The sequence below is a fragment of the Alishewanella sp. SMS8 genome (genome assembly GCF_030737935.1).
In the GTDB taxonomy this organism is placed as follows: Bacteria; Pseudomonadota; Gammaproteobacteria; order Enterobacterales; family Alteromonadaceae; genus Alishewanella; species Alishewanella maricola.
Genome location: NZ_JAPJEA010000002.1, coordinates 1 through 230,686, shown reverse-complemented (window position 1 = coordinate 230,686; position 230,686 = coordinate 1). Strand labels below are relative to the sequence as shown.

Below are 230,686 nucleotides of genomic sequence, written 5' to 3'. Positions count from 1 at the left end.
ACTGTTCATGCGCTGCCCAAGGCGAAAACGTAACTCGCGCGGCGCTAGCGTCGCCGCACTCAAACACCCGTTTTCTTAAAACCTTGGTCAACGATGAACAGTCGGCTCGCTGCAAAGGGGGGGAGGTTCATTGAGGTATTTGAGCAGTTGAACGGCTTATTTAGACCTTTGCACTCGTAACCCAATCACAAGCTGATTTTTTAAGTTCGTTAACGTTTTCGCCGTTGGCTCGCTGCAAAGGGGGAATGAATATCCAAAGTGAAGATCTAGGGTCGGAGTAGAGCGAGTTAACAGCGAAGTAAACTTTGGCTGGAGACGTCTTTTTCAGGGATGAAAAAGAGGAGCGTACAGGGAGGTATTTACCGCGTGCTCCAGCCGAAGCTTTACGCAGCGTTTAACGTTTTCTCCGTTGGCGAGGTACTTTATTTTGTTTCGCCAAAAGAAAGTACCCAAAGGACAAACTTCGAGGTTAGATACCGAGAGCCAAGTAGCTGCTGTGCAAAGCTTCGCGGTATTGCAGAGAAAGGCCTTTTGCGTCATGGTATTGCTTCTGAGAACCATTGGTGGCTTAACATGAAAACGATAGGTTTAATTGGCGGAATGAGTTGGGAGTCAACCATACCGTATTATCGGTTGCTTAATCAGGGGGTTAAGCAACAGCTGGGTGGGCTGCATTCGGCTAAATGTATTTTATATAGTGTCGATTTTCAGCAGATTGAACGTTTACAACATGCGGGTGATTGGCAAGGCGCCGGTGAGGTGTTAGCTGAAGCGGCTGTAGCACTGGCTGCAGCAGGTGCCGATGTAATTGTGCTCTGTACCAATACCATGCATAAGGTTGCTGCCCAGATTGAGGCTGCTGTGCCAATCCCGCTATTACATATTGCGGACGCCACCGCGACAGCGTTGAAGCAGGCTGGTTCTAGTCGTGTTGGTTTGCTGGGAACTAAATTCACCATGGAGCAGCCTTTTTATCGAGAGCGTTTAAGTGAAAAGTACGGTATCAATGTGCTGTTACCGACTGAGGCTGAGCGGGATAGTTTGCATCAAATTATTTACCAAGAGCTCTGTCAGGGAATACTTAAACCGGAATCAAAGCAGTTAGTGCGGCGGATGATGGCCGGTTTAGCCTTGCAAGGTGCTGAGGGAATTATCTTGGGTTGCACTGAAATAGGTTTATTAGTCAGTCAAGCCGATGCCGCTGTGCCGTTGTTTGATACCACGGTACTGCATGCACAAGCGGCTGTGGCATTCGCGTTAGCCGATATGCCCAGTTAAGCTGGCGCTAACAGTACGCCGTGTTTGAGCATCGTTTTTGAGAAAAGAAGCAATGATGAAATATTATTTTGCGATAATGCTGCTGGGTTTTAGTGCTGCAATACAGGCAAAAGAGTGCGTGATTTTATTGCATGGCCTAGCGCGCAGTGCCGATGCCATGCAACTGCTGGCAACGCGGCTTGAGCAGGCTGGTTATGCGGTTAGTAATGTTGATTATCCATCAACGCATTACCCTATTGAGCAACTGGCGCCACTGGCTATTGAGCAAGGGTTGAATACCTGCCAACAGCAATCTGCGCACCCCATTCATTTTGTTACACATTCGCTGGGTGGTATCTTGGTTAGGTACTATTTAACTACACAAAGCATCGCGCATCTTGGTCGTGTAGTGATGCTTGGCCCACCGAATCAAGGCAGTGAAGTGGTTGATACGTTAAAAGATGCCCCCGGCTTTGAGCTACTGAATGGTCCTGCTGGCCAGCAACTTGGCACCGATGAGGCGAGTGTGCCCAAGCAATTAGGTCCGGTCGATTTTGAGTTAGGCGTGATTGCCGGCACACAAAGTATTAATTTAATTTTATCGACCATGTTACCCAATCCGGATGATGGTAAGGTTTCATTGGAATCGACGAAAGTGATGGGCATGACAGATTTTATTGCCTTACCGACTACGCATCCGTTTATGATGAAAAACGATGCGGTGATCGCGCAAACGTTGTATTTTTTGCAACACGGCGAGTTTGAACCGCTTGAATCAAAATGACGGTTTTTTTACTGATTAAATACGTGCTTAACGTTTTCGCCGCTGGCGAGGTGCCGCTTCGGGGGCAGATACAGACCCTTGGTGTTTTCGCCGTTGGCGAGGTACTTTCTTTTGCGTCGCCAAAAGAAAGTACCCAAAGAAAATGCGACCCCACTTTCGCTCGAAAGCCTGACTGTTCATGCGCTACCCAAGGCGAAAACGTAACTCGCGCGGCGCTAGCGTCGCCGCACTCAAACACCCGTTTTCTTAAAACCTTGGTCAACGCTGATCTGTCGGCTCGCTACAAAGGGGGGAAGGTTCACCGCGGTATTTGAGTAGTTGAAAGCTTATTAGGACCTTTGCACTCGTATCCCAATCACGTGCTGATTTTTTAAGTCCGTTAACGTTTTCGCCGTGGGCGAGGTACTTTCTTTTGTTTCGCCAAAAGAAAGTACCCAAAGAAAATGCGACCCCACTTTCGCTCGAAATCCCGACTGTTCATGCGTTGCCCAAGGCGAAAACGTAACTCGCGCGGCGCTAGCGTCGCCGCACTCAAACACCCGTTTTCTTAAAACCTTGGTCAACGATGATCCGTCGGCTCGCTACAAAGGGGGAATGAATATTTAAAGCGAAGATTTAGGATTGGAGTAGAGCGAGTTAACAGCGCAGTAAACGTTGGCTGGAGACGTCTTTTTCAGGGATGAAAAAGAGGAGCGTACACGGAGGTATTTACCGCGTGCTCCAGCCGAAGCTTTACGGAGCGTTTAACCTTTTAGCTGCGCTCGAGAGGCTTTCTTTTTTCGATAAAAAATATCTCACCACAAGGTCAGATCTTTACTCGCCGCTGAGACTGCTAGGAAATACCCTAGCAGTCAGCTTGTTCGGTTAGCGTTGAAATACCGGCTCGAGTAAGCGTAGGGTGCCGGCATTGGCATCCATTTCTACTTTTGCGCCTACCGGTAGAATAAATTGCTTGGGAATATGGCCAATCATCGCGCCGCGATAAGCTGGAATACCTAGCGGTTTAATAAAGTCGGCAAAAATCTCATCCAGCGTTAAACTGCCCCAGCCATTGCCTGGGGTGCAGCGGTTACAATCGCCAAACACAAAGCCTTTTATTTTATCCAGCGCACCCATCAATTTTAGCGTACTCATCATGCGGTCAATGCGGTAGGGCTGCTCTTCAATGTCTTCTAAAAAAAGAATTTTATCTTGAAAATCTGGTAGGTAAGGCGTGCCAGCCAAGGAGGTCAAAACCGTTAAGTTACCGCCCATTAGCTCGCCTTGTGCCTTACCTAGGGTAATCACGCGAGTGCGGTTTTCGCGGTTAACCAGTTCACCTTTGCTTTCTTGTTCGTTTTGGTAAGTGAGCAATTCTTGCTGGAAAAACATGCGTTCGAATTGATCCACATTAAAGGCATTCCAACTACCAATACCATTGGGGCCATGAAAACTCACTAAACCGGCTTTAGCCAGCAAGGCATTATGCAGCGCAGTGATATCGGAATAACCCAGTAACGGCTTAGGGTTGCGCCGGATCATCTCATAATCAAGCAGCGGCAGAATACGCGCGGCACCTGAACCACCACGGGCACAGATAATGGCTTTTACCTCGGGATCGGCAAACATGGCGTTCAGATCGCTGGCGCGATCCGCATCACGGCCAGCTAAATGACCATGACGCTCGGTATAAAAACGGCCGGCTTTAACGTTAAAGCCCAGCGCCTGCAGTACTTCAGTGGCGATAACTAAATCTTCTTGGTCGGCAACGGCGGCGGATGAGGCAATTAAGCCAACGGTATCGCCTTTTTGTAACCGTTTCGGCAAGGTACGACCTTTAGTGGCTAAGGTTGTGCTGGCCGCTTGTGCTGTGAGGCTACAACCGACTAATGGCAGTACGCTAAGTGCGGCTGCACTGTTTTTTAGAAATTGACGTTTATCCACCGACCGCTCCGCTAATAATAATTTATTCCTATTGATAGCATGCTTTTGGAATAATTACAGCGGATTTGGCTAAAAATTGCGTTGATGCGTTGGGCTAAAAAGATAAAAGGGAGTGGGGCAACGAACCTAGTGTTGAAAAGCATTGAACGATGGGAAGACGGCCAATAAGTGCGATTACCTACTGGCCAGAAACAACATGGTTATTATTTTTTAGGCGCTTTTTTTGCCAGCTTTTTGGCCGCTAATTTACCTGGCTTTTTCTTTTTACTTGCGACTTTCGCTTCTTTATTCTTAGCGCGAAGCCCTTCAATGTTACGGCGTTTAAGTTTTTGCTCAGTATAACGTTCTACTTTGGCAACAATACTCATATCGTGTGCTTCGACTAACGAGATCGCCGTCCCTTTTTTACCGGCGCGACCTGTGCGGCCAATACGGTGCACATACACATCGGCGCTACGTGGCATATCAAAGTTAATCACATGGCTGATGTCGTCAATATCCAAACCGCGCGCCGCTACGTCAGTCGCCACTAAGATGCGTACTTGGTTATTGGTAAAACGCGCTAAAGCTTGCAGCCGTTTATCTTGCGGCATTTCACCTTGTAACCAGCAACAGCGTAAACCGGCCGTTTCTAATTGCCCCGACAACGTGGCTAAACGCTCACGGGTTTTCACAAAAACGATCGCCTTGGTCACGTCTTCTTGCTGCAAAATATGAATTAACATAGCGAGCTTGTGGTTAATGTCATCGGCTAAATGACACCATTGCAGTATTTTGGCTTTTTCTTTGCGCGATGGGTGCGCTTCAATCCGCTCTGGCTCTTTTAACGAATGACTGGCGAAACGCTCTAACGTGGCGCCTTCTAAAGTGGCAGAAAACAGCATCGTTTGCCGGCGGCGGCGCGCTTCTAACACGATACGGTTCATCTCGCCAACAAAGCCCATATCGAGCATCCGATCCGCTTCATCGAGGATCAGCACTTCCACTTCATCCGCTTGAAAGCTTTCTTCATCGAGATATTCAATCAGTCGACCAGGGGTGGCGACTAAGATGTCATTGTTTTTTTCAAGCGTATCTTTATGGCTACCATAGTTCACACCGCCGGTAATTAAACCGATGTTCAGAGTCGTATGTTGGCTGAACTGACGGAATTCATCATACACTTGGTAAGCGAGTTCGCGGGTTGGTGTCATCACTAAAACCCGCGCAAAACCCGGATCGCGGCGCGAGAAATCTAATAAATATTGAATAGCGGGTAACACAAACGCCAACGTTTTACCCGTGCCGGTTGGGGCAGACGCCATAATATCGCGGCCCTCTAACGCCAGTGGCAGCGCCAGTTGTTGGATCTGAGTGGGCTCGCTAAAACCGGCCGTTTCGAGTGCGCGATTAAGGGCGTCGTCGAGTTGAAACTCGGCAAATGACATGGGTAGTACCTCAAAGTTATGCTGTTTCCTTATGACATCGGCTGGCACTCAGGCTAAACTGGCGCGCGGAGGACGTATGTCAGCAGGTTTTCAATGTAAACAATTTACTATTGCGCATCAGCATTGTGCGATGAAAGTCGGCACTGACGCGCTGCTATTAGGGGCCTGGGCCCGGCTGCCAGCCAAGGGTGCTATGTTAGACATTGGCGCAGGCAGCGGTATTCTTAGTTTAATGTTAGCGCAGCGCAGCCAGGGTAAACAGGCAATTACTGCCATCGAGCTGGATGCTGCCGCGGCGGCACAGGCTGCAGATAATGTGCAACATAGTCCGTGGCCATTGGCCATCACGGTGATAAAGGGCGATATTCTAACCTATCAACGCGCGCAACGTTACGCTTTAATCGTGTCTAACCCACCTTTTTTTCAAGCGGCTTTGCCCAGTATAGATCCATTACGACAACAAGCCCGGCATACCGATAGCTTGCCCTTTAGTGCCTTGTTACAACAAGCGGCAACGTTATTAAGCCCCGAAGGGGAATTTTGTTTAGTGTTACCTGCGGTAAGTCAGCCGGCTTTTGATGCAGCAGCAACCGAGGGAGGCTGGCATTGCTTGCGCCGCTGTGCCGTGCAAAGTAAAGCGAACAAGCCGGTCAGTCGTTACTTACAGAGCTGGCGCTTTGCTGGCGAGAGGCAAGCAGTTGAGCTAAGCAGCTTACTGATCCACAATGAAAACGGCACTTATTCAGCTGAATATCGCGCCTTGTTACGGGATTTTTATTTGAAGTTTTAACCCGATGCTTAGCCAATGGTGGCGATTTCGGTTAACACCTGTTCGACCCAGCTTTGCAGCCGGGCATCAGTTAACTCATACTGATTTTCATCATCCAGCGCTAAGCCATAAAACCATTCGCCATCTGGCGTAAGCGCTTTTGAGGCGATAAATTCATAACCACTGTTTGGCCAGAAACCTACTCGGGTGATAGCCTGTGGTGCCAGCGCCTCATGTAACATGCCCAGCGCATCTTGAAACCATTCGGCATAACCAATTTGGTCGCCCATACCGTAAAGGGCGATTATTTTTCCGCTTAAATCAACTTGGCTGATCTCAGGCCAGCGTGCTTCCCAGTCTTCTTGAATTTCGCCGAAGTCCCAAGTCGATAAGCCTAAAATCAAGATGTCGTAATCTTGCATGGCGGCCAAACCGGTATCTTTTAAGTTGTGGAGCGTTACTAACTCGGGGCCGAGTAGTGCTTGAATTTTCTCTGCCACCATTTCGGTGTAGCAGGTGGTGGAACCATAAAAAAGACCAATGTTCATCTGATAGCACGTGTAGTGAAACATGGCGGTATATTATCAGACTTGCCTTCGCTCGCCCATACACTATGCCTTGATGGCTAAATCCGCTACTATTGGCACACCTGAGATCGTTAAGCTTGCTATGAGCCAAACAATACATGCTGCCTTGACAGCTGATACGCAGCAGCGTATTCAACAATTTTTGGATCAGCTTTATTTAGAGCAAGATGCCAGCCCGCACACGTTAAGTGCTTACGGCTCGGATCTGCGGCATTTTGCGCTGTTTTGTCAGCAGCAAAATATCAAACTGCTCAGTGTTAGCGGTGAGGATGTGAATGCGTATTTAGCCAGGCGCTACGATCACGGGATCAGCCCTCGTTCTGCCTCTCGGGTGTTAAGTAGTTTACGGCGTTTTTATCGTTACTGGCAGCAGTTGGCGTTGATAAGTACGAATCCGCTGGAGCATTTATTAAATCCAAAAATTGGCAGTAGCTTACCGAAAACCCTATCAGAAGCCGATGTTGATGCTTTGCTTGGCGCACCGGATTTAAGCGAGCTGATCCAATTTCGTGATAAAGCCATGTTAGAGTTATTATATGCCACCGGCTTACGCGTGACCGAGTTGGTTAGCTTAACCATGCAGCAACTGTCTGTGCAACAAGGTGTGGTGCGGGTGCTAGGCAAAGGTCGCAAGGAACGCTTGGTGCCTATGGGTGAAGAAGCACAGCATTGGCTAAGTCGTTATTTACGCGAAGCGCGGCCACAGCTGTTAGGGAGTGCGCAAGATGTGCTGTTTCCGAGTAATCGACAACAAATGATGACCCGACAGACCTTCTGGCACCGTATCAAATTTTATGCAACAGTGGCGGGCATTAAGGCAACCTTGTCACCTCATACTTTACGACATGCGTTTGCCACGCATTTACTGAACCATGGGGCCGACTTAAGGGTCGTACAGATGTTATTGGGCCACAGTGATCTGTCGACAACACAAATTTACACGCATGTTGCCCAAGTGCGCTTGCAGCAACTGCATCAACAACATCATCCGCGGGGTTAGTGCGGAACAAGGAACACTATGACATTCGGTTTAAAAACTTTAGCGGCATTATTTATCGCCAGTAGCCTACCGCTGACCGCTTTAGCAAATGAGGCTAAAATTACTGAATCGTTGGCCCAAGTTGGGCTAACGGTGCAACAAGTCAGCCCTTCGCCAATGACTGGCGTATCGCAAGTGCTGACCGATCGTGGTTTGTTCTTTATGTCAGACGATGGCCGGTTTTTGGTTGCCGGTAATGTGCTGGATATGCAAAATTGGCAGCAAGTTCGTGGTCAACAAGTGCCGACTAACTTAAAAGAACAGTTAATGGCCCCGATTATTGTTAAGAAGCTGGCCGAGCAAAAAGACAACGTTATTGAATATAAAGCCCCGAAAGAAAAATATGTGGTACATGTGTTCACCGATCCCAGTTGTGGTTATTGCCGCAAATTACACTCAGAAATGAAAGAGTATTTAAAAGCCGGTATTACGGTGCGTTACTTGGCTTATCCCCGTGCTGGTGTTGCTTCAGAAGTGGGTTTACAAATGCAGCACATCTGGTGCGCCAAAGATCAACGCGGTGCCATGGACAATGCCAAGGTGGATAAAACGGTGGCTAAAGCCATGTGTCAAAACCCTGTAGCCACGCATTACGAGCTGGGACAGTTTATCGGTGTTACCGGCACTCCTGCGGTGATCCTGCCTGATGGTCAGTTGATCCCAGGTTATATGCCCGCAGAAGCCATGATTAAAGAACTTAGCGCAGGTTAGAGCAAAATTAGCCATTACTTAGCAGATATTGTGCGCTATGGGTTGCCCAACACGGCAACCCGAGTAGCAAAGGTCAACACGCTCTAGGAGTTACGCTTGCAGCAAAAACAGATCCTGCGCCGCGCCTTACCCACGGTAGCAGCCGAATTAGATAGCAGTTTGCATCCGGTGTTACGTCGGTTGTATTTAGGCCGAGGGGTACAGCATGCCGATGAATTGCAACGGCATGCCGCTGCCCTGTTGCCGTTTAATTTATTAAAGGGTATCGATACTGCTGCTGTACTGTTAATTGAAGCACTTGTCCAGCAACAACGTATTGTTATTGTCGGTGACTTTGACGCCGATGGTGCTACCAGTACGGCAGTGCTGATGAGCGGTTTAAAAGCGTTTGGCTTTAAATACCTCGAGTATATGGTGCCGAATCGCTTTGAATACGGTTATGGTTTAACGCCAGAGCTGGCTGAGATCGTGGTGGCGCAGGGCGCAGAACTGATCATTACCGTCGACAACGGTATTTCAGCAATAGAGGGCGTTGCCTTAGCTAAAAAAGCCGGTGTGAGAGTGCTCGTCACCGATCATCATTTACCCGGCGCCGAATTGCCCCAAGCCGATGCGATTGTTAATCCAAATCAACCTGGCTGTACTTTCCCCAGTAAAGCGTTGGCCGGTGTTGGCGTGGCCTTTTACTTATTGTTGGCCCTGCGCGCGACCTTACGGCAACAAGGTTATTTTCAACAACAGGGCTTATCTGAACCGAATGTTGCGGAACTGCTGGATTTAGTTGCCTTAGGTACGGTGGCCGATGTCGTGCCGCTAGATACCAATAATCGTATTTTGGTGCATCAGGGCTTAATGCGCATCCGTGCCGGTAAATGTCGGCCGGGTATCCAAGCGTTAATTGATGTGGCCAATCGCACGGCCGTAAAACTTACAGCAGCAGATTTTGGTTTTGCGCTAGGGCCGCGCTTAAATGCCGCCGGGCGCTTAGATGATATGGCGCTGGGTATCAGCTGTTTACTGGCGCCGTCGATTGGTTTAGCACGGCAATATGCGGCAGAGCTTGACGCGTTAAATGCTGAGCGACGCAACATCGAACAAAGCATGCAGCAAGAAGCGCAGGCATTTTTAAGCCAGCTGTCTTTTGATGGTAGCGAGTTACCAGAGTGTTTATGTTTATACCGCGCCGATTGGCATCAGGGTGTGATCGGTATTTTAGCCGGCCGCATTAAAGAGCAATTTAACCGGCCAACCATCGCTTTTGCTCAAGGTGATAACGGTGAACTAAAAGGCTCGGCGCGTTCGATACCCGGCTTACACATGCGCGATTTATTAGAAGAAATTGCCAGCCAGTACCCTGGGTTAATTAAAAAATTTGGTGGCCATGCCATGGCCGCTGGTTTAACCATTGCTGAAGAGCGCTTAGATACCTTTATGGTTGCGCTGAGTTTTACCGCGAAAAAATATTTAACACCCGAGCAATTAACCGCCGTGATCATGAGTGATGGCGAGTTAGAGCGAGATTGCTTTGAGTTAGATTTTGCCCAGCTACTGCAAAATGCCGGGCCTTGGGGCCAGGCCTTTCCTGAGCCGGTATTTGATGGTGAATTTAAGCTATTAAGTCAAAAGATGTTAGCCGACCGCCATTTAAAAATGTTACTGCAAGGCCCCGGCGGCAAGTTAGTTGATGCCATTTGGTTTAATGCCGATAACAAGGCGTGGCCCAATGTGAATATTCAGCAGGTACGCTTGGCTTATCAGTTAGATATTAACGAATATCGCGAGCAACAAAACTTGCAATTAATTGTGCGGCATATGGATGCCGTAAGCTAAGTTGCGGCTTGTTAAGCGCTTGTGCTAATTTTCCAGATAATAACTGCCCTAAGTGGCAGTTTTTTTGTTATAATCCGCGCCAATTTTTTGGTCGAATTACAGGTTTAACCACAACATGTTTGAAGTAAATCCGGTTTATAACAGTATTAAAGATCTGACTGAACGCACTAATGTGCTTCGGGGGTATCTTTGACTACGATGGCAAAAAAGAACGCTTAGAGGAAGTCTCGCGCGAACTGGAAGATTCTGCCATTTGGAATACACCGGATAAAGCTCAAGCATTAGGTAAAGAACGCTCGGCACTAGAGCAAGTGGTTGGCACTATCGACAGGCTAGACCAAGGCTTAGAAGATGTCGCGGGTTTAGTGGAATTAGCGGTAGAAGCTGAAGATCAAGCTACCTTTGATGAAGCAAAAGGCGAATTAGCCGACTTAGAAAAACAATTGGCCTTACTAGAATTTCGCCGGATGTTCTCAGGTAAAAACGACGAGAACCATTGTTACCTCGACATTCAGTCAGGCTCTGGTGGTACGGAAGCGCAAGATTGGGCCAGCATTCTCATGCGTATGTATTTACGTTGGGGTGAAGATAAAGGCTTTAAACCTGAACTTTATGAAGTGACCGATGGCGATGTGGCCGGTATCAAAGGGTGTACCATTAAATTTACCGGTGATTATGCTTATGGATGGTTACGTACCGAAACGGGTGTACACCGTTTAGTGCGTAAAAGCCCGTTCGACTCGGGTAATCGCCGCCATACGTCGTTCGCTTCGGTGTTTGTGTCGCCGGAAATTGATGATGATATTGAAATCGATATCAACCCAGCCGATTTACGCATTGATACCTATCGCGCCTCGGGTGCGGGTGGTCAGCACGTTAACCGTACCGATTCTGCCGTACGGATCACGCACTTACCGACCAATATTGTGGTGCAGTGTCAAAACGATCGCTCACAACATAAAAACCGTGACAACGCCTATAAGCAATTACGTGCTAAGTTGTACGAGTTTGAATTACAAAAACAAAATGCCGAGAAACAAGCACTCGAAGACACTAAATCGGATATCGGCTGGGGCAGCCAGATCCGCTCTTATGTGTTAGATGACTCGCGCATTAAAGATTTACGCACCGGCATTGAAACGCGTAATACACAAGCCGTGCTAGACGGTGATCTGGATAAATTTATCGAAGCCAGCCTAAAAGCTGGTTTATAAACTATAACTGACTTATTTATAAACTCACTCAGGAATCAAAAAATGTCTGAACAGCATACTCAACATGAAGAAATTCAGGATGTTAACAAACTGATTGCTGAGCGAAAACAGAAGTTGGCTGCGATCCGCGAGCAAGGTAATGCCTTTCCTAACGATTTTCGTCGCGCCAATATTTCTGATGAAATTCATGCTAAATATGATGCGTTAAGCAAAGAAGAGTTAGAAGCGGCCAAGGTTGAAGTGAGCCTTGCCGGTCGTATTATGACGCGCCGTATTATGGGTAAAGCCAGTTTTTGTACGCTGCAAGATATGGGCGGCAAGTTTCAGGTGTATGTGGCGCGTGATAGCCTGCCAGAGGGGCTGTACAACGAGCAATTTAAAAAGTGGGATTTGGGCGATATCGTTGGCGTTAAAGGCCATTTATTTAAAACGCAAACGGGCGAGTTAACCGTGTGGTTAAGCGAAATTCGCTTGTTGACGAAAGCGTTACGTCCGCTACCAGATAAATTCCACGGTTTAACCGACAACGAAGCGCGTTATCGCCAGCGTTATTTAGATCTGATCTCGAACGATCAATCTCGTAAAACCTTTTTAGTGCGTAGCAAAACGGTGTCTTATATCCGCCGTTTCTTCAATGAAGAAGGCTTCTTAGAAGTTGAAACACCGATGCTACAGGCCATCCCCGGTGGTGCCTCGGCACGGCCATTCGAAACACACCACAATGCTTTAGATATGCAGATGTTTTTGCGTATCGCCCCAGAGTTGTATTTAAAGCGCTTAGTGGTCGGTGGTTTTGAAAAAGTATTCGAGTTAAACCGTAACTTCCGTAACGAAGGCGTTTCAACGCGGCATAACCCAGAATTCACCATGTTAGAATTTTACTGGGCTTATGCTGATTACAACGATTTAATGGATTTAACGGAGAAGTTATTCCGTGGTTTAGCATTGGATGTGCTAGGTAGCACCGAAGTGCCGTATCAAGGTGAAGTATTCGATTTTGGTAAGCCGTTTGCGCGTATGTCGGTTACCGAGTCTATTTTACATTACAATCCAGAGCTAACGCTTGAGCAGTTAACCACGCGTGAAGCGGTAGCTGAGTTAGCGAAGTCACTGAAAATTGACGTTAAACCTAACTATGGTCACGGTCGTATTTTGATGGAAGTGTTTGACGAATTAGTTGAAACCAAACTGCGTCATCCTACTTTTATCACCGAATACCCCGCAGAAATATCGCCACTGGCGCGCCGTAACGACGACAATCCAGAAATTACCGATCGTTTTGAGTTCTTTATTGGTGGTCGCGAATTAGGTAACGGTTTTAGCGAGTTAAATGACGCTGAAGATCAAGCCGAACGTTTCCGTGAGCAAGTCGCACAAAAAGACGCCGGTGATGATGAAGCAATGTTCTACGACGAAGACTTTGTGACTGCGTTAGAGCACGGTTTACCGCCTACAGCAGGCCAAGGCATAGGTATTGACCGCTTGGTGATGTTACTGGCCGATGCTGCGTCTATCCGTGATGTGATCCTGTTCCCACATATGCGGTTACATCACGAAAAGTAAGCGCAAGATACACAATAACGATAAGCCAGGTTAAGCCTGGCTTTTTTATGCGTTGAACAAGGACTTCCTTGCGTTAAATCCCCCCTGAGCTAAGCAAACTAACTGCTAAGCTAAAGCGTAACTTATCATTGAAAGCTTCGGCTGATGTTGCACTGTGCTCAAAGGTACATTGCAGTAGCCTGTCGCGAGCTGTTGCCCTGCGGTAACACTGCAAATAAGAATAACCTTTATCCACAGGAGAGCCTTATGCCTCGTTTAACCGCGGCCGATTTCAGCCCCGAATTGCTAGAACTGTATGATTTTTATGTGCATGGCCAATTAACCCGGCGTGATTTTCTAGAAAAAGCCACCAAATATGCCATTGGCGGTATGACAGCCTTAAGCATTTTATCGGCACTCACGCCTAATTATGCGCTAGCCGAGCAAATCTCCTTTAACGATCCAGAAATTAAAGGCAGCTACATTACTTACCCATCACCTAACGGCCACGGCTCAGTGCGCGGTTATATGGTGGTGCCTGCAAATCATAGCAAACCAGTAGGCGGCGTTTTGGTGGTGCATGAAAACCGCGGTTTAAACCCTTACATTGAGGATGTGGCAAGGCGCTTAGCCAAGGCGGGTTTTGTTGCGCTGGCGCCAGATGGTTTAAGTTCGGTGGGCGGTTATCCGGGTAACGATGAAGTGGGACGCGAGCTACAGCGCCAAGTTGATCCAGAAAAGCTGATGAATGACTTCTTTGCCGGTATTGAGTTTTTGCGTGACAGCGCACTCACCACCCAAAAAATTGGTATTACCGGCTTTTGTTACGGTGGAGGTGTCTCAAATGCTGCCGCAGTGGCTTACCCAGAATTAGCGGCGGCGGTGCCATTTTATGGGCGGCAAGCACGCCCAGAAGATGTGCCTGCTATTCAAGCGCCGCTGCAATTACACTTTGCGGAAACCGATCCACGGATTAATGAAACCTGGCCGGCTTATGAAGCCGCATTAAAAGCCGCGGGCAAAACCTATGAAGGGCATTTTTATCCTGGCACAAACCATGGTTTTCATAACGACTCCACGCCACGTTATGACGAAGCCGCAGCTAATTTAGCGTGGCAACGCACCATAGGCTGGTTTAACCGCTATTTAGCCGATTAGTTCGGGCAAAATAGTGGCCATAAAAAACGCGATTGGCATCCTGGCTAATCGCGTTTTTATATTGTTTTATGTTAGCGCTGTGAGTTTAGTAAGCGCCGGCACTGTAGATTAATTCATAGCTATGGCTATAAATTTCTAAAATATTCCCAAACGGGTCTTCCATATAGATCATGCGATACGGCTTTTCGCCCGGATAGTAATAACGTGGCTTCGGCATGCGCTTTTTCCCCCCAGCTGCAACAATACGCTCTGCCAATTCTTCAACGTTTGGATCTTGCACACAAAAATGGAAAATACCGGTTTTCCAGTATTCAAAATTGTTTTCTGGGTTTTCTTGGTTAGTAAATTGGAATAATTCAACACCAATACGATCACCCGTAGATAAATGGGCGATGCGAAAACTGCCCCAGCCGGCACCAAACACGTCAGTACACATTTCACCAATGGCACTCGTGTCTTCTGTGATCTCAGTGGGCGTCATAATCAGATACCAGCCGAGTACCTCAGTGTAAAACTTTACTGCCGCTGCCAGATCAGGCACTGAAATACCGATATGTGAAAAATTTCTTGGATAAGTATTGCTCATCATTTAGCTCCTTTTTAACAGTGATCACAGTATATAAAGGCGCTATAATTATGTGAAATTATCATTTTTAATTAAAATAAGTATAAAACGTAATGATTAATCCGCAATGGTTACGCAGTTTTTGCACCTTAGTTGAAGTAGGGCACTTTACCCAAACCGCACAACGCTTGCATATGACGCAATCGGGTGTGAGCCAGCATATGCATAAATTAGAACAACAGCTTGGCGTGACGCTGTTAGATCGCCATGGTAAACAATTTACCTTAACGGATGCGGGGGAACGGCTGTATGCTGAGGCGCGTGAGTTGGTCGCGGCTTTGTCGAGTTTGCCGCAGCGCTTGGGGCATGATCCCGCTTTTCAGGGAGAAGTGAGACTGATGTCGCCGGGCAGCGTGGGCTTAAAGCTGTATCCGCATTTACTGAGCTTACAACAGCAGCATCGACAACTGATAATTGATTACCGTTTTGCGCCTAATCGCAGTATTGAACAGGCAGTCGCCAATGGCGAAACCGATATCGGCATTATGAGTTGTGCCGCCACACTCAGCAACGTTAGTTATGAAACCTTAACCACGGAGCCATTATTGTTGGTCACTCCGGCAGGTTGTGCTGATCTTAGCTGGTCCCATTTGCAACAACTTGGTTTTATTGATCATCCCGATGGCGCTCATCATGCTGCGCTGTTACTTTCGGCTAATTACCCAGAGTTTCAAGGCGTATCATTTATTGCAAAACACGGCTTTTCCAATCAAATTGCTCTGATTTTAGAGCCGGTCAGTCGGGGGTTAGGCTTTACAGTATTACCTGCTTATGCTGTAGAAATGTTTGCGCAGCAAAGCCTCATTCAAGTTCACCGCTTGCCGCAGCCAGTCAGTGAAACCTTGTATTTAGCCACCCGAGCTCAGCAACCGTTGGCGAATAGAGTGCATACGGTAATTAAAGCGACTCAGGCAGGTTTAACCTGCTAAATAGCGCCAATGCAAAGTCAGGATGGGAGCGCCAGCGTGTATCATGCGCTCAGATCTTTAATTTTGCCTTTTTCGGGCACTGCAGGGTAACTGTTACTCCTAAAACACAAACGCTGCTTAGCACTGCTGTAGCGATGTGATCGTTAGATGGCGTCTCCGGTACGGCAAGCGTAGCGGAGACGAGAGCGTTGGAGAGAGAGTTGTGTATCAAGGGCGCTGGTCTTGTTTTGGCTGCTCAAAGCATTTATATCGCATACCTAACAACTAAGGCTATCCTCTTAAGATTCATTGTCATCACGGGTTATTTATGAAGAGTGTGGCTGACGCTTATCACGCACTAACCACCACACCAGATAAGCTAAAATCAGCAGGGGTAATACGGTGACGGCTAAGCTAACACCAATACCGATAATGGCACCGATAACACCCATGATAACAGCAAATACTGTGGCTAAGATGGCGAGTAATGTAGGTAAGCAGTAAATACCGATAGCGATAATTAGTATGGTCGCGAGTGTTCTGTTCATAAGTCATTCCTTTTGATTAAGAGGTTTACCGCTGGATTCAGCAAGTTCCTTGTATACCAATCAAAAGCTATGCCAAAAAATAAATTGTATTTTTTCAATGCCTTATGATTTTAGGTTGGAGGTTGTGACAGATTGATCACACAAACGTAGTGATTTTGACTAAGAATTAGTCAAAAATTTAAACGCTAAAATATTAGCTCAAACAAAAACGCCGATAATCATATCGGCGAGTGAACTTGTGCTGGCAACATGCACTTTTAGTTTTGGTGGCGGTGCTAGAGTTTATTGATTTTTTCTTTTAACTGGTAGCTAGGCTCGGTGACAATACTTTCGAGGGTGGCCACGCGATTTTTTAGTTTAGCAATCTCATTTTGTAACGCGCTAACATCTTCGTTGTTATGTTTTGCTTTGCCTTCCATATAGGTTTTATAGCCGGAAACGGCACAGCCACATACGATAGCGATGGCGGCAATTTCAAAAGGTCCCATTAGTCACTCCTTTAACGATTTAAACGATTAATTTCTTCATTTAACTGATATTTCTTATCAGTGACGATACTTTCCAAAGCGGCAAGCCTCGTTTTGACTTTTTGTAATTCTTCTTGAATTTCTTTATCACCTTTGCCTGATGCTAAATGTTGATACTTGTAGCGCATTTTCATTGCATCATAAAAGCAGCCACCGACAATCGCGACGACGACAATAACCACCACTCCGATATCCATTTTTTTGTTCTCCTTTGCGTTTGCCCAAGCTTTATGTCAATGAGGCTGATCTGTTGACTGATTCATTAGCTGTGTAAAAACCTAAAAACACTGCAAACTGAATGCCAAAATTTAAATTGTTTAATATCAACGTGTTATGTTTTATTGTTTTGCAAGGGTAGTGTATTACCCAAAATAATAGTCAGCCTGACTTCAGTCTAGTGGTAAAATTCGCCAAGGATAGCAAAACTTTGTAAAACTTTATGACTGATGAAGATTGGATGCGCCACGCCTTAATGCTAGCCGCTCGAGCAGAAGCTACAGGCGAAGTGCCAGTGGGGGCGGTGTTGGTTAAGGATCAGCAAGTGGTTGCTGAAGGCTGGAATCAGATGATCTGTTCGCACGATCCGTCGGCACATGCTGAAATGTTAGCCGTGCGCCAAGCGGGCCAATTACTGCAAAACTATCGGTTACCAGAGTGTACCTTGTATGTCACGCTAGAGCCGTGCAGCATGTGCGCCGGTATGTTGGTGCATAGTCGTATTAAACGGCTGGTGTTTGGTGCCAGCGATTATAAGACCGGAGCGGCCGGCTCGATCATGGATTTGGTGTGTCATCCCAAGTTAAACCATCAATTAGAGGTGACCGCTGGGGTGTTGGCTGAAGAGTGTTCGATGATGTTATCGACGTTTTTCCAGCGGCGTCGCGCTGAGCAAAAGAAGCTTAAACAGCAGAAGGGGCCGTTGGAAATTGTTGAAAAGACGTTTGGTAATGACGGCGACGTCGATTTAACTTAACTGTCTTCACACTGCGTTTTAGGCGTCGCCGACTTGACGAGACAGTCAGTAAACGCCGCCGCCGTTTTAGCGACGGTCTTTTTTTATTTAGCATTGGGTTACCTAAATTGTTTACGATTTTGTTAATAGTATGACTGCGTAAGCTCAGTTACAAGCAGCCGGTATGAATTTATTATGAAGATGGAGGTGCTAAGGCAGACGACTCTTCAGATTCATTTGTTTCTTCGACCAGTTTTTGACGTTGTTGTTCCATTCTATCTTCCAGTTGCTGCCGTTCGTCCACACCCACAAGGGTGTCGTAATAGCGACGAATATTTTCGACATACATTACCGCTTCATCACCGCGGGCAAAGCCAAAACGGGTATGTTGATACACCGACTTTTTGCGTAATAAAGGTAAGCGCTGTTTCACTTCAAGCCATTTATCGGGATCGGCGCCATCTCTCTGGGTTAAACGTCGCGCATCTTCAACATGACCCCAGCCAATGTTATATGAGGCTAAGGCAAACCATAATCGGTCTGGCATCGGGATCCGCTCTGGAATACGCGTTAATAACAGTTGCAGATAACGACTACCCCCATCAATGCTATCTTGTGGGTCGAGCCGACTGTCTACGCCCATTTGCCGAGCCGTGGGCATGGTTAGCATCATTAAACCGCGCACACCCGTGGGGCTGCGGGCTTTCGGGTTCCAGTGCGATTCTTGATAGCTTAACGCTGCCAATAAACGCCAATCCAATTCACCTGCATGTTGAAGAAACAGTGGTTTGAACTTCGGTAAGGTGTGGTCGATAGCCTGAATAAATTTAATGGTATCAACGTAGTCAAACAGCTCAACATGGCCAAAATAACGATCCTCTAATGTCACTAAGTCGCCATTTTGATAAACGTGACCAAAATATTCGATCAAGACACTGTACAGGCTGTCATCTTGGCTTTTTTGAAGTAGCCAACCCACCGGCAAATTTTCATTGAGAGTAAAGGCAATACTGAGTTGCGGAAACAAACGGCGGTTTACCGCCAGTTGGTTTGAATCGGTCAGGGTATAGTTGATACTGCCGTCGATGACTTTTTGCAGTAATTCATCGGCATCTAATTCGGGATCTTCTACATACTGAAAGTCAGCGTTTTCTTGTTGTAAAATGGCCAGGCTTTCGGCATGACTGCTGGCTTTCATCACCACAACCGGCCCGGCTAGATCGGCAAATTCACGCGGCCAAGTTGCTCCTTGTCGGTACACCACGACTTCATTGATCCAGCGATAAGGCGGTGCGGCACGAAAGCGTTCAGTACGTGAGGGCGTTAAGGTTAGTCCTCCGGCGATAAAGTCAACTTGGCCGGTTTCCAGTTTATCGAGTAACTCATCAAGGTGAAAACTAGGGGCTAAACTCAGTTCGACACCGAGGCGGTCGGCCAGTGCTTTGGCCAGTTCGTATTCAAACCCAGTAGGGCCATCTACCCCAATATAATAACTTGTCGGGCCATGTAAAATACCCACTCGCAAGCTGTTGCGCTGATAAATGTCGGCCAATTGCCCGCTTGTCTCGACCGCCGGTGGCGTGCAAGCAAACAGTAAGCAACAGCAGAGTAATAACAGCGTTTTGTGCATAATGGCGGTCCAACCTCTTTGATGAATGGCTGTTATAGCAAACTTCTTGCCGTCAGTCAGGTTTTTCGCATATCCCTCGCCGTGAATTTTCTTTATAATATGCCGCCTTTTAGGGTGTAAACGCCCTAGGTTCCACTGTCGTTCAACCAACGGAAATAAGCCTATGTTGATCCTGCGTGGTGCGCCTGCACTGTCCGAATTCAGAATTCAAAAGTTACTCGATCTTTGTGCCCAGCAAAATTTACCGGTAAGCGGAATTTATGCTGAATATATGCATTTTGCTGATCTTGCTGCACCGTTAAGTGCAGAGCAACAGGACACATTAGATAAATTATTGAGTTACGGCCCCACGGTCACCAGTCATCAACCGACCGGTCTGTTGTTACTCGTGACGCCGCGGCCGGGTACCATTTCGCCATGGTCATCAAAAGCAACTGATATTGCCCATAACTGTAACTTACCGCAGGTTAAACGCCTCGAGCGCGGCGTGGCGTATTATCTCCTAGCTGAGGACTTAACTGCAACGCAGTTAACGCAGGTGCAAGCCTTATTGCATGATCGGATGATGGAAACGGTGTTTACTGAGCTGCAGCAGGCAGAAGGATTATTTGCTAAAGCTGCGCCAGCAGAGCTAAGTTCAGTTGATATTTTAGCCGGTGGTCGCGAAGCGTTAGTGCTAGCCAATCAGCAAATGGGTTTAGCGCTAGCGGAAGATGAAATTGACTATCTGGTCACTAACTTTAAACAATTAGGCCGAAACCCGAACGACATTGAGCTGTATATGTTTGCTCAGGCCAACTCAGAGCATTGCCGGCACAAAATTTTTAACGCTGATTGGACTATCGACGGCGTAGCACAGCCTAAATCGCTGTTTAAAATGATTAAGAACACTTTCGAGCATTCGCCAGATTTCGTGTTATCGGCTTACAAAGATAACGCGGCAGTGATGGTCGGTTCAGAGGCGGGGCGCTTCTTCCCGCAAGCGGGTAGTAATGAATACCAGTATCACCATGAACCGATCCATATTTTGATGAAGGTTGAAACGCATAACCACCCAACGGCAATCTCTCCTTACCCAGGCGCGGCAACGGGTTCGGGTGGCGAAATTCGTGATGAAGGTGCTACCGGTGTCGGCTCAAAACCCAAAGCGGGTTTAGTGGGTTTCTCAGTATCTAACTTGCGTATCCCTGGCTTTGAACAGCCCTGGGAAACCGATTTTGGTAAGCCAAACCGTATTGTTAGTGCACTTGACATTATGCTGGAAGGGCCACTGGGTGGCGCAGCCTTTAATAACGAATTTGGTCGCCCAGCGATCAACGGTTATTTCCGTACTTATGAAGAGCAAGTACACAGCCATAACGGTTTAGAAGTGCGTGGTTATCACAAGCCAATAATGATTGCCGGTGGTTTAGGTAATATCCGCGAAGACCATGTACAAAAAGGCGATTTAGCACCAGGTTCTAAACTGGTAGTGCTAGGTGGCCCGGCTATGAACATTGGTTTAGGCGGCAGTGCGGCTTCATCAATGGCCTCAGGGCAATCGAACGAAGATTTAGATTTTGCTTCCGTACAGCGCGAAAACCCAGAAATTGAACGACGCTGCCAAGAAGTGATCGACCGCTGCTGGCAGTTAGGCAACGATAACCCCATTTGCTTTATCCACGATGTCGGCGCCGGGGGTTTATCTAATGCTTTCCCTGAATTAGTGAGCGATGGTGGTGTGGGCGGTAAGTTTGAACTGCGTAACGTACCGAACGACGAACTGAGTATGTCGCCATTACAAATTTGGTGTAATGAGTCGCAAGAGCGCTACGTGATGGCCATTCCGGCTGACAAACTCGCGGTGTTTGAAGAGATTTGTAAGCGCGAGCGCGCACCTTATGCAGTCGTCGGTGAAGCCACTGCAGATAAACATTTAACCTTAAGCGATCAGTATTTTGGTAATACGCCAATCGACTTGCCGTTAAATGTGTTACTGGGTAAAGCACCGAAAATGCACCGTGAAGTGCAAAGCTTGCAAGCCGTTGGCAAACCGCTCGATCGCAGTGCCATTACTATTGCCGATGCCGCCGAGCGTTTACTGCGTTTACCTACCATTGCCGAGAAAACCTTCTTAGTGACCATTGGCGATCGCACGGTAACCGGCTTGGTGGCACGTGATCAGATGGTTGGCCCATGGCAAGTGCCGGTGGCTAACTGCGCAGTTACCGCAGCAAGCTATGATACTTATCACGGTGAAGCGATGGCAATGGGTGAGCGTACGCCAGTGGCATTGCTTGATTTTGCTGCCTCTGCCCGTTTAGCGGTAGCAGAAGCCATTACCAATATCGCAGCCACGGATATTGGCGATTTAAACCGGATTAAATTATCAGCAAACTGGATGGCCGCGGCCGGTCACCCAGGTGAAGATGCCGGTTTATACGCCGCGGTTAAAGCGGTAGGCGAAGAGTTATGCCCAGCATTAAACGTGACCATTCCGGTCGGTAAAGACTCAATGTCGATGAAAACGCGCTGGCAGCAAGACGGTGAAGAAAAAGCCGTCACTGCACCATTGTCGTTGGTGATTACCGCTTTTGCTCGTGTTGAAGATATTCGTAAAACCGTCACGCCACAGCTTCGCACTGACTTGGGTGACAGTAGCTTGTTGTTAGTCGATTTGGGCCAAGGAGCCAACCGTTTAGGTGGTTCTTGTTTAGCGCAAGTGTATAAGCAATTAGGCGATAAAGCGGCGGATTTAGATAGTCCAGAGTTATTGCTGAATTTCTTCCATGCGATGCAGCAATTAACCCGTGAGCAAAAATTGCTGGCCTATCATGACCGTTCAGACGGTGGTTTATTGGTTACGCTGGCCGAGATGGCCTTTGCCGGTAAAGCCGGTCTGCAAGCGGATATTAGTGAATTAGGCGCTGATGCGCTTGCTGCGCTATACAGCGAAGAGCTCGGTGCGGTGATTCAGGTGAAAACCGCGGATTTAGCTTATGTACAGCAAGTGTTAGCAAAGCATAACTTAGCGCCGTTAAGCCACTTATTAGGTGCAGTCAGTGCCAGTGATGAGTTTGTGATCACGCAGCAAGGTAAAACCGTCTTTAGCGATAGCCGCAGCCGCTTACGCCGCATTTGGGCGGAAACCACCTATCAGATGCAAGCGTTGCGCGATAACCCAGCTGGCGCTGAGCAAGAAATGGCGGCGAAAGCCGATCAGCAGGATCCGGGCTTAAATGTAAAATTAAGCTTTGATGCTAACGTTGATGTTGCCGCGCCTTTTATTTTAAAAGGTGCTGCACCGAAGATCGCTATTTTGCGTGAGCAGGGCGTGAACTCGCAACAAGAAATGGCCGCGGCGTTTAACCGTGCCGGCTTTAATGCGGTTGACGTGCACATGAGTGATATTTTAGCTGGTCGCGTTAAGTTGGCCGACTTTAACGGTTTAGCTGCCTGTGGCGGTTTCTCGTACGGTGACGTATTAGGCGCCGGTGAAGGTTGGGCCAAGTCGATTCTGTTTAACGCGCAAGCACGGGAACAGTTCCAAGCCTTCTTCGAACGGCAATCAACGTTTGCTTTGGGTGTCTGTAATGGTTGTCAGATGATGTCGAATCTGAAGAGCCTGATCCCCGGTGCTGAGCACTGGCCGCACTTTGTCCGTAATAAGTCTGAGCGGTTTGAAGCACGTTTTAGCTTAGTGGAAGTGCAGCAAAGCCCGTCATTGTTCTTTAGCGGTATGGCCGGTTCACGGATGCCAATCGCGGTATCGCACGGTGAAGGCCATGCGGAATTTGCCAGCGCAGCGGCCTTTGCTGCGGCCAATCAAAGTGGCAATGTGGCGATGCGTTTTGTCGATAACTACGGTCAGGTAACAGAGCAATATCCGGCGAACCCGAACGGTTCACCTGCCGGTATTACCGCCCTGACCACCACTGATGGCCGCGTGAGTATTATGATGCCGCACCCAGAGCGGGTATTTCGTACCGTGGCGAACTCGTGGCACCCGGATGATTGGCAAGAAGATAGCCCATGGATGCGCATGTTCCGTAATGCGCGAGTGTGGTTAGGTTAACCTTTCGCTAAATGGAAAAACGCCAGCAAAACGTGCTGGCGTTTTTGTTTCAAGTGATGACATTTTACGATGTGTGCACTCGGCGTTGCGTACTCCGTGCGACGTTGTAAGCCTTAGACCTACTCAATGTAGGCTTATCTTTAGCTTCCCTGCAAGAGACGCCTCCAGCCAAAGTGTGCTAAATACTGGCCTAAATGTTAGGTGTCGCTGCTGTTTTGCTAGTTACATCATCCCTTTTAAAAAAGCCACCACACTGCGGCCGAGTGCGCTAAGTGCATAGCCGCCTTCTAGCATGGCGACAATGCGGCCTTCGCAATGCTTATCCGCCAGTTGTTTTAACTCGTTGCCAATCCACTGGTAATCGTCTTCGCGCAACATAAAGTGCGCCATTTCATCTTCGGCATGACCATCGAAACCCGCAGACACTAAAATGAGCTGTGGCGCGAACGCATCAATAGCCGGTATCCAATGCTCAGAGACTTGATCGCGCCATTGCTGGCTGCGACAGCCTCCGGCAAAAGGTAAATTGATGATGTGATCATTCTCGGTATCCGCCCCGGTATAAGGATAAAGCGGATGTTCAAAAGAGGAGCAAAACAGTACCCGAGGTTCGTGCTGGAAAATATCTTCGGTACCATTACCATGGTGGACATCAAAATCGACAATGGCTATACGGGATAAACCATAGTGATTGAGTGCATGTTCAGCGGCTACCGCAATATTGTTAATTAAACAAAAGCCCATGGCTTGCTCACGGGTGGCATGATGGCCAGGTGGGCGGATGGCACAAAATGCTTGTTCATTGTTGCCCGCCATAACACGGTCGACCGCATTGATACCACTTCCTGCGGCATGCATGGCGGCTTCAAGGCTTTTCGGGCTCATCACGGTGTCAGGATCTAACCAAATATGCCCCTCGGTCGGCGCTTTGGCAAAAAGCTCATCCACATAATGTTTACCATGGGCTAAATACAAACTTTCACGACTGGCTGGGGTGGCATCGAACTGCATAACCACATATTCCATTCCCGAGCGGATGATTTGATCATTAATGGCCGACAGCCGTTCACCGCACTCGGGGTGTTCGACGCCGTTGTCATGGTAATAACAGCTGGGATGACTAAAAATGGTAATAGCCATCAGTTTTCTCCTTTACCTGGGATGGTTAATTTTAAATAGACTTCTGTGGGGTCGTCACTTTTTAAACGCACAAAACCGGCATTTTCAAACACTTTTAGCATGGGTTTATTTTCAGAACGAACAAAAGCCTGCATGGAGTTAAGGCCTCGGCTGGTTGCAATATTGATCATCTCGGCCAATAAGCGTTTAGCCATACCACGGCCTTGTAATACTTCGCGAGTCACGAAGGCCACTTCGCAGCTATCTTCATTTGGGATCAGGTAATAACGTCCCACCGCTTGGATCTCCACCACCGAGCCTTTTTGTTTCACAATACACAAAGCCAAGTCTTTTGATTGATCAACGCTCACTAAGGTACAGGATTTTTCTCTGCTCATTTGTGTTGGCACAGAGTTGTAGCGCATTTGCAGCGTTTCTTTGGTGTGCGAATAAAAGAATTCTTGCAGGCGACGCTCATCAGAGGGGTTTAGTGGCCGAATATCAAATTTTTCGCCATTAAAGGTTAACTCTTTAAAGCCTACTGGGCCAAGCTCAGGGACATCGACCGGTGTTTGTAATTGATAATGCGGTACCCAATAATTTTTGCGAACTTCTGCTAATAACTGATTACGAAACTTTGGGTGTGCCACTCGAATTAACTCAAGCGCGCGCTCACGAATACTTTTACCGCGCAGTGAAGCAACCCCAAACTCGGTGACCACATAATGCACATGCGCACGGGTGGTGACTACGCCGGCGCCTTCTTTGATATGTGGCACTATGCGCGAAATGGTGCCGTTTTTCGCGGTAGAGGGCAGGGCGATAATCGGTTTACCGCCTTGGCTCATGGAAGCACCGCGGCTAAAATCGACCTGCCCCCCGACGCCACTGTAAAACATATGGCCAATCGAATCAGAAACAATCTGACCGGTCAGATCCACTTCAATCGCGCTGTTAATCGACACCATGCGATCGTTGCGGGCAATATTAATCGGTGAGTTAACATATTCGCTGGGATAAAAACCGATATGAGGGTTTTTATCGACAAAGTCGTATAGCTTTTTTGTGCCCATACAAAAGCTGGTGACGCTTTTGCCCGGGTGAAAGGTTTTACGCCGATTATTAATCACGCCTTTTTTAATCAAATCTAAAGCGCCATCGGTTAATAACTCGGTATGTAAGCCTAAATCTTTGTGATTGCTTAAATAACGTGTGACCGCCGCGCAAATTTTGCCGACACCAATTTGGATGGTGGCGCCATCTTCGACCAGTAGTGATACATATTGGCCGATCCGCTCGGTGCGCGCATCTAATTCGGGTGGTTCGATTTCCGGTAAGGCTTGTTCGGCATAGAAGAACGCATCAATGTCATCTTTATGTATAAAGGATTGGCCATAGGTTGTTGGCATCGCTGGGTTAACTTGCGCGATAACTATTTTGGCGGCTTTCGCTGCAGCCGAAATGACATCGACTGCAACCCCTAACGAGTGATAACCGTGCTCATCAGCAGGGCTGACCATAATTAATGCCGCATCTAAAGGTAAAATACCGTCCGTGAACAACGCCGGGATGTCGGTCATAAAGCAGGGGGTATAATCGGCACGCCCTTCTGCGACCGCTTGGCGAATAGTATGACCGCCGATAAATAGGGTATTTACTTTGAACAGATGCTGAAATTCGGGAGAGGCCCAACGGTTGTCAGAGAAGGTCACCAATTGCACAATTTCAATATCGTGCAGACTTTTGGCATTAGCAATTAAGTCGTCAATTAATAACGTGGGGACCGCAGCATGCGAGCCAATAAAAATACGGCTACCGGATTTTAATAACTGTTGCCAATTCAATGAAATGGTTTTTTGCGCCATGTGAACTCCGCAGCGAAAATGCTAGACCTTACTGTAGTCTAGATTGTGCAGCGGGAACAGACCCAACTTTGGTCGGATGCAGCTGGCTGCAGCCTTTGGTGAACCTGCTGGCAAGCGCCAGCAGGAGAGGTTTATCGTTTGAAGATATTATAAGGTCCAGCGTAAGCCAATCATCGCAACAAGCGGATCAATATTGACATCCACTTGTTGAATGGTATTACCTTGTACTCGAACTTGCGCATCGGTATCGATGTCCATTTTACTGATCATCAGATGCAGCCCTAAGTTTTCGGAGAACTTCACATTAACGCCGGCTTGCGCCGCTAAACCCCAAGAGTTTTTTAGTTTGATGGTTACCGCATCACCATTGTTCGCCGCACCTAAAGCCACCAAGGTTGTCACTAATTGTTGATCGGCTTCGGTATTAAAAAAGTTAGTGTAATTCACCCCTAAACCAACAAAGGGTTGAATGAGATCGCTTCCTATATCAAAGTGGTATTGCGCTAATAGCGTCGGGGGTAAATGTTTGGTTTTGCCAATGTTTAAACCGTCCAAGGCGCCATCTCCACTCATTTTATGCGTAAATGGGGTGGCCGCAATCAGTTGTACTGCCCAATTGTTTTCAAATTTATAATCGAACGTTAAGCCAAGTTGGGTATTGTTGTTAACTTTAACGCCGGTAGAGCCTGCAGGTAAACCGGCAACGCTTTCCACAACATCAAGATGGCTACTGCTATCGTTTGGCTGCACACTAATTGCACCCACATTGACAGAAAAATCAGCTAAGGCGGTGCCACTGAATAGGGTTAAACTTAAGGCTACTGCGGTGAAGATTGCTTTCATGGTGTTCTCCAGATAATTAACTGGCGCTATTGTGCGCTGTTCGTCTGCAGATACTTTGGGCTGGATCAAAAAAGCCTGTCGGTAGACAGGCTTTTTGGTTGGCAGTTTGTTTTAAATCAATAAAAAGGCCGCCTCTAATTAATTTGTTATTGACGAGATGAATTGGCCTCGACTCGGGCAGACTGATTAGCTTCTGGGCGCTGCCGGATCCGCTGTTCTTGCACGGGCCGTGCGCGTTGTTCTTGCACTGGACGTGTTACAGGTTGCACACGCTGCTCTGGCGCACTGCGATTAAGCGATGGCATGCGTTGTTCTTGCACTTGTCGTGTTACCGGTTGTACGCGTTGCTCTGGCGCATTGCGATTAACCGATTGCATACGTTGTTCTTGCACAGGCCGGGTTACGGGCTGTATGCGTTGCTCTGGCGCATTGCGGCTTAAGACACTTTTAATGCGTTGTTCCTGTTCAGCGCGGTTAATCGGTTGGATGCGTTGCTCAGGTGCATTTCGTCTCATCGACTGCGGCTGTTGTACGTTAGGTGTGGCACGCTCAATCGGTTGGATCCGCTGTTCATTGTGGCGATTAAAGGGTTGTATGCGTTCAGAGCCTACTCTGTCTTGCTGGCCTTTTACCTGAGAGGTCACAGGCGCAGTGATCGGTTGGGTCCGTTGCTCATTCTCTGCCCACTTTTCAGCAATCCGGCCTGTGTTGCGTTCTCGCTCATTCGGTCGGGTTGTCGACGCATTGCTGCGCTGCGCTTGACGAGCCGCTTCTTGTTCACGTCTTACATTACTTTGACGTAAACGACTGTCGGCAGGGATAAAGCTTCCGACGTTTTGTTCAGGCTGTACATTCGGACGATTAGAATGCTTTCGCTCGTCACGCCAGTGGTTATTGCGGTGTACGATCTGGGGTTGACGATAATACACACCCCGGCGATGGTATTGATCATGTTGCCAGCGGGGAGCCTGGTGGAAATGCTGACGCTTAGGGTAATAGCGTGGGGGTTCATAATAGTAGTTGTGTTGCACGACGACATGGCGATGCTGCCAATCGAAGATGCTGAAATAAAATGATGGCCGGATCTGAAAACCCGAGCCCCAGTAAAAGCTCACTTGATTGCGGTATGCAGCTGGGCCATGCCAATAAACCGGTGGATGGGTAGGCCACCACCAGTTACCATAGACAACGCGGGTGTCGTAGTAGGGCACATAAATCACTTCGCGCCGCGCCGGTTCAATCACAATCACCTCACGCTGACGTTCTACGATGACATGTTCACTATTACGCAGTGAACCTTGCGCATAGGCGCGTTCACGTAAACGTTGGATACTGGCTAATAAGGCTGCTTCGTCGGTTAAAAAGGCTTCACCAAGTTGCTGTGTCCACTGCAGATCTTCATTTAAGCGGTTTAGCAATTGAGGAAAGGCCGTTAACGCTTGAACGCTAGGATCCCAATCTTGTAAGCTCGCTGCTTCAACCGCCATTTCTGCCGTAAGGTTGGGGTTTTGTTCTAACCAACGTGCCGCTTGCACCACTTCTAATGGATAGGTGGCGGCGATCAGCACATGCGTCAGTACACTGTCGGGATACAGGGCCACTGGGGCCAGCATTTGATCAAATTCTGCATCACTGATTTGCACAGTGGCATTGCTACTTTTCGTTTGCGAAGCACAGCCTGTGCTCACTAATAGCAGGGTGAGCAATAACACCGATTGCAAAGCTCGATAGACTTGCATAATTCCTCCTCAGTGCTGCGTTTGGCAACTGGCCCACAACACTCTTTGGTGTAGCATACACTCAAGTTATAAAGGAAGATGGCTGAATCTTGGCTGAACTTTAAACAATCTTAGCACTAGTCTAGATATCGAGCGCGTTTAGTTGCTGTTACTAAGGATAAATCGACTAACACTAAGCCATCAACACAATTGGCAAACTCAGGATCAATGCCAAAAGCTAAAAACGTTGTGCCACCCGGGGTGCAAAGCTCACTGTATTGCTTATATAGCGTAGGTACACTGACTTTCATATTCGCTAGTAAATGTTTTAATTGGCTAAAGTCTGCAGCATAGTCGTTACCTGTAAAATGTTGGGCTAATTGCTGCACCGTTGGCGCCGCTAATGGGTAAGGACGTTTCGCTTCAGCGCTTGGTAGAGCAGACCCAAAATACAAACCATAGAAATACACTAATAAATCTCTGGCCGGTACGGGATAGCTATTTGACAAACTCACGCCGCCAAATAAATAACGCACCTGCGGATTTTGTTTTAAATAGGCACCAATGCCATACCATAAATATTCTAGGCTGCGCTTACCCCAATAGCGTGGTTGCACAAAACTTCGACCTAACTCTAAACCCTGAGCTAAGTAAGGCTGCATGGACGGAGAAAACTGAAATAAGGTTTGGGTATATAAGCCTGTTGGCCCTTGTTCTGCTAATACCTTGTTAGTATCAGCCAAGCGGTAAGCGCCTACAATTTCTAAATCTTCGTTATCCCATAACAGTAAATGAGCATAGTGGCTGTCAAAGCGATCAATATCTCGGCGTTGGCCGGTGCCTTCCCCGACAGCTCGAAAAGCTAATTCTCTTAAGCGTCCTATTTCCCGCATGATGGGCGAGCTTTGTTGATGTTGATATAAGTAAATTAATTTCCCATCACGGGTTTCACCCAACCGTTGGCACTGACTTATTGCCTTTTTTAATACTGCTCTTGGTTCAGGCCGTGCTATCGCGGTTTGCGTGATGAAAAGTGAGGGGCGATCGGTAGCAAGCCGGTATAGCTGCTTTTTGAACAGTTTTACTTTTACTGGAACCGGCAATGATAACTGGCTAAAGCTATTACAGGGGATTTGTTCGCCAATACGAACCGCCATGGTTTTTCCTTTTTGTTTAAACATCTCTCTTACCAGTAACATGCTGGCTAGGGGTTTGTATAAAGCTGAGGCAGCATAAAAAACCCATGAATTTCGTGCGGTCAGATGCAGTGGGACTATTGGTGCATTAGCCTGGCTGGCTAAGCGTAAAAAGCCACTGTGCCATTTACCATCGCGAACACCTTGCGGGCGTAAGCGTGATACTTCGCCAGCGGGGAATATTATTAAGGCCCCAGCTGCGGCTAGATGCTGTTGAATCGCCTCAAGCTTGTGCCGTTCTGTACCTCCGTTAAGGTTATTAACAGGCAACAATAAGTTTTGCATTGGCGCTAAGCTCATCAGCAGTTGGTTGGCCATGATTTTCAGATCTGGGCGCAGCCCACTGACCAGTTTTAACAGGGCTAAACCGTCTAACGATCCTATTGGGTGATTAGCAATCAGCAACACTGGGCCGGTCGAAGGGATATGATCTAGCTCATCATCACGCACGCTATAGCTAAACTGAAAGTATTCTAATACTTGTTCAACAAACTCCATGCCTTGTAAATGTGGATAGCGAGCGGCAAAAGCTTGGAATTCCCGCTCGTGCAATAAATAGCTGAGGAGCATTTTGCCGGGGCGATACCACCAGGGCTTTGGTTGATCGGACATGAAGTGCTGTTCTAATAGTTGCTCTACGTTAAGCATGATTTATTCCCAAGGCAAGATAGACTGGCGATCTAGACGAATCCTTGTAGACTACTCATCGCAGATGACAAATAAGTGGCAGTTTTGTGGCAGTTTTGACACAGCAAACACATGAAATGCTGTAGCTGTTTTCGCAGTGAATGGGGATATTTAAGTGCTATCTTAGCGACCCATTTAACAGTGCTATGCTAAGATAAAGCATTAATAGCAAGTAGCATTATAGGGGTTGTTTTGAGTATTGCGCTGATTATTCCCGATAGAAAACTAGATGATTTACAGCAACGTTTGCAGCAAGCCTTACCCACAACGCCAATTGAAATTTGGCCCGATATCGCAAAGCCAGAACACGTGACGTTTGCCGTGGTATGGAAGCAACCCACAGGCTCGGTGGCCAGCTTGCCGAATCTTAAAGCTTTGCAAAGTTTTGGTGCCGGTGTTGATGGGATCCTCAGTGATGCCAGCTTACCGCGTTTACCTTTGGCTCGGATTGTCGACCCGGCGTTAACCGAGGCAATGCTTAGTTATCTGGCGGGCATTGAAGCGTATTACCGTTTGAGGCTCGATCTGTTTCAGCAACAACAGCAACAAGCCTTGTGGCGACCGAAAAGTCCGCGTCGTTTAAGCTCATTGTGTGTACTTGGCTTAGGTGAACTGGGTACGGCCACGGCATTACACTTTAAAGCTCAAGGTTATCAAGTGAACGGTTGGTCGCGCCGCCCACAACAATTAGCCGGTGTTCATTGTTTTGCGGGTACCGAGCAATTGGCTGCTGCCGTCGGTTCAGCGGATTTGCTGATCTGTTTATTGCCTTTAACTGCACAAACTGAAAACCTGTTAAATGCTGACTTTTTTGCCATGCTCAAGCCTGGTGCCATTCTTATTAATGTGGCGCGTGGTGCCATCGTCGATGAGCAGGCGTTGCTCGCCGCGTTAGACAGTGGCCAACTAGCGGCCGCCTGTTTAGATGTGTTCCGTCAAGAACCCCTTGTGGCGGAGCATGCGTTTTGGCGGCATCCTGCCATTATGATTACACCGCATATTTCTGCGGTGACTAAAGTGGAGACCGTGGTGGCGCAAATTGCGGAAAACTACCAACGCAGTTGTCAGGGGCAATCGTTAGTTAATGAAGTCGATTTACAACAAGGCTATTAACCCTATTGAAAATAATGACTTGAATAGTAGTATTATCTTTATTAGACTAATTCTGCTAATGAGATTTTGCAGTACTTAGTAGAAATAGAGAATAAGAAGAAGTCATTTGAGGTTTATTATGAGTAAAGCGTCCAATCGTGGTTTTGGCTTTACCACACTCGCTATTGCCGTGGTCCTTATGGCGTTAACAGCGTTTTTTACCAAAGCTGAAGCATTCAGTTGGCTGATCTAAAAAAACAGGGCTGGTTATCCAGCCCTGTTTTTTTATACCTGATGATCTTGTTAATTCGACGCGTCGATATTCAGGGCTTGTTAACGTTTGCTGTTTAGATTTTGTTCGTTTGGCGATGTTTTGATCGCGAAACGAGGAGTGTAATTTAGTTATTCTAAATAAACGACGAGAGACAAAGAGCAAAGCATCGCCAGACGAACCCTTCGGGCAGCGAGTGGCTGGCATTTCTACTGCGTTATCGCTTGTTTATGTAGAATAACTACACGGCACAAGCTCTGCCTTGTATAAAGACCAGCCACTCAGCTGCAAAAACAACCAGCAAACGTCAACAAGCCCTAGTATGCCGTTCACGGTTCTCGCGTTTTTGCTCTGCATTTTTCTGCAATAACACATAGGTAGCACTGTAACCCCCATGCTGGCGCTGCGCGGTATGAGCGGCTAATACGGGGGTAAAACTGGGTAACCACTTAAAAACATAGCTGCGCAAAATAGCAGGGTGTGGCTTACTGTTTCGGCCCATACCATGCTGGATCAATAAAGTTCTGACGCCACGTTTATGGCAGTCGGTAATAAATTGCAGTAACTGACTACGAGCTTCTTGCAAGCTTTTACCAAGCAGGTTAAGCGTGGCATCTAATTGATATTTACCTAAGCGCAGATTGCGATACACACCTTGTTGTACGCCATCTTTACAATAGGCAAATACGTCGTCGGGTTTAACTAAATCAACGTATTCCATGCTCAAATATTGAGGATCGTATTCCATCTCTTGTTCAGCGGCTTTGCGTCTGGCCTGCTGCGCTAAGGTAGGACTGAATTCGCCATTTTGTTGAAGTACCGCATCTTGCGGTAGGGGTTTAACATCGGCCATTTCGCTCAGAAACAGCCCAAATTCGTCTTGTGACATGTCTGACTCCGATGCTTACTGCTAAGAGCCGAGTATAGCCTGTCAGGCTGTTGGAAAAAAGCCGCTTATTTTGTTTGCGCTTGTAACTCAATATTCGCCAGATCATTGGCGGTTGCTGCGGCGGCTTGGGCTTTTTTACGTGCAGCAGCAAAACGCAGCAGGTAATAAGCATTGATCAATAAAACTAATAAGTTGGAAATCACCCCTTGCGGAATGGCGATGTGGCTGTAATACACAAACAATAAGCTGCAACCGATTAATGTAGCTAATCGTAGCCAGAACACATCTTTAATAAAAAAAGCGCCGATACAAATTGTTAGGCCAATCCAGCTGATAATATCGTAAAACAGATTTTCCATGTTAATGCTCCGGCATAGTGTGCGCAATGGCGCGCATTATGAGCAGAGTCGAGTAATTACTCAACTAAGATAAATTACATTTTTCAGATTAGTTTATTTAATGGATTTTTTGCTGGATTTGCCAAAGGCGATAACGCGAATACAAAAGGATTAGCGCCGCAGCGAGCGGCGCTAATGTCACGAATTACTGACGTAAATTAACCTGACTATTGGCAATTTCACGCGTCATAATTAACCATGCTTCGAGGTTTTGCCGCAATGCAGTGGGATCAATTTTATCCAGCGTATCATTTGGGGTATGGTGATAATCAAAGTAATCCGTACCATCCTGCATCAGACTCGCGACGGGTACGCCTTGTGCTTTTAACATCGACACATCTGGCCCCCCAGACGCGGTGTTCGGGCCCATAGCGATACCCAGCGGTGCTAATTTTTTCTGCAGTTCCTGGGCAAAGGCTAATGCTTGTTCACCCATACCGGTGTCAAAACGCCAAATACGACCTGCGCCAAAGTCTGATTCTGAAGCAAACACATGGGTGTGTAATTGCTTATGGTGTTTAGCGGCATATGCGCGGGCGCCAATTAAACCGCCTTCCTCATTACCAAATAGCACCACGCGAATGGTACGCTCAGGCTTCTCTTGCTTTAATAAAGCGGCTGTCGCCATCACGATGCCCACACCGGCGCCATCATCTAATGCGCCAGTACCTTCATCCCAAGAATCTAAGTGTGCACTGATTAGCACGATTTCATCGGGGCGTTTGCTACCTTTGATCTCGGCAATCACATTGTGACTGGTAACAGTACCTGGGAGATTATTACTCATTTGCATGTTTAGCGTCAGTTCTGGGTTAATCGCCAGCATCTTGCTCAATTGCTGCGCATCGGGTACGGAAATGGCTGCCGCAGGAATACGTTCAATGCCTTCTTCGTAACGCATTTGACCGGTGTGGGCAAAACGGTTATTGCTGCTACCGACTGAGCGGATCACTAAGGCTTTTGCACCAAGTTTTGCTGCTTCAACTGCACCCGTAGCGCGTGCCCCGACGACTTGGCCATAAAAACCACCGCGAATATCTTTCTCTAAGGCATGATTAATAAAAACAATACGATCTTTCACTTTAGAAGCGTCCGCTTTTTTGAGCTCTTCTAAGGTATTAAACATGACAACTTGGCTGTTGATGCCATCAAACGGGGTACCGATTGAACCACCCAAAGCGGTGACCACTAAAGATTGATGAAAAGGTGCTGCCACTTTTAAGCTCGCTTGACCACGCTCCCAGTACAGCATATCAAAGGGTTCGCGCCAGACTTTATCAAAACCCAATTCGGTAAATTTTTGCTCTGCCCACAGTACCGAGCGCATATCGGCCTCACTGCCGGCTAAGCGCGGACCTACTTCTACCGTTAACGATTCAACTAATTTGTAAGCTAAATCTTTATCAATAGTTACATTTTGGGCATGCACATTTAGGCTAAAAGCTGCTAGTATTGTTGTTATCCACATTTTCATGGTTTGTTCCCGCTATTTGGTTTGACTGTTGTGGAGACGTTATCATGTTTTACGGATGAAACCTAAGTAACTCGCTGGACGTCAGTTTTTGGTCGACCAGCCGAAAAATGGAGACGCTGCAAGGATGCAAGCATTTATTCAAACCTGCTATAACCCCACTCCTGTAACCCAACAGTTAACGGCGCTTGTTGTTGATGATACGGTGGCTGTGCGTGCTTACCTTAAAAGTATCTTGCATCAACTTGGTGTAACTCAGGTGCTAGAGGCAGCCGACGGCGCCAAAGGCGAAGCCTTGTTTATGCAGCATCAACCACAATTAGTTTTTTTGGATATTCAGCTACCAGACATAAACGGTAAGGTATTGTTGCAACGTTTCAGGTGTGTTGACCAGCAATCACATATATTTATGATCTCGGCTTATTCCAGTGTCGATAACTTGAAAGCAGCTGTAGCAGGCGGAGCAAAAGCTTTTGTAGTGAAACCTTTTACTGCAGAAAGAATCTCAAGTCTGGTTCAACCCTTATTGTCGTGTAGTGTCTGATGCATACCCGGATTATTCTGTCATAATGAGATCAGGCTAGTATTAGTTTAATGAGCGGTGCAAAACATGAATTTAGAAGATATGCTGAAAAATTCAGCGGAAGCAGTGAAGTTACTGAAAGCGGTGTCGAATGAGCGCCGTTTAATTATTTTATGCCATTTGTTGCAAGGCGAGCTGTCGGTAGGTGAATTAAACAGCAAGTTGGATTTAAGCCAATCTGCACTTTCACAGCATCTCGCTTTATTGCGCAAAAATAAATTGGTGAAAACGCGTAAAGAATCGCAAACGGTGTTTTATCGGATCTCTAGCGATGAAGTAACCGAGGTCATTGCACTATTACACAAACTGTATTGCGCTGAGTAATTTGTCGCGCTGTGCACTGATTGTCGGCTGCTTTGTGTGGCCGAAATGAACTTACAAAAAAACCAGCCGAAGCTGGTTTTTTTGTTTTACATCGCCAATTAGGCTGCTTTTAACGCTTTTACATGGGCGTTTAAGCGAGACTTATGACGAGCTGCTTTGTTCTTATGGATCAGACCTTTGGCTGCCATACGATCAATAACAGGGACCATCTTGTTGAACGCTTCCTGAGAAGCTACTGCGTCAGCAGTTAATACTGCTGCGTAGGTTTTCTTGATGAAAGTACGCATCATAGAACGTTGACTGGCGTTTTGCTGACGACGTTTTTCTGATTGTATTGCGCGCTTCTTAGCAGACTTGATGTTAGCCAAGGTAACACTCCTAAAAACTTAAAACCGGACTCTTTAAAGGCCGCATAATATGCCTATTTACTGGCCCATTGTCAAATGCTTTAAACGAAAAGGCCCGTAATTAAATTGCAGTGAGCACTGGTAATTGATCTCAGTAACAGGTGAAAATAGCGCCGCAGCAAATAAAGGAGTCTCTCGTGTCAGGAAAATTACTAAAGTCAGGGCTGATTGTCAGCTTTATGACGTTGATTTCAAGAGTGTTAGGCCTGGTGCGAGATGTGGTGGTTGCCAATTTTGTTGGTGCGGGTGCTGCTGCTGACGTGTTTTTCTTTGCTAACCGTATTCCAAATTTTTTACGTCGACTCTTTGCCGAGGGCGCTTTTTCTCAAGCCTTTGTGCCGGTGTTAAGTGAAGTTAAAGCTAAACATGGTGATGATGCGGTTCGAGAATTAGTGGCCAAGGTGGCGGGAACGCTGGGTGTTATTGTCACTCTAGTGACGCTGGTGGGGGTGGTCGGCTCGCCGTTGATTGCTTTGCTGTTTGGTATGGGCTGGTTTATCGAATGGCTGAATGATGGGCCTGACGCGCACAAGTTTGAAATGGCCAGTGTGATGTTAAAAATTACCTTTCCTTATCTTTGGTTTATTTCTTTAGTCGCGTTATCGGGCGCGGTGCTAAATACCTATAACCGTTTTGCGGTAGCGGCCTTTACGCCCGTTTTCTTAAATATTGCGATTATTGGCTCGGCGCTGTATCTGGCTCCTGGGTTGGATGAACCCGCTATGGCATTGGCTTGGGGCGTGTTTATTGGCGGTATTGTACAGTTATTATTTCAATTACCGTTTTTAGCTAAAGCCGGTTTGTTGGTGCTGCCAAGATGGCATTGGCAAGATGAAAACGTGACAAAGATCCGTACTTTGATGCTACCAGCACTGTTTGGTGTTTCTGTAAGCCAAATCAATCTGCTGCTCGATACCGTGATTGCCTCGTTTTTACTAACCGGGGCCGTAAGCTGGTTATATTACTCGGATCGGTTAATTGAATTTCCATTGGGCTTATTCGGGATCGCGATTGCCACGGTGATCCTGCCGAACTTATCGCGGCATCATGCCACGGCAGATACTGCGCGCTTTGCTCACACGCTGGATTGGTCAGTGCGCTTTGTGGCGATGTTTGGTTTACCGGCGATGCTGGCGTTAATGGTGCTGGCACAACCGATTATCACGGTGCTGTTTATGCGCGGTGAATTTACCCAGCAAGATGTGTTAATGGTGTCGTACAGCTTATTGGCCTATTGCTGTGGCTTGTTAAGTTATATGCTAATCAAGGTGTTAGCACCTGGCTATTATGCGCGGCAAGACATTAAAACGCCGGTGCGAATTGGCATTATCGCTATGGTGGCCAATATGGTGTTTAACCTGATGTTGGCACCCTTTTTAAGTTATGTAGGCTTGGCTTTAGCTACGGCGATGTCGGCAAGTTTAAATGCGTTTTTATTGTATCGTGGTTTAAAGCTCGCTGGGGTGTATCAATTAAGCCGTTTTAGTATGGTGATGCTGGCTAAATTTGCTTTGGCCAGTGTATTGATGGCTTCAGCGCTCTATGTCGTTAGCCCAAGCTTAAGTGTCTGGGTGGAGCTGCCTTTAACGTCGCAAATAGTGCAATTATCCAGTTTGTGTCTGTTGGCTGTAATAGCGTACTTTGCCTTGCTGTTCCTGTTTGGGGTGCGTTTGGCTGATTTTAAAGCAAAAACTGTTGCTGAAAGCCAACGGTGATCGGGTTATAATCGTCAGTTGACAAGCAACCGCAGGAATAATTTAAGGCAGGCATGGAGTTAATTCGCGGCATCCACAACATATTACCGCAGCATAAAGGCTGTGTGTTAACCATCGGCAATTTTGACGGTGTGCACTTGGGGCACCAAGCCGTGTTAGCTCAGGTTAAACAACTGGCACAGTCGAAGCAGTTGCCGTCTTGCGTAATGGTGTTTGAACCCCAACCTCTGGAATTATTCGCGGGCAGTGATGCGCCGGCTCGGATCTCTCGCTTTCGTGAAAAGTATTTAGCGTTAGCAGAATTAGGCATCGACCGATTACTCTGCGTTGGCTTTAATCGTGCTTTTGCGGCACAAGATCCAGAACAGTTTATTGAAGATTTACTGCTTGATAAGTTAGGCGTACAGCATTTGATTGTGGGTGATGACTTTCATTTTGGCCAAGCCCGTAGCGGTAATTACGCGTTATTAGAACGTGCCGCCTTAAAGTATGGTTTTGGTTTAAACAGCACCTCAAGTTTAAAACTGGAGCAGCAACGGGTTAGTAGTACGTTGATCCGCAGTGCCTTACAAGCCGACCAACTGCATTTAGCTGAAACTATGCTAGGGCGGCCTTTTGCATTAACTGGGCGAGTAAGACATGGTCGTAAGTTAGGCCGAAACCTTGGCTTTCCCACTGCGAATGTCTGGTTGTACCGTAAAAAATTACCGGTATCAGGCGTTTATGCCATCACTGCTCGCACCTGTTTTGGGGTGTTTCAAGGGGTGGCTAATATTGGTAATCGGCCAACCGTACAGGGTGTGCGTGAACAACTAGAAGCGCATCTATTTGATTTTAATCAAGATTTATATGGTAGTCAGATTGAAGTGGTGCTGCGGCACAAACTTCGAGCCGAACAGCGGTTCGACAATCTGGATGCATTAAAACAGCAAATCGCCGTCGATGAAGCGGCAGCGAAACAGTATTTTAGTCAGCAGCCTGCGCTACTGAACTCACTAACTTAACGGAATTTAAACGGATGAGCGATTACAAGCATACCCTGAATTTACCAGAAACGGCTTTTGCTATGCGCGGCAATCTGGCACAGCGTGAGCCACAAATGTTGGCAAAATGGACCGAAGCCGATTTATATGGTCAGATCCGTGAAGCTAAAAAGGGTAAAAAAACCTTCATTCTGCACGATGGCCCCCCTTATGCAAACGGTAATATTCACATCGGCCATGCTGTTAATAAGATCCTTAAAGACATTATTGTTAAAGCAAAAACGTTATCTGACTTCGATGCACCCTATGTGCCGGGTTGGGATTGTCATGGTTTACCGATTGAATTGGTGGTGGAGAAAAAGTACGGCAAGCCCGGACAAAAATTAACGCCTGCCGAATTTCGAGAGAAGTGTCGTGAATATGCGTTAACGCAAATTGATGCGCAGCGCACTGACTTTATCCGCTTGGGCGTATTGGGCGATTGGTATAAGCCATATCGGACAATGGATTTTCAAACCGAAGCTAATATTATCCGCAGCTTAGGTAAAATTATTGAAAACGGCCATTTGTTACAAGGGTTCAAACCCGTGCATTGGTGTACCGACTGTGGTTCGGCCTTAGCCGAAGCGGAAGTGGAATACCAAGACAAGATTTCACCGGCTATTGATGTGCGCTTTCAAGTCGTGGATGAATCGGTCGTCGATCGCTTTGATCATCCAGAAGCGCATCGGGGGCATGGCCCGTTGGCTGTGGTGATCTGGACCACCACACCTTGGACAATTCCAGCCAACCGCGCCGTGGCGCTTAATGCCGAGCTGAGCTATTCACTGGTGCAGGTTGAGCAAGGACCACAAGGTGCTGAGCGTTTGATTATCGCTACTGATCTGGTGAAAGAGGTGATGGCGCGCGCTAATATTGAACATTATCACGCCTTGGGATTCTGCCAAGGCAAGCAGCTAGACTTAGTTAAGCTGCAGCATCCGTTATACGATTTCCAAGTGCCGGTGGTACTGGGTGAACATGTTACGACTGAATCGGGTACAGGATGTGTGCACACGGCACCAGGGCACGGTCAAGAAGACTTTGTTGTTGGTCAAAAATACCATTTAGAAGTGGCGAACCCCGTCGGTGCCAATGGCGTTTATCTGCCGGATACACCGATGTTTGCTGGTCAGCACGTTTTTAAAGCCAATGATACTATCGTTGAAGCATTAAAGGCGGCTGGCGCTTTGTTATTGCACAAAGCGTATAAGCACAGTTATCCCCATTGCTGGCGGCATAAAACACCCATTATCTTTCGCGCTACGCCGCAATGGTTTATCAGCATGGAGCAGCAAGGCTTACGACAAATGTCGTTAGAACAAATTGCCAAAACTCGCTGGATCCCTGATTGGGGTCAACAACGGATTGAAAACATGGTAGCAGGCCGGCCCGATTGGTGTATTTCACGGCAGCGTACCTGGGGTGTACCTATTGCGTTGTTTGTAGATAAAGATACCGGCGCCTTACATCCAAAAACCGCAAGTTTAATTGAACTGGTGGCGAAACAAGTTGAGTTGGGTGGCATTCAAGCTTGGTTTGATCTTGATGCAGCACAGTTGCTTGGCGAAGACAGTGAGCGTTATACCAAAGTCACTGACACACTCGATGTTTGGTTTGATTCGGGCATTACCCATGCTGCGGTGGTGGATGCGCGCCCAGAGTTTCATCAGCCTGAGCAGATTGATTTGTATTTAGAAGGCTCAGATCAGCATCGCGGTTGGTTTATGTCATCCTTAATGACGGGCGTAAGCATGAAACAGCGCGCACCGTATAAACAGGTATTAACCCATGGTTTTACCGTTGATGGTGAAGGCCGCAAGATGTCAAAGTCGTTAGGTAATGTGGTATCACCTCAAGATGTGATGAACAAACTGGGTGCAGACATTTTACGCTTATGGGTAGCAACAACGGATTACACCTCAGAGATGACGGTTTCTGATGAGATCCTTAATCGTGCTGCCGATAAATATCGCCGCATTCGAAATACTGCGCGTTTCTTGTTAGCAAACCTTAACGGTTTTAACCCAGAAACTGATGCTCTGCCATTTAACCAATTGGTCGAGTTAGATTTGTGGGTGGTTAATCGTGCTGCGCAGTTACAGCAAGAGATTATCGATGCCTACGACAACTATCAGTTCCATCAGGTCAGCCAAAAGCTGATGAACTTCTGTACTGTTGAACTGGGTAGTTTCTATCTGGACGTGATTAAAGATCGTCAGTATACCGCTCACAAAGACAGCCAAGCGCGTCGTAGCTGCCAAACTGCGCTTTATCATATTGTGCAAGCCATGGTGCGCTGGATGGCACCTATCATGAGCTTTACGGCACAAGAAATCTGGGAAGCCTTACCGGGTCAACAACACGCGTTCGTGTTTACGGATGTGTGGTACAGCGGTTTTACCGAGTTACCAGCAGGGCGTTTCAGTAATGCTTATTGGCAGCAACTGCTGCAGGTACGTGACGAGGTGAACAAAGTGTTAGAAGCGGCACGTCGGGAAGAGCGGATTGGTGCCTCTTTGCAAGCCGAAGTGACCTTGTTTGCCGAGCCCAGTTTAGCAGCAGCCTTACAGCAGTTAGGTGACGAATTACGCTTTGTACTGATCACTTCTACGGCAACCGTTAGTGCACAAGCGCCGAGCGCTGACGCGATTGCTACGGCAATTCCGGGGCTAAGTGTATTGGTCACAGCGTCTAGCGCGGCGAAGTGTGAGCGTTGTTGGCATCACCGGCATGATGTGGGTATTGATCCGGCGCAGCCGGGGATCTGTGGTCGCTGTGTTGATAACGTCAGTGGCCAAGGTGAAACACGGGAATTTGCGTAATGCGTTTATTTCAAGAAACAGCATGGCGTTGGTGGTGGTTAATTGCGTTGCTGATCCTATTGGATCAGCTGACTAAGCAGTTAGTGCACCAACAAATGGCCCTATTTGATTCAATTGAGTTGTTGCCTTTTTTTAACCTAACCTATGTACGAAATTATGGTGCAGCATTCTCATTTTTAAGTGATGCGGGTGGATGGCAGCGCTGGTTCTTCACCGGTATTGCGATCGGGATCAGTGTGGTCATTGCCGTTTGGATGAGCCGATTAAAACGCCACGAAATCAAACTTAGTTTGGCATTAAGTTTGGTGTTGGCTGGCGCCATGGGTAATTTAATTGATCGTAGCATTTATGGTTATGTGATTGATTTCTTTCATTTGTATTATCAGGATTGGCATTACCCCGCATTTAATATTGCCGACTCAGTGATCTGTATTGGCGCTGCACTGTTAATTTGGGATAGTTTTAGCAGTGATTCTGGAGCAAAAAAATGAGTATGATTACCCCAAGCAGCACCGTGGTGTTTCATTTTGATATCAAATTAACCGACGGCTCTGCCGCTGAAAGCACCCGAGTGCACAATAAACCGGCTAAAACCCAACTGGGTGATGGCAGTTTATCTCCGGCGTTTGAAGCACAATTATTAGGCTTGCAGGCCGGTGATAAAAAAACCTTTACCCTAGCGCCAGAAGACGCTTATGGTACGCCAAACCCTGATAATATTTACTATGTTGACCGTAGTAAGTTTTCGGCAGACGCCCCAGCCAAGGTTGGCTCTATTATTGGTTTCGCCATGCCAGATGGCTCTGAGTTACCAGGGCTCGTACGTGAAGTGGTGGGCGACTCGGTGACGATTGATTTTAATCATCCACTGGCTGGCCAAACCCTAACTTTTAATATCGAAATTGTACAAGTGAGCTGAAATGGACATTTTGTTAGCTAATCCTCGTGGTTTTTGTGCCGGTGTTGATCGGGCGATCAGTATTGTAGAGCGTGCGTTAGAGTTGTACGAGCATCCGATCTATGTACGACACGAAGTGGTGCATAACAAATTTGTAGTTGATGGCTTACGCCGCAGCGGCGCCGTGTTTGTCGATGAATTAGATGAAGTACCCGATGGCCATATCGTTATTTTTAGTGCGCACGGTGTTTCACAAGCGGTGCGCGAGCGGGCTAAACAGCGTGGTTTAAAAGTATTCGACGCGACTTGCCCATTAGTCACTAAAGTGCATATGGAAGTCACCCGTGCCAGCCGTAAAGGCATCGAGTGTATTCTTATTGGGCATGCTGGCCATCCTGAAGTTGAAGGTACCATGGGCCAGTATGACAATGCCGATGGCGGCATTTACTTGGTAGAATCGGTAGAAGATGTCCATACGCTGCAAGTTAAAAATCCCGCCTTGCTTTGCTACAGCAGCCAAACCACCTTGTCGGTAGACGATACTGCGGATGTGATTGATGCCCTAAGAACACGCTTCCCAGACATTGAAGGGCCACGCAAAGATGACATTTGCTATGCCACGCAAAATCGTCAAGATGCCGTGCGCGAGTTGGCATCAAAAGCGCAGTTGATGTTAGTGGTGGGAGCAAAGAACAGCAGTAATTCAAACCGCTTACGCGAGTTAGCTGAAAAACTGGGTTGTACTGCCTATTTAATTGATACCGCCAACGATATTCAACAAAGCTGGTTAGACGGTGTCACTAAAGTGGCGGTAACGGCCGGCGCGTCTGCACCAGAAGTACTGGTGCGAGATGTAATAGCCCAATTAAAAATGTGGGGCGGCAACACCGTTACGGAAACGCAAGGTCGCGAAGAAGGGGTGGTGTTTGCTATTCCGGCTGAGCTGCGTTAAATAGGAAATACCTCATGAAAAAGCTGCAGGATGTGCCTCGTCTCGAACTGCAGCTGCCAGATCTCACTCAGGGAAGTCATTTGCTTCGTGTGGTGGTGTTCTCGCAAGCTCTGGCGTTAATACTCGCATTAGCGCCTTATTCCTCTGAGCCGTTTTGGAGCAGCCTCGGTACTATCAGTCTTTTTATTCACTGGATCAGCTTAGGTAGCTGCTTAGTGTTTAGTCGTTTACAACCTCGTTTGCGCTTTATGTCACTGATGCCATTTGCCTTGGCGGTACAGCTAATATTACTCAGTGTGACCTTTGTATGCTCTTATCTCAGTTTTTGGTTCTTACAGGAAGGCAACAATGTATCTTTCTGGACTGAAGCTGCTAACAACTTGATTATTGCCTTTATTGTAGGTTTAGTGCTTATTCAGTTTTTGATTATGTATGATGAATTAGCCCGCAGTATCACGTCACAACAAAAAGCTAAGCTGAGTGCTTTACAAGCACGTATTCGACCGCACTTTCTATTTAACTCACTTAACACGGTGGCAGAATTAATCCATACAGACCAAGACGCTGCGGAACAAGCCTTGTTGAATTTAGCAGACTTATTTCGGGCGGCCATGGCTAGTGCTGAAAATATAAGCTTGCAAGATGAACTGGCACTATGCAAACAGTATCTAGCCTTAGAACAGTGGCGATTAGGCTCTCGTTTGGTGGTAAATTGGCAACTGCCCGAAACGATCCCCACGCTAAACTTACCGGCGTTAACTATTCAACCACTACTAGAAAATGCGGTGCAATATGGTTTTGAAACACGAACGGTAGCGGGGGTACTAGATATCAAAGTGTATCTAGGTAAAAAACAGTTAAGTATCGTTATTGAAAACCCTGTCGCAACGAGTCATAAAAAGCAAAATAAAAACGGTATAGCCATTGCTAATATTCAGCAACGGCTAAAAATATTATTTGGCCAATCCGCTCAGCTGACAACTTATGAGTTGGCCGATATGTATCGAGTGAAACTTGTGTTACCGCTGGAGGGGGAATGAAAGTATTAATTGTTGACGATGAACCCCTGGCAAGAAGCCGCTTACAACGTTTATTAAAGCCGATAAATCAAGTTAGCTGTGTTGGCGCGGCTGAGCATGCAGCTCAAGCTTGGGAAATGATTGGTACATTACAGCCAGATGTCGTGTTATTAGATATTGATATGCCAGGTGAAGATGGATTAAGCCTAGCTGCAAGGATCGCTGAATTAGCGTTGCCCCCCGCTTTAGTATTTGTAACTGCTCATCCTGAACATGCATTAAAGGCCTATCAAGTGTCTGCTGCCGATTATCTTTTAAAGCCAGTAGTTCCTGAGCGATTGCAGCAAACCTTAACTAAAGTGGGTGCCTTAACTCGAGCTCATATTGAGCGGCAACACGGTACTGAAACCAAACTGGCTTATCAATGTGGAAATGTGACAAAAACAGTGCCTTTGGCACAAGTTTATTACTTTGTCGCCGATAGTAAATACGTTAAGGCCATCTTTGAGCATGGCGAAGCTTATTTAGACTTGTCTTTGGCTGAATTAGAGCAACGTTATACACAATTGTTAAGGATCCACCGAAGTTATCTTATTAATCCAAAGTATTTTTCTGCTCTAAAACAACATGCCGGACAATATGTTATTCAATTATCATCCTGCGCCGAATCCCTCCCCGTTAGTCGTCGCGCGTTAACGCAAGTTAAACACGCACTGCAACTAGACTAACACTGACCGTTTATCGGCTAATCCTACCGTTAGTCCTTACACCACTTGGTTTATCAAGTTAATCCTTTATAGTAATAAAATGATAGAACTATTGGAGCAAGTCATTAATGCGACGTAACGCAGGCTTTACCTTGATTGAACTGATGATTACTGTGGTCGTGCTCGGCATTGTTGCGACTATCGCGGTGCCTTCTTTTATTTCTCTTGTGCAGTCTAATCAGTTAACGGGTCAAATCAATCAGTTAGTAGGTGCTTTAAGTGCTGCTCGTACTGAAGCGATTAAAATGAATCAAAATGTGGTGTTCTGCCACAGTAGTGATGGCGCAACGTGTTCTGATATTGATGATGGCGCATGGCAAGGTTGGTTGATAGGCCTAGCGCCAACTGATCAAAGCGCCGGGATTGTTGCTGGCAGTATGATGGCTACGGGTTTCTTACAAACGGGGCAATTGATATTACGCGCGAACAACAATATTGCTGATGCTGACTCGCAAGTACGTTTTTCACCCCAAGGTCTGGTGCGAACGACCAATGGTAGACCACTTAATGGTGTGCTTCGCGTTTGTATCAATAACAGCAACGATAACAATACTCGAGATTTGATCATTCGGTCGGGTGGTCATATTGCGGTTGATACTTTGACCCTTACCAGTTGTACAGCGCCATAAGGAGTTACTAATGCCTGCTTTAAAGATGATGAAAAAACAAAAAGGTATTACTTTGCTAGAAGTATTAATTTCAGTCGTAGTGCTGTCGATTGGCTTGCTTGGAATTGCTGGTTTACAAACCGTCAGTCTGAAAAGTACCAACATGGCACACGAGCGCGCAATGGCTGTTATCTTAACTGAAACCTTATTTGAAGTTATGCGTGCCAATGCTGCCGCTGCCAGAGCCGGTGACTTTGCTATGGATTGCAGTTCTCCAGTGGCGGGTACTGAACAATGGTTTGATGATGTTCGGGCGGCGACCTCTCCAGAAACCTGTGCCGTAGTTGCATGGAATAACGGTGTTTATACCGTGACAATTGATTGGAGTAATCAGCGACTTGATGTTGACTCTAGAATTGTAATGGAAACACGCCCATGAAATGGCAAAAAGGTGTGACCCTAACTGAACTGCTTATCGCTCTGGTATTGGGTATTCTTTTATTAGGTGGCGTGCTCGGCGTTTTTTTGTCGAATCAAACTACGGCCAGAACAACCGAAGATTTATCTAACCTGCAAGATCGTATTCGGTTAGCTTTTCAGGTGATGTCGTATGATCTGCGTAGTGCCGGCTTTTTAGGCTGTAATAATTCTGAACGGGTGATTTCAGTGGTGCAAGTTGCTGGAGCAACGCCGGTATGGGCAACATGGCAGGGTGGTTTAGTGGGTACTGGTGTAGTTAGTGGAAATAGTGAGTCCATGCGCATTATGTACGCGGCTGGGCAAAGTGCCAGCATAAACACGCATGTTCCACCGCGGATGAACCTTAACCAAGACACTAATTTGTCTGTTGGTGATTTAGGTGTCATTTGTGATGATACTTTAACATCGATCTTTCAGGTTTCAGCTGTTGGTAATAACTGGGCTGAGCATGCCGCGGCAGGTTTGAATTGTTCTGCTGATCTGGGTTTTGCCAATCCGTTTATTTGTGCCACTGCTCGTCCAAGAGTTTATCCTGCCGATGCCATGCTAATGCGTTTTGAAACGGTGCGTTGGTTTGTCGCGGCCAGTGAAGTCGATAATACGTTAAATTCATTATTTCGTGAAATAGTGGTGAATGGCGCTGTGGTGCAAGAAGAAGTGTTATTTGGCGTTGAAAGACTTAGTTTTGCCTATCAAATGCGTAATGCGGCTTTTGGTCCAGTGCCATTTTCCGCTGCTTTAGATATGACGCAGGTCACAGGTGTCAATGTCACCATTTTGCTAGATGCAGCAGCTTATTCAAATATTACGATGGCCGATGATACGCGAACTATCGAGTTTTTTACGACGGTTAGAAATCGTTAGAGGTGTTTATGTTACCAAGAATAAAGCAACAGCAAGGTATTGCCTTAGTCGTCACGCTATTACTGCTGGTGGCCATTACCGTACTCACGCTGTCTAGTATGCAGCGTTCTACCTTGCAAGAGCGAATGACAGCAAACTTGTATGAGCATCAATTATTTGTTCAACAAACCGAATCAGCGCTGCGCGTGGCAGAAAATGTGTTGGCTGGCCTGTTACCTAATCCTGCTACTGCAGTGGGTACACCTGGATTTTACGGTATTCCAACAGCAGGCCAAGCTGATCGTTGGGAGGACCCTGCTACGGTATGGCAAGCTGCTCCTGCGGTGAATGAAATGCTCGATTTACAAGCGCGTTACATTATTGAATATGTTGGTGACTGGCCAACACCTGCGGCACCCGATTGCGACAGTGCGACAACCATTGAAGCAGATTGTTTATCGCCCACCTTTAGAATTACCGCCCGTACCCAGCCTGCAGACAATCGTCCAGGTGTGATTATGCAAACCATCTGGCGTTTATAAGGCTAGTGAGGAAAAAATTATGCAAGCTTTAATGAAAAAATCCGTTTGGTTTATGTGTGGGTTGAACTTCGGTGTTGCCATGTCGGTTTCCGCTGCGACATTATCTATTCCAAACGTCCCTCTGCAAACGGGCAGTGATGTTCCGGCAAATATCATGTTTTTGTTGGATGATTCGGGGTCTATGGCTTGGGAATATATGCCGAATGCCATTGCCAATAATTACAGTGCACCAACTTCAAAAGTCTGTACAGAATATAGAGGCAATGGAAACTGCAAAACGGAGAAAACAATCAGAACGGGAGCTAATGTGCAAAACTATTGGTATTACTCTTCTGAAGTCAACAAAACCTACTATGACCCAAATGTTGTTTATCAAATACCTCCGAATGAAGGCGGCACCTTACCTAATGTTCCAACTTATACTAAAGCTTGGATGGATGGTTTTGACAAAAGTAACTCCAGAGATCTGAGTGATGAATTTGACATGATTACCAATGGCGGGACCTTAAGGTTTACGGAAGGTGGTTTCTATTACAACTATGCGCCTAGTGCCACTGATCTTGTCAGTTGTAATAGTAATCTGAAACAAAATAAATGTTATAGCTATGTTTCAATGAACAGCGCAACTACTGCACAAAAGTCAAACTTTGCTATTTGGTATTCTTATTATCGCAGCCGTAAGTTATTGGCGCGATCTGGGGTTGGTACTGCTTTTTATAACTTACCAGATGATGTGCGAGTAGGTTATGGTGCTTTAAATGATGGTTTAGAGGAAGGCGTTCGTGAGTTTAACCAAGATGGCAGAAAGAACTTTTATGATTGGCTATACGATAGCAAAGCCTCTGGTGGCACACCGCTGCGTAGGACATTAGAATATGCAGGGAATTACTTTTCTACAGATGAGCCATATCGTGCGGACCCAACAAAATCTAGTAGCGCTTTAGTGAGCTGTCGTCAAAACTTCAGTATTTTGACGACGGATGGTTCATGGAATGGTAGCAATCCAGCCAGTAAAATTGGGAACGCTGATGGTGATTCTTATCAAATTACCTTAGCCGACGTTGCAAGTTATTATTACAAAAATGATTTAAGATCCGGCTTAACCAACAATGTACCAAAACGTAAAACAACTTCGCCTAATTGGCAACATATGGTGACTTTTGGTGTAGGTTTAGGGGTTGAAGGTACGTTAGATCCTGAAGTGGCTAAAAATTATGCGCCAAATGATAGCCGTTGGCCAAATCCAAATAATGACGATCGAAAAATTGATGATTTATTACACGCTGCGGTGAATGGCGATGGTGAATTTTTCAGTGCAAAAGATCCGGTAACCTTTAGTAAGCAAATTACTACTGCATTAAAAGCGATTTTAGACCGTATTGCTTCAGCGTCTAATTTAGCAGCCACCACAACGTCATTGTTAGAAGATAACAGTGTGTTCCAAGCTTCATTTAATACTGCAAGTTGGAGTGGTACGTTAATTAGCCGTGATGTGGATGATTTATCCTTACAGTGGTCAGCTAATTTTCCTGCGTGGCAGAGTCGTAACATTCAAACTAGTCGCACTACTTTAGGTATTACAACGTCATTTCCGTTTACATGGGATAATTTATTACCACTTGTGGAGCGTCCTGCATTAGAGTCAGAAATTGTGGTTAATTATTTGCGTGGTGATCGCAGTAATGAAAAACCGTCAGGAACTTTAAGACAGCGCGTGTCTATTTTGGGTGATATTGCACATTCTTCGCCGGTGTATGTTGGCGCGCCACAAAACCGCAATTATCAACGTTATAGCTGGGCGGGCTCGTCATCTTATGCGGCTTTTGTTGCAGATAAAAAAGATCGCGCTCCGATGGTATATGTGGGGGCTAATGATGGCATGTTGCATGGTTTTAATGCTGATACCACCAGCTCAACCAAAGGTATTGAAACTTACGCTTATGTTCCGCAAAAAATGCTGACTGCCGCAGCACAATTAGCGTCTTATTCTAAAGAAACCTACGCACACCGTTTTTATGTTGATGGTTCACCAACTGTCGGTGACGTTTACATTAACGGTCAATGGCGTTCTGTCTTGGTCAGCTCTCTAGGCCGAGGTGGTAACAGTGTTTTCGCTTTAGACGTTACAGATCCGACCAATATTACCTTGTTGTGGGATCTGACTATTCCAGAATTAGGTGTGATGACAGCCAAACCCGTTATCACCCGTTTGAATAATGGTCGCTGGGCAGCAGTAATGCCCTATGGTTACAATAACAGTACCAATAAAAGCGGTTTGTTAGTCATTGATATTCAAAATGGTGGCACGCCGATTAAGCTTGAGTTACCGAATACTGCAGGCGAGCTAGGTCAACCAGAAGGCTGGGATATGAACCGCAATGGTAATGCTGATTGGTTCTTTGCGGGTGACTTAAACGGTAATGTTTGGAAATTTGACTTATCTTCAATCTCTGCAACAAACTGGGGGGTGGCTTACAATAATACACCGCTGTTCACAGCAAAAGATGCGGGTAATAAAGCGCAGCCAATTACCGGCGGTATAACGTTATCGAGCCATCCAACAACAGGCGAATTATGGATTTTCTTTGGTACAGGAAAATACTTAGAAACAGGTGATAGCTTAAATACAGATACACAAAGCTGGTATGGTATTGTTGATGGCACAATTATTAGCAATCGTGGTCAATTAGTACCACGCTATATGACGAATACGACCTACACCAACGGTGCTATTACTGAGCAAACAAGGACAGTGACTGCTGGAAGTTCGAATGATTTGGTCAATAAACGTGGCTGGTATATGGATTTAATCGATGCTAGAGAGCGTGTCACCTCAAAAGCTCGTGTTGTCGGCACTAACTTGATTTTAAATACGATTATTCCCGATTCTGATCTATGTAATCCGCAGGGTGATGGTTGGGTTATGGCGATAGACCCTTTTAGTGGCAGCCGCTTAAAATATCACTTGTTTGATTTATCCAATGATGGCGAATTTAATGATTCAGATGGTATCACGACAACGAATGGGCAACAGAACGTTATCAATGTAGCGAGTGGTCTCAAATTTGAAGGAATGCCAGGTGAACCTGTTTTTGTTGGTGAGCAGATGTTAGTGGGCGATTCAAGAGTCTCTATTGATTCTCGCTTAGTCAACTTACAATTAAGAAGAGGCCGGATATCCTGGCGTGAGGTAGTAAACTAATGCAAAAAATACGTGGCGTTACCTTGATTGAGCTAATGATTGCCGTTGCTATTATTGGTATCTTGTCGGCTATAGCCTATCCCTCATATACCAACTATGTGCTGCGCTCTAATCGAGCCGCAGCAACGGCTTGTTTAGTAGAGCAAGCGCAGTTGATGGAAAGAACCTACACACAAAATATGAGCTATAATCCAGCGGGCTTTGTCTTACCCAACACGCAATGCCAGCAAGAGCTGGCAACACGCTATGCTTTTGCGCTCTCTACTATAACCGCAAGAACTTTTACGCTTACCGCTACACCAACGAGCATCCAGTCAGGTGATGGCTGTGGCGCATTGACGTTGAATCAGGCTGGGCAAAAAGGTGCGAATGGTGAAGTTAGTGCCGCAGCTGTACAATCGTGTTGGTAGCAATATTTTCACAATATTGACTTGATCTATTAACCGCTGCTGCTATGTTTATTTTCCGAGGATAAAAAACCGAGGTCAATATGAAGCAGCAGCGTGGTGCAACATTGATCGAAGTATTGATCACCTTACTGATTATCAAAATTGGTTTACTTGGCGTGCTAGCTGGGCAACTGCTGGCACTGAAGTGGGTTACTGATGCCACTCAGCGCACTACGGCTATTGCGCTCTCCCAAGAAATTGTACAACAACTGCATAGTTTTAATTCTCCTCACAAAGCCAGCGATTTTCAGCTTGCTGAACAGCCTGCCTCTGAATGCAGTGCCCATCTTCCTTGTCAATATACCGAGGCGCGCCAATATCTTTTGTCACGTTGGCAAGCGAAATGGCAGGGCTCTGCGCATAGTTATGGTTTATTACTCGATCCACAGTTTTGTTTGCAGCAGCACAATGGCCAGCTGCAATTAGCGGTAAGTTGGCAGCAAAATGCAGCATTTGCACAGGGCATAGCGCCTACCTGTAAGGTAGGAAATGGCCGCTCTGGTTTATCTTTAGCCCAAGAGTAACGTCTGATGATTCGGCGGGAAGCTGGTTTCTCTTTAGTGGAATTACTGATTGCAGCCGCGTTAGCCCTGATGTTGTTATTGTTGATGTTAACCACTTTTACTGCGCTAAATCAAAGTTCGACGCAAACACGGCAATTAGCCCAATTGCAGCAAAATGGTCAGTTGGTATTAAATTTACTGCACAATGAATTAAAAAATACGGGGTTTTGGGGTGGGTTACCGCAACAGCAATTAGCCGAAGCCGCAACCTTATCTTTACCGGCCGGCGACTGTGTTGCTGAAGGGTTAGATAGCGGCAGTTTTCCGATGAGTGGTCAGTCTTTTCTCACTTTATATGCTGCCAGGGCAACCGGTGGTCGGCAATTAGGTTGTTTAAATAACCTGATCAGAGATACAGAGTTTTTACAGTTAAAACGTAGTATTGGCTTAATTGTGGCACCTGATGAAATGCGCGCGAATCGGTTTTATTGGCAAGCTGATTGGCAGCAAGGTCGATTTGTTGCGGTTGATGCCGCACAGCTGAATGCTGGGATGTTGTTTCCTTATCAGCATCTAGTATTTTATTTGCAGCAGCAAAACCAAAATGGTCAAACTATCCCGGTGTTAATGCGTAAAAGATTAGTTCGCAATGCAGCGGGGGCAGCCAGTATCAGTACGGATTCTATTATTGATGGTGTTGAACGGCTGCATTTTGAATTTATGATTGATAGTGATTTGGATGGGCGGCCTAACTTTAGCTTAGCGAGCCACCAAATGACAGTAGAGCATTGGTTGCAACAACAAAGCCGGATTGTGGGTTTGCAATATCATGTGTTGTTAAGGTCTCTGGAACCTGACCATCATTATAACAATACACAGCAATATCAACTTGGTAGCATTCAGTTTGAGGCGCCAGGTGATGCCTATCGTCGCTTGCAGTTAAGTGGCGCTGTCTATTTTGAAAACGCTGTTCTGGCAGAGCAGTAAAACGGTTAGTTACATTATTGTTATTGATACTTCGGAGGCGCTATGAGAAATCGCGGCATGGTTTTACTCACTGCACTGTTGTTCTTAACGGTTATGTTATTAGTTGTAGGCAGTAATTTATTTATCAGCAAGTTAAGTGCTCAGTCTGCACAGGCAGCTCAGCAGCAGTTGCAGTTAGAATTTCGTGCTTTAGAACAACATTTGATGATGTTAAATAATGTTGATCCTGAAGAATTACCTCGAAATAGCTGGGATATGCCGGCTTGTCCTGCCATTTACGCAGCGTGGAGTGATCCTGAATTGCAGTGTGAGTTGCTATTTGTCGAAACGGCTTTACGCAGTGATGAGCGGCCAGTGTTCGCTCGTTATAATAGTATTTTGCTGAGAAAACGCTTTCGGTTTGCGGAGGATCAGCCATGATGCGCTTTCTTCTGTTGTTAGCCATTATAGCGCTACCAGTACATGCGCTTTGCCCACCTTTAACCCCCGAGGCAACGCAAGTGAAGCTGCAGCATGATTTGAACGGGCAACTGTGGTTGCAAAGTAGCGAATCAGCTCAGCAGTTGCTATTAACTGAAGATAAATTGGGCAAGGTGGTCGCTCAACTTGAGCTTACCACAACGGGCATTCATTCAAGTATTCAAGCTCAACCCTTAGTTGAAGATCGTAACCTTGATGGTGTCGTCGATCATATTTGGTTACTCAGTCGTGAAGGTTTACTTTGGCGTTTACCCTATGCCGATGGTCAGTTTGGTGTTGCCCGAGAAATGGCAGATTTAACCGCAAGTGGCCTTCGCTTTATTGCAACCGCTGGTCTACTTCGAACAAAGTTACCAACGACCATAGCGCCACCCAGTTGGGGTATTGCCGATCAGTATTTAGTATTGGTTATTGGCCGTCACCCGCAAACCGGGCACGATAGCATTATGCTATTACGATTTGGTTTAAATCGGTTGCAGCAAAGCGTTATTCATTATCAACACCTCGCCGACCGAACCTTATTAGATCCAGCAGAACAAGCCCAAACACTCAGTGCACAAGATTGGCGTGCATTACTGTCTAATGCTGGTTGGAAGATACATTTACCAGGCAAAATTAGCAGCAAACCGTTGGTCGCTGCCGGTGTTTTGTATGCCCCTGTTGCCAAAACAGACACTGCTGCAGAGTGTGAAACAGAGCAAACTGATCAGTTATTATATGCGCTGCAAGTGCATACTGGCGGTCGAGTTTATGCAGAGCGAATGATGACGGTGCCTTTTCTCGCGGATGCGCAGCTGCGTTTGCGTCAAAATGCGGATAAAAGCATTAAATTAGAGTTAGGTTCAGACTTTCAAAACCGCTTGCTATTAACGAATTTACGTAAAATTAGTGCAGAATGTTATCACTGCAGTGAGCCGTTAAGTTTGGATAAGTTTCCTATTTGGCAGCGTTTAGCCACCTATCGAAGTGAACAAGGGGCTCACTAATGCAAGCGCGTGGTGTCACGCTTATTGAAATGCTGATTGTAGTGCTACTGATCGGCATATTAGGTGCTATCGCTTATCCCGCTTATCAGCAGTATGTGCTGCGCAGTTATCGCGCTGAAGCGGTGAAAACCTTGCTCATACTCGCGAATAGGCAAGAGCAAAGGTTAGCAGATTATGGTGCTTATACCGCTGACTTGGCTCAGTTAGGCTTTGTGCAAAGCTTATCTGAGTCAGGGCGTTATCGTATTACTGTTGAGCTCACGGCAGGGCAATTTGCCTATCAGTTGCGCGTAACGGCAGAGGGGCCGCAAACCCAAGATCGTGACTGTTTACGTTTTAGTCTTAATCATCTGGGGCAGCGCAATCATACTTTAACTGAGCCGCTGTCGTGTTGGAACTAACGGCCGTTTAGCGACCTGTTAAATCGGACAAGCCTGTTCATAGCGCGATAAACGATTGCGGCCAGCTTGGTTTAACACTAAGCGATAATGCCATTGATAGCGATTAGGAGGGCAATAGTAAAAGGTGCCATTTTCCAGAGCATCTAAGCTTCCATCGCGTCGAAATTGTAATTGTTGTCGATGGTAGCTTAGTCGATGGTCGTTTTTAAGCGCGGGCAGTTCGCGTAACAGCACGGTTTCATTATTAATTGGATCAAGTAACAGCAATTGAATGGGATCGTGCTGCCATTGTCCTTGACAGCGTTGACCTTGGATCGGACAGATTTTGACCGGTTGTTGGCTACTGCTCGCTTGGATCCTCGCAAAGTGTAAATGTCGACTGAACTGTTGCATATAGCTGCTGGCGTGTTGTCGATGCATCAGTTCAGACATGGCCGGAGCGGCAATGGATAACAGGATAACCAGTACAAGTAGGGCAACTAGTAATTCGATTAGGCTTAAACCGCGTGAGATCATGGCGACACTCCTGCTGTATAAAACAATCAAGAGTGTAGCCAAGAATCCATTAAAGTTAAATTTAAATTAAAAAAATGTTTATTTATGGCAAATCGTAAATGGTTGGGATCGGTTGACGCTTATGTTGCGTTTTTTGGAAAATCTGTACTAAACGCTCTGAAACCGCCGCATCGACTGTTTTACCTTCCAGAAAATCATCAATTTGCTGATAGGTCAGGCCAAGCGCGGCTTCATCGGCTTTTTGTGGTGCTAGACACTCTAAATCAGCCGTAGGCGTTTTTTCAACCAGTGTGGCGGGTGCACCAAGATGTTTTGCCAAGGCACGAACTTGACGTTTGCTTAAACCAAATAACGGTGCCATATCGCAAGCGCCATCGCCCCATTTAGTATAAAAGCCGGTAATGTTTTCAGCAGAGTGATCGGTACCTATTACTAAGCCACCTTGCAGGGCCGCGATATGATACTGTGCCACCATACGACAGCGCGCTTTAACGTTGCCTTTGGCAAAGTCGGCTTGAGCTGCATTGGCTTGAGGTAAGCCTTCAATACCTGCTAGGGTGCTTTGATGTAAGGCATCGGCGGCGGTTTTGATATTTACAGTGACAACATGGCTAGGCTGAATAAAGCCCAATGCCAGTTGTGCTTCGTCTTCGTCTTTTTGTGTACCATAAGGTAAACGGACAGCGATAAAGCGATAAGTATTTGCTGCGCCGGCATTCAGCTCATCAACAGCGAGTTGTGCTAAGCGGCCACAGGTCGTCGAATCGACACCGCCACTAATACCTAACACCAATGTGTTTAAGCCTGATGCGGTAAGTCGCGATTTAATAAAATCAATGCGGCGACGGATCTCGTGTTCAACGTCAATTTGCGGCAAAACCCGCATTTCCCGGATAATATGTTGTTCCATAGTCATAATAGCCTCATCGATTAGTACCTGTTTATCTTAACGTATCTCAGCAGAAGAAGATCAACTAATTATTAGACAAAAGCTGAAGCCTTATGCGGCTTGTATTATACTGCCGCTATCAATGAGGGAATGGACGAAAAAACATGAAAAAAATTGAAGCGATTATTAAACCTTTCAAGCTTGATGATGTGCGAGAAGCGTTAGCTGAAATTAACATCACAGGTATGACTGTCACCGAAGTAAAAGGTTTTGGTCGGCAAAAAGGCCATACCGAGTTATATCGTGGCGCGGAGTATATGGTCGATTTTTTACCCAAAGTGAAATTAGACATCGTCGTACCCGATGACCAAGTTGAGCGTTGTATTGAAGCGATCGTGACAACCGCACAAACCGGGCGTATTGGTGACGGTAAGATTTTTGTATTCGATGTAGAACGCGTGGTGCGCATCAGAACGGGCGAAGAAGACGAAGAAGCGCTTTAATCGTTAAATAACGCTAATTGCTTGCGAGATATGGGCTTGCTTCGTGTCGTCGGTCGCTTACGACTAGCATGTTTGCGTACAATTCGTTCTTTTTGTTCTTTCCAATCCGGTTGATGCTGTTGCAGCCAGTGTTTTAAACGCTGGCGAGCCAGTTTAATCGCTTGCTCGTGCGGCACAACGGGCGCGGGATAATCGATATCTAATCGACATACATACTGCTGTTGTTGTTGGCGGTTCAGCAACCAGGGTTGATGCAACCAGCCATCTGGCACCTGCTGTAATTCAGGCAACCACTGCCGTATAAACTTTCCTTCAGGGTCTTTCTGGATACTTTGTTTCACAGGATTGTACATGCGATTGGGATTAATGCCCGTGGTGCCAGCTTGCATTTGAATTTGTGGATAATGGATCCCAGGCTCGTAATCGACAAAGCAGCGGGCTAAGTGCAAAGCAACCGGGCGCCAGTGCAACCAAAGGTGATAACAGGCAAAAGCCACTAACATGGCTCTGGCACGAAAATGCAGCCAGCCGGTAGCTAACAAACTGCGCATGGCCGCATCTATCATCGGGTAGCCTGTTTGCCCCGTAGCCCAGGCCTGAAATAATACCGCAGAAAAATCATTTTCTCTCATGCCATCAAAGCCACGATGCAGATTACGCATTTCTAGTTCAGGTTCATCTTCGAGCTTTTGCATAAAATGACAGTGCCAACGCAGGCGACTATAAAAAGCATCAAGACCGCGTTGTTGATTCTCGTGCTCAGTGGTCTTGCGCTGCTGCCAGGCCTGTTGTTGCAATTGGCGCATACTGAGCAAGCCATAACTTAAATAGGGGCTTAAACGTGAACAGGCCTGCGGTGCTTTATTCGCATAAGAAATGCCACCCCGATAGCTTTTGACTCTATTGGTAAGAAAGCTTTGTAAGGTACCGCTTAGTGCTGTGGCTTGCTGTGGAGACTGACAAAGCGGCAAATCTTTACTGCGTATTGGCCACTGCAGAGGGGATTGCCAGTTAGCGGCAGTAATAAAGGGAAGCTGTTTGGGAATAGGAAATAATGGCTGTGTTAGCCACTCATCCGCTTGTTTAAACCAAAGATCACGATCCGCCAGTCGCCGAAACACCGCAAACTGCCGATACTGATGCCAAGGTATTGCTAGCTCATGCCATAGCTTTTCTACCGCCAGGTCGCGCTGATAACTCCATAAATTACCGGTTTCTTCATGGCTATACACCGCCGTAATGGGAAACTGCTTAGTTAGTTGTCGAAAGACTCGGCTTGCGGCGCCATAAAAAACCAATAAAGGCTGGCCCAAGGCAGAGAACTGTTGCTGTAGCTGTTCTAAAGCTGAACAAATAAAAGCCCAATGGCGCAAAGAGGTATCAGGTTGCTGCCAGTAATCGGGTTCGATGATATACACCGGTAAAACCGCTGCACCTTGTTGTGCAGCGTAGTGCAAGGCGGCATGATCGGCTAAGCGTAAATCGCGTTTTAGCCATAACAGATGCATGGGCTAGTCCAACTCTTTTAACCAATTATGCCATTGAGCAGGGATCGGTGTGTTGGCCTGTGGGCGATGGGCTGTTTTATCTTTAGCGGTGAGTTCGGGTAACATGTGTCGAACAAAATCGGCTTTTGGATCATAGGCCAATGCTTGCTTTATCATATTAAAAGGTCGCGCTTCACTATTACCATAACCGGCAATATAGGCCCAATTTCCCCAGTTGCTGGCGCATTCGTAATCGAGCAGGCGTTGTTCAAAATAAGCCGCACCCAAACGCCAATCTATGGCTAAATCATGGATTAAATAACTGGCCACATTTTGTCGGCCGCGATTACTCATTAAACCGCTTTGATTAAGTAAGCGCATATTGGCATCAACAAAAGGAATACCCGTTTGACCAGCACACCATGCAGCAAACTTACGCCGTTGTGTTGCGGTAAGCTGCGGTGGTTGAAAATTAGGCTGACCTTTTATACCCGTTTGGCTAAACCAACGAGATTGGTATTTACGCATTTGCCAGCGAAAAAACTCTCGCCATAACAACTCGAACTTAAGCCAATAGGTTGAATCATTCGCTTGTACTTGTTGCTCAAATTCAACAATTTGTTGCCACAGAACGCGCGCGGATAAACTGCCCAGCGCTAAAGCGCTAGAAAAGAAACTGGCGTAATGTTCACCTTGCAGCGCATTACGCGTTTCTTTGTAATGTAAAATATGCTGATCTTGCCAGATGTACTGCTGCAAGCGTTGCCAAGCGGCTGTTTCAGTAATAATGGGTGGTTTAGCCGCACTGCTCGCATGTCGATAATCATCTAATGCTGACCATTTGGCGTGGTAATGCTCAGCCTGTTGCGGTGTTGACCAATGTTGTTCAGCGCGGGGAATAAAAGGTGTAACGGGTAACGATACTTGCAACAGCGGTTCGTGGTTTTTGCGAAACGCAGTAAAACGGTCTGGCATTCGATTGATATCAGGCCGAAGTGCTGCACCGAATAAGCTGTTGCAATCGATCAGTGTTAGCGTTATAGGGCCTGCTAATTGCTGCAACGCAGCGTACTCGTGTGGCGAGGTAGGCTCGGCCGCAATCAGCGTTGTGGCATTCAGCTCATTTGCGAGTGCCTGCAAGGTACTGGCGGTATTACCAAAGCGTAATATTAAACCGATCTGCTTGGTGGCTAAGGCCTGTTGCAGATGCAAGATAGCCTGTATCTGTTGATTTAAACGCCATAAATTTGCACGATAAAGCCCGTATTGTTGGCCGAAAAATTGGTCTTTATCTAATACTACTACCGCGTGTAAAGTACCGCTGCCAGCATTGAGCAGTGGGTTATCACGTAAGCGTAATGCCTGATTCAGTAGAACTAAGGTGCTCATAATTGCTCCAGCTTATTCAGCAACACAGACGCGTGCTGTTTAATTGCAGCTTGCTGTTCAGGCGTTTTGCGTTGCCAGTTTTTGAAAGCCAGTTGCAGCCGAGCGTTTTGACCTAATTGCTCATGGTTTCGGTCTAAAAAGTCCCAATACAGTGCATTAAACGGGCAGGCTTTCTCACCGGTAACATCTTTTACTTTGTAATGGCAATTTTTGCAGTAATTACTCATTCGATTTACGTAAGCGCCGCTAGCTGCATAGGGTTTTGACGCTAACTCTCCGCCATCGGCAAACAACGCCATACCCATGGTATTCGGCAGCTCTACCCATTCATAGGCGTCGACATAGACCGCCAAATACCAATCGCATATCGCTTGCACATCTAAGCCCGCCAAAAGGGCAAAATTACCGGTAATCATTAAGCGCTGAATATGATGAGCATAGCCGTATTCCATCGTTTGTGAGATGGCTTGCTGCATACAGCGCATCTTGGTTTTGCCACTCCAAAAATAACTGGGCAGCGGCGTCGTAGCAGAGAAATAATTTTGCGCGGCATAATCTGGCATTTTTAGCCAATACAGGCCGCGTACAAATTCACGCCAGCCTATGAGCTGGCGAATAAAGCCTTCGGCGGCATTTAAACTGACTTTCTCGCTACGCCAAGCGGCTTCGACTTTTTGGCACATCCAGCGCACATCAAGTAAACCCGCATTTAAATACATGGAGCAGAGGCTGTGAAATAAAAATGGCTGATCAACCAACATCGCATCTTGATAATCGCCAAAGTTGGCCAGTTGTTGTTCGATAAAATGCATAAAAGCTTGGCGCGCGTCTTTACCGGTTACCGCATATTGAAAATTATCGACAGAGCCAGGGTTATCAGCAAATTCAGTCGCAACCAACTGACACACTTGCTGAGTAATGTCATCGTGGCTAAATTTAAGTGGGGGGATGGCCACTAAATCGGGTGGACAGGCTTTACGGTTTTCTTTATCAAAGTTCCACTGCCCACCAACCGGTTGTTGTTTAGCATCCAGCAGTAAGCCGGTGTAGCGGCGCATTTGCCGATAAAAGTACTCCATGCGCAGTTGCTGCCGGCCGCTAGCCCATTGGTTAAACATCTCTTTCGAGCAGAGAAAACGGTCGTCTTCGAGGATGGTGACAGGCCGCTGAAAATGCGCTGACCAACCGAGAATTTCTTGATGCAGACGGTATTCACCGCATTCCGTTATGGCAATTTCTGACATATCGGTTTGCGCAAGCGCATAGGCTACGGCGTCTGTCATGCTATGGATGCCGGCTTGCTGGCCATATTTAACGTAGCAAACTTTGCGGCCCTGTTGCTCTAGAACAGCAGCGAAATGGCGCATGGCACTGAAAATAAGCACAATTTTATGCTTGTGATGTTTCACATAGCTGGCTTCACTGCCAACTTCAGCCATTAAAATGACGTCATCCGCACTGGCTTCGCGCAGGCTGGCGATCGCGGGGCTAAGTTGATCACCTAAAATAACAATAAGTTTGGGCATTACGTCAGACCACTACAATCAATATCGCCTGATACGGGATTAACCGCCCATTTAGATCAGCTAGATCAGCATTGCGGCCAGACTAAATCTGAGTATGATGGTGGCAGTAAATTTAAGAGGTATGTGCTGTGAAAAGAAAATTAGTTGCTCTGCTAATGGTTACAGGCAGTGTATTGGCTTATCAAGTTCAAGCTACCGATCAGGCGTTAGCCGCCTCAACCGCTAAAACTGAACGTCAGGTTGCCGCAGAGGTACCCGAGTTGCATCAGCATAATGCTGGCGATGAGCATACGCATGCTGCTGCAGAGCACTCACATGAGGCCGATGATTTTACACAGCTTGGTACTCATGTGCATGGGGTTGCCAGTCTGACATTGATTTTAGAAGGAAATGAGTTGCAGTTAGCATTGCAAGCTGCGGCGGCTACCATTGTGGGCTTTGAACATGCCCCGCGTACTGCCGAGCAAAAGCAAGAATTAACGCTGGCATTAGACATCCTATCCCAAGGTCAGTGGTTAAATTTAAGTAAGGATGCAAACTGTGAAATTCAAGGCAGTGATGCGAGCACGGATCTGACCGAGCGTACCTACAGTGGTCACGGCGATTTTTATGCCAATATCAGTTTTTTATGTCAACGCCCGGCATTGTTACAACAGCTTGATGTGAGTTTATTTAATCTGCTCCCGTCGCTACAAACGATGGATGTGCAGTGGGTGTTAAATGGTCAACAAGGTGCCGCTAAAGCGACGTTGGGTAATAGCCAAGTGCGCTTTTAAATAAAGCCTAATAGATCCGCACAACAGTGTTGTAATGCATATTAGCCTATTACTACTGTAGATTGCAGATCAGTACGTTTGTGAGCACATTTATTGGTTAAACAGGCGGTAGCCGATAAAAAAAACCGGTCATTTAACGTGGCCGGTTTTTTTGCAGGCAGATAAACGAAGTAACATTACCAAGTATATTCTTCTACTTTATCTGCTTTCATACTGTAAGCCGCATTTGCTAAATCGTGAGACATGCTTTCGGTCGTAATAGTACCAATTATCCAAAAGGGTGAATAAATCATATCTGCACGCAGGTTAGATGCACCACTCACATAAATAATTTGATTTGGTGGTGGTGGCGGTACGTGGATACAGGCACCAAAGTATGGCACGAGAAAGAAGCTCGTAACATTCTGATCAGCATCAAATTCCAGAGGAACAATAAAGCCAGGGATCTTGATTTTAACGTTATTGAACTCGGGTTTAACTTTGGCAGACTGCAAAATTTGCTGCCAGGCTTGTGCGGCAGGATCTTCACCATTGTAGTTTTCTTCAAACGGTGAAGGTTGGCTATAATCATGCGCCACTTCGGGCATGGCCATTAACGCCTGTAAATCATCTTCAGGCATTAAATCCGTCCACTCAATGGTTTTGACTTCGTTGGCATGCACGCTAAAAGCCAAACTTGCGGCCAGTACCAGAGAAAACGCAACAGACAACTTCTTGAACATTGGAGCTTCGCCTCTTAATTTTGCATAATAGCTTATAGGCTATCATAGCATGCATAATGGAGTACCTGTGACCACCAAGCCGAAAATTCCTGCTATTGAACTCAAAGATCTGCAATTCTGGTATCGCGCCGGTGCTTGGCAATTGTCACTACCGGCAGTAACACTCGAACATGGCCAACATTTATTTATACAAGGCGCTTCAGGTTCGGGTAAAACGACCTTGTTGAATTTGCTGGCGGGTATCACAGCGCCCAGTGCCGGAGAATTATGGGTGCAAGGCCATGCCATGCATCAACTTAGCGCAGCAAAGCGCGATAAGCTGCGAGCCAGTCAAATTGGTGTGGTGTTTCAACAGCTTAATTTAATTCCTTATCTTTCAGTTTTAGATAACATACTGTTACGTGCCACCTTTGCGGGTCAATCGGCTATCACTTTACAGCAACGTGCTATCGATTTATTAAGGGCGCTAGGACTCACCGATGATTTACAGCGGCAGCGTGCCAGTGCCTTAAGTGTTGGCCAACAGCAACGGGTGGCCATTGCGCGCGCCTTGTTAACGCAACCCGCTTTGTTAATCGCTGACGAGCCGACTTCGGCGCTGGATGCGAATAATCGCGATGCCTTTATGCAAGTACTGTTAACCGAAGCGGATAAGTGTGCAACAACAGTCATTTTTGTTAGCCATGATCAGCAACTCAAGCGCTATTTTCACTTTGAGTTATCGATGGCTGATTTGGCCAAAGGAGTGGTGGCATGTTAATCAAACTGGCACGTCTGAGTTTATGGAACCGGAAAGGCACAGCGTTAATGACCCTGTTGTCGCTAACGCTCAGTTTAGTGTTGCTATTAGGCATCGAACATATTCGCAAAGAAGCGCGCAGCAGCTTTACTAATACCGTATCGGGTACGGATTTAATTGTGGGTGCGCGCTCTGGGCAATTAAATTTATTGTTGTATTCGGTCTTTAGAATTGGCAATGCTACTGCTAATGTCAGTTGGGCAACCTATGAACGTATTGCTAAGCATCCACAAATTAGTTGGACCATCCCGCTAGCCCTAGGTGACTCGCATCGAGGTTATCGTGTGCTAGGCACAAATCAAGGTTACTTTGAGCATTATCGCTATGCTAACCAGCAAGGTTTAAGCTTTGCTGCTGGCGAGCAATTTGCAGGCGTCTACGAGGCGGTATTGGGGGCAGAAGTCGCTAAACAATTAGGCTATCAGCTAGGACAAGAAATCACGCTGGCGCATGGTGTAGGCGCCGTCAGTTTCTCTGAGCACAAAGATAAGCCTTTTGTGATTAAAGGTATCTTAGCGGCCACGGGCACACCAGTTGATCAAACCGTGCATATTAGCCTTGAGGGCATAGAAGCGATACATATCGATTGGCAGCAAGGTGCGCCAATGCCCGGGCGTAAAATTAGCGCTGAACAAACCTTAGAAATGGATTTAACCCCAAAGGCGTTAACGGCTTTTATGGTGGGGCTTAATTCAAGAATGGCCACTTTTGTTGTGCAGCGGCAAATTAATGAGTTTCGTGGTGAGCCGTTAACCGCCATTTTACCTGGCGTGGCTTTAGCTGAACTGTGGCAAATGCTCAGTATGGTTGAGAATATTTTGTTGTTAATCACGCTCATGGTGCTTGCTGCCGGTTTAGTTGGCATGATGACAACTTTACTGGCATCGATGCGCGAGCGGCAGCGTGAAATGGCCATCTTACGCGCGGTAGGGGCGAGCCCGTGGTATGTTTTTTGGTTAATTCAATTAGAAGTACTGTTATTAACTTTGGTTGCTATGTTGCTGTCGGCAGCCGTCTTGTTGTTAACGTTATTTGGTGTGCAAGATTGGCTAGCAGCCCATTATGGTCTGTTTATTAGCGTGATGCCTTTTAGCACCGAAACATTGTACTGGGCGGGCGGCATTTTAGCAGCAGCCAGTATCTTGGCGTGTATTCCGGCATTTGTGGCCTATCGAAAAGCCTTAACCGATGGTTTAAGCGTAAAATTATAAGGTTTAACATGAAATTATTTATGGTGTATTTGGGTGGTACCGCTCCGGGCGCAAATATTGAAGTGCATGATATACGCTTTGTTGTCGGTGACAGTATTAAAGATACTTATCCGCAGTTACGGCAACAATGGTTTGGTGAGGCTAAAGGCCTACACCTAGACAGCTATTTAGAAGTGCATGATATTGATGGTTATCACATCTCGTTGGTTGCTGAGCCAGTGCAGCAAGAGCAAAAGCTTTATTTTGTTAACTATGGTGGCTATTACCCATCGCAAATGGCAGAGCAGCACGAGTTTATGCTGTGTGTGGCAAGCTCTGCGGTTGAAGCTAAAAAGCGTGCCAAGGCGGCGTTACTGACTAAGGCACAAAGCTCACACAAAGATGATTTATTGGAACTTGATAACTTGATTCAGCTCGATCAGCTGCAAGGTTACTATATTGAGCTACAACCGAGCGGGGCTAATCAAGCACAGCAGCCGGACTGGTTTGGTTATGAGGTGATTGGCTAAACTCAGTAGGTTCCTCACCTTTTAGCGTTAACCAAATCCAATTGAGGGTAGCTGATAGCTCTAATTTACGCGGTAAGCGTAATGAGGTTTCAGCTGCTTGCTCGGCCACCACAAAACTAAAAGCATAATTTTGCTGCTGTCCCATGCGCAGATCGGTTAACACAATTTGCTGTTTTTGCTGCTCTAAGGCATAAAAACCATGGCTGAAACTGGCTAGCTTCTGCACGTCAGGATGCAAAGCATATTGCTCAAGCAAAAGAGGGTCTTGTTCAAATCGCACCAATTCAATGGTGGCTTCCTTTTCGAGTAGTGAATAAAACCCTTCGTAATAGGCTTCATCCGTTCGGATCAACACGCGCCAAAGTAGCGTATTTAACGCGGTAGGTTGCACCAACAATTTCGTGGAGTGGTTAAAGATCTCTGTTAACTGGCTTTTCACTACACCGGTTACATGTTGTTGCGCCGCCACACTCCATAACAGATAACAGCTTGAAAAGACTAATCCTGCTGTATTGGCCGCGAGTAGTGTTTTGCCCTTAAGTAATACCCAAATGACGCCAAGTAATAGCGGTAAGGTATACAAGGGATCAATAATAAAGATACTGCCAACACCGTACGGATAGTCAGAAAAGGGCAGGGCAAGCTGTGTCCCATAGATGGTCATGGTGTCGAGTAGTGGATGGGTGATCAATACCAGCCACAAGCCGAGTAACCAATGTTTGTAGTGGGCCATTTCATTATGAATGCGACAGACGAGCAGGGCGAGCAAAGGAGAGAATAAGGTTAGATAAAACAAAGAATGACTAAAACCGCGATGCTGTACCATATTGCTAAGGTCATCGCCATAATCGATTAAAACATCTAGATCAGGCAGTGTTCCGGCAATAGCGCCCCATAAGGCGGCTTTTTTAATTGAGGTGTGTTTACCCACTACTGCAACAGCGACCGCTGAACCCAGTGCTATTTGAGATAGTGAATCCATATAAACAATATGCTCTTTAAAAAGGTTTGGGGGTGCTAAGCGTTATAATGCTCAAAAGAGCCATTGCGTAACTGTGCCGCAAGAACTCGCCATAACTCTCGATAATCATCGCAAAGTGTATGAATACATTTATCAATGTCTAGGTAATAGGCTGCACGTTTGCCATTTAGTTCAATCGGATTACTGATTTGCTGAAACTGAAACCCAACACGATTGAGCATTCGCGCTAAAGCGGGGGCAACCGCTACATAGGCATGCTTTAAATTTAATAAGCGTGCTTGCTCTAGGGCTGCGAGGTATAAACCGGCAGAAATGTAGCGATAGTGTGTTTGAGTATCAGAATCTGAAACCGCGGCGACTTGCGATAAAATGGGGTTTTGTTGGCTTTGAATATTTCTTCTAAATGAAGCGGCAACCGCTAAACGAGAAAACTCACTCACTGCTTCACGATCAAAAGCGCTGGGAACTAAGTCAGGTTGAGTGAATTCGTCTTTGAAATAATGTTCGATAGGCAACAGTTCGGCGTCGTTGTTTGAAGCAATTAACCGTAAAGTACCCGCAGATTCGCCCGTTCTGCGATGTTGCAATAAGCAGTGAATAGAACGGCGGTCGTAATCATCTAACTCCAAACCTGAAGGGCTGACAGGTTCATAGGCTAATTCTTCACAGTAGACTTGATGTCTTAAGCGGAAAACGCGGTCTCGATCTTCGCGGCTAAAAGCTTTTTTAAGCTCAAAATCTTGGTTAAAACAGGTGGTCCAATGTAAGTTTTGTGGTGCTTTCTCTGTAACAGTCGTCACACACTGTTCAGACGGCGCGACAACAGCCTGATTATTTTGATACATAGCAAAACCCTAAATGCGGCAAAAGTGTTTATTTTTTTACAGCAGTTATACGTTCATTGGGTGAAAAGACCTAACACACCAGAATAAAAACATGCCGCGAATCAACTACTATGCCGACAAGATGCAACGAGATCAATGCAGAACAGCTGTTTTTTTACCAACATAAGCAGGATCTTACTTAATATAATGAAATATCTAATTAAATATTTTAAGGCTGATAGCGGGTTCTACTATTTCTATGTTAGAAATCGCTTAATAAAATTATTTTAAGATTAACTTATGCTTAATCGTTTTACAAAATGAGCGGTTTTATTGCAAAAAAGTATATCTAGTAGGAAAGCTCAGTAACACAGAATGTTGTTGCAGAAATGAAAAACGGCGCTTAAAAAGCGCCGTATTCAATGTGGTGGAGCTGGCGGGAGTTGAACCCGCGTCCGAAAAACCTAGATCGTCAGTACTACATGCTTAGCCATTCATTTAGTTAACCCTATGAGCGCCGAGTGGCAGGCTATCGTCGGGCGAGCCTGATTGATTTTAACGGTTTGTCTCCAGGCGAAGACGCGACGCGATCCTATTAGGGGTGATCTTCCAGAGTCTCAGCTTATAGGCATGCTTGAGGGGAAGAGCTATCTACTGCCTATTAAGCAGCGATTGCGTAGTTTTCGTCGTTTGCGACTAGTTTTTTGCGGCTTTTTTACGAGGCCTACCGCACCTCGGCATGCACTTAAGATTTCGTGAGTCCCGTCGAATCCAGAATCAGCCCCGAATTCTGTGGTCTAACACTAACACCTTCAGTGAATTTCTAGTATACGCCTTTAATCTGCTAATTACCAATGGCACAGCAGTGTGTTACTACAAACATTTTTACTTTATTAGGTTCACTTGCACGCTTTTCAAGCGTCGAATCAAAATAAAAGCCAGTTTAGCGTTTTGAATGCTTCATCATGCGCTCTTTTTCACGAGACCAATCGCGGTCTTTAATATCATCACGTTTGTCGAAGTTTTTCTTACCTTTTGCCAAGTGAAATTCTAATTTTACCCAGCAGGCTTTCCAATACATAGCCGTGGCGATAAGGGTATAACCATCACGTTCTTTTAAACCAATTAACTTCATTAACTCGCGTTTATGCAGTAATAACTTACGGCTGCGGTCTGGATCGCAAATGACATGGGTAGAGGCGTTATTCAAGGGTTGGATCTGCGCGCCAAACAAATAAGCTTGGCCATCTTGTAAGATGACATAAGCATCCGATAAGTTAACCTTACCGTCCCGAATACTTTTTACTTCCCAGCCTTGCAGGCTCAGACCGGCTTCAAACCGTTCTTCTAGAAAGTATTCATGGCGCGCTTTACGATTTTGCGCGATGGTGCCATTGTTCTTTTTGTTTGTTTGCTTTTTACTCATAATTCACTTTTTTGGCTAGTTGCAGCCATCATGTATTCATATTCAGTTATGCAGGCTACACGGTGCAAGGTTGTCGCTGGGCGTTATTCTGTTACAATCTGTGGCCTGATGTAAGGGGAGTGAGTATGCCACAAATTGAGCGCAGTGCCTTGGTTTTTTACAGCGCGCAACAAATGTTTGAACTGGTAAATGATGTCGATGCTTACCCGCAATTTTTACCAGGTTGTAGTGCTGCCAACATAGTTAGTCGTGCTGAGAAAGAGGTGGTGGCGAAGTTACATATTTCCAAGGCCGGTATTGGTCAATCTTTTACAACTCGTAATCATTTGCATCCTTTTCAACGTATTGAGATGCAATTGGTCGATGGACCATTTAAACATTTACGTGGTGGCTGGGAGTTTGAACCTTTAAACGATCAAGCCTGCAAAGTGATTTTAAAGCTAGAGTTTGAATTTTCTAGTCGGTTAATACAGTTTGCTTTTGGTAAGATTTTTCAAGAGTTAACCGCGGCCATGGTGCAGGCTTTTACACAACGGGCAAAACAAGTTTATGGATAATTCCAGTGCGGGGGCGGCAGCTGCCGATCGTATTACGGTTGAAGTGGCTTATGCCTTACCTGAGCGTCAGGTGCTGTTAACACTTGCGGTAAGTCGTGTGGCAAGTATCGAACAGATTATTAAGCAGTCAGGTATCTTACAACAATTCCCACAGATCGATCTAACGTCGCAAAAAGTGGGTATTTGGAGTCGGCCGGTTAAGTTATCCGATCAAGTAAAAGAGGGCGATCGTATTGAGATTTATCGCCCATTAATTGCTGATCCGAAAGATTTACGGCGGCGCCGAGCAGAAAAAGCTAAAGAAGAAGGCCGCGCTGATAAAGTAACAGGCGGCCGGCCAAATTAACTACAGGTACTTTTGAAAAGTGGCTGTGGTGACTTTATGCCGAGTTTGATAAGTGAGTACACTTACCGCTTGATACCGTACCTAACTCAGTGGTTTGTATGATTTTAGGCCGTTTTGGCGGCGTTTTGCCAAGCCGCTAAAGCGCTAAATTTAAACACTGGTTTAAAAAGATACTGCAGCGACAGGGGAATACCCAAAACAACAAAACCACAGATGAAGCCCAAAGGCTTCATCTGTGGTTTTTTGTATTCATAAGCTAAGTCGTTTTGCTTAAAAACTAAATATCCAGCGGTTTGTCAAAGTCAGCGTGTTTAGTGAAGTCGCCATTGATATTGACTAAGCGGTCTTCTTTAAACTCGACCACTAGCCGTTTTTCAAAGTTGTTACCACGACCACCTTTTAAAGCATAAAAATAATGCCAGGTGTTGGTATCAAACGGATTGGCGGCAACAGGGTTGCCTAAAACATAAATAACTTGCTCTTTTGTCATTGCCACTCGTAGCTTATCCACGTCTTTTTGTTCTAAGAAGTTACCTTGTGGAATATCAATACGGTATACCCAGCTGCTACATGCCGTGCTTAAGCCTAAAGTGGCCACGAGTAATGCTGTCTTTAATACTGCTTTCATAATGATCATCAATTTAAAGTGAATAACGCTATCATACCCTATGATAGCTGTGCAGAAAAACCCTGAATCAGACTACAGGCGCACATAATAGTTCCCGAGCATTAGCTAAAGCATTGGCACTGATGTTTTCACCGGCGAGTAAACGGGCAATTTCTTGGATACGTTCATCATCAGATAGCTGACGCATACGTGTTTCTGTGGCTTGGCCGTCAGTATATTTTTCAACAAACAATTGTTGGTGACCTTGGCTAGCGACCTGCGGTAAATGTGTTACACAAATAATTTGTGTGCTGCGGCCTAATTGGCGTAACAGGCGACCGACACCGGCAGCCACAGGCCCACTGATCCCGACATCAACCTCATCAAAAATTAAGGTGGGTGTGGTGATCTTATCGGCTAAAATAACTTGAATGGCTAAACTGATCCGCGACAGCTCTCCACCCGATGCGACTTTCGCCAGCGCTTGTAAGGGCTGGCCAGGGTTAGTGGAAACGGTAAAGCTAATTTGATCTAAACCCATGGCGCTAGCGTGTTCTAGTGGTAAATTTTGTAAATCAATAGCAAATCGGGCATTAGCCATACTGAGTTCGTGCATATTTTGGGTGATTAACGCACTTAATTCTGTTGCCCCTAGTTGCCGAGCTTCTGTGAGCTTGGTTGCCGCTACTTGATACACGTCTGCAGCTTGGTTAATCGCCTGTGCTAATTCGTTTAGGCGTTTGTCATGGCCGGTTAATTCAGCCAGTTGTTGGCTCAGTTGCTGATGTAACTCGGCCAGGTTTTCAACATTAACTTGATGCTTGCGAGCTAAATTAAGCCAAGTGCCCATGCGCTCATCAATTTCTTGTAAACGCTCAGGATCCAGTTCTACTTTATCGGCATAGCGGCGTAATTCACGACTGGCTTCTTCGGTTTGCAACAAAGCGTCATTCAACATGTTTTGCACATCTTGCAAAGCTGGATCGAGCTGAACTAATTCCTCTAATTGCTGAGTTAAATGTGATAACGCACGATAAATATTTTGATTATCGTCATCATACAGTTGTTGTAGGCATTGTTGGCTTTGTGTCAGTAGAGTATGGCCATGGCTCAAACGGCTGTGCTCGGCTTCAAGTTGTTTGAATTCAGTGGCTTGTGGCGCAAATTGATCGAGCTCAGCCACTTGATATTCTAACAATTGGCGCTGGGCATCACGTTGCTGCTGCGATTGCTCCAATTGGCTAAACTCTTGCTTTAGTTGTTGCCAATAGCGATAACTTTGACGTGTTTGTTGCAGTAACTCTGGCTTACCCACAAAAGCGTCTAATAATTGGCGTTGATAATCAGCTTTTTGCAGTAATTGATGTGCATGTTGACCATGAATGGCGAGTAGATGCTGCCCTAGAAGTTTTAACTGCTGTGCCGGTACTTGTACGCCATTAATATAGCCGCGTGAGCGGCCTTCAGCACTGATTACCCGCCGGACAATACACTCATTGCCCATGAGTAAATCTTGTTGTTGTAGCCAGTCTTTGGCGGTAGTCAGTTGGCTAATATCGAAGGTGGCAACAATATCGGCTTTGTCTGCACCAGGGCGCAGCACTGCCGCATCGGCACGCTCTCCTAAACAAATAGCAAGAGCATCAATAGCAATGGATTTACCGGCACCGGTTTCACCAGTGATAGTCGACATACCTGCGGCCCAGTCAATTTCCAGCGCCCGCACTATAGCAAAGTTACTGATATGAAGATGACACAGCATAAATCTACTCCGATTACTGTTTAAGTATACAGTGTAAATCTATACAGTATTTTCTGTTTTGGCAAGTTGTCGCGGCAGAAATATTTTCCGGTTAATACAGTTTACTGCCCCAGCCTAATTTATTGCGCAGGACATGATAATAACTGTAGCCCGGTGGATGCACCAAGCGCAGTGGGTTGGGGTGTTTACGAATATAGATATCGTCGCCCGGCATAACAGCCAAAATAACATGGCTGTCGCAGCTTATTTGCAGATGGGCATCATTCGTTTCAGCGACTTTTAAGCGTATCTCACTGTTACCGGCAACGACTAAGGGTCTGCTACTTAAGGTATGTGGAAACATCGGCACTAAGCTCATGGCATCCAGATCCGGTGTTAATATAGGGCCTCCACCGGATAAGGAATAGGCGGTAGAGCCTGTGGGCGTGCTGATAATTAAACCATCAGAGCGCTGGCTATAGACAAATTCATTATTGATATAGGCTTCAAATTCAATCATGTGCGCCACTTTGTCGGCGTGTAACACCGCTTCGTTAACCGCACTGTTACTACTTTTTATACTGCCGTGTCGATGCACGGAAATTTCCAGTAAGTTACGTTTCTCTGTCACAAAGTTACCGGCCAGTACATCTTTTAGCGGTTGCTCAAAATTCTCAGGCGCCAGATCGGTTAAAAAGCCTAGATTGCCACGGTTCACGCCAAGTACAGCCACATCAAAACGGGCTAACACCCGCGCGGCGCCCAGCATATTCCCATCGCCACCTACCACAATCGCTAAATCACAGGTTTTGCCCAATTCAACCAAATCAAGGATCACCGCATCAGCCAGTTGTAAGCTTTGAGCGACTTGCTCTTCGACAAATACACTGAGGCCTTGGGTTTTTAAAAAGTGATAAAGGCTGGCCAATGTTTGATTCGCGCCAGGGTGATGGGGTTTTCCAATTAAACCAACTTTGGCAAATGTAGAACTCATAGCAACAGTCTTCCTTATCCAGACCCGTTCAGTATATACATAACCCACAAGAAGTTGCAGCCTTGTCAATCAACTAAGCTTTTGGGCAAAGCGCTATGGACTTAACATCTTTAGACAAAACCGCTTTATAGAGCGATTATGCAAAACTGCTTGAATTTGAGAATAAAAACCCCATTACCTCTTTAATTTAATTACAGGTATTGCGCATGGCTGTGGCATTAAGCAGAACAGAGCTAATTTTAAAGTTGATTGTTGAGCAATATTTGCTCGATGGCCAGCCCGTAGCGTCAAAGTTGATCGCTGAGCATAAACAGCTCGATGTGAGCTCTGCAACGGTGCGCAATACCATGGTGCAACTGGAACAACAAGGATTAATTCGCTCACCGCATACTTCGGCAGGGCGGATCCCTACCACTTTAGGTATTCGTTTATTCATTGATAAAATGCTGCAGTTGGCGCCTTTGAGTGACAAATGGCAAAATGAAATAACCAGCCGCTTACTACCGCAATTGCCGGTGTCATTAATGTGTCAACAAGCCGGACAATTATTAGCGAACTTAACCGGTTGTGTGGCCATTGTTAGCGCTCCTAAAGCCGCAGGGCGCGAAGTGCGGCAAGTGGACTTAGTGCGCTTAGCCAGCGATCGTTTGTTGTTGGTGGTGGTCGATGAAGACGGTGACATCCTGCATCGTATTATTAATTGTGAGCAAAGTGTCGATTCCGCCACCATGAGCAAGGTGTTGTGCTTACTTAATGCCGCTTTAGCCGGTGGACAATGGCAAGATGGCATGGTGCGTTTAAACACGATTTTGCGCAATGAAACGGGCCTTGGCCAGATCCTTATTGAAAAAGTGTTAGGCCAATTAAGCTTAGATGAGTTTGTGCAGCATCAACCCTTGATTTATGGACAACATCAATTATTGCTAACGCCGGATTACCAGCAAAACCCTGCATTACAACAAGTCGTGCAAATGCTAGAGCAACCCTCGGGTTTAATTACGTTGTTACAAACGGTCACCCGTGATGCTCAACCTAAACTCATTTTAGGTAAAGAGTCTGGATTTGTTGAGTTATCGCAATTAAGTTTAATCGCCCAAAGCTATCAAACGCAGCCACATCGCTTTGTCGCTTTGCTTGGCCCGCGGCGGATGGATTACGCAAAATTAATCCCTTTACTCGAAGGATGCGCGGCACAATTAAATTTAAACTTGAATCGGCAGAATTGATCCCCATAATACCCCTACATTAATTGGAGTATTGTAACAATGACTGAGCAACAAAAGCCTTCCGAACCCACAGAAGCAACGAATCAGGCCACTAACGATGCTAATACCGATACGGTAGAGCTGTCTTCTGAGCAGACCATTATTGCTAAGCTGGAAGATGAACTGGCTAAAGCGCAAAGCCAGTTGGCCGAACAACACGAATTAATGCTGCGCATTAAAGCTGATGCTGAAAATGCTCGCCGTCGTGCTAGCCAAGATGTTGAAAAAGCGCACAAGTTTGCGTTAGAAAAGTTTGCCGGTGATTTATTACCCGTTGCCGACAACCTTGAGCGCGCACTGAACTTTATCAACCGTGAAGATGAAGCGTTTAAAGGCATCATTGAAGGCGTAGAGCTGACCATGAAGAGCTTTTTAGATACAGTAGCTAAGTTTGGTGTGGTGCAAATTGACCCTGCGGGGCAGCCGTTTAACCCGGAACAACATCAAGCGATGAGCATTCAGCCGTCAAATGATGTACCGCCCAATACCGTGACCTTTGTTATGCAAAAAGGTTATGAGTTAAATGGTCGCTTGTTACGTCCGGCTATGGTTGGCGTATCAAAAGCAGCAGAGTAACGCCCTCGTAGCAAAGCTAACGCGCTGTTAAGCGTTGGCTTTGCTGCACACCGCAGTACATTGGTTTTTCTTCGCAAAATCACCCACAAAGCACAACAAGCGCTAGCCTCTGTTCGAAAAAACTGTTAATTAGTATAAAACTGATTTCTTAGGTAAATGTTGTGAGTTGCCGCCCTGCTATTAGCTCTGCTTTTTTGGCCTCTGCCCGTGCCGTTATTCCCAGTGAACGCTGGTTTGACGATGCGTTATCCTGCTTAGCCTTTGGTACTGATGCCAGCTTCTATCGTTTAAATCCGCAATTGGTGTTGCGAGTCGAATCTGAGCTTGAAGTGGTGTCGTTGCTAAAACTGGCTTGGCAACACCAAGTAGCGGTGACGTTTCGCGCTGCGGGTACCAGCTTGTCAGGGCAAGCGGTAACGGATTCCGTATTATTGGTGCTTGGCGAAAATTGGCAGCAATATCGCATTTTTGGTTTAGGGGAACAGATCCGTTTAGGCCCCGGCGTGATTGGTGCACAAGCGAATAAATGGCTAGCGCCTTATGGTCGAAAAATAGGGCCGGATCCTGCCTCAATAAATAGTTGTAAAATTGGCGGTATCGTCGCCAATAATGCCAGTGGCATGTGCTGTGGTACGGCGCAAAACAGTTTTAATACCCTTGCGGGAATGCGGGTAGTGTTATTTGATGGCACCGTGCTAGACACCGAAGAGGCCGATAGTGTGGCGCGTTTTCGGCAATCGCATGCGGCATTACTGCGTCAATTGGCCGAACTGGCACAGCAAACTCAGCAAAACGCCGAGTTATTGGCGAAGATTCGCCATAAGTACCGCTTAAAAAATACCATGGGGTTTTCACTGAACGCCCTCACCGAATTTAGCGATCCTATCGATATCCTCAGCCATTTAATGGTGGGCTCCGAAGGCTGCTTGGGTTTTATCAGCAGTGTCACCTATCACACCGTGGCTGATCATGCCCATAAAGCGACAGCGTTGTGGGTTTTTCCTGATATTGTCAGTTGCTGTGCTGCAGTGAGTTTATTGAAAACGGCGCCGGTCGCGGCAGTAGAGCTGTTAGATAGACGAAGCTTACGTTCGGTATCAGGTAAAGCCGGTTTACCCCCTTGGGTTAAAACGTTATCCGATGGTGCTGCCGCTTTGTTGATTGAAAGCCGAGCTAACTCACCTGCGGCCTTGCAGCGGCAATTAACCGAGATAGCCGCCTTATCTGCACAATTCAGCCTTGAGCAAAGCGTTGATTTTAGTACCGACGCGAAGGTATCAGAGCAATTGTGGGCGATCCGCAAAGGTACGTTTCCAGCGGTGGGCGCCGTTCGTGAAACCGGTACTACGGTGATCATTGAGGATGTCACTTTTCCTTTAGCCGATCTCGCCGCAGGTGTGCAAGCATTGCAGCAATTATTTGATCGTTATCAGTATCACGAGGCGATTATTTTTGGGCATGCGTTGGAAGGCAATTTACATTTTGTGTTCACGCAAAGTTTTAACGACGCTGAGCAAGTGGCGCGCTATGATGCGTTTATGCAAGATGTCGCGCATTTGGTTGCCGTTGAGTATGGTGGTTCATTAAAAGCCGAGCATGGCACTGGACGCAATATGGCGCCCTTCGTAGAGTTGGAGTGGGGCAGTGCGGCTTATCAACTTATGTGGCAGCTTAAAAAGTTATTCGATCCTAAGCATATTCTTAACCCAGATGTGGTGCTTAGCCAGGATAAAACCTTACATCTGCAACATCTAAAAGCCTTACCTGCAACTCATGCGTTAGTGGATAAATGTATTGAATGTGGCTTTTGTGAGCCGGTGTGTCCGTCACGTAAACTCACTTTAACGCCGCGACAACGCATTGTGGTGCAAAGAGAAATTAGCCATTTACAAACAACAGGGCAAAAGCCAGAACGTTTAAAGCAATTAATAAAAGATTATGCTTATCAAGGTAATGCCAGTTGCGCAGCTTGTGGCATGTGTAGTACAGCTTGTCCGGTGGGTATCAACACGGGCGATTTAACACGGCAATTACGCAGTAAAGATAATCAGTCGTGGCAGCCAGTTGCAAGACAGGTCGTTACGAAATTTGCCAAAGTGACTCAGCTGGCAAAGTTGGGTTTGCGAGTGGGGCAGCTGGCTTACGGTGTACTGGGTAAAAATACACCCATGTGGCACAGCGCTATGCCCACCGCCAACCGCATGCCAGCGTTGCCTCAGCAAACGGGTTTAAAACCGGTTTTGTATTTAAGCAGTTGTAGTAACCGGGTGATGGGGCCTGCTAAAGGTAGCAATGATGGCCGTTCACTACAGCAGGTAAGTGCCAACTTACTGGCTAAGGCCGGCTATCAATTGATTTTGGCCCCCGATTTAGCCAGTCAGTGTTGCGGTATGCCATTGCAATCAAAGGGACAATTTGCCGCACAACAACAGCAGCAACAGCAACTCAATACCTGGTTATTACAACATAGCCAGCAAGGTCAGATCCCTATTTTTTCTGACACCAGCCCCTGTAGTTTAACCTTGCAAGGTAAACTCGATCCACGCTTAAAACTGTACGATAGTATCGACTTTATTGCCGAGTTTGTGTTACCAAAGCTCACGCTAACCAAGATAAAACAGCCCATTGCGTTGCATATAAGTTGTAGTGCGCAGCAGTTAGGGCAAGCAGATAAACTGATGGCGCTACTAGGTGCTTGCACCGAGCAAGTCGTAATGCCAGACAATATTAGTTGTTGTGGCTTTGCGGGTGATAAAGGTTTCTTTATGCCGGAGTTAAATGCTTCTGCATTATCAAGCTTAGCGTCTCAAGTAAGTGAGTGCTCATGGGGGGTATCAACCAGCCGAACCTGTGAAATAGGCTTAAGTCGGCACAGTGGTTTAGAATACCAGCATCTGATGTATGTGTTAGATCAGTGCAGCTAAGTATCGAGTAATTGCGATGAAGGCTGCAGCCATTGGCTTTGCTCTAACTCGGCGACTGTTAGCGGTTTACTGAAATAATAACCTTGATAAAAGTGACAGTATTCGTCTTGTAAAATGCTGAGTTGCTGTAATTGTTCCACCCCTTCTGCGGTCACTTTTAACTCTAGTTCTTTGGCCAGATGAATGATCGCTAGGGTGAGTCGTCTGGCTTTTGGGTCGGATAAATTACTCACGAAGCTGCGGTCTATTTTTAAAATATCCACCGGGTAGTTATTCAAGTAACTTAATGAAGAGTAGCCTGTACCAAAGTCATCTAAAGCGATGCTAAAGCCTTGCATTTTCAAATGCTCTAGCTTCTTCGTAATATGATCTTTTTGTTGAATTAAAATGCTTTCGGTAATTTCTAAGGTGAGCGCTGTTGATGGTAATTGTTGTTTTTGGAGTAATTGTTGAAGCAATTCAGGCAGCTGCGCATCGGCGATATCTGGCACACTCAAATTGATACTTAATGTCAGTTCTGGCAGCGTTTTACGCCAGTGGGCTAGTTGCGCTAAGCCCTTATGCAACATCTGTTGGGTGAGCTGGCTAATTAGCCCTTCTTCTTCGAGCAGCGGGATAAAAGTATCTGGAGCAATCGGACCAAACTCGCTGTGCTGCCATCGTGACAATAACTCAAAGCCTTTTAACATCCCTTGGCTATTTACGATAGGTTGATAAACGGGATAAAACGCCTCGTCTAATAAGGCTTGTTTCAAGCTTTGTTGTATTTGATAACGCTTGCTGATGTTCGATTGCATCGTACTGTTATAGCAGCGAATTTGATAACCCGGTGTTTTCTTGGCTTCATGTTGTGCCATATTGGCTTGTTGCATTAATGTATCGGCATTAGCTGTTTGATCATGAGAAGCGCATAAACCAATACTTGCCGATAAATTAATATTGGCATGAAACGCCTCGGAGTGTTGCGAGAGTTGAAATAGCAATTTTTCTGCCAGTTTTTGCACTGCATTGACATCTGCTGAGTGAATTAAAAGCCAAAACTCATCGCCATTTTGCCGATACAATTTATCCTCTGCACGCAGTTGCTGTGCTAATTTCCATGCCACTGTTTGCAACAGTAAATCACCTGTGCCATGGCCATATACATCATTGACCAAATGAAATTTATTGAGATTCAATTTAAGAATATAAAAAGGCTGGCGATTTTGCTGCAAATGCTCAATATCTTTTTTTAATAGCCATAAAGTGGGCAGCGCAGTAAGGGTGTCGAGGTGCTGCACTAATTCGGGCTGGCGCATAATTTGGCGCTTTTGCTGTTGAAGCAGTCGGCTGCGTTTAACGCGGGCTTCAACCACCATAAGTAAACGCCAGGGGGCAATGGGTTTATGAATAAATTCATCACCTGCTAAACGCACGGCAGCGAGTTTTTCATCTGTGCTCTCGTCTGCCGACATAAATACAATAGGAATGTTGACTAATTCATTGTGTTGGCGAATAACTTGCCCTAGTTCTAAACCATGACAACCCGGCATATGTAAATCGATTAAAACCAACTCTGGCTGGTGTTTAATCATTAAAGTCAGAGCGTTTTTGGGGTCGTTAGTACAGAAAATTTGATAGCCTGCCAGTTGTAAGGCTTGACGATAAAAGCGTAATACATCGGCATCGTCATCAACTAATAAGATCCGATAAGGGTTTGCTTCCTGTGGTTGTAACAGGTTCGCCAGCATCTGAATTAATGCCTGTGAAGAAACCGGTTTCGCTAAAAAATGACTACTGCCAGCCCGCACTGCGGCTAGCCGGCTGTCAAAGGTATCAAAAGCAGAAATAAAAATAACAGGGAAATTAATACCTTGCTGCTCACGCAGCGCTATTAGATAATCGGCTCCTGCCGTTTCGCCTTCAGGGAATACCATGTCGCAAATTGCAGCAAGCGGCTGCTGTTCAGCAACGGTCGCAGAAAGTTGCTTAATATCTTGTAATTCAATAACATGATAGCCAGCCGCTTCTAATGGCGCTCGATGATACTGCAGCATGTCAGTATCATCATCAACAAACACTATTTTAGCGTGGTTAAAACCTAACGCGGCTAAGGGTACTTCAGGCTCATCAGCAACGTATTCATCTGTATAGTGGTTATTAAGCTCCTGAATTAAATCGGCGAGCTGCAGTTTTATCGTAGTGTCATTACTGACTTTAGTCGGTTCAACACTCTGTAACAAATGGTTGAGCGACTTGGCATAACGAGAAACATCCGGAAAGCCATAAATGCTGCCAGAACCAGCAAGTTGATGAGAGAGATGTTGCAGTTGCGTCAAAGCAGCGGGATCGGTGTTTTGCTGCAGTGCCATCCAGTTTTGCTGAATACTTTCTGCTTTGTGTCGCAAATTCAGTCGATATTGAATTTGCATGGCTCGCCATTTATTTTTGTCGGTTTGCTTCATGCGATTTAAATTTTCTACTTTCTTTAAATAACCTTAGCAAAGTTCTATGAGAAAAATAGCGTTTTTTTAGTTTGTCTCAAAAATAGTGACGAAACTCGAAATCATGCTGAGCACGGCAAGATCAAAAAGCGATATACAGGCGCTATTGTTAGAGTATGCTAGGATTGATTTGTATTTAATCTAATTTCCAAACAAGTTAAGTCGTCAGGTAAATTAAGTGAGGCTCTTATGGCATTAAAACGGATAATGCATGTAGAAGATGATGAGTCGATTCGAGCGGTAGCTGAAATCGCTTTGGTTGATGTTGCTGGTTTCGAACTGCTTAGTTGTGACAGCGGTGCAAGTGCAGTGGCTCAAGCAAGTGGTTTTAATCCAGAATTAATATTATTGGATGTCATGATGCCACAAATGGATGGCATGCAAACGCTAGCCGCACTGCGAGCCATACCAGAACTTGCTAGTGTGCCTGTGGTTTTTATGACAGCAAAAATTCAGCAAGCTGAGAAGCAGCATTATCTTGATGCAGGAGCTATTGCAGTGATAGACAAACCCTTTGAACCAATGGCTCTGGGCGACAGATTGCAGCAGTTGTTTGAGCAAGCACAGATCACTAACTAAGGTAATAAACACGTTGTTATGAAATTTGAACATCACGCCCGAGGGTGGTTGAGGTTGGCAACATTACCCCAATTGTTGCTGATACTGCTTTTATCGCTGTTGGGCTTTGGTTTTAATTTTTTACGATTGCCGCTTTTTTTTGACATAGACTTTATTTTTGGCTCTGTTTTTGCTGTTTTGGCACTGGTACTGCTTGGAACAAAAGCGGCTATTGTCGTCGGTATTATTGCTGCAAGTGCAACTGTGCTGATCTGGCAGCATCCCTTTGCTTGGTTTATTTTCAGTAGTGAAATACTTTGGTTAAGTTTACGCTATGGTAAAAATAATCAGACGAATTTAGTTCTGTTAGATTTGCAGTTTTGGCTATTAGCGTTGCCTGTAATAATAGGTTGTTATGCGCTTGTGCTTAACGCTCCCTCAAACACCGCTGTGCTGATTGCATTAAAGCAGATTAGTAATGGTATTTTTAATACTTTGGTTGTGGCTGTACTGGTTGCAATGATGCAACTAAACAAAACACTCAGTAAAAAACTTGCCTTACCCGCAATCAGTTTAGGGCAGTTGGTTTTTCTAACCCTGCTCAGTTCAACCCTGCTCGCTGGAAGTTTACCCGTCATTTTCGATGCTAAAAAATCAAAAGCGTTATACGAGCTAGCGGTGGTGGAACGCATGGCAGAGATCTCGGCCGTCATTGCATTGCAGCTAGAACATATACCAAAACCCAGCTCAACTTTGTTGCCGAGTGAGCTGCAACAACTTACCACGAGTTTACCTGTTGATCGAGGTTACGCGCTGGCACTCTTAGATAGTAAAAAGCAGCTTACTCAGTTGATGGGGCAAAACCAGACGATTACCGCCAATGCAGCGAACGCACTATCTACTGGTTTTCAACACTGGCAACCCAGTTCAGAACTCATCCCCATTCAAAGCTGGCGCAAAAGTCGGTATGTTTTTACTTATCCTTTGCGTTGGCAAAACGACCAATTTTGGCTAGTGATAGAGCAGCCCGCAAAGAGTGTTGTTGCGCAATTAGAGCAAGACAGTGCGCAGCAATTTGTGCGTTTAGTATTGTTTTTAGGGCTTACCATTGGGATCAGCGCTTTGCTCAGTAAAGCGATCAGCTTACCTTTGAGGCGTATTGATGTGGCAAGTCAGCGCATACAGGCTGATATTACTCAGCAACAAAAAACCGTTATGCCGCAAAGCCGTGTGTTGGAGTACAGCAATTTATCGCATACCTTGGCACAGATGAGTGCTCATTTAAACGATGCCTTTCAACGCAGCCGTATAACGCAATGTGAGTTAGAGCAACAAGTAACTCAACGAACGGAGGCGTTACAACACAGTAATAGCCAGCAAAATGCTATTTTATCGGCAGCATCCGATTTTTCGATTATTGCAACTGATCCTAACGGTGTTATTCAGTTTTTCAGTGTTGGAGCAGAGAAAATGCTTGGCTACCAAGCTGAGGAATTGGTAGGAAAGCAAACGCCAGAAATTTTGCATCAATCTTCAGAAGTGATGAACCGCATCAAAGAACTTAATGCAGAGCTGGCTGAACCGGTACAAGGTTTTCGTGCTTTTGTAATTAAAGCCGAACAAGAAGGAACGGAAACACATGAATGGACTTACCTGCATAAGTCTGGGCAAGCCATTCCGGTATCCCTAACGATAACGGTGATCCGTGATCATTCAGGTAAGATTAGCGGCTATCTTGGCATTGCGCGTGATGTGTCAGAACGTCATCGGACAGAACGTTTGAAGAACGAGTTTATTGCTACGGTAAGTCATGAACTTCGCACCCCTTTAACCGCAATTTATGCTTCTTTGCGTTTGGTTAACTCTGGGAAAATAAGCGAATTAAATAGCAAAACCACAAAGCTGCTAACGGTAGCGGAGCAGAATTGCGAACGACTGACAATATTGATTGATGATTTGCTGGATATCGAGAAGTTAATCTCGGGTAAGTTTGTTATGCCATTACAGATACAGCTATTACAGCCACTATTAGAGAAAGCAGTCGAAGGCGTGATGAGTTTTGCTAACGAATATCAAATTCGTTTTCGTATCGAGGTTCTGTCACCAGCGGTTTATGCTAATGTTAATGCAGAGCGGTTGATTCAAATTATTGTTAACCTGTTATCCAATGCTATTAAATTCTCACCGCACGGTGGTGAAATTAAATTAGTGTTGAGCGCTGAGCATAATCAAGCTCGGCTTGAAGTGATCGATCGTGGACAAGGTATTAAGGATGATTTTAAATCACGTATTTTTGAGAAGTTTGCCCAAGGCGATGCCTCGAGTAATCGAAATAAAGGTGGGACAGGTTTAGGGTTAGCCATCACAAAAGAACTCACAGAAAAGATGGGAGGGCAGGTGGGTTTTGATTCTCAATATGGTCTTGGTAGTACTTTCTGGTTGGCCTTTGCGCTGGCTAAGCCAGGATCCTGTTTAAATGATGAAACTAGCTAAGGCTGTAAAGAGGCATTATGCAAAAACCAGAAATTCCTTTATCTGAAGAGCGTCGATTACAGATATTACAGCAAACACAGCTGCTAGATACCGATCCCGAGGCTAGGTTTGATCGCATTACGCGTTTAGTGCAGCAATGTTTCAATGTGAAAATTGTGCTCATTTCATTGGTTGATCGAGAACGTCAGTTTCTGAAATCACGTCAAGGTTTAGATGTGTGTGAAACACATCGGGATATTTCATTTTGTGGCCATGCCATCTTAGCTGATGATGTTTTCGAAGTGTACGATGCGCAGCAAGATGCACGGTTTGATGATAATCCGTTAGTGACAACGTCACCTTTTATTCGTTTTTATGCTGGCGCGCCATTAACCTTAGCGAATGAACGTATTGGCACCTTGTGTTTAATTGATGAGGTACCGCGTCGTTTATCAAAACGAGAGCGTCAAAGCCTCAAACAGTTTGCGGAGCTTATAGAACAAGAAATTAATGATCGACTGCAAGAGCATGCGCATGAACAGCTTGCGGCAAGAGAATTAATGTATCGTTCGGTATTAGAAGGTACGCGCATAGGGACTTGGCAGTGGAATGTTCAAACCGGCGAAACCACGTTTAACGAACGCTGGGCTGAAATGGCGGGATACACTTTAGCTGAGTTAGCGCCTATTTCCATTTCTACCTGGTTTGATCTTGCACACCCTGGGGATGTTGAACAGTCTAACAGACTGTTAGAACAGCATTTTCGCGGCGAGTCAGCCTTTTATGATTGTAAATGTCGAATTCGACACCGAACCGGCGATTGGATTTGGGTGCATGACCGTGGTCGGGTAATCTCTTGGACTGATGATGGCAAGCCATTAATGATGTATGGTACCCATGCTGATATTACTGCCCAAAAACAGGCAGAATTAGAAATAAAAGCCAGCCGAGATCAGTTTCAAGCGTTGGTATCGAATATTCCCGGTATTACTTATCGATGTATGGTAGATAAAAACTGGACCATGCTGTTCATGAGCGGCAATATTGATCCGGTTTCGGGTTATCCAGCCAGTGACTTTATTAATAACAAGGTACGTACTTATGCCAGTGTAATCCATCCTGAAGATCGTGCCTGGTTAGAAAAGGCCGTGGACCAAGCAGTGGCAGAGCAGCAAAGCTGGCAATTGCAGTACCGTGTTATACACAAAAACGGTGAGATCCATTGGGTCGAAGAGCGTGGCAAAGCCGATTACGCCGAAGATGGCAAGGTGCGCTTTCTCGATGGTTTTATTTTGGATATCTCTGAAGAAAAGCTCGCTAAGCACAAGTTGTCCGCTTTAGCATCACAATTACCCGGCGCGGTATACCAGTATCAGCAGTGGCCAGATGGTCGTGTGGCGTTTCCTTATGCAAGTAATGCGATGGAGCGAGTCTATGGTATTTCTTTGGAGCAGTTAAAAAAAGATGCATCAATGGCGTTTGCTAAAATTCATCCAGAGGATTTAACCGGTTTAGTAGAGAGTATTGAACAATCGAGGCTAACTCTAGCTGAATGGTATCATGAGTATCGCGTGATCAATGAAGATAAGTCCATAATTTGGTTATCCGGTTCGTCTCAGCCAGAAGCCATGCCCGATGGCAGTACGTTGTGGCATGGCTATATTCAAGATATCACCACCATCAAACAATACTATTTGCAGTTAGAACAGGTGAATCGTGAATTAAAAATGGCTCAGCAACGGCTTGATAGTGCCAGTAAAAATGCCGCCATCGGTTTTTGGCAGTCATCATTGGTGACAGGAGAGTTATGGTGGTCACCGATGATTTATCAATTATTTGGTTTTGATGAGCAAGATATCAAGCCGAGCATAGCCTTGTTTAAAAGTATTGTGCATCCGGATGATCGTCAGTTAGTGGAACAAAGTGAGCTAATGGCGCAAGAAACGGGCGTGCATGATGTTATCCATCGCATTATTCGCCCAGACGGCACTATTTGCTGGGTGCATGGAGTGGCTAAATTGTTGCCACTGACCGAAAACCCCGAAAAATTGTTGGTAGGTTCGGTGCAAGATGTTACTGAACGAATGATATTACAACAACTTAAAGATGAATTTATAGCGACGGTAAGCCATGAATTACGCACCCCTCTGACGGCGATTAAAGGGGCGTTAAGTTTATTAAATGCTGGCGCCAGGGATCAAATTTCCGATAAGATGCAAAAGATGTTGCAAATTGCGTCCAGTAATACCGGGCGTTTATCTAACTTAATTAATGACTTACTTGACATTGAAAAGTTAACTGCGGGTAAGGTACAGCTTAATATCCAACCTTTGCATGTTGCAACAGAACTGCAGCAGGCACTGGAAAATTTATTACTTTACGCTGAGCAATATAAAATCACCTTAAATATTGAGCAATGTGATGACCGTCTGTGTGTGTTAGCCGATGCCATGCGTTTACAACAAGTACTGACTAATTTGATCTCTAATGCCGTTAAATTTTCATACCCTGAGGGTACAGTGGCCATTAACGCTGAGCATTTGGGTGACAAAGTGCAAATCTCGATCACGGATAACGGTATTGGAATAGACCCTGAATTTACACATCGCGTGTTTGAACGTTTTGCTCAAGCGGATGGTTCCAATAATCGACAAACCGGCGGAACCGGCTTAGGTTTAGCCATTTGCAAAGAATTAATTGAGCAAATGCAGGGAACCATTAGCTTTGACTCTGTTCTTGCAGAGGGCAGCACCTTCCGTTTTGTGTTACCATATTGTCAAAAACCTGATTTTATCTCTGTTGTACAGGAAGATCCTGATGAATAGTACCCCTGCTAAACGATCGCCGTCTGAAGCGTTTGCGCAGTTGCGACAGCGTTTTGAGCACGGTTTGCCAGAACGATTAGCGCGTATGGCAAAGCTTGCAAAAGCCGATGTCAGCAAAGAGCCTTTAACACAGCTCATGGCAGAAGCACATAAATTGGCAGGTGCTTGCGGTACCTTTGGATACGCCAGTTTAGGTATACAAGCCCGGCAAATTGAACAATTAACCTTAATTATTATTAACAAAACGGATGTTGATCAACAGCAAGCCATACCCTCGTTAAAGCGCGCGGTATTAGAGTTCGGAATTGCTGTAGACAAAGCTTTACGCAATAAATACAGTGAATTAGGCATTCCTGATCCAATAATATTGCAACCGAACACCATTTGGTTAATTCTCGATTCTAAAACCATTATTGATGAATTTAGCCAGCAGTTGACCGCATTTGGGATGCAAGTTGAGTTATTTAGTGGCTTTGATGATTGCTTGCAGCGACTGCAAAATACCGCACCGACTATTTTGTTCTCAGCCATATCTTTAGCTGATGGCAGCCTGTTGTTTGAGCAGACGTTACTTTTAGACCAGTTAGTTAAAAAGCATGCGCGTTTGCTGGTTTTATCTGCTAAGGATAATTTTGATTTACGTATTAAAGCAGCACAACAGCGTGCTGATGCCTTTTTTGTCGCACCTTTAGATATACCTAGCTGTATTTCTACCATTACGGAGTTACTTGAAACTCACAGTGGCAGTTTTGGCCGGGTATTTATTGTTGATGATGATACCTTATTGGCTGAGCATTACGCTTTAGTTTTGCAAAATGTCGGTATTGAAACAGCGATTGTCAATAATGTCCGCGATATTGTGAACGAGTTAATGCGCTTTGGGCCTGATCTAGTTTTAATGGATATTTACATGCCAGAGATTTCTGGCGCTGAACTGGCAGGGCTGATTCGGCAATATCCCTCTTTGAAGCGTATACCTATTGTTTATCTCTCTTCAGAGGTGAACAAATCCCTGCAGTTGCGCGCCATGGCACATGGGGCAGATGATTTTTTAACCAAGCCGATTGACGACTCGCAGTTAACACAAGCAATAAAAGTGCGGTTAGCACGCAGTATTCAGATTAAAAACTTAATTGAAAAAGATGGTTTAACAGGCTTAATTAAACACAGCTCGATTAAAAGTGCTGTGGATATAGAATTAGATCGTACCCGGCGTGAACAGCAACCGCTTAGTGTTGTGATGGTTGATATCGATTTGTTTAAATCGGTAAATGATAATTATGGTCATGCCATTGGTGATATGGTTATTTCGGCCTTGGCAACATTATTACGCAAACGTATCCGTAAAACGGATCGCGCCGGTCGCTATGGTGGTGAAGAGTTTTTACTGGTGTTACCCGATTGCGGTGCCGAAGAAGCCAAAAAAATAACTGAAAGTATTCTCGATGCGTTTAGAAAGTTAAAGTTTACGGCTGAGGATAACACCTTTAGCTGTACTTTCTCTGCGGGCGTGGTTTCAACCAGTAACCAGCCTTTTACTGATGCGGCAAAGATGATCGTTGCTGCGGATGATGCGCTATATCACGCAAAAGAAACGGGCCGAAATCGAATTTGTGTTGCTGAGGATGATTAACATTAAAAACCCTACAATAGGGCAGCCAGCAGTCATGCTAAACACGTTAACTGTTCTGTATGACAGCAAGCTGACCTTTTTGTGAGCGATACAATTATAATTTGCTGAGTACTTCAGCGGGTAGTGCTAATTCATCATTACGGTTAACACCCACACCGCGAGTTAAAATGTTTTGTGCGATTTGCTTGGCTTCTTCTAATGAATGCATTTGTGCGGTGCCACACTGATAGATATTCAGCTCAGGAATATCCTTTTGGTTTGCAACCTGTAACACATCTGTCATGGCGGCTTGCCAAGCTTGGCCTACACGTTGCTCATCTGGCGTACCAATTAAGCTCATGTAAAAACCGGTGCGGCAGCCCATTGGCGAGATATCAATAATCTCAACGTCAGCACTGTTTAGGTGATCTCGCATAAAACCAGCAAATAAGTGTTCTAAAGTGTGAATACCTTTCTCAGATAAGATCTCTTCGTTCGGTACGCAAAAACGTAAATCATAAACGGTGATTGCGTCCCCCTTAGGCGTGTTCATCTTCTTCGCAACCCGAACGGCAGGCGCTCGCATAATGGTATGGTCTACGGTAAAGCTATCAAGTAATGGCATAGCGGATCCTATTTAAAAAAAAGTGTTGGTCGATTATAGCCCTGAGCGATGGTTTAAGTTAACCGCTTTTCAACAAAAGGCGCGTTAAAGTCATTTAACTTAGACAAAATCAAAAAAAATCACGTTGATAACCTTGAATAGATCAGGGCTAATCCCCACTAATTTACCATCGCAACGATACATTGTTCAGAATATTAGGTGGAGAGAAATTATGGGTAGAATTATTGGTATTGACTTGGGTACAACCAACTCTTGTGTGGCTATTTTAGATGGCGATAAGCCAAGAGTATTAGAGAATGCTGAAGGCGCTCGTACTACGCCATCCATCATTGCTTATGCAGAAGATGGTGAAGTTTTAGTAGGGCAACCAGCAAAACGTCAAGCGGTGACCAACCCTAAAAATACTCTGTATGCAATCAAGCGTTTAATTGGCCGTCGTTTTGAAGACGAAGAAGTGCAACGCGACATCAAAATCATGCCGTTCAAAATTGTTAAAGCAGACAATGGTGACGCTTGGGTTGAAGTAAAAGACCGAAAATTAGCTGCGCCACAAATTTCAGCTGAAATCTTGAAAAAAATGAAGAAAACCGCTGAAGATTATCTTGGTGAAGCGGTTACTGCCGCCGTTATTACGGTTCCAGCCTATTTCAACGACGCGCAGCGTCAAGCCACGAAAGATGCTGGCCGTATCGCAGGTTTAGATGTTAAACGTATTATCAACGAACCGACAGCTGCGGCATTAGCCTACGGTATGGATAAAAAGAAAGGCGACACCAAAGTTGCAGTTTATGACTTAGGTGGCGGTACTTTCGATATCTCTATTATTGAAATTGATGATGTTGATGGCGAGCAAACGTTTGAAGTATTAGCGACTAACGGTGATACTCACTTAGGTGGTGAAGACTTTGATAACCGCGTAATCAACTACTTAGTTGAAGAGTTTAAGAAAGAGCAAGGCATGGATTTACGTAATGATCCTTTAGCCATGCAACGTTTAAAAGAAGCAGCAGAAAAAGCGAAAATTGAGCTGTCATCTGCTTCACAAACTGAAGTTAACTTACCGTATATCACTGCAGATGCCTCAGGTCCAAAACACCTGAACATCAAAGTGACTCGCGCTAAATTAGAATCTTTGGTTGAAGATTTAGTACAACGCACCCTAGAGCCATTGAAAAAGGCGCTTGCTGATGCCGATTTAAGTGTCAGCGAAATCAACGAGATTATTCTTGTTGGTGGTCAAACGCGTATGCCGAAAGTACAAGAAGCCGTTACCGCTTTCTTCGGTAAAGAGCCTCGTAAAGACGTTAACCCAGATGAAGCCGTTGCGGTTGGTGCGGCCATTCAAGGTGCGGTGCTGTCAGGTGATGTTAAAGACGTTTTATTACTGGATGTTACCCCGTTATCACTGGGTATCGAAACCATGGGTAGCGTGATGACAGCACTGATTGAGAAAAACACCACTATCCCGACGAAAAAGTCGCAAGTGTTCTCAACGGCGGATGATAACCAATCTGCGGTGACGATCCACGTGATCCAGGGTGAGCGTAAGCGCGCTTCAGATAACAAATCTCTGGGCCAATTTAACTTAGAAGGTATTCGCCCAGGCCGTCGTGGCGAGCCACAAATTGAAGTAACTTTCGATTTAGATGCGGACGGTATTTTACACGTGTCGGCGAAAGACAAAGACACCGGTAAAGAGCAAAAGATCACCATCAAAGCTTCTTCAGGTTTAAGTGAGGAAGAAATCGATAAAATGGTGCGTGATGCCGAAGCGAATGCTGAAGAAGATAAAAAGTTCGAAGAAATGGTGCAGGCACGTAACCAAGCCGATGCTATGGTACACTCTACCCGCAAACAGCTGGAAGATGCCGGTTCTGCCTTAGCTGCCAATGATAAAGAAGCTATCGAGAACGCGATTACCGATCTGGAAAAAGCGATGAAAGGCAGCGATAAAGCTGACATTGAAGCGAAAACCCAGGCCTTGTTACAAGCTTCGCAAAAATTGATGGAAGCAGCACAAGCTAAAGGTCAGCAGGGTGGTGAAGAAACCGCTCAGCAGTCTGGTGGCGATGATGTTGTTGACGCTGAGTTTGAAGAAGTTAAAGACGACAAGAAGTAATTATCACCCATATCGGGCTGCAGCATAATCTGTAGCCCTTTTACTGAGAATTAAGCACAGATCTATGTCCAAGCGTGACTATTATGAAGTATTAGGTGTCGCTAAAGGCGCCGATGATAAAGAGATCAAAAAGGCTTATAAACGCCTCGCCATGAAATTTCACCCCGATCGCACACAGGGTGATAAAGCCATGGAAGAGAAGTTTAAAGAAGTGCAAGAAGCCTATGAGATTTTGTCTGACGACCAGAAAAAAGCCGCCTATGATCGCTTCGGCCATGCCGGGGTAGATCCGAATCGTGGTGCGGGTGGTGGCGGCAATGCTGACTTTGGTGATATTTTCGGCGACGTGTTCGGTGATATCTTCGGAGGCGGTGGCCGTCGCGGTCAATCACGGGCACAGCGCGGCTCAGATCTTCGTTACAACTTAGAACTGACATTAGAAGAAGCCGTTAAAGGTAAATCGGTCGACATTAAAGTACCAACGATGGTCGGTTGTGATAGCTGTGATGGTTCAGGTGCCAAAAAAGGCACTTCAGCCAAGAGCTGCCCAACCTGCCATGGTGCTGGGCAAGTGACGATGCGCCAAGGCTTTTTCGCGGTACAACAAACCTGTCCTACTTGTAGTGGTCGTGGCAAGATTATTCCTGATCCGTGCAGCAAGTGTCATGGTGAAGGCCGCATTGAAAAAACCAAAACGTTGGCCGTTAAAATACCCGCAGGTGTAGATACCGGTGACCGTATTCGTTTAACCGGCGAAGGCGAAGCAGGCATGCATGGCGCTCCGGCGGGTGATTTGTATGTGCAGGTCAGCGTTAAGCAACACGCCATTTTCCAGCGTGATGGTAACAACCTGTATTGCGATGTGCCATTAAGCTTTGCGACCGCAGCTTTAGGTGGTGAAATTGATGTGCCGACCTTAGATGGCCGGGTTAAATTAAAGATCCCAGCTGAAACACAAACTGAGAAAATGTTCCGCCTACGTGGCAAGGGCGTGCAATCAGTGCGTGGTGGGGGTGTCGGTGATTTAGTGTGTAAAGTGGTGATTGAAACGCCAGTGAATTTATCTGAGCGGCAAAAAGAGCTACTAAGACAACTAGACGATAGCATGGCTGGCGACAGTGAAGCCAAGCATCGTCCTAAGTCAAAAGGGTTCTTCGATGGTGTGAAGAAGTTTTTTGATGATTTAACTAACTAATCTCATTAGTAAAAAAATAAACCACCCATAATCGGGTGGTTTTTTTATGCCAGCAGAGTAAACTGGTCAAATGTGTTCGATGTGTTTGCAAAAGGATTTAAGATGATAAAGAAATTATGGGTGTCAGCCATTTGTACCGTGTTATTGGTGGCCTGTGCTGAGTCCCCGACCGGACGTCGTCAAGTGATGCTGTACGATAACCAGCAATTAAGCACCATGGGTGCACAAACCTTCGAAGAAATGAAAGCGGCGGAAAAAATCAGCAACGATGCTGAAATTAATCGCTATGTGTTATGTGTCAGCAATGCCTTACTGAAAGTAACCCCTGATGAATATCAGCAACAAAGCTGGGAAATTGTGGTTTTTGATAGCGAGCAAGTGAATGCCTTTGCATTACCTGGTGGCAAAATTGGTGTTTATACCGGCTTGTTAAAAGTGGCAGAAACACCAGCACAATTAGCTGCAGTAGTAGGGCATGAAATTGCGCACGTGATGGCGGGCCACAGCAATGAGCGGCTTTCTACCAATCAATTTTTACAAATGGCCCTAGCCCTAGGCGATGCTGGCTCTAAAGCCTATGGCGTGCAATATCAGCAAGAATTAATGGCGGCCTTAGGTGTTGGTGCGCAATTAGGCGTTGCCTTACCGTTTAGCCGAGCGCATGAAACAGAATCTGATATAATTGGCCTCGAATTAATGTCAAAAGCAGGTTTTGACCCAAGTGAAGCAGTTAACTTATGGCGTAATATGGCGAAGGCCAGTGGCCCTGCTGGCCCGCAATTTTTATCGAGTCACCCTGTACCCGAAACCAGGATTACAACCTTACAAGACATGATGCCTGAGGCGAATGGTTTTTATACACAGCGCAAAGCAGCAGGCAATTTGCCAAGTTGCCGCAAACCCGCTAAATTATAGATAGGCGATTTAATTAAATAACGTCAGTTTATTTTACACTAACCCGATATTCCTGATGTTGGGTTTTAAAGAACCCCTTAAAAAACAGGTATCTGTGTTTTTGGTGTATAAATTGCATGTTTAATTGTAAGTTCACAGAATTCAACTTGTTGTAGGAAGGTTTATATGCAAGGAAACAACCCGAAAGATCAACACGATGCAAAAGTCAGTCGTCGTAAATTTCTCACCCGTACCGGTGCAGGTTTGGTTATTGCATCTATACCTGGTAAGTCGGTTTGGGCAAGAACTTCAGGAGTAACAGGTTCAATTGCTGTTTCTAGCAATGGTTCTGATATGGGGGACACCGTTAATTTTGCGTTGCGTTCACCGGGTTATTTTAAGAATTCTGCTAAAAATTATAATAGCTCTAAATTTAGAGACATATTTGGTGGTAACCCTGTTTCTCCTTCAACTAAAAAAACAACTATTTGGACATTACAAGATGTGTTAAATAACCCAGGTGAAAGCTCTAAAAAAGGTTTGGGTGGCCCATCTAATGTGAATTATTTTTTAGTTTGTATTTATTTAAATGCTTGCTACTGCTACAACTCGAGAAGTACGGCTCACGGAATATCCTTTCCGGTCGTTGGATTTGACAAACAATTCAAGACGTTACAAAGCTTTGCAAGTTATTTATATCAGCAGGCTTTAATGAATCCATCTGGCACTGGGATGGCGCTATCAAAAATGGTTGATGACTATCACGTTTAATGATGAGTAGCTAAGTTGTTGTTAAAAGTTAAGAAAAATTTTATTTTTCACAGTTTTTCCGATGGTTCTGGTACCGTTTTTTTTAATAACAACACCGGTGAAACATTAGGTTTAGCTTTTGACGCTGCAGATATGGTCCGAATTCTGGCTAATGAGCACGCACTTTTATCCGATGTCTTAGCTGTTAAAGAGCTAAAAAAAGTTATTGAATTTCCAATTAGCTGTAATAAGCCTGATGAATGAAAACTACTAAGCGATTACTGTTACCTCCGTTTTGCTTTAATATTGAAACTGACCTGCCACTTGTTCTCGAAAATCTAAAACATATTTATCAGCATGCGGTGTTTAATACTGAACAATTACCAGATTATCAATTAAGAGTGCGCCATTCATCTGGTATTAGGCGTTTTTTAAAACCTCAGGCTCGTTTTTTTTCTGATCAGCTAGAACCCTTTCAACCTTTGCAATCACAACAGGCTTTCGCCATGCTGGAATGGGGAATGAACTGGACTGTTGCCTGTAATGAAATGCAATATGTTGTTATACATTCAGCGGTGTTAGCAAAAAACAATAAAGCGATTTTGTTCCCAGCCCCACCGGGCTCTGGTAAAAGTACGTTAACTGCGTATTTAGCTTTTAATGGTTGGCGGTTGTTATCCGATGAGATGGCGCTGATATTACCTCGCACGCGAACAGTTCAACCCTTTGTTCGGCCAATCTGTTTGAAAAATCGTTCTATAACATTAGCGCAGAGCTGGTTTCCTAATGCAGTGTTTTCTAGCGTTGCAAAGGGAACACATAAGGGCGATGTGATTCATTTATCTCCACCAGTTGAAAGCTGGCATGCCGCAACGATACCTGCTGAGATTGTTGCTGTAGTCTTTCCTTGTTACACGGAAAAAACAAAATTAGATATTTATAAACTAAATCAAACACAAGGCTTTATGCAGCTAGCCAACAATGCTTTTAATTATGGTGTTATTGGTACAGAAGGTTTTGATACCTTGTCGTCAATTATGGAACAAGTCCCGGTATTTGAAGTTCGCTATAATGATTTATCAGAGGTTGCAGAATTCTTAGAGCAGGAGTTGTTATAAATTGCAGTTTAATCAGTTATTGTGTCAGTTGTTTGTTGCACCCGAATCTGCGTTACAGCTCAATGCTCAACAATGGGTAAACGTTATCTTGGTGCTTCGCCATCAACAATTACTCGCCCGTTATAGCTATCGCTTCAAAAGCGCTAAGATTTTCCTAAACTTGTCTGAATACGCTCAACATCATTTACGAAATGCCGAGATCCTCGCTGATAAACAGTACCGCCAAATTGACTCTGAAGCTGAAGAGCTCATTGATTTGCTGGAGCCATTAAATGTCACACCAGTTTTTTTAAAAGGTGCTGCCTATGCCTTACAGCCTCAGCTAAAACCCGGTCTTGGCAGGACGTTTAGCGATATTGATCTGCTCGTACCTAAGCAAAATATTATGGCGATTGAACAACGTTTAGCATTATTTGGTTATTTGGGAGAGCCTATTTCCGCTTATGATGAGCATTATTATCGAAATTGGACGCATGAGATCCCACCTGTGCGGCATCATGCACGTGGCACCGTATTAGATATCCATCACAACCTAGTTCCTTTAGTGTCGGGGCGCGCCCCAAACATCGCTGCTTTCGAACGGCATGTTATCACGACTGATCAAGGCTATGCGGTGTTGGATTTGCCTGCGATAACTTTGCATAGTTTGATTCACCTGTTTTTTAATGAAACCTTTAAAAACGCTTTTCGTGACCTGACCGATTTGCATCTGTTGTTTAGTGACTTTAGTGAAGAAGATTGGACCGAAATCCTCAAACTTAGCGCTGAAACGGGTTTCCAGTTCGAGCTTATGCTCGCAGTGCGTTATTGTCAGCAGTTGTTGCAAACAACGGTTCCTTGCTGGGTCTGTCAGCAACTGGAAAATGGCCAACCTGCGGCTTGGCGCATGCGCTTGCTCGATTTTATTTTCGGTTACACATTATTACCCAAACATCCGTTAACGACCTCTAAGAAACAAAAGCTTGCGGTATTTTTTGCCTTTGTCCGCGGACACTTTTTAAAAATGCCATTGCACATTTTGCTCGGGCATTTAACGATGAAAAGTTTCTTCGGGCTAAGAGATGCCATTTTTGGTAAGCATCAATTTAGCCCGAAAAAGAATTAGGCGCTTTGAGATGGGCGGCGCAACACGATTACGCCAAGTGCCACGATGAAAAGTAACATACAGTAGTAATTATAAGTAATGACCTGCCACGGTGAAATGCCAAAGCTCGCACCTAACAGCAACGCCTGCGCACCATAGGGGACCAAGCCCTGACTGATACAAGCAAAGATATCCAATAAGCTCGCGCTGCGTTTGGGCGTGATCTGGTGCTGCTGGGCTAAATTGCGGCTCACATCACCCGTTAATACGATCGCCACCGTGTTATTGGCAATACACAGGTTACTAATAAAGGCTAAAGCGGCGATGGCCAATTGCTGAGCTTTGTTGCCGGCCAGTTTAATACTTGAGGTTAGCTTCTGTATTTGTGACGAAATCCACTGTAAGCCACCTTGTTGCTTGATAAATTCACTCAAGGCACTGACTAACATCGCCAGTAAGAAAATCTCCTGCACGTTAGCAAAACCGGTAGCAATATCGGTACCTAAACCGCTAATAGCGTAATCTGCAAAAATACTCCCTTGCAAAGCCGCCAGTAAAATACCCAGCAGTAGCACCACAAACACATTCAGCCCCATTACGGCTAAAAATAAGATAGCGGCATAGGGCAGCACGCCAGTCCAATTAACCATTTCGCTAACAATGGCTGTGGGTGCGGTGGTCATTATACTAAAAGCGATGAGGGTGAAAAACGCTGCTGGCAGAGCGATTTTAATGTTCTCTTTAAATTTGTCTGCCATCTTGGCACCTTGCGTGCGCGTTGCGGCAATGGTTGTGTCTGAGATAATTGACAGGTTATCGCCAAACATGGCGCCGCTCAGTAACACACCGGCTACCAAAGCCGGCTCTAAATCCGCTTGATTGGCTAAGCCAACGGCAATTGGCGCTAAAGCGCCTATCGTGCCCATCGAAGTGCCCATCGCGGTGGAAACCAGTGCTGCAATAATAAATAAACCGGGTAATAAAAATTGAGCCGGGATCACACTAAGACCGGCATTCACCACCGCATCAACCCCGCCAGTGGCTGTTGCCACACTAGCAAAAGCACCGGCAAGCAGATAGATTAAGCACATAGTAATAATATTATGATTACCTGCCCCCTTAACCATTACCTCTATTGATTGGGTTAACGGCGCGCGATGTAACCAAATGGCTAACATTAACGCGGGAATAATGGCAACATGCCCAGGCAATTGATAGAACGCATAATCGACGTTTTGGCTTTGGAAATACAAGCCGCTTCCGAGAAACAGCAGAATAAAAAACAGTAATGGCAGCAGCGAACGGCGCGCGCCAACAGTGGCAACAGTATTCAATTTAGCGACCTCATAAAATGGCTGCGCAATATATAGATGGCCAGACGTCTTGTCAATGCGGCCGCGTTGGCTGCAGGCCATTTAGGTTGCAGCTATGTGCATTTGAGTTTACACCGCTAAGGTAAAGTATTCTTGATAATAAAACCAAGTATTTACCGCAAGCGATGCAGAATAAAAAACTATAAGGCTAGATTGTCTAGCAAGGAGCAGTGATGGATCCGCAGCAAAAGCTATCATCTAAACGATTTATCCCCTTTTTCTTTACTCAAGCCTTGGGCGCGTTTAACGATAATGTATTTAAAAACGCCTTGATGCTGCTTCTCACTTTCGGCGCTGCCAGTGCCATGCCTTGGAGTGTTGATGTCAGTATGAACTTGGCTGCAGGCTTATTTATCTTACCTTTTTTATTGTTTTCTGCGACAGCCGGTACTTTGGCTGACAGTTTATGTAAAACACGGCTGATCCAGCGCTTAAAGCTACTAGAGGTGGGGTTGATGTGTTTGGCGGCACTGGCCTTTATGTTTGAGCAATATGTGTATTTATTGGGTGTGCTGTTTTTAATGGGCGCGCAATCGGCATTTTTTGGGCCGGTAAAATACGCCATATTGCCGCAGCTTTTAACGGACAAACAGTTACTAGGGGGGAATGCTTGGGTAGAAATGGGCACGTTTATTGCCATTTTACTCGGTACTGTCGTCGGTGGTTTATTGGTGGGTATTAACAATGCGAATACCTGGATTGGCTTAATGGTGATTTTCTTTGCGCTGGCGGGTTACCTGGTGAGTTTGCAAATCCCTAAAGTGGGGGTGGTAGAAAATGCGCCTCACTTTCATTTTGCGCCGTGGCAGCAAACCTTAGCAACGGTGCGAATTAGCTATCAAAATCGCACTTTATATTTGGCGATTATGGCCATTAGTTGGTTTTGGTTTTTAGGTGCCAGCTATTTAACGCAATTTCCAAATTTTACCAAAACCGTTTTAAGAGGCGATAACACCGTCGTTACTGCATTACTGGTGGCGTTTTCTGTCGGTGTGGGTATAGGTTCTTTGTTGTGTGAGCGCTTGTCGGGTAAGCGTGTCGAACTGGGTATCGTGCCCATTGGCTCTATCGGTTTAACGTGTTTTGGTATCAGTTTATATTTTAGTACGCCGGCAACAGTGTCTTCTGAGTTATTAAGCTTACCAGCGTTTTTAAGCAGCAGTTTTGGCTGGTGGGTGTTACTCGATTTGAGTTTAATCGGCATGTTTGGTGGGCTATTTATTGTGCCTTTGTATGCGTTATTACAGCAACGAGCTAATCCTACCGAACGCGCCCGCATGATTGCCGCTAATAACATCTTTAATGCACTGTTTATGGTGGTAAGTGCTATCGCCGGCATTGTGTTCTTAACTGTATTTGAGCTGAGTATTCCGCAGTATTTTTTAATTCTCGCGCTGATGAACGCCGTGGTTGCCGCTTATGTCTACAGCCAAGTGCCGGAGTTTGCGCTGCGTTTTGTTATTTACTTATTAAGCCACACGCTGTATCGCGTTAAAGCAAGCGGTTTAGAGCATATCCCAACTGAGGGCCCTGTCGTCTTAGTCGCTAATCATGTGAGTTATGTTGATGCTCTTTTAATTGCGGGTGCGGTGCGCCGTCCGGTGCGCTTTGTTATGGATCAGGGTATTTTTAAGATCCCTGTGGCCAATTTACTGTTTCGAGCAGCAAAAACCATTCCGATTTGCAGTAAGCATAAAGATGAAGCGGTGCACGAGGCTGCCTTTGCCGCGATTGCGCGTGAGTTAGCCCAGGGCAATATTATTTGCATCTTCCCAGAAGGGCACTTAACCAAAGACGGGGAAATTGATCGCTTTCGCCCTGGTATTGAGCGGATTATTGCTGAGTCAGCTGTACCTGTGGTGCCGATGGCGCTGCAAGGATTATGGGGGTCGTTTTTTAGTCACCATGGCAAAGGCGCATTTAAAATTAAAGGTCGTTTTTGGTCAAGGGTACAGCTGCATGTCGGCCCCAGTGTCGCAGCTGAACAGGTCAGTGCTGCTGGGTTAGAGCAGCACGTCAGGCAGTTGCGAGGCAATGATCTTTAAAGGTTATGATTCAACATAATTAACATTTTCCATGTTAAAGAAGTTGGTTTGTGTCCAAAATCTTTACAGAATTAGGTTTCTCTTAAATTTTGCAGGCTTTCAATGTTAACTGGATGGCTTGATATGTAAGTGATGCGACGGAAATGTTACGCTGGGCACGGTAATTGCTTATTATTTGATCGCCTATTAGGGCTTATAATTAATATAATTTAGCAAGGACTCGGTATGACTCTACTCAATCTAAAAAAAATAAAGCAGTTAATCTTACTTCAGCTGATATTTGTTTTTGCACCGGTAAATGCGGCTATCATTTTTTCAGATGTATATATATTTGGTGATAGCTTATCAGATACAGGGAATACACGTGCGACAGTACCCCTGGGGACTTTTGGGCCGGTTGCCGCTTTAGCAGGTTATGGTCCTAATGGAAGATTTTCAAATGGGATACTTTGGCATGAATATTTAAGTGCCGATCTCGGACTTCCTACTTCTCGCTCTACTGCCGGTGGTAATAACTTTGCTTATGGTGGCGCTCAAATCGATAACTCGACCGGTGTATCAACGGGTGTATTAAATCAATATCAGCAATATATTAACCGCCTAGGCTCTTCCCCCTTCGATGCTGATGCATTATATATCGCATGGGCGGGTGGTAACGATATGAGGTCCTTGGTAGGTTCGACAAATCCGCTTATGGCTATTACCAGCACGGTCAACACCTTCAAAAATATGTTAACGGGTATGTTAGTTAATGGCGCAATGACATTACTAGTGCCTAATTTGCCCGATTTAGGGCTAATTCCTGAGTTTGCTAGAACGAGCAACAGTGCATCTGGTACTGCTGTTTCGGTGCAATGGAATACATTATTGAATGATATGCTGATTGATCTAGCTAAAACTTATAGTGCTGACATTTACATGCTCGACGTTTATTCAGCCTTCAGTAATATTCTAAATGACCCTGCTTCTGCAGGGTTTACGAATACTTCAGATGAATGTCGTTCTGTTACAGGTAGTTTTTTTCCTTCAGAGCGCAGCTGTTCAAACGCCAATCAATACTTATTTTGGGATGAAATTCATCCGACAACTGCGGCACATCGTGTTTTAGGAAAGGAGGCTTTTGTTTTATTGAACAGTGGTCAAACCGTTTATCAACAAGTACCTGAACCAGCAATGTTCTTTATTTTTGCTGGGTTTGTTTTACTGCTGATCCGTAAAAATCAGTTGAAACTCAAAAATATTCATCAATAAGCTGCGGTTTACCCCTCTTATTCTCCGCTAAACCTTGAATCTGTGCCGAAACGTTCGCATTAAGTTTACTGCACACCATCTTGGTATTAGCGGAGTTCAACATGTTTAATTTTTCTTATCAAAATAGTACTCGTATTCTTTTTGGCCAAGATCAGATAAAGCAACTGGCAGAATTAATTACACCAGAGCAAAAAGTGTTGCTGTTGTATGGTGGTGGATCGATCAAAACCAATGGTGTTTATCAGCAGGTGACCGCAGCTTTGCAGGCGGCAGAGGTGATCGAGTTCTCAGGTGTTGAGCCTAATCCTAATTTTGAAACGTTAATGCGTGCGACTGATATTGTGCGACGTGAGAAAATAGATTTAATTTTAGCGGTAGGCGGTGGTAGCGTAATCGATGGCGCTAAATTTATTGCTGCAGCGGCGTTATTTGATGGGGATGCTTGGGATATTTTGGCAAAAGGCGCCAGCGTTGAGCAAGCGCTGCCGATTGGTTGTGTTTTAACGTTACCGGCCACCGGTTCTGAAAGTAATGGTAATTCGGTTGTCACGCGTTATGAAACCAAACAAAAATTAGCGTTTTCTAGCCCACGGGTTTACCCACAGTTTGCCATTCTTGATCCTACCGTGACGTACAGTTTACCGCCGAAACAAGTGGCAAACGGTGTGGTCGATGCCTTTGTACATGTGATGGAGCAATATTTAACATATCCGGTGAATGCTCCGGTGCAAGATCGTTTTGCAGAAGGGTTATTATTAACTTTAATTGCTGAAGGGCCCAAAGCACTGTCTGATCCACAAAACTATGCTGTGCGCGCCAATGTCATGTGGGCCGCAACGATGGCGTTAAATGGTTTAATTGGCCAAGGTGTACCGCAAGACTGGGCAACGCATATGATAGGCCATGAAATTACTGCTTTGTTCGGCCTGGATCATGCACAAACCTTAGCCATAGTGTTACCGGCTTTAATGCAACAGCAACGCAGCCAAAAGCGCGAAAAGCTGTTGCAGTATGCAACGCGGGTCTGGCAGTTACAGCATCAAGATGAAGAGCGTTTAATTGATGAAGCCATTAGTCATACGCGGTATTTTTTTGAGCGCATGGGGATACCGACGCGTTTAGCCGATTATGGCATACAAGCTGAAGCGATAGAGCAATTAGTGAGCAAGTTAGTGCAGCACAACATGCTGGCATTAGGCGAACATCAAGATATTACACCCGAGGTGTCTCGCCGTATTCTGCAACTGGCGCTGTAAGCCATTTCAAATAAAAGCCGTCTTTCATTTCAGGCGGCTACACTTCTTTCTTCTATCTGACGCTGTTTTTTGGTCTAATAGTCAATATTCAGATGAACAGCAGAGTAAGTGATGAGTACGATCGGTATTTTTGGCGCTAATGGCCGTATGGGGCGGGCGCTGGTCAGTGTCGCAAAAGAACAACAATTGTCTTTAACGGCAGCAACGGTACGCAGTGGCTCAGCGGTCTTAGGCCTGGACGCTGGCGAATTAAGCGGTTGTGGTGCTGTGGGGGTGCCAATAGAAGCGACTTCTGCAAACGCTGTAGCAAAAGCTGATGTATGGATCGACTTTACTATGCCTGAACCCATGTTAGCGCACTTACAACTCGCTGTGGCTGCAGGTAAAGCCATGGTCATTGGCGTGACCGGCTTAACGGATCAGCAGTATGCGCAAATCCAACAAGCCAGTCAGCATATCGCCATTGTTTGGGCCCCTAATATGAGTGTCGGCGTGAATTTAATGCTGCATTTAGCGCAAACTGCCGCCAAGGTGATGGGGAATACGGCCGATATTGAAATTATTGAAGCGCATCATCGCTTTAAAAAAGACTCACCTTCGGGTACGGCAATGGCTATTGGGGCGAGCATTGCGCGAAGCTTAGATCGCGATCTTGCCGAGGTTGCGGTGTATGGTCGCGAAGGCATGATTGGTGAGCGCTCACAGCAAACTATTGGTTTTGCTACGGTAAGAGGCGGTGACATTATTGGCGATCATACTGCACTATTCGCTGATATAGGTGAAAGACTGGAAATAAGCCACAAAGCTTCCAGCCGAAACACCTTTGCGCAAGGCGCACTGCGAGCTGCTTTGTGGTTGCAAAATAAACAGCCAGGACTTTATACCATGCAACAAGTGCTCGGATTGCCGCAGTTAGATTAAACTTTTGCGGCATTTAGCTGAAAATAATGTTAAAGGCGGTGTTTTTGTAAAATAACAAAAAAATCATGGCTAATTTCGCGCTGATAGCCTAAAATATCGAGGTTTGCCTGTAAGCAAAGAAATTATCTAGCTCGCGACTGATTCTTTGAGATCATTAGGCGAAGGCAAATACGGGTATCAGAATTTTAGGTCAAAACGGGTTGTAAAACGTTTGTGGTTTTCACCCGTTTTTTGCTGTTTGGAGGTTATTTTGACTAAGTCCGCCCTGCTCGTACTGGAAGACGGCACCGTATTTCACGGTACAGCCATTGGCGCCGAAGGAGTTTCTGTTGGTGAGGTAGTGTTTAATACCTCGATGACCGGGTATCAGGAAATATTAACTGATCCCTCTTATGCAGAACAAATTGTAACACTAACTTATCCTCATATAGGAAACACCGGAACGAATGAGGAAGATGAGGAATCCGGACAGGTATGGGCCAAAGGCCTTATTATCCGTGACCTCCCGCTGTTAGCCAGTAATTTCCGTAATCAACTCTCGCTTAGTCAATACCTCAAAAATCACAACATTCTCGGCATCGCCGACATCGATACTCGCAAACTGACTCGCATCCTTCGTGAAAAAGGCGCTCAAAATGGCTGCATCATGGCAGGTGATAATCTGGATGCCGCGGTTGCCTTGCAACAAGCAAAGGCTTTCCCAGGTTTAGCGGGGATGGACTTAGCCAAAGAAGTGACCGTTAAAGCCCCTTATCAGTGGACTGAAGGCAGTTGGACGTTAGGTGAGGGCCACAAAACCATTACTGAACATCCGTTTCATGTGGTTGCTTACGATTTCGGTGTTAAACGCAACATTTTACGTATGTTAGCGGATCGTGGTTGTAAACTCACCGTTGTACCGGCACAAACACCGGCTGCTGAGGTGTTAGCGCTGAACCCAGATGGTATTTTTCTATCGAATGGGCCAGGCGATCCAGCACCTTGCACTTACGCCATTGAGGCGATTAAAACCTTTTTAGAAACAGACATTCCGGTGTTTGGTATCTGTTTAGGTCATCAACTGTTGGCGTTAGCCAGTGGTGCGAAAACGGTCAAAATGGGCCATGGTCACCACGGTGCTAACCACCCAGTGCAAAACTTAGACACTCAGCGCGTGTTAATCACTGCGCAAAACCATGGTTTTGCGGTTGAAGAAGCCACCTTACCGGCTAATTTACGCGCTACCCATAAATCGCTGTTCGACGGCACCCTGCAAGGGATCCACCGTACTGATAAAGCGGCATTTAGTTTTCAAGGTCATCCCGAGGCCAGCCCAGGCCCGCATGAAGCCTCTGAACTGTTTGACCATTTTATCAAGCTGATGCAACAACATCAGGCTTAAGCCGACACGAATTACGGAGACTGAGACGCAATGCCAAAACGTACCGATATAAAAAGTATTCTGATTTTAGGCGCTGGCCCGATCGTCATTGGCCAAGCCTGTGAATTTGACTATTCAGGCGCACAAGCCTGTAAAGCCTTAAAAGAAGAAGGTTATCGAGTTATTTTAGTTAACTCTAACCCCGCGACGATCATGACTGATCCAGAAATGGCTGATGCGACCTACATCGAGCCTATTCATTGGCAAGTGGTAGAAAAAATCATTGAAAAAGAACGCCCTTGTGCGGTACTGCCTACGATGGGCGGTCAAACTGCATTGAACTGTGCGTTAGAGTTAGAACGCCAAGGTGTTCTGGCCAAATATAACGTGGAAATGATTGGTGCTACCGCTGACGCCATCGATAAAGCGGAAGATAGAAATCGCTTTGATAAAGCGATGCGCTCAATTGGTTTAGCCTGCCCACGTGCGGGTTTTGCTCATTCCATGGAAGAAGCGTATCAGGTACTCGATGATATCGGTTTCCCATGTATTATTCGCCCATCGTTCACAATGGGTGGCTCGGGCGGTGGTATTGCTTATAACCGCGAAGAGTTTGAAGAGATTTGTACCCGTGGTTTAGATCTGTCTCCGACCAAAGAGCTGTTAATCGACGAATCGTTGATTGGTTGGAAAGAATACGAAATGGAAGTGGTACGCGACAAAAACGATAACTGCATTATTGTTTGTGCCATCGAAAACTTTGATCCTATGGGTGTGCATACCGGTGATTCGATCACGGTGGCGCCAGCGCAAACACTGACCGACAAAGAATACCAAATTATGCGTAATGCTTCGTTAGCGGTATTGCGTGAAATTGGCGTAGAAACGGGTGGTTCAAACGTACAATTTGGTATCAATCCAGCAGATGGCCGTATGGTCATTATTGAAATGAACCCGCGGGTATCGCGCTCGTCGGCATTAGCTTCAAAAGCAACCGGTTTCCCTATTGCTAAAGTTGCCGCCAAGTTGGCTATCGGTTACACCTTAGATGAATTGGCTAACGATATTACGGGCGGGATTACGCCAGCTTCATTCGAGCCAAGTATCGACTATGTTGTAACTAAAATTCCACGTTTTAACTTTGAAAAATTCGCTGGTGCTAACGATCGCTTAACGACCCAAATGAAATCGGTTGGTGAAGTCATGGCGATTGGTCGCAACCAACAAGAGTCGTTACAAAAAGCGCTACGTGGTTTAGAGATTGGTGTATCGGGCTTAGATCCGATCATTGATATCAGTGCACCAGAAGCGAAAGAAAAAATCATTCGCGAATTACGTGAGCCTGGTGCACATCGTATTTGGTATATTGCCGATGCGTTCCGTTTTGGTATGACCTTAGATGACATTTACAATCTAACCAAAATTGACCACTGGTTCTTAGTGCAAATTGAAGACTTAGTGAAAGAAGAACTGGCTCTAGGTACTGATGGCTATGCCGCCTTAGACGAAGCCCGTTTATCTCGCTTAAAACGCAAAGGTTTTGCTGACGCTCGTATTGCTGAAGTTTTAGGTGTGAGTGAAACCGAAGTGCGCAAAAAACGTTATAGCTACGGTTTACACCCAGTGTACAAGCGGGTAGATACCTGTGCCGCGGAATTTGCCTCTAACACCGCTTATATGTACAGCACCTATGATGAAGAGTGTGAAGCGGCACCTACCGATCGTGAGAAAATCATGATTATCGGTGGTGGGCCAAACCGTATCGGCCAAGGTATCGAATTTGATTACTGTTGTGTGCATGCGGCTTTAGCGTTACGCGAAGACGGTTACGAAACCATTATGGTCAACTGTAACCCAGAAACCGTTTCAACCGATTATGACACCTCAGATCGTTTGTATTTTGAATCTATCACCTTGGAAGACGTGCTGGAAATCGTACGCAAAGAACAGCCAAAAGGGGTGATTGTGCAATACGGTGGCCAAACGCCATTGAAATTAGCCCGTGCCTTAGAAGCCAACGGTGTGCCAATTATTGGTACTTCGCCAGACGCGATAGACCGTGCTGAAGACCGTGAGCGCTTCCAACAAGCCGTCACTCGTTTAGGCTTAAAACAGCCTAAAAACGTCACGGTAACGAGTTTTGATGAAGCGATCGCTAAAGCACCAGAAATCGGTTATCCGATGGTGGTTCGCCCGTCTTATGTTTTAGGTGGCCGCGCCATGGAAATCGTTTATGACGAGCAGGATTTACGCCGTTATATGAATGAAGCGGTAAGCGTATCAAATGACTCGCCAGTCTTATTAGATAACTTCTTAGATGATGCAATTGAAGTCGACATTGATGCCATTTGTGATGGTAGCGAAGTGATTATCGGCGGCATTATGGAACACATCGAGCAAGCCGGTGTGCATTCGGGCGATTCTGCCTGTACCTTACCACCACACAGCTTATCGCAAGCCATTCAAGATGTGATGCGCGAGCAAGTGAAAAAGCTGGCGTTAGAGTTAGGCGTAGTCGGCTTAATGAATACCCAGTTTGCGGTTAAAGATAACGAAGTTTACTTAATTGAAGTGAACCCACGAGCTGCACGTACCGTACCTTTCGTTTCTAAAGCAACGGGTGTCGCCATTGCTAAAGTGGGTGCACGCTGTATGGCGGGTAAGTCGTTAGCCGAGCAGGGTATCACCAAAGAAATTATTCCACCGTTTTTCTCAGTGAAAGAAGTGGTGATCCCGTTTAACAAATTCCCAGGTGTCGATCCTATTCTTGGCCCTGAGATGCGTTCAACAGGTGAAGTGATGGGCATTGGCGATACGTTCGCCGAAGCCTTTGCTAAAGCTGAGTTAGGCTGTGGCACGCTGATTCCAACGGGTGGCCGTGCCTTGCTTTCTGTACGTGACAGCGATAAAGTGCGCATCGTTGAACTGGCTAAACTAATGGTTGAATCGGGTTTCGAGTTAGATGCCAGTGGTGGTACAGCTAAAGCATTAGCGGATGCGGGTATTCCATGTCGAGTTGTTAACAAGGTATTTGAAGGTCGGCCGCATATGCTTGACCGTATCAAAAACGGCGAGTATAGCTATATTGTTAACACCACTGAAGGTCGTCAGGCGATTGAAGACTCTAAAGTACTGCGTCGCGGTGCCTTACAGCACAAAGCGAACTACACTACGACCTTGAATGCGGCCTTTGCTACTGTCAAAGCGAATGCTGCCAGTGCCTTTGCTAACGTAAATTCTATTCAGGAATTGCATAAGAGAGTGAACGGATGAGCTTAATTCCAATGACAGTGCAAGGCGCAGAAGCGCTGCGCATTGAACTGAATGAGTTAAAAAGTGTAAAACGGCCTGCGGTAATTCAAGCTATCGCTGAAGCACGTGCGCACGGCGATTTAAAAGAAAACGCCGAATATCACGCGGCTCGCGAACAGCAAGGTTTTATTGAAGGGCGTATTCAGGATATTGAAGGCAAATTATCCAATGTGCAGATCATCGATGTCACTAAGTTGCCTAACACGGGTAAAGTGATTTTCGGTTCAACGGTAACCATTCTTAATCTGGAAACAGAAGAAGAGATGACTTACCGTATTGTGGGTGATGATGAAGCGGATATAAAAAATAATCTGATTTCAGTTAACTCACCGATTGCACGTGGTTTAATTGGCAAAGTAGCCGATGACGTAGCGAATATCACTACGCCTAAAGGCGTGGTTGAATTTGAAATTGTTGACGTGAAATACCTGTAATAACGCGACAACTCACTTGAGACAACCCTGTTTTCTCAAACGTAAAAACGCCAGCATCTTCGCTGGCGTTTTTGTTTCTAACGGCTAACTGACTGCCATGTTTAACCGAAAAACCAGCGGCCATTTTTGATCAGGCCAGCAATCAAGCCGGCAAAACCAGCAGTTGTTCCACCGAGCATCCCAAACCAGCACCAGAACAGATTGTTGCGATACTGCCGTTTTGCTTGTTTACTCTGCGCTGCTTTTGCCAACAAGCGTGGTTTAATCGTTTGCCATACTCGAACTTGTAAATATGCCACGCCGGTCATAAAAAGGCCAAAGGCCAGCAGCGGTGCTATGGCACCGGCGGTAAATTCGTATGCTGCAGCCAGTAATAAGCCTGAGAGGCCAACCCAAACCAAAGCCTGATTGCGATAACGTAATAAGCGATTACGCTCGTTATCGCTGGCGGCGTTTTTCAGTGGCGCGCGCATGCCCAGCACCACACCAAGCATGCCACCGATCGCGCCAAGTAGTGCTCCACTAAATAGCCAGCCAAATTTTGCCAAGCCGCTGCTGTGTGCTGTCATGGCACTTGCGGTCGCGGCAGCTGCAGGTGGGCTACCGATCAGTAAAGCACTGATGATGGCGCTAGTTAAGCCGATGTTTGGCGCCGTGCTTAAAATCAGCTTACCGTAACGGTTTAGTAGCTGTGTTTTTAACAACTCACGTACCCGTTGCAGCTTTTTACGTACGCTATTTTCGGTTATGCCTAGTAAGGCCGCGACCTGCTGGCTATTTTGCTCTTCCCGATAAAACAGCAGTACAATTTCACGACTTTCACTCGGTAGTTCGGCTAAAAACTCGCGGATAATATCGGCTTGCTCGTCGCGAAGTAACTCTTCATCGGGAAAGGTGTCACTAGCAAAAGCGGCGAGCAAGGTTTCGGCTTTTTCACCACGTTCTATACGATGATCTTGCCGTTCGCGCAAATAGCTATAAGCACGGTAGCGCGTAATTTGACGAAGCCAAGGCAAAAAACTGGTGGTGTTTTGTAAGCTACGCAGCTGCTGCCAAGCTGCAATAAACACTTGCTGGCAAATATCCTCACTGGCATCCAAGTCTTGCACAATGGCTAGGGCAATGCTGCTGACACTGTTTTGGCAGCGCTGAATTAATCGACCAAAAGCCTGCATATCACCTGCGATTGCGGCCATCACATCAGGCTGTAATTGTTGTTCTAGAGTGTTTTGTGGGCTCAATTGTGCATGGTGCATGCTATTACTCCTTTAATGCCACACGCAGCTGAGCGATAAACCAATCGGGTTCATCCAGCATGATAAAATGGCGACTGTCAGTATTCATCAGTAGTTTTGCATTAGCAATAGACTCAATTTGTTGTTGGTACAGTGCAGCTGCCAGCACTTGCTGATCCGGTGCTAGCGCTCCACTGGCGCCAAGTAAGTAGACTTGGCTTGTTATTGCTGTCACTTGCGGTCGTAAATCGGTGGTTAATAGTTCATACATAGCTTGGCCGACTGTCTGGCTATCCGAGGCCGCGGCCATGTCCAGCACTAATTTTTGATGTTCTGCAGACCTCGCCTGAATAGCGATGCCTTGTGTTGCAACGGCTTTTAATTGTGCGCTAGAAAGTTGTTGATAGTAGGCTTTTAATTGCAGTGCTTGTGCTTGCATGTCGGCCACTTGCGTTGCTGAGTTGCGGCTAAAAATCGGCGCGATATAAGGCAAACCATCTACCGCGATAACTGTGCCAATCTGCTTCGGAGCAGAACTTGCCAGTGAAAAAGCGAGAAAAGCGCCTAGGCTATGGCCAATCACTGCTGGCTGTTGCAGTTGCTGCTCGGTCACATAACCCAACAGCTCTTGCTGCACTTTGGGTAAAAACTTACCATCCAAAGTGCTAGGCGTACCAGCAAAACCGGCTAAGCTAATCAGATGTAATTGAAAATCGGCTTGCAAGGCGCTAACTGTGCTTTGCCAAACACGGCGGTCCGACATTAAACCGGGAATGATTAAAACCGGTTTACCTTGTCCTACCACCTCAACGGTAAAACTTACCCTCGGTTGCGGTTGCTCAATCGCTTTGATTTGCGGTGCTATCGCACCACCTACAATGGTTAGGACAATGGCAAAGTAGGTCCAAAAGCTTGGTTTGTTTTGCTGAGTTTTTTTGGCAATGCTGTCGGTAGCGTTTTGGTTTGTGTGCTGTGGTGCGTTCATGATAAATCCTTAGTTAGTGGTGATGACCTAACTAAGTCGCATCAACCTCAGCAGCTGTGACAAATTAATTTAATTATTTTTTAATAAACGCGATAACGTGTCTTACCGCGTTCCAGATGGGGTTGTGGTATTTAGCTGGAAATAAAAATCAGGGGTAAATTTGTTCCTGGGATCCCGCTATCTGCCATGATGGTTGATAGCCACAGTAACACAGCTAATAAACATAGATAACTGACAATGGTTATTAATATGCCTGTATTACTCATAGGTAAAACGTTTTTTGCTTGTTCATCTGCTTCAAACCATAAATCCAGCGTACCGAGTAGGCCAAACAGCATTAAAAGATAAAAACCAAAGTACCATGCGGCGAATGACAAACTGCCAGTAAAAAATAATAACGCTAGTTTGGCTGCTTTTCCGTTACGGCTATAGACAGCCGCCTGGATGACGCGCCCCCCATCTAATGGCACTATGGGCAATAAGTTAAATAGGTTAAGTAATAAACTGATGGTAGCAAATAATGCTAAGGCGGTATGTTGCGTTTCAAGCCAAAGCACGTAGGCGATAACGGCACCTAAGGTACCAAAAGCCGGGCCGGCAATGGCAATCTTAAAGTCTTGCCAACGGCTGGTTGTGCGTTCACTTAACGCAACTCCACCAACAAAAGGCAGTAAATAGACCCCTTTAACCTTAAGGCCGGAGCGCTTCATGGCGTAAACATGGCCATATTCGTGAATAATGAGTGCGGCAATCAAGCCTAAAGCAACTTCGAGATTAAATAACCAAGCCCAGCCTGCTAGGGATGTGCCTGCTAAAGCAGCCTTTATCGCTCCCGCACTTTTTGACAGCTTAACTAACACTAAACCGATAACGAAAAAGGGTTTAAACCCTTTTTTTAGCAAAGAAGGGGTGGTTGATTGTTGCACTTCAATCTGCTCGTTAAGCGCTGACGTTTGCTCAGCTTGTGCGGATACTTTTTCAGCGGATGAAAGTTTGCTTTCTAACTTGTGCAGCCATGCAGGTGGCCTAGCGACCGTTTCACCTTCGCACAATAATGTTTCAGGTGTTTTTAGCCAGTAATGCACCTGGTTATTTCGTATGACTAGCTTGAAGTGCAAGCGCACTGGGCCATGTTTAGGGCACAAAAAACGGTGATCGTAGCTATGACTTAATAACGCTCGCCCTTCAGAGACAAGAACACCATTGCGCCAGACTTGCTCTTTACCAAAGTTATTTCCTTTGATCAGATAATGGTCTTGGTCATGGCAGAATTCAAATAGCGTTTGCATATTTAATGTTAAAAAATGGTAATTAATATGCGCAGTTTAGCAGCGAGGGGTAGAAAAGTCAGGCTGGCTTGGTTAAAAATATCGCTCAGTGAGCAAGGCGTGGAGCGGGTGGCGGGAATCGAACCCGTGTCTAAACCTTGGGAAGGTCTCATTCTACCATTGAACTACACCCGCGCTCTGTTGTTAAATTATAACTGCTAAGACCTGAAGTCAACTGCTATAAAGTGTGTTTTACCTCGTCGGCTGCTGCATCGATGGCCGTTGCAACCCACCAAAAAAGACGTACTTTAGCTGCGAAAAGACGCTTAAATTAAGTGCTTAGCCTGCTCCATCTAAGTGACTCACCTGTCTACCCGCCTTAATTCGGTGTTGTTAAAATCACGAGCACACCACTCCAATCTAGGCTACGGCTTTTATTACCGATAGGCGCGATTTCAACGCCGGTGTAAATACCCAGTAAAGGGATCTTTGCTGCGGTTAACTGTTGCTGCAGTTCGCGCGCTTCTTGAGGGGTGGCTATGCGCCCAGCGCAATCAAAATACAGGGCTACAATAGGAGTGTGTTGGTCTTGTTTGATTTGCTTGAGCAAGGCACGAGTTTGTTTAGCGGTTTGCGCAACAATATGCTGTGGATCGCGCTGCATAATCTGAATTTGCATGCCTTCACGAAAATCTGGTTCAAATAATATTATCCCTTCATCATTTGGCAGTATGCCATTGATGAGGCGTGTAACATAAGAAGAACTGTCATCTGGCTTGCAAGAAGTTGCGCCATTAAAGCCTAAGGCTAGTTCGGTCACCGGTGTTTGCTTACGCCAATGTGAGCTACCGGTTACCCGATCGATAACTTGGGTAACGGGCTCATCGTTTAATTGATAAAGAAATTGTTCAAAAATCTTGGTAATGGTAAAACGCTCAGCACTGAGCGGTGAACACCCATGCATATTGCTGATATAGGGTTTAACATGGCCGCTTATCAGTAAAGCTGTCGCGAGCTGGCTTTGCACTTGTGCATCGTAAAACAATTTAGTGGGGCTAAATTCTTGATCGGCGAGTAAGCCGGCGCCTGCAATAGGGACCTTTATGGGTAAAGTGTTATAGAGGCCTTTAAGTATTGGACGTGAAGCATTTAATATGGCTGGGTTTTGCAAATTACCGGCGTAACGCACTGAATCAAAAAATAACAGGAGGAGAGCAGGTGATACCACTTGTTGCAGTTTCGCCCCTAACTGTTGCCCAGCTAAAAACGGGTTCTGGGCGATCAGCTCTGAGCAAGCACGGCTAAATGTAATATTGTCGTTATCCGATACTATTGCTAATGCAGCAGCGGGAGCTCCTTCAATCATAATCTGATCGTGGCTGATAATACCTGCAGCTGAACCTCCCAAGATGATGGTATCTGTGCCGCAGACTAATCGGGCGCCATCTAATAAGCGTTGATAATCAGTTTTTGCTGTGCAGAACAGCAGTAGAAGCTGTGCAGAAGAACGGCCAGTTTGAGCAATAGCTTGACGAGCAAGTTGTTGACCTGCGGCAAAAGCCGCATTGGTCTGAGAGAACGCAATCCCTGCGAACATAGTCTAATCCTTTTGTTACAAAACTTTCATTATTACGTAAGTGATGAAAAGCTAGCTCACTGTTCAGTATAGAATATTTCTGTAAATAGATTGTATCATTAGTAATGATATATTGGTAATTCGGCGAAACTCCCTTATGCTAAGTAAAAATGTGTTGATGGTCTGAGCTATGTTTGAATTGTTGGCGGTAATATTGGTGCTTTCCGTAATTGTTGGCACCTTTTGTGGCTTTATCGCTTTAGTTCGGCTTAGCGGCTTAGAAGCTCAAATGAGAGTGCTGCAACAGCGTATACAGCAATTGCAAGCAGAGTCAAAACACCTACATACCCGCTCAGAGGGGGCTGCTGTTAATGCTAATGCCTCTAAGGTCGACGCTTCACTGCCATCTTCTGCTGCCCCAGCAAACCCCCTAACAGATAACGTCATAGCAGCACAAATGGTAGAGCCTAACACGGCAACAACAACTGTTTCTCCGGCAGCGTTCGTTGCTATCAGTAAGCAACATGCAGAGCCGACAGAGCCGGTTAAACCCAAAGCAGAGGCAAGCCAATGGCTAAGTTGGTTAGAGCGGCAGTTTATTGATCGCGGCATGGTTTGGTTGGGTGGGGTGGCTTTAGCATTTGGCGGTATTTTTTTAGTTCGGCATTCGTTAGATGCGGGTTGGTTTTCTCCAGAGTTACGCGTGTTCAGTGGTATTAGTTTAGGCCTGTTACTCTTAGTGGTAAGTGAGTGGCTGCATCAGAAAAAACAGTTAAGTCAGGTTTTAGAAAACTACATTCCTGCGGCATTAGCTAGCGCAGGCTTTGTGACCTTGTATGCTGTGCTATTGATGGCTCAGCATTTTTATCAGTTGATCAGCCCAACACTGGCGTTTGCTTTACTGGCTCTAGTCGCGCTTTGCGCGTCTTGGTTTTCTTTACGACAAGGGCCTATCTTAGCAGTGATCGGCATTGTTGGGGGATACGCAGTACCAATTTTAGTGTCACCGGGTGGCAATAATTGGTTAGCACTGTTGTTATACATTGCCTTAATTACAACGTCGTCGTTATTGGTTGAACGCAGGGTACAACGTTTTTGGTTATGGTTAATAACGGTTGTGGCACATTGTGGCTGGTTATTGTTGGCAATTACACAAGCTGGCGCAAACAACATCACCGTGCTGTGGGCTGCCTTATTACTTAGCTTTATTGGTATGGTTGCCTTACCTCGCTTAGGCTGGCCGTTACGCTGGCAAAAAGCGGTGTTACCGATGCGGCAATGGTGGCCGCTATTGCGCGAACACTATCTTGGCGTCGTGTTACTAGCCTTTGCAGTGTTGCTGCAACTGCAGTTTAGTAGTTACAGCCATCTGTGGTCTTGTGTGTTGTTAGTCAGTGTTTTATATGCGGCAGCCTTGAGTGAAAATCGCTCTGAGCTGTGGTTATGGGCGGCGGCGCTGCTGGCATTGGTTTGGCTATTACTGGGGCCTGCACTTAATGCTGACAACTTTAGCTGGACGGACGGCATACTCTTTAATTGGCAGTCATGGGTGTTGCTGCTGACAATACCTGCGGCCTTTGTTAGCGTGCTACTGCCAGCAAGACAACATTGGGCGGCTTTTTTAGCGGTCGCACCGATACTATTTCTGGCCGTATCTTATCAATTAGTGCCGAATACACTGCAACCGTTAATTCAATTAGGTTGGATGCTATACGGCGCATTGTTAGTGATCCTTCAAAGTATTCTAGCGAAACAGTCAGCAAGCAAAGCGTTGGCTTTTATTCATGCGGCTGGCGCTAACCTCGCGTTAAGTTGGTGTTTTAGCTTATACCTGTCGGCAGCTGCTTTCACGGTAGCTATGGCGTTACAGTTAGTTTTCATTACACAATTAAGCGTTAAACAACGTTTTCCTATCCCGTCTTGGCTGATCAAGGGGATGGTCGCCTTTGTCTTATTACGTCTTACTTCAGCCCCATTGTTGGGCAGTTATGAAGGCATCAGTATTCTGGGCTTGCACTGGTCATTGATCGTCTATCCGCTGGTGTTAGCGAGTTTTGGCCTTGCAACCTGGTTATGGCGGCATAGCAGCTTGCGTGGTTGGCTCGAAGGGGCTTGCTTGCAGTTAACGGCGTTATTCGTCACGGTGCAAACGCAATTAGGGTTGCATCCGGGGGCGCTTGATTTTTCTGTTATAGATTTTTACAGTTTAGCGTTACACAGCGCTAATTGGTCTATTTTAGCTTGGGTCTATCAGTGGCGCAGTTATCGGGCCGCGAGCATGCAAACTTTATATCGTTTTGCCGCAGGCTGTTTAGTGGTGCTGGTGTTATTTACGCAACTGACCTTAAACGTAAATTATAACCCCTTGCTAAGTGCACAAGACGTAGGGCAGTGGCCGCTACTGAATTGGCTATTCATATTGTGGGCCGTGCCTGCCTTGTGTGCAGCGGGTTTAGCTAACATGCCGCTGCCGCAGCGTTATCGACCTACTGGCTATTATGTGGCTGCGGCCGGTTTGCTGTTGTACCTACTGAGTTCGGTACGGCAGTTTTGGCAAGGGTCACAAATTACCTTAGGTTTAGCCACCAGTAACGCAGAGCATTATAGTTATTCTTTAGTGTTGTTGTTAACGGCGGCGGGGCTAATTGTGCTGTCGCAATGGCGTGTTTGGGGCATGCTGCGTAAAGTGGGGTTCTTATTGCTCAGTGCAGTGGTCATTAAAGTATTTGTGTTTGATTTAAATGAGCTGCAAGGTTTATTCCGTGCGGCATCATTTATGGGGTTAGGGTTAAGTTTAGTGTTGTTAAGTGCTATGTTTCAGCGCTTGCAGCAAAAAATGCTTGATCGGCAAGCCCATGCCACAGAATAAGAAAAAGAGCGTTACTGTTCAGTGAACTGCTGATAGCGCCCCTGGTAATCAAAATAGCTTTCGACATGCTGCCAGCTATGTTTCTGTTTTTGTAATAATATCAGCTGCGGCGGCCGAAACCGCTCAGCCAAAGCCACCAGTTGCGCGGCTGTTTTAATGGTGGGTAAAGGTGTCCCGGGCGCTTTGCTGTGCGGTTTAATAAACAAGGCGTAAAGCGCACGGCGTTGAGCCGGGCTTTGTAACTTAAACCAACGATAAAACGGGTTACCTTCGATATCGTAATAACTTACCTTTAAATCGTCGTTATCATCGGATAGCTGCATGTTATGGCAGCGAAAAAGGTGATGATGCTGCTGGTTTAACACTTCGCGTAATCGTTTATCGGGATCAACTAACACCGACTCACATTGCTGACAGCTGCGTGCGGCGATGTCATTCTCGGCGCCACACTCTGGGCAATTGCGGCTCCGATAACGATACTGACATTGTTGAGCCGTATCCTCGATTAAGCCCTGACAACGCCTGCCGTAATGCTCAATAATGTCGCCATCTTGGTCGGTTAACCCCCAGAAAATATTAGCAAAGCCACATTCAGGGCAGAGTACTTGCACCGGTACCGATTTACTGTTTGGTTTTGCTTGCCCCACTTCAGGGCTAAATAAATCATAACCATTTGCGGCATAATCAATAATTAAACATTCTGTTTTGCCTGCGGCGATGCGTAAACCTCGGCCCACCATTTGTTGAAATAAACTGACAGAGGCGGTTGGGCGTAAAATAGCTATTAAATCAACATGGGGGGCGTCAAAGCCCGTTGTTAATACCGCCACATTTACCAGAAACTTGATTTGTCGATCCTTAAAGGCGTCAATCAATTGATCGCGTTCAACTGTGGGTGTTTCCGCGGTCAGGATGGCAGCGTTTTGCTGACTGAGTAACTGCATAATTTCGTTGGCATGTTTTACCGTAGCCGCAAAAACAATGATGCCTTGGCGTTGCGTCGCCAAAGTGATTAATTGTTGCATGATCAGTGCGGTTGCCCGACCACTTTTTCCTAAGATAGAGTTCACTTCTGTTTCAGTGTAATCGCCTTCAGCTTTGGGTTTTAGCGAGCTAAAATCGTATTGTGCACTTAAGCCATCATATAAACGTGGCGTTGTTAGGTAACCTTGTTTAATTAAGGGCCTTAGCGGTAAGTCAAAAATACAATATTCAAACGTGGGGTTAAGTGTATTCCCGACCCGGCCATGATAATGTTGCCGATAGATCCAGCCACTGCCCAACCGAAATGGGGTTGCGGTAAGTCCCAACAACTTTATCTCGGGATTGTGTTGTTTCAGTTGGCTTAATAGTTGTTGGTATTGGCTGTCGGTGCTCAGGCTAACGCGATGGCACTCATCAATAATCACTAATGAAAAAGCGCTGGCAAAGGCATCTAAATTACGTACGGCAGACTGTACACTAGCAACCACCGTTTTCGCGCTAGCATCTTTTTGTTGCAGGCCTGCTGCATAAATACTGGCTTTTGCGGTTAAAACGGCCACTTTTTCTGCATTTTGTGCTACCAATTCTTTAACATGCGTTAAAATAAGAACACGTCCTTTGGCACGACGAGCTAGCTCGGCAATAACAATACTTTTACCTGCCCCAGTTGGTAATACTAATACCGCTGAGGCCGAACGTTGTTGGAAATGGCTAATAGCGGCATTAACGGCCTGTTGTTGGTAATCTCTGAGTTGCACTGTAGGTTCGTTGCTTAGCTAAATTGTCGATAGGTTAGCATAGCCATGGCCATTCGTAGCAAGTTTCCGCCAGATTAGTACAGTAGTAGGAGCCTTATCATGGCAAAACATACCGCCTTTTCCTTACGTATAGAGCAGCGAGTCTTGTGGGTATCCGCCAACGGTTTTTGGACTAAAGCGATCGCGCAACAGTACGTTCGTGAAATGCGTTCATTAATTTTGCCAATAAGCGCAAAACCTTGGGCAGTAGTATTGGATATTCGGCAGTGGGAAATATCTCCAGCCGAAGTTTTTTCGTTACTAAATGAAAACACGGCTTGGTGCTTTGCCAATAATTTAAAGCATGTCGAAACTATTGGCGCTGATAATACAATGGTGATGTGGCAGTTTGCCAAGGCGACACAAGCAGTAAAGCCCGCCGATGTTGTAAGTACATTAAAAGATGATGAACTCGCAGCCCGGCAGTCATTGCGAGCCGCCGGGTATCTGTTTTAATATTTAACCGCGTGGCAAATGGATCTTTTTTTCTTGCGACTGGCGGAATAAAACCAAGATTTTGCCGATAACCTGAACTTTTTCAGCGTTGGTTTCTCTGACAATCGCATCCATAATCAACACTTTTTGTTCTCTATCTTCGCCTGGCACTTTAATTTTAATTAATTCATGAAAGTTTAAAGCGTTATCAATTTCAGCAACTACACCCTCTGTTAAACCGTTACCGCCTAGTAAAATAACGGGTTTTAAATCATGGGCTTTGGTTTTTAAAAATTGTTTTTGTTTATTGGTTAAACTCATAAGGTTAGAATGTCCGTAGAAAAGCTTGAATTATGCCTATTGTAGCGCCATCTACAGCATAAGACTATTTAAGAGTAGTAACATGACTAAGAAAAAACGCTCAGCCAGTTCATCGCGTTGGCTAAAAGAGCATTTTGATGATCAATTTGTACAAAAAGCGCAAAAACTGGGCTTACGTTCGCGTGCTGCGTTTAAATTAGAAGAGATCCAGCAACAAGACAAATTGGTTAAACCGGGTATGACAGTGGTAGATTTAGGCTCAGCCCCTGGTAGTTGGTCTCAGTTTGTGGTGGGATTAGTGGGTAAAGAGGGTACGGTCATTGCCTGTGATATTTTACCCATGGATCCGCTGGCCGGGGTCGCTTTTTTACAGGGTGATTTTCGAGAGGAAGCTGTTTTAGAGGCATTACTGAGCCGGATCGGTGGTAAAACCGTAGATGTGGTATTATCTGATATGGCACCGAACATGAGTGGCAATGACACTACCGATCAAGCCCGTTCTGTTTATTTAGTTGAGTTGGCATTAGACATGTGCCAAAAAGTTTTGAAGCAAAATGGCAGTTTTGTAGTCAAAGTGTTTCAGGGAGAGGGTTTTGAGCAATTCCTGAAAGATGTACGCGCCGCCTTTAGTAATGTGAAAATTCGTAAGCCTGATTCGTCGCGTGCCCGTTCACGCGAGACATATATCGTGGCCACCGGCTTTAAACTTTAGTAAAGTAGTCCGGTATTAATGATTTTTAGAGTAAAGATGAGGTTATAACCTTGAGTGACATGGCAAAAAATCTGATTGTCTGGTTAGTAATCGCTGTTGTACTGATGTCAGTATTCAATAGCTTTGGCCCGAGTGAAAACACGGATCGCATGACCAGTTACACCCAGTTCGTTAAAGAAGTAAATCAGGGAGTAATCCGTGAAGTTAAAGTAGAGCGCACAGGTGTGATTACCGGTGTAAAACGCAGTGGTGAACGTTTTGAAACCGTGATCCCTGGTGGCTACGACGAAAAACTTCTGGATGATTTAATCAAAAATGACGTGCGCACTTTGGGTAGCAAACCTGAAGAATCCAGTTGGTTAGCAACCATCTTTATCTCTTGGTTCCCAATGCTGTTGTTAATCGGCGTCTGGATTTTCTTCATGCGCCAGATGCAAGGCGGTGGTGGCAAAGGCGCCATGTCGTTTGGCAAAAGCAAAGCGCGCTTAATGGGTGAAGACCAAATTAAGACTACTTTTGCTGATGTTGCTGGCTGTGACGAAGCAAAGGAAGAAGTTTCAGAGTTGGTTGAATATCTACGCGACCCTTCACGTTTCCAGAAGCTCGGCGGTAAGATCCCTAAGGGGATTTTAATGGTGGGCCCGCCAGGAACAGGTAAAACGCTGTTAGCAAAAGCGATTGCTGGCGAAGCAAAAGTGCCTTTCTTTACCATTTCTGGTTCTGATTTCGTTGAAATGTTCGTGGGTGTTGGTGCTTCTCGGGTACGGGATATGTTCGACCAAGCCAAAAAAGCCGCACCTTGCATTATCTTCATCGATGAAATTGATGCCGTAGGCCGTCAGCGTGGTGCCGGTTTAGGTGGTGGTCACGATGAACGCGAGCAAACGCTTAACCAAATGCTGGTCGAAATGGATGGTTTTGATGGCAACGAAGGCGTGATTATTATCGCTGCAACGAACCGTCCCGATGTGCTTGATGCAGCGTTGCTGCGTCCTGGCCGTTTCGATCGTCAAGTTGTGGTCGGTTTACCCGATGTGCGCGGTCGTGAGCAAATTTTAAAAGTACACATGCGTAAAGTACCGATGGCAGATGATGTGAAAGCCAGTGTTATTGCACGAGGTACACCAGGTTTTTCAGGTGCTGACTTGGCAAACTTAGTCAACGAAGCAGCGTTATTTGCCGCTCGAGGTAATCGCCGAGTTGTTAGCATGGAAGAGTTTGAGCGTGCTAAAGACAAGATTATGATGGGTGCAGAGCGCCGTTCCATGGTGATGACGGATGCCGAGAAAGAAATGACGGCATACCATGAAGCAGGCCATGCTATTATTGGTTGTTTAGTTCCTGAGCATGATCCTGTGCACAAAGTGACGATTATTCCGCGTGGCCGTGCCTTGGGTGTGACCTTCTTTTTACCAGAGCAAGATGCCATTAGCGTCAGCCGTCGTAAGCTAGAAAGTAAAATTTCCGTCGCTTATGGTGGGCGTTTAGCCGAAGAAGTGATTTACGGTTTAGACGCGGTATCGACCGGTGCTTCGCAAGATATTAAATACGCGACCTCGATTGCTCGTAACATGGTGACACAATGGGGTTTCTCTGAGAAGTTAGGGCCGTTGTTATATGCTGAAGAAGAAGGTGAAGTATTCTTAGGCCGTAGCATGGGCAAATCGAACAATATGTCAGATGAGACCGCCTCGATTATCGATTCTGAAATCAAAGCCATTATCGATCGTAACTATAATCGGGCAAAACAGCTGCTAGATGAAAACATGGACATTTTACATGCCATGAAAGACGCGCTGATGTTGTATGAAACCATTGATGCACGTCAGATTAAAGAGTTGATGGAGCGTAAAGCAGTTAGCCAGCCTGAAAACTGGGAACCGCGTGATAAGGACAGTAAAGGCGGCGATGATGATAAGTCAGCGTCATCTGCTGCGCCTACCGCAACGGATAAACCCTCTGAAGGCAACGTGCACTAAGTCACTTACATGCCTTTGCAAAGCAGTTATAATAACAACCCCGGCTTGTCCGGGGTTTTGTTTTTAGCGGAGTAAGCCACATGCAGTTACAGTTACCTCGGCAACGTTCTCTTAGTTTAGATCGACCACAAATCATGGGAATATTAAATATTACCCCTGATTCATTTTCAGATGGTGGTAAACACCAAGTACTGGATCAAGCCTTATTTAGTGCGGAGCAAATGTTGCTTGACGGCGCAACCATTCTCGATGTCGGTGGTGAGTCCACACGACCTGGCGCTGCAGCCGTTAGCTTAACTGAAGAATTAGCGCGAGTTATCCCTGTAATCAGCGCTTTACGCCAACGTTTTGATTGTGCCATTTCGATTGATACCAGTAAAGCTGAGGTGATGTCAGCGGCCGTTCACGCTGGCGCCGATATGATTAATGATGTCTGTGCTTTGCAAGCACCTGCGGCACTAGAAACTGCCGCTGCGTTGCAAGTTCCCGTTTGCATTATGCATATGCAAGGGGCGCCTCGTACCATGCAACATGATCCACAATATCAGCAACTGGTACCTGAAGTACTGGCGTTTTTATTGGCCAGAGCAGAGGCATGTCAGCAAGCAGGCATTCCTGCGAGTCAAATTGTGCTCGATCCTGGTTTTGGTTTTGGTAAAACCTTAGCGCATAATTATCAGTTGTTAGCCGCATTAGATCAATTTGTGGCAAGCGGTTATGCGGTGCTTGCCGGTATGTCACGTAAAAGTATGATTGGCCAGTTACTAGCGTTACCAACGTCAGAAAGGCTTGCTGGCAGTCTTGCATGTGCCAGCTTAGCGGCTTATGCTGGCGCACAAATTATTCGTGTGCATGATGTTAAAGAAAGTGTGCAAGCAGTACGCGTTGCTGCTGCGGCCCGTTATGGAGTTAAATAATGACAAGAAAATATTTTGGAACTGATGGTGTACGCGGTCGCGTTGGTGAATTTCCTATTACCCCTGAATTTGCCATGAAATTGGGTTGGGCCGCGGGTCGAGTATTATCTCAGCGCGGTACACGCAAAGTATTGATCGGTAAAGATACGCGTATTTCAGGTTATTTATTAGAAACGGCATTAGAAGCAGGCTTAATTGCCGCCGGTATTGATGTGCGCTTATTGGGCCCAATGCCCACACCTGCCGTCGCCTATTTAACGCGTACTTTCCGAGCCGAAGCCGGTATTGTGATTAGTGCTTCACACAATCCTTATTATGATAATGGCATTAAGTTTTTCTCCGCTGATGGTATGAAACTGGCGGATGAGATTGAATTGGCGATTGAGCACGAGCTTGAACAACCAATGATTTGTGAATCTTCAGAAAAGCTCGGTAAAGCAGAGCGTATCAATGATGCGGCGGGTCGTTATATCGAATTCTGTAAAAGCCACCTTAACAACAACTTGTCGCTCAGTGGGTTAAAAATCGTCATCGATTGTGCTCATGGAGCAACTTACCATATTGCGCCTGCGGTTTTTAAAGAACTGGGTGCTGAAGTTATCGCGATCGGCTGTAAGCCAGATGGTTTAAATATTAATGAAAAGTGCGGCGCAACACATACTGAGTTGTTACGCGCAACCGTGTTAGAAAAACAAGCTGATCTGGGTATTGCCTATGATGGCGATGGTGATCGCGTGATGATGGTCGATCAACATGGTCGCGTGCTTGATGGTGATGAGATTGTTTATATCATTGCGCGTGCTGCGAAAGAAGCCGGTACATTAAAAGGCGGCGTAGTCGGGACCTTAATGAGCAATATGGGTTTAGAGCTGGCTTTAGCTAAATTAGATATACCGTTTGCGCGCAGTGCAGTAGGTGATCGTTACGTTATGGAATTACTCCGAGAAAAGAACTGGCGCATTGGCGGTGAAAATTCTGGCCATGTGTTAAATCTTGATTACACATGCACCGGCGATGGTATTATTGCCTCACTTCAAGTCCTCACTGCTATGCTCTCTAGCGGCAAAAGCTTGGCGCAATTAATGAGCGATATGCGCAAGTTACCGCAGGTACTGGTCAACGTGAAATTTGCTAAAGGTTCTACGCCATTAGAAAAAGTTAACGTAAAAGAATGTATTGCTGCAGTAGAGCGCGATCTGGCAGGAAAGGGCCGCGTGCTGATCCGCAAATCAGGTACCGAGCCATTGATCCGAGTGATGGTTGAAGGTGAAGATGCCGACACCGTTCGTCAATATGCTGAAAAAATTGCTGATGCAGTAAAAATTGCCAGTTAGGATGAGTTAATAAATAGACAATTAGCCGCGCTGCCGCGGCTAAAGCTTGTTCTAAAGCAGAAGCTTAGTTACTATCAACAGGTGTAAGCTAAGGATACTGCCTAATGTCACGTAAAAAGCTTGTTGCCGCCAATTGGAAAATGAATGGCTCATCAGCGCTGGTCAATATGATCAGCACAACATTGCAATCAATAGCACCGCAAGTGGATATTTTAATCTGCCCTCCCGCTACGTTGCTAAGCGCTTTTCCAACAGCGCATGCTTTTCAGCTAGGCGGTCAAGATATCAGTGCGCATGTAGCGGGTGCCTACACCGGCCAAATAAGTGCTGAATTGTTGTTAGCGGCTGGCGCTCGTTATGCACTAGTAGGGCACTCTGAACGTCGTGAATATCAATTTGAAACTGATGAGCTAATTGCTGCAAAAGTAGCCACTGCAGTCGCTGCAGGCTTAACACCCCTTTTATGTATTGGCGAAACGTTAGCAGAACGGCAGCAAGAAAAAACCGAGCAGGTTATTGCGAAACAGTTAGCGGCAGTGTATGCTTCGCACCCCGAATTGCTGCAGAAATCGGTGCTAGCATATGAACCGATTTGGGCGATAGGTACTGGTGAGTCAGCAACACCGGAGCAGGCACAACAGATACATGCCTTTATCCGTGCTGAGTTAGCTAAGTATGATGCCGACGCGGCGCAACAGGTAAAAATTTTATATGGTGGCAGTGTTAATGCAGAAAATTGTGCTGCATTATTTACTCAACCAGACATAGACGGTGCTTTAGTTGGCGGTGCTAGCTTAAAACCCGAAGAATTTGCGCAAATTTGCCTTAGTGCAAAGGAATAAGCATGTACGATTTATTTGTAATTTGTTATTTGTTAGTTTCGTTAGCCCTTATTTTATTAGTGTTAATTCAACACGGTAAAGGCGCTAGCATGGGCGCAGCATTTGGTGCTGGTGCTTCTGGTACAGTATTTGGTTCAAGCGGTACAGGTAATTTCTTAACGAAAACCACTACCTTTTTGGCAATTTTATTTTTTATGTTGAGCTTAGTATTAGGTAACTTAACCGCTAAGCAAAGCAAGCCAGATGATGGCTCAGATTTTTTCCAATCTGTCCCGGTAACAACCGAACAGGCTCCTGCCAAGAAAGATGACGTTAACGACATCCCGGTAGGTAATTAAGTTTTATACGCCGAGGTGGTGAAATTGGTAGACACGCTATCTTGAGGGGGTAGTGTCTTCGGACGTGCGGGTTCAAGTCCCGCTCTCGGCACCAAATTAACGTAAGCAGTAGCTTGCGCTATCAGTACAGGCACTATATAATGTGCACCAGTTACGGACGCGGGATGGAGCAGCCTGGTAGCTCGTCGGGCTCATAACCCGAAGGTCGTCGGTTCAAATCCGGCTCCCGCAACCAACTTTCAGTTTAAACTTATTACTAACAGTTGATGCAACAATTCTTAACTCAACAGGTTAGGCGCACTGCTACAAGTTTAATAAGTCTTTGAAAGAGGTGTCGTAACAGCGGTCGTAGATGTTGATACAACTCCCGCCCCATTAAATATTCATTGCGCATTGGCGATATGCGTAATGATTGGATGTGAATTCGCCCCGCTTGTTCGGGGCTTTTTCGTATCTGGAGTTAGTGTTTATGCAGTAATGGGCGCTTTGCCCATTTTTTATTTGTGTTTCGGAGGTTTTTTTGGCTAAACAAGAACAGCAACTAACAGAGCTGCTGACGCCGACTGTGGAGACAGCCGGTTATCAATTGTGGGGTATCGAGCTGGTGCGAGCCGGTCGTCATACCACACTTAGAGTGTTTATCGATAAAGCAGATGGCATTACAGTCGAAGACTGTGCCCTGATCAGTCGAGAAATCAGCGCTTTGCTGGATGTTGAGGATCCAATCCCAACAGAGTATACCCTTGAAGTATCTTCACCAGGCTTGGATCGGCCGTTGTTCACCGAAGCACAATTCTCCCAATATGTTGGCCATAAACTTGAGGTTAAATTAACGATACCTCAAGATAGTCGACGTAAATTCAAAGGGTTACTAACAAGCTTCGATGGCGACATGTTAGTAATAGAAGTGGATGGCAAACCCTATAGTTTGCTTTTCGATAATATTGATAAAGCAAACGTGGTACCGGTTTTTTAAGCGTCCCGGGTTAGCGTCAAAGCGAGGCATATAATGGCAAAAGAGATATTATTAGTTGTTGATGCGGTTTCAAATGAAAAATCAGTGCCACGGGAAAAGATTTTCCAAGCACTGGAGTTTGCATTAGCCGCCGCCACTAAAAAGAAAAATGAAGGCGATATTGAAGTTCGGGTTAGCATCGATCGCAAAACCGGTAGTTATGATACTTTCCGCCGTTGGGAAGTGATCGCAGATGATGCCGTCATGGAACACCCATACCGTGAAATGACTTTATCAGCAGCACAGTATGACGAGCCAAACATTAAGTTAGGTGATTTTGTTGAAGAGCAAATCGACTCTGTCGAATTTGACCGTATCACCACGCAAATGGCGAAACAAGTTATCGTACAAAAAGTACGTGAAGCTGAACGTTCACAAGTTGTTGAAGCGTATATTGACCAAGTGGGTGAGTTAGTCACCGGCGTGGTTAAAAAAGTGAATCGTGAAAGTATTATCGTCGATTTAGGTAACAACGCTGAAGCTATGTTACCACGCGAAGAAATGTTACCGCGTGAAACCTATCGCCCAGGTGACCGTATTCGTACATTATTATTTGATGTAAAACCAGAAGCTCGTGGTGCACAGCTGTTTTTAAGCCGTGCCAAGCCAGAAATGTTGTTAGAGTTGTTCCGCATTGAAGTGCCAGAAATTGGCGAAGAAATGATTGAACTTCGCGGAGCAGCGCGCGATCCAGGTTCACGTGCCAAGATTGCGGTTAAAAGCAATGACCGTCGCATTGATCCTGTAGGTGCTTGTGTTGGTATGCGTGGTTCACGTGTTCAAGCCGTATCAAACGAGCTAGGTGGTGAGCGGGTTGATATCGTGTTGTATGACGATAACGATGCTCAATTTGTAATTAACGCTATGGCGCCGGCTGAAGTTGCTTCTATCATTGTTGATGAAGATGCCCACTCTATGGATATCGCTGTTGAAGAGTCAAATCTGGCGATGGCGATTGGTCGTAATGGTCAAAACGTGCGTTTAGCAAGCCAATTAACAGGTTGGGAACTGAACGTTATGTCAGTTGCTGCCATGAAAGCAAAGCATCAAGAAGAAACGGCTAAAGTTCGTCAGGTATTTATGGACGCACTTGAAATCGATGAAGACTTTGCTGATGTGCTGGTTGACGAAGGTTTCTCTACGCTAGAAGAAGTAGCTTACGTGCCTATTAGCGAATTGTTGTCAATCGATGGTTTAGATGAAGAAACGGTTGAGTTACTGCGTAACCGCGCCAAAGATATTCTGACCACACGCGCACTGGCCAGTGAAGAATCACTGGAAGATGCCAAGCCAACAGAACAATTGTTGGCCTTAGAATGTTTAGATACGCATACCGCTTATGTTATCGCCAGCAAAGGGGTGACCACCCTTGATGATTTGGCTGAACTGGGTGTGGATGATTTATTAGAATTAGTTGAAATGACAGAAGATAAAGCTGCAGAGTTAATAATGGCTGCTCGTAATATTGTCTGGTTTAATGAAAGTAACTGAGTAGTCAACGGAGGTAACAACACAAATGGCAGAAGTCACCATAGAAAAGCTGGCCAGTGATGTCGGTACAACTGTTGATCGGTTAGTCCAACAATTTGCTGATGCAGGTATTACCAAGGCCAAAGGCCAATCGGTAACTGAAGAAGAGAAAAAACAATTACTAGAGCACTTGAGCAAAGCCCATGGCGGAAAAGCGCCAGAGCCAGCTAAGTTAACGCTGAAACGTAAAGAAAAGAGCACCTTGAGTGTAGCTGGCGGCGCAGGCCGTAACCGTGAGATCCAGGTTGAAGTGCGTAAGCAAAAAACCTTTATCAAAAAACCGGTAGTTGATGCTGAAACATTGAAAGCGCAAGAAGAAGCGCGTTTAGCTGAAGAAAAAGCCATTGCTGAAGCCAACCGTGCTCGTCAAGAAGCGGAACAAAAAGCCCGTGAAATAGAAATGGCTAAAGCGAAAGAAGAAGCGGAACGCAAAGCCGCTGAAGCAAAAAAACGTGAAGAAGCCAAGCAAGCACAATTATTAAAAGACGATCCGGAAGAAGCGGCTCGTCGTGCAGCGAAAGAAGAAGCGCGCAAAGAAGCTGAACATATTCGTCAGCAACAAGAAGCTGAATCACTGCGTAAGCTAGAAGAAGAAGCCAAGAAGCAAGCTGAAGCCGCACGTAAATTAGCCGAAGAAAACAGCGAGCGTTGGGCGCAGGAAGAAAAGGCTAAATCGACTGAAAAAGACGATTATCACTTAACCAGTAATGAATTTGCCAAGCAAGCTGAAGACGAAGTGGACGCCAAAGAAGAGCGTGCCGGTCGTCGTGGTGTGGGTAAAAAAGCCCCTCCAGCTAAAGGTAAAAAGAAAGACGATGGTAACGATAAAGAAGCCTTTAATCGTGCTAATCGCCACACCAAGAAAAAGAAAACGCCTACCAGTATGCAGCATGGCTTTAATAAACCGGCACAACCTGTTGAGCGTGATGTGAAAATTGGTGAGACCATTACGGTTGCTGAACTGGCCTCTAAAATGGCCGTTAAAGCTTCAGAAGTGATCAAGACGATGATGAAGATGGGCGCTATGGCGACTATCAACCAAGTTATCGACCAAGAAACTGCCGCGATCGTTTGTGAAGAGATGGGTCATAAATTTACCCTGACTAAAGAAAACGAGTTAGAAGAAGCGGTCATGTCTGATCGTGAAGGTCAGGGCGAATTAGAATCACGAGCGCCGGTTGTGACTGTTATGGGTCACGTTGACCATGGTAAAACTTCACTACTTGACTACATCCGTAAAGCGAAAGTGGCCGCAGGCGAAGCCGGTGGTATTACTCAGCATATCGGTGCTTATCACGTAGAAACTGAACGTGGCATGGTGACTTTCCTGGATACACCCGGTCACGCTGCCTTTACTTCAATGCGGGCTCGTGGTGCGAAAGCAACCGATATCGTTATTTTAGTTGTTGCGGCGGACGATGGCGTAATGCCACAAACTCGCGAAGCTATCCAACATGCTAAAGCCGGTAACGTGCCTTTAGTGGTTGCGGTGAACAAGATTGATAAGCCTTCAGCGGATCCAGATCGGGTACGTAATGAATTATCACAGTTCGATGTTATTTCAGAAGATTGGGGTGGCGATACACAGTTCGTTCCAGTATCTGCGAAAACAGGTGAAGGTATTGATGATCTGTTAGAAGCGATCTTGAACCAAGCCGAATTGCTTGAACTAAAAGCCGTACATAAAGGTTTAGGTCGTGGTGTGGTTATTGAATCACGCTTAGACAAAGGCCGTGGTCCTGTGGCGTCTATCCTGGTTCAGGAAGGCACCTTAAAGCAAGGCGATGTGGTGCTGTGTGGTTTTGAATACGGCCGTGTGCGGGCAATGCGTGACGAAAACGGTAAAGAAATCAAAACTGCTGGGCCGTCAATTCCTGTTGAGATCTTAGGTTTATCTGGCGTACCGGAAGCCGGTGACGAAGTCACCGTGGTGAAAGACGAGCGTAAAGCCCGTGAAGTGGCCTTGTATCGTCAAGGCAAATTCCGCGATGTAAAACTGGCTCGTCAGCAGAAATCTAAACTGGAAAACATGTTTGCTAACATGACTGAAGGTGACGTTTCTGAACTGAATATCGTTCTGAAAGGTGACGTACAAGGTTCGGTGCAAGCGATCACTGAATCATTGATGAAGTTGTCTACAGACGAAGTGAAGGTTCGGATTGTTGGCTCAGGCGTCGGTGGTATTACTGAAACTGACGTGACCTTGGCTGCTGCATCATCAGCAATCGTTATTGGTTTCAACGTACGTGCCGATGGTACTGCGCGCAAACTGGTTGAAGAAGAAGGCCTAGATTTACGTTATTACAGCATCATTTATGAACTGTTAGACGAAGTCAAAGCGGCGATGACGGGTATGTTAGCACCAGAGTTTAAACAGCAAATCATTGGTTTAGCACAGGTTCGTGACGTATTCCGTTCGCCGAAGTTTGGCGCTGTTGCAGGCTGTATGGTTACCGAAGGCTTAATCAAGCGAAATGCTCCAATCCGCGTACTGCGTGATAACGTGGTCATTTTCGAAGGTGAGCTAGAATCACTACGTCGCTTTAAAGACGACGTGAATGAAGTTAGAAATGGCTTTGAATGTGGTATCGGTGTGAAGAACTACAACGACGTGCGCGAAGGCGACCAGATCGAAGTGTTCGAGACTATTCAGGTCGAACGTACTCTATAATAGATGACGTGACACGTTAATACAGGGGCACGTGTTGCCCCTGTTGTGTTTATGCCAATATGACTCAGTAGCAAAAATGCTGAGCAGGGCAACAAGGAAATAAGGTATGGCCAAAGAATTTTCCCGGGTAGACCGGCTTTCACAGCAAGTGAAAAAAGAAATGGCGGTGATCCTGCAACGTGAGATTAAAGATCCGCGCTTGCACAGCATGATCACCGTTTCTGATGTTGAAGTGTCTCGCGATTTATCGCATGCCAAGGTATTTGTCACCTTTTTAGGTATGGATAACGAGAAAGTCGAAGACAACTTAAAGATTTTGAATGATGCCGCCGGTTATGTGCGCAGTTTAATTGGTAAACGTATTGAGACGCGCATCGTGCCACACATTCGTTTTGCTTTTGATCAGTCGCTAAACGAAGGTATCCGGATGGCCACCTTGGTGGCATCGGTACGGCAAGAAGATCAACGTAAACGCCAAGAAATCGGTCACAACGACGATGAGCCAGCGGAAGAGCAGCGTAAAGGCGGCGAGGAAGAGTAATGCGGGCGCGGAAAAACGCTCGGCAAGTGCATGGTATCTTGTTGTTAGACAAGCCTTTAGAAGTGAGCAGTAATGGTATTTTGCAGCGAGTACGCTGGTTATATCAAGCGGCTAAAGCCGGTCATACTGGCGCCTTAGATCCGATGGCGTCTGGCTTACTGCCCATTTGTTTTGGTGAAGCCACTAAGTTTAGTCAGTTTTTACTGGATACCGATAAAACTTATCAAGTGACTGCCCTGTTTGGTGTTCGTACTAGCACTAGCGATGCTGAAGGGGAAGTGATCAGTGAAAAGCCGGTACAGTTTACTGACAGCGATCTCGAACAGGCTATGCAAGCGTTGCGAGGTGATATTTTACAAGTGCCGACCATGTTTTCAGCGCTTAAATACCAAGGCCAACCCTTATACAAATATGCACGCCAAGGTATTGAAGTTCCGCGCGCGGCGCGGCCTATCAGTATTTTTCGTTTCGAGTTAGTCCAGCGTACAGGTGATAGTGCCGATTTTATTGTGCATTGCTCTAAAGGGACTTACATTCGCACGTTAATTGATGATTTAGGTGAAGCTTTGGGCTGTGGTGCGCATGTGGCTGCGTTACATCGGATCCAAGTAGGTCCTTTTACGGCAGCGCAAATGCTCGCGCCAAGCGCACTGGAACCACTCAACACCGCTGCTGATTGGGCCGCGCTGGACAACTTATTATTGCCGATGGACGCGGGTTTGGTTGCTATGCCAGCGTTGACCTTGGATGCTCAGCAAGAGCACGCACTTATGCATGGCCAAACCTGTCAGCTAAGCCATGCCGATATTGACAGTATAAAACTGTATAATCAGGCGGCACAGTTTATTGGCATTGGCACGATTGATAGCGGAGAGCTTCGTAGTCGTCGTTTAGTCAATTTATCGTTACTGAGCGCTTAACTTACCTTGTAAAGCTCATCAAGGGCGGGTAAAATACGCAACAGTTTTGCTGCCGCTGGATGAGTGATCGGCGGTGAGCGTATCTTAGTTCACTCACATTTGGAGACATACCATGTCATTAAGCGCTGCCGTTAAGGCACAAATCGTTGCTGATTACGCTGTTAAAGCCGGCGATACTGGTTCACCAGAAGTACAGGTTGCCCTGTTAACTGCGTCAATCACTCACCTGCAAGGTCACTTTGCTGAGCACAAACACGATTTCCACTCTCGTCGTGGTTTGTTACGTATGGTTAGCCAGCGTCGTAAACTTTTAGATTACTTAAAAGGCAAAGACCAGGAGCGTTATGCTACTCTGATCGGCCGTTTAGGCTTACGTCGTTAATTATTAACGCTGTAATAAAAAGAGGCTTTTTAGCCTCTTTTTTTATGCCTTTTAAAATAAGTTAGTCCAAGTGTTGAACTATCTTTTGTAACAGGTTACAGAGTATACTGTGTAGGTAAAAAACACAGAGAAAAACATCGCAATTCGGCGATTAAGATTAAGGAAATACACACGTGACTCCCATCGTAAAATCATTTCAGTTTGGCCAACATACTTTCACTTTAGAAACCGGCGTAATTGCCCGTCAGGCAGATGCCGCAGTACTGGCCAGCCTGGGAGATACTTCTGTTTTAGTAACTGTCGTTGGTAAGAAAGAACCTAAACCTGGTCAGGATTTCTTTCCTTTAACCGTAAACTACCAGGAAAAAATGTATGCAGCTGGCCGTATCCCGGGTGGCTTTTTCAAACGTGAAGGTCGGCCAAGTGAAGGCGAAACTTTAACCAGTCGTTTAATCGACCGTCCGATCCGTCCCTTGTTCCCAGAAGGCTTCACTAACGAAGTGCAAGTTATCGCCACGGTTGTGTCGGTACAGCCTGAAATTCAACCGGATATCGTAGCGTTAATTGGTACTTCTGCTGCGTTAGCTTTATCAGGTATTCCATTTGCAGGCCCAATCGGTGCTGCCCGTGTTGGTTATATCAATAATCAATATGTGTTAAACCCATCTGAAGAAGAGCTAAAAAGCTCGAAATTAGATTTGGTTGTTGCCGGTACGCACAACGCAGTATTAATGGTTGAATCTGAAGCGGGCATCCTGTCAGAAGACGTGATGTTAGGCGCAGTCATGTATGGTCATGAGCAATTTCAAACTGCCATTACTGCCATCAATGAATTAGCGGCTGAAGCGGCAAAAACACCTTGGAACTGGCAAGCTCCAGCGAAAAACTTACCGTTGATCGCTAAAGTTGCTGAACTGGCAACGGCTGATCTAGGTGAAGCTTACCAAATTACAGAAAAAGCCAAACGTTACGAGCGTATAGCTGAAATTAAAAATGCCTTACTAGCGAAGTTAACAGAAGAGTTAGCGGAAGGCGAAGAGCTGAATAAAAACGAATTTGGTGATATCTTCCACGACTTGGAAAGTAAAGTAGTGCGCAGCCGTATCACTAAAGGCGAGCCGCGTATCGATGGCCGTGATCCAGAGATGATCCGTGGTTTAAGCGTAATGACGGGTGTCTTACCACGTACGCACGGTTCTTCTTTATTTACTCGCGGTGAAACGCAAGCGTTAGTCACCTGTACCTTAGGTACGGCGCGCGATGCGCAAAACATCGACGACTTGTTAAGTGCGAAAACTGATACCTTTATGTTGCACTACAACTTCCCGCCTTACTGTGTGGGTGAAACCGGTATGGTTGGTTCACCGAAGCGTCGTGAAATCGGTCATGGCCGTTTAGCGAAACGCGGTGTGTTAGCCGTAATGCCTGACTTCGAAGATTTCCCGTACACGGTACGCATCGTGTCTGAAATCACTGAATCAAACGGCTCAAGCTCCATGGCTTCAGTTTGTGGTTCATCATTAGCCTTAATGGATGCCGGTGTACCTATCAAAGCGTCTGTAGCCGGTATCGCGATGGGCTTGGTAAAAGAAGGCGACGATTTCGTAGTCTTATCTGACATCTTAGGTGATGAAGATCACTTAGGTGACATGGACTTTAAAGTGGCCGGTACTACGGAAGGTATTACTGCTTTACAAATGGACATCAAGATCGACGGTATTACCAAAGAGATCATGCAAACGGCGTTAAAACAGGCGAAAGCCGCGCGTTTACATATCCTGAACGTAATGGATCAAGCCATTAGTGGTCACCGTGAAGAGATGTCTGAATACGCACCACGTATTTACACCATGAAGATTAATCCGGAGAAAATCCGTGAAGTTATCGGTAAAGGTGGCGCAGTTATTCGTCAAATCACTGAAGAGTCAGGCACAACGATTGAGCTGGAAGACGACGGTAGCATCAAAATTGCTGCAACCACGGCTAAAGCGGCGCAAATCGCTATCGACAAAATCAATGCAATTACTGCTGAGATCGAAGTGGGTACCATTTACCAAGGTGAAGTAGTGCGTATCGTTGATTTCGGTGCTTTCGTTAACGTGTTACCTGGTAAAGATGGCTTGGTGCACATTTCACAAATCTCGGATGAGCGCGTGCAAAATGTGGCTGACCACTTACAAGTAGGCCAGAAAGTTGACGTTAAAGTGTTAGAAGTTGACAAGCAAGGTCGCGTACGTTTAAGCATCAAAGAAGCAGCGGCTAAGCCTGCTGCTGAAGCACCAACAGAAGCTTAACGTGAAAAGAGTGCTCTTACCGTTAGCCCTGTTTACGGGGCTAATGAGCTTAGCAGGTTGCGCTCAGCAACCTGCAGCCACTATGCAACAAGCTTGGTTAACGCCAGAGCCTTTGCCAGTGCCTTATCGTAATGAACTGGCTATTGCCCGTTTAACGGAAATTCTACAACGGGCTGAGCTGACAGATGAGCAAAGTGCCCAGTTGTTTTATGACCGTGGCGTGATGTACGACAGCGTTGGTTTGCGTTCTCTGGCGCGTTTAGACTTTATGCGCGCTTTGCGTTTTAAGCCTGACATGGCCGATGCCTATAATTTTATGGGTATTCATTACACGCTTAGCGGTAATTTTGATCAGGCGTATGAAGCTTTTGATTCTACGCTTGAGTTAGCGCCGGATTATGATTTTGCTTATCTTAATCGCGCTATCGCCTTTTATTACGCAGGCCGTAATGACCTTGCGCAAGCTGATTTTCAACAGTTTTTGCAAGCGAAGCCTGACGACCCTTACCGGATCTTATGGCGCTATATTGGCTTTGCCGAAACCGATGCAACTGCTGCACTAGCCAGTTTAACAGCGCAACTTGCTCGCTTAGAACCCACCGATTGGAGTACCAATTTGGTACGCTTTTATGCGGGCCAACTCAGTGAAGAAGCGTTATTGCAAAGCATGTTGCAAGATGTCAGCGATCGTAAACAGTTAGCGGAACGTCTATGCGAAAGCTACTTTTACTTAGCGAAATGGCATCAAGCCCAGGGTAATAATGCCCAAGCGATGATCTACTACCATCAAGCCTTGGCAACCAATGTTTATGAGTTTGTTGAACATCGTTATGCACGATTAGAAATGGCGCGCCTTCGTGGTGAAGCACTCAGTGATGCCCAAGTTGATCTTAACTAAGTTAAGTCAGTTCCTGAAAAAAAGCCGGCTTGCTGGCTTTTTTGTTTTTGTATGCCTGTTGGGTTGTCAGCCGTCGTCGCCGACAACCGAACAACAATTACTGGCCAAAGCGCAAACCGATGCCGTAGCGGCCCGCACCGTGGCACAGCAGCGCTTAGCAAGCAACGAGTTAGAAGCCTCGTTGCAGTGGTGGCGCCATGCCGCTAAGCTGGGCGCGAGCGATGCATTTTTACATGCTATTCAATTGCAGCAACGGCTTGAAGGGCCTTTAGCCACGGCGCATTGGTTGCAACAGCAGTTAGTAGAGCAACCACAGTTAACCGCAGACTTACCGAGCAGTATCTTGATGGAGTTAGGCTTATGGCCAGAAAGCTTGGATAATATGTCTGTTGCTTGGCAAAGCCCGGCAGGTTGTCGTTTAACGCTGCAACCGGTTGTGACGCAAGCCGAGGGAGAACGCAGCTGGCACAGCCTACAGCAAGCTTGGCAGGCAGATCCGCAATTGGCGACTTTGCCGGTGTGTTTTAAGCCATTGTTGCGTATTACCAGCACCGCCTTAAATTGTTCAGAGGTAACGGTTGCTAGAATACATTGTGATTATCAAGCGTTGAGCGATGCCGTGTTAGCGGGTGATTTTCAGCAGTTACTTGTGATCGCGGGGCGCGGCGTGGCCAGTTACAATAATGGTATTGTGCAATTACCGGCACAAGCTAATTTAGCCTTACTGCGCCATGAGTTTCTTCATATTGCTGGTTTTTTAGATGAGTATGCGCTGTCAGCAATCAGTGCGCGTGCGGTGTGTCGGGCGGGTCGTGTAGCACCGAATTTATTGATCGGAAATAGCCCTGAGCTGGTTGCCCGTTATCAACAGCAATATGCCATTGATAACCGTACTGATTTAGCGCTTACGCCCGTAGACACATGTCGCGCGGTGAATATGCAGGCTTATCGACCGATCGCGGCGCTTAACCCAATGCGCCATCTTGAGGCGCCATTACCGCCGTTCTATTGGCAGCTGTTACAGCAGCAATTAGCACAGTCGGAGCAATTAATGCCCGTACAATATTATTTTGCATTTTTGGCGCGGCAACAACAGGCGTGGCAGCACTGGCAAAGCTATATGCAAGCAGCGGCGGCCTTTGGTTATCCGGCAGCGATTGCGGCCTTAGAGGTGGAGGGTTAGTCGAGATTACTCAGCTCAGCTAATTCACGGCTTAATAACTCAGGATCACCAAGATTCAATTCTAATAAACGTCGCAGATGGCTGATGCTATCAATATCAATCTTTGTGCAATGTAGCCCTAAGTAATCGGCATGCTCGTGTGCAATGGTGACTTGCATGGTCAGTACTTCGGTCGAGCCACTTAATTGCAATTGCAGTAACATGGGCTCAGTCGTGTTTGGCAAGGGCTCGCTAGGTTTTTTGACCAAAGCACCTTTTAACGATAGGTCAAAAATCTCGGTAGGATAGCGTTTACCTGCAGCTACTAAAAAGGCTTCGCTAAAAAATCTCACACGCTTGTTATGCCGTTGCTCCATCATACCCACCTTTTAATTAGTTACTTTAAGCTTAAACCATTAGCAGCTATAACGGAAATCGCTTTGTATAATTTAATCAGGCTCTGTTGATTTTAATATAGCAGTTAATAAGCAACAGAGCGGTTGTCGCAACAGGCTTCTGATGGTGTATAAGCTTTATAGCAAAACGCCACGATAAACGCGGCGTTTTTACCAAGCAAAAATCTTATTTAGATTTTATGACTAAGAATATCTTCACCCGCGGCTTGGCGATCAGCATGATAGCTTGAGCGTACAAAAGGACCACAGGCGGCATGTTTAAAACCAATACTGTCGGCAAAGGTTTTGATTTCATCAAACTCGGCCGGTGGCATATAACGTTTTACCGGTAAATGGTGTTTGCTCGGTTGTAAGTACTGACCTACGGTTAGCATATCGACGTCGTGTTCACGCAGATCGCGCAGTACTTCAAGCAATTCATCTGTGGTTTCACCTAAACCCACCATTAAGCCAGATTTAGTCGCTACGTTGGGGTGCGCTGCTTTAAAGCGCTTTAACAGCTGCAGTGACCATTTGTAATCGGCACCCGGGCGAGCCAGTTTATAAAGGCGTGGCGCCGTTTCTAGGTTGTGATTAAACACATCCGGTGGGCTTTTGCTTAAGATGTCTAATGCCACATCCATCCGACCACGGAAATCAGGTACCAATACTTCAATCTTGATCTCGGGATTGTACTTGCGGATGGCATCGATACAATCCGCAAAATGCTGTGCACCCCCATCGCGTAAATCATCACGATCGACCGAGGTAATCACCACATATTTTAATTTCATATCGCGAATGGTTAGGCCGAGTTTTTCTGGCTCTTCGGCGCTCGGTGGTAATGGTCGACCGTGCGCAACATCACAAAATGGGCAACGACGGGTACAGATAGCACCCAAGATCATAAAGGTTGCCGTACCATGATTAAAACACTCAGAGAGGTTAGGGCATGATGCCTCCTCACAGACCGAATGCAAACCGTGTTTGCGTAATGCCCCTTTAATTTCGTCGATACGTTCAGAGCTTTTCGGTAATTTGATTTTTAGCCAGTCAGGCTTGCGCAGCATTTCTGCACGCTCGGTGGGTAACACTTTAACCGGGATCAGCGCCATTTTTTCGGCATCGCGCAATTTAACGCCGGGTTCCATACGTGCTGTTTTGGTCATATTAATTTTCTAACCCCGTTTTGAACACTGGTGCCGTAATGGCCAAGTGCTGTTGAAATAATTCTGCGATCAGTTTACTCGCTTCGGCGATGCTTTGTGGTCCACCCAGATCAGCGCTACGGATCATTTGCATGCCGGCATACCCACAAGGATTAATACGTTGAAAGGGGGTTAAGTCCATATCAACATTTAGTGCTAAGCCGTGAAAGGTGCAACCCTTGCGCACGCGTAAACCTAATGAAGCAATTTTAGCGCCATCGACATAGACGCCAGGCGCATCCGCTTTAGCCGCGGCATTAATCTGGTAGTGCTGTAGCAGTTCGACCAATATTTGCTCTAGCATGGTCACTAGGTTTCTAACACCAAGCTGACGCCGCTTAATATCTAATAAGACATAAACCACTAACTGACCAGGGCCATGATAAGTCACTTGACCGCCGCGATCGACTTTAACCACCGGAATATCGCCAGGAAATAACAGATGTTCTTCTTTCCCTGCTTGGCCTTGTGTGAATACCGGCTGATGTTGCAATAGCCAAATTTCATCGGGTGTATCGCTATGCCGATTATCGGTAAATTGCTGCATCTGTTGCCAGATGTGAGTGTAATCTTGTAGTCCTAAATCACGGATCACAAGTTGTTCATTAACAGACACGGCTAACTCCGTAAAAAACTGGCTGCATTATAATGAATTATCTGGCTAATACGAACTTTATGGTATGTTTAGCTGCTTTACAGGACGTAACGTACCAGTTCAATTTTGCCAAGTTCGGTGTACAGCAATTCAATATGTTCTTTACTGGTTACCGTGACTTTCACCGAGACGGAATGATAATTACCTTTGGCGCTAGGTTTAACCAATGGGCTGTAATCGGTGGCCTCAGTATGTTGCTGGATCACCATCATCACATCGTCAACCAAACGGCTTTCTGCAATCCCTAGCACTTTAAAATTAAATTGGCAGGGGAATTCCAGATACTCATCAAATTTGGTGTTTTTTACTTCAGTAACCATGTTGTTGTCTCTTTTGCATTGTCTTAGGTATTTTAACAAAAAATCCCGACAGCTGCCGGGACTCTTTTCTTGCCGCACCTAGACTTAGTTGAATTTCATTTTAACGTAGTCAACTAACCGACTGAAAAAACCACCTTGTTCAACGGTTTCCAGTGCAACCAGCGGGTAGATAGCCACATCTTGCTCTGCTACCTGCACATATAACTGACCGACTACTTGTCCCGCAGATATGGGGGCAACCAGCTGCTGATCCAAGCGCACTTCGGCTTTTAAACTTTTAAGCTGCCCGCGTGGCAACGTGATGCTGTTGGTTTTAGCCAATCCCAGCGCAATGCTTTCTTTGCTGCCTTGCCATATACGTTGTTCACTGATTTTTTCACCAGCTTGATAAGGGGCAAAGGTTTCAAAAAAGCGAAAGCCATAAGTTAACAGTTTTTTGTTTTCTGCGGCACGAGCGCGCTCGTTGGCCGTACCCATCACCACAGAGACTAAGCGCATATCTTCACGCACCGCTGAGGTGATCAGGCTATAACCGGCTTCTTTGGTATAACCGGTTTTAATACCGTCGACTTCTAAACTGCGATCCCACAACAAGGAGTTACGGTTTGATTGACGGATATTGTTGTAACTAAATTCTTTTTCAGAATACAGCGCGTACAAATCAGGTACATCACGAATTAACGCTTGTGATAACAAAGACATATCACGAGGCGTGGTGTATTGGTTTTCTAAATGCAGGCCGTGGCTGTTACTAAAACGGCTGTTGTTCATACCCAAACGTTCAGCATGGGCATTCATTAAATCAACAAAAGCGCTTTCGGTACCGGCAATATGCTCAGCCATCGCCACACAAGCATCATTACCAGATTGGATCATGATACCGCGGCTTAAATCAGCAACGGAGACCTGAGTGCCCACTTCAATAAACATTAATGATGAACCCGGAAAGTTTTTCGACCAGGCGCGCTCGCTGATGGTGACCATATCATCAAGGCTAATATTGCCTTGTTTTAATTCCATGCCGATAACGTATATCGTCATCATTTTGGTCAAGCTGGCAGGGGCTAAAGACATATCGGCGTTTTCTTCCGAAAGAACAGTACCCGTATTATAGTCAATAAGAATATGGCCTTTGGCAGCAACCGTTGGCGCTTGTGGCGTCACCGTTTGTGCTGTTAATGAGGCAGTAAAACAAAGGCTGCTAATAGCCAGCGTAGCGGCAGTAATAAATTGTGGGTAACTAGTCATGGCACCTGTTCTTTGAGTTGGGTTTCCGGGTTACACATCTTAGCCGCATTGGCGGCCATCGATAAAAAAGGCTTCCGGGTAACTTGCTGACCGGAAACGGTTAAGCCAGTTTTGCGCTAATTGCAGATCAGCGGTTGGGCCAACTAACAGTCGATATAAGCCATTACCGGCTCTTACTTCGGTAGGCACAGACCATTGTTTAGCTACCTGTTGCTGTAATTGTATCGCTTTGTTGTTATCACTGCTGGCAAACAGTTGAATATAACATTGGCGGTTAAGCACAACACCTGTACTGATCGCACTGCTTGATTGTTGCGCCAGCATCGCCGGCGATTTTAACAACTCAAGCTTAACCCTAGCTGTACCGCGCTGCAACATGCCTATTTTATAAGCAGCGGAATAAGACAAATCAATCACACGGTCTTGATGAAATGGGCCACGATCATTCACTCGAACAATTGCACTTTGTTTCGTGTCTAAATTAGTGACTCGAACATAAGAGGGTAAGGGCAGCGTTTTATGTGCGGCGGTCATGGCAAACATATTATAAGTTTCACCATTTGACGTGTAATGACCATGAAACTTGTTGCCATACCAAGAGGCAATACCGATCTCTTCATGCTCGGTGGCTTGTGCCATCGGTAAGTAATCGATGCCAAAAATGTTGTACGGTTTATTCCCCCCGCGACTTAATGGTTCCGCATTGGGGGTGGGATCGGTCATTTCTAATAGCGTCGGTAACCTATCGGGTTTGCTGTCGCTATCTTGCTGATAACGGCCGGCATTCGGCGACATTTGTTTTTCGATGCCGGATTGATTGGATGGCGGCGACTTGCTGCTACAAGCATTGAGCAGCAAGCTGCTTAATATTATTAAACTAACTAGGCGAATAGTGTTCATATTAGGTCTTGGCTATACTACGTTTATGCGTACTAACGGACATGATAATACCGAATGCGGCCATCATGGTTACCATGGATGTTCCACCGTAACTCACCAGTGGTAAAGGCACACCGACTACGGGCAACAAACCTGACACCATCCCGATATTTACAAAGACATAAACAAAGAAGGTGAGAGTAAAGCTGCCTGCGACTAACTTACTGTAATTATCCTGTGCGCGGGCTGCGATTAGCAAGCCCCGGCCAATAATAAAAAGATAGATGGCTAACAACACTAAAACGCCAATTAAACCAAACTCTTCACTGAGTACTGAGAAGATAAAGTCGGTATGGCGCTCGGGTAAAAATTCCAGTTGCGACTGGGTTCCTTGCATCCAGCCTTTACCATCCACACCGCCGGAGCCAATCGCGATTTTTGACTGGATAATATGATAGCCCGAACCGAGTGGATCGCTTTCGGGGTTGATAAAAGTCAGTACGCGCTTACGTTGATAATCATGCATTAAAAATAGCCACATCACTGGGGCAAAAGCCGAGATCAGGGCCGCAATAAAACCGATTAATCGCCAGCTCATACCGGCCATAAACAACACAAAAATGCCCGCGGTAGCAATCAGGATCGAGGTGCCGAGATCCGGTTGTTTCGCGATCAGTAGCGTAGGGATCAAACACATCAGGAAACCCACCAGCAAATGATGCAATCGTGGGGGTAAGTTATGCGACGAAATAAACCAAGCAATAGCCATTGGCACTGCCAGCTTCATAACTTCTGAAGGCTGAAATTTCATAAAACCTAAATCTAGCCAACGTTGCGCACCTTTACCCACGTGGCCAAACAACAATACACAAACCAATAGAATGGTGCCGAAGATAAATAATGGAAATGACCAGCGCCGAATAGTTTGAGGGTTAATTTGTGCAAATGCGATCATCACGGTTAAGGCTAAGCCAAGCCGAATTAACTGACCTTCTAGCATGCCTTCGTTTTGCCCTGAGGCGCTGTAAAGTACAATCAAGCCGTAGCTCATTAAGGTCAGCAAGCCTAACAATAACGGCGTATCAATATGAAAAAAAGCCAATTTACTGATGCGATTAGATGGATTCACTAAACTGTTATTCATCGTTATTATTTACCTCAGCGCTAAAATAATAGTCGAGCATTTGCCTAGCGATGGGCGCTGCGGTACTGCCACCACCACCGGTATTTTCTACTGTTACCGCAATGACGATAGTTGGAGCGTCCGCAGGGGCATAACCAATATACATGGCATTATCGCGCAGCCTTTCGTCTAACTTATTCGCATCGTATTTCGCATCTTGCGCGATGCTAACGACCTGGGCGGTACCGGTTTTGCCCCCTGAGGTATAGGTGGCACCTTTAAAAGCATTAAAAGCCGTACCTTTTTGTGTTGTCACAGTTTGCTGCATGGCATCGCGTACCACTTGCCAATTACGAGGGTTCACAACCTGCATCACCTCTTGTGGTGTAGTGTCGATCGATTCTGTGCCCAAATCATTACTAAGTTCCCGCACAATATGTGGTGTGGGCTGCAGGCCATTATTGAGCAGTACGGCAGTCGACACTAATAGCTGTAGCGGTGTGATGGTCCAATAGCCTTGGCCGATACTGATGGCCACGGTATCACCATGGTACCAAGGTTGGTTATGCCGGGCGCGTTTCCAACCGCGAGAGGGCATTATCGTGTTTGATTCTTCATGAATATCAATACCACTTTTTTCGCCAAAGCCCATCTTTTGCATATAGTCAGATACCCGATCAATACCTAACTTAACGCCCATGTCATAGAAAAAGGTATCACAGCTTTCGACTATCGCGGTATAGACATCAACCCAGCCGTGGCCCCAACGTTTCCAGTCGCGATAGCGATGTTCCACGCCGGGTAATTGAAAGAAACCCGGATCCCAAATGCGCGTGTTTGCTGAAATCGTATTGGTTTCAAGCCCGAGTAGTGCTAAATGTGGTTTGATGGTCGATGCTGGCGGATAGACACCTTGGGTAACACGGTTAATCAGCGGCCGATCGGCTGAGTTGAGCAAAGCATTATAGTTTTTACTGCTAATGCCATGCACAAATAAATTCGGATCGTAACTTGGGTTACTGTAAAAGGCTAAAATAGCGCCATCTCGCGGGTCCATCGCCACAATGGCGCCACGTTTTTCGAGTAAAATTTGTTGTGCGGTTAATTGCAAGCCAACATCGATATTCAGCTTAATGTTTTTACCTGAGCTTGCGGGGACAGAGCGCAGCACGCGGATCAGTCGACCACGGTTATTCACTTCAACTTCTTGATAACCCATAATGCCGTGCAATTCTGTTTCGTAATAGCGCTCTAAGCCGATCTTACCAATATCACGAGAAGCAGCATAATTGGCCAGTTGTTCGTTTTCTTCTAACTGTTTTAAATCATTGGTATTAATGCGGCCGATATAACCGAGTGCGTGGGTAAATAAATCGCCGAAAGGATAATAGCGGCTTAAGCGGGCTTCAACGGTCACCCCGGGTAAGCGGTGCAGGTTAACCGAGATGCGCGCTACTTCTTCGTCATTTAATTGCTCTTTTAAGGTAATGCTATTAAATCGACGTTGTTGGCGAACCTCTTTTAAAAAATTCGTTTGTTGCTCTTCACTGATTTCAATTAAGGCACTGAGTTCTTGCAGTGTGGTCGGCATATCACTGATTTGCTCGGGCACTAGCTCTAACGAGAATACTGGGCGGTTTTCTGCCAATAAGATGCCATTTCGGTCGGTGATTAATCCGCGATTGGGTGCCAGCGGCAATACTTTAATGCGGTTGCCTTCTGAGCGTGTTTGGTAAGCTTGATAAGAGGTGACTTGCAAGTGATACATATTGACCACGATCACCGCGAACATCAGCACCACAAACACCATAGCAAACACGGCTCGATGATTAAACAAGCGATGTTCAGCTTCGACATCCTGCATGGCCACGCGTTTTTTTAACATGCTTACTCGCGATGATAAGGGTGGTTGGTACTGATACTCCAAGCGCGGTACAAGGCTTCAGCCATAACCACACGCACCATGGGATGGGGCATGGTTAGCGCCGACAATGACCACTTGGCTTCACTGGCATCGATACAGGCAGGAGACAGACCTTCAGGTCCGCCGATCAGAAAACAAACATCACGGCCATCATGTTGCCATTCTTGTAGTTTGCCCGACAACTGCGGGCTACTCCAGTTGGCACCGGTAACCTCTAAGGTCACAATCCGACTACCTTTAGGCACGGCAGCCAGCATTTTTTCACCTTCGAGTTCTAAAATACGTTTAATATCCGCGTTTTTACCACGCTTGCCGGCGCTGATCTCAATTAATTCAAAAGGCATATCACGCGGAAAGCGCCGCGCATACTCCTCAAAGCCGCTTTGCACCCAACTCGGCATTTTGGTGCCAACGGCGATCAGGATTAACTTCATACTAAGTTAACCGCCCCAGAGTTTTTCCAGTTGATAAAAGTTACGGCTTTCTTCCAACATAACATGGACGACAACATCTCCAAGATCGAGCAGCACCCATTCGCCTGATGCTTCACCTTCTATGCCTAGTGGCTGCACGTCGATTTTTTTCACTTCGGCGGCCAAGTATCCAGCAATAGACTTGGTATGGCGGCTAGAAGTTCCTGAACAAATTACCATAAATTCGGTGACGCTTGATTTACCGCGTACATCTAACGTGACAATGTCACGGGCTTTCATGTCGTCGATTTTGTCAGTAACAAAAGCAACCAGTTCGTTTGTTTGCACCCTTGATCCTCAGTAGCAATGAAAAAGCGGCATTTTACCACATTTTATCCAGGTAAACAGAACTCAACAGCCATAGAGTGCGTGTTGACGAATATATTCTAGAACTTCGGCAGGTAACATGGCTTGCACAAGACGATCACTGGCAAGTTGTTGTCTGACAAAGGTGGCGCTTTCGTAAAAATCAGGGTTATCTAAAAGTAAAATTTTTCCGGCATCTTGTTGTTGCAGCTGGCTCAGCGTGGCGCCATAGCGTGCGAGTAACATGGGGGCATCACCTTGATCGGCGCTATACCCTGGGCGGCGACAAACAATTAAATGCGCCAGCTCGAGGATTTGCAACCATTGATGCCATTTCGTGAAATACTGTAAAGAATCCATGCCAATAATAAATGCCAGCGTGGTATCGGGTTGCTGTTGTTTCAACGTTCTTAAGCTATCGACGGTGTAACTTGGGCTAGTGCGGTTGAGCTCTAAGCGCTCCAGGCGCATAGTCGGTTCGTTAGCAATAGCCAACTTTACCATAGCGGCCCGTTGTTCGCTGCTCACGCCGGGGGTCGCACGATGCGGCGGCAAATGGCAAGGCATCAGCGCTAATTGCTTCAAAGCACAATGTTCAACAACGTAGCGGGCACAAGCCAGATGGCCTCGATGGATCGGATCGAAAGTGCCACCAAAAATACCGAGTAGGGGCTTAGTCATCATGCTGCTGCAAAGAGAAAGTGCGTGACAGTGGATGACAGAATAAGGTGGCCAGGTGAGCCAGCGCTAAACTGGGATCGCTCATTTTGCCGGCTTTATATAAACGATCAAAGGCTGCCAGCTCTTGCAGTAAATAATCTTGCCAGCGCAGCGTCAGCCTTTTAATCGCTTGCAGATACAAAGGTTGGCGTTTTGGCCAAATAGCGAGTTGCTTAAACATGGCGCTAGTATGACCACTTTGCTGTGCTACAGAGAGTTGGCGTAACTGCAGTAACTCTTTTTGTAATTGCCAGGCAATAATCACTGGCTCGGTATCTTGATCGAGCAGCCGAGTTAAGCGATGTAAGGCATCGGCACTGTGCCCTGTTAGCAAAGCATCGACCAATTGAAATACGGTATAACTGGAGTGGTCAGCTAAAAAGCGACTAAATTGCTCGGCATCAATCCGTTCATGGGGATGGGTAAGGCAAAGCTTTTCTAATTCCTGGCGCGCAGCCAGTAAATTACCCGCACAATGTTGTTGTAATAATTGCAGGGCGTCACTGGTCAGTTGCAGATTTAACTGCTGGGCTCGTTGTTGTAACCATTGCCGCTGCTGCCGCTCATCTAAAGCATATATCGGCACTTGTACTGCGCTGTTCTGCAGTTGTTTAAACCAAACCAGTTTACTCACTTCACTATGATTACGATTGCCGTGCACGACTATAATAATATCAGGGTGCAATTGTGCCGCGAGCTGTTTTAAAGCGTCATTGGCCGCAGCCGCTAATTTAGGTTGCGCGAGTTCCAGCTCAATCAGTCGCCGCTCGGCAAACAGCGACATCGCGCTTAATTCATTTTGTAAATCTTGCCAATCAAATTGCGCATCGGCACTAAAGCTCAAGCGTTCTAAATAGCCTTGCTGTTTAGCGGCAAGACGGATTTGCTCGATGGCTTCGAGTTTTTGCAGTGGCTCTTCACCAAACAACAAATAACAGGGTGCGAGACCCTGTTGCAGTTGTGCTGGCAGTTGATTCGCGTAGAGTTTTTGCATTAGCCCAAACGCGCAAGCTGACGAATAATCCGGTTAGCCGCTTGTTGTCTAAGCTCTTTAAGCAGCAACTCAAGCTCTTGCGCTTTGGCTAAGGCCTGATTCGGATCGTCTTGATAATCGCGGAACAGTTCAAACTGATATTTTTGTGGTTCTTGATCCGGTAGTTGGATCTGATACTCCACTTTGTAGATCAGTTCGTATTCGGCAACCTGACCATTGGCAAACAGCGATAGGGTTCGACGCTCAAGTGTGTCTTGCTGTAACACCAATGACGGCCGATTGCTTTGATAGCTGCTCAGCAGTTCAACGTCGTTTTGTTGAAAACGCTGATTAAGCAAAGCGGCTAACTCAGAATGCGCATCGCTTTGCAGGTAAATAGCCGGAAATTGACTTAACGGCAAGTTACCGCGCAAGTGAAAACCGCAGCCCGTGAGCAGACTTGCGATGAAGCAAAGGCACAGCAGACGGGCCAACATATTACGCTACCACCAAGTTAAGTAACTTACCGGGAACGTAAATGATTTTACGCGTTTCGCCTTCCGCTAAGTAACGTTGAACATTGTCATCTAACTTCGCCATCTCGAGCACATGCTGTTGGCTGGCATCGGCGGGCACGGTGATTTTTGCCCGTACTTTACCGTTTATTTGTACCACTACCAGTTTTTCATCTTCAACCAGAGCCGCGTTATCAACTTGTGGCCAAGCGGCTTGCTCAATAGCTTGCTGATGGCCCAACTGCGCCCACAAGTATTGTGCAACATGAGGGGTGATCGGGTTAAGCAGTTGCAATAACGCAGTGCAGGCTTCGCGCATAACGGCGCGGTCTAGCGGGCTGGCTAAACTGGCTTTTTGTAATTTATTGGTCAATTCCATTACCGCTGCAATTGCCGTGTTAAAGGTATAACGGCGGCCGATATCATCGGTCACTTTGGCAATGGTTTTATGCAGTTCACGGCGCAGTAGTTTTTGTTGGTCATTCAACGCACTGATCTCTAATGCACCTGGCTCGCCAGCCGCTTGCACATCGCTAATTAAGCTGTATACCCGTTTAATAAAACGGTGCGCACCTTCAACGGCTGAATCAGACCATTCTAACGTTTGCTCTGGCGGGGCTGTAAACATCATAAATAAGCGCACGGTATCGGCACCATATTGGTCGATCACTTTTTGCGGATCGATGCCGTTGTTTTTCGACTTTGACATCTTGCTCATACCGGCAGATAACACGGGCAGGCCATCGGCTTTTAGTGTCGACTGAATGATCCGGCCTTTTTCATCCCGCTCAATGTGCACATCTTGCGGTGAGAACCAGATTTGGCCGCCATTTTCAGCTTCGCGATAAAAGGTTTCAGCCAGAACCATACCTTGACATAACAGGCGTTTGAAAGGCTCATCACATTGCACTAAGCCAACGTCACGCAACAGTTTATGGAAGAAACGCGCATACAATAAATGCAGGATAGCGTGTTCGATACCGCCAATGTATTGATCGACGGGCAGCCAGTAGTTGGCTTTTGCAGGATCAAGCATGGCTTGATCGTAATCAGGGCTGCAATAGCGGGCGTAATACCAGCTCGATTCCATAAAGGTATCGAAGGTATCGGTTTCATGAAACGCAACCTGACCCTGATAATCGGTTTTTGCCCACTCGGCGTCAGCTTTGATGGGTGATGTCACACCATTCATTACCACGTCTTCGGGCAAAATAACCGGTAAACGATCGGCCGGAACCGGCACAACAGAACCGTCTTCTAGGTTCAGCATCGGGATCGGTGTGCCCCAATAACGTTGCCGTGACACACCCCAATCGCGCAGGCGATAGTTAACCTTAACATCACCCTTACCCATGGTGGCTAACTTGGCAGCAATCGCGTTAAAGGCTTCTTGAAACGCTAAACCATCAAACTCGGCTGAGTTTACCAAAATGCCTTTTTCAGTATAGGCTTGGCTGCTTAGCTCGGTCACACTGCCATCGGCAGCCGTGACAACTTGTTTGATCGGCAGTTGATACTTGCTGGCAAATTCATAATCGCGCTGATCATGCCCCGGCACTGCCATGACAGCCCCTGAACCGTAGTCCATTAAAACAAAGTTAGCGACCCATACTGGGACTTGCTCGCCCGTTAACGGATGTATCGCGAAAATACCGGTAGCGCAGCCTTTTTTCTCCATGGTTGCGAGTTCGGCTTCGGCCATCTTGCCGCCTTTGATTTCTTCAATAAAGGCTGCCAAGGTGCTATTAGTTTTAGCGGCTTGCTGCGCTAAAGGATGCTGTGCCGCCACAGCCACGTAGGTAACGCCGTAAAGGGTGTCTGGGCGTGTGGTGTAAACTTCTAATTCACCGTCTTGGCCGGCAATATCAAAACGAATATTGATACCTTCAGAACGACCAATCCAGTTTTTCTGCATGGTGCGCACTTGCTCAGGCCATTCGGTCAGCTGCTCTAAATCGGCTAATAACTCTTCTGCATATTCGGTAATGCGGATAAACCACTGAGCCAGTTCGCGTTGCTCTACCAGCGCGCCTGAACGCCAACCGCGACCGTCAATAACTTGTTCGTTAGCCAATACACATTGATCAACGGGATCCCAGTTAACCGTGGCCATTTTTTTGTAAACTAAACCTTTTTCATACAGCTTGGTAAAAAACCATTGTTCCCAGCGGTAGTAATCCGGTTTACAGGTCGCCACTTCGCGATCCCAGTCGTAGCCAAAACCTAAACGCTTCAGCTGCGTTTTCATATAATCAATATTTTCGTACGTCCACTTAGCCGGTGCCGTTTTATGGTTAATCGCAGCATTTTCGGCCGGTAAACCAAACGCATCCCAACCCATAGGCTGCATAACGTTTTTACCTTGCATCCGCTGAAAACGGCTGACAACATCGCCGATGGTGTAGTTACGCACATGGCCCATATGCAAACGGCCACTGGGATAAGGAAACATCGAGAGACAGTAAAACTTTTCTTTATTAGGGTCTTCCGTTACTTTAAAGGCGTTAGTGTCTTGCCACTGTTGTTGCAAGGTGGTCTCAATTTGCTGAGGATTATATTGCTGTTGCATTTACGTCTTCCAGAAAAGTCTTAGTGCGGGCCTGAGCGGTTGCAGTTTGCAAGGTTCGGGCAAAATTCGCTATAGCATACCTTAGGCGGGTTTTGACAACAATAAGCAGCATCTTGTCTATACTTGATTTAACGCGCTAAAAGGAGTTTGAAATGGCTGAATTTAAAAAGAAGTACCAACAATGGCTGGCCGAGCTAACCGACACCCTTGAACAAGCCGGTCAACGTCAGCTCGATAATATGCTGGAGTTCAGTGAAATATTGCAGGCCTATCTTAAAGCCGGTAAGGATCTCAGTGCTTATGAAAGCCAATTGTTTGTCGAAACACTGAAACAACAATGGCAAGCGGCGAATACAGCGGAGCAGGCGCCATCGATGTGGAGCGAGGAATTATGGCAGCAACTTAGCCAAATTACTGATCGCACTCAGGTCGAATGGGTTGAATTGTTAGAAGATTTCAATCATCAAGGTGTTTATTATCAAGGAGAATATGTTGGCATGGGGCGCTATCGTTGTAGCCAGTGTCAGCAGAGTATTGATTACACTCACCCAGCTGAATTGCTGTGTTGTGCCACGTGTGGTGGAGTGCAATTTTTCCGAGATGGCTTGCCAGTTTAACCTGTAAGTTCATGTCATAGCCTTTAACGGCAAAAAACTGTACAATCTCGCCCCTATTTTAATCTTGAGCTGCGTGTTACATGGGGCGAGCGAACGAGGATAGACCGGTGTAACACAGATCAATTGAAGCTAAGCAGCGTTAATCTGCTGTTTCAACGTTAACACTCGCCATAGGTGGCGCGGAATTTTTACAACAGACAACTTAGTCTGTTCCCTCTTATTATTTCTGTTGGATATTTCTATGCTAAGTTCAATTCGTCAAAACTGGTTTTCGAACACCAGAGGCGATGTGTTATCTGCGTTAGTGGTTGCACTGGCTCTGATCCCTGAGGCGATCGCCTTTTCTATCATTGCCGGTGTGGATCCTAAAGTCGGTTTGTATGCCTCTTTTTGTATAGCGGTAATAACGGCTTTTGCCGGTGGTCGTCCGGCGATGATTTCTGCCGCTACCGGTGCCATGGCACTGTTAATGATTACCTTGGTGCGTGAGCATGGTTTGGAATATTTGCTGGCCGCCACTTTATTAACGGGTGTACTGCAAATTGCCTTTGGCCTGTGTAAGTTAGGTGAGTTGATGCGTTTTGTCTCGCGCTCGGTGGTGACCGGTTTTGTGAATGCCTTAGCTATTCTTATTTTTATGGCACAACTTCCTGAGCTGACTGGCGAGCATGGCACCACCTTGGTGTACGGCATGACTGCGTTGGGCTTGGCGATTATTTATTTGTTTCCTTACGTTACCAAGGCCATCCCCTCGCCATTAGTTTGTATCGTGGTATTAACTGCCATTGCTGTGTACTTTGGTTTAGATATTCGTAATGTGGCGGATATGGGCGAACTGCCAGACAGCTTGCCTATTTTCTTATGGCCTGACGTACCGCTAAATATTGATACACTGGTTATTATCTTCCCATACGCGTTAGCCTTGGCCATTGTCGGTTTATTAGAGTCACTGATGACGGCCACCATCGTTGATGATTTAACCGATACCAGCAGTAACAAAAACCGTGAATGTGTCGGCCAAGGTGTGGCAAACATTGGTGCAGGTTTATTAGGGGGTATGGCCGGTTGTGCGATGATTGGTCAATCCGTTATTAACGTCAAATCAGGTGGACGCACTCGTTTATCTACCTTATTGGCAGGTGTTTTCTTATTGATTTTTATCGTATTTCTGAGTGATTATGTTGGCATGATCCCAATGGCAGCCTTAGTGGCGATTATGATTATGGTATCCATTGGTACCTTTAGTTGGGCTTCGGTAAAAGATCTGCAAAAACACCCGAAAAGCTCATCAGTGGTGATGATTGCCACGGTTTTGGTGGTGGTATTTACCCATAACTTGGCTTACGGTGTGTTAGTGGGGGTGTTGTTAAGTGCGCTATTCTTCGCTAATAAAGTGGGGCAAATTCTGGCGATTACTGCTGAGTTATCAGCCGATGGTCATCAGCGCACTTACCGTGTTGTTGGCCAAGTGTTCTTTACCTCTGCTGAACAATTTATTGCCGGTTTTGACTTTAAAGAAGCCATAGAGAAGGTGCAGATTGATGTTAGCCGCGCGCATTTTTGGGATATTACCGCCATTAGCTCTTTAGACAAAGTGGTACTCAAATTCCGCCGTGAAGGGACTGAGGTCGAGTTGCTCGGTTTAAATGCTGCCAGTGCGACACTGGTTGATAAATTTGCGGTACATAATCGTCCTGATGCCATAGAAAAGTTGATGGGTCATTAACAGGAGTAATTTCATGACACAATTTGTTATCGCTTGTATCGATCCTTCGCCTTATGCTGAAGCCGTTTGTGATTATGCCGTCTGGGCCGCCAAACAACTGCAAGCACCCTTAACGATGTTGCATGCCATTGATAAAGCGCAGCATACGCAAACGCCTGATCTGAGTGGCAGTATTGGTTTAGGTTCTCAAGAAGTATTATTGCAGCAATTAGCTGAATTAGATGAAAAACACAGTAAGTTAGCGCTAGAGCGTGGCCGTCTAATGGTAGATGCGGCCAAAGCCCGTGCAGAGCAAGCCGGCGTTGCCAGCGTTGATGAACGTTTACGCCATGGCAGCTTAGTCGAGTCGTTAAAGGCAACAGAAGACGACACGCGGCTAGTGGTGATGGGTAAGCGGGGCTTAAGCAGTGCCGATGCACACGGTCAATTGGGCTTACATGTTGAGCAAGTGATCCGCAGTTTGCAGCGGCCTATTTTGCTCACCCAACAATACTTTAAAACGCCGCAGCGCATTATGTTAGCGTTTGATGGGAGTGCCACTGCGCAGAAAAGTTTAGACATGCTCGCTGCTAGCCCATTGTGTAAAGGTTTACCGGTGCATTTAGTGTTTGCCGGTATGCCTGAGCAGGCCCCAGCGTTAGACGAAGCCGCAATCTTGCTGCAACAAGCGGGTTTTGAGACGAAAACCGCACTGGTTGCCGGGGATCCAGAAGAAGTACTGCATCAGTACCAACAAGAACACCATATTGATTTGTTGATTATGGGCGCTTATGGCCATTCGCGGATCCGTCAGTTTATCGTCGGCAGTACCACGACCGCGATGTTAAGTAAGGCGAAATGCTCGCTACTGATCCTGCGCTAAGGGTGAGAGATCAAAACCGTTAAGACTAAAAGCTAACTAGAATTTAGCGTGCAGAGCAGAATTAGCTCTGCACGCTATGAAAAAAGGGCGTATCATACGCTCTCAATACCAGCGCTGAGGCGCAGGTAGAGACTTCCCGCATAAATTGACCTAAATAGAAGCCATCATGTTAAACCTCAGATCCCTTTTGGTGTTATTGAGCTGCCTTGCCCTTTACCCATCCACGGCGTTAGCCGAGACAGGCCCCATAAATTTAACTGCAAGCCCGATTGGTATTATTGCCTTAGGACTATTCTTTTTAGCTTATTTACTCGTTATGGCTGAAGAGAAAATTCAATTACGCAAATCGAAACCGGTATTAATAGCTGCTGGTGTTATTTGGGCTATGATTGGCTGGCGCTACATGGAAGCTGGTTTGGCTGTTGAATCGGAGTCTGCGTTTCGACATACCCTATTAGAATTTTCAGAGTTAATGCTGTTTTTATTGGTGGCGATGACTTACATCAACGCCTTAGAAGAACGACGTTTATTCGATGGTTTACGCGCTTGGCTTATTCGCTCTGGCTTTAGCTATCGCACCTTATTTTGGATCAGTGGTATTTTAGCCTTTGGTATCTCTTCTTTTGCCAATAACATGACTACCGCTATGCTGATGTGTGCCGTGGTAATGAAGGTGGCTGAGGGTGATAAGCGTTTTATCAACTTGTCCTGCGTGAATATCGTAGTGGCCTCTAATGCCGGTGGTGCGTTTATTCCGTTTGGTGACATTACTACGTTGATGGTGTGGCAGGCCGGGATTATTACGTTTAATGAATTTTTTACCTTGTTTATTCCGGCCGTGGTCAACTTTTTGTTACCTGCGGTCATTATGAGCTTTTTCGTCGAGAAACGTTCGCCCAGCGGCCACTCTGAAGCGGTAGAATTAAAGCGTGGTGCTTTACGTATTATGTGCTTGTTTCTACTCACCATCGCTACTGCGGTGGCCTTTCACTCATACTTCGGTTTACCACCGGTACTTGGCATGATGACGGGTTTGGGTTACTTACAGTTTTTCGGTTTCTTTTTACGTAAAACCTTACCAGGTTCTTTGGCTCGCAAAAAAGCTATGGCGGAAAGAGCCGGCGATATCGAACGGATCCGTTCACTGGGTCAAGTCGTACCTTTTGATGTGTTTAGCCGGGTTGCCCGCGCCGAATGGGACACGTTACTCTTCTTCTACGGGGTAGTGGTATGTGTCGGTGGTTTAGGTTTTATTGGTTACCTCGAGTTATTATCGACGGCACTTTATACTAACTGGGATCCGACATCGGCTAACGTGGTATTAGGCCTGATGTCGGCCGTAGTGGATAATATTCCAGTGATGTTCGCTGTATTAACAATGAACCCTGAGATGTCGCATGGTCATTGGTTGCTGATTACGCTAACAGCGGGGGTAGGCGGTAGTTTATTGTCTATCGGCTCTGCGGCAGGGGTAGCGTTAATGGGCCAAGCTCGGGGTAATTATACCTTTGTTGGTCATTTAAAGTGGGCGCCAGTCATTTTATTGGGCTACGCTGCCAGCGTGATGTGCCATCTGTGGCTTAATGCTGAGTTGTTTACTATTTTCGGTCGGCCTTAATGTTAGCCGCCTCGCCTGATGTCGCGGGTGAGGCGGTTTTTTACAGCGAGTGAGTTATGTCAAAAAAAGTTTATTGTGTGGCACAGTTTCTGCCAAAAGCGGGTAAAGAAGCCGCTTTATTTAAGGTATTACAGAGCCTTGAGCCAAACACGCTGCGTGAGGATGGCTGCTTGCAATACATTGTGACACGTCAATTACGCAGCCCCTTTGCTGAAGGTAAAAGTTTCCCTATTGCCTTTAATGAAATTTGGTCGGATATGGCCAGTTTTGAAGCGCATTGTCAGCGTGCAGAAATCAAACATTTCTTTGAAACCTACTGTGTTGCAGATGATGGGTTAGCCGCAGATTGGAATGTCTGTATTTATACCGATGAGCCTGCTGAGTATGACGCACCCCAACTTGGCTGAAGTAGCGCTTGCTGAATCAGTTTCAAGCTTAGCACTGTTTTATGATGAAGGCTGCCCGGCGTGTCGGTTTTACAGTCGGCGTGTGCGGTTACAAGCTACTTTGGGGCAATTGCAGCTCATCGATGTAAGAGCTGAACCCCACTATGCACAGTTGTTAGCTGGCGCGGGGTATCAGATTGAGCAGGGGATGGTGCTGCGCGTTGCTGACAGTTGGTATGCTGGTGCAGATGCCTTGCAGATGCTAGCATTACTCAGTAGCCGTAGTAATGTTTTTAATCGGTTTAATTTTTGGTTATTTAAATCGCCACGTCGCGCCAAAGTGTTGTACCCCATGCTGCGCAGTGCCCGTAATAACTTGCTTTGGCTATTACGGTTGCCAAAAATTCAGTATTAGCTAAGCCACTTGCTTTTCTGCTAAATGCAACTCCATCATCGCTTTCAATAACCGGAATAAACGAATAGCGGCGTCAATTTCTTCGCGCCGGTTTGTTAAACTTTCAACATTCAAACCCAAGGGTAAGTCTAAGGCGGCACAATGTTGCAAAATTTGCTGCAAGTTATCTCGGCAAATTTTAATCGATTCGTTCAACGGATTGGCGGCATCTAAAATACGATACTTACTGCCCTCAGGCACAGAAATACCCAGCCACTGCATAAATGTTAAAGTTTGCTCACCGCCACAGGGGGTAAAAGTCAAAATAATACGTTTGGGGCTGAGACCTTGTTGTTTACAGCTTCTGGCATAGCTGGTGAGTAAATCAATAGTGGCTTGCGCGTTATACACCGCTTGCGAAATAAAGAACTGACAACCTTGTGCCGATTTTTCAATCAGCCGCAAATGTTCGTTGCCTTTTTTGGCATGGCGCTCAGCAATTGCCACACCGCCTAAATGAAACTGGGCATCGTGTGCGGCTAACTGCTGATAAGCTTCTGGCAAGCTGAGTTTGATATCACCATTAGAGGAGGGGCTACCCACTAACACAAGGTTACGTAAAGCATATTGCTGCTCTGTTTCGGTTAGCCAGGTAGTAAATTCAGCCGCATCACGTTGTGCCACACTTTTATAGGTGATCACATCTTGCTGCGCTAATTCGCGTAATAGCACACTATAATCACGCGGATCTAAGGTGCTGTGAAAAGGAAAAGGCCGCTCTGCAGCTACGCGGCTGCTTTCATCTTGAATATCATAAACAATTAAACCGTCGTACTCGATTTCGTTTAAACGGGCCAACAGCTTTTTAGCGATACGTGTGGTTTTTTCGATATCCGTGCCGGCTTTTGGCGGTGTGGTGCCAATCAAATAGACACCCTGTGCCGGATCAGTGATTTTTTGCTGTAAGGATAATGCCATGATACTGATACCTCAATGTTTACCTTGTCAGTATACAGCTATTTAGACGGCTGGCCATCTAAATTTTTAACTTTTTATCTGTTAATCCCCTCAGATTGCTAACCGGATAGCTTTGCGACACAAAAAAATATCTCGCCCACGGCGAAAAACGAAGGATTTCGGTATCTAACCCGTAGTTTTAAGTTTGCAAAACGTTAAACGCTGCGTAAAGCGTCGGCTGGAGCACGCTGTAAATACAATCCCTGTACGCTCCTCTTTTTCATCCTTGAAAAAGACGTCTCCAGCCAACGTTTACTTCGCTGTTAACTCGTCCAGCATCAATCCGAAGTGTTTGTGCTTTTAATCCCATTACGTTGCAAGCCGGGCAACCTGGCGCGGCCAAGGTTTTAAGACGAGGGGTGTTTGAGCGAGGCACGGTAGTGCCGAACGAGTTACCTCGTCGCCTTGGTTGTGTCAGGTTGAGCCGGGCTTTCGCCGCAATGTAGGGTCGCATTTTCTTTGGATACTTTCTTTTGGCGATGCAAAAGAAAGTATCTCGCCAACGGCGAAAAGGTTAAGCTACTTAGTAGTATCTTGGTTTCTGACCGCGAAGCTTGCAGTTTGCAAAACGTTAAGCGCTGCGTAAAGCTTCGGCTGGAGAAGCTTGCCGGTAACGAAGCTTGCTCAAGCTTGCTCTATGTCTGGAGCACGCACAATTGCGCCAGCCGCTGCCCATTGCTGCAATAACGGCAAGGCCGCTGCCGTTAACTGGGTAGGGCTAAGTTGCGGCAGCATTGGAGCAAGCTGCTGAATATGCTCGGATAGGGACTGCCCGGGTTGTTGTTGGATATTATGTAATAACAATAAGGTAGCCTGATTTAAACTGACAAAAATCACCTCATCAGCCAAATCGCGATAGATCAAAAAACACTGTAGCTCAGCTGGCGTGCTGGGTTGAAAGTCTTTACTAATTTGCTGTACCGGAAATTGATAGGCGCTCAGTAGTGCCAGTTCTGACAAGGCCAGTGCTGCCGTACTGACGTCATCTGCAGTAAGTAGTTCAACCGCTTGGGTGGCTTTGACGGTGCCGACATAGAGTTCTGCCCATTCATAATGCGCTAGCTCAGCTAGAAAAGGCGGATCCTCGGCAGTCAGTGTGTATTGTTGTAAAAAACTGACAAATTGCTCGGCGATATGCAAAAAATAAGGTGAGTGACAGGCATAGTCACGAAAAAATGCGGTTTGTAACGCCAGCCAGGCTTTAGCTGGGTACAGGCTGTGTAATACTGGGAAGGCATTATCAATAAAGCCGCGCACATTATTAAAAAACAGTTCTTGGTACACCTGTAAGCGCTCAGGCGCTAAGGTTGCTACGGCACTAGGTGGTTTATCAGGATTGCGGATCGCCTTAGCAAAATCTCGTTGCGTTTGAGCTAACTGGCTCATGAGGCTTGCCGCTCTAATTGACGCTGTGTGTGTTGCAATTGTTTGATATAGCGTAGTTCCTGACAAAGCTGCGGCATGGCCGGTACGTTAAAATCACGTTCATATAAAGTGGGTTTTACCCCATGGTGTTGATAAGCCGCTTGCAGCAATTGCCATACTGGATCGGGCACATCGGCGCCATGGGTATCAATTAATAGGTTTGCTGTTTGCTGGTAGTGCCCGGCTACATGATAATAGGCAATGCGCTCAGTTGGCATCGTTTGTAAAAAGGTATTGGCGTCATAACCATGATTAACCGCATTAACGTAGATGTTATTCACATCCAGTAACAGCTGACAGTCGGCTTCTTCTAATACTGCCTGTAAAAAATGCTGCTCGCTTAATTGCTGATCGGGTGCAACATAGTAAGAGACATTCTCTAAGATCAGCGGGCGCTCTAAAATATCTTGCACCTGCTTGATGCGGCCAGAAACATAATGGATGGCTTCTTCAGTAAAAGGGATTGGCATTAAATCGTACAGATGGCCATCTGCAGAGCAATAACTCAAATGCTCGCTATACTGCAAAATCTGATGTTCATCCAAAAACTGTTTTACTTGCTTAACAAAGGCCACATCTAAGGGATCGGGGCTGGCAATCGATAGCGATAAGCCATGACAAAAAAACGGATACTGTTCGGTTAAGCGCCGAAAATCGCGTTGCAGTTTTCCACCGTAAGGTAACCAGTTTTCTGGCGCCACTTCAAAGAAATCAATGTCTGCCGGTTTTTGCTGAAGCAATTCCGGCAGCATTTCACGGCGCAGGCCAAGGCCCGCGCTGTGCTTGTCGAGTGACAAGGGCAGGCGTGACCTAGATAGAGCCACACTTACCTTCGCCACATTTCATTTCTTGTGCTTTATCACTGGCTTTTTTCTTGGCATCCATGGCTTTGTCAGCACCCACCGCTTTCGCTGCGTCAGCTTTATCATGGGCGTGTGCTTTCATCTCTGCGCCACACTTACCTTCACCACACTTCATTTCTTTGGCTTTGTCGGCCGCGGCTTTTTTCATGTCGCCACCACATTTGCCTTCACCACATTTCATTTCTTTGGCTTTATCAGCAGCGGCTTTTTTCATGTCTTCGCCACATTTACCTTCGCCACACTTCATTTCTTTGGCTTTATCGGCCGCGGCTTTTTTCATGTCTTCGCCACACTTGCCTTCTCCGCACTTCATTTCTTGCGCTTTATCTTTAAGTTTAACCTTTACGCCTGTGCCGGTTTCGGTGTGATTGTGCAGTTGATAGGCCATGGTCAGTTGTTGTGCTTGAAACGGGTTATTGTTCGTTTCGGCATTTACAGTAGCGGAACCCAGTGCTAAAGCACCTAGGGCTAGGGTAAGTTGTGTTTTGGTTAAGCTGTTCATGTGAGATCCTTGTTGTGTGTTTCATCAGCGCCCGTTGCGGCACTTTTTATCGCCACTCTGTTTTGTCTTAGCCTAAACAGAAGCGGGTTATCTGTAAAGTATAGCTTGATCGTGTCTCAATGGTTTTGCTGTGCCACGATTCAAACCAATTAATAGGTGGTAATTAAATTTAACCAGGTGTCAGGCAGGTTATCCGTAGCCCAAATCAGTATCATTTGATCGGCTCCCGTTAAAATCAGTAGACCCACCAACAATAAACTGTAGCCAAGAACTTGCCGTGCTTTTTCTCCACCAGCGGCGATTTTGGGTAAAAAACGTCGTGCGGAACCGGCAAACAGATAGGCGATAGCCATTAGCGGCAGTGCGGCGCCAATACCAAACACCAGCATTTGCACGCCCGCGTTAACTAAACTACCGGAGTTACCGGCGAGGCCCAATGCCGCACCGAGAATGGGGCCTGCGCATGGGCTCCAAATGGCGCCCAGCATTAAGCCTAACCAAAAGGCACCACCGGGTTTTTGTTCCAAGGTTGTAGCCAGTTGGTCCGCTTTAGCGGCTAAGGGCGCAAAAAAGCCGCTGCTGCCTTGCTTGAACCAAGGCAACACTAAGGCTAAACCAAATAATACCAATAAACTGGCAAACAATGGCCGGGTAATACTATCACTTAGCCCAAGTACACTGCCAAGACCATGTAGCAGCATGCCCATCAAAGCAAAACCAATGGCCAAACCCATACCCGTAAATACGGGAGCCAATTTATGTTTTGCTAAGCCAGAACTGGCCATTACGGGCAGCACCGGCAAAATGCACGGTGATAACGTAATTAACATACCCGCCAGTAATAGCAGTGGTAACAGGCTAAAATCAATCATTTACCGATTCCCGTGTTATAGCGCTTTTAGCATTTCAGCTTTAATCGCTTGTTCGTCAGTTAAGCCTCGGGTTAAGGACACTAATTCGCCTTTATTCACGACAATAATGGTGCTTTGCCCGGTAACGCCATAGCGTTTGTTTAATGCCTTCTCTGTTACTTGGTTATATTGCAGCACTTTAAGATCGCTAAATGCTGGGGCCTTTAACAGTGCCTCAATCACCGGCACTTGTTTCGCGCACACTGGGCAACCGGGTTTGGTGGCCACCAGTACAAAGCTACCTTGTTGCTCTGCCTCGACTAATTGTTCTGCAGAGTAGGCGGGTAAAACAAAGTTAGTGGCGTTCGCTTGCGGTGCCGCTAATAGCGCCACGGCGAAGGTTGAAGCTAGGGCAAAGGTTTTTAAAGAAGTACTTAACATAATAAAAATCCTATTGTGAGAGTAAAAACCGCAAAATGCGATGTGTTCAGGGGTAATTGGTGAGAATGTTAGAAAAGGTTACAGAAAAATAATTTATTTTTGCTGTAACTTTTGGTCGTGTTATCGTCAATAACAAAGCAGTGGGCCGTCGATAGCCATAGAAACAGGATTAAACATGAACGACTGGCAGGTTCTGCTAGAACGAGCCCAGCAGGGAGATAAGCAAGCTTATAGTGCTTTTTTAAGCGCCATAGTGCCGTTTTTGCGCATGCGAGCACGGCGCTATGTGCCCGCGCAACATTTAGACGACTTTGTGCAAGAGACGTTATTAACGGTACACCGCATTTTGCATACGTATCAAGTTGGCTTACCCGTTGAACCCTGGCTTAGTGGCATTTTGCGGCATAAATATTTTGAAAGTCGTCGTCAAATTGCGGCGAATGAACATCAATCGTTAAGTGATGAAGACAGCTGGCAGCCTAGCGTGCCTTTGGATGAAGATGAGCAATACCAAGCCGTTAGTCATTTACTTTCGCCGCTGAATGCGGCACAAGCACAGGTGTTGTATGCCACCAAGGTAGAAGAATTGTCGATAGATGAAACCGCCAACCTGATGCAGCGCAGTTCGTCTTGGGTTAAGGTTAATGTGTTTCGAGCTATTCAGCTGTTACGCAATGAATTACATGAAAAATAAAGAAGGTTAAACAGTCAGATGGCGGATAAAACAGAGCAACTTATCGCGAAACTGGTCGACTCACACCAGCCGGTGCGGCCTTTTCTAGCACCGCAAATTACCTATTTAACCTTGGGCATGGTGTTGATGTGCGCATTGCTATTGATGCTGCCTTTTGGTTTACGTTTTGATTGGCCGCTGGCGGGGATGCTGAAAACCGCTGCCTTATTAATGCTAGTGGTGACGTTGCTGCAACTGACTTTATTGCTTAGTCAGCCGTTGCTGCCACAATGGCGCAAAGCCCCGCTCTTATGGTTGTCACTTGCTAGTAGCGTTGGGTTATTGATCTGTTTAGGTACAATGGGGGAGCCGCTGAGTTTCGGGCAAGCTGCCCAAGTTTCTTCATTTTGGGCCTGTATTGCTTGGATAGCGCCAGTGGGTATGGCGGCAGGCTGGATATTATCAAGAATGTTACGCCGAGCGCGGCCTTTGCACCGCATGGCTTTGCGGTTAGTGGTAGGAGGCTTAGCCGGTAGCTTAGCCGCCTTAGTGTATAGTTTGCATTGCCGCGTTGATGCCCTTGCATACTTATTGTTAGCTTATGGTTTAGCGGCAACCCTCGCTTTGCTGGGGAGCTTACTTAGCAGCCACCGGCTGTGGCGCTGGTAGCCCCTACTGCATTATTAATGCACTCGATAATAACGGCAGAAATAATCAACCACACTATTCGCATCTAAATGAGAAAAGGTCAGATGATGTTTTGCCATAACGGCTTGCCCCAAGGTTTGTAAAATCTTCTCTAAACCGGCTCCACTTGGGCGTTCTAATTGGTGTTGCTGAAATAAAAAGTCTAAGGCCGCTGAAGTATAAGATTTACCTGGCAAAGGCTGGGTTAATTCCAGCTCATGAAGCCGTGCTCCTAAGTTGCGTATTTTTTGTAAACAGTTGCGTTCGTCCATTGCCGGCCCCCGAAATGCTAAATCATAGATATTTTGTTTATCGGCAGCCGCATAATAAACTTTAGCGCTGGGCAGAGCGCGACGCTTTTTGGTAGTATAGCGGCCAATACGTAACCCTTTTAAGGCGATGCATGACGCAGCTTAATCTGTCACTGGCGCTCCACCCGACACAGTTGTGTCCTCAATTAGATCCCCAATTAATTGCAGCAGCACTGCAACAACCGGCCTTACCGTCGGCCTTTATTGGCCAAGACCGTGCGCGCTCCGCGTTAGAGTTTGCTATTGGCATGGATATGCCAGGTTATAACTTGTATGTCATGGGTGAGCAGGCATTAGGGCGTTCCACACTAGTGCATGATATTTTGCAACAAGCCGCCAGTGAAAAAGCCACGCCAGATGAATGGTGTTACCTAAATAACTTTGATGATGAGCGCGTACCCAGTACCTGTCGTCTACTAGCCGGAGAAGGCCGCAAACTGGTCAAAAAACTCGAAGCGCTGATTGATGAGTTGATGGATACCTTTCCGGCCGCTTTTGATAACCCAGGTTATCAACGGAAGAAAAAAGCCATTCATCGTACCTTTGATAAGCGCTATGAAGAGGCTATTGATCGGGTTGAAAGTAAAGCCTTGGAAAAACAAGTGGTGTTGTACGAAGAAAACGGCGCCGTCAGTTTCTCACCGATCATTGATGGAAAATCCCTAGATGATCAAGAGTTTTCTAAGTTAACGGAAGAACAGCGCCAATATTTTTACGGTTTAGTCTCAGAGCTAGAAACCATCCTCAATGAAGAGTTATTAGAATTACCGCGTTGGAAACGTGAGCTCTCCGAGAGCTTGCGAGGGTTGTGTAAAGACACTATTGAGCAAGCCATTAAACCGATGCTGAAGCAGCTAGAACATGACTACAATGCTGAACTTGGCGTATTAAAATATCTGCGTGATATGCGTACCCCTTTAATTAAAGCGGTGCTGGAATTATTGCCGGATGAATCAGACGGCGAAAAAAACGAAGAGCCGATTAGCCGTGAATTTTTTATAGAAGAGTTTGTGCCCAATGTGCTGGTGCATTATGAAAGCATGTCTGGCGCTCCTATTGTGTTTGAAGCTAATCCTAGTTACGGTAATTTGTTTGGCCGCGTCGAATATAACTCCTCTAGTGGTTCACTTTACACCAACTATCGGATGATACGCCCAGGGGCATTACACCGGGCCAATGGCGGCTATCTTATTTTAGACGCCGATCGCTTATTGTCACAGCCAGCGCTTTGGGATGCACTAAAGTTAGCGCTAAAAGCGGGCGAAGTCGTGATCGACACCCTTAGTGAACATGCGGTAACTAACTCGACGATTATTACCCCCAAAGCGATCCCGCTGAATGTTAAAGTGGTGCTGCTCGGCTCGCGCGATCTGTATTATCTGGTACAAGATCTCGATGATGAATTTAATGAGCTGTTTCGCGTACTGGCCGATTTTGAACATTACTTGCCGTATCAAGCCGAAACGGTCAGTGATATGACGCAGCAAATTCAGGTACAGATGCGGCAAATGCACATTGCCCAGCTATCAGCTTGCGGTTTGCAACAGCTGTTGTTATTTAGTTTTCGTCAAGCTGAACATCAAAGCAAGTTATCGGCCCGTTTTGCCGATGTGTTGGAACTAGTGCGAGAGGCATGTTATTTCGCGCAACAGCAACAAGCTGAAGAATTAACCGCTGAGCATGTTAAACAAGCCTTAGCGGGTAAGCAATATCGTACCGGGCGTATTAGTGAAGCCTTTTTAGAAGATATTCAAGAAGGGCAGATCCTCATTGATACCGATGGTGCCGCCGTGGGTAAGATCAATGGTTTAACCGTATTAGAGATTGGCGATACAGCTTTTGGCACGCCTGCACGGATCAGCGCGACCGTGTTTGCGGGCTCGAGTGGCGTGGTCGACATAGAGCGAGAAGTCGAACTCGGTAAAGCCATTCACTCGAAAGGCGTATTACTTTTAACCGGTTATTTGGGTTCTAAATATGCTAGAGACTTCCCGCTGACACTTAGCGCCAATATTGCGATGGAGCAATCTTACGGCCATATCGATGGTGATAGTGCTTCTTTAGCTGAGGTGTGTGCCTTAATTTCTGCTATTACTGAAGTGCCCATTTTGCAAAGCTTAGCGGTAACGGGGTCGATCAACCAATATGGTCAGGTACAAGCGATTGGCGGTGTTAACGAAAAAATTGAAGGCTTCTTCAGACTGTGTCAATCGCGTGGTTTGACGGGGCAGCAAGGTGTGATTATTCCTGCCAGTAACCAAATAAATTTAGTATTACGTCATGAAGTGGTAGAAGCGGTCGCTGCAGGTCAATTTCATATTTACGCTGTGCGTACTGTTGATGAAGCACTGGAGCTGTTAACGGCACAATTGGCCGGGGAGCGAAATGCACGTGGCCAATACCCGAAAAAATCAGTCAATGGCAAGGCGCGAGCGCGTTTAGCCTTGTTGGCGGAATTAGTTAATGGCAGTGCCGAAGAGTAAGCTATTGCGGCAAGCTGCATCATAGCCGTTAGCTCGCTTTTAAAAAAGAACACTGACTTAAGTTACAGAAAAAGGTGATAACACAAAATAAGAAAGCCGCTTAACAGCGGCTTTCTTTATTTAGCGCGGGCTTAACCGCATTTTCTTGGACCGCCTTTACATGGCTCTGGTTTTGGCTCTGGATCACCGCCACCTGAACCCCCACCGTTGCCGGCACAACCATAAGTGGTGAGGTAATCATAAGCAGCTTTGGCTTTAACAATACCTTTACCAAATTTCTGTGGATCGCCACCGCTAGGTAAGCTGGCTGTTGCTTTCAGTGCACTGCGGATTTGCGTACCAGTACATTGTGGGAAGTTAGACCATACACGCGTGGCTAAACCGGCTACTGCTGGCGTGGCCATCGAGGTACCGCTCATATAACCGTAATCTGAAGCTCCTACGTTGATACTGGCTGTGGCGGCACTCAGTAAGGCTGAACGATCTTCAAAGGCTGCGCCCACGGCAGGGATTGACGTAGTATTCGCAGTGCCCGCTCCTAAAGTATCGTATAACATGCCCGGCGCATTATTAATTAAAATAGCACCGATACCACCGGATAACTGGCAGTTTTTCACTTTGTCATGGAAAGAAACAGTACCACGGTCAATCATACAGACCTTACCCGACGCGCCGCTGTTAGTGGCAGTGGCTTCACCCATAAAGAAAGTACTGCCTGAAGCGTCGCCGGTATTTTCCATGGCAGAGGCGGCATAACCATTATTGCCTGCGGTCAAAGCTGCCATGGAGGCACCGCCAGAAGGGTAGGTAGAAAGCGTATCTACACCGCCTGCGGCTACTTCAACACAAAAGCCTTCATTAGTGACACTGCGTTTACCTGAGCCTGAGCTACAAGAGGGGTATTGCGAGAACGAAGCAATTTGATTATTGGCATCATTAGCGCCAATCATCATTACCGAGGCATAACCTGCCGGATAAGAGCGCACTGAGTTTCCGTCGTTACCGGCTGCCGCTAACACTAAGCCGCCATTATTGGTAAAGTTATTAAAGGCGTTTTCTTCGGTGCTGTTGGCGCCGCCACCGCCTAAACTCATTAAATTCTTGTTTATCGCAACTAAAGCGGTTTTGGGAAGTTGTCGCCTAAAAAGCAAACATAAATAATCTTTTGTATAAAATTAATTGCTAATGTACCTAAAACCTAACCGCATAACGGCAAATTTGTTACAAGGTCACATTGGCTAAGAGCAAACCGATGTTAGCGTGTGGCAAGGGGTGGGCTGGGACTAAGTAAAGATGACGTCGAGTGTAACAATCGCCAAGTTAAAGCTATAAACTGTGCTGTTGGCGACCACGCCAAGCTGCTGTAAGCAAGCTCAGTAGGCTAAGTAAAAACACCGGCAGATCTCCCAGCGTACTGTATAGCGTACGTCCGGTGGTTAAAGGTAACTGATCACTCACCAGTGCTTCGGTGAATTGGGGGGCGCGCTCCCGGATCTCTCCAGATGCGGCAATAGAAGCGGTAATGCCATTGTTGGTTGCTCGCAGTACTGGGCGGCCAAATTCTAAGGCGCGCATACGCGCTATTTGCAAATGCTGATGGGGGCCAATGCTGTCGCCAAACCAAGCATCATTACTGACCGTCAGTAATACCTGGGTATCGGCAGTAAAATTGGCACGGATTTGTGCCGGAAACGCAATTTCAAAACAGATAGCCGGTAATAAATGTACACCATTGGCGATAAGATTCGGCTGCACATAGCTACCTCGGCTAAAGGAGCTCATCGGGAGATCGAAAATCGGAGCGAGCTGACGTAATAGCTGCTCAAAAGGCACAAATTCGCCAATCGGTAACAAATGATGTTTGCTAAAACGATTAGTATGGCCATAAAAATAGTGACCGCGCTCAGCGTCGGACTGTTGCTTACCCAGTACAATAAGATTATTCCAAGCTTCGCCGGTTTTATGTCGATAATCGATAATGCCACTGATAAGGGCAGTGTTGCTGTAGGTTGCAGAGCTATCGAGGTTCTCTAGAAAATCGATGGCTAATGGTTCTAATTGCGGTATCGCCGCTTCTGGCCAAATAATAATTTGATGTTCGCTTAAATGTGGCCGAGTGAGATCAAGGTATTTCAACATGGTCGGCCATTCTTGCTCTGGCGCCCAGCGCAAATCTTGTTTGATATTGCCTTGTACCAACAACACAGATACTGTTTGACCGCTTAACTGCCAGCCTTTTAGTGTGGCAAGTAGTGGGCTGATGGCAACAAGCATAACCGCAGTCATCAGAAAACTGGCTTGCTGCCAGCGTGCTAAGGAAGATTTGTACAACAAACTGCCGCTGGCGGCGATAAACACCATCAGCCAACTAAGTCCAATTTCGCCAATTAATGGTGCCCAATGCCGTAATAGTGAATCTGTTTGGCTGTAACCCATTGATAACCATGGAAAGCCGGTTAGCATCACACTGCGTAGCCATTCAGTGAAAATCCAGCTAGCCGCGAATAATAACGGCAAGGGCAGTGCATTGGCAAAACGGCGGGTTAACCAGGCTGCGAGGGCAGGGAATAACGAGAGGTAGCCCACTAACAGCGCCATCAAACCTAAACTGGCAATCAGCGGCAAGCCACCAAATTGATCAATACTGACATGCACCCAGCTAATACCGACACCAAACCAACCGATACCATAACTAAAACCGGCAATAGCGGCTTGACGTGGTTGCTTACTGTGTTGAATGGCCAGCGCTAATAGCGCTAAGGTAAAAAACGGCAGCCACCACAAATGATAGGGCGTAAAAGCCAGGGTATTCAGTGCGCCTGCCGCCAGTAAAACCAGCGGCAGTGCCAAGCGAGATAAGCCAGAACGCAAAATGATTAGTTTCCTTCTTCTTCCGATTTGCGCGGTTGAATCACTTGAAGTTGCATTAAACGCCGGCTGTTGGCTTTGCTTACTTTGAATTTAAGATCGCCCAGCGTAATGCTTTCACCTCGGGCGGGCATATGTCCAAAAGCATGCAACACGATACCGCCGATGGTATCGGCATCTTCTTCGTCAAAAGAGGTGCCGAAGCTTTCATTAAATTCATCTAAAGGGGTTAACGCACTGACTTGAAATACCCGAGAAGCCATCTTTTTGATGTCATGATCTTCGTGATCATCATGTTCATCTTCAATTTCACCGACGATTTGTTCCAAGATATCTTCAATGGTGACTAGGCCTGAAACACCGCCATACTCATCAACCACAATGGCCATATGATAGCGTTTTTGCCGAAATTCACGCAGTAAGGCATCGACTTTTTTGCTTTCAGGAATAATCACAGCAGGGCGAACGAGGTTACTCCACTGCCAATCGTTATTCTTGTCATCCAACGCATATTGCAGAATATCTTTTACAATCAGAATGCCTTCGATATGGTCTTTATCTTCATTGACCACTGGATAACGGCTATGATTATTTTCCAACAAAATGGGTAGCACTTCAGACAGGGGCTGCTCAATGTCAATGGTCGCCATTTGTGAGCGTGGGATCATAATGTCCCGAGCGCGCATTTTTGACACGTCCAAAACACCTTGCAACATATCCTTGGTATCGGTATCAATTAGCTCACGCATAGCCGCTTCGCTAATAATATCTTCCAAATCAGACAGATCTTGAGGCTCTGCGTTGAAAATGTTGGCGATACGTTCTAACCAACTGCGACTCGCAGAACCGCGACTAGAGTGGGGGTTGTCTTCACTCATCAGTGAACTTGTGCTCCGTTAAAATAATAAAAATTATTCGTCATCCAATAAATAGGGATTGGCTATGCCTAACTGCGCGAGGATCTGAATTTCTTCGGCTTCCATTTCAACGGCATCCTCATCATTTATATGGTCAAATCCCAATAAATGCAAGCACCCGTGCACTACCATATGGGCCCAATGTGCAAACAAGGGTTTTTCTTGTTCGCTCGCTTCGGCGGCCACTACGTCTGCAGCAATGATTAAATCACCGAGCAAACTTAATTCTACGCCCGGTGGACATTGAAATGGAAAACTCAGCACATTGGTGGGTTTATCTTTCGCGCGATATTGGGCATTCAGTTGTTGGCTTTCGGCATTATCTACCACACGAATGGTCACCTCAGCCTCAGCTTGAAATGGCATTACAGCTGCGTTTAGCCATTGTTGAAATTGCGCTTCGCTAGGTAAATTTTTCGCAGAGCTGGCCAGCTGTAAATCTAAGGTGATGCTCATTTTGCTCTAAATTCCCGCTGCTCAGGGCCATTCGGTTTTGGGTTTGCGGCTTCAAAAGCTTCATAGGCTTGCACAATACGTTGCACAATAGGGTGGCGTACCACGTCTTTGGCATTGAAGAAGTTAAAGCTGATTTCTGGCACGGTAGACAGCACATCAATGGCATGTTTTAAACCGGAGTATTGGCCACGCGGTAAGTCGACTTGCGTTATATCACCGGTGATCACGGCTTTGGCACTAAAACCAATGCGGGTTAAAAACATTTTCATTTGCTCGGTGGTGGTATTTTGGCTTTCATCCAAGATGATAAAGGCATCATTTAAGGTTCGCCCACGCATGTAAGCCAAGGGTGCAATTTCAATGACGCCGCGCTCAAGGTATTTTTCAACCTTTTCAAAGCCAAGCATTTCAAATAACGCATCATACAAAGGCCGTAAGTAAGGATCGACTTTTTGGGCTAAATCACCAGGCAAGAAACCGAGCTTTTCACCCGCTTCGACTGCAGGCCGCGTTAAGATAATGCGTTTAACCAGGCCGCTTTCTAGGGCATCAACGGCACACGCTACCGCTAAATAGGTTTTGCCGGTACCGGCAGGGCCAACACCAAAACACACATCATGTTGCAGCACATTAGCAACATAAGCCGCTTGGTTAGGATTACGCGGTTTAATCAGACCTTTTTTGGTTTTTAGGCTAAATTCTTTCTGGCGGCTGCCGGGTTCAGTATCTTGATACTCAATTTCAACGTGTTCGCTGATCATCAAGTGCACTTGTTCTGGAGTAATACCGTCTTGTTGCTGCTCGACATTCGCGGTCAGTAAATAGAGTTCTTGCAAGATGTCGATAGTGGCTTCGACATTCGGTTGTTGGCCTTCAATTCGCATGGTGCCATTACGGTGGCTAATATTAACCTGTAAGCGGCGTTCTAAGTGTTTCAGATTATCGTCGTACGGGCCACAAAGTAGCATCAGGCGCCGGTGATCAACCGGCTCCATCAGCAATTCAGTGCTATAACTACTGTCACTATTCAATATAAATATCTCTTTATTGTCCAGTTCGCTTAGGGAACAAAGTGAGTTACACCTAGGTCGTCAGTTTTTGGCTGACGTGCAAGAATTTGTTGCGGCGCAATTTCACGGCGCAGGCCCATCTCAGCCTCAGTACGAATTAAGGTGCCACGTAGTGAATTACTGAACACATCGGTAATTTTCACGTCAACAAAACCGCCAATCATATCGGGTGAGCCTTCAAAGTTTACTACGCGATTATTCTCGGTTCGGCCGGTTAATTCCATAATATTTTTCTTAGAAGGGCCTTCCACCAAAATACGCTGTTCGGTGCCTAACATGCCACGGGCAATTTTCAGTGCTTGCTGGTTAATACGATCTTGCAGGATATATAAGCGCTGTTTTTTCGCGTCTTCGGTGACATCATCTGGTAAATCGGCTGCTGGCGTACCTGGGCGGGCGCTATAGATAAAGCTAAAGCTCATATCAAAGCCAATGGCCTGAATTAAATCCATGGTCGCTTGGAAGTCTTCATCGGTTTCACCTGGAAAGCCGATAATAAAGTCGGATGACATACTCAGGTTAGGTCGTATTTTCTTTAATTTACGGATCTGCGCTTTGTACTCTATGGCGGTATGGCCGCGTTTCATCAAGTTTAACACCCGATCTGAACCTGACTGCACCGGTAAATGCAGATGATCGACCAGTTCAGGCACGTCTTTATACACTTCAATAATATCGTCGGTAAATTCAACCGGGTGTGAAGTGGTATATCGAATGCGGTCAATACCATCAATGGCGGCCACTAAGCGCAGCAGCTCAGAAAAATGACAAATACTGCCATCATGGGTGGCACCGCGATAACCGTTGACGTTTTGTCCCAGTAAGTTAACTTCACGCACACCTTGTTGCGCCAGTTGGGCAATTTCAAATAACACGTCATCTAACGGTCGGCTGACCTCTTCACCACGGGTATAAGGCACCACGCAGAAAGTGCAATATTTAGAGCAGCCTTCCATCACAGAGACAAAAGCGCTTGGACCATCGGCTTTTGGCTCAGGTAAGCGGTCAAATTTTTCGATTTCAGGGAACGACACATCGACCACAGGAGAATGTGAGCCGCGCACTGAATTGATCATCTCGGGTAAGCGATGCAGCGTTTGTGGGCCAAACACGATATCGACATAGGGCGCGCGCTCACGGATCGCTTTGCCTTCTTGCGAAGCCACACAGCCGCCGACACCAATGATCAAATCGGGATTTTTTTCTTTCAGTGGACGCCAGCGACCTAACTGATGGAACACTTTCTCCTGGGCTTTTTCCCGAATAGAGCAGGTATTAAGCAGAATCACATCAGCTTCTTCTGCCTCTTCGGTCAAAGTGTAGCCATGCGTTGCATCCAGTAGGTCGGCCATTTTTGATGAGTCGTATTCGTTCATCTGGCAGCCCCAGGTCTTAATATGCAGCTTTTTACCCATTGTCAGTGGTTACCTGTGTTAATGCGTCTAAAAAAGGGAGCGTATTTTAGCCTGTCTGACCGCTCAGTGCCAGAGACAGCTGCAAAAGTCTTTTAATCAAATTAATCGCTGTCGGGTAGTGATGTAACCCGCATAAAAAATTACCAGCACGCCCGCTGCCCAACTCATGGTGACGGGCTCTTGCCAAATCAAATAACCAAAAGCACCGGCAAACACCACGCTGCTGTAGGTCCACATGCCAATATCACTTGCTGGGGCGATGGCATAGGCGCGGGTCATCGCCAGTTGACCAATGGCGGCTAAGATGCCCATAGCAATAAAAGCAAGCCAAACGTCTTGGTTTAGTGGCTGCCAATAGAAAGGGAGCGGGATGGCCGATAAGATGGCGGTAAGCAGTGAAAAATAAAAGACGATACGTACAGCCGGTTCGGTATCCGACATATAACGAATGGTGGTTTTGGTAATGGCTACTAATACAGCCGAGCCAAGTGCAACGAGCAACACCGCATTTAACGCCGCATCGGGTGTCGGTAAAGCTAACACTACGCCGACAAAGCCCAATAAAATAGCAAATAAGGTCAAACGCGATGGGCGTTCCTTTAACCAAAAACGGGCAATGATCGGCACGACAAACGGCGAGAGTAATAATACCAACATACCTTGTGCCAGTGGCAGGCGCGCGAGCACATAAAAAAAGCAATACATACCCGTAATGCCGGTTAGCGCCCGGCTTGCATGCAGATACCAACGCTGCGTTTTCAGCATTTTAAAGCCATGTTTGTATAAAAAAGGCAGCATCAGCAGTAAGGCAAAAAAGTTGCGGAAAAACACCACTTGCGCTTCGCTGGCGGTTTCACTGGTAAATTTTACTACCGCACCTATGCCAGCAAAGCAGGCTTCAGCTAACAGCAAAAGTAGAGCACCTTTTAGCAGGTGAGGAGCCATGGCGTGTTCCATAAAACATCAAGGTGCTTAGTATAACGCGGTGACGACTTGAAAATCTGCTCGCGCTTTGCGAATCACGAAAAAAACAGTTTATATTCGACAGCGACTAACCGGCAAACCGACCCGAGTTAAGTAAGGCGATAAACTCAGCATTAGGTAGCGGTTTGCTGAATAAAAAGCCCTGTATTAACGAGCAATTACGTTGCCTAAAAAATGATAATTGTTGCTCGGTTTCAACCCCTTCGGCAACACAATACAACCCAAGGCTGTAAGACATGCTCAGCATGGCATCGATAATGGCTTCATCGTTATGATCCACACCAATGTCTTGCACAAAGCTGCGATCGATTTTAATCGCATCCAGAGGCAATTCTTTTAAATATTTTAACGAGGAATAACCGGTACCAAAGTCATCCAAGGCCAATTTAATGCCGGCATCGCTTAACGATTGCATGGTCAGGATGGCACTTTGTTGATCGCGCATCAGCGCGCTTTCGGTAATTTCAAAGCGCAAGCACTGTACGGGTAACTGGTACTTGTTTAATAATTCGATCACAGTTTCCGCAAGTTTCGGTTGCTCTAAATGCTGCGTTGATAAATTAATCGATAAGTAAACCTCATGCTTATCAGCTCGCCAGCTAACCATATCTTGCAAAGCCCGCTCGATGAGTTGCTGTGTCATATTAACGATTAAGCGTAAATCTTCTGCAAGTGGAATAAAGTCTGCCGGTGAAATCATGCCGTCTGGGCTTTGCCAACGCAACAGCACCTCAGCGCCGACCAGGCGATTGGTATTAGCATCGATGATGGGTTGATAGTAGTTAATAAACTCTTGTTTTTGAACCGCCTTACGTAAGCGTGATTCGCGAGCCAGTTGCATGTGGGCTTTTTCGTTCATCGCTTTCATAAAAAACTGAAAATTATTGCGACCGGCTTCTTTGGCATGATACATCGCCACATCGGCGTGTTTCATTAATTCCGTGCCATTTAAAGCGTCGTCAGGGAATACCGCTATGCCAATGCTGGGCGACACACCAATATTTTCTGAACCCAGTTGCATGGGTTCGCTAATCACCGCCAGCATTTTACGTGCAACATGGCTGAGGTTATCTGCAGATTTATAGCCTTCAAGTAACACGACAAATTCATCACCGCCCAAGCGTGCAACCGTATCGGTATCGCGCAGCGTTAATTTTAAGCGTCGAGCCACTTCTTTTAGCATTAGGTCGCCAATATCGTGACCAAGAGAATCGTTAATATGCTTAAAGCGATCTAAATCTATAAAAAATAAGGCTAAAGAGCGCTGTTCACGGCGAGTTTTATCAATACCGTGCATAATGCGATCCATTAACAATGCACGATTAGGTAGGCCGGTTAACGCATCATAGTTAGCCAGATAGCGTAGTTCAGCTTCGGCCGCTTTCTGTGCGGTGATATCGGTAAACACCAACACAAAGAAAGACAAGCCTTGCTCACCCACCGCACTGATATTGATTAAGGTTGGCCGTTCTTTGCCATCGGGCGTGATCACGCGCTCTTCGCCTTGCCAATGCTCGCCTTTTTGCATGTTACGTAATAAACGAGTGTAAAAGCGTCGCCGTACTAGGCTGATACCCAAATGATGCACTCGTGGTGTGTCGACATAAGTATCGACACTGCCAAAAGCCTGCGCAAAAGAATGGTTAGCAGCAATGATACGTTGCTGTGTATCGAGGATTACCACCCAATCCCGCGTTTGTTGGAAGGCTTCGCCAAAGAGTCGCGCTTTTTCTTTATTGGCTTTAGTTTCTGTAATGTTACTAAAGGTGCCTAAGATTTTTTTCGGTTTGTTGTCATCGTCTACTGCGGTAACCCGCGCTTGATCGCGGAACCATAACCAACGGCTATCTTGATGCCGGATACGGTAAGTGACATCTAGCATAAAACTAGGATCGTGTTGCAGTTTTCGCCATTGTTGTAAAAATTCTTGTCGATCATCTTGATGAATCAATTGACAATGTTGCTCTAAGTGCATGCTTTGCTGTGGATTTTCATAGCCTAAGACCAACGCGTAACGAGTCGAGATTAAGTGATTATGCTTAGCCAGCCACTCAAATACGCCAGCATTTACCGAGGCTAAAGCTTGTGTTAAACGTTGCTCACTCAGTTGGATCTGCTGATTGGCTTGGCGTAATAAGTTTTGCTGCTGCCGGCGTTTTTGCCAATATAATAAAAAAATACTGCCAAACAGCAAGGCATACATAAAATAGGCAGGTGTCGAGCGCCACAGCGGGGGAGCGATAATAAAACTAAGGCTTGCCGGTGCACTCTGCTCTCCGGTTAATGGGGCAATAGCACTGACATAAAATTGATAATGACCAGGGGGTAACTGGGGAAATAGTACCTGATTGGTAAATTGTTCTGGATAGATATTATTTTGTTCGCCTTTGAGCCAATAGCGATAAGCAATTTTATGGTTATTATGAAAAGACATGGCGCTAAAATGAATTTTTAAGCCAGAATCATTATGTGATAACTGAAATTGACGATTATTTAACGAGCCTTGAATGGTTTGAAGCTTGCCTGATAACACGCTGAATTCTGTGATGGTCACTTTTAACGGAGCATTATTGGCGGTTAATAGCTTAGGCTCGACGATAATAGCACCGCGCATTCCCCCATAGACCAAACGACCATCCGCTAATTTGGTGTTAGCACCATCGTAAAACTCATTAAAAGCTAGGCCATCGGCTTGGTTAAAAAATTCCAGTTGTAGGTTGTCATGCTCCAGTCGAAACAAACCTTGTCGTGAGGCAAACCAAAGATCACCCGCTTCATCCAGTTGTAACGAAAAAACCTCATTACTCATCAACTTGTTATCAACCGAAAACAATTGCTGCAGCGTTAAATTCTCTAAATTGAAACTGAGTAAGCCAATGCCTCGCATACCTACCCACAAGGTGCCGTTTTGATCAATTTGCATTGAAGTGGCATAACGATTTAGTTGTGGTTGATAATCACTGTGTTGATAAATTAAGCGCAGTTTTTCGGTATCAGGCTGATAATGCCAAAGTTGACCTGCCAGGCTAAGTAGCCAACTTTGATCCGGTAATTGGCCGAGAATACGCCCCCAATAAGCCATCGGCAGTTGTTGGTTAAGCTGCTCTAGAGGCGTAATGAGCCCAGTATCAATGTGGTAACGATAAAGGTTTTTTTGTTGGCTAATAATCAGGCTATTATCGGTAGCATGATAAAGTTCTAATTGTGCACCTGAAGCGAGAAGCTTTTGATGGCTGCTATCAGCCATACTAGGCACAGTTACGCTGAGTGTTTGAGTATCAAAACGTCGGATCCCCCCGCTGACTTGTAACCATAGCTCACCTTGGCTGCCAGGCAAGAAATGGTGAATGTGACTTTCAGGCGTTCGGGTGTGCGGGCCGTCGGTTTTTAAAAAGCTTTGGCTTTCTTCGGTATCTAAATTGTAGCGATTAAGACCATTAAAGCTGCTAAGCCACAGATACTGATCTTGTTGCCATAGTTGCGTGATACGATCGTTACTAAAGCCACTCCCTTTGCTTGACGATAGATAACGAAATGCTTGGGTTTTCGGATGCCAATAATAAGCGCCATCTTCACGACTCGCCAACCAGATACCGTTTTGTTTATCGTGAGCAAAATCTATTACTGAGTGATCGGCTATCAGCAGATCACTGTCAGAAAAACGTAAAGTCAATTCGGGTTGCTTGGCAGAGGGCGCTAATTGGTAAAGCCCCTGATCGGTTCCGATCCAAACCTGCTTGTTGTGGTTTTTTAACTTCCAAATATTATGTTCAGCAAGCATCGGCGTTGCCTCAATGGGCGTACTTTGCTCAATATAGGCGGAAATGGCGGTAAGTGGCAGTTGAAATAAACCAGAAACCGTGCCCACATAAAGCTGTTCATCACTAATTAACAGGCTTTTGACATGAGATTGGTCAGCATTCATACTCGCTTGGTTCGCGGGCAAATAGGGAATAGAGTGATGCTCGTTGCTTTGCAAATCAAACAAGATCAAGCCGTTAAAAGCACCAATAAATAACTGCTGTTGCTGTAACGCGATATGGCGGATCCAACCTTGGTCTTGGCCTATCTGCGTTAAATCAAATATTTTCTGCCAAGATTTGTCACTGAGCTGTAATTGATAGACCGCATCATTGACGACCAATAATAGCCTGTCGGCATCGCGTTCGATCACGGTCATGATCGTCGATTTTGTGGAGTGTGTTAGCTCACGCGGTGGAGTGAAAAATAATTCGAATTGACCGGCTGCAGGGTCTAACAGATATAAACCCGTATGATTTGCACTGGCCCAAAGTCGCCCTTGGCTGTCTTCTAACAATTCACTAAAGGCAATTTCAGAAAGGCGATATTGTTTGGCGTGTAATTCGTGAACGCTATTGCCGTCAAAGCGGTTAATACCTCCGGCGGTGGCGAGCCAAAGAAAACCGTCTTTATCTAAATGCAGTTTACGCACTGTGCCCTGAGACAAGCCTTGCTTTGGCGTTAATGACAAAAACTGAGTGTGTGCATTGAGTGCCAGACTGGTAAACAACAGTAAAAACACAGTTAGGAGCCATTTCACAACACGATTTCCCTTACCCTTGTTAATTTTTTTGCAAAAAAACACTGATTGCTTTAGTTTATGCAACATATACCTTGCTAGCGTTGTTTGTCCAGTTTTGTTATTCGGTGCGGTAAGTCATCTTGAAAGAGTGTAGCAGGCTTACCCTAAGTTAAAGAACAAGATTAAACCGGCGATTGCGGCAAAACAGAGTAATAACAAATTAAACTGATGCTGTTGTAAACGCAAAATACGGCGTAAATCGGCGATATCCGGTTCATAAGCTTGTTGCAAACGCGGGCGATCGACCCGTTGTTTGCGGTAATAGAGTGGCCCAGCTAAACTCACCTGCAAGGTTTGGCTTAGCCGAATTAATAACCCTAATTTCGCTTTGGGCATCGTTGCACCTTTAGACGCTAACAGTGTTGGCGCTCGGCGAGAATGACGCTGTAGCCAATACAGCGCAGTACTCAGCCAATAAGGTAACAGGTTCAACCCTTGTTGCACTTGCGCTGCGGCTTGGCCAAAATGTTGGTACTGCTCTAACTTAACGGACCATTGCTGGCTGGCTATTTGACTCAATCGATAACACAGCACCCCCGCGGCACCGGCGAGCAGATACCAAAACATGATACCTATGATTTGCTGGCTAAACCTCAGGCAAAGGCTTTCGAGTAATGCTTTGACTAAACCCATTTGGCTTAACTGTGCGGTATCTCTGAGCAGCAATAAGCGCGCTTGAGTTTTCGCTAAGTTAAATAAAGACTTTTCCAAGCTGATGATGATTTTTTCGGTTTGCCGCACATAAGGTTGCCAGTTTAAACAACAAAGTAACACGATCACATCAATCAATGGCGGCCAACTGGCCAATAAATATAAGCCAACCAGCAAGGCTAAAGGGATGCTAACGGCGACAAATAAAGCCAAGCCACCGGAGAGACGTTGCTGACTGCTGGCACGTGTTGGATCAGGATGAACCTTGCGCGCTAAGGCTCGGCAAAATGCGGCATAAAAGCTGAGTGGATGATAAATCAGTGGAATAGGTAGCAGCCGAGCAAGCAGCAGGGCCGCGACCAGTATGATCAGCGATAGAGCAAATTCGTTTGCCATCAGCAACGCAGGTTACAGGTTTAAGTCAGCGATAGCGCCCAACATTTCCATCACCATGGCTGAACTGTTTTTGGCTGCAACTTCTAAGTAGGCTTCGAAAGAATCGGGTGATTCTTTACCGGCAATATCACTAAGGCTGCGGATCACTACAAAAGGGGTATTCAGCATATGACAGCTTTGTGCAATGGCCGCGCCTTCCATTTCAACTGCTAGCATGCTGGGAAAATGTTGTCGTGTTTGGGCAATCCGTTCAGGATCACACATAAAGCTATCACCGGTGGCAATTAAGCCTTTTTTGGTTTTACAAAAGCCTAACGCAGCAATGCTTTGTTCAGCGGCCGCCATTAACGCGGGGTGCGCTTTGTAGGCGGCTGGCATTTGTGGTACTTGGCCCATTTCATATCCAAAAGCGGTCACATCAACATCATGATGCCGTACTTCGGTACTGATCACGACATCGCCGACGCTTAATTCAGGATCAAAACCGCCAGCCGACCCCGTATTGATGATGCAGTCAGGTTTAAATTGGCAAATCATTAAGGTTGTGGCCACGGCTGCGGCAACTTTACCAATACCTGATTGCACTAAAACGACATTTTTACCGGCTAAAGTACCGATGTAAAAAGTATAGCCGCCTAACTTTTCTGTACGATTTAATTCAATTTGTTGCTGTAACAGCGCAATTTCAGGTTCCATTGCGCCAATAATGCCGATTAATTGCATGGTCCCGCCTAGGCAAGTAAAAAAACGCTAGTATAAACGGGGTGGCAGTGAAAAGCATTGCCTTTCCTGCCAAACGTGGGGATTACGCTAAAACAACCGGTTATTGCTGCAACGGGATCGGCTGCATGGCCTGACCAGAGGTCAGGCGACCATGTTGATAATCGCTAACCGCCTGTTGGATCTCAGCCATGGTGTTCATTACAAAAGGACCATATTGCACAATAGGTTCAGCAATGGGCCGGGCGGCGAGCACAAGAAAGCGTACCGAGGTTTTTGCGCTGAGCGATACCGCACCTTGTGTTGATAATACTGCCGCTTGATGCTCAGGTAAGGTAACCTGTTGCTTAGCGCTGTGCAGCTCTAAAGTTCCTTCATAAGGATACAGTAAGGCGTTATGACCATCAGGCAGCGGTAACTGTAGCTGAGCACCAGGCGATAAATGAATATCAAAATAGACGGGTTCCGTACTTAATCCTTGGATCGGACCTTGCACCTGTTGGTCTTGATAACAAAAGTTGCCAGCAATCACTTTAACGCGAATATCGTCAGCGGCTTGTACTACCGGTATTTGCGTAGGGTTGATATCAACGTAAGCGGCTTCTTTCATTTTTTCTTTGGCGGGCAAATTAATCCACAGTTGAAAGCCGCGCATCAATCCAGATTCTTGCTGCGGCATTTCCGAGTGAATAATGCCTCTTCCGGCACTCATCCATTGTACACCGCCGCTTTTTAGGTGACCTTGATTACCCAAGTGATCTTTATGCAACATATGGCCATCAAGCATATAAGTCACCGTTTCAAAACCGCGGTGAGGGTGTGCGGGGAAACCGGCAATATAATCATCCGCTTGTTCCGAGCCAAAACAGTCGAGCATTAAAAAAGGATCCAACCTAAAATCAGCAGATTGTCCTAAGCTGCGTTTTATTTTTACCCCAGCACCGTCTGATACTGTCACGGCAGGTATAAGCGTTTTTAATTTACGCATAATGTCTCCTTAAATAGTTAAGATGATTAAACCGGATAAGCAATCGAATGAAAATTGCAAAAAGTGCCGACTAATCTTCAATAAAGTAGAACGATGGCAGTTCAGTTAGCATTAAGCCGTGAGCGCTAAAGTGCCAGTCAGTAACCTTGCTGTATCGGTCATGCCGATAAGATGATTGGAGATTGTCATGAAAAAACAACTAATTTGTATAATGTTATTCAGTAGTGCTGCGGTCACCGTACAAGCGAACTCAGATATTCGTTGGGATTATCTTGGTTTAGGTTATACCGATGCGGCAGGAGACGGACCTTATATCGAAGGGTCATTACGCGTAGCGCCATCCTGGGTATTACAGGGCGAGTTCAGCCCACAAACGGTGGCATCACAAGACTTCAATGCCTTTCGTTTTGGCGTGACTTATCTCAGTGGGTTTAAACTCGACTTTACACCTAACAGCCAAACTTACTTGCAAGCGGGTATTGATGGCGTCAGCGGTGATCGTGATGATACCGGTGCTTTTTTCGGTATAGGCGCTCGCCATCCGTTAACGCCACAAGTTGAGTTATTAACAGAAGCCAGTTATCACACCTTAGGCGATAACTATGGCAGTGCTACAGCGGGTATTGCTTATTACTTCAGCCCAGACTGGGCCCTAAGAAGTACGTTGTCGTTAAATAGCGGTGACACGAAAAACGTTTTTCGTTTTGGTATGACCTATCAGTTTTAAATCAGCCAACAGTTAGCCGTTGTTGCCCGCAGCTTGCACAGAATATATTTACCCGTGGCTGGCGCAAAGCATTGCAGTTGCGTCAGCCAACTCTTAATATTGAGTACTTGGCTAGCGCGACAGCGGAAGTGATACTATGTTAGACGATTTTTTTATCCAGTTAAGTACCGAGCCTGACAGCATTAGTTTTGCGCAAACTATGGCCGTTATTGATAAACACTATGACTTTACTGCCGTGGCTTTTGAAAACGGCGAAGTGACTAATGCCGCCGATCAGAACAACGGTTCCTGCAAAATCTTTGCATTTGGTCTGTTACACCAGTTATCGGAACCGCAAACTTTACAGTTATTTGGTGAGCATTATCGCCAGGTAATGGCCACTCCTAGTGGTACCGATCATCAAAATATTCGCAATTTTTTGATCACCGGTTGGAATGGCATTCGTTTTTCAGGTAACGCCTTACAGCTAAAAAGCACCGCTGTTTAACTCAAAAAATAAGGCCAGCAACTGCTGGCCTTATTACTTAACCGCTCTTCCTGAGCTGCGTTATACCGTCACATTAATGTTCTGGCCAAGATTTCCAACAGATTGTGCAGCGGCAGTAGGCTCAATACTTTGCATAGCATTTTGTACTAAGCTCGTGGCCATTTGCCCTTGCTGTTCTTGTTGTTTCTTTGCCATCACAGCGCCCAGCACTTCAAAAGCCTGAGCAGACGCAAGTGCGCCAACGGATTGACTCATAGAACCTCCTATTAGCAACAGGTCATCTGGTTATCGGCAAGCGGTTGGCAAACTTTAGGCATTTTTTTGCCTTATTAAAAAAGGTGAATGCCGCCTGTTGCAGCAGGCGGCATTCGGTCTTAGCGCGGAGTGACTCATTTCTCCAAAGCGTTAAGAAACTTGGACTAGCGCGGTAGATTGCGCTTTAATTTGTGACTTTGATAAAGCCGGTGACATTAAACGGCCTGATAGGGCGGTATTCACCAAAGCCGGCTTAACAGTGCGGATTGGCCGGGTAGGGCCTTTTTTCACTAAACCTTTTAATAAGGGTTCCACTTTCGGTGCCGGTTTACCCAGTTTAACCGCGAGTGCCGCTTGTAATTCGGTTACGGTGTAACCCGCCTTAATAGCAATACGTAAATAAGGCACGCCAGCTGCATCAAGCGCACCACTTACAAACCAATCTGGTACGGCTTTGTGCCCTTCTTTATTTTGTGGATTAACTAAGTCAAGTACCGCCACCACTTTCATCGTTTCAGGTTCGCACAACACATAATCGAGATATTTGGCATTAAGCTTTAACTGGGTGCTGCGCCGGTTTTTGTCAGAGACACTGGCCTTGATATCTAAGACATCGGCTAAGCGCACTCTGTTCATAATACGATAGTCATTTTGTACTGCTTTATCTAATAAACCCAAAAAAGAACGTTCAACCGGACTAAACAACGCAGCCTTCCGCTGCACTTGGAACGGGTTACTATTGTCAATAAAACGACTGGCAACCAAAGCAATAACCACGACCAGTAGCACTAATAACAGCATGATAAACTCCATGCTTACCTCCGACAAAGAATTGACAGCAAGAACGATGAGTTCAAATAAGCATAAGCTGTGCCAACATTTTTAATGCGGTGCTAACAAGGTTATTTTTTGAATTGATGCCAGCCATCATCTTCATTAATGGTATTTATATGTAATTTAGGCTTATAGTTACTGCATCTGAAATAGTACAAGGACACGATCATGGCAGCAGTAACAACTTGTGGCGCGCTGACTATTAAAGGCGCAATGCCTGAAGCCTATCAAGAAATTTTAACGCCAGCGGCTTGCGAATTTGTCGCAGAGCTTGCTCAATTATTCCGCCCGCCGTTAAAAGCGCTGTTAAGCGCACGGCAACAACGCCAAGCCAAATATGATGCCGGTGCTTTACCTGACTTTTTAGCAGAAACGGCAGCGATCCGCCAAGGCGATTGGCAAGTGGCCGCTTTACCCGCTGATTTGCAAGATCGTCGTGTTGAAATTACTGGGCCGGTAGAACGCAAAATGATCATAAACGCGTTAAATGCGGATGTTAAAGTGTTTATGGCCGATTTTGAAGACTCGCAAACACCCAGTTGGGATGGCATGTTGGAAGGGCAAATCAATTTGCGCGATGCTAACCTTGGCACGATCAGTTATACCGATCCACAAAGCGGCAAACATTATGCGCTAAAAGAGCATCCCGCTTTATTAATTGCCCGTGTGCGTGGCTTGCATTTATGGGAAAAGCACATTGAATTGGCAGGTGAACCGATCCCCGGCGGCTTGGTCGATTTTGCTTTGTATTTTTATCATAACTATCGCACCCGCCTGAAAAATGGCACCGGGGTGTATTACTACGTACCCAAATTACAAAGGCATTTAGAAGCGAAATGGTGGGATGATATCTTCCGTTACACCGAGCAACGTTTTGCTGTGCCTATTGGGACGATCCGCGCGACCGTGTTGATCGAAACGCTGCCAGCGGCTTTTGAAATGGACGAAATCCTTTATATGATGAAAGACCATATCGTGGCATTAAACTGTGGTCGTTGGGATTATATCTTCAGTTATATCAAAACATTAAACAACCATCCGGATCGCGTGTTACCCGATCGGCAGGTCGTTTCTATGCATAAGCCGTTTTTAAGTGCTTACTCTCGCTTACTGATTAAAACTTGTCATAAACGTGGCGCTTTAGCCATGGGCGGCATGGCGGCCTTTATTCCGGCAAAAGATCCGGCGGTGAATGCCGCGATTTTAGAGCGCGTGACCGCCGATAAAGAATTAGAAGCGAGTAATGGCCATGATGGTACTTGGGTGGCACACCCTGGTTTAGCCGCAACGGCCAACGGAGTGTTTGCCAAGTACTTAGGTGATAACACTAACCAGTTAGCCGTATCACGTGCTGACGATGCACCGATCACCGCTGCCGAATTGCTCGCGCCCTGTGATGGTGATCGTACGGAAGAGGGTATGCGTACTAACATCCGCGTTGCTTTGCAATACTTAGCCGCGTGGATCAGCGGTAAAGGTTGTGTGCCCATTTATGGCTTAATGGAAGATGCCGCCACAGCGGAAATCTCTCGCACTTCCATTTGGCAATGGATTAAACATGGTAAAGAGTTAAGTAACGGTAAACTTGTTACCAAAGCCCTATTTGCTTCTTTTTTAGAGGAAGAGGCAAAGGTGGTGTTAGCAGAAGTTGGGGCAGAAGTGTGGCAAAGCCAGAATTTTGCTCGGGCGCAAGCCTTATTGCTAGACATTACCACAGCTGATGAACTGACAGATTTCCTAACCCTGCCAGCTTATCAGTTGCTTGATTAACCTGACGTAACCATTTTGGGGCGCGATTTCGCGCCCTTTTTTATTTGAGCTCTTCGGCGGTTTCGGCAATTAAGCGTCGAAACCAGATATGGCTGGCATCCTGGTGTAACAAGGGGCTCCAGATCATCTTCAGTTCAATCGGTGGGATGGCAAAGGGCGGATCCATGATGGCCATGTTAGCGTCGTTCTCATATAGTCTAGCGGCTCTACTGGGCAAGGTGGCAATTAAATCGATACTGACCGCTAAATGCATGGCAACATGATAGTTACGGGTAAAAACGGTAATATTACGCTGCTTACCTAATTTGGCCAGCGCTTCATCAACCCAACCGAGCTTCTGTACGTCTTTTGGATCCATCCCTACGCCAACACCAAAACCGGTTTTACTAACCCAAATATGTTGGGATTTTAAATAGCTATCCAAATTGAAGCTCTGTAACACAGGGTTTTGACGGTTGATCAAACAAGAAAAACTATCTCGCCAAACGGTTTTTTGATGGAACGACTGCGGTAAATGATCAAAGCGGTTAATCGCCATATCGACCTTACCATTTTCCACATCATGAAAGTTAACATCTGACGGTGTCATAATATCTAAGCTGCTGAACGGCGCTTGTACGCGTAGCTTTTTCAACAAGGCGGGGATCAAGGTTGAGGCCGCATAATCACTGGCCATAATACGAAAAACCCGTTGGCTTTGTGACGGTTCAAAATCTTTATTGGGCTGTAAGGTTTCTTCTAGGGTGAGCAATACACCACGCACTATAGGCGCTAATTCACGGGCGCGTTCAGTGGGCACCATGCCTTCTGAGGTGCGCACTAATACTGGATCGTTTAACAAATCACGTAAGCGTTTTAAACCATTACTCATCGCTGGCTGAGTGATGTTTAATTGGTTCGCCGCCCGAGTCACATTCTGTTCTCGCAGCAATACATCCAAGTAAACCAACAGGTTTAAGTCCATCTTATTAATATTCATCAGTAAAATACTCAGCAGCAATATTATTCGTGTTCTGAATCATAACATTGGCCAGAGCAAGACCCAAGCTGTGGTAGTGACATTCACAAAATAAATGACGAGCATCATAAAAATCAGCTTTATGAATTAAAGTTTTGTTGGCTATAGTGAAAGCACACCAACCCAGTTACGAAAAATTGTTTAAGAGGGAAACACTATGTCAGCTTACTCAGAACACGTGCAACAAGTCGAAGCGTTATGTGGCAAAGAAAAAGGCTGGAATGCTATCAGCCCAGAGTATGCAGCTCGCATGCGTTTGCAAAATCGTTTTCACACGGGTTTAGATATTGCGAAATATACCGCAAAAATTATGCGTGAAGATATGGCCGCTTACGATGCGGATAGCAGCCAATACACCCAGTCATTAGGTTGCTGGCATGGTTTTATTGGTCAGCAAAAACTGATCGCCATTAAAAAGCACTTTGGTAGCACCAAGCGTAAATACTTATACTTATCCGGTTGGATGATTGCAGCACTGCGTTCAGAGTTCGGCCCTTTACCTGATCAATCTATGCATGAGAAAACGTCAGTACCGGCTTTAATTGCAGAATTGTACAACTTCTTAAAACAAGCTGATGCGCGTGAGTTAGGCGGCTTGTTCCGTGACCTAGATGCCGCACGTGCTGCCGGTGATGCCGCAAAAACTGCCGCAGTACAAAACAAAATTGATAACTTTGAAACGCACGTAGTACCGATCATTGCCGATATCGATGCCGGTTTTGGTAACGAAGAAGCCACTTACTTACTCGCGAAAAAAATGATCGAAGCCGGGGCTTGTGCCATTCAAATTGAAAACCAAGTATCGGATGAGAAACAGTGTGGTCACCAAGACGGAAAAGTCACCGTGCCGCATGCCGACTTCTTATCAAAAATTAATGCCGTACGTTACGCTTTCCTAGAGTTAGGTGTGGATGACGGTGTTATCGTTGCCCGAACCGATTCATTAGGTGCCGGTTTAACCAAGCAAATTGCGGTGACCAATGAGCCAGGCGACTTAGGCGACCAATACAACAGCTTCTTAGATGGTGATTACATTAGCAGCGCCGATGATATTGCCAACGGTGATGTGGTGGTTAAAGCCAATGGTAAGCTGTTAAAACCAAAACGCTTAGCCAGTGGTTTATTCCAGTTCAAAGCCGGTTCAGGTGTGGATCGTGTGGTACTAGACTGTATCACATCACTGCAAAACGGTGCTGACCTGCTGTGGATTGAAACTGAGAAACCACATATCGGTCAAATCAAGGAAATGGTTGACCGGATCCGTGAAGTGGTTCCTGGTGCTAAGCTGGTTTATAACAACAGTCCATCTTTCAACTGGACGCTTAACTTCCGTCAACAAGTGTTCGATGCATGGAAGAGTGCAGGTAAAGACGTCTCAGCTTATGATCGTGCCGGCTTAATGGCAGAGCAGTATGATACAACGGAATTAGCCCTAGAGGCCGACAACCGTATCCGTACTTTCCAAGCTGATGCGGCGCGTGAAGCGGGTATTTTCCACCACTTGATTACTTTACCTACTTATCATACGGCAGCGCTGTCGACAGATAACTTGGCGAAAGAGTACTTTGGTGCCGCCGGTATGCTGGGTTATGTTGCAGGCGTACAACGTAAAGAGATCCGTCAAGGTATCGCCTGTGTGAAACACCAAAACATGTCAGGTTCTGATATTGGTGATGATCACAAAGAGTACTTCTCTGGTGATGCCGCGTTAAAAGCCGGTGGTTCGCATAACACGATGAACCAGTTCTAAGCGTCAAATTGTGTCTTACTTCGCAACGTGGTCAGGTTAATCTGACGTTGGGCAGCCAGTGGCTGCCCTTTTTTATGCCGCTCATCACAGCGCAAGCGGATAAAACGCTAATGCTCGCTTTAGAAATGGCTATCCGGCTCAGCCAGATGCGGCTTACCTTTTATATAGGCACGGCGAAACTGCACAAAGTAGTCACGCAGGGCTTTGGCTGCCAGCGGTTCAGCTGCCAGTTCTAACACGGCAATGGCGACCTCAGCGGTACAAAGTTGATGTAAATGAGCGGCTTCACGCAGCACATAATCACTGGCTTGCGTGGGTTGAATACCCAGCACCGGTAATGTTGCTAAATACGGGCTGCGAAACATTTTTTTGGCTTCGCGCCAAGTGCCATCTAGCATCACAAACAGCGGAATGCGCTCAGCGGTGGCTTGCGCCAGTGCGTTGGCGTCAGCTATACAGCGCTCTGGCGCAGCATATTGTTGTGGGAACACCACAATAGGCACATATTTGGGATCGTGGAGTAGTGCTAATAAAGCGGCATCTGGCTGGGTGCGATCCCAAACAAAGGCATGGCTATCGGCGGCAATATCACAAATCAGTCGGCCGGTATTGGTGGGTTTGTAACATTCGCCGGTGTACATAATAAAGCAGAAAGCCGCGCGAGCTTGTGGCGCGGGGCGAAGCGCACAAATACATGCGGTCGCGGGCAATAAACAGTTTTCACAGCGGCGCACCTTACTCCCCCGAGCATTAAACACCCGCGTGGCTTTAAGTAGCTCACGTTGTCGTAATTCTAAGATGGCGTTGGCCATGATGGTGCATCCTCTTGCGCGCGTGTTTGCGGTGCTGTGCTTGCTAACGGGCGCGTATTGTACGGGCTTTTATGCTAAAATTCGCGCTCTTTTTGTGAACGGCAAGCCCTAGGCGCGAGTGACTTTGTGAGTATTGCAACCCAAGCTTCAGAAATTACCCTACCGGCAAATAATGCGGGATGGCCGACGGTATTGGCATTTTTAATCGCGAAGTTTCCAGGCGTCTCGGCTGCGGTTTGGCAACAGCGCATTCAACAGGGTAAAGTGCATTGGTATCAAGGTGAGTGTATTAACGAACACAGCGCTTTTTTACCCAGTCGGCGGCTTTGCTATTACCGCGAAGTCGAAACCGAGCCGGTGATCCCGTTTGCACATCGTATTATCTATCAAGATGCGCACCTGTTAGTGGCCGATAAACCGCATTTTTTGCCGGTTACCCCAGGGGGCAGCTTTGTTAATGAATGCCTGTTGCAACGTTTAAAAACAGACACCGGCAATCAAGATTTAGTGCCTCTGCATCGTTTAGATCGCGATACCGCGGGTTTGGTGCTATTTAGCCTGCAAGCCGACAGCCGTGCGCTTTATAGTCGGTTATTTAGTGCTGGGCAGATCTGTAAAACCTATTATGCTGTAGCAGAGGTGGCGCAGTTTCATGATGCACTGCCGCAACAATGGCAGCTGCATAATCGGATCGAGAAAAGCCAGCCCCGGTTTTTAAATAAAATTTGTGCTGGCGAGCCAAACGCCTCATCAACCATCCGCTTACTTAAGGTTGAGGCCGGTTTGGGGCTATTTCAGTTGCAAGCGCATACCGGCAAAACACATCAATTACGCTTACATATGCAAAGTTTAGGCTGGCCGATTTTACACGATGCCTATTATCCCGTGTTAAAACCTAAAAATAGCGGCGATTTTAGCCAGCCGTTGCAATTATTGGCCGCGGAAGTCAGTTTTATTGATCCTACCAGCACAAAGTTACGGCGTTTTTACTCGCAACAAAAACTCGGCTTCGGTCCCGCTTTAGCTGCAGATTAAGCCAGCGCTTTAGAACGTGCGGCTTTGTAAAATACGATCTAATTGATTGGCAAAGGCTTGTCGATCAGCCTGATTGAACGTAGCAGGGCCACCCGATTGAATACCGCTGGCGCGCAGTGTTTCCATAAAGTCACGCATCGTCAGTTTTTGCTTGATGGTATCAGCGTGATAACGCTCACCCCGAGGGTTTAGTGCTAAGCCGCCTTTGGCGATAACCTCGGCAGCAAGCGGAATATCCGCCGTGATCACCAGATCGTCCACTTGGCAACGCCGCACTATTTCATTATCGGCTTCATCAAAACCTTTACTAACGGTCAGGCTACTAATATAGGCCGAGGGTGGCGTCCGCAGCGGTTGATTGGCCACCAGAATGAGCGGACATTGTTTACGCTCGGCAGCGCGATATAAGATTTCTTTAATCACAGTAGGGCAAGCGTCAGCATCAACCCAAATGGTAAAAGACATAAGTGCTCTCAGCTAAATTTAACGGGAATAACGTTGGCTAAAGCGCATCGCCTGCGGGTAGGGGAAAATATCCTCTACGATGCCTTGGCGAATATGATACTGCTTTTTTCGCCAATAGGCGGCATCTAATAATTCGGGATGCTTACCAAACAGTAACTCACGGATCTGGGCTTGCGGTGTCACAAAGATGGCGATTTGTTCTGGAAAAACATCGCCGGGCTCGGCCCAGCAATTCGCTTCTGCGTTTATTGCATCTTCAAAACTATCAGTTTTGGGCAAAGAGCGAAAATTCACATCTAACAAATACTGCACTTCATCATAATCATAAAATACCACGCGGTTATGTCGCGTAACGCCAAAGTTTTTCAAGAGCATATCGCCTGGAAAGATATTAGCGGCGATCATTTCTTTAAGCGCGAGGCCGTAGTCATCCATTATTAACGCTTTTTGCTGATCAGTGGCCTGCTCTAAATACAAATTCAATGGCACCATGCGTCGTTCGATATACAGGTGCTTGATCACGACTAAGTCATCTTCGATCTGCAAGGAACCGGCAATACTCTGTTGTAACTCGGCTAATAAATCGGCATCAAAGCGGTTTCTGGGTAACGCAACATCGGAATACTCTAAGGTATCCGCCATCCGGCCGACGCGGTCGTGTCCTTTTACTAACTGATAGCGGGCTTTGACGGTCGCACGGTCAAACGGCTTACTTTCCGCAAATTTATCGCGGATCACTTTAAAAACATAAGGAAAAGACGGCAGCGTAAATACCATCATCACCATACCCCGAGTACCTGGCGCGGCGACAAACTGATCTTTACTGCGACTGAGGTGTAACAAGAGCTCTCGGTAAAACTCGGTTTTGCCTTGCTTATGTAAGCCAATCGCGGCATAGAGTTCAGCTAGGGTTTTATGTGGCAGCAGTTCACGGAGAAAATGCACCAGCGCTGAGGGCACAGGGCACTCCACCATAAAATACGCGCGTGAGAAGCCAAAGATAATACTCATTTGTTGCGGATCGGTCAGAAGAGTATCGAGGTACAGGCCACGCTCGGTATCATGTAATAGCGGAATAATAAAAGGTTGTTGTCCTTCAGGGCTGACCACTCGGCCAACAATATAAGCCGCTTTATTACGAAAAAACGGTGTACGCAAAATATCTAAACGCAGTAAATGAACCGGATAAGCACCATGGCTGGATTGGGCAATAAAGCTGCGCAAAATGCAGCGAATATCATGCTCTAAATCGATAAACGGTGTTTTAAAACCAAAGGCGCCAATAATATTCCGGATAGACTGCTTTAAGCCCGCTTGGGCCGGAAAATAGCTTTCATATACGGATGAGATAGGAGCTGGCAAATGCTGTTTATCTAACGTTGATTCAACAAAAATGTTTTGATTATGAAAGTATTTGCGGGCAAATAAGCGACAAAACACCGAATTGTAGAAGGTTTCAGCCAATTCGGCTTGCGGGTGAAATAACAGGTATTCTAAATAGTGCTGCTTTACTTGCTGCCATAGCGGTTCGTTTAAGCATTCGGCAGGTAACTGAGCTTGCAGGTTAGCGATGGTTTCATTTACCCGAATATCGTAAAACTGGATCCGCTCCGAGCTATCTTGCTGGTATGCTTGCCAATCGGCTTGTTCAAAACGTTGCCAAGCTCTACCGGTGACTTGCTGAAATAAACGAAAGTGTTTGCGAAAGCCTTTTAAGATAATTTCGGCAATTTGCCGAGCTTGCTTCATAGCGAAAACCTAAAAACAACGAATAAGGCTACTGTATGACAAAGCCTGCGTGGCGGCAAGTTAACGTAACGGATGCAAACTGATGCGCTAACTTGCCTGGGTTGCTGGTTAAGCCGCGTTACCTAACACGGTGGTCTGTTGTGTGCTCAGCTGCGGCTGCACATCATCACCATAATCGAACATAACGGCTAAAACCAATACGACAGATGATGCCAGCATTAATTTTAAAATTAGCGGCAAGCAGAAGCGGAACCAATGGCCATAAGGAATACCGGCAATGCCGATAATACCCATCAAAATCGCATTGGTGGGAATAATCATATTAGAAAAACCATCACCAAATTGGTAAGCCAACACCGCCACTTGCCGTGGTATTTCAAGTAAATCGGCCAGCGGTACCATCAGTGGCATGGTGACATAAGCTTGACCACTACCAGAAGGGATAAAGAAATTTAACAGCGTTTGAATGACCAGCATGCCGATGGCGGCAATTTCAGCCCCAACATACGACAGCGGCATCGACATGCCATGCACTAACGAGTGCAGTACTTGGCCATCTTCTAATATTAAAGAAATACCGCGAGCAACGCCGATTAAGATGGCCGTAGTGGTCAGATCCATGGTGCCTTCTATAAACTTTTTGGCGGCAGTGTCGGCGGAAATATTACTAACCAGTGTGGTAAATAGCCCCCAAGCAATAAAAGCAGCACCCAGTTCATATAAATACCAGCCATTGACCCGAATATTGTAGGCCACGATACCAATAGTCAGCACAAAACTCCCCAGCACCAAGCGGTGTGCCAGGGTAAGTGCCGGATAACTCACGGCAGCTTTGTCACCTAGCGGGCAGGGTAAGTCTTTCACCATAGATTGATTGGGATCGGCGAGCACTTTTTCCGAGTAAGACCAGACATGGTGAAAGCCAATTAACACAAAGGGAAGGAAAATCGCTGCGCGCAGCGGCCAACCGGATAAAATAGGAATATCAGCAATTTGCTGGGCAATAACTAGAGTAAACGGATTGACCGCTGAAATACCATAGCCAATACCATAACCGGCAACGGTCATACCCACTGCAGTCATTGCATCGAGTCGCATGGCTTTGCACAATGCCACTAAAATCAACACAAAAGGAATATACTCACCCGCAGTGCCAATAAAGCTCGAGGCCATCGCAAAGCAAAATACCACCATAAAAATCAGCAGTTGAGGTTGAGTACCAAAGCGCTCTAACAAACGGCCGATCAGCGCGTCGACCGTGCCGGTAGCGCGGGCAATGGATAACACACCGCCTAAAATCATCACAAAAAAGATCACATCTTGCGCTGAAGCGAAGGCACGCGGTATGGCAGTTAATAATTGCCAAGGCGATAAATAGCTACGCTCTTCCACCAAGGTAAAAGTGCCCGCTTGTACGACAGAGCGGCCATTAGCCAGCGTCTCGGTTTGGAAGAAGCCTTGCGGCACAATCCAGGTGGCGATTAGCGCAAGCACCATCATGCTAAAGAGTAGCGTGAGGGTGTGCGGTACTTTAAAATTTCCCATAATAAGACCTTATTTGTGCGCTTGGCGCATCTTAGTGATAATTTTTGTTTAGTGTTTAGTGTTTAGTGTTTAGTGCTGTGAGGCACGACCCAGTTGGGCCGCGGGGCCTTACTACAAAAAAGCAAGTCTACCCGATGTGGTATTAGTCGACAAATTTAGTGACTTTGTACCTTTGCAAAGGAGTAGTACTTGCTGCGATGGCTTGCTTTGTATAGGCTTGGCGTTTTTTCTTGCAAGGGGCTTGTTATGGCACTGTTTCCGCTGACCATTTTGTTAAGTGCAACCCTGTTATTTTTAGTGCAGCCGATGTTAGCGCGTTGGCTGCTTCCGCAGTTTGGTGGGGGCGCTCAAGTATGGGCGGCCTGCTTATTATTTTTTCAAACACTATTGTTAGCCGGCTATGCTTACGCCCATTTACTGACGCGCTTTGCTAATCTAAAACAACAGCGATGGCTGCATGCGGTATTCGTTCTAATGGCGCTGGCCAGTTTAGCGGGTTTAACTAATCCCAATGGCAGTGCTGCCACCGCCTCACCGCTGTTGGATATTTTATGGCTGTTAACTCGTACCGTTGGCTTGCCTTATTTTGTGTTAGCGGCAACGGGGCCCTTATTACAATATTGGTTCGCCAGTGTTTTTCCGCTGCGCTCACCTTATCGGTTATATGCCTTGTCGAATTTAGGCTCTTTTGCTGGTTTGTTGCTCTATCCTTTTTTAGTTGAGCCTTATTTAGCGCTAGATCTGCAGCGACAAAGCTGGGCAGTGGGCTTTGTGTTGTTTAGTTTAAGTATGGCTTTGCTACTGTGGCGAAGCTTGCAAGGCAGCAAAGCTGAGGCAGTCGTACCTTTACAATTACGCGGTCAGCCTTATGGCTATTGGCTGGCTTTAGCGGCTGCGGGCGTGGTTTTACTGTTAGCGGTAACCCAGCAAATTACTCAAAATATTCCACCGGTGCCGTTTTTATGGGTGATCCCGCTGGCGTTGTATTTATTAAGTTTTAGCTTAGTCTTTAACCGTGATAGCTGGTATCAACGCTCAGTATGGCTTTATCTGTTTGCTATCTGTTTGTTAATGGCGCTGTTGTTGTATTTTCTCGGCCGTCAGTTTGACTTGTATTCGCAATTATTACTTTATCTATTGTTGTTATTTAGCGGCTGCATGCTGTGTCATGGCGAGCTGGCGCGCAGCAAGCCGGCTCATGGTGTTTTAACGGCATTTTATTTGGTACTTGCGGCAGGTGGCATGCTCGGTGGCATCTTGGTCAATTTACTGGCTCCTTTTATATTCACTAAATATTGGGAGTTTCCGTTAGTGTTGCTGGCTATTTTATGGTTGGTCACGTTAGTGAACTGGCGACATCAAGCCCGCTGGCAAACGGCGCTTGCCTTATGTTCTGGTGTGCTGTTTATGGGGGTATTTTGGTCGGCGGAATCCTGGCTAGGGCAGCATGATGTCAGTAAAAGTCGAAACTTTTATGGCAGTTTAACGGTGCGTGATGCCAATGTCGCAGGGCAGTGGCAACGCCAGCTGATTGATGGCACCACCAGTCATGGTGCTCAGTATTTAGCGGTTGAACAAGCACAGCAGCCACTAAGTTATTATCGGGCAGGCACCGGCGTGGCCTTATCGCTGCAGCATTTTTTACCGGCCGATCCCAGCCGCACCGCGGCGCAGTTGCAAGGGCGCAACGTCGGTTTGGTCGGTCTGGGTGCGGGGGCTTTAGCCGCTTATGGCCAAGCGGGTGATGATTACCAGTTTTATGAAATCAATCCTGCAGTAATTAGTGCAGCGCAGCAGCATTTTAGTTATTTAGCGAACAGTGCTGCCAAGCCGCAGGTGATATTAGGTGATGCCCGTCAGGTGCTAGCAGAGCAATGGCAAAACAGCGGCAGTCAGCAGTTTGACCTATTGGTGTTAGATGCCTTTAGCAGTGATGCTATTCCGGTGCATTTGCTTACTGCAGAGGCGATGGCATTGTATTGGCAGCACCTAATGCCAGATGGCGTGTTGTTAGTGCATATCTCGAATAACTATTTAGATTTAAGCAGTGTGCTGCGTAATCATGCAGCCCAACTGGGTTTACAAGCGCTATTTTTACCCACTGCGGCTGATGCACAAAACCCAGCAGCAACAGAGTGGGTGATTTTAAGTCGCAATCAGCGGTTTTTAGCGCAAGCCATTATTCAGCAGCATGCTAAAAATTGGCCACGACCGTTACAACCTGCGGTGTATTGGACTGATCAGCGCAGTAATTTATTTTCAGTCCTCAAATAAAACCACCTGCTGATCATTGGTGTTAACGTAAAGTCATTCTTGTCGAAAAAACTAAACAAAAGCCGCAGCAATATAACTGCGGCTTGCAATTTACTTAATCTGGTAGCGGAGGTTTTATTGCTGCTCCGTAATAATGCGCAATCTTTGTTTTGCACTTAGTTTACTGTCAGCAGACTGATAGCAGCTATCTACTTTGCTTACTCTGATTAAATATGGAGGTTCACTTACCGTTGCTGCATTAAAGTTACTGAGGCAAAGTGAGTGGCTTAAGCTACGGTAATAGTCTCGGCTAAACAGCGGGCTTTTGCTTTGTAAAGGTTCGGCACTATTAACTAACTTAGTTTTATCCTCAGTCGGTATCAACGTTATATTACCTTGTTGCCAAATAACGGTATCGCCCGCACTCATACTGTACGTGTTAGCCAACAGTTGCGCTGGTGAAGATTCAGGTAGTAATTCACTGATATAAACCTCGGCAGCGCCACTGGCTTTTAGTTGCACTATACCCTCTGCCTGCATGCTGAGATCGACTAATAAGGCAGTTGCCTCATCTATACCAAATGCTAGCTTAGTTTGCGAGGCTTGCTGCAATACCAACAAGCGAGCCTGACGGCCGCGTTCGGCAAAGTGGGTATCTAAAATGCCTAGCGGAAACAAGCCTAACCCGCCTGTTGCTGTATAAGTTAGCTGGCGCTCACTCATATCATCAGGGCAACGCTGTTCTTTGCGGCAACCTGGCCAGGGAGCTATTGCGGCTTTCGCGCCGTATTGCAGTGCGTGGTAACTGTCGCCGTTGCTAATCATCGGTACAGCGTGGCTTGGCGTATCAATGGTGAAGAATTGGCTGCCACTCATGACGGCGGTACCGGCACTGGTACCACCAACTAACAAGCGTTTTTGTTTAACGGCTTCGAGTATGGCTAATAGCTCTGCGCTAGCACTACCATCATTATGTCGAAGTGCTTGGTAAGTGAGGCTCTGATCGCCACCATTAAAGAAAATACCATCTGCGTCGGCAATCATGGCGACAATAGCACTGCTACCTTGTTTGCATAGTTGCTGTTTAAGGTTAAAGAGATCAGCATAGATCTGCTCTCTACGATAGCTACCATGAATATTTGCCAAATATTGTGGCAAGGCCACACAGTTTTTATCGGTAATAGCATGCTGCAGTGCGGCGGTTAAAGGTAACCATTGTGCAGCTGCACCCGCTTGGCGAAAGGCATCTAGGTAGAAATCTACTGCAGCAAAAGGATCACGTGATGAAGCAGTAACAACTAATACTTTAGCTTGTTGACGCCCTTTAGCCTGAGCTTTTTTGGTTGCTAGTTGTACAAACTGACGATACAACTCAGCCGATTCGAAATCTGTTGTTTCAGCTAAATCGACTTGCTCGGTTAAACGGTATTTACCATCTGCACTAAGGGTTGGCACTTCCAAGAAATCCAACACGGCATTTAGCTCTCGGTCCGATAATTGCTGCCAGAGTTCTTCACCGCTAGAAGGCAAAGCCTCGGTTGCTTGAAAACTGCGCCATTGTTCAATAAGTTGCGACTCGGTGAGCAATTTACCTTGAACTTCGGTTAGGTTATTAAACAGGGTTACCAGTTGTTGTTGCAGCGACGCACGCTCTGCAGTGAACAGTTCTGCGCTGGAAAATAGCTGCAGTGTCGTTGGATGTAATAAGTAGGCATTACTGGTTTTAGCCAGTTTGCTAAATTGAGTTTGGTCACTACAGCTTTTTTCGGACATAGAACTGCAGGTTGCCAAGCCACCACCCACTAGCATCAAATCATAGTCAGCGTCAGGTAACAATATAGTCTGCTGTGCTGAAAGTGGCGTTGTGCTTGCGGGCAAATCTTGCTCCTGACCAATGGCCACTGAACAGAGCAACATCGGAATGTATAGCAGGCTGTGGGTTATAAATAATGATATGCAAGAAAAACGCATTTAACCTCCTGTTGTGCACTGCTGCGGTTTTTCAAAAGTACCATATACTACTGGTTTGCCTGCGCTTACTAAGCGGCGACCTTTAGCGATAACAGTATCGATACTTAAACTTTGAGAATTGAGTAGCAGCATATCAGCATCTTTGCCAACTGCAAGCTGGCCTTTGTGCTTTAAACCCAGAACTTGAGCAGGAGCGGCGGTAACACTGGTTAAAGCATCACTTAAATTTACGTCAAGCTTAAGCACTGCCGTTTGCAATGCTTTAAGCAAGCTATTTACTTGCCCAACTTCTAAGCCTAGCAGTTCGCCGTTATGGTTATATACCGGCAAGCTGGCGTTACCATCGGAACTCATGGTTAATTGCATGGCAGGAATGCCTGCGCGTAAAGCGTGGCTAAGAGCTTCTGCCGCTGCAACTTCGCCATGCTTGAGATCATACTCTGTGGTGCTGGTGGTAAAATCTATAACACCCCCAGCGCGGGCAAACTCTAGGCCTGCATTAAACAGGGCTATGTTGCGATTAATATGCGTAGGGTAGAACTGTTTTAGGCTAAGTTCAGTGCCTTTTACTGCCGCAAAGAGCGGTTGTAACAAGCTGTCACCACTGCCTACATGCACACTTACGGTACCGCCTTTTCCAGCCAGCATACCGCCGACTCTGGCAGCTGCAGCAACTTTACGTAGTTCGCTCGTGGTTGGCTGTGATGAGCGATGATCGCTAATGGCTATTTCGCCAACACCAATAATTTTATCAATTAAAATTAAGTCATCGGTAATATTGCCTGTCACCGTTCTGCAAGGTATTTCATAAGAGCCAGTGTGGCAATAAGTACTGATGCCCTCAGTTTCCAGCGCGTGGGCTTTGGCTAATAAATTGGTTAGGGTGCGGGTTGTGGCGTCCGTGCCCAGTACGCCAATTGCAGTGGTTACACCTGCGAGCGTAGCATCGGTTAGTTGCATTTCCGGGGTGCGTGTGGCAAAGCCGCCTTCGCCACCGCCGCCAATATAGTGCACGAGTGAATCGACAAAACCGGGTGCTAAGATTTTACCGCTACCATCAATAACGGTAATGGGCAGGGTGCTGTTGTTTACTGCTAAGTTGTCACTTATTGCCGCAATGCGATTACCGGCAATAAGTACGTCTTTAATACCTAGCGCAGCAGGGGCGAATACACTGGCACTTTTAATAAGAATAATATGTTCCAAGAGAACCTCGTTATTGATAATTTATGGCTACAGCCAGCAACATAAACAGGCTAGCCAAAGCAAATAAGCAGAGTTGTAATTTCCAAGCAAACTTAAACCAAATTGTCCAATCTACCCGCACTACACCCAGGCAGCCAATTAAGGCGGCGGAAGTTGGAATGATACAGTTGGTTAAGCCATCGCCTAATTGAAATGCCAATACGGCAATTTGCCGGGACAAGCCGAGCATATCGGCTAAAGGTGCGATTAACGGCATAGTCAGTGCAGCCTGACCTGAGCCTGAAGCAACAAAGAAATTAAACACCGACTGCATCACTAGCATTAGCCAGGCAGAAAGCCAGGCGGGCAAATCGCCCAGTGCCTGACCAGAGTAAAACAGTAAGGTATTGAGTACCGAAGGTGATTCTGGATCATCTCCTCCTAAAATCAATACTATGCCTTTAGCCATGCCGACAATCAATGCGGCAGGCAACAACTCAGCAGCACCTTGCTTAAAGCCGTCTGCAGCATCGTTTACCCTGAAGCGTTTACCCAATACGGCAATGGTTCCGATAACAATACCAATGGTGAAAAACTGGCTAGCAATTTCTGGAATATAGTATTCGCGGCTGGTGACGCCCCAGATGATCCACGCGAGCCCCAAAAAGAACACCGTTAAGATCAGGCTATCCAAGCTACTATACTCGTTAGTCACCGTGGCGTCTTGTTGTTGACGCAACCGCTGATCGGTTTCATAGCTAAGGGAGCGAGTTGGATCTGACTTTACTTTAGCGCCATAGCGCATGGTGTAGATAATACCAAAAAGAGTAAAAATTCCCCACATCCAATATCTTAGGTTGGCACCGGAGAGAAGAGGAATTTCTGCAATACCTTGCGCTATAGCCACATTAAAGGGGTTCATCCAAGAAGTGGCAAAGCCAATTTGCGTGGCAACATAAGTTACTAGTACTGTGGTGATGGCATCGTAACCCAGTGCCAGCATCAGCGGCAGTAGGATAATACAAAAGGCGATAGCTTCTTCGCCCATCCCAAAAACAGCACCACCGAGTGAAAATAAGCAAAACATGAGGGGGATAAACAAAAATTCCGTACCTTTGGTTTTTTCAATAAGCGCCAGAATGCCGTTATGGATAGCACCGGTTTTCATAATGATGCCGAAGGCACCGCCGGTGAGCAGGATAAAGGCAATTACGCCTACCGCCGAGCCCCACTTAGAACCTGATACCATGCCTTCAAAGGCATAATTGAAAAAGCCCACACCGCCGCCTTCAGCAAATAGCGGTACACCCCTATGGTTATCATTGGCAAAGTGAAAGCTGTCAGGATCCAGCTTGCCTTTGGTTTTTACCGCGCCCGTTGTTTCAGCTGCCACTTCCGTTAGGCTAAAGCTGCCAGCAGGTACCAGGTGCGAGGCAATAGCAGCCAGTATCATCACAAAAAACAGGATGATAAAGGCATCTGGCATGCTCGCCGGTTGTTTCGTTGAGTTAGTCATAACGTTAACCTGTGCAGTTGGCTGCCGGTGTTAGCCGGCAGCCAGCATTCTTAGAAGAAGTAACTAAAGGATAAGCGATAATTTCTTCCCAGGGCATTGTGATTAATCGTATCGACCCCACGGCTTGCACCATAAACCTTTGGTGGATCGCGGTCTAACAAATTATCAACACTGAAGGTGACCGTGGCGTTTTCAAAATCGTAACCCAGATAACCACGTAAGGTTGTCCATGACGACACATCACGCTCACCATTTTCATCTAAGGCACCAAGCTCTGCCATTTCGTCCAGATTACGCAAACGTAAGCGGCTAATGTCATCAGCATATGAAGCTGTGTAATTGGCGCTTAAGCCTGAGCTAAAGTTATCGGCACGCCAAGATACACGAAAATTAGCAATATTACGTGGATAGCGGTAAGTACCTACCAGAGACTCGATTTCATCGGAGCCTGCTTTATTACGTTCAAAAGACAGATAGTGCGTCCAATCTAAATCTAAACCAAGTTTGCCGGTATTAAATTCAAAGGTGTGGCTTAAGCGGGTATCAATACCTTTAACCTGCTGGCGACCTACGTTATCCAGTAAAATGACATGGTCACGTTGTAACGGTAGGCTGGTAACACGGGCAGGGGTGCTGTTTACCCAGTTGCTTAGGATCTCTTGCATATTAGCGTTGGCATTCGTCAGATTGCGGCCCTGGCCATCGAGAACCTGGCAAATATTAAAACGATCACGGCCTACAGCTAAGTTAGGATTTAACGAAATACCGGTTTGACCATCAGGGACTAAACCACAGTGACGTTGCGTAACGTCATTAATACTGCGAGACATTGCTGCAGTTAAATCGGTGTCAACCAGCTTTTTATGATCAAACTGCCAATAGTCGACGGTAAGAGTAGTGTTACGTGTTGGGCTATAACCAAAACCAAGGCTTAACGATTCAGAGGTTTCCGCCTCTAGATCAGGATTGCCTAACTCTAACACGTTGACTGTACCTGTACCGCCTAGACCACCACAGTAGAATTGGTTTACCAGCTCATTGGCTGAACAATCATATCGGGCGGTAGTGGTACGCAGTTTTACCCCTGCTTGAGTTAACGATGGCGCTCGGAAAGAGCTTGCCCAGGACGCGCGCATTACCAGTTCATCGGTTGGGCGGTAGGTAAAGCCAATTTTCGGATTAAAAGTACCGCCAAAATCGTTGTAGTGATCGTAACGGCCCGCAGCTAGCATTTCTACTTGCTCATTTAACGGCAGATAAATTTCACCAAATATTGCTGCCTGGTTACGGCTGGCTGTGGATAAACTGGAACCAAAACCAAAGACATCAACTAGATAGTCATTTTCGAAACGCGCTTGTGCATTTAAAGAAGGCTCATCGGTAATTTTTTCGCGGCGTAGTTCAGCACCAAAGGCAGCACGTACTAATTGATCATTAAACTCAAACAGATCGCCGCTAACACGTGCATCCCAACCGTATAACGTACTTAAGCCATCACGGGTTGGCACTTCTTGCGCCAGCGCCAATCGTGCTTCATTGGCGGCATCATTTTGCAAAAATGGATTATAGCTACCGGCCAGGTTAGCACCGCTATTGCAGCTTAAGCTGTTGCCATCCCTACTGGCAATACTGCCATCAGAGCAAAGCTCACCAGCAATAGCCGCATGGTATTTGTAGCGATTATAAATACCGGCTAGCGCTTCTTGTGTTGATTTAGAGCGCGAAAGGAGTATCGCACTTTCCCAATCCCAGTCACGATAAGTACCCGATAAACCAGAAACTAAACGCAGCGCCTCAGTTGTATTTTCCACCGTTCTTGGAGTATTAAAACGGGCATCAAACTGAAAACCGAATAAACGGCGACCGGTGGGTGAGAAAAATGGGTCCAGATAGATTTCATCGTCGCCAAAATAGATAAAGTTATTGTCGCGTGTGGTGCCAGGAAAAATATCCAGGGCATTTTCTGGCACCCAGGCGCCTTCGGCATCATTTAACTGATTGATGGGAGCTGGGCTAGAAACGGCGCTGGATTTAGTGCGGGTGTAGAATAAATCTGTCTGCCAGTTTAGATTTTGGGAGAGCGCTTTGTTAAACATTAAGCCAGCAGCAGCACTTTCAATTGGGCTACGCAAAACATCGTCTTCATTGGGATAGTAAGAACAAATTTGCTCACCAAATTCGGTAGTCACCAATGGCGTGGCGCAGTCTGGGGTCGCAATTTCATTGCCACTTACCGTTGAGAAATAATAGATATTTGGGGTGCCTTTGGGCAGATAAGAATAGTTACTTTTTAATAGGGGATCGCGGCTAAAACTGCGGTCAGTAGCACGGAATGTATTGCGATCATAAAAATCAGCAAATAGCGTTAGGTTTCCACCTGCTAATTGTTGGCCCCAAATAAGATTAAGGTTAGTGGTGCCTTCATCACTGGAAGCTGTGCTATTGCCGTAAGATAAATTGACCTCGGCTTTTTCATAGTCTTTTTTCAGAATATAGTTGATAACACCGGCTACGGCATCGGCACCGTAGATGGCCGAAGCGCCGGTAGCAAGAATTTCTACTCGTTCAATGGCCGCTAACGGAATGCTGTTAATATCAACAAAGTTCTGGGTTCCAGCGGCAAAAGATGACGCGGCAACCCGGCGACCGTTAATTAAAGTTAGGGTTGAGGCTGGACCTAAACCACGCAGTGAAGCAGCTGATTGACCTGCTGGCGTTGCGGTAGAGGTTGCACCACTTTCTGATGTGGAGAAGGTACCGCTACCACCTCGTAACTGGCCTAGATCTTTTAACAACTCGTAAAGTGAGCTAGCGCCCGAATTTTTAATATCTTCGGCTGATAATACTACAAGTGGCTGAGCACCTTCTAAATCTACACCTTTAATCCGCGAGCCGGTAACGGCAATTCGCTCTGGTTCTGTTTCGGTAGTGCTGTTTTGTTCAGTAATTTGCTGTGCATGTGTTTGAAAATTTAAAACTAGGGCGGCTGCTACAGCCAGAGAGAGTGTTGTGTAATGTGTCATAATTTTATACCTCTGGGATATTCAGCTGCACTGACATCGACAAAAGGTCAACCTGTTAGAGGCATGACACATCAATGCAGCTGATAGCTTCATATTGCTTTTAGAGTTATTTGTTAGGTGTTGCTAACTGGCAACAAGGAGAAAGGCAGGCGACATTACAAGGCAAACGTAAAACGTCTGGCAAAATGTAACCTGTTACATTTCTACTCGTTAAACCACTCCGAGAGGTAGTAGGACGAGTAGTGATATGAACCGAGCTGGATGGCTTTTTTTAACATATCGCTACTTAAAATAGGGTTAGTAAATTGTACGCTTTTCAATAAACCAGAAAACAAGTTCAGTTTATTAAACTTATCGTTTATTGCACTAATAGAAATACTGCGCCTGCTGAAAACTGTCAAGCAGCAAATTGTTTTTTCTTGAAATTGGTTTTGCCGTTGCCGCTAAAAAAAGGGCATGAGTTAATTAGCTAGTTTAAAGAAAATTCAGCCCGCAAGGCGGGCTAAATTTTGAATTAAAACAGAGTTTTACAATAGTTTTTGATTATACTTCTAAGTAATCCAAAATACCTTCTGCCGCTTTACGACCTTGGGCAATAGCCGTAACGACCAGATCAGAGCCTAATACCATATCACCACCGGCAAACACTTTTTGCTGGTTGGTTTGTAAGGCATAAGGGCTTTGCTCACTGGCGACGACACGGCCTTTGTTATCCAAGGCGATACCCATATCAACTAACCATTTTGGTGGGCTTGGTTGAAAACCAAAAGCGATTACCACCGCATCGGCGGGGAGTATCTGTTCTGAACCTGGCACCGGCTCGGCACTGCGACGCCCTTTGGCATCTGGCTCACCTAATTGTGTGCTGATCACTTTAACACCACACACTTGGCCCGCGTCGTTTAACTCGATACCCAAAGGTTGTAAGTTAAATAAGAACTCTACACCCTCTTCACGAGCATTTTGCACTTCTTTACGCGACCCAGGCATATTGGCTTCATCACGACGATAAGCACAACTGACTTTATGTGCGCCTTGACGAATCGAGGTGCGAACACAGTCCATCGCCGTATCACCGCCGCCTAATACCACCACTGTTTTGTCTTTTAAGCTGACAAAAGGATGCTCGGTTTGCCAACCCATCAGGTTATTTACATTACCGATCAAAAATGGCAAGGCTTCATAAACACCAGCGGCGTCTTCATTCAGTAAGCCACCTTTCATGGGGGTGTAGGTGCCTAAGGCTAAGAAAACCGCATCGTATTCATCCAGTAAGCTGTCGAAGCTGACATCCACACCGACAGTGGTATTAAGCCTAAACTCGATACCCATTTCGCTGAAAATTTCACGGCGCAGTTGTAATACGCTTTTTTCCAGCTTAAACGGCGGAATACCAAAGGTCAGTAGGCCGCCAATCTCAGGATAACGGTCAAATACCACCGGGCTAACACCATTACGAACTAACACATCTGCACAGGCTAAACCCGCCGGGCCTGCACCAATAACCGCGACTTTCTTATCGGTTTTAACTACCGCCGATAAATCGGGGCGCCAGCCCATCGCAAAGGCTTTATCGGTAATATATTTTTCAATACTGCCGATAGTTACCGCACCAAAACCTTCATCCAAGGTACAAGCGCCTTCACATAAACGGTCTTGTGGGCAAACACGGCCGCACACTTCAGGCAAGCTGTTGGTTTTATGCGCCAATTCTGCCGCTTCAACAATTTTGCCCTCGTTAGCCAGCTTTAACCACTGCGGAATATAGTTATGCACGGGGCACTTCCATTCGCAGTAGGGGTTACCGCAATCTAAGCAGCGGTCTGCCTGACCCTCTGCCTGAGTGGCGGTCAGTGGCTGATAAATTTCAACGAACTCAATTGTTCTTTCTGTTAGTGAGCGTTTTGGCGGATCAATCCGTTTTACGTCAATAAATTGGTATACATTCTGAGCCATAACGTCTCCCTTACATCGCTTGCACACGCAGCTCTGCTGAAGAGCGAGCGCGGTGTCCAAGCAAGGTATTTACATCGCTGGTTTTAGGTTTAACCAGCTTAAACTTCGGTAAATAATGCGTAAAATCATTTAAAATACGCTGCGCTTTGTCACTGCCCGTTTCTTCAACATGTTGATGTAACAAGCTGCGCAAATGTTCTTGCAGGATCGGTGTTTCGACCTCGAGGGCTTCAACCAATTCGGCATTTAAGCGTAACGCTAAATCATCTTGCTCATCTAACAAATAGGCGAAACCACCAGTCATACCTGCGCCAAAGTTCACGCCTGTGCAACCCAGAACCACCACAACACCGCCTGTCATATATTCACAGCAGTTATCGCCTGTCCCTTCGACTACTGCCAGGGCACCCGAATTACGCACCGCGAAACGTTCACCTACCTGACCTGCGGCATATAAACGGCCACCAGTTGCACCGTATAAGCACGTATTACCGGCAATGGTAAAACCGTTTCTAGCAAAGCTGGCGCCTTTTGCTGGGAAGATGGCAATTTGACCACCGGTCATGCCTTTGCCGACATAATCGTTGGCATCGCCTTGCAAGGATAAATGCAAGCCGCCGGCATTCCACACACCAAAGCTTTGGCCTGCAGTACCAACAAACTTAACGCGGATCGGATCGGTTGCCATACCCTGATTACCGTGCTGGCGAGCAATTAAGCCTGACAAGGCGGCGCCGACGGAACGATCGGTATTGCGGATCGGTAAGTTCAATTGACCACCGGTTTTACGGCTGACCATTTGCTGGCACTTTTCAACCAATAACTGGTTTAACGCACCCGGATCGAATGGCGTATTGTTTTGTACACAAAACAGCGGTTTATCGGATTTCACACCACTAGATTCGAGGATCGGTGATAAATCTAAACGGCTTTGTTTTAGTGTTTCGGTCGCTTTATGGTCGAGTAAATCAGTGCGACCAATCAGCTCAGTGAGTTCAGTTACCCCTAACTGCGCCATCAGTTCACGAACTTCTTGGGCTAAGAATGTGAAATAGTTCATCACCATTTCAGGTAAGCCATTAAAGTGATCACGGCGTAGCGTGGCATCTTGAGTGGCCACACCCGTAGCACAGTTGTTTAAGTGACAGATGCGCAGGAATTTACAGCCCAGCGCCACCATTGGCCCAGTACCAAAACCGAAGCTTTCAGCGCCTAAGATGGCCGCTTTAACCACGTCTAAGCCGGTTTTTAGGCCGCCATCAACTTGTAAGCGCACTCGATCCCGTAAACCGTTATCCACTAACGCTTGATGAACTTCTGCTAAACCCAGCTCCCATGGACTACCGGCATATTTTACTGAGGTCAGTGGGCTAGCGCCCGTGCCGCCGTCATAGCCAGAAACAGTAATTAAATCGGCATAGGCTTTCGCCACACCGGTGGCAATAGTACCGATGCCAGGCTCTGATACCAATTTAACCGAGATCAGCGCTTGTGGATTAACTTGTTTTAAATCGAAAATAAGCTGCGCTAAATCTTCAATCGAGTAGATGTCATGGTGCGGTGGGGGCGAAATTAACGTCACGCCCGGAACCGAATAACGTAAACGGGCAATTTCGGCAGTGACTTTTTCGCCCGGCAGCTGACCACCTTCACCCGGCTTAGCACCTTGCGCAACCTTGATTTGAATAACTTCGGCATTGACTAAGTAATGCGGAGTGACACCAAAACGACCGGACGCGACTTGCTTAATTTTCGAGTTCTTTTCTGTACCGAAACGCCGTGGATCTTCACCGCCTTCGCCAGAATTAGAACGACCGCCTAAACGGTTCATGGCAATCGCTAAGGCTTCATGCGCTTCTGGGCTTAAAGCACCAATCGACATTGCAGCACTATCAAAGCGAGGATATAGGTGTTCTGCAGCGGCAACTTCGGCTAATGGCAGCGGAGTTGCTACCGGTTTTAGTTGAAATAAATCGCGAATATGCGCGATCGGCCGCTGATTAACTAAGGCACTGTACTGTTGATATTCTTTGTAATCGCCACTGCGCACAGCTTTTTGTAGCGTTTGCACCACATCGGGGTTGTAGGCATGGTATTCACCATCGTGTACATATTTCAGTAAGCCACCATGATTCATCGGTTTGCGTTTTAACCAAGCGATATTTGCCAGTTGTTGCGCATCTTGCTGGAAGTCGGCAAAACTTGCACCACTGATGCGTGAAGAAATATCAGCAAAGCATTGTTGTACCACTTCGGCATGAATGCCCACGGCTTCAAATAGGTTTGAACAACGGTAGCTTGCTACCGTAGAGATCCCCATTTTTGACATGATTTTGTACAAGCCTTTGTTGATCCCTTTACGGTAATTCAACACCGCCTGACGTGCACTTAGCGCCACATTACCTTTCTCAACCAGCTGTTCAACGGTTTCGTAGGCTAAAAACGGGTAAATGGCCGTCGCGCCTAAACCAATTAATACCGCGAAGTGGTGAGAATCACGGGCTGCGGCAGTTTCAATGATGATGTTCGAGTCACAACGTAACTGTGCATTCACCAAAGCTTGTTGCACGGCACCGACCGCCATGGCTGCGGGGATGGGCAATAATTCTTGGCTGATCCGGCGATCGGTTAGAATCACCAAAACCACTTGCTGCTCACGCACCGCGGTAACAATGTCTTGGCACAAATTGGTCACGGCTTGCTGCAAGCTTAGCTTGGCAGGATCAAAATTTAGCGAGAAAATTTGATGGCGATAATATTTATCGTCGGCTTGTTTCAGTTGTTTTAAATCTGAATACATCAGTATCGGAGATTCAAACTGGATGCGCCGTGCATAACCGGCAGTTTCTCTGAACACATTGTGCTCTCGACCAATACTGGTCGCTAATGACATCACATGCGATTCACGTAACGGATCGATCGGTGGGTTAGTCACCTGTGCAAACTGCTGGCGGAAGTAATCAAACATGGTGCGTGGCTTGCGCGATAACACGGCCATTGGCGTATCATCACCCATAGAGCCAACGGCTTCTTGACCATCTTTAGCTAACACCGTCATCACTTGGTCGATTTCTTCATAACTGTAGTTAAACAGTTTATGCATCACCAACATTTCATCGTCAGTAAAGGCCCGCTTACCAATTAAGTCTGTTTCATACTGCTCATAAGGCACCAGCCGCTGCACGTTTTCGGTTAACCAACTGCGATAGGGGTGACGTTGCATTAAATCTAAATCGATTTCATCTGAGCGCCAGATCTTGCCATTAATGGTGTCGATTGCCAGCATTTCGCCTGGGCCAACTCGACCTTTTTCCACCACTTCGTCTGGGGTATAGTCCCAAATACCTACTTCAGAAGCCAAGGTAATTAATTTGTCGCGCGTGATCACAAAGCGAGCAGGGCGCAGGCCATTTCGATCCAGGTTACACGCCACATGCTGGCCATTGGTTAACACGATACCCGCTGGGCCATCCCATGGCTCCATATGCATGGAGTTAAATTCGTAAAAGGCTTTAAGATTATCATCCATCACCTTATTACCCTGCCAAGCAGGCGGCACGAGTAAACGCATCGCACGGAATAAGTCCATACCGCCGGCTAGAAGCAACTCAAGCTGATTGTCTAGCGAGCTTGAGTCTGAGCCTGTTTGGCCGACAAAGGGCGCTGCATCTAATAAGTCAGGTAATAGTGGCGAGGCAAATTTGTATTGCCGAGCACGAGCCCACTGCCGGTTACCCGTGATGGTATTTATTTCGCCATTGTGCGCTAAGAAACGGAAAGGCTGTGCTAACTTCCAGCGCGGCATGGTATTGGTAGAAAAACGTTGGTGGAACACGCAAATGGCGGTTTCCATGCGAATATCGGCTAAGTCGAGATAATACTTTGGCAAGTCTGCCGGCATCATCAAGCCTTTAAACACCGTGACCAGTGAAGAGAAGCTGGGGATATAAAAATCGTCATCTTCAACCAGTTGTTGTTCAACCCGGCGACGAACCATATAAAGTCGGCGTTCTAAATCGTGATCACCCCAGCCATGTGGTGCATTAACGATCACTTGTTCAATTTTTGGCATTGAGCTCAAGGCCAAAGGGCCGAGCACATTCGCATCAACAGGTACGGTGCGCCATGCCACTAAAGTGAGTGTTTCACGGGCAATTTCTTTGTTGATAATGTCTTTAGCAAAGGCCGCTTTAACCGGATCTGCGCTTAAAAAGATCATCCCTACGCCATATTTTTTGGCCAGGTTCCACTGATTTTCTTCTGCTATCGCCCGAAAAAAACTGTCGGGTTTTTGCATTAATAGGCCGCAACCATCGCCGGTTTTACCGTCGGCAGAAATACCGCCGCGATGTTGCATGCGATCCAGACCATTGATAGCTGTTCTCACAATGCGGTGACTGGCGACACCCTCTAGGTGCGCAATCAGCCCAAAGCCACAGTTCTCTCTTGCCTGACTATGCTGATATAACGCCATGACACGCCTCCAAACTTATCCTGAAAAAAATAAATATTTACTATTTTTGAATTATTATTCTGATTTTTATTTGTGATGCTACGGTGAAAACCGTGCGGCAGTGTTAAAAGAAGAGCTAGTTGTAGCGTGCTTTTATCTGCGTTTTTAGCCATCTATACTTTCAAAGGCTAACAGGTATACCGATATTTTAGTGAAATTGCAAGCGAGATTTACCCTTTGAATGCGGCATTAATGCTGAGCTTGTGCAGTTTTCACTTAAGGTATGCGCTACCTTGTAAAGCTGTAATCCAAGCTGGTGACTTTTAACCGCTACAACAAAGTAACGTTTACAGATCCAACTGCTTGTTATTAATCACAGTCAAATAATTATGCGTTACTTACTGCTGAGCCCTCGAGCTGAGCGCCACGGCCATAGCATTGGCAAAGCAAGTAATAACCGCTACTCTAGCTCAATCTTAACCTTAGTAAGTTTAGTGGCAGTTTGCTTATCTGGTAAAATTTATTCAGCCTTTCTTTTAAGGTGATTTCTTTTGCTTTAATAGCGATGTTATCGCTGGCCGCGTAGCCCAAAACAGCAGGAATGTGTTCTATATGCAAAATCCCGTTCACCCTCAAATTAAAGCATTTGCTAGCCGAGTGCGGCATTGGGGGCATTGGCCATTAGGCATATTATTAGTAGTGCTGTTAGCGACGCTGGTATTACTCAGTTATGTTGCTTATACCGCGGTGTTTGATCGTGAAGTGATCTTGCACGAATTACAGTTATTACTAATTTACGTTGTACCGCTATTGTCTTCCGTGATGATGGTGGTGTTTTACTTAGTGCTGAAACTCGATGGCGCTTTGCGTTTTGTTGATGATTCTGCGCAAGCTGAGCGGCAACTCAACCAATCGATGCAAGAAAATATACGCCAGCTTAACTTTGAAATTGAAGAGCGGAAAAAAGCGTTTGAAGCAAAACGCCGAGCCATTGAAGAGTTAAGAAAAGAAATTAGCGAGCGGCGCAAAACTGAGCAGGAGTTAGCTGAGCAAAGCTTATTAATCCGCTCGATTGTTGATAGCTCACCCGATCTTTTTTATTACCGCGATGAAAAGGGCTTATTAGCCAGTTGCAATAAAATGTTTGAGAGCATAATGGCGCGGCCAATGCACGAATTAATTGGGCAAGATTTAACGAAGCTGTATGCTTTTGATAGCCCACAAGCGGCAATTTTGTCTGAGTATGGCTTACCATCACCTGAAACCGAATTAACGCTAGATATCGAATTTAAACAAGCTGACAATTCAATCAGTTGGTTTGAAATGCGTCATCTGCCTTTTTATGATCGACAAGGCCGGTATATCGGTTTGTTAGGGTTTGGGCGCGATATCACCTCGCGTAAATTAGCTGAACAAGCCCTAGAAAAAGCCTATCAAGATAAAGGCCAATTTATTGCCACCTTAAGTCATGAACTGCGCACGCCGTTAAATGGGATTGTCGGTTTATCGCGCCGCTTACTCAGCAGCAATTTGTCGACAGAGCAATTTAGCTGGGCCAATACTATTTTTACCAGTGCCGAGACGTTGGGTAATATTTTTAACGATATTATCGATCTCGATAAAATTGATCGGCGTGAGCTTGATATTATTTATCAAAGTGTTCATCTGCAGCGCTTTTTACAAGATATCGCCAATTTTGCTGAGTTAATTTGTCAGCAAAAGGGTCTTGCGTTCAGCCTAACCACCAGCGGCAACCAGGATTGTTATTTATTGTTAGATGCTACGCGGCTGCGGCAGGTGTTATGGAATTTACTGAGCAACGCCGTTAAGTTTACGCGTCAAGGTCAGGTACAGTTAGACTGTCAAATTATTGATGAGTCGTTATTGCTTAGCGTCAGTGATACCGGTATTGGGATTGCGCAGCATGAGCAAGAGCGTATCTTTGATATGTATTATAAATCGCAAGATGGTCATCGCTTAAGTATTGTCGGCTCAGGTATCGGTTTATCGGTATCACGGGTGCTTGTTGAGGCGATGCAGGGGACTATTCGCGTGCAAAGCCAACAAGGCACGGGTAGCTGCTTTATTGTTGGTTTACCAATTATTAGTGCCGATGCACCCGCCAAAGTTGAGCCGGTTGCGTGTCCTGAGCTCACCATCTTACTCATTGAAGATGTGCCGCTAAACGCCGATATTGCCATTGCCTTACTCGAGCAACGTGGTCATACCGTGATCCACGCTGAAACAGGCGAGGATGCCTTAGCCTTACTGGATACGGAAGATGATTTAGATTTGGTGTTACTAGATATGCAATTACCTGATATGGATGGGGATGTGATTGCCAGACATATTCGAGCCGAGCCGCATTTAGCGAATTTACCGATTGTCATGCTCAGTGCTAATGTCCGAAAAGCGCAGCAAGTACTTAGCGACATTCGCTTAGATGGTGCTTTAAGTAAGCCACTAAATACGGATAAATTAGATTTATTATTAGCTGAGCTGTTTTCACCCAGTGCGTTAAAGCGCTTACAGTTAGAGCAGGCTCAGACTAAAGATGATACTGCAACACAAGATAATGCCATTCTTGATGATAAGACCTTACAAAGTTATCTGCAGTCATTAGGTAAAGAGGGCATGCAACGCAGCGCGACGTTGTTTGCGCAGCTGTTACCGGGTTATATCAATAAATTATTAGAGGCGGTAGTACAACAGCATCAAGAAGATCTTGCAGCTAATGCGCATAAGCTTAAAGGCGCTGCGGCAGCGGTTGGTTTACGTTGGGTGCAAGAGCAGGCACGACAATTAGAAGAAACAAGTTTAAAGCAAGCAGGTTTAGAGCGAAGGATCTTGGAGTTACATTTTACTACAGAGCAGCATTTAACTGCTCTGCAGCAATATATCGAAAGTTACTAATTACTTTTCGAGTTTACCCACAAAGCGGTAACCTTCACCATGGATGGTGCTGATTAACTCTGGGCTATCCACGTCAGATTCGAAATGTTTACGAATACGGCGGATTGTCACATCGACAGTCCGATCGTTTGGCCGTAAATCACGACCTGTCATATGACGGATCAGCTGCTCGCGAGTAAAGATTTTACCTGGGGTGTCTAACATCAGACGTAATGCCCGATACTCACCTTTTGGTAGCCGACGTGCAACGCCGCTTGGCGACGTCAGATTGCGGCTGTTTTCGTCTAATGTCCAACCATTGAACTTTAAGACACTTTTATGTTCTTCAACCACAGGCTGAGCAGAGGTACGGCCGAGCAGGTTACGAGCACGGATGGTCAATTCACGCGGATTGAACGGTTTAGTTAAATAATCATCCGCGCCAATTTCTAAGCCTAAAATGCGATCAACTTCGCTATCCCGGCCGGTTAAAAAAATCAGGCCGATATTTTCTTTTTGGCGTAACTCCCTCGCCAGAATTAAGCCATTCTTTCCTGGCAGATTAATATCCATCACGATTAGATTGACTTGATTTTCCTCCAGTTTTTTGTGCATCTCATCGCCATTAATGGCTTCGATCACATCATAACCTTCTCCCTGGAACAGACTTACCAGATTTAATCGGGTAACTTCTTCATCTTCAACGACTAGAATCACAGGTGTTTGCATTGGAGTTAAACCTTATATAGGAAGTGTAAAAGTTAAGTTTTTAAATGAAGGAAACTTGACGTTGTGTTGTCAAATTAGTGCTAATTATAGCGTGAAACGGCAAATGTTAACAAGATTTTTGTTAACATTTGCCGATACTGTCGATTAGAGTATGACTAAGTCTTTATATTTCAATCGTTAATGAAATTACTTTTTCAGCGGCTGTGCGCTGGTGGGGAAGTCGATATCAATTGTTACACCGTTCCCTAATTGACTATCTAGGTGAATGTTGCCATTTAAAGCTTGAGTAACAAGGTTGTAGACCAAGTGCATACCCAAACCGCTACCCCCCTCTCCGCGCTTAGTGGTAACAAAGGGATCAAAAATACGTTTACGAATATGCTCAGGCACACCTTTACCATCATCTTTGTAACACAAGTAACAGCGATTTTGGCGCTGCTCGGCACTGATCAGAATATGACCTTGGCTATTAGGCTCGTAAGCATGAATAAGGCTGTTCATAATCAGGTTAATTAAGATTTGGTTGATGGGCCCTGGTTTGCTGATAATAAATAAGTCCTCTGGACATTGCACAGTCAGTTGATGCGGTGTTTTTTTCAAATGAGGTCTTAATGACAATAACACTTCATTAATCAACTGTTTTAAATTAAAGCGCCGCTGATTTTCGTTAGACTGATCTACTGCTACCTGTTTAAAGCTGCTGATTAAACCGGCCGCCCGCTCCAAATTTCTATAAATAATGCCAAGGTTTTCTTTGCTATCAGCCAAAAAGCGTTCTAATTGATTAGCCGTGAGTTTTTTATCGGCAAATGCGCGTTCGATATCTTGAATACGATCTTGCATTAAGGTTGACGCGGTTACGCCTAACCCAATAGGAGTATTCACTTCATGGGCAATGCCCGCCACCATTTGCCCGAGACTGGCCATTTTCTCGGTTTCGACAATTTGCGTTTGATATTTATGTAAGGTTGCTAGGGTGTTCAATAACTCTTGATTGGAGGTTTTTAATGCCAGTGTACGCTCAGTCACTGTCTGCTCGAGGTTTTGGTTTAATTGTTTAATTTCTTGCTCGGCATGTTCGCGTTTGTGCAGCTCATTTTCAATACGATCCATCATGGTATTAAAGGCCCGGTTTAGCTGATTAAACTCGGTTAATTCAGTGGCCGGGGCGCGCACACTGTACTCTTTACTGCGGGCGACCTGATGTACTAATGCCAATAAGGTATTAATAGGTTTGGTAAAGTATTTTAAAAGCTTAAATGCCAGAAAAAAGCATAATATCAGCGCCATGGCGGCAATCAGCAGGTTTATCAGTGTTTGCTGGCGCTGCGAGCTTAACAGTTCTTGGCGGCTTGCTCTTAAATAAACATAACCAAGCAACTTGTCATTTAGCAGGATGGCTTTGCTTTGCTCCATCAAATCATCATTAATCGCTAACGTGGTTAAGTGTTCGACTCGATGCTGTTGGGAAGGTAAAGCAGCGCTATCTGCTTTATTAAAACTGGCAAAAAAATTGAGTTTGTTTTCAGAAGCATCCCATTGATAAATATGGACATATTTAATCATTGGTATCGAATCTAATGCTTTAAGGCGTTGTTCTTCTAGCTCTGGTTTATTGTGTTGTAAATTGGATTGGGCATTCACTGCAATAATGTTGAGCAAGGAACTGAATTGGTTTTGTTGTTGCGTGTTTTGTCGCAGGTAATCCAGATAATTCGTGAGAAACAAGGTTAATGCCAAAGTAATGCTACAAATCAGCATAACTAACCAAATTAAAGCGGCTTTCATTGAGGTGGCTCGGGCTTTAACTGTCATTTTGTAGGCAGGACTTCCTTGTTGACTCACTAAACTTGTGTTTGATGCTAAACATATATTGGCTTTTTGCAAAGAGTTACTGGAAAAATTATTTTCGCGGTTTATAGTAATCACGAGCAATCAGTTAGGAGTGTGATGATGGAACTGTGGCAACATTACAAAAACAGTATCTTTTTATGTCATCAACGTTTAGCCACGCATCTTAGCTTTGCCATTGTGAGTGCACAAAACCCCGCAGGAGTTAATTTACCCGCCGTGTACAACCGCTTGCTGGATAAACAACTGCAAGCACAGCTGCAGCAAACCGGCTTAGCGTATCGCTCGGTTATCGGCTCGGCCCCAGATCGTTCCTTTGAAGAAAGAAGTTGGATGGTGTTGTGCGATAAAATCCAAGCGATTGCACTTGGGCGATTGTTTACGCAAAATGCGATTTTTTGGGTTGATAAGAATGAGCTGTATCTCGTGCCAGTTTTAATGCAACAGCCAGAAGAGTACTTAGGTGGCTTCGCTAATCGTTTGGTGCTGTTACCGGCTTAACGCTCACGTCGTAACACTTGTAATATCGCTTCAACCTCAATTGGTAAATCGCTTTGTAATTGCTGCTTTAAACGCAGTTGAGCAAGTCGCGCTTCAGGTGTCGTGGCAGGGGCGAGCAGTGGGCTAAAATCGGTTACGCAAATACAGCGTACTGCCATTTTATTCACATCGGGCAATTGCACGGCTCGATAAATTTGATGTGGGCAGGCGGTATTACGCAAACTGGACTGTAAGCAACTCTTAACCTGCTCAGCCGATAACTCGGCACTGCAGGCTAAGAGTAACAGTAACAATAATCGTGCTCCAATCGGCATAATTAACCTTTTAATTAATGCTTTACCGCTTGGTATATCACAAAACCATGGCGTTTCGCCAGAACGTTAACTTTACCAAAGGCTTGTTCAAACAGTTGCTGATAAGCTAAGTGGTTATTGGCCACTACCGTCAGCGTACCGCCTTTTTGCAGGCGTTGTACGCTTTGACTGATCAAGGCTTCGCTGATGCTGTAATCGGTTTTAATTCCAGTATGAAACGGCGGGTTGCTAACAATATGTTTAAAGGTTAAGGGGTGTGCCGGCAAACCATCCGCCGCGACCACTTCGCCTTTTAAACCATTCGCTTTTAACGTCGCAACCGTTGCATTTACGGCTAATGCGGAGATATCAGAGCAGTATAATTCAATGGCCGGTGCCTGCTGTTTTAAATAGGCACCAATAATGCCGGCACCACAAGCAAAGTCGAGTACCATACCATCTTGAATATGCGTTACATGTTCAAGCAGCAATGCCGTGCCTTTATCCAGTTTGCCATGATTAAACACGCCGGGTAGCGAACACACCTTAAGGGGGCTATTAGCTAAGGTAAGTGAGAACTCACTTAGCCGGTTTGCAGGAAGAGAATCAAGCGCTCCGCTTAATGAAAACCATAAACAATGCTTGGCATTATCTAATTTGTGCGCATGCAAACCCAATTTCTCGGCGTGCGTGACCAGACTTTTAATACCGCCTTTATTATCACCCACTAAGAATAGCTGTGCGTCCGCGGCTAAAGCCCTGCTAATTAATTGCAGGGTACCCGCCAGTTGCTCTTTACTTTTGGGGTAGAAAAGCACCACGGTATTAAATTGTTCTGTAAATTTCGGTTCGGCGCTAAAGTAAACGTTTTTAGCTGCGCGTTGCCATTGATGATTGACCGCCGCATCAGTGGTAAAACAGCTGAACGAAGACAGTTCGTGCAACTGATGCGACAGTAAGTCGGCTTCAGGCTCAACAAAAAGAACAGCGCCAGTTAAATCGGCGAGGTTACGTAAAATCAGCTGACTGGTGTTAGCAAGCATTAACTTATCCTTTTAAACATAAGATCCCAAACACCATGCCCAAGCTTCTGCCCACGTTGTTCAAATTTGGTCAGCGGGCGATGTTCTGGTCGCTCGACATAGTTATTGCTCGCCGATAAATTACTAAATCCCTCGGCATGTTGCATGACTTCTAGCATATGCTCAGCGTAGTTTTCCCAATCGGTGGCCATATGAAACACGCCGCCTATTTTCAGTTTACTACGCAGCGCTTGCACGAATTCAGCTTGGACAATGCGACGCTTGTGATGGCGTTTTTTATGCCATGGATCGGGGAAAAACAGCTGCACGGTATCTAGGCTTTGCTCTGGGATCATATGCGCTAAAACCTCTACCGCATCATGCTCAAATACTTTTAAGTTTTTAACTTGTTGTGTTACCGCTTCTGATAAACAAGCGCCTACACCAGGCCGATGCACTTCAATGCCGATAAAATCATGATCGGTCGCCGCTTGCGCCATCGCCACCAGCGATTTACCCATACCAAAGCCGATTTCAAGCACTCGTGGCGCTGAGCGCGCAAACACTTGGTCAAGGTCAAGTAAACTGGGTTGATAATCAATGCCGTATTCTGACCAATAGTTATCTAGAGCATGTTGCTGACCTTTAGTTAGGCGGCCTTCACGCAGCACAAAAGATCGGATCCGTCGCAGATAGGGGGTTTCAGTTGATGGCGATACATTTTGCTCGCGCTGCGCGTTGTTGTCCTCTGTGCTCATTTTTTGCTCCGTACACTAAATGGGGGCGTATTATCCTTGGAATAGCCTTCAAGCTCAACCTAATAAAATAGCGCTGATCTGCTACACTGCGCTACAGCATAATTAGGCGGCGCATAGCAAGCGGCTTTGAGGAGAATAAATAGTGCAGTACGCAACGTGGTTTGCCGAGCAATTGGTGCATTGGCAACGGCAACATGGTCGCAACAACTTGCCATGGCAAGTGCAAAAAAGCCCTTATAAAACCTGGCTATCGGAAGTGATGTTGCAACAAACACAGGTAGCAACAGTGATCCCGTATTTTGAACGTTTTGTGCAGCGCTTCCCTGATATTCAAAGCTTGGCGCAAGCGCCAATTGACGAGGTGTTACATCTGTGGACTGGCTTAGGTTATTACGCTCGAGCCCGCAATCTCCATAAAGCGGCGGTTGAAATTGTTACCGAGCATGCGGGGCAATTCCCTACTGATTTCGAGCAAATTGTTGCATTGCCTGGCATTGGCCGTTCTACGGCGGGCGCCATCTTATCGCTGGCGCTGGGTCAGCATTACCCCATTTTAGATGGTAACTGTAAAAGAGTCTTAGCGCGTTTCGCCGGGATTGCCGGCTGGCCAGGACAAAAACAGGTAGAGCAACAACTATGGCAGTTGGCAGAGCAATTGACCCCAGCCGACACTTTTGCTGAATTTAACCAGGGTATGATGGATTTGGGCGCCTCACTTTGTAGTCGCAGTAAACCTCGCTGCGCCGAGTGCCCACTGCAACGACATTGTTTGGCGGCATTACAAGGTGATCAAGTCTTGTATCCGGGCAAAAAACCGAAAAAAGCCATACCCGAGAAGCAAAGTTTTTGGTTGCTATTACAACATCAGCAGCAGGTTTATATGTTGCAACGTCCAGCAAGTGGTTTGTGGGGCGGCTTATTTGGTTTTCTGGAGTTTAACAGTGCCGAGTTACGTGATGAGTATCTTGCACTGCAAGGTTTAGCCGCAATGCCACAGCATGAGTTGGCCGGGTTTCGGCATACTTTTAGCCATTTTCATCTATGGATCCAACCCATGCTGCTCAAGCTTGAGCGCTTACCCGCAATGGTACAGGAGCAATCTACAGCAACTTGGTTTACAATAGACCCCTTACCTGAGGTTGGCTTGTCTGCTCCGGCAAAACAACTGCTGCAGCAACTCGCTATGTATTCGCCTGATTAAGGAAATGAGTTTATGAGTCGAACAGTTTATTGTCAGTTTTTGAAAAAAGAAGCACCGGGTTTAGATTTTCAGTTCTACCCAGGTGAATTAGGCAAAAGAGTCTTTGATAACATCAGTAAAGAAGCCTGGGCGCAATGGCAAACCAAGCAAGTGATGCTGATTAACGAAAAAAAATTAAATATGATGAACGTTGAACACCGTAAACTGTTAGAAGAGCAAATGGTGGCTTTTTTATTTGAGGGTCAAGACGTTGAGATTGAAGGCTACAAACCGCAGTAATCACCGTGCTAAACCGCATTGCTGCTTAGCGTGAACTTGCCTGATGACTAATTAATGAATGGATTTTTATGGCTCGCCGTTTGCCACCACTTAACGCTTTAAAGGCATTTGAAACTGCCGCCCGGCATCTTAGTTTTACCAAGGCGGCAGAGGAAATGTATGTCACTCAGGCTGCGATTAGTCATCAAATTAAAGCGCTTGAAGATCATCTTGGGCTGAAACTTTTTATGCGTAAAAACCGCTCTTTACTCTTAACGGAAGAAGGGCAGAGTTATTTTTTAGACATTAAAGAGATTTTCCTACAATTACACGACGCCACTGAAAAGCTGTTAGCGCGTGGTGCCAAAGGTGCGTTAACGGTTAGCTTGCAGCCGAGCTTTGCTATTCAATGGTTAGTGCCGCGTTTGAACCAGTTTAGCGAGTTGCACCCTGATATCGATGTGCGCATTAAAGCGGTCGATTTAGACGAAGGCTCTTTGACCGACGATGTCGATGTCGCGATTTATTATGGCCGTGGCAATTGGCGTAATCTGGTGGCCGAAAAGCTGCATACCGAATACTTATTACCGGTATGTTCACCGTTGTTACTTAACGGCAATAAGCCATTACTTGAGCCAGACGATTTACGCTTTCATAACTTATTGCATGATGGCTCTCGCCGCGCTTGGAAATCGTGGTTTTCAAGCCAAGGTTTTAAAAACTTTAACGTTAATCAAGGGCCTATTTTTAGTCATTCGTCAATGGTGCTGCAGGCTGCTATTCATGGTCAAGGTGTTGCCTTGGCGCATAATGTGTTAGCTCGGCCTGATATCACTTCTGGCCGATTGTTTGTGCCGTTTAATCATGTATTAATCAGCAAAGACTCGTACTACTTAGTGCATCGTGAAAGCCAAACCGAATTGGGGAAAATTGCCGCGTTTCGTCAATGGATGCTTGATATGGTGTTGGCCGAGCAAGCCGATTTTACCGAGCAGCATTTTACCAATGCGGTAGCGCTGGATGAGTAAAACAGCGGTAAAGTTGTTATTAACGCATGGGGCGGGGGCATCTTGTCACAGCGACTTTATGCAGCAACTTTGTTCAGCGCTCTTTGCAGAGCAAATTGAAGTAAGCTTATTTCATTTTGGTTATATGCAAACTCGACTAGACGGTGGCAGTAGACGGCCGCCGCCCAAAGCCACGTTGTTGCAACCTGAATTAATGGCTGCATTAAAGCAGTTTGCCCGCGATGGTCAGCCTTGTTTTATTGCGGGTAAGTCAATGGGCGGGCGTATTGCCTCTATGCTAGCGGCAGATCCAGAGGCTGCGGCAATGTTGGCGGGCTGCTTTGTTTATGGTTATCCGTTTCATGCGCCGGGTAAAAGTGTTTGGCGAACGGCGCATTTTAATCAACTGACTGTTCCCTTAGTGATTTTGCAAGGTGAGCGCGACCCTTTTGGCAAGCGAAACGAGGTGGCCGCTAAACATTGGCCAGGCGTAATTTTGCACTGGTTAAACAGTGGCGACCATGATTTTAAACCGTTAAAAAGCAGTGGTCAGTCGCAAGCCTCGCTTATTATTGAGGCGGCTAGCATTACACGAAGGTACATTGATGCAATTTTGGATGAAACTCAGCCGTAGTTTAGCGGCATTGTATGGTGCGGCGGTGGTGGCCTTAGCGGCTTTACTGATGCATTTATGGCAAAGCGCACTGTCGCCCGATGCGGCAACACGTATCGTGATTGCCTTGGCATTACTGGCGTTGCATAGCTTGGCTTTGCTGCAACTAGATAGAAAAACCGGCAGTCGCTTGTTAGCCTTAACCGCAGCGTTATGGCAGCTGGGAATTTGGTTATTTTGTTGGACGTTACTTGCCGGGGCTTTGCAATTACCCGGTTATTTTTCTGCTTTGGCACCATTAGGCGGTCAAAGTTTTATTTTAGGCTGGCTGGTTTTGGCAATCGCCAACTGGCGCAGGGATTAATTAATGAAACAGTTAATGCTTTATTGTCGTGCAGGTTTTGAGAAAGAATGTGCGGCAGAAATTCAAGATCAGGCAGCAGCCTTTAACGTCTTTGGCTTTTGTAAATTAAAAGCCAATAGCGCTTTTGTTATTTTCGAGGCTTACGACGCAGACAGTTTGCGAGCGTTTTATCGTGATTTTGACTTTCGTGACTTTATCTTTATCCGTCAATGGATCCTGTTATTGGCCGAGCCATTAACCTTACCGGCAACCGATCGTATTGCACCGGTGTTAGAAGCCGCTTTAGCTCAAGAAGTGACCAGTTGCGGTGAGCTACGGGTGGAATTTCCAGATACCAATGATGGTAAAACCTTGTCGACGTTAGCGCGTAAATTTACGGTACCCTTGCGTCAAGCTTTACGCCAAGCGGGCGTGATGTTACCCAAAGAGCAAAAGCGTGCTGCAGTACTGCATTTGTTTTTAATATCGGGTAACGAGGGCTATTTGGGCCTGTCTTACCCAGAAAACAACTCTTCTTTAGAAAACGGCATTCTACGCTTAAAGTTTCCAGCAGAGGCGCCCAGTCGCAGTACCTTAAAACTAGAAGAAGCGTTTTTGAGTTTTATTCCGCGCGATGAATGGGAGACCCGTTTAGCGCCGGGCATGAATGCGGTAGATTTAGGCGCAAGCCCGGGAGGTTGGACTTACCAATTAGTCAAACGCAGCATGATGGTTACGGCTATTGATAACGGTCCGATGGCAGATTCATTAATGGACACCGGGCAAGTTAAACACCAGACGGTGGATGGCTTTAAATTTGAACCGAAGAAACGTAATGTCTATTGGTTGGTTTGCGACATGATTGAACAACCACAGCGAGTTGCTCCTTTAATTGCGTCGTGGTTAGTAAAAGGCTGGTGTCAGGAAACGATCTTTAACTTAAAATTGCCAATGAAACGCCGTTACGAAACGGTCAAAGAAGTCCTTGCTGATTTTGAACAGATTTTACAGCAGGCCGGTTTAGGTTACGAGTTACAAGTAAAACACTTGTACCATGACCGAGAAGAAGTCACAGTACATGTGTTGTCGTTGGCTAAGCGTTAATTCGCGGTAAGTTCGAGTTCCAGCCAGACTAAACGATGGTCTGAGCTGGCTTCTCGGGTGCCAATCAAATAATAATCAGCGGTATCTTTTGCGGGCCAAAAAACACCTGCGTCTTTAATGTTGAATCCCTGCTTCGATGGTAAAACATAATCAGCACGCATCCGCCAACTGGCAGTGTGACTTGCCGCAAATTCACGATCTGGGCTGTGCTCTAACCCACCTACACTTTGCGGCACCACACTATTGTTAACGCTCGGGTGGCTTGTTAAGCCCGCAATGCCGGTTAATAAGGCATCTCCTTCGCCTTGGGCTGAGGCATTTAAATCACCCAAGATCACAAAGGGTTGCTGTTGTGCAATACCACCGCGCTGTCCTTGATCATCGTAAATATAATCTGATGTCTCAGCGGTTAGATAATCAGTCCAGAAGCGAATTTCGTCGTGATTACGTTTACCATTGCGATTTTCCGGGCCGTCAAAAACAGGGGGCGTGGGGTGACTGATCAGCAAATGCACCGTTTTGCCGCCCACTAACACCGGCACATCCCAATGTGACTTGGATGATAACGGAAACTCTTGCCAAGCTTCTTTACTATACCAAGGCATGCCATCAGCTTTTAACGTAGGCAAATGCTGTGGCATGTCTTTCCATTTGAAATGCTGAAATGTGCGCACTTGCTCAGCAACGATAGGGTATTTAGACAACAAAACCATGCCATATTGTCCGGGATAAAAACCAAAGCCCCAAGCATCATTACCAACCCCAGTCGCTTTACCGTTGTTATCCAAATCATAAGGGCTGGGTTGGCCGGTATTGACGGTATGGTAATAAAAGTAGGGATAATCGATAGCTTTACTACCGGCTTGAGCTTGCTGCAGATAATTATTGATAAATGCCTGCACGCCTTGCTCAGGATCGGCAATATAGTCAAATTCATTGAGTAACAAGATATCAGGCCTTACGCGCTGAATGATCGCCGCAATGTTTTGTACTTGAGGATGATTTTTGCTGGCGAGCACATCCATTAATACTTGTGGGCTGCCTTTTTCACCCTTTTTCAGATAATTGTCGGCTTCCATACTGACATTAAAGGTGGCAACCTTCAGCGTTTGTTGTGCTAAGAGTGAGCTGGGTAGCATAGTGAACATCGCCATAATAAAAACATGAATTAATTTTGTATGCATAACATTACCTAAAAATTAACAGCCTATCATTAGACTCGCCAAGTGAGTGAGGCTATCAAGAAGTGATTAGGTTGTTTAAAAATGTAATTTGTTATTTTACATTAGAAGTATGAATAGCTTATGAAGATTTGTGTTTATTAGTAATTAATCGTCAAAAAAAGATATTTTTTGAGCGTTTTTGCCTCATATTATTCGCTTCAGAAATTTGTCATGTTACAATCGTATGACGGGGAGTCTTTGGCAATACAAAAATAGAAAAGTTCCCGTAATTTGGTAAACGTAACGAAAATGACATATTTGTCCGTTATGCTCGCCAGCAGATTGATAGCAATCTTACAAAACTAAATCGGATTTAGCTAAGAACCCACAACTACCAGGTGAAAACGATATGAAAATTAAACATTTAGCGTTGGCAGTGACACTCGCCTTGGGTGTCAGTAATTTGGCTTATGCCGATACATCTTCTGCCATTCGCGGCAATATTGTCAGCCCTACTGGACAAATTGCTTCTAATGCACGTGTAGAAATTCTGCACGTACCTTCAGGTACTCGTTCTGTTGCTGTGTCTAACGACTCAGGTGCTTTCTCTAGTTCTGGTTTACGTGTTGGCGGCCCTTACACTGTAACCATCACCAGCAACGAAGGTACAAAAACTTACGAAAATATTTTTATTTCCTTAGGTGAGACATTTCGTTTAAATGCGCAGCTTGAATCTTCTCAAGTTGAACGTATTGCAGTTACAGGCAGTGCGCTTTCTACTGGTAATAACACAGGTAGCAGCAGCTATTTTGGCGCGGCTGACATTGCCAACGCACCAAGTTTTGACCGTGATATTAAAGATATCGTTCGTAATAACCCATTAGCAGTTTTATCGTCTAAAGACGGTGAGTTAAGCGTTGCGGGTACTAACCCACGTTTTAACAGCATTTCAGTTGACGGCATTGCGCAAAACGATGACTTCGGTTTGAACGCTAACGGTTACCCAACGACGCGTTCACCTATTTCTTTAGATGCTATCGATCAAGTTACCATCGACGTTTCCCCTTTTAACGCTAAAGACAGCGGTTTCCAAGGTGCAAAAATTAACGCGGTGACCAAGTCAGGCGCGAATGAAATGTTTGGTTCTTTGTTCTATGAAACACAGAATGACAAATTGGCCGGCACGCCGAAAAACCGTGGTCAAGATATTCCGTTAGCCTTTGATGAAACAACCTATGGTGCAACCTTAGGCGGTGCTATCGTTCAAGATAAATTGTTTTTCTTCGCCTCTTACGAGTTTTATGAAGCGGATACGCCAATTGAGTGGGGCCCAGCAGGTTCAGGTGCGCCTAACCAAACTGACGCAACAAATGCTCAGTATTTACAAGTTCAACAAATTGCCCGTGATGTTTACGGTGTAGATGCCGGTGCTTGGGATATCTCTCCTGTCACTGACGATGAAAAGTTCTTGTTAAAGTTAGACTGGAACATTAGCAATGACCATCGTGCTGCTTTTACCTATCAATATAGCAAAGGTAACCGTACCTCTAACACCTCAAGTTTTGCCGGTGAATTACGTTTATCTTCTCACTGGTACGATCGGGTAGAAGAGTTAAACAACTATGCGTTTAAACTTTATTCAGATTGGACGCCAGACTTCTCTACTCAGTTCAGCATTACTTATATCGATAACCCGACAACACAAGCATCGTACGGTGATTTCGGTGATGTGACCATTTTCACCCCAACAGGCAACATTGCTATTGGTTCAGACGTTTCTCGTCACTCAAATGAACTGAATAAAGAATCATTAATTTTAGCTATGGATGCTGATTACTTGTTGGGTGATCACAGCATTAACTTCGGTTATCAGTATAAAAGCTTAGACATCTATAACTTATTCTTACAGCGTACTAAAGGTGAATACCGATTTGACAGTATTGCTGACTTTGCCAATCGTCAAGCTTCTTACTTACGTTACCAAAACGCTACTAGCTTAAATCCAGTTGATGCTGCAGCGGCTTTTACTCGTGATGAACATGCTATTTATGTACATGACGAATGGGCTGTGACGCCAGAGTTAGTGTTAGATATGGGTATTCGTTATGAGATGCTGGCATCAAGTGACACACCTAAAGCTAACAGCCAGTCTGAAGCGCGCACGGGTTTCCCTAACACTGAAAACTTAGATGGCACGGGTATCGTGTTACCACGTTTTGGTTTTACTTGGGATGCCGCTGATGACTTAGTGGTTCGCGGTGGTGTTGGTCGTTTCTCTGGTGGTCAACCGACTGTTTGGGTATCAAACGCATATTCAAACCCAGGTGTGGGTATTGGTGAAGTGACTTTAACGAGCGGTTCTGATTTAGCTAATATCGACATCAGCGAAATACCACAAAACGTACTAAACACAGTAGCAACATCTACGCGTTTCGCCGGTACAAACTTTACTGATCCTAACTTCAAATTGCCTTCAGATTGGCGTTTCCAGTTAGCGACTGATTACAGCTTCGATCTACCCATTATTGGTGACAATATTTTGTGGACAGCTGAAATTATGTACAAAAAAGCTGAAAACACTGCGTTCTGGATTGATGCGAGCTTAACGGGTGACGAAGATGGCACCACTTTAGATGGCGGCCGGATCATTTATAATGATCCAGATGGCACAACAACCGACTTAATGCTAACCAATGCTGATAAAGATGGACGTTCTAAAATCTTCAGCACAGTATTATTTAAAAAGTGGGATAGTGGTGTTTCTTTAACAACCTCTTACACCAATCAAGATATTACGGACTCACACACTAGTACCAGTTCAACTGCGGGCAGTAACTACGGTTTCAACACTGCAATTAACCGTAACGAAGCTATCTTAGGCCGTTCAGCGTTTGAAACTGAACACCGTTTTGTGATTAACTTCGGTTATGAAACTGAACTGTTCGCCGGTTACAAAACTAACGTGAACATGTTCTTCGAGCGTCGTTCAGGCAAACCAATTACTTACTATGCTGATGGTAACCGTGTTGGAAGCCTTGGTGACCCATATGGTCTGATCAGCCCAGGTACTTTCGGTGATGCATTACTGCCGTACATCCCAACGCAAGGTGATCCAAATGTGCGTTTTGCCTCAGCAGCAGCTGAAGCCACATTCTTCAACACCATTAATGCGCTGGGCTTGGATCAATATGCCGGTGGTTATTTACCACGTGGTGTCAGCACCACGCCTTGGGTAACCACGCTTGATTTAAGTATCCGTCAAGAAATCCCAGGTTTAGTTGAAGGCCATAAAGGTTTAGTTTACTTCACTATCGATAACTTCCTGAACTTACTGGATAGCACTAAAGGCAAGGTATACGGCAGTAACTTCGGCACTATCGAGTTGTTTGAATTCACTATTGACCCAGCAACACGTCAATATGTGTATGGCAACCCATCTACCAACACCAATAACTGGGATCAGTTCTATACACAAGATTCCGCTTGGCGTTTAAAAGTAGGTGTGAAGTACACTTTCTAATACTTGCTTAATTGCATGATAAAAATGCCAGTCAATTGACTGGCATTTTTTTTAGTAGTTTTTTATTTATATCTGCAGCGTAATTAGCGATAATCGCCAACTGTTTTCTTTAAAGTAAGTGATCTTGTGGGTAAGAATACCATTATCGCCATAGCGGGCGCTTCGGCTTCCGGTAAAAGCTTATTTGCATCAACTGTTTACCAAGAACTAGTAGCTGAACTAGGTGGTGAGCGTATTGCTATTCTGTCTGAAGATGCCTATTACCGTGATCAAAGTCATTTGTCTTTTGATCAACGTATACTAACGAATTATGATCATCCCTCTGCGTTTGAACATTCGTTGTTAGTGGAACATTTAAAATTATTGCGGGCCGGTCAAAACATCGCCATGCCGCAATACAGTTACAAGCTTCATACGCGTTTAGACGAAACGATTAAAGTGCAGGCTGCTAAAGTAATTTTGGTAGAAGGTATTTTATTATTAACCGACGAACGCTTGCGTGATGAGTTTGATATCACGGTGTTTATGGATACTCCACTTGATATCTGTTTATTACGTCGAATTAAAAGGGATCTAGAAGATCGTGGCCGCAGCCTAGCCTCTGTTACTGAACAGTATGAAAGCACCGTTCGCCCCGCCTTTTTTGAGTTTATTGCACCTTCAAAACAGTATGCCGACTTGGTGGTTACCCGTGGTGGTAAAAATCAGATAGCGATTGATATTATAAAAGCAAAAATTCGCCAGTTACTGGCAGAATAACAATCAGGGAAATTACGTATGATGGGATTAGTGGGCATTGTTGCCCTGTTACTAGTGGCTTATATTGCTTCAGAAAACCGAAGCCGAATTAGATGGCGAACTGTTGGTGGTGCTTTTGCCATTCAATTAGCCATTGGTGCCTTTGTGTTGTACATACCATTTGGGAAAGACGTTCTGCTGAGTATGTCAGCTGCAGTCAGTAATGTAATTCAATACGCTAATGAAGGTATAAAGTTTTTATTCGGTGATATGGGGCGGTTTGTGTTTGCGATAAACGTACTTACCGTCATTATATTTTTCTCCTCGTTAATCGCTGTGCTTTACCACATCGGTGTGATGAAATTTGTCATTAACATCATTGGTGGTGGGTTGCAGAAGTTACTTGGTACTAGTCGGCCAGAATCAATGAGCGCTGCGGGTAATATTTTTGTCGGTCAAACTGAAGCGCCTTTAGTCGTTAAGCCCTTTATCCCTTCCATGACCCGTTCTGAATTGTTTGCTGTCATGGTGGGAGGGCTAGCTTCAGTCGCTGGTTCTGTTTTGGCAGGTTATGCTTTGCTCGGCATCGAAATGAAATATCTGATTGCCGCCAGTTTTATGGCTGCACCAGGAGGTCTGTTGATGGCCAAAATTTTGATCCCTGAAACTGATCAGCCCAAGAATGAACTCAACGAAATTAGTACTGAAAAGTCGCATACTAACTTAATTGACGCGGCGGCAGCTGGTGCGTCAAGTGGTATGCAACTGGCCTTAAATGTTGGCGCGATGTTACTAGCTTTTGTTGGGTTAATTGCGTTAGTAAACGGGATTGTTGGCGGTATCGGCAATCTGATTGGTTTCGAAGGGCTTACTTTACAACTTATCTTTGGTTATGTGTTCCAGCCTTTAGCTTTTATTCTGGGTGTGTCTTGGGATGAAGCCCGTGCTGCCGGTAGTTTTATTGGCCAGAAGCTAGTCATTAATGAATTTGTCGCATACCTCGACTTTGTGCAAGTGAAGGAACAGTTAAGTGCGCATACGCAAGTTATCGTAACAATAGCGTTATGCGGTTTTGCTAACTTTTCTTCTATTGCTATTTTATTAGGCGGTTTGGGCGGTATGGCTCCATCTCGTCGCGCTGATATTGCTGAGCTGGGTTTAAAAGCTTTGCTTGCGGCAACATTAGCGAACTTAATGAGCGCTGCTATTGCAGGGTTCTTTTTTTACTTAGGCTAAAAAAACAGGTCTTTTATATGACACAGCATGTTCCAACGTTAGATATAAGACGGTTTGCCACCGACAAAGAAAACTTTGTTGCCGAAATTGGCAAAGCCTACACTGAATTTGGATTTTGTGGCATCAGTGGCCACGGTATTCCAGATGAAGTGGTAGAGAATACTTATAAGGTCATCAAGCAATTTTTTGCCTTACCGACAGAGCTGAAAGCTTCGTATGCCAAACCTGAACAAGGTGGTGCTCGGGGTTATACCGCAGTAGGTGTTGAAAAAGCAAAAGATTCCAATCATCCAGATTTGAAAGAGTTTTGGCATGTTGGTCGTGAACTGGATGGTGCAGCACCGCATCCCAGTTTATATCCCAATATGTGGCCGGCTGGAGTACCTGGCTTTAAAGAAGCCTCTTCAACCTTATTTACTGAGTTAGAAAAACTGGGTAATCGCGTATTAGAGGCGTTAGCCTTGTATCTACAGCAAGATCAGCACTATTTTGCAGATAAAGTGAATTATGGTAACTCCATTCTACGAGCTATCCACTATCCACCGATTAAAGATACGGCAACTCAATCGATCCGTGCGGGCCAACATGAAGATATTAATTTAATCACTTTGCTCGTTGGTTCAAACGAAGCTGGTTTAGAGATTTTACGCCGTGACGGTAGCTGGTTACCGGTTACCACCATTGAAGGTACTATAGTGGTGAATATCGGTGATATGTTGCAGCGCTTAACTAACCATGTGTTACCGTCGACAACGCATCGAGTGGTTAATCCAGCGGGAATGGCAGCGAGCGAGCCACGTTATTCTATTCCGTTTTTTATGCATCCTAATCCTGACTTTGTTATTGAAACGTTAGACAGCTGTATTAGTGAAAAACGACCAAATTTATATCCAGAGCCGATTAACTCAAATGATTATTTAATGCAGCGGCTGGAAGAGATTGGTTTGCTGAAAAAAGCGAAGTCATAAAGGCTTTGCTCAGCAAATAACCGAACATGAAAAAACGTGCAGAATAGTTGAATCGAGTAGTTGACTAGTTTATTTGAATCGCTATACTGCACGCCATGTTAGGTGCTGTGCACAAACATAACGCAGATGTGGTGGAATTGGTAGACACGCAAGCTTCAGGTGTTTGTGCCCACAAGGCGTGAGAGTTCGAGTCTCTCCATCTGCACCAATTAACCGGCTTTTGCCGGTTTTTTGCTTTTTGGCGTTCGACTTTTTGGTAAAGGGCTTTGCTCAACGGGCTAGCGTGTTAATTCAATCCGTCGAATAAAATCTTCTACTAGCATATCGTACAACTTATTTCCCAGATAAAGATCCTCGACACCATCATCAATGTTCGGGTTATCGTTCACCTCAATTACAAACACTTGTTCACCCGCTTGTTTTAAATCAACACCATACAAACTATCACCAATAGGTTTACAGGCAGCGAGTGCGGCAGCAAGCACATGCTGCGGCACGTCGGCAATAGCACAAGTACTAAAGCCACCACTTTGTGTTTTCGTTTTACCATGTTTGTAGATTTGCCAGTGGTTCCTTGCCATAAAGTATTTACAGGCAAACAACGGTTGGCCATTTAAAACCCCAATACGCCAATCAAAATCGGTAAAAGTATAACGCTGCGCCAAGATAATCGCACTTTGCTCAAACAACGCGGCCAGTTGAGCTTTAAATTCGGTCAGCGTAGACACTTTAACAACTCCCCGAGAAAAGCTGCCATCTGGGATCTTCAATACCAAGGGTAGACCAAAGGCATCAGCTGCTTTTTCTAGGTTATCGTGGTCATGTTTAAATAACATTAAGCCATCTGGGCTGGGCACATTGTGTTGTTGAAATAAGGTTTGTAGATAAACTTTATTACCACAGCGCAATATCGAGTTAGGATCATCAATCACCGCTAACCCTTCACGCTCTGCTTTAACCGCCATATGAAAGGTATGATGATTAACGGCAGTCGTTTCGCGTATAAATAAACCATCGAATTCGGCTAATCGTTGCATATCTTTCGCAGTAATATGTTCGATATCCATTGCCGAGCGTTTTGCCGCTTTAGCGAATAACTCTAAAGATTTTGGTGTGCAGGGAGGGAATTTCTCAGTGGGGTTAGTCAACACAGCCAAATCATATTTGAATTTAAGATTCTTAGGCTCTAAACGCCATATTTTATGGCTGTAGCGTTCTAACACTTCGGCAAAAAAGCTTTGTTCCGTTTCCGTTAATTTATGCACCGCCCCTATCTTGATTGACTTAATTTGCCACTGTATTTTTTTTTGTAGCTCAACCCTAAGCACCGGAACGGGCAAAGCTTCAAATAGATAGCTGGCAAATTTGCGTAAAGCTTTAAGTTCTGTTTCACCAAAATAGATATTAAAAGTGAGCTGCTCTTCTGTCGACTCCGTCAGTGCTTTAGCCAGTTGACTGCGCAGTTGGCCAGGCAGTTCTTCAATAAGCTCTGAAATCTCATGTCGATTAAATTTATTAAAAGCTCTTAATGAAGGCATTACGTGGTGATTATTGGCTTCTGCTAAGAGCGAACAGTAATAACCGGTACCGAGATAATGCGCTTGGCGACATAAGTTAATCACTCTAACTCGCTGTGCTTGCTTTGGTCGCCATTTTAAATAGTCGGGTAAACTCATTACCCCATCATATTGATAAAAGGGCGCCCAATCTTGCAGTTTGTCGACAACGATAATCAGTTTTGCCATAACACCATCAGTTTGTTTGAATTTTAGGTTCTTTCACAAGTATCGGAAAGGATCTGGCATATTGCTACTATACTAGTTAATAAAATTAGAATTAACGTGTCTCAGCAGGAGTCCGTATTGTCAGATGCTCAAGTTCAACCTTCTTTATCAACTATTTGTGCCGCAGAAGTTACCGATATTGCGACCTTGGTTGAGATCGAGCAAGCTTGTTTTACCACCGATAAGCTAAGTGTGCGCAGTTTTCGGCGTTTTATCAGTGAAAAGCGCAGTGACTTATATATAGCGCGTTATAAAAACGAGATTGTTGGTTATTACTTACTGCTTTATCGGCGTGGCACAAGTTTGGCTCGGCTTTACTCGATTGCATTATTACCCAGTGCTCGTGGCACAGGTATTGCTGCGCAGCTATTAAAAGATGCGGAAGAAAGAGCGTTAGAACGGCATTGCGCTTTTATGCGATTAGAAGTTCGACCGGATAATACAGCGGCTATTCGTTTATATCAAAAACTGGGCTACCATCCTTTTGGCGTTAAACTTGATTTTTATGAAGATCATACCGATGCGTTATGCATGCAGAAGCAAATCCATCATTTCCCAGCAATTGCACATCAGCGTGTAGTACCTTATATACCGCAATCGACACCTTTTACTTGTGGTCCGGCTTGCTTATTAATGGCTTTTAATTACTTTATGCCAGAGCAATATACGCCAGAGCATTTAGAAATTGATATTTGGCGAGAAGCCACTACGGTATTTATGACATCAGGTCACGGTGGTTGTGGTCCTTATGGTTTGGCGTTAGCGGCTGAGCGCAGAGGATTCGCCAGTAAAATATATGTCAATCAAGCAGGGCCGTTGTTTCTAGATACGGTGCGTAGCGCAGATAAGAAAGCGGTTATGCAACGTGTCTATCATGCCGATCACAATAAGGTGCTTACTGCGAATATTCCGTTAGCTATAGTTGAGCCTAACTTAGTTTTGATCCAACAGTTACTCGATCAGGGCTATATCTTGTTAGTACTAATCAGTACCTGGCAATTTGATCGCTCCAAGGCACCGCATTGGGTAGTGGTATGTGCCATAGATGAATTCTTCGTCTATATTAATGATCCTGATGTAGCAGACATTCCTTGGCTCTCAAATAGTGAGCGCCAATACATTCCAATCAGTCATTTGGTTTTTCTAAAGGCCTTTGGCTTTGGTAAAAAGCGTTTAAAAGCGGTTGTTGCGATAAAATCGCGCTAATAATAAACGTTTTGCTGGGATTTTCAGCAGTCAGTTAAATCCTTAATAAAAAGCACTTGCAGGATATTTAAAAGGTCCTATAATGCGCGCCATGCCATGGGGGATGCGGCGAACGAGAGTTCAGCAAAACCTGAGGTGATAAAACGAAGTTGCAAAAATCTTTAAAAAAGACGCT

196 protein-coding genes, 4 tRNA genes, 1 other RNA gene and 1 pseudogene are annotated in these 230,686 nt (G+C 45.9%); 110 read left to right on the top strand and 92 right to left on the bottom strand.

The window, feature by feature from the left end; translation table 11 throughout:
• Positions 1-573 precede the first annotated feature (573 nt).
• Both ORJ01_RS08615 and ORJ01_RS08610 read left to right on the top strand, forming a co-directional pair.
• Complete coding sequence (locus tag ORJ01_RS08615; RefSeq protein ID WP_306177681.1) at positions 574-1,278, top strand: aspartate/glutamate racemase family protein; 705 nt, start codon at positions 574-576, stop codon at positions 1,276-1,278.
• Positions 1,279-1,333: 55 nt separating this feature from the next.
• The gene (locus ORJ01_RS08610) at positions 1,334-2,041 is read left to right on the top strand and encodes a lipase family alpha/beta hydrolase (protein WP_371930720.1); all 708 of its coding nucleotides are present in this window, start codon (positions 1,334-1,336) and stop codon (positions 2,039-2,041) included.
• A gap of 864 nt (positions 2,042-2,905) precedes the next feature.
• On the opposite strand, the gene ORJ01_RS08605 is transcribed toward ORJ01_RS08610, so the two are convergent.
• Complete coding sequence (locus ORJ01_RS08605; RefSeq protein WP_306177679.1) at positions 2,906-3,964, bottom strand: LD-carboxypeptidase; 1,059 nt, start codon at positions 3,962-3,964, stop codon at positions 2,906-2,908.
• A 203-nt stretch (positions 3,965-4,167) separates the two neighbouring features.
• Positions 4,168-5,391: an ATP-dependent RNA helicase SrmB gene (gene srmB / locus ORJ01_RS08600; RefSeq protein WP_229586610.1), complete on the bottom strand. Its 1,224-nt coding sequence runs from the start codon at positions 5,389-5,391 to the stop codon at positions 4,168-4,170.
• A gap of 76 nt (positions 5,392-5,467) precedes the next feature.
• Between srmB and ORJ01_RS08595 the strand changes: the two genes are divergently transcribed.
• Positions 5,468-6,181: a tRNA1(Val) (adenine(37)-N6)-methyltransferase gene (locus tag ORJ01_RS08595; protein WP_306177677.1), complete on the top strand. Its 714-nt coding sequence runs from the start codon at positions 5,468-5,470 to the stop codon at positions 6,179-6,181.
• 8 nt (positions 6,182-6,189) lie between these two features.
• On the opposite strand, the gene fldB is transcribed toward ORJ01_RS08595, so the two are convergent.
• The gene (fldB, locus tag ORJ01_RS08590; RefSeq protein ID WP_236130000.1) at positions 6,190-6,708 is read right to left on the bottom strand and encodes a flavodoxin FldB; all 519 of its coding nucleotides are present in this window, start codon (positions 6,706-6,708) and stop codon (positions 6,190-6,192) included.
• Positions 6,709-6,829: 121 nt separating this feature from the next.
• On the opposite strand from fldB, the gene xerD reads away from it, so the two are divergent.
• The 6 genes from xerD (at position 6,830) to yghX (ending at position 14,241) form a co-directional block, all read left to right on the top strand.
• Positions 6,830-7,747, top strand: coding sequence for a site-specific tyrosine recombinase XerD (xerD, locus tag ORJ01_RS08585; RefSeq protein ID WP_306177676.1), 918 nt, complete (start codon positions 6,830-6,832; stop codon positions 7,745-7,747).
• 18 nt (positions 7,748-7,765) lie between these two features.
• Entirely contained in the window at positions 7,766-8,497 is a 732-nt protein-coding gene (gene dsbC, locus ORJ01_RS08580) for a bifunctional protein-disulfide isomerase/oxidoreductase DsbC (RefSeq protein ID WP_306177675.1), read from the top strand.
• 96 nt (positions 8,498-8,593) lie between these two features.
• Positions 8,594-10,327, top strand: a complete 1,734-nt coding sequence (gene recJ, locus ORJ01_RS08575) for a single-stranded-DNA-specific exonuclease RecJ (RefSeq protein ID WP_306177674.1) — start codon at positions 8,594-8,596, stop codon at positions 10,325-10,327.
• A 115-nt stretch (positions 10,328-10,442) separates the two neighbouring features.
• Positions 10,443-11,541, top strand: a protein-coding gene (gene prfB / locus ORJ01_RS08570; protein WP_306177673.1) for a peptide chain release factor 2 whose coding sequence is annotated in 2 segments (ribosomal slippage) — positions 10,443-10,517 and positions 10,519-11,541 — 1,098 coding nt in all. Because the reading frame shifts where the segments join, the coding sequence is not laid out codon by codon here.
• 42 nt (positions 11,542-11,583) lie between these two features.
• Complete coding sequence (gene lysS, locus ORJ01_RS08565) at positions 11,584-13,104, top strand: lysine--tRNA ligase (protein WP_226751119.1); 1,521 nt, start codon at positions 11,584-11,586, stop codon at positions 13,102-13,104.
• 246 nt (positions 13,105-13,350) lie between these two features.
• Positions 13,351-14,241 (top strand): YghX family hydrolase, encoded by an 891-nt coding sequence (yghX, locus tag ORJ01_RS08560; protein WP_226751120.1) that lies wholly within the window; start codon positions 13,351-13,353, stop codon positions 14,239-14,241.
• 85 nt (positions 14,242-14,326) lie between these two features.
• On the opposite strand, the gene ORJ01_RS08555 is transcribed toward yghX, so the two are convergent.
• A complete protein-coding gene (locus ORJ01_RS08555) occupies positions 14,327-14,827 on the bottom strand; it encodes a lactoylglutathione lyase family protein (protein WP_306177955.1) in 501 nt (166 codons plus the stop codon).
• Between the two features lie 92 nt (positions 14,828-14,919).
• Here ORJ01_RS08555 and ORJ01_RS08550 point away from each other — a divergent pair, with 92 nt between their 5' ends.
• On the top strand, positions 14,920-15,795 hold the full coding sequence (locus ORJ01_RS08550) for a LysR family transcriptional regulator (protein WP_306177672.1): 876 nt from the start codon (positions 14,920-14,922) through the stop codon (positions 15,793-15,795).
• A gap of 305 nt (positions 15,796-16,100) precedes the next feature.
• Here the strand turns inward: ORJ01_RS08550 and ORJ01_RS08545 are convergent, their stop codons facing one another.
• The 3 genes from ORJ01_RS08545 to ORJ01_RS08535 form a co-directional block, all read right to left on the bottom strand.
• Positions 16,101-16,322, bottom strand: coding sequence for a hypothetical protein (locus ORJ01_RS08545; RefSeq protein ID WP_306177671.1), 222 nt, complete (start codon positions 16,320-16,322; stop codon positions 16,101-16,103).
• Positions 16,323-16,597: 275 nt separating this feature from the next.
• Positions 16,598-16,810 (bottom strand): hypothetical protein, encoded by a 213-nt coding sequence (locus ORJ01_RS08540; protein ID WP_226751123.1) that lies wholly within the window; start codon positions 16,808-16,810, stop codon positions 16,598-16,600.
• A gap of 11 nt (positions 16,811-16,821) precedes the next feature.
• A complete protein-coding gene (locus ORJ01_RS08535; protein ID WP_226751124.1) occupies positions 16,822-17,046 on the bottom strand; it encodes a hypothetical protein in 225 nt (74 codons plus the stop codon).
• Positions 17,047-17,288: 242 nt separating this feature from the next.
• On the opposite strand from ORJ01_RS08535, the gene tadA reads away from it, so the two are divergent.
• Complete coding sequence (gene tadA / locus ORJ01_RS08530; RefSeq protein ID WP_306177670.1) at positions 17,289-17,822, top strand: tRNA adenosine(34) deaminase TadA; 534 nt, start codon at positions 17,289-17,291, stop codon at positions 17,820-17,822.
• A gap of 172 nt (positions 17,823-17,994) precedes the next feature.
• Here the strand turns inward: tadA and mltF are convergent, their stop codons facing one another.
• A complete protein-coding gene (gene mltF, locus ORJ01_RS08525; RefSeq protein ID WP_306177669.1) occupies positions 17,995-19,431 on the bottom strand; it encodes a membrane-bound lytic murein transglycosylase MltF in 1,437 nt (478 codons plus the stop codon).
• Positions 19,432-19,594: 163 nt separating this feature from the next.
• Here mltF and purL point away from each other — a divergent pair, with 163 nt between their 5' ends.
• Entirely contained in the window at positions 19,595-23,485 is a 3,891-nt protein-coding gene (gene purL, locus ORJ01_RS08520) for a phosphoribosylformylglycinamidine synthase (RefSeq protein WP_306177668.1), read from the top strand.
• Between the two features lie 222 nt (positions 23,486-23,707).
• Here the strand turns inward: purL and ORJ01_RS08515 are convergent, their stop codons facing one another.
• From ORJ01_RS08515 to ORJ01_RS08495, 5 genes are all read right to left on the bottom strand, one after another.
• Positions 23,708-24,625, bottom strand: a complete 918-nt coding sequence (locus ORJ01_RS08515; RefSeq protein WP_306177667.1) for a histone deacetylase family protein — start codon at positions 24,623-24,625, stop codon at positions 23,708-23,710.
• The gene (locus tag ORJ01_RS08510) at positions 24,625-26,469 is read right to left on the bottom strand and encodes a bifunctional acetyl-CoA hydrolase/transferase family protein/GNAT family N-acetyltransferase (RefSeq protein WP_306177666.1); all 1,845 of its coding nucleotides are present in this window, start codon (positions 26,467-26,469) and stop codon (positions 24,625-24,627) included. The genes ORJ01_RS08515 and ORJ01_RS08510 overlap by 1 nt, the downstream gene beginning before the upstream one ends.
• Positions 26,470-26,616: 147 nt before the next feature.
• Positions 26,617-27,312: an OmpW family protein gene (locus ORJ01_RS08505; protein ID WP_306177664.1), complete on the bottom strand. Its 696-nt coding sequence runs from the start codon at positions 27,310-27,312 to the stop codon at positions 26,617-26,619.
• 146 nt (positions 27,313-27,458) lie between these two features.
• The gene (locus ORJ01_RS08500) at positions 27,459-29,051 is read right to left on the bottom strand and encodes a DUF3300 domain-containing protein (RefSeq protein ID WP_306177663.1); all 1,593 of its coding nucleotides are present in this window, start codon (positions 29,049-29,051) and stop codon (positions 27,459-27,461) included.
• A gap of 116 nt (positions 29,052-29,167) precedes the next feature.
• Complete coding sequence (locus ORJ01_RS08495; protein ID WP_306177661.1) at positions 29,168-30,874, bottom strand: lysophospholipid acyltransferase family protein; 1,707 nt, start codon at positions 30,872-30,874, stop codon at positions 29,168-29,170.
• 231 nt (positions 30,875-31,105) lie between these two features.
• Between ORJ01_RS08495 and ORJ01_RS08490 the strand changes: the two genes are divergently transcribed.
• Positions 31,106-32,026, top strand: coding sequence for a glyoxylate/hydroxypyruvate reductase A (locus tag ORJ01_RS08490; protein ID WP_306177660.1), 921 nt, complete (start codon positions 31,106-31,108; stop codon positions 32,024-32,026).
• Positions 32,027-32,583: 557 nt separating this feature from the next.
• Here the strand turns inward: ORJ01_RS08490 and smrA are convergent.
• The 3 genes from smrA to ORJ01_RS08475 form a co-directional block, all read right to left on the bottom strand.
• Complete coding sequence (gene smrA, locus ORJ01_RS08485; RefSeq protein WP_306177659.1) at positions 32,584-33,165, bottom strand: DNA endonuclease SmrA; 582 nt, start codon at positions 33,163-33,165, stop codon at positions 32,584-32,586.
• 65 nt (positions 33,166-33,230) lie between these two features.
• Positions 33,231-33,524, bottom strand: coding sequence for a hypothetical protein (locus tag ORJ01_RS08480; RefSeq protein WP_226751135.1), 294 nt, complete (start codon positions 33,522-33,524; stop codon positions 33,231-33,233).
• A 184-nt stretch (positions 33,525-33,708) separates the two neighbouring features.
• Positions 33,709-35,037: a M20/M25/M40 family metallo-hydrolase gene (locus tag ORJ01_RS08475; protein WP_306177658.1), complete on the bottom strand. Its 1,329-nt coding sequence runs from the start codon at positions 35,035-35,037 to the stop codon at positions 33,709-33,711.
• Between the two features lie 124 nt (positions 35,038-35,161).
• Between ORJ01_RS08475 and ORJ01_RS08470 the strand changes: the two genes are divergently transcribed.
• Both ORJ01_RS08470 and ORJ01_RS08465 read left to right on the top strand, forming a co-directional pair.
• The gene (locus ORJ01_RS08470) at positions 35,162-35,578 is read left to right on the top strand and encodes a response regulator (protein WP_306177657.1); all 417 of its coding nucleotides are present in this window, start codon (positions 35,162-35,164) and stop codon (positions 35,576-35,578) included.
• Between the two features lie 66 nt (positions 35,579-35,644).
• Positions 35,645-35,941, top strand: a complete 297-nt coding sequence (locus tag ORJ01_RS08465) for a helix-turn-helix transcriptional regulator (RefSeq protein WP_226751138.1) — start codon at positions 35,645-35,647, stop codon at positions 35,939-35,941.
• 98 nt (positions 35,942-36,039) lie between these two features.
• Here the strand turns inward: ORJ01_RS08465 and rpsT are convergent, their stop codons facing one another.
• Positions 36,040-36,309 (bottom strand): 30S ribosomal protein S20, encoded by a 270-nt coding sequence (gene rpsT, locus ORJ01_RS08460; protein WP_226751139.1) that lies wholly within the window; start codon positions 36,307-36,309, stop codon positions 36,040-36,042.
• 176 nt (positions 36,310-36,485) lie between these two features.
• Here rpsT and murJ point away from each other — a divergent pair, with 176 nt between their 5' ends.
• From murJ to ORJ01_RS08365, 19 genes are all read left to right on the top strand, one after another.
• On the top strand, positions 36,486-38,063 hold the full coding sequence (gene murJ / locus ORJ01_RS08455; protein ID WP_306177656.1) for a murein biosynthesis integral membrane protein MurJ: 1,578 nt from the start codon (positions 36,486-36,488) through the stop codon (positions 38,061-38,063).
• Positions 38,064-38,116: 53 nt separating this feature from the next.
• Positions 38,117-39,067: a bifunctional riboflavin kinase/FAD synthetase gene (gene ribF, locus ORJ01_RS08450; RefSeq protein ID WP_306177655.1), complete on the top strand. Its 951-nt coding sequence runs from the start codon at positions 38,117-38,119 to the stop codon at positions 39,065-39,067.
• A 14-nt stretch (positions 39,068-39,081) separates the two neighbouring features.
• Positions 39,082-41,910, top strand: coding sequence for an isoleucine--tRNA ligase (gene ileS / locus ORJ01_RS08445; protein WP_306177654.1), 2,829 nt, complete (start codon positions 39,082-39,084; stop codon positions 41,908-41,910).
• Positions 41,910-42,401, top strand: coding sequence for a signal peptidase II (gene lspA, locus ORJ01_RS08440; protein WP_306177653.1), 492 nt, complete (start codon positions 41,910-41,912; stop codon positions 42,399-42,401). Before ileS ends, lspA begins: the two co-directional genes overlap by 1 nt.
• Positions 42,398-42,829: an FKBP-type peptidyl-prolyl cis-trans isomerase gene (gene fkpB / locus ORJ01_RS08435; protein ID WP_226751144.1), complete on the top strand. Its 432-nt coding sequence runs from the start codon at positions 42,398-42,400 to the stop codon at positions 42,827-42,829. Before lspA ends, fkpB begins: the two co-directional genes overlap by 4 nt.
• A gap of 1 nt (position 42,830) precedes the next feature.
• On the top strand, positions 42,831-43,760 hold the full coding sequence (gene ispH, locus ORJ01_RS08430; protein WP_306177652.1) for a 4-hydroxy-3-methylbut-2-enyl diphosphate reductase: 930 nt from the start codon (positions 42,831-42,833) through the stop codon (positions 43,758-43,760).
• A gap of 14 nt (positions 43,761-43,774) precedes the next feature.
• Positions 43,775-44,800, top strand: coding sequence for a sensor histidine kinase (locus ORJ01_RS08425; RefSeq protein WP_306177651.1), 1,026 nt, complete (start codon positions 43,775-43,777; stop codon positions 44,798-44,800).
• A complete protein-coding gene (locus tag ORJ01_RS08420; protein WP_306177650.1) occupies positions 44,797-45,507 on the top strand; it encodes a LytTR family DNA-binding domain-containing protein in 711 nt (236 codons plus the stop codon). Before ORJ01_RS08425 ends, ORJ01_RS08420 begins: the two co-directional genes overlap by 4 nt.
• A 107-nt stretch (positions 45,508-45,614) precedes the next feature.
• On the top strand, positions 45,615-46,175 hold the full coding sequence (locus tag ORJ01_RS08415) for a GspH/FimT family pseudopilin (protein WP_226751148.1): 561 nt from the start codon (positions 45,615-45,617) through the stop codon (positions 46,173-46,175).
• A gap of 10 nt (positions 46,176-46,185) precedes the next feature.
• Positions 46,186-46,593 (top strand): type IV pilus modification protein PilV, encoded by a 408-nt coding sequence (gene pilV, locus ORJ01_RS08410; protein ID WP_226751149.1) that lies wholly within the window; start codon positions 46,186-46,188, stop codon positions 46,591-46,593.
• A complete protein-coding gene (locus tag ORJ01_RS08405; protein WP_306177649.1) occupies positions 46,590-47,498 on the top strand; it encodes a PilW family protein in 909 nt (302 codons plus the stop codon). The genes pilV (ORJ01_RS08410) and ORJ01_RS08405 overlap by 4 nt, the downstream gene beginning before the upstream one ends.
• A gap of 8 nt (positions 47,499-47,506) precedes the next feature.
• Positions 47,507-48,019 (top strand): PilX N-terminal domain-containing pilus assembly protein, encoded by a 513-nt coding sequence (locus tag ORJ01_RS08400; protein ID WP_226751151.1) that lies wholly within the window; start codon positions 47,507-47,509, stop codon positions 48,017-48,019.
• Positions 48,020-48,038: 19 nt separating this feature from the next.
• Positions 48,039-51,221 carry a pilus assembly protein gene (locus ORJ01_RS08395; RefSeq protein WP_306177648.1) on the top strand — a complete coding sequence of 1,061 codons (3,183 nt, stop codon included), beginning with the start codon at positions 48,039-48,041 and terminating at the stop codon, positions 51,219-51,221.
• Positions 51,221-51,631 carry a type IV pilin protein gene (locus tag ORJ01_RS08390; RefSeq protein WP_304504383.1) on the top strand — a complete coding sequence of 137 codons (411 nt, stop codon included), beginning with the start codon at positions 51,221-51,223 and terminating at the stop codon, positions 51,629-51,631. Before ORJ01_RS08395 ends, ORJ01_RS08390 begins: the two co-directional genes overlap by 1 nt.
• An 80-nt stretch (positions 51,632-51,711) precedes the next feature.
• Positions 51,712-52,194 carry a type IV pilus modification protein PilV gene (gene pilV, locus ORJ01_RS08385; protein WP_226751153.1) on the top strand — a complete coding sequence of 161 codons (483 nt, stop codon included), beginning with the start codon at positions 51,712-51,714 and terminating at the stop codon, positions 52,192-52,194.
• Between the two features lie 6 nt (positions 52,195-52,200).
• Positions 52,201-53,160 carry a PilW family protein gene (locus ORJ01_RS08380; protein ID WP_306177647.1) on the top strand — a complete coding sequence of 320 codons (960 nt, stop codon included), beginning with the start codon at positions 52,201-52,203 and terminating at the stop codon, positions 53,158-53,160.
• Between the two features lie 42 nt (positions 53,161-53,202).
• Positions 53,203-53,580, top strand: coding sequence for a hypothetical protein (locus ORJ01_RS08375; RefSeq protein WP_306177646.1), 378 nt, complete (start codon positions 53,203-53,205; stop codon positions 53,578-53,580).
• The gene (locus ORJ01_RS08370) at positions 53,577-54,626 is read left to right on the top strand and encodes a hypothetical protein (RefSeq protein ID WP_306177645.1); all 1,050 of its coding nucleotides are present in this window, start codon (positions 53,577-53,579) and stop codon (positions 54,624-54,626) included. The genes ORJ01_RS08375 and ORJ01_RS08370 overlap by 4 nt, the downstream gene beginning before the upstream one ends.
• Complete coding sequence (locus ORJ01_RS08365) at positions 54,626-55,027, top strand: type IV pilin protein (protein WP_226751157.1); 402 nt, start codon at positions 54,626-54,628, stop codon at positions 55,025-55,027. Before ORJ01_RS08370 ends, ORJ01_RS08365 begins: the two co-directional genes overlap by 1 nt.
• 18 nt (positions 55,028-55,045) lie before the next feature.
• Here the strand turns inward: ORJ01_RS08365 and ORJ01_RS08360 are convergent, their stop codons facing one another.
• Complete coding sequence (locus tag ORJ01_RS08360) at positions 55,046-55,543, bottom strand: GspH/FimT family protein (protein WP_306177644.1); 498 nt, start codon at positions 55,541-55,543, stop codon at positions 55,046-55,048.
• 82 nt (positions 55,544-55,625) lie between these two features.
• On the bottom strand, positions 55,626-56,453 hold the full coding sequence (gene nadE / locus ORJ01_RS08355) for an ammonia-dependent NAD(+) synthetase (protein ID WP_306177954.1): 828 nt from the start codon (positions 56,451-56,453) through the stop codon (positions 55,626-55,628).
• A 143-nt stretch (positions 56,454-56,596) separates the two neighbouring features.
• Between nadE and glnB the strand changes: the two genes are divergently transcribed.
• Positions 56,597-56,935, top strand: coding sequence for a nitrogen regulatory protein P-II (glnB, locus tag ORJ01_RS08350; RefSeq protein WP_226751160.1), 339 nt, complete (start codon positions 56,597-56,599; stop codon positions 56,933-56,935).
• On the opposite strand, the gene ORJ01_RS08345 is transcribed toward glnB, so the two are convergent.
• Genes ORJ01_RS08345 through ORJ01_RS08335 form a run of 3 tightly spaced genes read right to left on the bottom strand, consistent with a single transcriptional unit; the run spans position 56,932 to position 61,337 of the window.
• Positions 56,932-58,443: an FAD-binding domain-containing protein gene (locus tag ORJ01_RS08345; protein ID WP_306177643.1), complete on the bottom strand. Its 1,512-nt coding sequence runs from the start codon at positions 58,441-58,443 to the stop codon at positions 56,932-56,934. The two genes, glnB and ORJ01_RS08345, sit on opposite strands and share 4 nt — an antisense overlap.
• A gap of 3 nt (positions 58,444-58,446) precedes the next feature.
• Complete coding sequence (locus ORJ01_RS08340) at positions 58,447-59,811, bottom strand: DASH family cryptochrome (protein ID WP_306177642.1); 1,365 nt, start codon at positions 59,809-59,811, stop codon at positions 58,447-58,449.
• Positions 59,808-61,337, bottom strand: coding sequence for a cryptochrome/photolyase family protein (locus ORJ01_RS08335; RefSeq protein ID WP_306177641.1), 1,530 nt, complete (start codon positions 61,335-61,337; stop codon positions 59,808-59,810). The genes ORJ01_RS08340 and ORJ01_RS08335 overlap by 4 nt, the downstream gene beginning before the upstream one ends.
• Before the next feature lie 128 nt (positions 61,338-61,465).
• On the opposite strand from ORJ01_RS08335, the gene ORJ01_RS08330 reads away from it, so the two are divergent.
• Complete coding sequence (locus tag ORJ01_RS08330; protein WP_306177640.1) at positions 61,466-62,113, top strand: DUF2796 domain-containing protein; 648 nt, start codon at positions 61,466-61,468, stop codon at positions 62,111-62,113.
• 176 nt (positions 62,114-62,289) lie between these two features.
• Here ORJ01_RS08330 and ORJ01_RS08325 read toward each other — a convergent pair whose 3' ends face one another.
• Complete coding sequence (locus tag ORJ01_RS08325; protein ID WP_226751165.1) at positions 62,290-62,835, bottom strand: DUF3299 domain-containing protein; 546 nt, start codon at positions 62,833-62,835, stop codon at positions 62,290-62,292.
• A gap of 67 nt (positions 62,836-62,902) precedes the next feature.
• Here ORJ01_RS08325 and ORJ01_RS08320 point away from each other — a divergent pair, with 67 nt between their 5' ends.
• Genes ORJ01_RS08320 through ORJ01_RS08310 form a run of 3 tightly spaced genes read left to right on the top strand, consistent with a single transcriptional unit; the run spans position 62,903 to position 65,354 of the window.
• Positions 62,903-63,595, top strand: coding sequence for an ABC transporter ATP-binding protein (locus ORJ01_RS08320; RefSeq protein WP_306177639.1), 693 nt, complete (start codon positions 62,903-62,905; stop codon positions 63,593-63,595).
• Positions 63,589-64,845 carry an FtsX-like permease family protein gene (locus ORJ01_RS08315; protein ID WP_306177638.1) on the top strand — a complete coding sequence of 419 codons (1,257 nt, stop codon included), beginning with the start codon at positions 63,589-63,591 and terminating at the stop codon, positions 64,843-64,845. Before ORJ01_RS08320 ends, ORJ01_RS08315 begins: the two co-directional genes overlap by 7 nt.
• An 8-nt stretch (positions 64,846-64,853) precedes the next feature.
• On the top strand, positions 64,854-65,354 hold the full coding sequence (locus tag ORJ01_RS08310) for a DUF1543 domain-containing protein (protein WP_306177637.1): 501 nt from the start codon (positions 64,854-64,856) through the stop codon (positions 65,352-65,354).
• Here ORJ01_RS08310 and ORJ01_RS08305 read toward each other — a convergent pair.
• The 4 genes from ORJ01_RS08305 to smpB all read right to left on the bottom strand — a co-directional run bounded on the left by ORJ01_RS08305 (position 65,305) and on the right by smpB (position 68,586).
• The gene (locus ORJ01_RS08305) at positions 65,305-66,336 is read right to left on the bottom strand and encodes a metal-dependent hydrolase (RefSeq protein WP_226751169.1); all 1,032 of its coding nucleotides are present in this window, start codon (positions 66,334-66,336) and stop codon (positions 65,305-65,307) included. The two genes, ORJ01_RS08310 and ORJ01_RS08305, sit on opposite strands and share 50 nt — an antisense overlap.
• A gap of 35 nt (positions 66,337-66,371) precedes the next feature.
• A complete protein-coding gene (locus ORJ01_RS08300; protein WP_306177636.1) occupies positions 66,372-67,181 on the bottom strand; it encodes a PEP-CTERM/exosortase system-associated acyltransferase in 810 nt (269 codons plus the stop codon).
• 404 nt (positions 67,182-67,585) lie between these two features.
• Positions 67,586-67,945: a transfer-messenger RNA gene (ssrA, locus tag ORJ01_RS08295) on the bottom strand.
• Positions 67,946-68,103: 158 nt separating this feature from the next.
• Entirely contained in the window at positions 68,104-68,586 is a 483-nt protein-coding gene (gene smpB, locus ORJ01_RS08290; RefSeq protein WP_226751171.1) for an SsrA-binding protein SmpB, read from the bottom strand.
• A 125-nt stretch (positions 68,587-68,711) separates the two neighbouring features.
• Here smpB and ORJ01_RS08285 point away from each other — a divergent pair, with 125 nt between their 5' ends.
• Complete coding sequence (locus ORJ01_RS08285; RefSeq protein ID WP_226751172.1) at positions 68,712-69,143, top strand: type II toxin-antitoxin system RatA family toxin; 432 nt, start codon at positions 68,712-68,714, stop codon at positions 69,141-69,143.
• Positions 69,136-69,489, top strand: a complete 354-nt coding sequence (locus ORJ01_RS08280; RefSeq protein ID WP_229586269.1) for an RnfH family protein — start codon at positions 69,136-69,138, stop codon at positions 69,487-69,489. The genes ORJ01_RS08285 and ORJ01_RS08280 overlap by 8 nt, the downstream gene beginning before the upstream one ends.
• 277 nt (positions 69,490-69,766) lie before the next feature.
• Here ORJ01_RS08280 and ORJ01_RS08275 read toward each other — a convergent pair whose 3' ends face one another.
• The 3 genes from ORJ01_RS08275 to nadK form a co-directional block, all read right to left on the bottom strand.
• Positions 69,767-70,126 carry an outer membrane protein assembly factor BamE gene (locus ORJ01_RS08275; protein ID WP_226751174.1) on the bottom strand — a complete coding sequence of 120 codons (360 nt, stop codon included), beginning with the start codon at positions 70,124-70,126 and terminating at the stop codon, positions 69,767-69,769.
• A 58-nt stretch (positions 70,127-70,184) separates the two neighbouring features.
• Positions 70,185-71,858 (bottom strand): DNA repair protein RecN, encoded by a 1,674-nt coding sequence (gene recN, locus ORJ01_RS08270; RefSeq protein WP_306177634.1) that lies wholly within the window; start codon positions 71,856-71,858, stop codon positions 70,185-70,187.
• A 91-nt stretch (positions 71,859-71,949) separates the two neighbouring features.
• Positions 71,950-72,831, bottom strand: a complete 882-nt coding sequence (gene nadK, locus ORJ01_RS08265; protein WP_229586275.1) for an NAD(+) kinase — start codon at positions 72,829-72,831, stop codon at positions 71,950-71,952.
• Between the two features lie 206 nt (positions 72,832-73,037).
• On the opposite strand from nadK, the gene hrcA reads away from it, so the two are divergent.
• The 3 genes from hrcA (at position 73,038) to ORJ01_RS08250 (ending at position 77,596) form a co-directional block, all read left to right on the top strand.
• Positions 73,038-74,057, top strand: a complete 1,020-nt coding sequence (hrcA, locus tag ORJ01_RS08260; RefSeq protein ID WP_306177633.1) for a heat-inducible transcriptional repressor HrcA — start codon at positions 73,038-73,040, stop codon at positions 74,055-74,057.
• A 39-nt stretch (positions 74,058-74,096) separates the two neighbouring features.
• Positions 74,097-74,672 carry a nucleotide exchange factor GrpE gene (gene grpE, locus ORJ01_RS08255; RefSeq protein ID WP_226751178.1) on the top strand — a complete coding sequence of 192 codons (576 nt, stop codon included), beginning with the start codon at positions 74,097-74,099 and terminating at the stop codon, positions 74,670-74,672.
• Between the two features lie 161 nt (positions 74,673-74,833).
• Positions 74,834-77,596 carry an FAD-binding and (Fe-S)-binding domain-containing protein gene (locus tag ORJ01_RS08250; protein ID WP_306177632.1) on the top strand — a complete coding sequence of 921 codons (2,763 nt, stop codon included), beginning with the start codon at positions 74,834-74,836 and terminating at the stop codon, positions 77,594-77,596.
• Here the strand turns inward: ORJ01_RS08250 and ORJ01_RS08245 are convergent.
• On the bottom strand, positions 77,593-80,040 hold the full coding sequence (locus ORJ01_RS08245; protein ID WP_306177631.1) for a bifunctional diguanylate cyclase/phosphodiesterase: 2,448 nt from the start codon (positions 80,038-80,040) through the stop codon (positions 77,593-77,595). The two genes, ORJ01_RS08250 and ORJ01_RS08245, sit on opposite strands and share 4 nt — an antisense overlap.
• 228 nt (positions 80,041-80,268) lie before the next feature.
• On the opposite strand from ORJ01_RS08245, the gene ORJ01_RS08240 reads away from it, so the two are divergent.
• The 4 genes from ORJ01_RS08240 to ORJ01_RS08225 are packed head-to-tail and all read left to right on the top strand — an operon-like array spanning position 80,269 to position 87,567.
• The gene (locus ORJ01_RS08240) at positions 80,269-80,658 is read left to right on the top strand and encodes a response regulator (RefSeq protein ID WP_226751181.1); all 390 of its coding nucleotides are present in this window, start codon (positions 80,269-80,271) and stop codon (positions 80,656-80,658) included.
• An 18-nt stretch (positions 80,659-80,676) separates the two neighbouring features.
• On the top strand, positions 80,677-83,130 hold the full coding sequence (locus ORJ01_RS08235) for an ATP-binding protein (protein WP_306177630.1): 2,454 nt from the start codon (positions 80,677-80,679) through the stop codon (positions 83,128-83,130).
• A gap of 17 nt (positions 83,131-83,147) precedes the next feature.
• Entirely contained in the window at positions 83,148-85,934 is a 2,787-nt protein-coding gene (locus tag ORJ01_RS08230) for a PAS domain-containing protein (protein WP_306177629.1), read from the top strand.
• A complete protein-coding gene (locus ORJ01_RS08225) occupies positions 85,927-87,567 on the top strand; it encodes a diguanylate cyclase (RefSeq protein WP_306177627.1) in 1,641 nt (546 codons plus the stop codon). Before ORJ01_RS08230 ends, ORJ01_RS08225 begins: the two co-directional genes overlap by 8 nt.
• Before the next feature lie 94 nt (positions 87,568-87,661).
• On the opposite strand, the gene luxS is transcribed toward ORJ01_RS08225, so the two are convergent.
• A complete protein-coding gene (gene luxS, locus ORJ01_RS08220; protein WP_306177626.1) occupies positions 87,662-88,171 on the bottom strand; it encodes an S-ribosylhomocysteine lyase in 510 nt (169 codons plus the stop codon).
• Between the two features lie 211 nt (positions 88,172-88,382).
• Between luxS and dnaK the strand changes: the two genes are divergently transcribed.
• The 7 genes from dnaK to ORJ01_RS08185 all read left to right on the top strand — a co-directional run bounded on the left by dnaK (position 88,383) and on the right by ORJ01_RS08185 (position 95,352).
• A complete protein-coding gene (gene dnaK / locus ORJ01_RS08215; protein WP_306177625.1) occupies positions 88,383-90,290 on the top strand; it encodes a molecular chaperone DnaK in 1,908 nt (635 codons plus the stop codon).
• 64 nt (positions 90,291-90,354) lie between these two features.
• On the top strand, positions 90,355-91,485 hold the full coding sequence (gene dnaJ / locus ORJ01_RS08210; protein WP_236130049.1) for a molecular chaperone DnaJ: 1,131 nt from the start codon (positions 90,355-90,357) through the stop codon (positions 91,483-91,485).
• Between the two features lie 102 nt (positions 91,486-91,587).
• Positions 91,588-92,400, top strand: coding sequence for a M48 family metallopeptidase (locus ORJ01_RS08205; RefSeq protein ID WP_306177624.1), 813 nt, complete (start codon positions 91,588-91,590; stop codon positions 92,398-92,400).
• Positions 92,401-92,565: 165 nt separating this feature from the next.
• Entirely contained in the window at positions 92,566-93,150 is a 585-nt protein-coding gene (locus tag ORJ01_RS08200; RefSeq protein WP_306177623.1) for a hypothetical protein, read from the top strand.
• A gap of 15 nt (positions 93,151-93,165) precedes the next feature.
• Entirely contained in the window at positions 93,166-93,393 is a 228-nt protein-coding gene (locus tag ORJ01_RS08195; protein WP_226751190.1) for a hypothetical protein, read from the top strand.
• Positions 93,390-94,247: an HprK-related kinase A gene (locus ORJ01_RS08190; protein WP_229586299.1), complete on the top strand. Its 858-nt coding sequence runs from the start codon at positions 93,390-93,392 to the stop codon at positions 94,245-94,247. Before ORJ01_RS08195 ends, ORJ01_RS08190 begins: the two co-directional genes overlap by 4 nt.
• Before the next feature lies 1 nt (position 94,248).
• A complete protein-coding gene (locus ORJ01_RS08185; RefSeq protein ID WP_306177622.1) occupies positions 94,249-95,352 on the top strand; it encodes a nucleotidyltransferase family protein in 1,104 nt (367 codons plus the stop codon).
• Here ORJ01_RS08185 and ORJ01_RS08180 read toward each other — a convergent pair.
• Positions 95,349-96,665, bottom strand: coding sequence for a Na+/H+ antiporter NhaC family protein (locus tag ORJ01_RS08180; protein ID WP_306177621.1), 1,317 nt, complete (start codon positions 96,663-96,665; stop codon positions 95,349-95,351). The two genes, ORJ01_RS08185 and ORJ01_RS08180, sit on opposite strands and share 4 nt — an antisense overlap.
• Before the next feature lie 212 nt (positions 96,666-96,877).
• Between ORJ01_RS08180 and ORJ01_RS08175 the strand changes: the two genes are divergently transcribed.
• The 7 genes from ORJ01_RS08175 to greA all read left to right on the top strand — a co-directional run bounded on the left by ORJ01_RS08175 (position 96,878) and on the right by greA (position 107,283).
• On the top strand, positions 96,878-98,749 hold the full coding sequence (locus tag ORJ01_RS08175; protein WP_306177620.1) for an MFS transporter: 1,872 nt from the start codon (positions 96,878-96,880) through the stop codon (positions 98,747-98,749).
• Positions 98,750-98,974: 225 nt separating this feature from the next.
• A complete protein-coding gene (locus ORJ01_RS08170) occupies positions 98,975-100,000 on the top strand; it encodes an SGNH/GDSL hydrolase family protein (RefSeq protein WP_306177619.1) in 1,026 nt (341 codons plus the stop codon).
• A gap of 101 nt (positions 100,001-100,101) precedes the next feature.
• The gene (locus tag ORJ01_RS08165; protein WP_306177618.1) at positions 100,102-101,256 is read left to right on the top strand and encodes an iron-containing alcohol dehydrogenase; all 1,155 of its coding nucleotides are present in this window, start codon (positions 100,102-100,104) and stop codon (positions 101,254-101,256) included.
• A 111-nt stretch (positions 101,257-101,367) separates the two neighbouring features.
• Positions 101,368-102,177, top strand: a complete 810-nt coding sequence (dapB, locus tag ORJ01_RS08160) for a 4-hydroxy-tetrahydrodipicolinate reductase (protein WP_226751196.1) — start codon at positions 101,368-101,370, stop codon at positions 102,175-102,177.
• Positions 102,178-102,427: 250 nt separating this feature from the next.
• On the top strand, positions 102,428-103,558 hold the full coding sequence (gene carA, locus ORJ01_RS08155; protein ID WP_306177617.1) for a glutamine-hydrolyzing carbamoyl-phosphate synthase small subunit: 1,131 nt from the start codon (positions 102,428-102,430) through the stop codon (positions 103,556-103,558).
• Between the two features lie 30 nt (positions 103,559-103,588).
• Positions 103,589-106,810, top strand: coding sequence for a carbamoyl-phosphate synthase large subunit (gene carB, locus ORJ01_RS08150; RefSeq protein WP_226751198.1), 3,222 nt, complete (start codon positions 103,589-103,591; stop codon positions 106,808-106,810).
• On the top strand, positions 106,807-107,283 hold the full coding sequence (gene greA / locus ORJ01_RS08145) for a transcription elongation factor GreA (RefSeq protein ID WP_226751199.1): 477 nt from the start codon (positions 106,807-106,809) through the stop codon (positions 107,281-107,283). The genes carB and greA overlap by 4 nt, the downstream gene beginning before the upstream one ends.
• A gap of 101 nt (positions 107,284-107,384) precedes the next feature.
• On the opposite strand, the gene ORJ01_RS08140 is transcribed toward greA, so the two are convergent.
• From ORJ01_RS08140 to ORJ01_RS08120, 5 genes are all read right to left on the bottom strand, one after another.
• Positions 107,385-108,539, bottom strand: coding sequence for an RNA polymerase sigma factor (locus ORJ01_RS08140; RefSeq protein ID WP_306177616.1), 1,155 nt, complete (start codon positions 108,537-108,539; stop codon positions 107,385-107,387).
• Positions 108,540-108,543: 4 nt separating this feature from the next.
• A complete protein-coding gene (locus ORJ01_RS08135; protein WP_306177615.1) occupies positions 108,544-109,503 on the bottom strand; it encodes an alpha/beta fold hydrolase in 960 nt (319 codons plus the stop codon).
• 131 nt (positions 109,504-109,634) lie between these two features.
• Positions 109,635-110,792, bottom strand: coding sequence for a metalloprotease (locus ORJ01_RS08130; protein ID WP_306177614.1), 1,158 nt, complete (start codon positions 110,790-110,792; stop codon positions 109,635-109,637).
• 100 nt (positions 110,793-110,892) lie between these two features.
• A tRNA-Gly gene (locus ORJ01_RS08125) sits at positions 110,893-110,966 on the bottom strand.
• A 184-nt stretch (positions 110,967-111,150) separates the two neighbouring features.
• Positions 111,151-112,368, bottom strand: a complete 1,218-nt coding sequence (locus tag ORJ01_RS08120; RefSeq protein ID WP_226751203.1) for an FIST signal transduction protein — start codon at positions 112,366-112,368, stop codon at positions 111,151-111,153.
• 169 nt (positions 112,369-112,537) lie between these two features.
• Here ORJ01_RS08120 and ORJ01_RS08115 point away from each other — a divergent pair, with 169 nt between their 5' ends.
• A complete protein-coding gene (locus tag ORJ01_RS08115; RefSeq protein WP_306177613.1) occupies positions 112,538-115,216 on the top strand; it encodes a DUF2339 domain-containing protein in 2,679 nt (892 codons plus the stop codon).
• Positions 115,217-115,227: 11 nt separating this feature from the next.
• Here ORJ01_RS08115 and ORJ01_RS08110 read toward each other — a convergent pair whose 3' ends face one another.
• Positions 115,228-116,958 carry a DEAD/DEAH box helicase gene (locus tag ORJ01_RS08110; protein ID WP_306177612.1) on the bottom strand — a complete coding sequence of 577 codons (1,731 nt, stop codon included), beginning with the start codon at positions 116,956-116,958 and terminating at the stop codon, positions 115,228-115,230.
• A 99-nt stretch (positions 116,959-117,057) separates the two neighbouring features.
• Between ORJ01_RS08110 and ORJ01_RS08105 the strand changes: the two genes are divergently transcribed.
• Positions 117,058-117,453, top strand: a complete 396-nt coding sequence (locus tag ORJ01_RS08105; RefSeq protein ID WP_306177611.1) for a hypothetical protein — start codon at positions 117,058-117,060, stop codon at positions 117,451-117,453.
• A gap of 3 nt (positions 117,454-117,456) precedes the next feature.
• On the opposite strand, the gene yhbY is transcribed toward ORJ01_RS08105, so the two are convergent.
• Complete coding sequence (yhbY, locus tag ORJ01_RS08100) at positions 117,457-117,753, bottom strand: ribosome assembly RNA-binding protein YhbY (protein ID WP_226751207.1); 297 nt, start codon at positions 117,751-117,753, stop codon at positions 117,457-117,459.
• Positions 117,754-117,835: 82 nt separating this feature from the next.
• On the opposite strand from yhbY, the gene rlmE reads away from it, so the two are divergent.
• The 17 genes from rlmE (at position 117,836) to ORJ01_RS08015 (ending at position 135,309) form a co-directional block, all read left to right on the top strand.
• Positions 117,836-118,465 carry a 23S rRNA (uridine(2552)-2'-O)-methyltransferase RlmE gene (rlmE, locus tag ORJ01_RS08095; protein ID WP_226751208.1) on the top strand — a complete coding sequence of 210 codons (630 nt, stop codon included), beginning with the start codon at positions 117,836-117,838 and terminating at the stop codon, positions 118,463-118,465.
• A gap of 50 nt (positions 118,466-118,515) precedes the next feature.
• Positions 118,516-120,444, top strand: coding sequence for an ATP-dependent zinc metalloprotease FtsH (ftsH, locus tag ORJ01_RS08090; RefSeq protein ID WP_371930719.1), 1,929 nt, complete (start codon positions 118,516-118,518; stop codon positions 120,442-120,444).
• An 80-nt stretch (positions 120,445-120,524) separates the two neighbouring features.
• Positions 120,525-121,361: a dihydropteroate synthase gene (folP, locus tag ORJ01_RS08085; protein WP_306177609.1), complete on the top strand. Its 837-nt coding sequence runs from the start codon at positions 120,525-120,527 to the stop codon at positions 121,359-121,361.
• A complete protein-coding gene (gene glmM / locus ORJ01_RS08080; RefSeq protein ID WP_226751278.1) occupies positions 121,358-122,695 on the top strand; it encodes a phosphoglucosamine mutase in 1,338 nt (445 codons plus the stop codon). The genes folP and glmM overlap by 4 nt, the downstream gene beginning before the upstream one ends.
• A 104-nt stretch (positions 122,696-122,799) precedes the next feature.
• Entirely contained in the window at positions 122,800-123,537 is a 738-nt protein-coding gene (tpiA, locus tag ORJ01_RS08075) for a triose-phosphate isomerase (protein WP_306177608.1), read from the top strand.
• Between the two features lie 2 nt (positions 123,538-123,539).
• Positions 123,540-123,875, top strand: a complete 336-nt coding sequence (secG, locus tag ORJ01_RS08070; protein WP_229586337.1) for a preprotein translocase subunit SecG — start codon at positions 123,540-123,542, stop codon at positions 123,873-123,875.
• 9 nt (positions 123,876-123,884) lie between these two features.
• Positions 123,885-123,969 (top strand) — tRNA-Leu (locus ORJ01_RS08065).
• A gap of 64 nt (positions 123,970-124,033) precedes the next feature.
• Positions 124,034-124,110, top strand: a tRNA-Met gene (locus ORJ01_RS08060).
• A gap of 285 nt (positions 124,111-124,395) precedes the next feature.
• A complete protein-coding gene (gene rimP, locus ORJ01_RS08055; protein WP_306177607.1) occupies positions 124,396-124,851 on the top strand; it encodes a ribosome maturation factor RimP in 456 nt (151 codons plus the stop codon).
• A gap of 33 nt (positions 124,852-124,884) precedes the next feature.
• Positions 124,885-126,381: a transcription termination factor NusA gene (gene nusA / locus ORJ01_RS08050; protein ID WP_226751214.1), complete on the top strand. Its 1,497-nt coding sequence runs from the start codon at positions 124,885-124,887 to the stop codon at positions 126,379-126,381.
• Positions 126,382-126,406: 25 nt separating this feature from the next.
• On the top strand, positions 126,407-129,091 hold the full coding sequence (infB, locus tag ORJ01_RS08045; RefSeq protein ID WP_226751215.1) for a translation initiation factor IF-2: 2,685 nt from the start codon (positions 126,407-126,409) through the stop codon (positions 129,089-129,091).
• A gap of 106 nt (positions 129,092-129,197) precedes the next feature.
• Positions 129,198-129,632, top strand: a complete 435-nt coding sequence (rbfA, locus tag ORJ01_RS08040) for a 30S ribosome-binding factor RbfA (RefSeq protein WP_306177606.1) — start codon at positions 129,198-129,200, stop codon at positions 129,630-129,632.
• Positions 129,632-130,552, top strand: coding sequence for a tRNA pseudouridine(55) synthase TruB (gene truB / locus ORJ01_RS08035; RefSeq protein ID WP_306177605.1), 921 nt, complete (start codon positions 129,632-129,634; stop codon positions 130,550-130,552). The genes rbfA and truB overlap by 1 nt, the downstream gene beginning before the upstream one ends.
• Positions 130,553-130,664: 112 nt before the next feature.
• Positions 130,665-130,934: a 30S ribosomal protein S15 gene (rpsO, locus tag ORJ01_RS08030; RefSeq protein ID WP_226751218.1), complete on the top strand. Its 270-nt coding sequence runs from the start codon at positions 130,665-130,667 to the stop codon at positions 130,932-130,934.
• 173 nt (positions 130,935-131,107) lie between these two features.
• Complete coding sequence (gene pnp, locus ORJ01_RS08025; protein ID WP_226751219.1) at positions 131,108-133,228, top strand: polyribonucleotide nucleotidyltransferase; 2,121 nt, start codon at positions 131,108-131,110, stop codon at positions 133,226-133,228.
• 1 nt (position 133,229) lies between these two features.
• A complete protein-coding gene (nlpI, locus tag ORJ01_RS08020) occupies positions 133,230-134,126 on the top strand; it encodes a lipoprotein NlpI (RefSeq protein WP_306177604.1) in 897 nt (298 codons plus the stop codon).
• On the top strand, positions 134,104-135,309 hold the full coding sequence (locus ORJ01_RS08015) for a hypothetical protein (RefSeq protein WP_306177603.1): 1,206 nt from the start codon (positions 134,104-134,106) through the stop codon (positions 135,307-135,309). The genes nlpI and ORJ01_RS08015 overlap by 23 nt, the downstream gene beginning before the upstream one ends.
• Here ORJ01_RS08015 and ORJ01_RS08010 read toward each other — a convergent pair.
• From ORJ01_RS08010 to leuS, 14 genes are all read right to left on the bottom strand, one after another.
• On the bottom strand, positions 135,306-135,668 hold the full coding sequence (locus tag ORJ01_RS08010; RefSeq protein WP_306177602.1) for a PilZ domain-containing protein: 363 nt from the start codon (positions 135,666-135,668) through the stop codon (positions 135,306-135,308). The two genes, ORJ01_RS08015 and ORJ01_RS08010, sit on opposite strands and share 4 nt — an antisense overlap.
• Positions 135,669-135,874: 206 nt before the next feature.
• A complete protein-coding gene (lipA, locus tag ORJ01_RS08005) occupies positions 135,875-136,852 on the bottom strand; it encodes a lipoyl synthase (RefSeq protein ID WP_306177601.1) in 978 nt (325 codons plus the stop codon).
• 1 nt (position 136,853) lies between these two features.
• Positions 136,854-137,507 carry a lipoyl(octanoyl) transferase LipB gene (gene lipB, locus ORJ01_RS08000; protein ID WP_306177600.1) on the bottom strand — a complete coding sequence of 218 codons (654 nt, stop codon included), beginning with the start codon at positions 137,505-137,507 and terminating at the stop codon, positions 136,854-136,856.
• Between the two features lie 77 nt (positions 137,508-137,584).
• On the bottom strand, positions 137,585-137,866 hold the full coding sequence (gene ybeD / locus ORJ01_RS07995) for a DUF493 family protein YbeD (RefSeq protein WP_226751225.1): 282 nt from the start codon (positions 137,864-137,866) through the stop codon (positions 137,585-137,587).
• Positions 137,867-137,950: 84 nt separating this feature from the next.
• Entirely contained in the window at positions 137,951-139,114 is a 1,164-nt protein-coding gene (locus tag ORJ01_RS07990; RefSeq protein ID WP_306177597.1) for a serine hydrolase, read from the bottom strand.
• Positions 139,115-139,153: 39 nt separating this feature from the next.
• Entirely contained in the window at positions 139,154-139,909 is a 756-nt protein-coding gene (locus tag ORJ01_RS07985; protein ID WP_306177596.1) for a septal ring lytic transglycosylase RlpA family protein, read from the bottom strand.
• 106 nt (positions 139,910-140,015) lie between these two features.
• Positions 140,016-141,137: a rod shape-determining protein RodA gene (gene rodA, locus ORJ01_RS07980; protein WP_306177595.1), complete on the bottom strand. Its 1,122-nt coding sequence runs from the start codon at positions 141,135-141,137 to the stop codon at positions 140,016-140,018.
• Complete coding sequence (mrdA, locus tag ORJ01_RS07975) at positions 141,130-143,001, bottom strand: penicillin-binding protein 2 (RefSeq protein WP_306177594.1); 1,872 nt, start codon at positions 142,999-143,001, stop codon at positions 141,130-141,132. The genes rodA and mrdA overlap by 8 nt, the downstream gene beginning before the upstream one ends.
• Before the next feature lie 2 nt (positions 143,002-143,003).
• The gene (rlmH, locus tag ORJ01_RS07970; protein WP_226751230.1) at positions 143,004-143,474 is read right to left on the bottom strand and encodes a 23S rRNA (pseudouridine(1915)-N(3))-methyltransferase RlmH; all 471 of its coding nucleotides are present in this window, start codon (positions 143,472-143,474) and stop codon (positions 143,004-143,006) included.
• Positions 143,475-143,480: 6 nt separating this feature from the next.
• Positions 143,481-143,801 (bottom strand): ribosome silencing factor, encoded by a 321-nt coding sequence (gene rsfS / locus ORJ01_RS07965; protein ID WP_226751231.1) that lies wholly within the window; start codon positions 143,799-143,801, stop codon positions 143,481-143,483.
• A 63-nt stretch (positions 143,802-143,864) separates the two neighbouring features.
• The gene (gene nadD / locus ORJ01_RS07960; protein ID WP_306177593.1) at positions 143,865-144,503 is read right to left on the bottom strand and encodes a nicotinate-nucleotide adenylyltransferase; all 639 of its coding nucleotides are present in this window, start codon (positions 144,501-144,503) and stop codon (positions 143,865-143,867) included.
• Positions 144,493-145,533, bottom strand: a complete 1,041-nt coding sequence (holA, locus tag ORJ01_RS07955) for a DNA polymerase III subunit delta (protein ID WP_306177592.1) — start codon at positions 145,531-145,533, stop codon at positions 144,493-144,495. Before holA ends, nadD begins: the two co-directional genes overlap by 11 nt.
• Entirely contained in the window at positions 145,533-145,946 is a 414-nt protein-coding gene (gene lptE, locus ORJ01_RS07950) for an LPS assembly lipoprotein LptE (protein ID WP_229586371.1), read from the bottom strand. The genes holA and lptE overlap by 1 nt, the downstream gene beginning before the upstream one ends.
• 64 nt (positions 145,947-146,010) lie before the next feature.
• Entirely contained in the window at positions 146,011-148,596 is a 2,586-nt protein-coding gene (gene leuS / locus ORJ01_RS07945) for a leucine--tRNA ligase (protein WP_306177591.1), read from the bottom strand.
• A 152-nt stretch (positions 148,597-148,748) separates the two neighbouring features.
• On the opposite strand from leuS, the gene ORJ01_RS07940 reads away from it, so the two are divergent.
• The 6 genes from ORJ01_RS07940 to ORJ01_RS07915 all read left to right on the top strand — a co-directional run bounded on the left by ORJ01_RS07940 (position 148,749) and on the right by ORJ01_RS07915 (position 154,220).
• A complete protein-coding gene (locus ORJ01_RS07940; RefSeq protein WP_226751236.1) occupies positions 148,749-149,213 on the top strand; it encodes a hypothetical protein in 465 nt (154 codons plus the stop codon).
• A 241-nt stretch (positions 149,214-149,454) separates the two neighbouring features.
• Entirely contained in the window at positions 149,455-150,939 is a 1,485-nt protein-coding gene (locus ORJ01_RS07935) for a SulP family inorganic anion transporter (protein WP_226751237.1), read from the top strand.
• A gap of 13 nt (positions 150,940-150,952) precedes the next feature.
• Positions 150,953-151,801, top strand: a complete 849-nt coding sequence (locus tag ORJ01_RS07930) for a universal stress protein (protein ID WP_306177590.1) — start codon at positions 150,953-150,955, stop codon at positions 151,799-151,801.
• A gap of 166 nt (positions 151,802-151,967) precedes the next feature.
• Positions 151,968-153,419 (top strand): sodium:proton antiporter NhaD, encoded by a 1,452-nt coding sequence (gene nhaD / locus ORJ01_RS07925; RefSeq protein WP_226751239.1) that lies wholly within the window; start codon positions 151,968-151,970, stop codon positions 153,417-153,419.
• Positions 153,420-153,475: 56 nt separating this feature from the next.
• Positions 153,476-153,826 (top strand): putative quinol monooxygenase, encoded by a 351-nt coding sequence (locus tag ORJ01_RS07920; protein WP_306177589.1) that lies wholly within the window; start codon positions 153,476-153,478, stop codon positions 153,824-153,826.
• Complete coding sequence (locus tag ORJ01_RS07915) at positions 153,771-154,220, top strand: DCC1-like thiol-disulfide oxidoreductase family protein (RefSeq protein WP_306177588.1); 450 nt, start codon at positions 153,771-153,773, stop codon at positions 154,218-154,220. Before ORJ01_RS07920 ends, ORJ01_RS07915 begins: the two co-directional genes overlap by 56 nt.
• Here the strand turns inward: ORJ01_RS07915 and ORJ01_RS07910 are convergent, their stop codons facing one another.
• The 6 genes from ORJ01_RS07910 to ORJ01_RS07885 form a co-directional block, all read right to left on the bottom strand.
• The gene (locus tag ORJ01_RS07910; RefSeq protein ID WP_306177587.1) at positions 154,221-155,177 is read right to left on the bottom strand and encodes a hypothetical protein; all 957 of its coding nucleotides are present in this window, start codon (positions 155,175-155,177) and stop codon (positions 154,221-154,223) included.
• Between the two features lie 663 nt (positions 155,178-155,840).
• The gene (locus tag ORJ01_RS07905) at positions 155,841-156,602 is read right to left on the bottom strand and encodes a DUF2063 domain-containing protein (protein ID WP_306177586.1); all 762 of its coding nucleotides are present in this window, start codon (positions 156,600-156,602) and stop codon (positions 155,841-155,843) included.
• Positions 156,599-157,438, bottom strand: a complete 840-nt coding sequence (locus ORJ01_RS07900) for a DUF692 domain-containing protein (protein ID WP_306177952.1) — start codon at positions 157,436-157,438, stop codon at positions 156,599-156,601. The genes ORJ01_RS07905 and ORJ01_RS07900 overlap by 4 nt, the downstream gene beginning before the upstream one ends.
• A gap of 13 nt (positions 157,439-157,451) precedes the next feature.
• The gene (locus tag ORJ01_RS07895) at positions 157,452-158,006 is read right to left on the bottom strand and encodes a hypothetical protein (protein ID WP_306177585.1); all 555 of its coding nucleotides are present in this window, start codon (positions 158,004-158,006) and stop codon (positions 157,452-157,454) included.
• A gap of 149 nt (positions 158,007-158,155) precedes the next feature.
• On the bottom strand, positions 158,156-158,878 hold the full coding sequence (locus ORJ01_RS07890; RefSeq protein WP_306177584.1) for a cytochrome c biogenesis CcdA family protein: 723 nt from the start codon (positions 158,876-158,878) through the stop codon (positions 158,156-158,158).
• Between the two features lie 15 nt (positions 158,879-158,893).
• A complete protein-coding gene (locus ORJ01_RS07885) occupies positions 158,894-159,298 on the bottom strand; it encodes a thioredoxin family protein (protein ID WP_306177583.1) in 405 nt (134 codons plus the stop codon).
• Positions 159,299-159,473: 175 nt separating this feature from the next.
• Here ORJ01_RS07885 and ORJ01_RS07880 point away from each other — a divergent pair, with 175 nt between their 5' ends.
• On the top strand, positions 159,474-159,992 hold the full coding sequence (locus ORJ01_RS07880; protein ID WP_306177581.1) for a sigma-70 family RNA polymerase sigma factor: 519 nt from the start codon (positions 159,474-159,476) through the stop codon (positions 159,990-159,992).
• A gap of 18 nt (positions 159,993-160,010) precedes the next feature.
• Positions 160,011-160,640, top strand: a complete 630-nt coding sequence (locus ORJ01_RS07875; protein ID WP_306177580.1) for an NrsF family protein — start codon at positions 160,011-160,013, stop codon at positions 160,638-160,640.
• Between the two features lie 14 nt (positions 160,641-160,654).
• On the opposite strand, the gene ORJ01_RS07870 is transcribed toward ORJ01_RS07875, so the two are convergent.
• On the bottom strand, positions 160,655-160,930 hold the full coding sequence (locus tag ORJ01_RS07870) for a hypothetical protein (protein WP_226751249.1): 276 nt from the start codon (positions 160,928-160,930) through the stop codon (positions 160,655-160,657).
• A gap of 131 nt (positions 160,931-161,061) precedes the next feature.
• Here ORJ01_RS07870 and ORJ01_RS07865 point away from each other — a divergent pair, with 131 nt between their 5' ends.
• Entirely contained in the window at positions 161,062-163,452 is a 2,391-nt protein-coding gene (locus ORJ01_RS07865) for a Lon protease family protein (protein WP_306177579.1), read from the top strand.
• 131 nt (positions 163,453-163,583) lie between these two features.
• Here the strand turns inward: ORJ01_RS07865 and ORJ01_RS07860 are convergent.
• The 11 genes and pseudogenes from ORJ01_RS07860 to ORJ01_RS07810 form a co-directional block, all read right to left on the bottom strand.
• Positions 163,584-164,546: pseudogene (locus ORJ01_RS07860) on the bottom strand (S8 family serine peptidase); the annotation flags it as partial.
• 232 nt (positions 164,547-164,778) lie between these two features.
• Positions 164,779-166,323, bottom strand: a complete 1,545-nt coding sequence (lnt, locus tag ORJ01_RS07855) for an apolipoprotein N-acyltransferase (RefSeq protein WP_306177578.1) — start codon at positions 166,321-166,323, stop codon at positions 164,779-164,781.
• 5 nt (positions 166,324-166,328) lie between these two features.
• Positions 166,329-167,198, bottom strand: coding sequence for an HlyC/CorC family transporter (locus ORJ01_RS07850; protein WP_226751253.1), 870 nt, complete (start codon positions 167,196-167,198; stop codon positions 166,329-166,331).
• A 33-nt stretch (positions 167,199-167,231) separates the two neighbouring features.
• Positions 167,232-167,693 (bottom strand): rRNA maturation RNase YbeY, encoded by a 462-nt coding sequence (ybeY, locus tag ORJ01_RS07845; protein WP_226751254.1) that lies wholly within the window; start codon positions 167,691-167,693, stop codon positions 167,232-167,234.
• A complete protein-coding gene (locus ORJ01_RS07840; RefSeq protein WP_306177577.1) occupies positions 167,690-168,724 on the bottom strand; it encodes a PhoH family protein in 1,035 nt (344 codons plus the stop codon). The genes ybeY and ORJ01_RS07840 overlap by 4 nt, the downstream gene beginning before the upstream one ends.
• A gap of 29 nt (positions 168,725-168,753) precedes the next feature.
• Entirely contained in the window at positions 168,754-170,178 is a 1,425-nt protein-coding gene (gene miaB / locus ORJ01_RS07835; RefSeq protein ID WP_229586408.1) for a tRNA (N6-isopentenyl adenosine(37)-C2)-methylthiotransferase MiaB, read from the bottom strand.
• A gap of 96 nt (positions 170,179-170,274) precedes the next feature.
• Positions 170,275-171,123 carry a DMT family transporter gene (locus ORJ01_RS07830; RefSeq protein ID WP_306177576.1) on the bottom strand — a complete coding sequence of 283 codons (849 nt, stop codon included), beginning with the start codon at positions 171,121-171,123 and terminating at the stop codon, positions 170,275-170,277.
• 106 nt (positions 171,124-171,229) lie between these two features.
• On the bottom strand, positions 171,230-175,723 hold the full coding sequence (locus ORJ01_RS07825; protein WP_306177575.1) for an EAL domain-containing protein: 4,494 nt from the start codon (positions 175,721-175,723) through the stop codon (positions 171,230-171,232).
• 141 nt (positions 175,724-175,864) lie between these two features.
• Positions 175,865-176,812: a cobalamin biosynthesis protein gene (locus ORJ01_RS07820; RefSeq protein WP_306177574.1), complete on the bottom strand. Its 948-nt coding sequence runs from the start codon at positions 176,810-176,812 to the stop codon at positions 175,865-175,867.
• A 12-nt stretch (positions 176,813-176,824) separates the two neighbouring features.
• Positions 176,825-177,535: a 5'-methylthioadenosine/S-adenosylhomocysteine nucleosidase gene (gene mtnN / locus ORJ01_RS07815; protein ID WP_226751260.1), complete on the bottom strand. Its 711-nt coding sequence runs from the start codon at positions 177,533-177,535 to the stop codon at positions 176,825-176,827.
• A gap of 100 nt (positions 177,536-177,635) precedes the next feature.
• The gene (locus ORJ01_RS07810) at positions 177,636-178,520 is read right to left on the bottom strand and encodes a pirin family protein (protein ID WP_306177573.1); all 885 of its coding nucleotides are present in this window, start codon (positions 178,518-178,520) and stop codon (positions 177,636-177,638) included.
• A gap of 187 nt (positions 178,521-178,707) precedes the next feature.
• Here ORJ01_RS07810 and ORJ01_RS07805 point away from each other — a divergent pair, with 187 nt between their 5' ends.
• The gene (locus ORJ01_RS07805; RefSeq protein WP_306177572.1) at positions 178,708-179,247 is read left to right on the top strand and encodes a hypothetical protein; all 540 of its coding nucleotides are present in this window, start codon (positions 178,708-178,710) and stop codon (positions 179,245-179,247) included.
• Between the two features lie 136 nt (positions 179,248-179,383).
• Positions 179,384-179,734: a HopJ type III effector protein gene (locus tag ORJ01_RS07800; RefSeq protein WP_229586423.1), complete on the top strand. Its 351-nt coding sequence runs from the start codon at positions 179,384-179,386 to the stop codon at positions 179,732-179,734.
• Between the two features lie 60 nt (positions 179,735-179,794).
• On the opposite strand, the gene ORJ01_RS07795 is transcribed toward ORJ01_RS07800, so the two are convergent.
• Positions 179,795-179,989, bottom strand: coding sequence for a hypothetical protein (locus ORJ01_RS07795; protein ID WP_226751264.1), 195 nt, complete (start codon positions 179,987-179,989; stop codon positions 179,795-179,797).
• Positions 179,990-180,139: 150 nt separating this feature from the next.
• Positions 180,140-180,802 carry a DUF2726 domain-containing protein gene (locus ORJ01_RS07790; protein ID WP_226751265.1) on the bottom strand — a complete coding sequence of 221 codons (663 nt, stop codon included), beginning with the start codon at positions 180,800-180,802 and terminating at the stop codon, positions 180,140-180,142.
• Positions 180,803-180,991: 189 nt separating this feature from the next.
• Between ORJ01_RS07790 and aceB the strand changes: the two genes are divergently transcribed.
• A complete protein-coding gene (gene aceB, locus ORJ01_RS07785) occupies positions 180,992-182,593 on the top strand; it encodes a malate synthase A (protein WP_306177571.1) in 1,602 nt (533 codons plus the stop codon).
• 40 nt (positions 182,594-182,633) lie between these two features.
• Here the strand turns inward: aceB and ORJ01_RS07780 are convergent, their stop codons facing one another.
• On the bottom strand, positions 182,634-183,572 hold the full coding sequence (locus ORJ01_RS07780) for a LysR family transcriptional regulator (protein ID WP_226751267.1): 939 nt from the start codon (positions 183,570-183,572) through the stop codon (positions 182,634-182,636).
• 196 nt (positions 183,573-183,768) lie between these two features.
• Between ORJ01_RS07780 and ORJ01_RS07775 the strand changes: the two genes are divergently transcribed.
• The gene (locus ORJ01_RS07775) at positions 183,769-185,361 is read left to right on the top strand and encodes an isocitrate lyase (RefSeq protein WP_306177570.1); all 1,593 of its coding nucleotides are present in this window, start codon (positions 183,769-183,771) and stop codon (positions 185,359-185,361) included.
• Between the two features lie 119 nt (positions 185,362-185,480).
• Here ORJ01_RS07775 and ORJ01_RS07770 read toward each other — a convergent pair whose 3' ends face one another.
• On the bottom strand, positions 185,481-186,173 hold the full coding sequence (locus ORJ01_RS07770) for a tRNA-uridine aminocarboxypropyltransferase (protein WP_371930718.1): 693 nt from the start codon (positions 186,171-186,173) through the stop codon (positions 185,481-185,483).
• Between the two features lie 126 nt (positions 186,174-186,299).
• Here ORJ01_RS07770 and ORJ01_RS07765 point away from each other — a divergent pair, with 126 nt between their 5' ends.
• Positions 186,300-187,208 (top strand): pseudouridine synthase, encoded by a 909-nt coding sequence (locus ORJ01_RS07765; RefSeq protein WP_306177569.1) that lies wholly within the window; start codon positions 186,300-186,302, stop codon positions 187,206-187,208.
• A gap of 9 nt (positions 187,209-187,217) precedes the next feature.
• On the opposite strand, the gene ORJ01_RS07760 is transcribed toward ORJ01_RS07765, so the two are convergent.
• The 3 genes from ORJ01_RS07760 to ORJ01_RS07750 all read right to left on the bottom strand — a co-directional run bounded on the left by ORJ01_RS07760 (position 187,218) and on the right by ORJ01_RS07750 (position 190,967).
• Positions 187,218-187,673 (bottom strand): YaiI/YqxD family protein, encoded by a 456-nt coding sequence (locus tag ORJ01_RS07760; RefSeq protein ID WP_306177568.1) that lies wholly within the window; start codon positions 187,671-187,673, stop codon positions 187,218-187,220.
• An 18-nt stretch (positions 187,674-187,691) separates the two neighbouring features.
• The gene (aceK, locus tag ORJ01_RS07755; RefSeq protein WP_306177567.1) at positions 187,692-189,422 is read right to left on the bottom strand and encodes a bifunctional isocitrate dehydrogenase kinase/phosphatase; all 1,731 of its coding nucleotides are present in this window, start codon (positions 189,420-189,422) and stop codon (positions 187,692-187,694) included.
• Positions 189,423-189,530: 108 nt separating this feature from the next.
• Positions 189,531-190,967: a YfcC family protein gene (locus ORJ01_RS07750; RefSeq protein WP_306177566.1), complete on the bottom strand. Its 1,437-nt coding sequence runs from the start codon at positions 190,965-190,967 to the stop codon at positions 189,531-189,533.
• A 246-nt stretch (positions 190,968-191,213) separates the two neighbouring features.
• Between ORJ01_RS07750 and ORJ01_RS07745 the strand changes: the two genes are divergently transcribed.
• Entirely contained in the window at positions 191,214-193,241 is a 2,028-nt protein-coding gene (locus ORJ01_RS07745) for a fused MFS/spermidine synthase (RefSeq protein ID WP_306177565.1), read from the top strand.
• A 114-nt stretch (positions 193,242-193,355) separates the two neighbouring features.
• Here the strand turns inward: ORJ01_RS07745 and ORJ01_RS07740 are convergent, their stop codons facing one another.
• From ORJ01_RS07740 to gltB, 6 genes are all read right to left on the bottom strand, one after another.
• On the bottom strand, positions 193,356-195,191 hold the full coding sequence (locus ORJ01_RS07740) for a cyanophycinase (protein ID WP_306177564.1): 1,836 nt from the start codon (positions 195,189-195,191) through the stop codon (positions 193,356-193,358).
• Positions 195,192-196,397 (bottom strand): beta-aspartyl-peptidase, encoded by a 1,206-nt coding sequence (gene iadA / locus ORJ01_RS07735; protein ID WP_306177563.1) that lies wholly within the window; start codon positions 196,395-196,397, stop codon positions 195,192-195,194.
• Between the two features lie 10 nt (positions 196,398-196,407).
• Positions 196,408-197,892 (bottom strand): putative basic amino acid antiporter YfcC, encoded by a 1,485-nt coding sequence (gene yfcC, locus ORJ01_RS07730; RefSeq protein ID WP_306177562.1) that lies wholly within the window; start codon positions 197,890-197,892, stop codon positions 196,408-196,410.
• Positions 197,893-197,942: 50 nt separating this feature from the next.
• On the bottom strand, positions 197,943-200,915 hold the full coding sequence (locus tag ORJ01_RS07725) for a TonB-dependent receptor domain-containing protein (protein ID WP_306177561.1): 2,973 nt from the start codon (positions 200,913-200,915) through the stop codon (positions 197,943-197,945).
• 543 nt (positions 200,916-201,458) lie between these two features.
• Entirely contained in the window at positions 201,459-202,871 is a 1,413-nt protein-coding gene (locus tag ORJ01_RS07720; RefSeq protein ID WP_226752287.1) for an FAD-dependent oxidoreductase, read from the bottom strand.
• A 10-nt stretch (positions 202,872-202,881) separates the two neighbouring features.
• Positions 202,882-207,345, bottom strand: coding sequence for a glutamate synthase large subunit (gltB, locus tag ORJ01_RS07715; protein ID WP_306177560.1), 4,464 nt, complete (start codon positions 207,343-207,345; stop codon positions 202,882-202,884).
• Between the two features lie 591 nt (positions 207,346-207,936).
• Here gltB and ORJ01_RS07710 point away from each other — a divergent pair.
• The gene (locus ORJ01_RS07710) at positions 207,937-210,237 is read left to right on the top strand and encodes an ATP-binding protein (protein ID WP_306177559.1); all 2,301 of its coding nucleotides are present in this window, start codon (positions 207,937-207,939) and stop codon (positions 210,235-210,237) included.
• Here the strand turns inward: ORJ01_RS07710 and arcA are convergent, their stop codons facing one another.
• Positions 210,238-210,945 carry a two-component system response regulator ArcA gene (arcA, locus tag ORJ01_RS07705; RefSeq protein WP_226752290.1) on the bottom strand — a complete coding sequence of 236 codons (708 nt, stop codon included), beginning with the start codon at positions 210,943-210,945 and terminating at the stop codon, positions 210,238-210,240. It lies immediately after the preceding gene.
• Positions 210,946-211,131: 186 nt separating this feature from the next.
• A complete protein-coding gene (locus tag ORJ01_RS07700; RefSeq protein WP_306177558.1) occupies positions 211,132-212,760 on the bottom strand; it encodes a sensor histidine kinase in 1,629 nt (542 codons plus the stop codon).
• 135 nt (positions 212,761-212,895) lie between these two features.
• Here ORJ01_RS07700 and ORJ01_RS07695 point away from each other — a divergent pair, with 135 nt between their 5' ends.
• Positions 212,896-213,297 (top strand): DUF3293 domain-containing protein, encoded by a 402-nt coding sequence (locus tag ORJ01_RS07695; RefSeq protein ID WP_306177557.1) that lies wholly within the window; start codon positions 212,896-212,898, stop codon positions 213,295-213,297.
• On the opposite strand, the gene ORJ01_RS07690 is transcribed toward ORJ01_RS07695, so the two are convergent.
• From ORJ01_RS07690 to trmB, 3 genes are read right to left on the bottom strand one after another with little or no spacing between them, the layout of a single operon-like run.
• On the bottom strand, positions 213,294-213,611 hold the full coding sequence (locus ORJ01_RS07690) for a hypothetical protein (protein ID WP_306177556.1): 318 nt from the start codon (positions 213,609-213,611) through the stop codon (positions 213,294-213,296). The two genes, ORJ01_RS07695 and ORJ01_RS07690, sit on opposite strands and share 4 nt — an antisense overlap.
• A 14-nt stretch (positions 213,612-213,625) precedes the next feature.
• Positions 213,626-214,633 carry a methyltransferase gene (locus ORJ01_RS07685; protein WP_306177555.1) on the bottom strand — a complete coding sequence of 336 codons (1,008 nt, stop codon included), beginning with the start codon at positions 214,631-214,633 and terminating at the stop codon, positions 213,626-213,628.
• Entirely contained in the window at positions 214,633-215,370 is a 738-nt protein-coding gene (trmB, locus tag ORJ01_RS07680; RefSeq protein WP_306177554.1) for a tRNA (guanosine(46)-N7)-methyltransferase TrmB, read from the bottom strand. Before trmB ends, ORJ01_RS07685 begins: the two co-directional genes overlap by 1 nt.
• Positions 215,371-215,512: 142 nt before the next feature.
• Between trmB and mutY the strand changes: the two genes are divergently transcribed.
• From mutY to rlmM, 6 genes are all read left to right on the top strand, one after another.
• Positions 215,513-216,571: an A/G-specific adenine glycosylase gene (mutY, locus tag ORJ01_RS07675; protein WP_306177553.1), complete on the top strand. Its 1,059-nt coding sequence runs from the start codon at positions 215,513-215,515 to the stop codon at positions 216,569-216,571.
• Between the two features lie 12 nt (positions 216,572-216,583).
• Entirely contained in the window at positions 216,584-216,850 is a 267-nt protein-coding gene (locus ORJ01_RS07670) for an oxidative damage protection protein (protein WP_229586451.1), read from the top strand.
• Between the two features lie 68 nt (positions 216,851-216,918).
• Positions 216,919-217,857 carry a transcriptional regulator GcvA gene (locus ORJ01_RS07665; RefSeq protein ID WP_306177552.1) on the top strand — a complete coding sequence of 313 codons (939 nt, stop codon included), beginning with the start codon at positions 216,919-216,921 and terminating at the stop codon, positions 217,855-217,857.
• Positions 217,850-218,470: an alpha/beta family hydrolase gene (locus tag ORJ01_RS07660; protein ID WP_306177551.1), complete on the top strand. Its 621-nt coding sequence runs from the start codon at positions 217,850-217,852 to the stop codon at positions 218,468-218,470. The genes ORJ01_RS07665 and ORJ01_RS07660 overlap by 8 nt, the downstream gene beginning before the upstream one ends.
• Positions 218,442-218,813: a DUF423 domain-containing protein gene (locus tag ORJ01_RS07655; RefSeq protein WP_306177550.1), complete on the top strand. Its 372-nt coding sequence runs from the start codon at positions 218,442-218,444 to the stop codon at positions 218,811-218,813. Before ORJ01_RS07660 ends, ORJ01_RS07655 begins: the two co-directional genes overlap by 29 nt.
• A gap of 3 nt (positions 218,814-218,816) precedes the next feature.
• Complete coding sequence (gene rlmM, locus ORJ01_RS07650) at positions 218,817-219,896, top strand: 23S rRNA (cytidine(2498)-2'-O)-methyltransferase RlmM (RefSeq protein WP_226752301.1); 1,080 nt, start codon at positions 218,817-218,819, stop codon at positions 219,894-219,896.
• Here rlmM and ORJ01_RS07645 read toward each other — a convergent pair.
• A complete protein-coding gene (locus tag ORJ01_RS07645) occupies positions 219,893-221,080 on the bottom strand; it encodes an endonuclease/exonuclease/phosphatase family protein (protein ID WP_306177549.1) in 1,188 nt (395 codons plus the stop codon). The two genes, rlmM and ORJ01_RS07645, sit on opposite strands and share 4 nt — an antisense overlap.
• Positions 221,081-221,468: 388 nt before the next feature.
• Here ORJ01_RS07645 and ORJ01_RS07640 point away from each other — a divergent pair, with 388 nt between their 5' ends.
• The 5 genes from ORJ01_RS07640 to ORJ01_RS07620 all read left to right on the top strand — a co-directional run bounded on the left by ORJ01_RS07640 (position 221,469) and on the right by ORJ01_RS07620 (position 227,729).
• Complete coding sequence (locus ORJ01_RS07640) at positions 221,469-224,579, top strand: TonB-dependent receptor (RefSeq protein ID WP_306177548.1); 3,111 nt, start codon at positions 221,469-221,471, stop codon at positions 224,577-224,579.
• Between the two features lie 126 nt (positions 224,580-224,705).
• Positions 224,706-225,338 carry a uridine kinase gene (gene udk / locus ORJ01_RS07635; protein WP_226752304.1) on the top strand — a complete coding sequence of 211 codons (633 nt, stop codon included), beginning with the start codon at positions 224,706-224,708 and terminating at the stop codon, positions 225,336-225,338.
• Between the two features lie 18 nt (positions 225,339-225,356).
• Positions 225,357-226,553: a NupC/NupG family nucleoside CNT transporter gene (locus tag ORJ01_RS07630; protein WP_226752305.1), complete on the top strand. Its 1,197-nt coding sequence runs from the start codon at positions 225,357-225,359 to the stop codon at positions 226,551-226,553.
• Positions 226,554-226,570: 17 nt separating this feature from the next.
• Entirely contained in the window at positions 226,571-227,521 is a 951-nt protein-coding gene (locus ORJ01_RS07625) for an isopenicillin N synthase family oxygenase (protein ID WP_306177547.1), read from the top strand.
• Between the two features lie 122 nt (positions 227,522-227,643).
• Positions 227,644-227,729: transfer RNA gene (locus tag ORJ01_RS07620), tRNA-Leu, on the top strand.
• 70 nt (positions 227,730-227,799) lie between these two features.
• On the opposite strand, the gene ORJ01_RS07615 is transcribed toward ORJ01_RS07620, so the two are convergent.
• Positions 227,800-229,266 carry a RimK family protein gene (locus ORJ01_RS07615; protein ID WP_306177546.1) on the bottom strand — a complete coding sequence of 489 codons (1,467 nt, stop codon included), beginning with the start codon at positions 229,264-229,266 and terminating at the stop codon, positions 227,800-227,802.
• A gap of 117 nt (positions 229,267-229,383) precedes the next feature.
• On the opposite strand from ORJ01_RS07615, the gene ORJ01_RS07610 reads away from it, so the two are divergent.
• On the top strand, positions 229,384-230,511 hold the full coding sequence (locus ORJ01_RS07610; protein WP_306177545.1) for a GNAT family N-acetyltransferase/peptidase C39 family protein: 1,128 nt from the start codon (positions 229,384-229,386) through the stop codon (positions 230,509-230,511).
• The last annotated feature ends 175 nt before the right edge of the window (positions 230,512-230,686 follow it).

Excerpts from the sequence above, each read along its gene's own strand:
- ORJ01_RS08425 (WP_306177651.1), top strand. The coding sequence starts at position 43,775 with ATGAAAAAGCTGCAGGATGTGCCTCGTCTCGAACTGCAGCTGCCAGAT.
- pilV (WP_226751149.1), top strand. The coding sequence starts at position 46,186 with ATGCCTGCTTTAAAGATGATGAAAAAACAAAAAGGTATTACTTTGCTA.
- nadD (WP_306177593.1), bottom strand. The coding sequence starts at position 144,503 with ATGATGACTAAGCCCCTACTCGGTATTTTTGGTGGCACTTTCGATCCG.
- ORJ01_RS07920 (WP_306177589.1), top strand. The coding sequence starts at position 153,476 with ATGTCAAAAAAAGTTTATTGTGTGGCACAGTTTCTGCCAAAAGCGGGT.
- ORJ01_RS08390 (WP_304504383.1), top strand. The coding sequence starts at position 51,221 with ATGCAAAAAATACGTGGCGTTACCTTGATTGAGCTAATGATTGCCGTT.
- ORJ01_RS07810 (WP_306177573.1), bottom strand. The coding sequence starts at position 178,520 with ATGCGTAAATTAAAAACGCTTATACCTGCCGTGACAGTATCAGACGGT.
- ORJ01_RS08120 (WP_226751203.1), bottom strand. The coding sequence starts at position 112,368 with ATGTTCGCAGGGATTGCGTTCTCTCAGACCAATGCGGCTTTTGCCGCA.
- ORJ01_RS08115 (WP_306177613.1), top strand. The coding sequence starts at position 112,538 with ATGTTTGAATTGTTGGCGGTAATATTGGTGCTTTCCGTAATTGTTGGC.
- ispH (WP_306177652.1), top strand. The coding sequence starts at position 42,831 with ATGGACATTTTGTTAGCTAATCCTCGTGGTTTTTGTGCCGGTGTTGAT.
- rbfA (WP_306177606.1), top strand. The coding sequence starts at position 129,198 with ATGGCCAAAGAATTTTCCCGGGTAGACCGGCTTTCACAGCAAGTGAAA.
- grpE (WP_226751178.1), top strand. The coding sequence starts at position 74,097 with ATGACTGAGCAACAAAAGCCTTCCGAACCCACAGAAGCAACGAATCAG.
- smrA (WP_306177659.1), bottom strand. The coding sequence starts at position 33,165 with ATGTCACAAGACGAATTTGGGCTGTTTCTGAGCGAAATGGCCGATGTT.
- pilV (WP_226751153.1), top strand. The coding sequence starts at position 51,712 with ATGAAGCAGCAGCGTGGTGCAACATTGATCGAAGTATTGATCACCTTA.
- mrdA (WP_306177594.1), bottom strand. The coding sequence starts at position 143,001 with ATGTTAAAAAAACGCGTGGCCATGCAGGATGTCGAAGCTGAACATCGC.
- ORJ01_RS07935 (WP_226751237.1), top strand. The coding sequence starts at position 149,455 with ATGCTAAGTTCAATTCGTCAAAACTGGTTTTCGAACACCAGAGGCGAT.
- fldB (WP_236130000.1), bottom strand. The coding sequence starts at position 6,708 with ATGAACATTGGTCTTTTTTATGGTTCCACCACCTGCTACACCGAAATG.
- rlmH (WP_226751230.1), bottom strand. The coding sequence starts at position 143,474 with ATGAAGTTAATCCTGATCGCCGTTGGCACCAAAATGCCGAGTTGGGTG.
- ORJ01_RS07740 (WP_306177564.1), bottom strand. The coding sequence starts at position 195,191 with ATGCGTTTTTCTTGCATATCATTATTTATAACCCACAGCCTGCTATAC.
- ORJ01_RS08340 (WP_306177642.1), bottom strand. The coding sequence starts at position 59,811 with ATGAGCACCTTAGTTCTACTGAATCAGGCATTACGCTTACGTGATAAC.
- ORJ01_RS07790 (WP_226751265.1), bottom strand. The coding sequence starts at position 180,802 with ATGGAGTTTATCATGCTGTTATTAGTGCTACTGGTCGTGGTTATTGCT.
- ORJ01_RS07805 (WP_306177572.1), top strand. The coding sequence starts at position 178,708 with ATGAAAAAACAACTAATTTGTATAATGTTATTCAGTAGTGCTGCGGTC.
- ORJ01_RS07745 (WP_306177565.1), top strand. The coding sequence starts at position 191,214 with ATGGCACTGTTTCCGCTGACCATTTTGTTAAGTGCAACCCTGTTATTT.
- ORJ01_RS07985 (WP_306177596.1), bottom strand. The coding sequence starts at position 139,909 with ATGTCGCCGAATGCCGGCCGTTATCAGCAAGATAGCGACAGCAAACCC.
- nusA (WP_226751214.1), top strand. The coding sequence starts at position 124,885 with ATGGCAAAAGAGATATTATTAGTTGTTGATGCGGTTTCAAATGAAAAA.
- ORJ01_RS08470 (WP_306177657.1), top strand. The coding sequence starts at position 35,162 with ATGCAAGCATTTATTCAAACCTGCTATAACCCCACTCCTGTAACCCAA.
- ORJ01_RS07630 (WP_226752305.1), top strand. The coding sequence starts at position 225,357 with ATGATGGGATTAGTGGGCATTGTTGCCCTGTTACTAGTGGCTTATATT.
- ORJ01_RS08370 (WP_306177645.1), top strand. The coding sequence starts at position 53,577 with ATGATGCGCTTTCTTCTGTTGTTAGCCATTATAGCGCTACCAGTACAT.
- ORJ01_RS08310 (WP_306177637.1), top strand. The coding sequence starts at position 64,854 with ATGAAATTATTTATGGTGTATTTGGGTGGTACCGCTCCGGGCGCAAAT.
- dnaJ (WP_236130049.1), top strand. The coding sequence starts at position 90,355 with ATGTCCAAGCGTGACTATTATGAAGTATTAGGTGTCGCTAAAGGCGCC.
- glnB (WP_226751160.1), top strand. The coding sequence starts at position 56,597 with ATGAAAAAAATTGAAGCGATTATTAAACCTTTCAAGCTTGATGATGTG.
- dapB (WP_226751196.1), top strand. The coding sequence starts at position 101,368 with ATGAGTACGATCGGTATTTTTGGCGCTAATGGCCGTATGGGGCGGGCG.
- ORJ01_RS08510 (WP_306177666.1), bottom strand. The coding sequence starts at position 26,469 with ATGGCGCAAAAAACCATTTCATTGAATTGGCAACAGTTATTAAAATCC.
- ORJ01_RS07615 (WP_306177546.1), bottom strand. The coding sequence starts at position 229,266 with ATGGCAAAACTGATTATCGTTGTCGACAAACTGCAAGATTGGGCGCCC.
- ORJ01_RS08245 (WP_306177631.1), bottom strand. The coding sequence starts at position 80,040 with ATGAAGCAAACCGACAAAAATAAATGGCGAGCCATGCAAATTCAATAT.
- ORJ01_RS07660 (WP_306177551.1), top strand. The coding sequence starts at position 217,850 with ATGAGTAAAACAGCGGTAAAGTTGTTATTAACGCATGGGGCGGGGGCA.
- ORJ01_RS07795 (WP_226751264.1), bottom strand. The coding sequence starts at position 179,989 with ATGAGTCAATCCGTTGGCGCACTTGCGTCTGCTCAGGCTTTTGAAGTG.
- ORJ01_RS08305 (WP_226751169.1), bottom strand. The coding sequence starts at position 66,336 with ATGGATTCACTATCTCAAATAGCACTGGGTTCAGCGGTCGCTGTTGCA.
- ORJ01_RS08135 (WP_306177615.1), bottom strand. The coding sequence starts at position 109,503 with ATGAACGCACCACAGCACACAAACCAAAACGCTACCGACAGCATTGCC.
- ORJ01_RS07640 (WP_306177548.1), top strand. The coding sequence starts at position 221,469 with ATGAAAATTAAACATTTAGCGTTGGCAGTGACACTCGCCTTGGGTGTC.
- mltF (WP_306177669.1), bottom strand. The coding sequence starts at position 19,431 with ATGCACAAAACGCTGTTATTACTCTGCTGTTGCTTACTGTTTGCTTGC.
- ORJ01_RS07940 (WP_226751236.1), top strand. The coding sequence starts at position 148,749 with ATGGCTGAATTTAAAAAGAAGTACCAACAATGGCTGGCCGAGCTAACC.
- ORJ01_RS07930 (WP_306177590.1), top strand. The coding sequence starts at position 150,953 with ATGACACAATTTGTTATCGCTTGTATCGATCCTTCGCCTTATGCTGAA.
- ORJ01_RS08230 (WP_306177629.1), top strand. The coding sequence starts at position 83,148 with ATGCAAAAACCAGAAATTCCTTTATCTGAAGAGCGTCGATTACAGATA.
- srmB (WP_229586610.1), bottom strand. The coding sequence starts at position 5,391 with ATGTCATTTGCCGAGTTTCAACTCGACGACGCCCTTAATCGCGCACTC.
- ORJ01_RS08105 (WP_306177611.1), top strand. The coding sequence starts at position 117,058 with ATGGCAAAACATACCGCCTTTTCCTTACGTATAGAGCAGCGAGTCTTG.
- ORJ01_RS07670 (WP_229586451.1), top strand. The coding sequence starts at position 216,584 with ATGAGTCGAACAGTTTATTGTCAGTTTTTGAAAAAAGAAGCACCGGGT.
- xerD (WP_306177676.1), top strand. The coding sequence starts at position 6,830 with ATGAGCCAAACAATACATGCTGCCTTGACAGCTGATACGCAGCAGCGT.
- ORJ01_RS08595 (WP_306177677.1), top strand. The coding sequence starts at position 5,468 with ATGTCAGCAGGTTTTCAATGTAAACAATTTACTATTGCGCATCAGCAT.
- ORJ01_RS08555 (WP_306177955.1), bottom strand. The coding sequence starts at position 14,827 with ATGAGCAATACTTATCCAAGAAATTTTTCACATATCGGTATTTCAGTG.
- ORJ01_RS07895 (WP_306177585.1), bottom strand. The coding sequence starts at position 158,006 with ATGAACAGCTTAACCAAAACACAACTTACCCTAGCCCTAGGTGCTTTA.
- tpiA (WP_306177608.1), top strand. The coding sequence starts at position 122,800 with ATGTCACGTAAAAAGCTTGTTGCCGCCAATTGGAAAATGAATGGCTCA.
- ORJ01_RS08545 (WP_306177671.1), bottom strand. The coding sequence starts at position 16,322 with ATGAACAGAACACTCGCGACCATACTAATTATCGCTATCGGTATTTAC.
- ribF (WP_306177655.1), top strand. The coding sequence starts at position 38,117 with ATGGAGTTAATTCGCGGCATCCACAACATATTACCGCAGCATAAAGGC.
- ORJ01_RS08225 (WP_306177627.1), top strand. The coding sequence starts at position 85,927 with ATGAATAGTACCCCTGCTAAACGATCGCCGTCTGAAGCGTTTGCGCAG.
- ORJ01_RS08170 (WP_306177619.1), top strand. The coding sequence starts at position 98,975 with ATGACTCTACTCAATCTAAAAAAAATAAAGCAGTTAATCTTACTTCAG.
- gltB (WP_306177560.1), bottom strand. The coding sequence starts at position 207,345 with ATGGCGTTATATCAGCATAGTCAGGCAAGAGAGAACTGTGGCTTTGGG.
- holA (WP_306177592.1), bottom strand. The coding sequence starts at position 145,533 with ATGCAAAAACTCTACGCGAATCAACTGCCAGCACAACTGCAACAGGGT.
- ORJ01_RS07645 (WP_306177549.1), bottom strand. The coding sequence starts at position 221,080 with ATGCATACAAAATTAATTCATGTTTTTATTATGGCGATGTTCACTATG.
- ybeY (WP_226751254.1), bottom strand. The coding sequence starts at position 167,693 with ATGAGCATCACCTTAGATTTACAGCTGGCCAGCTCTGCGAAAAATTTA.
- ORJ01_RS08360 (WP_306177644.1), bottom strand. The coding sequence starts at position 55,543 with ATGATCTCACGCGGTTTAAGCCTAATCGAATTACTAGTTGCCCTACTT.
- ORJ01_RS07875 (WP_306177580.1), top strand. The coding sequence starts at position 160,011 with ATGGCGGATAAAACAGAGCAACTTATCGCGAAACTGGTCGACTCACAC.
- ORJ01_RS08240 (WP_226751181.1), top strand. The coding sequence starts at position 80,269 with ATGGCATTAAAACGGATAATGCATGTAGAAGATGATGAGTCGATTCGA.
- ORJ01_RS07750 (WP_306177566.1), bottom strand. The coding sequence starts at position 190,967 with ATGGGAAATTTTAAAGTACCGCACACCCTCACGCTACTCTTTAGCATG.
- hrcA (WP_306177633.1), top strand. The coding sequence starts at position 73,038 with ATGGCTGTGGCATTAAGCAGAACAGAGCTAATTTTAAAGTTGATTGTT.
- lspA (WP_306177653.1), top strand. The coding sequence starts at position 41,910 with ATGCGTTTATTTCAAGAAACAGCATGGCGTTGGTGGTGGTTAATTGCG.
- ORJ01_RS08325 (WP_226751165.1), bottom strand. The coding sequence starts at position 62,835 with ATGTTCAAGAAGTTGTCTGTTGCGTTTTCTCTGGTACTGGCCGCAAGT.
- ORJ01_RS08345 (WP_306177643.1), bottom strand. The coding sequence starts at position 58,443 with ATGCATCTGTTATGGCTAAAACGCGATTTACGCTTAGCCGATCATGCC.
- infB (WP_226751215.1), top strand. The coding sequence starts at position 126,407 with ATGGCAGAAGTCACCATAGAAAAGCTGGCCAGTGATGTCGGTACAACT.
- fkpB (WP_226751144.1), top strand. The coding sequence starts at position 42,398 with ATGAGTATGATTACCCCAAGCAGCACCGTGGTGTTTCATTTTGATATC.
- ORJ01_RS08165 (WP_306177618.1), top strand. The coding sequence starts at position 100,102 with ATGTTTAATTTTTCTTATCAAAATAGTACTCGTATTCTTTTTGGCCAA.
- rpsO (WP_226751218.1), top strand. The coding sequence starts at position 130,665 with ATGTCATTAAGCGCTGCCGTTAAGGCACAAATCGTTGCTGATTACGCT.
- ORJ01_RS08535 (WP_226751124.1), bottom strand. The coding sequence starts at position 17,046 with ATGGATATCGGAGTGGTGGTTATTGTCGTCGTCGCGATTGTCGGTGGC.
- nadK (WP_229586275.1), bottom strand. The coding sequence starts at position 72,831 with ATGAGTTCTACATTTGCCAAAGTTGGTTTAATTGGAAAACCCCATCAC.
- trmB (WP_306177554.1), bottom strand. The coding sequence starts at position 215,370 with ATGAGCACAGAGGACAACAACGCGCAGCGCGAGCAAAATGTATCGCCA.
- ORJ01_RS08280 (WP_229586269.1), top strand. The coding sequence starts at position 69,136 with ATGGATAATTCCAGTGCGGGGGCGGCAGCTGCCGATCGTATTACGGTT.
- rodA (WP_306177595.1), bottom strand. The coding sequence starts at position 141,137 with ATGAATAACAGTTTAGTGAATCCATCTAATCGCATCAGTAAATTGGCT.
- ORJ01_RS08190 (WP_229586299.1), top strand. The coding sequence starts at position 93,390 with ATGAAAACTACTAAGCGATTACTGTTACCTCCGTTTTGCTTTAATATT.
- ORJ01_RS08275 (WP_226751174.1), bottom strand. The coding sequence starts at position 70,126 with ATGATCATTATGAAAGCAGTATTAAAGACAGCATTACTCGTGGCCACT.
- arcA (WP_226752290.1), bottom strand. The coding sequence starts at position 210,945 with ATGCAAACACCTGTGATTCTAGTCGTTGAAGATGAAGAAGTTACCCGA.
- carB (WP_226751198.1), top strand. The coding sequence starts at position 103,589 with ATGCCAAAACGTACCGATATAAAAAGTATTCTGATTTTAGGCGCTGGC.
- leuS (WP_306177591.1), bottom strand. The coding sequence starts at position 148,596 with ATGCAACAGCAATATAATCCTCAGCAAATTGAGACCACCTTGCAACAA.
- ORJ01_RS08175 (WP_306177620.1), top strand. The coding sequence starts at position 96,878 with ATGGATCCGCAGCAAAAGCTATCATCTAAACGATTTATCCCCTTTTTC.
- ORJ01_RS07830 (WP_306177576.1), bottom strand. The coding sequence starts at position 171,123 with ATGGCTCCTCACCTGCTAAAAGGTGCTCTACTTTTGCTGTTAGCTGAA.
- ORJ01_RS07700 (WP_306177558.1), bottom strand. The coding sequence starts at position 212,760 with ATGACAGTTAAAGCCCGAGCCACCTCAATGAAAGCCGCTTTAATTTGG.
- ORJ01_RS08015 (WP_306177603.1), top strand. The coding sequence starts at position 134,104 with ATGCCCAAGTTGATCTTAACTAAGTTAAGTCAGTTCCTGAAAAAAAGC.
- nadE (WP_306177954.1), bottom strand. The coding sequence starts at position 56,453 with ATGGAACAACATATTATCCGGGAAATGCGGGTTTTGCCGCAAATTGAC.
- tadA (WP_306177670.1), top strand. The coding sequence starts at position 17,289 with ATGACTGATGAAGATTGGATGCGCCACGCCTTAATGCTAGCCGCTCGA.
- ORJ01_RS08365 (WP_226751157.1), top strand. The coding sequence starts at position 54,626 with ATGCAAGCGCGTGGTGTCACGCTTATTGAAATGCTGATTGTAGTGCTA.
- ORJ01_RS08550 (WP_306177672.1), top strand. The coding sequence starts at position 14,920 with ATGATTAATCCGCAATGGTTACGCAGTTTTTGCACCTTAGTTGAAGTA.
- greA (WP_226751199.1), top strand. The coding sequence starts at position 106,807 with ATGAGCTTAATTCCAATGACAGTGCAAGGCGCAGAAGCGCTGCGCATT.
- ORJ01_RS08395 (WP_306177648.1), top strand. The coding sequence starts at position 48,039 with ATGCAAGCTTTAATGAAAAAATCCGTTTGGTTTATGTGTGGGTTGAAC.
- ORJ01_RS08335 (WP_306177641.1), bottom strand. The coding sequence starts at position 61,337 with ATGCCCAAACTTATTGTTATTTTAGGTGATCAACTTAGCCCCGCGATC.
- rlmE (WP_226751208.1), top strand. The coding sequence starts at position 117,836 with ATGACTAAGAAAAAACGCTCAGCCAGTTCATCGCGTTGGCTAAAAGAG.
- ORJ01_RS08285 (WP_226751172.1), top strand. The coding sequence starts at position 68,712 with ATGCCACAAATTGAGCGCAGTGCCTTGGTTTTTTACAGCGCGCAACAA.
- folP (WP_306177609.1), top strand. The coding sequence starts at position 120,525 with ATGCAGTTACAGTTACCTCGGCAACGTTCTCTTAGTTTAGATCGACCA.
- ORJ01_RS07695 (WP_306177557.1), top strand. The coding sequence starts at position 212,896 with ATGATGGAACTGTGGCAACATTACAAAAACAGTATCTTTTTATGTCAT.
- purL (WP_306177668.1), top strand. The coding sequence starts at position 19,595 with ATGTTGATCCTGCGTGGTGCGCCTGCACTGTCCGAATTCAGAATTCAA.
- ORJ01_RS07775 (WP_306177570.1), top strand. The coding sequence starts at position 183,769 with ATGTCAGCTTACTCAGAACACGTGCAACAAGTCGAAGCGTTATGTGGC.
- ORJ01_RS08315 (WP_306177638.1), top strand. The coding sequence starts at position 63,589 with ATGTTAATCAAACTGGCACGTCTGAGTTTATGGAACCGGAAAGGCACA.
- ORJ01_RS07880 (WP_306177581.1), top strand. The coding sequence starts at position 159,474 with ATGAACGACTGGCAGGTTCTGCTAGAACGAGCCCAGCAGGGAGATAAG.
- ORJ01_RS07720 (WP_226752287.1), bottom strand. The coding sequence starts at position 202,871 with ATGGCTCAGAATGTATACCAATTTATTGACGTAAAACGGATTGATCCG.
- mtnN (WP_226751260.1), bottom strand. The coding sequence starts at position 177,535 with ATGCAATTAATCGGCATTATTGGCGCAATGGAACCTGAAATTGCGCTG.
- ORJ01_RS08375 (WP_306177646.1), top strand. The coding sequence starts at position 53,203 with ATGAGAAATCGCGGCATGGTTTTACTCACTGCACTGTTGTTCTTAACG.
- yghX (WP_226751120.1), top strand. The coding sequence starts at position 13,351 with ATGCCTCGTTTAACCGCGGCCGATTTCAGCCCCGAATTGCTAGAACTG.
- ORJ01_RS07850 (WP_226751253.1), bottom strand. The coding sequence starts at position 167,198 with ATGAGTGAAGACAACCCCCACTCTAGTCGCGGTTCTGCGAGTCGCAGT.
- nhaD (WP_226751239.1), top strand. The coding sequence starts at position 151,968 with ATGTTAAACCTCAGATCCCTTTTGGTGTTATTGAGCTGCCTTGCCCTT.
- recN (WP_306177634.1), bottom strand. The coding sequence starts at position 71,858 with ATGCTGTGTCATCTTCATATCAGTAACTTTGCTATAGTGCGGGCGCTG.
- ORJ01_RS08205 (WP_306177624.1), top strand. The coding sequence starts at position 91,588 with ATGATAAAGAAATTATGGGTGTCAGCCATTTGTACCGTGTTATTGGTG.
- ORJ01_RS08480 (WP_226751135.1), bottom strand. The coding sequence starts at position 33,524 with ATGGAAAATCTGTTTTACGATATTATCAGCTGGATTGGCCTAACAATT.
- yhbY (WP_226751207.1), bottom strand. The coding sequence starts at position 117,753 with ATGAGTTTAACCAATAAACAAAAACAATTTTTAAAAACCAAAGCCCAT.
- ORJ01_RS08420 (WP_306177650.1), top strand. The coding sequence starts at position 44,797 with ATGAAAGTATTAATTGTTGACGATGAACCCCTGGCAAGAAGCCGCTTA.
- ORJ01_RS07780 (WP_226751267.1), bottom strand. The coding sequence starts at position 183,572 with ATGAATATTAATAAGATGGACTTAAACCTGTTGGTTTACTTGGATGTA.
- ORJ01_RS08380 (WP_306177647.1), top strand. The coding sequence starts at position 52,201 with ATGATTCGGCGGGAAGCTGGTTTCTCTTTAGTGGAATTACTGATTGCA.
- ORJ01_RS07710 (WP_306177559.1), top strand. The coding sequence starts at position 207,937 with ATGCAAAATCCCGTTCACCCTCAAATTAAAGCATTTGCTAGCCGAGTG.
- ORJ01_RS07655 (WP_306177550.1), top strand. The coding sequence starts at position 218,442 with ATGCAATTTTGGATGAAACTCAGCCGTAGTTTAGCGGCATTGTATGGT.
- ORJ01_RS07910 (WP_306177587.1), bottom strand. The coding sequence starts at position 155,177 with ATGGCATTATCCTTACAGCAAAAAATCACTGATCCGGCACAGGGTGTC.
- ORJ01_RS08465 (WP_226751138.1), top strand. The coding sequence starts at position 35,645 with ATGAATTTAGAAGATATGCTGAAAAATTCAGCGGAAGCAGTGAAGTTA.
- ORJ01_RS07770 (WP_371930718.1), bottom strand. The coding sequence starts at position 186,173 with ATGGCCAACGCCATCTTAGAATTACGACAACGTGAGCTACTTAAAGCC.
- rlmM (WP_226752301.1), top strand. The coding sequence starts at position 218,817 with ATGAAACAGTTAATGCTTTATTGTCGTGCAGGTTTTGAGAAAGAATGT.
- aceB (WP_306177571.1), top strand. The coding sequence starts at position 180,992 with ATGGCAGCAGTAACAACTTGTGGCGCGCTGACTATTAAAGGCGCAATG.
- aceK (WP_306177567.1), bottom strand. The coding sequence starts at position 189,422 with ATGAAGCAAGCTCGGCAAATTGCCGAAATTATCTTAAAAGGCTTTCGC.
- ORJ01_RS08540 (WP_226751123.1), bottom strand. The coding sequence starts at position 16,810 with ATGGGACCTTTTGAAATTGCCGCCATCGCTATCGTATGTGGCTGTGCC.
- ORJ01_RS07690 (WP_306177556.1), bottom strand. The coding sequence starts at position 213,611 with ATGCCGATTGGAGCACGATTATTGTTACTGTTACTCTTAGCCTGCAGT.
- lipA (WP_306177601.1), bottom strand. The coding sequence starts at position 136,852 with ATGACCAAAACAGCACGTATGGAACCCGGCGTTAAATTGCGCGATGCC.
- lysS (WP_226751119.1), top strand. The coding sequence starts at position 11,584 with ATGTCTGAACAGCATACTCAACATGAAGAAATTCAGGATGTTAACAAA.
- truB (WP_306177605.1), top strand. The coding sequence starts at position 129,632 with ATGCGGGCGCGGAAAAACGCTCGGCAAGTGCATGGTATCTTGTTGTTA.
- ORJ01_RS07990 (WP_306177597.1), bottom strand. The coding sequence starts at position 139,114 with ATGACTAGTTACCCACAATTTATTACTGCCGCTACGCTGGCTATTAGC.
- ORJ01_RS07760 (WP_306177568.1), bottom strand. The coding sequence starts at position 187,673 with ATGTCTTTTACCATTTGGGTTGATGCTGACGCTTGCCCTACTGTGATT.
- ORJ01_RS08500 (WP_306177663.1), bottom strand. The coding sequence starts at position 29,051 with ATGCAAGTCTATCGAGCTTTGCAATCGGTGTTATTGCTCACCCTGCTA.
- ORJ01_RS07905 (WP_306177586.1), bottom strand. The coding sequence starts at position 156,602 with ATGAGCCAGTTAGCTCAAACGCAACGAGATTTTGCTAAGGCGATCCGC.
- ORJ01_RS07685 (WP_306177555.1), bottom strand. The coding sequence starts at position 214,633 with ATGCTTGCTAACACCAGTCAGCTGATTTTACGTAACCTCGCCGATTTA.
- ORJ01_RS07870 (WP_226751249.1), bottom strand. The coding sequence starts at position 160,930 with ATGGACGAACGCAACTGTTTACAAAAAATACGCAACTTAGGAGCACGG.
- ORJ01_RS08140 (WP_306177616.1), bottom strand. The coding sequence starts at position 108,539 with ATGCACCATGCACAATTGAGCCCACAAAACACTCTAGAACAACAATTA.
- ORJ01_RS08610 (WP_371930720.1), top strand. The coding sequence starts at position 1,334 with ATGAAATATTATTTTGCGATAATGCTGCTGGGTTTTAGTGCTGCAATA.
- ORJ01_RS07915 (WP_306177588.1), top strand. The coding sequence starts at position 153,771 with ATGTCTGTATTTATACCGATGAGCCTGCTGAGTATGACGCACCCCAAC.
- ORJ01_RS07885 (WP_306177583.1), bottom strand. The coding sequence starts at position 159,298 with ATGTTAAGTACTTCTTTAAAAACCTTTGCCCTAGCTTCAACCTTCGCC.
- ORJ01_RS07625 (WP_306177547.1), top strand. The coding sequence starts at position 226,571 with ATGACACAGCATGTTCCAACGTTAGATATAAGACGGTTTGCCACCGAC.
- ORJ01_RS08200 (WP_306177623.1), top strand. The coding sequence starts at position 92,566 with ATGCAAGGAAACAACCCGAAAGATCAACACGATGCAAAAGTCAGTCGT.
- dnaK (WP_306177625.1), top strand. The coding sequence starts at position 88,383 with ATGGGTAGAATTATTGGTATTGACTTGGGTACAACCAACTCTTGTGTG.
- ORJ01_RS08400 (WP_226751151.1), top strand. The coding sequence starts at position 47,507 with ATGTTACCAAGAATAAAGCAACAGCAAGGTATTGCCTTAGTCGTCACG.
- yfcC (WP_306177562.1), bottom strand. The coding sequence starts at position 197,892 with ATGACTAACTCAACGAAACAACCGGCGAGCATGCCAGATGCCTTTATC.
- ORJ01_RS08475 (WP_306177658.1), bottom strand. The coding sequence starts at position 35,037 with ATGAAAATGTGGATAACAACAATACTAGCAGCTTTTAGCCTAAATGTG.
- ORJ01_RS07890 (WP_306177584.1), bottom strand. The coding sequence starts at position 158,878 with ATGATTGATTTTAGCCTGTTACCACTGCTATTACTGGCGGGTATGTTA.
- ORJ01_RS08300 (WP_306177636.1), bottom strand. The coding sequence starts at position 67,181 with ATGTATCAAAATAATCAGGCTGTTGTCGCGCCGTCTGAACAGTGTGTG.
- ileS (WP_306177654.1), top strand. The coding sequence starts at position 39,082 with ATGAGCGATTACAAGCATACCCTGAATTTACCAGAAACGGCTTTTGCT.
- ORJ01_RS08130 (WP_306177614.1), bottom strand. The coding sequence starts at position 110,792 with ATGCAAACGCTATTTGAATTCTGCCATGACCAAGACCATTATCTGATC.
- secG (WP_229586337.1), top strand. The coding sequence starts at position 123,540 with ATGTACGATTTATTTGTAATTTGTTATTTGTTAGTTTCGTTAGCCCTT.
- ORJ01_RS08505 (WP_306177664.1), bottom strand. The coding sequence starts at position 27,312 with ATGAAAGCAATCTTCACCGCAGTAGCCTTAAGTTTAACCCTATTCAGT.
- ORJ01_RS08515 (WP_306177667.1), bottom strand. The coding sequence starts at position 24,625 with ATGGCTATTACCATTTTTAGTCATCCCAGCTGTTATTACCATGACAAC.
- ORJ01_RS08235 (WP_306177630.1), top strand. The coding sequence starts at position 80,677 with ATGAAATTTGAACATCACGCCCGAGGGTGGTTGAGGTTGGCAACATTA.
- luxS (WP_306177626.1), bottom strand. The coding sequence starts at position 88,171 with ATGCCATTACTTGATAGCTTTACCGTAGACCATACCATTATGCGAGCG.
- ORJ01_RS08615 (WP_306177681.1), top strand. The coding sequence starts at position 574 with ATGAAAACGATAGGTTTAATTGGCGGAATGAGTTGGGAGTCAACCATA.
- ORJ01_RS08415 (WP_226751148.1), top strand. The coding sequence starts at position 45,615 with ATGCGACGTAACGCAGGCTTTACCTTGATTGAACTGATGATTACTGTG.
- smpB (WP_226751171.1), bottom strand. The coding sequence starts at position 68,586 with ATGAGTAAAAAGCAAACAAACAAAAAGAACAATGGCACCATCGCGCAA.
- ORJ01_RS08495 (WP_306177661.1), bottom strand. The coding sequence starts at position 30,874 with ATGCTTAACGTAGAGCAACTATTAGAACAGCACTTCATGTCCGATCAA.
- ORJ01_RS08405 (WP_306177649.1), top strand. The coding sequence starts at position 46,590 with ATGAAATGGCAAAAAGGTGTGACCCTAACTGAACTGCTTATCGCTCTG.
- ORJ01_RS07725 (WP_306177561.1), bottom strand. The coding sequence starts at position 200,915 with ATGACACATTACACAACACTCTCTCTGGCTGTAGCAGCCGCCCTAGTT.
- ORJ01_RS08010 (WP_306177602.1), bottom strand. The coding sequence starts at position 135,668 with ATGATGGAGCAACGGCATAACAAGCGTGTGAGATTTTTTAGCGAAGCC.
- ORJ01_RS07820 (WP_306177574.1), bottom strand. The coding sequence starts at position 176,812 with ATGGCAAACGAATTTGCTCTATCGCTGATCATACTGGTCGCGGCCCTG.
- miaB (WP_229586408.1), bottom strand. The coding sequence starts at position 170,178 with ATGGGTAAAAAGCTGCATATTAAGACCTGGGGCTGCCAGATGAACGAA.
- ORJ01_RS07800 (WP_229586423.1), top strand. The coding sequence starts at position 179,384 with ATGTTAGACGATTTTTTTATCCAGTTAAGTACCGAGCCTGACAGCATT.
- ybeD (WP_226751225.1), bottom strand. The coding sequence starts at position 137,866 with ATGGTTACTGAAGTAAAAAACACCAAATTTGATGAGTATCTGGAATTC.
- dsbC (WP_306177675.1), top strand. The coding sequence starts at position 7,766 with ATGACATTCGGTTTAAAAACTTTAGCGGCATTATTTATCGCCAGTAGC.
- ORJ01_RS07665 (WP_306177552.1), top strand. The coding sequence starts at position 216,919 with ATGGCTCGCCGTTTGCCACCACTTAACGCTTTAAAGGCATTTGAAACT.
- ORJ01_RS07865 (WP_306177579.1), top strand. The coding sequence starts at position 161,062 with ATGACGCAGCTTAATCTGTCACTGGCGCTCCACCCGACACAGTTGTGT.